The 230,686-nt window shown below is 52.7% G+C and carries 199 protein-coding genes, 1 pseudogene, 3 riboswitches and 1 other annotated feature; of the genes and pseudogenes, 59 read left to right on the top strand and 141 right to left on the bottom strand.

Annotated features, from left to right (window positions below):
• Window positions 1-753: 753 nt before the first annotated feature.
• The 10 genes from K0T92_RS07230 to K0T92_RS07185 all read right to left on the bottom strand — a co-directional run bounded on the left by K0T92_RS07230 (window position 754) and on the right by K0T92_RS07185 (window position 13,396).
• Window positions 754-1,503, bottom strand: coding sequence for a glycosyltransferase family 2 protein (locus K0T92_RS07230; protein ID WP_219871763.1), 750 nt, complete (start codon window positions 1,501-1,503; stop codon window positions 754-756).
• 3 nt (window positions 1,504-1,506) lie between these two features.
• Window positions 1,507-2,658, bottom strand: a complete 1,152-nt coding sequence (locus K0T92_RS07225) for an NAD-dependent epimerase/dehydratase family protein (protein WP_219871762.1) — start codon at window positions 2,656-2,658, stop codon at window positions 1,507-1,509.
• Window positions 2,640-3,470, bottom strand: coding sequence for a dTDP-4-dehydrorhamnose reductase family protein (locus tag K0T92_RS07220; RefSeq protein ID WP_219871761.1), 831 nt, complete (start codon window positions 3,468-3,470; stop codon window positions 2,640-2,642). The genes K0T92_RS07225 and K0T92_RS07220 overlap by 19 nt, the downstream gene beginning before the upstream one ends.
• Window positions 3,467-4,450 carry a polysaccharide biosynthesis protein gene (locus K0T92_RS07215; protein ID WP_219871760.1) on the bottom strand — a complete coding sequence of 328 codons (984 nt, stop codon included), beginning with the start codon at window positions 4,448-4,450 and terminating at the stop codon, window positions 3,467-3,469. Before K0T92_RS07215 ends, K0T92_RS07220 begins: the two co-directional genes overlap by 4 nt.
• Entirely contained in the window at window positions 4,440-5,537 is a 1,098-nt protein-coding gene (wecB, locus tag K0T92_RS07210; RefSeq protein WP_219871903.1) for a non-hydrolyzing UDP-N-acetylglucosamine 2-epimerase, read from the bottom strand. The genes K0T92_RS07215 and wecB overlap by 11 nt, the downstream gene beginning before the upstream one ends.
• Before the next feature lie 22 nt (window positions 5,538-5,559).
• Window positions 5,560-7,086: a glycosyltransferase family 4 protein gene (locus K0T92_RS07205; protein ID WP_219871759.1), complete on the bottom strand. Its 1,527-nt coding sequence runs from the start codon at window positions 7,084-7,086 to the stop codon at window positions 5,560-5,562.
• Between the two features lie 206 nt (window positions 7,087-7,292).
• Complete coding sequence (locus K0T92_RS07200; protein ID WP_246627948.1) at window positions 7,293-8,489, bottom strand: CgeB family protein; 1,197 nt, start codon at window positions 8,487-8,489, stop codon at window positions 7,293-7,295.
• Window positions 8,490-8,532: 43 nt separating this feature from the next.
• Window positions 8,533-9,630: a CgeB family protein gene (locus tag K0T92_RS07195; RefSeq protein WP_219871758.1), complete on the bottom strand. Its 1,098-nt coding sequence runs from the start codon at window positions 9,628-9,630 to the stop codon at window positions 8,533-8,535.
• 220 nt (window positions 9,631-9,850) lie between these two features.
• Entirely contained in the window at window positions 9,851-12,175 is a 2,325-nt protein-coding gene (locus K0T92_RS25595; RefSeq protein ID WP_425517635.1) for a lamin tail domain-containing protein, read from the bottom strand.
• A 582-nt stretch (window positions 12,176-12,757) separates the two neighbouring features.
• Window positions 12,758-13,396, bottom strand: a complete 639-nt coding sequence (locus tag K0T92_RS07185; protein WP_246627947.1) for a histidine phosphatase family protein — start codon at window positions 13,394-13,396, stop codon at window positions 12,758-12,760.
• A 132-nt stretch (window positions 13,397-13,528) separates the two neighbouring features.
• Between K0T92_RS07185 and K0T92_RS07180 the strand changes: the two genes are divergently transcribed.
• A complete protein-coding gene (locus K0T92_RS07180; protein ID WP_219871756.1) occupies window positions 13,529-14,071 on the top strand; it encodes a GrpB family protein in 543 nt (180 codons plus the stop codon).
• Between the two features lie 143 nt (window positions 14,072-14,214).
• On the opposite strand, the gene K0T92_RS07175 is transcribed toward K0T92_RS07180, so the two are convergent.
• The 13 genes from K0T92_RS07175 to K0T92_RS07120 all read right to left on the bottom strand — a co-directional run bounded on the left by K0T92_RS07175 (window position 14,215) and on the right by K0T92_RS07120 (window position 23,522).
• Window positions 14,215-15,084 carry a metal-dependent hydrolase gene (locus K0T92_RS07175; protein ID WP_219871755.1) on the bottom strand — a complete coding sequence of 290 codons (870 nt, stop codon included), beginning with the start codon at window positions 15,082-15,084 and terminating at the stop codon, window positions 14,215-14,217.
• Between the two features lie 27 nt (window positions 15,085-15,111).
• On the bottom strand, window positions 15,112-15,591 hold the full coding sequence (locus K0T92_RS07170; RefSeq protein WP_219871754.1) for a GNAT family N-acetyltransferase: 480 nt from the start codon (window positions 15,589-15,591) through the stop codon (window positions 15,112-15,114).
• Window positions 15,592-15,955: 364 nt separating this feature from the next.
• Window positions 15,956-16,291, bottom strand: a complete 336-nt coding sequence (locus K0T92_RS07165; RefSeq protein WP_219871914.1) for a hypothetical protein — start codon at window positions 16,289-16,291, stop codon at window positions 15,956-15,958.
• On the bottom strand, window positions 16,288-16,611 hold the full coding sequence (locus K0T92_RS07160; protein WP_219871753.1) for a hypothetical protein: 324 nt from the start codon (window positions 16,609-16,611) through the stop codon (window positions 16,288-16,290). The genes K0T92_RS07165 and K0T92_RS07160 overlap by 4 nt, the downstream gene beginning before the upstream one ends.
• Entirely contained in the window at window positions 16,608-16,940 is a 333-nt protein-coding gene (locus K0T92_RS07155) for an alpha-helical endospore appendage domain-containing protein (protein WP_219871752.1), read from the bottom strand. The genes K0T92_RS07160 and K0T92_RS07155 overlap by 4 nt, the downstream gene beginning before the upstream one ends.
• 24 nt (window positions 16,941-16,964) lie before the next feature.
• Window positions 16,965-17,252, bottom strand: a complete 288-nt coding sequence (locus tag K0T92_RS07150) for a nucleoside-diphosphate sugar epimerase (RefSeq protein ID WP_219871751.1) — start codon at window positions 17,250-17,252, stop codon at window positions 16,965-16,967.
• A 101-nt stretch (window positions 17,253-17,353) separates the two neighbouring features.
• Complete coding sequence (locus K0T92_RS07145) at window positions 17,354-18,697, bottom strand: glycosyltransferase family 2 protein (protein WP_343223656.1); 1,344 nt, start codon at window positions 18,695-18,697, stop codon at window positions 17,354-17,356.
• Entirely contained in the window at window positions 18,648-18,830 is a 183-nt protein-coding gene (locus tag K0T92_RS24910) for a hypothetical protein (RefSeq protein ID WP_246627945.1), read from the bottom strand. The genes K0T92_RS07145 and K0T92_RS24910 overlap by 50 nt, the downstream gene beginning before the upstream one ends.
• A gap of 1 nt (window position 18,831) precedes the next feature.
• Complete coding sequence (locus K0T92_RS07140; RefSeq protein ID WP_219871749.1) at window positions 18,832-19,920, bottom strand: GT-D fold domain-containing protein; 1,089 nt, start codon at window positions 19,918-19,920, stop codon at window positions 18,832-18,834.
• Window positions 19,917-20,639 (bottom strand): sugar phosphate nucleotidyltransferase, encoded by a 723-nt coding sequence (locus tag K0T92_RS07135; protein ID WP_219871748.1) that lies wholly within the window; start codon window positions 20,637-20,639, stop codon window positions 19,917-19,919. Before K0T92_RS07135 ends, K0T92_RS07140 begins: the two co-directional genes overlap by 4 nt.
• Window positions 20,640-20,678: 39 nt before the next feature.
• Window positions 20,679-21,425: a glycosyltransferase family 2 protein gene (locus K0T92_RS07130; RefSeq protein WP_219871747.1), complete on the bottom strand. Its 747-nt coding sequence runs from the start codon at window positions 21,423-21,425 to the stop codon at window positions 20,679-20,681.
• Window positions 21,422-22,471: a hypothetical protein gene (locus K0T92_RS07125; RefSeq protein ID WP_219871746.1), complete on the bottom strand. Its 1,050-nt coding sequence runs from the start codon at window positions 22,469-22,471 to the stop codon at window positions 21,422-21,424. Before K0T92_RS07125 ends, K0T92_RS07130 begins: the two co-directional genes overlap by 4 nt.
• Before the next feature lie 34 nt (window positions 22,472-22,505).
• The gene (locus K0T92_RS07120; RefSeq protein ID WP_219871745.1) at window positions 22,506-23,522 is read right to left on the bottom strand and encodes a glycosyltransferase family 2 protein; all 1,017 of its coding nucleotides are present in this window, start codon (window positions 23,520-23,522) and stop codon (window positions 22,506-22,508) included.
• A gap of 260 nt (window positions 23,523-23,782) precedes the next feature.
• Between K0T92_RS07120 and K0T92_RS07115 the strand changes: the two genes are divergently transcribed.
• Window positions 23,783-24,256, top strand: a complete 474-nt coding sequence (locus K0T92_RS07115; protein ID WP_219871744.1) for an IseA DL-endopeptidase inhibitor family protein — start codon at window positions 23,783-23,785, stop codon at window positions 24,254-24,256.
• A 108-nt stretch (window positions 24,257-24,364) separates the two neighbouring features.
• On the opposite strand, the gene K0T92_RS07110 is transcribed toward K0T92_RS07115, so the two are convergent.
• The gene (locus tag K0T92_RS07110; protein ID WP_219871743.1) at window positions 24,365-33,076 is read right to left on the bottom strand and encodes a WIAG-tail domain; all 8,712 of its coding nucleotides are present in this window, start codon (window positions 33,074-33,076) and stop codon (window positions 24,365-24,367) included.
• Window positions 33,077-33,352: 276 nt separating this feature from the next.
• On the opposite strand from K0T92_RS07110, the gene K0T92_RS07105 reads away from it, so the two are divergent.
• Both K0T92_RS07105 and K0T92_RS07100 read left to right on the top strand, forming a co-directional pair.
• A complete protein-coding gene (locus tag K0T92_RS07105) occupies window positions 33,353-34,093 on the top strand; it encodes an MBL fold metallo-hydrolase (RefSeq protein ID WP_219871742.1) in 741 nt (246 codons plus the stop codon).
• Window positions 34,094-34,178: 85 nt separating this feature from the next.
• Window positions 34,179-34,781: a CGNR zinc finger domain-containing protein gene (locus K0T92_RS07100; protein WP_219871741.1), complete on the top strand. Its 603-nt coding sequence runs from the start codon at window positions 34,179-34,181 to the stop codon at window positions 34,779-34,781.
• A gap of 469 nt (window positions 34,782-35,250) precedes the next feature.
• Here the strand turns inward: K0T92_RS07100 and K0T92_RS07095 are convergent, their stop codons facing one another.
• The 8 genes from K0T92_RS07095 to thiC form a co-directional block, all read right to left on the bottom strand.
• Window positions 35,251-36,087, bottom strand: coding sequence for a hypothetical protein (locus K0T92_RS07095; protein WP_219871740.1), 837 nt, complete (start codon window positions 36,085-36,087; stop codon window positions 35,251-35,253).
• A 579-nt stretch (window positions 36,088-36,666) separates the two neighbouring features.
• A complete protein-coding gene (locus K0T92_RS07090) occupies window positions 36,667-36,927 on the bottom strand; it encodes a YqkE family protein (RefSeq protein WP_219871739.1) in 261 nt (86 codons plus the stop codon).
• Between the two features lie 432 nt (window positions 36,928-37,359).
• On the bottom strand, window positions 37,360-38,367 hold the full coding sequence (gene thiD, locus K0T92_RS07085; protein ID WP_219871738.1) for a bifunctional hydroxymethylpyrimidine kinase/phosphomethylpyrimidine kinase: 1,008 nt from the start codon (window positions 38,365-38,367) through the stop codon (window positions 37,360-37,362).
• Window positions 38,364-39,497, bottom strand: coding sequence for a glycine oxidase ThiO (thiO, locus tag K0T92_RS07080; RefSeq protein WP_219871737.1), 1,134 nt, complete (start codon window positions 39,495-39,497; stop codon window positions 38,364-38,366). The genes thiD and thiO overlap by 4 nt, the downstream gene beginning before the upstream one ends.
• Before the next feature lie 2 nt (window positions 39,498-39,499).
• Window positions 39,500-40,321 carry a thiazole synthase gene (locus tag K0T92_RS07075; protein WP_343223655.1) on the bottom strand — a complete coding sequence of 274 codons (822 nt, stop codon included), beginning with the start codon at window positions 40,319-40,321 and terminating at the stop codon, window positions 39,500-39,502.
• A 5-nt stretch (window positions 40,322-40,326) separates the two neighbouring features.
• Entirely contained in the window at window positions 40,327-41,181 is an 855-nt protein-coding gene (thiE, locus tag K0T92_RS07070; protein ID WP_343223654.1) for a thiamine phosphate synthase, read from the bottom strand.
• A 54-nt stretch (window positions 41,182-41,235) separates the two neighbouring features.
• A complete protein-coding gene (locus tag K0T92_RS07065; RefSeq protein ID WP_246627944.1) occupies window positions 41,236-42,354 on the bottom strand; it encodes a ThiF family adenylyltransferase in 1,119 nt (372 codons plus the stop codon).
• Window positions 42,347-44,107, bottom strand: a complete 1,761-nt coding sequence (thiC, locus tag K0T92_RS07060) for a phosphomethylpyrimidine synthase ThiC (RefSeq protein ID WP_219871735.1) — start codon at window positions 44,105-44,107, stop codon at window positions 42,347-42,349. The genes K0T92_RS07065 and thiC overlap by 8 nt, the downstream gene beginning before the upstream one ends.
• A gap of 54 nt (window positions 44,108-44,161) precedes the next feature.
• Between thiC and K0T92_RS07055 the strand changes: the two genes are divergently transcribed.
• Window positions 44,162-44,341 carry a hypothetical protein gene (locus K0T92_RS07055; RefSeq protein ID WP_219871734.1) on the top strand — a complete coding sequence of 60 codons (180 nt, stop codon included), beginning with the start codon at window positions 44,162-44,164 and terminating at the stop codon, window positions 44,339-44,341.
• Window positions 44,342-44,374: 33 nt separating this feature from the next.
• Window positions 44,375-44,485: riboswitch (TPP riboswitch) on the bottom strand.
• Window positions 44,486-44,549: 64 nt separating this feature from the next.
• Here K0T92_RS07055 and K0T92_RS07050 read toward each other — a convergent pair.
• The 4 genes from K0T92_RS07050 to K0T92_RS07035 form a co-directional block, all read right to left on the bottom strand.
• Window positions 44,550-50,654 carry a glycoside hydrolase family 78 protein gene (locus K0T92_RS07050; protein ID WP_219871733.1) on the bottom strand — a complete coding sequence of 2,035 codons (6,105 nt, stop codon included), beginning with the start codon at window positions 50,652-50,654 and terminating at the stop codon, window positions 44,550-44,552.
• Between the two features lie 482 nt (window positions 50,655-51,136).
• Window positions 51,137-52,108 (bottom strand): stalk domain-containing protein, encoded by a 972-nt coding sequence (locus K0T92_RS07045; RefSeq protein ID WP_219871732.1) that lies wholly within the window; start codon window positions 52,106-52,108, stop codon window positions 51,137-51,139.
• A gap of 695 nt (window positions 52,109-52,803) precedes the next feature.
• Entirely contained in the window at window positions 52,804-53,964 is a 1,161-nt protein-coding gene (locus K0T92_RS07040) for a glycosyltransferase family 4 protein (protein ID WP_219871731.1), read from the bottom strand.
• 142 nt (window positions 53,965-54,106) lie between these two features.
• Window positions 54,107-54,400, bottom strand: coding sequence for a hypothetical protein (locus tag K0T92_RS07035; protein ID WP_219871730.1), 294 nt, complete (start codon window positions 54,398-54,400; stop codon window positions 54,107-54,109).
• A 169-nt stretch (window positions 54,401-54,569) separates the two neighbouring features.
• Here K0T92_RS07035 and asd point away from each other — a divergent pair, with 169 nt between their 5' ends.
• Window positions 54,570-55,358: an archaetidylserine decarboxylase gene (gene asd, locus K0T92_RS07030; RefSeq protein ID WP_219871729.1), complete on the top strand. Its 789-nt coding sequence runs from the start codon at window positions 54,570-54,572 to the stop codon at window positions 55,356-55,358.
• A 196-nt stretch (window positions 55,359-55,554) separates the two neighbouring features.
• Here asd and K0T92_RS07025 read toward each other — a convergent pair whose 3' ends face one another.
• Window positions 55,555-56,340, bottom strand: coding sequence for a helix-turn-helix domain-containing protein (locus tag K0T92_RS07025; RefSeq protein ID WP_219871728.1), 786 nt, complete (start codon window positions 56,338-56,340; stop codon window positions 55,555-55,557).
• 261 nt (window positions 56,341-56,601) lie between these two features.
• On the opposite strand from K0T92_RS07025, the gene K0T92_RS07020 reads away from it, so the two are divergent.
• Window positions 56,602-57,912: an aminotransferase class I/II-fold pyridoxal phosphate-dependent enzyme gene (locus K0T92_RS07020; protein WP_219871727.1), complete on the top strand. Its 1,311-nt coding sequence runs from the start codon at window positions 56,602-56,604 to the stop codon at window positions 57,910-57,912.
• Window positions 57,913-58,527: 615 nt separating this feature from the next.
• On the opposite strand, the gene K0T92_RS07015 is transcribed toward K0T92_RS07020, so the two are convergent.
• The 9 genes from K0T92_RS07015 to K0T92_RS06975 all read right to left on the bottom strand — a co-directional run bounded on the left by K0T92_RS07015 (window position 58,528) and on the right by K0T92_RS06975 (window position 69,550).
• On the bottom strand, window positions 58,528-59,943 hold the full coding sequence (locus tag K0T92_RS07015; protein WP_219871726.1) for an ABC transporter substrate-binding protein: 1,416 nt from the start codon (window positions 59,941-59,943) through the stop codon (window positions 58,528-58,530).
• A 324-nt stretch (window positions 59,944-60,267) separates the two neighbouring features.
• Window positions 60,268-61,335 carry an aminopeptidase gene (locus tag K0T92_RS07010; protein WP_219871725.1) on the bottom strand — a complete coding sequence of 356 codons (1,068 nt, stop codon included), beginning with the start codon at window positions 61,333-61,335 and terminating at the stop codon, window positions 60,268-60,270.
• Window positions 61,336-61,360: 25 nt separating this feature from the next.
• On the bottom strand, window positions 61,361-62,602 hold the full coding sequence (locus K0T92_RS07005; RefSeq protein ID WP_219871724.1) for an ABC transporter permease: 1,242 nt from the start codon (window positions 62,600-62,602) through the stop codon (window positions 61,361-61,363).
• Window positions 62,586-63,350: an ABC transporter ATP-binding protein gene (locus K0T92_RS07000; protein WP_219871899.1), complete on the bottom strand. Its 765-nt coding sequence runs from the start codon at window positions 63,348-63,350 to the stop codon at window positions 62,586-62,588. Before K0T92_RS07000 ends, K0T92_RS07005 begins: the two co-directional genes overlap by 17 nt.
• A 157-nt stretch (window positions 63,351-63,507) precedes the next feature.
• Window positions 63,508-64,305, bottom strand: coding sequence for a carbohydrate-binding protein (locus K0T92_RS06995; RefSeq protein WP_219871723.1), 798 nt, complete (start codon window positions 64,303-64,305; stop codon window positions 63,508-63,510).
• 200 nt (window positions 64,306-64,505) lie between these two features.
• On the bottom strand, window positions 64,506-65,705 hold the full coding sequence (locus K0T92_RS06990; protein WP_219871722.1) for an S-layer homology domain-containing protein: 1,200 nt from the start codon (window positions 65,703-65,705) through the stop codon (window positions 64,506-64,508).
• A 718-nt stretch (window positions 65,706-66,423) separates the two neighbouring features.
• The gene (locus K0T92_RS06985) at window positions 66,424-68,175 is read right to left on the bottom strand and encodes a DEAD/DEAH box helicase (RefSeq protein ID WP_219871721.1); all 1,752 of its coding nucleotides are present in this window, start codon (window positions 68,173-68,175) and stop codon (window positions 66,424-66,426) included.
• 27 nt (window positions 68,176-68,202) lie between these two features.
• Window positions 68,203-68,976 (bottom strand): SDR family NAD(P)-dependent oxidoreductase, encoded by a 774-nt coding sequence (locus K0T92_RS06980; protein ID WP_219871720.1) that lies wholly within the window; start codon window positions 68,974-68,976, stop codon window positions 68,203-68,205.
• Window positions 68,977-69,088: 112 nt separating this feature from the next.
• Entirely contained in the window at window positions 69,089-69,550 is a 462-nt protein-coding gene (locus K0T92_RS06975) for a chemotaxis protein CheX (RefSeq protein WP_219871719.1), read from the bottom strand.
• Between the two features lie 154 nt (window positions 69,551-69,704).
• On the opposite strand from K0T92_RS06975, the gene K0T92_RS06970 reads away from it, so the two are divergent.
• On the top strand, window positions 69,705-70,700 hold the full coding sequence (locus K0T92_RS06970; RefSeq protein WP_219871718.1) for a zinc dependent phospholipase C family protein: 996 nt from the start codon (window positions 69,705-69,707) through the stop codon (window positions 70,698-70,700).
• A 183-nt stretch (window positions 70,701-70,883) separates the two neighbouring features.
• On the opposite strand, the gene K0T92_RS06965 is transcribed toward K0T92_RS06970, so the two are convergent.
• Entirely contained in the window at window positions 70,884-71,891 is a 1,008-nt protein-coding gene (locus tag K0T92_RS06965) for an HRDC domain-containing protein (protein WP_219871717.1), read from the bottom strand.
• Between the two features lie 328 nt (window positions 71,892-72,219).
• On the opposite strand from K0T92_RS06965, the gene K0T92_RS06960 reads away from it, so the two are divergent.
• Both K0T92_RS06960 and K0T92_RS06955 read left to right on the top strand, forming a co-directional pair.
• On the top strand, window positions 72,220-72,516 hold the full coding sequence (locus K0T92_RS06960) for a DUF3055 domain-containing protein (RefSeq protein WP_219871716.1): 297 nt from the start codon (window positions 72,220-72,222) through the stop codon (window positions 72,514-72,516).
• 50 nt (window positions 72,517-72,566) lie between these two features.
• A complete protein-coding gene (locus tag K0T92_RS06955) occupies window positions 72,567-72,845 on the top strand; it encodes a hypothetical protein (RefSeq protein ID WP_219871715.1) in 279 nt (92 codons plus the stop codon).
• 740 nt (window positions 72,846-73,585) lie between these two features.
• Here the strand turns inward: K0T92_RS06955 and K0T92_RS06950 are convergent.
• Window positions 73,586-74,977 (bottom strand): phosphodiester glycosidase family protein, encoded by a 1,392-nt coding sequence (locus tag K0T92_RS06950; RefSeq protein WP_219871714.1) that lies wholly within the window; start codon window positions 74,975-74,977, stop codon window positions 73,586-73,588.
• A gap of 191 nt (window positions 74,978-75,168) precedes the next feature.
• Here K0T92_RS06950 and K0T92_RS06945 point away from each other — a divergent pair.
• Window positions 75,169-75,818, top strand: a pseudogene (locus K0T92_RS06945) (fumarylacetoacetate hydrolase family protein).
• A 57-nt stretch (window positions 75,819-75,875) separates the two neighbouring features.
• Here K0T92_RS06945 and K0T92_RS06940 read toward each other — a convergent pair.
• From K0T92_RS06940 to K0T92_RS06865, 16 genes are all read right to left on the bottom strand, one after another.
• Complete coding sequence (locus tag K0T92_RS06940; protein WP_219871713.1) at window positions 75,876-76,217, bottom strand: hypothetical protein; 342 nt, start codon at window positions 76,215-76,217, stop codon at window positions 75,876-75,878.
• 790 nt (window positions 76,218-77,007) lie between these two features.
• A complete protein-coding gene (locus tag K0T92_RS06935; RefSeq protein WP_246627943.1) occupies window positions 77,008-77,907 on the bottom strand; it encodes a 5'-3' exonuclease in 900 nt (299 codons plus the stop codon).
• Between the two features lie 33 nt (window positions 77,908-77,940).
• Window positions 77,941-79,152, bottom strand: coding sequence for an aminotransferase class I/II-fold pyridoxal phosphate-dependent enzyme (locus K0T92_RS06930; protein ID WP_343223652.1), 1,212 nt, complete (start codon window positions 79,150-79,152; stop codon window positions 77,941-77,943).
• 22 nt (window positions 79,153-79,174) lie between these two features.
• A complete protein-coding gene (locus K0T92_RS06925) occupies window positions 79,175-79,537 on the bottom strand; it encodes a Spx/MgsR family RNA polymerase-binding regulatory protein (RefSeq protein ID WP_219871712.1) in 363 nt (120 codons plus the stop codon).
• A 2-nt stretch (window positions 79,538-79,539) separates the two neighbouring features.
• Window positions 79,540-80,511, bottom strand: a complete 972-nt coding sequence (locus tag K0T92_RS06920) for an RluA family pseudouridine synthase (protein WP_219871711.1) — start codon at window positions 80,509-80,511, stop codon at window positions 79,540-79,542.
• Window positions 80,508-81,083 carry a cob(I)yrinic acid a,c-diamide adenosyltransferase gene (locus tag K0T92_RS06915; RefSeq protein ID WP_219871710.1) on the bottom strand — a complete coding sequence of 192 codons (576 nt, stop codon included), beginning with the start codon at window positions 81,081-81,083 and terminating at the stop codon, window positions 80,508-80,510. The genes K0T92_RS06920 and K0T92_RS06915 overlap by 4 nt, the downstream gene beginning before the upstream one ends.
• A gap of 161 nt (window positions 81,084-81,244) precedes the next feature.
• Window positions 81,245-81,505 carry a Spo0E family sporulation regulatory protein-aspartic acid phosphatase gene (locus tag K0T92_RS06910; protein WP_219871709.1) on the bottom strand — a complete coding sequence of 87 codons (261 nt, stop codon included), beginning with the start codon at window positions 81,503-81,505 and terminating at the stop codon, window positions 81,245-81,247.
• A 112-nt stretch (window positions 81,506-81,617) separates the two neighbouring features.
• On the bottom strand, window positions 81,618-82,835 hold the full coding sequence (locus K0T92_RS06905; protein WP_219871708.1) for an aminotransferase class I/II-fold pyridoxal phosphate-dependent enzyme: 1,218 nt from the start codon (window positions 82,833-82,835) through the stop codon (window positions 81,618-81,620).
• Window positions 82,836-82,847: 12 nt separating this feature from the next.
• Window positions 82,848-83,339 (bottom strand): Lrp/AsnC family transcriptional regulator, encoded by a 492-nt coding sequence (locus K0T92_RS06900; RefSeq protein ID WP_219871707.1) that lies wholly within the window; start codon window positions 83,337-83,339, stop codon window positions 82,848-82,850.
• A 325-nt stretch (window positions 83,340-83,664) separates the two neighbouring features.
• Window positions 83,665-85,632 (bottom strand): PA14 domain-containing protein, encoded by a 1,968-nt coding sequence (locus tag K0T92_RS06895; protein WP_219871706.1) that lies wholly within the window; start codon window positions 85,630-85,632, stop codon window positions 83,665-83,667.
• Between the two features lie 632 nt (window positions 85,633-86,264).
• Entirely contained in the window at window positions 86,265-86,696 is a 432-nt protein-coding gene (locus K0T92_RS06890; RefSeq protein WP_219871896.1) for a spore coat protein, read from the bottom strand.
• A 179-nt stretch (window positions 86,697-86,875) separates the two neighbouring features.
• Window positions 86,876-87,100 (bottom strand): hypothetical protein, encoded by a 225-nt coding sequence (locus tag K0T92_RS06885; protein ID WP_219871705.1) that lies wholly within the window; start codon window positions 87,098-87,100, stop codon window positions 86,876-86,878.
• A gap of 117 nt (window positions 87,101-87,217) precedes the next feature.
• A complete protein-coding gene (locus K0T92_RS06880) occupies window positions 87,218-87,883 on the bottom strand; it encodes a DUF2642 domain-containing protein (protein ID WP_219871704.1) in 666 nt (221 codons plus the stop codon).
• A gap of 16 nt (window positions 87,884-87,899) precedes the next feature.
• Window positions 87,900-89,213, bottom strand: a complete 1,314-nt coding sequence (locus K0T92_RS06875; RefSeq protein WP_219871703.1) for an ArsB/NhaD family transporter — start codon at window positions 89,211-89,213, stop codon at window positions 87,900-87,902.
• Complete coding sequence (locus K0T92_RS06870; protein ID WP_219871702.1) at window positions 89,206-89,424, bottom strand: hypothetical protein; 219 nt, start codon at window positions 89,422-89,424, stop codon at window positions 89,206-89,208. Before K0T92_RS06870 ends, K0T92_RS06875 begins: the two co-directional genes overlap by 8 nt.
• 85 nt (window positions 89,425-89,509) lie before the next feature.
• The gene (locus K0T92_RS06865) at window positions 89,510-90,307 is read right to left on the bottom strand and encodes a YuzF family protein (protein ID WP_219871701.1); all 798 of its coding nucleotides are present in this window, start codon (window positions 90,305-90,307) and stop codon (window positions 89,510-89,512) included.
• 381 nt (window positions 90,308-90,688) lie between these two features.
• On the opposite strand from K0T92_RS06865, the gene K0T92_RS06860 reads away from it, so the two are divergent.
• Window positions 90,689-91,762: a CotH kinase family protein gene (locus K0T92_RS06860; protein ID WP_219871700.1), complete on the top strand. Its 1,074-nt coding sequence runs from the start codon at window positions 90,689-90,691 to the stop codon at window positions 91,760-91,762.
• Here the strand turns inward: K0T92_RS06860 and cysK are convergent.
• From cysK to K0T92_RS06835, 5 genes are all read right to left on the bottom strand, one after another.
• Window positions 91,759-92,676 carry a cysteine synthase A gene (gene cysK, locus K0T92_RS06855; protein ID WP_219871699.1) on the bottom strand — a complete coding sequence of 306 codons (918 nt, stop codon included), beginning with the start codon at window positions 92,674-92,676 and terminating at the stop codon, window positions 91,759-91,761. The two genes, K0T92_RS06860 and cysK, sit on opposite strands and share 4 nt — an antisense overlap.
• A gap of 54 nt (window positions 92,677-92,730) precedes the next feature.
• On the bottom strand, window positions 92,731-94,038 hold the full coding sequence (locus K0T92_RS06850; protein WP_246627942.1) for an MFS transporter: 1,308 nt from the start codon (window positions 94,036-94,038) through the stop codon (window positions 92,731-92,733).
• 121 nt (window positions 94,039-94,159) lie between these two features.
• Entirely contained in the window at window positions 94,160-94,711 is a 552-nt protein-coding gene (locus tag K0T92_RS06845) for a hypothetical protein (RefSeq protein WP_219871698.1), read from the bottom strand.
• A gap of 137 nt (window positions 94,712-94,848) precedes the next feature.
• The gene (locus K0T92_RS06840; protein WP_219871697.1) at window positions 94,849-95,271 is read right to left on the bottom strand and encodes a DUF350 domain-containing protein; all 423 of its coding nucleotides are present in this window, start codon (window positions 95,269-95,271) and stop codon (window positions 94,849-94,851) included.
• Between the two features lie 25 nt (window positions 95,272-95,296).
• Window positions 95,297-97,666, bottom strand: coding sequence for an endonuclease MutS2 (locus K0T92_RS06835; protein ID WP_219871696.1), 2,370 nt, complete (start codon window positions 97,664-97,666; stop codon window positions 95,297-95,299).
• A 226-nt stretch (window positions 97,667-97,892) separates the two neighbouring features.
• On the opposite strand from K0T92_RS06835, the gene K0T92_RS06830 reads away from it, so the two are divergent.
• From K0T92_RS06830 to K0T92_RS06820, 3 genes are all read left to right on the top strand, one after another.
• Window positions 97,893-98,255 (top strand): phage holin family protein, encoded by a 363-nt coding sequence (locus K0T92_RS06830; protein WP_219871695.1) that lies wholly within the window; start codon window positions 97,893-97,895, stop codon window positions 98,253-98,255.
• 205 nt (window positions 98,256-98,460) lie between these two features.
• Complete coding sequence (locus K0T92_RS06825) at window positions 98,461-98,841, top strand: cupredoxin domain-containing protein (RefSeq protein ID WP_246627941.1); 381 nt, start codon at window positions 98,461-98,463, stop codon at window positions 98,839-98,841.
• Window positions 98,842-99,110: 269 nt separating this feature from the next.
• Window positions 99,111-99,794: an SDR family NAD(P)-dependent oxidoreductase gene (locus K0T92_RS06820; RefSeq protein WP_219871694.1), complete on the top strand. Its 684-nt coding sequence runs from the start codon at window positions 99,111-99,113 to the stop codon at window positions 99,792-99,794.
• 487 nt (window positions 99,795-100,281) lie between these two features.
• Here the strand turns inward: K0T92_RS06820 and K0T92_RS06815 are convergent, their stop codons facing one another.
• The 9 genes from K0T92_RS06815 to K0T92_RS06780 all read right to left on the bottom strand — a co-directional run bounded on the left by K0T92_RS06815 (window position 100,282) and on the right by K0T92_RS06780 (window position 113,935).
• A complete protein-coding gene (locus K0T92_RS06815; protein ID WP_219871693.1) occupies window positions 100,282-104,136 on the bottom strand; it encodes a hypothetical protein in 3,855 nt (1,284 codons plus the stop codon).
• A 334-nt stretch (window positions 104,137-104,470) separates the two neighbouring features.
• Window positions 104,471-106,912, bottom strand: a complete 2,442-nt coding sequence (gene pheT, locus K0T92_RS06810) for a phenylalanine--tRNA ligase subunit beta (protein WP_219871692.1) — start codon at window positions 106,910-106,912, stop codon at window positions 104,471-104,473.
• A gap of 19 nt (window positions 106,913-106,931) precedes the next feature.
• On the bottom strand, window positions 106,932-107,972 hold the full coding sequence (gene pheS, locus K0T92_RS06805) for a phenylalanine--tRNA ligase subunit alpha (protein ID WP_219871691.1): 1,041 nt from the start codon (window positions 107,970-107,972) through the stop codon (window positions 106,932-106,934).
• Between the two features lie 147 nt (window positions 107,973-108,119).
• The gene (locus K0T92_RS25260; RefSeq protein ID WP_281423115.1) at window positions 108,120-108,254 is read right to left on the bottom strand and encodes a hypothetical protein; all 135 of its coding nucleotides are present in this window, start codon (window positions 108,252-108,254) and stop codon (window positions 108,120-108,122) included.
• Between the two features lie 139 nt (window positions 108,255-108,393).
• Window positions 108,394-109,491 carry a DUF5011 domain-containing protein gene (locus K0T92_RS06800; RefSeq protein ID WP_219871690.1) on the bottom strand — a complete coding sequence of 366 codons (1,098 nt, stop codon included), beginning with the start codon at window positions 109,489-109,491 and terminating at the stop codon, window positions 108,394-108,396.
• A gap of 220 nt (window positions 109,492-109,711) precedes the next feature.
• A complete protein-coding gene (locus K0T92_RS06795; RefSeq protein WP_219871689.1) occupies window positions 109,712-110,467 on the bottom strand; it encodes a YcnI family copper-binding membrane protein in 756 nt (251 codons plus the stop codon).
• Window positions 110,468-110,619: 152 nt separating this feature from the next.
• Window positions 110,620-111,306 (bottom strand): response regulator, encoded by a 687-nt coding sequence (locus K0T92_RS06790; RefSeq protein WP_219871893.1) that lies wholly within the window; start codon window positions 111,304-111,306, stop codon window positions 110,620-110,622.
• A gap of 81 nt (window positions 111,307-111,387) precedes the next feature.
• A complete protein-coding gene (locus K0T92_RS06785; RefSeq protein ID WP_219871688.1) occupies window positions 111,388-112,242 on the bottom strand; it encodes a sensor histidine kinase in 855 nt (284 codons plus the stop codon).
• A gap of 22 nt (window positions 112,243-112,264) precedes the next feature.
• Window positions 112,265-113,935 (bottom strand): copper resistance CopC/CopD family protein, encoded by a 1,671-nt coding sequence (locus K0T92_RS06780; RefSeq protein ID WP_343223649.1) that lies wholly within the window; start codon window positions 113,933-113,935, stop codon window positions 112,265-112,267.
• 347 nt (window positions 113,936-114,282) lie between these two features.
• Here K0T92_RS06780 and K0T92_RS06775 point away from each other — a divergent pair, with 347 nt between their 5' ends.
• The 3 genes from K0T92_RS06775 (at window position 114,283) to K0T92_RS06765 (ending at window position 119,093) form a co-directional block, all read left to right on the top strand.
• Entirely contained in the window at window positions 114,283-116,508 is a 2,226-nt protein-coding gene (locus K0T92_RS06775) for a ribonucleoside-diphosphate reductase subunit alpha (protein WP_219871687.1), read from the top strand.
• A 116-nt stretch (window positions 116,509-116,624) separates the two neighbouring features.
• Entirely contained in the window at window positions 116,625-117,662 is a 1,038-nt protein-coding gene (locus K0T92_RS06770) for a ribonucleotide-diphosphate reductase subunit beta (RefSeq protein ID WP_219871686.1), read from the top strand.
• A 183-nt stretch (window positions 117,663-117,845) separates the two neighbouring features.
• Complete coding sequence (locus tag K0T92_RS06765) at window positions 117,846-119,093, top strand: hypothetical protein (RefSeq protein WP_219871685.1); 1,248 nt, start codon at window positions 117,846-117,848, stop codon at window positions 119,091-119,093.
• 326 nt (window positions 119,094-119,419) lie between these two features.
• On the opposite strand, the gene K0T92_RS06760 is transcribed toward K0T92_RS06765, so the two are convergent.
• The 5 genes from K0T92_RS06760 to pxpB all read right to left on the bottom strand — a co-directional run bounded on the left by K0T92_RS06760 (window position 119,420) and on the right by pxpB (window position 125,338).
• Entirely contained in the window at window positions 119,420-119,833 is a 414-nt protein-coding gene (locus K0T92_RS06760; RefSeq protein ID WP_219871684.1) for a gamma-glutamylcyclotransferase family protein, read from the bottom strand.
• 32 nt (window positions 119,834-119,865) lie between these two features.
• Window positions 119,866-121,983, bottom strand: coding sequence for a putative bifunctional diguanylate cyclase/phosphodiesterase (locus K0T92_RS06755; RefSeq protein ID WP_219871683.1), 2,118 nt, complete (start codon window positions 121,981-121,983; stop codon window positions 119,866-119,868).
• Between the two features lie 668 nt (window positions 121,984-122,651).
• Entirely contained in the window at window positions 122,652-123,449 is a 798-nt protein-coding gene (locus K0T92_RS06750) for a LamB/YcsF family protein (protein ID WP_219871891.1), read from the bottom strand.
• Between the two features lie 108 nt (window positions 123,450-123,557).
• Window positions 123,558-124,601 (bottom strand): 5-oxoprolinase subunit C family protein, encoded by a 1,044-nt coding sequence (locus K0T92_RS06745; protein ID WP_219871682.1) that lies wholly within the window; start codon window positions 124,599-124,601, stop codon window positions 123,558-123,560.
• On the bottom strand, window positions 124,601-125,338 hold the full coding sequence (pxpB, locus tag K0T92_RS06740; protein WP_219871681.1) for a 5-oxoprolinase subunit PxpB: 738 nt from the start codon (window positions 125,336-125,338) through the stop codon (window positions 124,601-124,603). Before pxpB ends, K0T92_RS06745 begins: the two co-directional genes overlap by 1 nt.
• Window positions 125,339-125,517: 179 nt before the next feature.
• On the opposite strand from pxpB, the gene K0T92_RS06735 reads away from it, so the two are divergent.
• From K0T92_RS06735 to K0T92_RS06705, 7 genes are all read left to right on the top strand, one after another.
• Window positions 125,518-126,393: an ATP-binding cassette domain-containing protein gene (locus K0T92_RS06735; RefSeq protein ID WP_219871680.1), complete on the top strand. Its 876-nt coding sequence runs from the start codon at window positions 125,518-125,520 to the stop codon at window positions 126,391-126,393.
• Window positions 126,390-128,633: an ABC-2 transporter permease gene (locus tag K0T92_RS06730; RefSeq protein WP_219871679.1), complete on the top strand. Its 2,244-nt coding sequence runs from the start codon at window positions 126,390-126,392 to the stop codon at window positions 128,631-128,633. Before K0T92_RS06735 ends, K0T92_RS06730 begins: the two co-directional genes overlap by 4 nt.
• Window positions 128,634-128,639: 6 nt before the next feature.
• Complete coding sequence (locus K0T92_RS06725) at window positions 128,640-129,233, top strand: RNA polymerase sigma factor (RefSeq protein WP_343223648.1); 594 nt, start codon at window positions 128,640-128,642, stop codon at window positions 129,231-129,233.
• Window positions 129,211-130,029: a hypothetical protein gene (locus K0T92_RS06720; protein ID WP_219871678.1), complete on the top strand. Its 819-nt coding sequence runs from the start codon at window positions 129,211-129,213 to the stop codon at window positions 130,027-130,029. Before K0T92_RS06725 ends, K0T92_RS06720 begins: the two co-directional genes overlap by 23 nt.
• A gap of 43 nt (window positions 130,030-130,072) precedes the next feature.
• Window positions 130,073-130,951: an ATP-binding cassette domain-containing protein gene (locus tag K0T92_RS06715; protein WP_219871677.1), complete on the top strand. Its 879-nt coding sequence runs from the start codon at window positions 130,073-130,075 to the stop codon at window positions 130,949-130,951.
• A gap of 185 nt (window positions 130,952-131,136) precedes the next feature.
• Entirely contained in the window at window positions 131,137-131,439 is a 303-nt protein-coding gene (locus tag K0T92_RS06710; protein WP_219871676.1) for a hypothetical protein, read from the top strand.
• A 53-nt stretch (window positions 131,440-131,492) separates the two neighbouring features.
• Window positions 131,493-132,962, top strand: coding sequence for a methyl-accepting chemotaxis protein (locus K0T92_RS06705; protein WP_219871675.1), 1,470 nt, complete (start codon window positions 131,493-131,495; stop codon window positions 132,960-132,962).
• A 324-nt stretch (window positions 132,963-133,286) separates the two neighbouring features.
• Here K0T92_RS06705 and K0T92_RS06700 read toward each other — a convergent pair whose 3' ends face one another.
• Together K0T92_RS06700 and K0T92_RS06695 are read right to left on the bottom strand one after the other, a co-directional pair.
• Window positions 133,287-134,807 (bottom strand): Tle-like phospholipase domain-containing protein, encoded by a 1,521-nt coding sequence (locus tag K0T92_RS06700; RefSeq protein ID WP_219871674.1) that lies wholly within the window; start codon window positions 134,805-134,807, stop codon window positions 133,287-133,289.
• Window positions 134,808-134,820: 13 nt separating this feature from the next.
• Complete coding sequence (locus tag K0T92_RS06695; RefSeq protein WP_219871673.1) at window positions 134,821-135,399, bottom strand: TetR/AcrR family transcriptional regulator; 579 nt, start codon at window positions 135,397-135,399, stop codon at window positions 134,821-134,823.
• A 292-nt stretch (window positions 135,400-135,691) separates the two neighbouring features.
• Between K0T92_RS06695 and K0T92_RS06690 the strand changes: the two genes are divergently transcribed.
• The gene (locus tag K0T92_RS06690) at window positions 135,692-138,607 is read left to right on the top strand and encodes an efflux RND transporter permease subunit (protein ID WP_219871672.1); all 2,916 of its coding nucleotides are present in this window, start codon (window positions 135,692-135,694) and stop codon (window positions 138,605-138,607) included.
• Window positions 138,608-138,802: 195 nt separating this feature from the next.
• Here the strand turns inward: K0T92_RS06690 and K0T92_RS06685 are convergent, their stop codons facing one another.
• From K0T92_RS06685 to K0T92_RS06675, 3 genes are all read right to left on the bottom strand, one after another.
• The gene (locus K0T92_RS06685) at window positions 138,803-139,393 is read right to left on the bottom strand and encodes a hypothetical protein (protein WP_219871671.1); all 591 of its coding nucleotides are present in this window, start codon (window positions 139,391-139,393) and stop codon (window positions 138,803-138,805) included.
• 42 nt (window positions 139,394-139,435) lie between these two features.
• Window positions 139,436-140,281, bottom strand: coding sequence for a DMT family transporter (locus tag K0T92_RS06680; RefSeq protein WP_219871670.1), 846 nt, complete (start codon window positions 140,279-140,281; stop codon window positions 139,436-139,438).
• A 126-nt stretch (window positions 140,282-140,407) separates the two neighbouring features.
• Window positions 140,408-141,370: an aldolase catalytic domain-containing protein gene (locus K0T92_RS06675; RefSeq protein ID WP_219871669.1), complete on the bottom strand. Its 963-nt coding sequence runs from the start codon at window positions 141,368-141,370 to the stop codon at window positions 140,408-140,410.
• Window positions 141,371-141,613: 243 nt separating this feature from the next.
• On the opposite strand from K0T92_RS06675, the gene K0T92_RS06670 reads away from it, so the two are divergent.
• The 3 genes from K0T92_RS06670 (at window position 141,614) to K0T92_RS06660 (ending at window position 145,241) form a co-directional block, all read left to right on the top strand.
• Window positions 141,614-142,300 (top strand): response regulator transcription factor, encoded by a 687-nt coding sequence (locus tag K0T92_RS06670; protein WP_246627939.1) that lies wholly within the window; start codon window positions 141,614-141,616, stop codon window positions 142,298-142,300.
• A gap of 92 nt (window positions 142,301-142,392) precedes the next feature.
• On the top strand, window positions 142,393-144,339 hold the full coding sequence (locus K0T92_RS06665; protein WP_219871667.1) for a sensor histidine kinase: 1,947 nt from the start codon (window positions 142,393-142,395) through the stop codon (window positions 144,337-144,339).
• Between the two features lie 260 nt (window positions 144,340-144,599).
• Entirely contained in the window at window positions 144,600-145,241 is a 642-nt protein-coding gene (locus K0T92_RS06660; protein WP_219871666.1) for a thymidine kinase, read from the top strand.
• 604 nt (window positions 145,242-145,845) lie between these two features.
• On the opposite strand, the gene erpA is transcribed toward K0T92_RS06660, so the two are convergent.
• Window positions 145,846-146,208, bottom strand: coding sequence for an iron-sulfur cluster insertion protein ErpA (gene erpA / locus K0T92_RS06655; RefSeq protein ID WP_219871665.1), 363 nt, complete (start codon window positions 146,206-146,208; stop codon window positions 145,846-145,848).
• Between the two features lie 365 nt (window positions 146,209-146,573).
• Here erpA and mqnE point away from each other — a divergent pair, with 365 nt between their 5' ends.
• Both mqnE and K0T92_RS06645 read left to right on the top strand, forming a co-directional pair.
• The gene (gene mqnE, locus K0T92_RS06650) at window positions 146,574-147,677 is read left to right on the top strand and encodes an aminofutalosine synthase MqnE (protein ID WP_219871664.1); all 1,104 of its coding nucleotides are present in this window, start codon (window positions 146,574-146,576) and stop codon (window positions 147,675-147,677) included.
• 75 nt (window positions 147,678-147,752) lie between these two features.
• Window positions 147,753-148,820, top strand: coding sequence for an NAD(P)/FAD-dependent oxidoreductase (locus K0T92_RS06645; protein ID WP_219871663.1), 1,068 nt, complete (start codon window positions 147,753-147,755; stop codon window positions 148,818-148,820).
• 54 nt (window positions 148,821-148,874) lie between these two features.
• Here K0T92_RS06645 and K0T92_RS06640 read toward each other — a convergent pair whose 3' ends face one another.
• Complete coding sequence (locus K0T92_RS06640; protein WP_219871662.1) at window positions 148,875-149,147, bottom strand: YuzB family protein; 273 nt, start codon at window positions 149,145-149,147, stop codon at window positions 148,875-148,877.
• Between the two features lie 82 nt (window positions 149,148-149,229).
• On the opposite strand from K0T92_RS06640, the gene K0T92_RS06635 reads away from it, so the two are divergent.
• Complete coding sequence (locus tag K0T92_RS06635) at window positions 149,230-149,475, top strand: NifU family protein (protein ID WP_090578360.1); 246 nt, start codon at window positions 149,230-149,232, stop codon at window positions 149,473-149,475.
• A 113-nt stretch (window positions 149,476-149,588) separates the two neighbouring features.
• Here the strand turns inward: K0T92_RS06635 and K0T92_RS06630 are convergent, their stop codons facing one another.
• From K0T92_RS06630 to K0T92_RS06615, 4 genes are all read right to left on the bottom strand, one after another.
• The gene (locus tag K0T92_RS06630; protein WP_219871661.1) at window positions 149,589-150,371 is read right to left on the bottom strand and encodes an SDR family oxidoreductase; all 783 of its coding nucleotides are present in this window, start codon (window positions 150,369-150,371) and stop codon (window positions 149,589-149,591) included.
• A 96-nt stretch (window positions 150,372-150,467) separates the two neighbouring features.
• Window positions 150,468-151,178, bottom strand: a complete 711-nt coding sequence (locus K0T92_RS06625) for a Cthe_2314 family HEPN domain-containing protein (RefSeq protein ID WP_219871660.1) — start codon at window positions 151,176-151,178, stop codon at window positions 150,468-150,470.
• 119 nt (window positions 151,179-151,297) lie between these two features.
• Window positions 151,298-153,064: a UbiD family decarboxylase gene (locus tag K0T92_RS06620; protein ID WP_219871659.1), complete on the bottom strand. Its 1,767-nt coding sequence runs from the start codon at window positions 153,062-153,064 to the stop codon at window positions 151,298-151,300.
• Window positions 153,061-153,999, bottom strand: a complete 939-nt coding sequence (locus K0T92_RS06615; RefSeq protein WP_343223647.1) for a COX15/CtaA family protein — start codon at window positions 153,997-153,999, stop codon at window positions 153,061-153,063. Before K0T92_RS06615 ends, K0T92_RS06620 begins: the two co-directional genes overlap by 4 nt.
• Before the next feature lie 348 nt (window positions 154,000-154,347).
• On the opposite strand from K0T92_RS06615, the gene K0T92_RS06610 reads away from it, so the two are divergent.
• The gene (locus tag K0T92_RS06610; protein WP_219871658.1) at window positions 154,348-155,058 is read left to right on the top strand and encodes a hypothetical protein; all 711 of its coding nucleotides are present in this window, start codon (window positions 154,348-154,350) and stop codon (window positions 155,056-155,058) included.
• Window positions 155,059-155,270: 212 nt separating this feature from the next.
• Here the strand turns inward: K0T92_RS06610 and K0T92_RS06605 are convergent, their stop codons facing one another.
• The 10 genes from K0T92_RS06605 to K0T92_RS06560 form a co-directional block, all read right to left on the bottom strand.
• Window positions 155,271-155,609, bottom strand: a complete 339-nt coding sequence (locus tag K0T92_RS06605; RefSeq protein WP_219871657.1) for a thioredoxin family protein — start codon at window positions 155,607-155,609, stop codon at window positions 155,271-155,273.
• A 42-nt stretch (window positions 155,610-155,651) separates the two neighbouring features.
• Window positions 155,652-157,232 (bottom strand): copper amine oxidase N-terminal domain-containing protein, encoded by a 1,581-nt coding sequence (locus K0T92_RS06600; protein WP_219871656.1) that lies wholly within the window; start codon window positions 157,230-157,232, stop codon window positions 155,652-155,654.
• Between the two features lie 82 nt (window positions 157,233-157,314).
• Complete coding sequence (locus K0T92_RS06595) at window positions 157,315-158,973, bottom strand: putative polysaccharide biosynthesis protein (protein ID WP_219871655.1); 1,659 nt, start codon at window positions 158,971-158,973, stop codon at window positions 157,315-157,317.
• Between the two features lie 24 nt (window positions 158,974-158,997).
• Window positions 158,998-159,720, bottom strand: coding sequence for a ThuA domain-containing protein (locus K0T92_RS06590; RefSeq protein WP_219871654.1), 723 nt, complete (start codon window positions 159,718-159,720; stop codon window positions 158,998-159,000).
• A 14-nt stretch (window positions 159,721-159,734) separates the two neighbouring features.
• A complete protein-coding gene (locus K0T92_RS06585) occupies window positions 159,735-160,214 on the bottom strand; it encodes a DUF456 domain-containing protein (protein WP_219871653.1) in 480 nt (159 codons plus the stop codon).
• A gap of 7 nt (window positions 160,215-160,221) precedes the next feature.
• Entirely contained in the window at window positions 160,222-160,974 is a 753-nt protein-coding gene (locus K0T92_RS06580; RefSeq protein ID WP_219871652.1) for a Cof-type HAD-IIB family hydrolase, read from the bottom strand.
• Between the two features lie 320 nt (window positions 160,975-161,294).
• Complete coding sequence (locus K0T92_RS06575; protein ID WP_219871651.1) at window positions 161,295-162,176, bottom strand: metal ABC transporter permease; 882 nt, start codon at window positions 162,174-162,176, stop codon at window positions 161,295-161,297.
• Complete coding sequence (locus K0T92_RS06570; RefSeq protein ID WP_219871650.1) at window positions 162,173-163,114, bottom strand: metal ABC transporter permease; 942 nt, start codon at window positions 163,112-163,114, stop codon at window positions 162,173-162,175. The genes K0T92_RS06575 and K0T92_RS06570 overlap by 4 nt, the downstream gene beginning before the upstream one ends.
• Before the next feature lie 4 nt (window positions 163,115-163,118).
• Window positions 163,119-163,913, bottom strand: coding sequence for a metal ABC transporter ATP-binding protein (locus K0T92_RS06565; protein ID WP_219871649.1), 795 nt, complete (start codon window positions 163,911-163,913; stop codon window positions 163,119-163,121).
• 56 nt (window positions 163,914-163,969) lie between these two features.
• Window positions 163,970-164,929: a metal ABC transporter solute-binding protein, Zn/Mn family gene (locus K0T92_RS06560; protein ID WP_246627938.1), complete on the bottom strand. Its 960-nt coding sequence runs from the start codon at window positions 164,927-164,929 to the stop codon at window positions 163,970-163,972.
• Between the two features lie 712 nt (window positions 164,930-165,641).
• Here K0T92_RS06560 and K0T92_RS06555 point away from each other — a divergent pair.
• Window positions 165,642-165,830 (top strand): hypothetical protein, encoded by a 189-nt coding sequence (locus tag K0T92_RS06555; RefSeq protein WP_219871648.1) that lies wholly within the window; start codon window positions 165,642-165,644, stop codon window positions 165,828-165,830.
• A gap of 121 nt (window positions 165,831-165,951) precedes the next feature.
• On the opposite strand, the gene K0T92_RS06550 is transcribed toward K0T92_RS06555, so the two are convergent.
• The 3 genes from K0T92_RS06550 to K0T92_RS06540 all read right to left on the bottom strand — a co-directional run bounded on the left by K0T92_RS06550 (window position 165,952) and on the right by K0T92_RS06540 (window position 169,788).
• Window positions 165,952-167,976: a peptidoglycan D,D-transpeptidase FtsI family protein gene (locus K0T92_RS06550; protein WP_343223645.1), complete on the bottom strand. Its 2,025-nt coding sequence runs from the start codon at window positions 167,974-167,976 to the stop codon at window positions 165,952-165,954.
• 138 nt (window positions 167,977-168,114) lie between these two features.
• Window positions 168,115-169,293: a transglutaminase domain-containing protein gene (locus tag K0T92_RS06545; protein ID WP_219871646.1), complete on the bottom strand. Its 1,179-nt coding sequence runs from the start codon at window positions 169,291-169,293 to the stop codon at window positions 168,115-168,117.
• Window positions 169,294-169,308: 15 nt separating this feature from the next.
• Window positions 169,309-169,788: a hypothetical protein gene (locus tag K0T92_RS06540; RefSeq protein WP_219871645.1), complete on the bottom strand. Its 480-nt coding sequence runs from the start codon at window positions 169,786-169,788 to the stop codon at window positions 169,309-169,311.
• Window positions 169,789-169,994: 206 nt separating this feature from the next.
• Here K0T92_RS06540 and K0T92_RS06535 point away from each other — a divergent pair, with 206 nt between their 5' ends.
• The 3 genes from K0T92_RS06535 to K0T92_RS06530 all read left to right on the top strand — a co-directional run bounded on the left by K0T92_RS06535 (window position 169,995) and on the right by K0T92_RS06530 (window position 171,905).
• Entirely contained in the window at window positions 169,995-171,176 is a 1,182-nt protein-coding gene (locus K0T92_RS06535; protein ID WP_219871644.1) for an MFS transporter, read from the top strand.
• 122 nt (window positions 171,177-171,298) lie between these two features.
• The gene (locus K0T92_RS25255) at window positions 171,299-171,430 is read left to right on the top strand and encodes a hypothetical protein (protein ID WP_281423114.1); all 132 of its coding nucleotides are present in this window, start codon (window positions 171,299-171,301) and stop codon (window positions 171,428-171,430) included.
• A 103-nt stretch (window positions 171,431-171,533) separates the two neighbouring features.
• Window positions 171,534-171,905, top strand: coding sequence for a toprim domain-containing protein (locus tag K0T92_RS06530; protein WP_219871643.1), 372 nt, complete (start codon window positions 171,534-171,536; stop codon window positions 171,903-171,905).
• A 268-nt stretch (window positions 171,906-172,173) separates the two neighbouring features.
• On the opposite strand, the gene K0T92_RS06525 is transcribed toward K0T92_RS06530, so the two are convergent.
• Both K0T92_RS06525 and cyoE read right to left on the bottom strand, forming a co-directional pair.
• Window positions 172,174-172,800: an SCO family protein gene (locus K0T92_RS06525; protein ID WP_219871642.1), complete on the bottom strand. Its 627-nt coding sequence runs from the start codon at window positions 172,798-172,800 to the stop codon at window positions 172,174-172,176.
• 28 nt (window positions 172,801-172,828) lie between these two features.
• Window positions 172,829-173,686, bottom strand: a complete 858-nt coding sequence (gene cyoE / locus K0T92_RS06520) for a heme o synthase (RefSeq protein ID WP_219871641.1) — start codon at window positions 173,684-173,686, stop codon at window positions 172,829-172,831.
• Between the two features lie 251 nt (window positions 173,687-173,937).
• Here cyoE and K0T92_RS06515 point away from each other — a divergent pair, with 251 nt between their 5' ends.
• Both K0T92_RS06515 and gerQ read left to right on the top strand, forming a co-directional pair.
• Window positions 173,938-174,360: a cell wall hydrolase gene (locus tag K0T92_RS06515; RefSeq protein WP_219871640.1), complete on the top strand. Its 423-nt coding sequence runs from the start codon at window positions 173,938-173,940 to the stop codon at window positions 174,358-174,360.
• A 36-nt stretch (window positions 174,361-174,396) separates the two neighbouring features.
• Window positions 174,397-174,939, top strand: a complete 543-nt coding sequence (gene gerQ, locus K0T92_RS06510) for a spore coat protein GerQ (RefSeq protein WP_219871639.1) — start codon at window positions 174,397-174,399, stop codon at window positions 174,937-174,939.
• Here gerQ and K0T92_RS06505 read toward each other — a convergent pair.
• A complete protein-coding gene (locus tag K0T92_RS06505; protein ID WP_246627937.1) occupies window positions 174,923-175,222 on the bottom strand; it encodes a hypothetical protein in 300 nt (99 codons plus the stop codon). The two genes, gerQ and K0T92_RS06505, sit on opposite strands and share 17 nt — an antisense overlap.
• 91 nt (window positions 175,223-175,313) lie before the next feature.
• On the opposite strand from K0T92_RS06505, the gene K0T92_RS06500 reads away from it, so the two are divergent.
• Window positions 175,314-176,300, top strand: coding sequence for a metal-dependent hydrolase (locus tag K0T92_RS06500; RefSeq protein WP_219871638.1), 987 nt, complete (start codon window positions 175,314-175,316; stop codon window positions 176,298-176,300).
• Between the two features lie 120 nt (window positions 176,301-176,420).
• On the opposite strand, the gene K0T92_RS06495 is transcribed toward K0T92_RS06500, so the two are convergent.
• Window positions 176,421-176,648 carry an alpha/beta-type small acid-soluble spore protein gene (locus K0T92_RS06495; protein WP_219871637.1) on the bottom strand — a complete coding sequence of 76 codons (228 nt, stop codon included), beginning with the start codon at window positions 176,646-176,648 and terminating at the stop codon, window positions 176,421-176,423.
• Between the two features lie 121 nt (window positions 176,649-176,769).
• Between K0T92_RS06495 and K0T92_RS06490 the strand changes: the two genes are divergently transcribed.
• The gene (locus K0T92_RS06490) at window positions 176,770-176,949 is read left to right on the top strand and encodes a hypothetical protein (protein WP_219871636.1); all 180 of its coding nucleotides are present in this window, start codon (window positions 176,770-176,772) and stop codon (window positions 176,947-176,949) included.
• A gap of 613 nt (window positions 176,950-177,562) precedes the next feature.
• On the opposite strand, the gene trpS is transcribed toward K0T92_RS06490, so the two are convergent.
• The 3 genes from trpS to K0T92_RS06475 all read right to left on the bottom strand — a co-directional run bounded on the left by trpS (window position 177,563) and on the right by K0T92_RS06475 (window position 182,910).
• On the bottom strand, window positions 177,563-178,549 hold the full coding sequence (trpS, locus tag K0T92_RS06485; RefSeq protein ID WP_219871635.1) for a tryptophan--tRNA ligase: 987 nt from the start codon (window positions 178,547-178,549) through the stop codon (window positions 177,563-177,565).
• Window positions 178,550-178,615: 66 nt separating this feature from the next.
• Window positions 178,616-178,866, bottom strand: a binding site (T-box leader).
• 44 nt (window positions 178,867-178,910) lie between these two features.
• Complete coding sequence (locus K0T92_RS06480) at window positions 178,911-180,920, bottom strand: beta-propeller fold lactonase family protein (protein WP_219871634.1); 2,010 nt, start codon at window positions 180,918-180,920, stop codon at window positions 178,911-178,913.
• Complete coding sequence (locus K0T92_RS06475; protein WP_219871633.1) at window positions 180,877-182,910, bottom strand: hypothetical protein; 2,034 nt, start codon at window positions 182,908-182,910, stop codon at window positions 180,877-180,879. Before K0T92_RS06475 ends, K0T92_RS06480 begins: the two co-directional genes overlap by 44 nt.
• A 205-nt stretch (window positions 182,911-183,115) precedes the next feature.
• Between K0T92_RS06475 and K0T92_RS06470 the strand changes: the two genes are divergently transcribed.
• The 3 genes from K0T92_RS06470 (at window position 183,116) to K0T92_RS06460 (ending at window position 185,524) form a co-directional block, all read left to right on the top strand.
• On the top strand, window positions 183,116-184,240 hold the full coding sequence (locus tag K0T92_RS06470) for a permease (RefSeq protein ID WP_343223644.1): 1,125 nt from the start codon (window positions 183,116-183,118) through the stop codon (window positions 184,238-184,240).
• A 15-nt stretch (window positions 184,241-184,255) separates the two neighbouring features.
• Complete coding sequence (locus tag K0T92_RS06465) at window positions 184,256-185,188, top strand: TIGR03943 family putative permease subunit (protein WP_219871632.1); 933 nt, start codon at window positions 184,256-184,258, stop codon at window positions 185,186-185,188.
• Between the two features lie 114 nt (window positions 185,189-185,302).
• A complete protein-coding gene (locus K0T92_RS06460) occupies window positions 185,303-185,524 on the top strand; it encodes an alpha/beta-type small acid-soluble spore protein (RefSeq protein WP_219871631.1) in 222 nt (73 codons plus the stop codon).
• 86 nt (window positions 185,525-185,610) lie between these two features.
• Here K0T92_RS06460 and K0T92_RS06455 read toward each other — a convergent pair whose 3' ends face one another.
• Window positions 185,611-186,030, bottom strand: coding sequence for an O-methyltransferase (locus tag K0T92_RS06455; RefSeq protein ID WP_219871630.1), 420 nt, complete (start codon window positions 186,028-186,030; stop codon window positions 185,611-185,613).
• Between the two features lie 322 nt (window positions 186,031-186,352).
• Here K0T92_RS06455 and K0T92_RS06450 point away from each other — a divergent pair, with 322 nt between their 5' ends.
• The gene (locus K0T92_RS06450; RefSeq protein WP_246627936.1) at window positions 186,353-187,309 is read left to right on the top strand and encodes a polysaccharide deacetylase family protein; all 957 of its coding nucleotides are present in this window, start codon (window positions 186,353-186,355) and stop codon (window positions 187,307-187,309) included.
• Between the two features lie 90 nt (window positions 187,310-187,399).
• Here K0T92_RS06450 and K0T92_RS06445 read toward each other — a convergent pair whose 3' ends face one another.
• Window positions 187,400-188,083: a 3D domain-containing protein gene (locus K0T92_RS06445; protein WP_219871884.1), complete on the bottom strand. Its 684-nt coding sequence runs from the start codon at window positions 188,081-188,083 to the stop codon at window positions 187,400-187,402.
• A gap of 104 nt (window positions 188,084-188,187) precedes the next feature.
• Window positions 188,188-188,401: riboswitch (cyclic di-AMP (ydaO/yuaA leader) on the bottom strand.
• 241 nt (window positions 188,402-188,642) lie between these two features.
• Here K0T92_RS06445 and K0T92_RS06440 point away from each other — a divergent pair.
• The 4 genes from K0T92_RS06440 to K0T92_RS06425 all read left to right on the top strand — a co-directional run bounded on the left by K0T92_RS06440 (window position 188,643) and on the right by K0T92_RS06425 (window position 194,248).
• On the top strand, window positions 188,643-189,680 hold the full coding sequence (locus K0T92_RS06440; RefSeq protein ID WP_219871629.1) for a mannose-1-phosphate guanylyltransferase: 1,038 nt from the start codon (window positions 188,643-188,645) through the stop codon (window positions 189,678-189,680).
• Window positions 189,677-190,627, top strand: coding sequence for a GDP-mannose 4,6-dehydratase (locus K0T92_RS06435; RefSeq protein WP_219871628.1), 951 nt, complete (start codon window positions 189,677-189,679; stop codon window positions 190,625-190,627). Before K0T92_RS06440 ends, K0T92_RS06435 begins: the two co-directional genes overlap by 4 nt.
• A gap of 25 nt (window positions 190,628-190,652) precedes the next feature.
• The gene (locus tag K0T92_RS06430) at window positions 190,653-192,809 is read left to right on the top strand and encodes a glycosyltransferase (RefSeq protein WP_246627935.1); all 2,157 of its coding nucleotides are present in this window, start codon (window positions 190,653-190,655) and stop codon (window positions 192,807-192,809) included.
• A 251-nt stretch (window positions 192,810-193,060) separates the two neighbouring features.
• The gene (locus K0T92_RS06425; protein ID WP_219871627.1) at window positions 193,061-194,248 is read left to right on the top strand and encodes a glycosyltransferase family 4 protein; all 1,188 of its coding nucleotides are present in this window, start codon (window positions 193,061-193,063) and stop codon (window positions 194,246-194,248) included.
• A gap of 819 nt (window positions 194,249-195,067) precedes the next feature.
• On the opposite strand, the gene K0T92_RS06420 is transcribed toward K0T92_RS06425, so the two are convergent.
• The 3 genes from K0T92_RS06420 to K0T92_RS06410 all read right to left on the bottom strand — a co-directional run bounded on the left by K0T92_RS06420 (window position 195,068) and on the right by K0T92_RS06410 (window position 197,374).
• Window positions 195,068-195,715 (bottom strand): TetR/AcrR family transcriptional regulator, encoded by a 648-nt coding sequence (locus K0T92_RS06420; RefSeq protein ID WP_219871626.1) that lies wholly within the window; start codon window positions 195,713-195,715, stop codon window positions 195,068-195,070.
• Window positions 195,716-196,144: 429 nt separating this feature from the next.
• Window positions 196,145-196,918, bottom strand: coding sequence for an FkbM family methyltransferase (locus K0T92_RS06415; protein WP_219871625.1), 774 nt, complete (start codon window positions 196,916-196,918; stop codon window positions 196,145-196,147).
• Between the two features lie 78 nt (window positions 196,919-196,996).
• Window positions 196,997-197,374, bottom strand: coding sequence for a hypothetical protein (locus tag K0T92_RS06410; RefSeq protein WP_219871624.1), 378 nt, complete (start codon window positions 197,372-197,374; stop codon window positions 196,997-196,999).
• Window positions 197,375-197,578: 204 nt separating this feature from the next.
• Here K0T92_RS06410 and K0T92_RS06405 point away from each other — a divergent pair, with 204 nt between their 5' ends.
• Window positions 197,579-198,211, top strand: a complete 633-nt coding sequence (locus K0T92_RS06405) for a DUF1796 family putative cysteine peptidase (RefSeq protein ID WP_219871623.1) — start codon at window positions 197,579-197,581, stop codon at window positions 198,209-198,211.
• A gap of 117 nt (window positions 198,212-198,328) precedes the next feature.
• Here the strand turns inward: K0T92_RS06405 and K0T92_RS06400 are convergent, their stop codons facing one another.
• The 8 genes from K0T92_RS06400 to K0T92_RS06365 form a co-directional block, all read right to left on the bottom strand.
• Window positions 198,329-199,117, bottom strand: a complete 789-nt coding sequence (locus K0T92_RS06400; protein ID WP_219871622.1) for a CAP domain-containing protein — start codon at window positions 199,115-199,117, stop codon at window positions 198,329-198,331.
• Between the two features lie 103 nt (window positions 199,118-199,220).
• Window positions 199,221-199,913, bottom strand: coding sequence for a peptidoglycan recognition protein family protein (locus K0T92_RS06395; RefSeq protein ID WP_219871621.1), 693 nt, complete (start codon window positions 199,911-199,913; stop codon window positions 199,221-199,223).
• Between the two features lie 149 nt (window positions 199,914-200,062).
• Window positions 200,063-201,193 (bottom strand): hypothetical protein, encoded by a 1,131-nt coding sequence (locus K0T92_RS06390; RefSeq protein WP_219871620.1) that lies wholly within the window; start codon window positions 201,191-201,193, stop codon window positions 200,063-200,065.
• Between the two features lie 72 nt (window positions 201,194-201,265).
• A complete protein-coding gene (locus K0T92_RS06385) occupies window positions 201,266-202,708 on the bottom strand; it encodes a sensor histidine kinase (protein ID WP_219871619.1) in 1,443 nt (480 codons plus the stop codon).
• Window positions 202,705-203,394 (bottom strand): response regulator transcription factor, encoded by a 690-nt coding sequence (locus K0T92_RS06380; RefSeq protein ID WP_219871618.1) that lies wholly within the window; start codon window positions 203,392-203,394, stop codon window positions 202,705-202,707. Before K0T92_RS06380 ends, K0T92_RS06385 begins: the two co-directional genes overlap by 4 nt.
• 11 nt (window positions 203,395-203,405) lie before the next feature.
• Complete coding sequence (locus tag K0T92_RS06375; RefSeq protein ID WP_219871617.1) at window positions 203,406-204,362, bottom strand: HNH endonuclease; 957 nt, start codon at window positions 204,360-204,362, stop codon at window positions 203,406-203,408.
• Between the two features lie 300 nt (window positions 204,363-204,662).
• Window positions 204,663-205,199, bottom strand: a complete 537-nt coding sequence (locus K0T92_RS06370) for a type 1 glutamine amidotransferase domain-containing protein (RefSeq protein WP_219871616.1) — start codon at window positions 205,197-205,199, stop codon at window positions 204,663-204,665.
• Window positions 205,200-205,289: 90 nt separating this feature from the next.
• Window positions 205,290-206,303, bottom strand: coding sequence for a LacI family DNA-binding transcriptional regulator (locus K0T92_RS06365; RefSeq protein ID WP_219871615.1), 1,014 nt, complete (start codon window positions 206,301-206,303; stop codon window positions 205,290-205,292).
• A gap of 360 nt (window positions 206,304-206,663) precedes the next feature.
• Between K0T92_RS06365 and K0T92_RS06360 the strand changes: the two genes are divergently transcribed.
• From K0T92_RS06360 to K0T92_RS06340, 5 genes are all read left to right on the top strand, one after another.
• On the top strand, window positions 206,664-207,992 hold the full coding sequence (locus K0T92_RS06360) for a sugar ABC transporter substrate-binding protein (RefSeq protein ID WP_219871614.1): 1,329 nt from the start codon (window positions 206,664-206,666) through the stop codon (window positions 207,990-207,992).
• A 101-nt stretch (window positions 207,993-208,093) separates the two neighbouring features.
• Complete coding sequence (locus K0T92_RS06355; protein WP_219871613.1) at window positions 208,094-209,404, top strand: carbohydrate ABC transporter permease; 1,311 nt, start codon at window positions 208,094-208,096, stop codon at window positions 209,402-209,404.
• Window positions 209,401-210,225 (top strand): sugar ABC transporter permease, encoded by an 825-nt coding sequence (locus K0T92_RS06350; RefSeq protein ID WP_219871612.1) that lies wholly within the window; start codon window positions 209,401-209,403, stop codon window positions 210,223-210,225. The genes K0T92_RS06355 and K0T92_RS06350 overlap by 4 nt, the downstream gene beginning before the upstream one ends.
• A 25-nt stretch (window positions 210,226-210,250) precedes the next feature.
• Window positions 210,251-212,050 carry a glycoside hydrolase family 13 protein gene (locus K0T92_RS06345; protein ID WP_219871611.1) on the top strand — a complete coding sequence of 600 codons (1,800 nt, stop codon included), beginning with the start codon at window positions 210,251-210,253 and terminating at the stop codon, window positions 212,048-212,050.
• Window positions 212,051-212,234: 184 nt separating this feature from the next.
• Window positions 212,235-212,822, top strand: a complete 588-nt coding sequence (locus K0T92_RS06340; RefSeq protein ID WP_219871610.1) for a 5' nucleotidase, NT5C type — start codon at window positions 212,235-212,237, stop codon at window positions 212,820-212,822.
• On the opposite strand, the gene K0T92_RS06335 is transcribed toward K0T92_RS06340, so the two are convergent.
• On the bottom strand, window positions 212,804-213,361 hold the full coding sequence (locus tag K0T92_RS06335; RefSeq protein WP_219871609.1) for a pyridoxamine 5'-phosphate oxidase family protein: 558 nt from the start codon (window positions 213,359-213,361) through the stop codon (window positions 212,804-212,806). The genes K0T92_RS06340 and K0T92_RS06335 overlap by 19 nt on opposite strands.
• Before the next feature lie 114 nt (window positions 213,362-213,475).
• Here K0T92_RS06335 and pdxR point away from each other — a divergent pair, with 114 nt between their 5' ends.
• Window positions 213,476-214,918 carry a MocR-like pyridoxine biosynthesis transcription factor PdxR gene (pdxR, locus tag K0T92_RS06330; protein ID WP_219871608.1) on the top strand — a complete coding sequence of 481 codons (1,443 nt, stop codon included), beginning with the start codon at window positions 213,476-213,478 and terminating at the stop codon, window positions 214,916-214,918.
• Window positions 214,919-214,923: 5 nt separating this feature from the next.
• Window positions 214,924-216,018, top strand: a complete 1,095-nt coding sequence (locus K0T92_RS06325; RefSeq protein ID WP_219871607.1) for an amidohydrolase family protein — start codon at window positions 214,924-214,926, stop codon at window positions 216,016-216,018.
• A gap of 60 nt (window positions 216,019-216,078) precedes the next feature.
• Here the strand turns inward: K0T92_RS06325 and K0T92_RS06320 are convergent, their stop codons facing one another.
• The 13 genes from K0T92_RS06320 to cobO all read right to left on the bottom strand — a co-directional run bounded on the left by K0T92_RS06320 (window position 216,079) and on the right by cobO (window position 228,762).
• Window positions 216,079-216,438, bottom strand: coding sequence for a (2Fe-2S) ferredoxin domain-containing protein (locus tag K0T92_RS06320; protein WP_219871606.1), 360 nt, complete (start codon window positions 216,436-216,438; stop codon window positions 216,079-216,081).
• 22 nt (window positions 216,439-216,460) lie between these two features.
• Window positions 216,461-217,021, bottom strand: a complete 561-nt coding sequence (locus tag K0T92_RS06315; protein ID WP_219871605.1) for a nitroreductase family protein — start codon at window positions 217,019-217,021, stop codon at window positions 216,461-216,463.
• A gap of 50 nt (window positions 217,022-217,071) precedes the next feature.
• Complete coding sequence (locus tag K0T92_RS06310; protein ID WP_219871604.1) at window positions 217,072-218,472, bottom strand: cobyrinic acid a,c-diamide synthase CobB; 1,401 nt, start codon at window positions 218,470-218,472, stop codon at window positions 217,072-217,074.
• A 4-nt stretch (window positions 218,473-218,476) separates the two neighbouring features.
• Entirely contained in the window at window positions 218,477-219,637 is a 1,161-nt protein-coding gene (locus K0T92_RS06305) for a cobalt-precorrin 5A hydrolase (protein ID WP_219871603.1), read from the bottom strand.
• Entirely contained in the window at window positions 219,634-220,410 is a 777-nt protein-coding gene (gene cobM / locus K0T92_RS06300; protein WP_219871602.1) for a precorrin-4 C(11)-methyltransferase, read from the bottom strand. Before cobM ends, K0T92_RS06305 begins: the two co-directional genes overlap by 4 nt.
• 34 nt (window positions 220,411-220,444) lie before the next feature.
• Window positions 220,445-221,164, bottom strand: a complete 720-nt coding sequence (gene cobI / locus K0T92_RS06295) for a precorrin-2 C(20)-methyltransferase (RefSeq protein WP_219871601.1) — start codon at window positions 221,162-221,164, stop codon at window positions 220,445-220,447.
• Window positions 221,157-222,380: a precorrin-6y C5,15-methyltransferase (decarboxylating) subunit CbiE gene (gene cbiE, locus K0T92_RS06290; protein ID WP_219871600.1), complete on the bottom strand. Its 1,224-nt coding sequence runs from the start codon at window positions 222,378-222,380 to the stop codon at window positions 221,157-221,159. The genes cobI and cbiE overlap by 8 nt, the downstream gene beginning before the upstream one ends.
• Window positions 222,373-223,479, bottom strand: coding sequence for a cobalt-precorrin-5B (C(1))-methyltransferase (locus K0T92_RS06285; protein WP_219871599.1), 1,107 nt, complete (start codon window positions 223,477-223,479; stop codon window positions 222,373-222,375). Before K0T92_RS06285 ends, cbiE begins: the two co-directional genes overlap by 8 nt.
• Window positions 223,480-223,482: 3 nt before the next feature.
• Window positions 223,483-224,133 carry a precorrin-8X methylmutase gene (locus K0T92_RS06280; protein ID WP_219871598.1) on the bottom strand — a complete coding sequence of 217 codons (651 nt, stop codon included), beginning with the start codon at window positions 224,131-224,133 and terminating at the stop codon, window positions 223,483-223,485.
• Between the two features lie 2 nt (window positions 224,134-224,135).
• Entirely contained in the window at window positions 224,136-224,918 is a 783-nt protein-coding gene (gene cobK, locus K0T92_RS06275) for a precorrin-6A reductase (protein ID WP_219871597.1), read from the bottom strand.
• Window positions 224,915-225,964, bottom strand: coding sequence for a sirohydrochlorin chelatase (locus K0T92_RS06270; RefSeq protein WP_219871596.1), 1,050 nt, complete (start codon window positions 225,962-225,964; stop codon window positions 224,915-224,917). The genes cobK and K0T92_RS06270 overlap by 4 nt, the downstream gene beginning before the upstream one ends.
• Before the next feature lie 65 nt (window positions 225,965-226,029).
• On the bottom strand, window positions 226,030-227,808 hold the full coding sequence (gene cobJ, locus K0T92_RS06265) for a precorrin-3B C(17)-methyltransferase (protein ID WP_219871595.1): 1,779 nt from the start codon (window positions 227,806-227,808) through the stop codon (window positions 226,030-226,032).
• A 177-nt stretch (window positions 227,809-227,985) separates the two neighbouring features.
• Window positions 227,986-228,193, bottom strand: a riboswitch (cobalamin riboswitch).
• A 20-nt stretch (window positions 228,194-228,213) separates the two neighbouring features.
• A complete protein-coding gene (gene cobO, locus K0T92_RS06260) occupies window positions 228,214-228,762 on the bottom strand; it encodes a cob(I)yrinic acid a,c-diamide adenosyltransferase (protein WP_219871594.1) in 549 nt (182 codons plus the stop codon).
• Between the two features lie 174 nt (window positions 228,763-228,936).
• Here cobO and K0T92_RS06255 point away from each other — a divergent pair, with 174 nt between their 5' ends.
• On the top strand, window positions 228,937-229,359 hold the full coding sequence (locus K0T92_RS06255) for a hypothetical protein (RefSeq protein ID WP_246627933.1): 423 nt from the start codon (window positions 228,937-228,939) through the stop codon (window positions 229,357-229,359).
• Complete coding sequence (locus K0T92_RS06250) at window positions 229,356-230,429, top strand: phosphodiester glycosidase family protein (protein WP_219871593.1); 1,074 nt, start codon at window positions 229,356-229,358, stop codon at window positions 230,427-230,429. The genes K0T92_RS06255 and K0T92_RS06250 overlap by 4 nt, the downstream gene beginning before the upstream one ends.
• Window positions 230,430-230,686: the final 257 nt, after the last annotated feature.

Here is a 230,686-nt window from a genome sequence, read left to right as displayed (position 1 = left end):
AACGAGCAAACTACTCTTCACATCACGCAAGTAATTCTCCCAGACGAATTTTCCAGACGATACAAGCACAATAGCCAAGCAAAATTAAGCTTGGAACGTCCGGCAAGCTTTGCCGCATTGGCGGACTCTCTCGCATCCAGCGATCTTTACCGCATCCGGCGGCATCTGGGCAGGCCGATGTAGAGGAAGCCTGCGGAAGTGCAGGCTTTCCCGTTAAAATAGCCATAGTTAGTTAAATACCTGCAATAATGCTGGAATAGTAGGCGGAATTAGACAATTGAGGAGAAATATCGAGAAATTCCTGCGCTCTGGCAGGCATTTCATCTTCAACAGGCCAAAACGAGTAAAAAGCATGCACCTTTGCAGGAATTTGCGCAGGATGCAGGAATGTACGCAGGGCACAGAAACTTGCGCAGGACAAAAGAAACTTCACAGAACACAGGAATGTGCACAGGACGCCGGAATACTTGCAAAACGCCAGAAGGTTCGCAGAAAGGCTCGACGGTCGCAGAATCGCTCCCCAGGCAGGAGGAATCTCAAAATCTGGCCCCTTCTACTACTAATCCCTCATTCTCTCTTTCTCTCATTCATCAGACTGATCCGCACATTACCATATATTCCCTCAAACCAACCACAAACCGCCTCCCGACAGCAACCACTATAGCTGTCGGGGGCGGTTTGCCCCATTGGCCACACAAATGCGCACGCTTATGGAAATGGCTCGACACAGCAGTTACTCCTGCCACCTGCTTATCAAGAGCCGCCTTGTACAGGCTGAAGAAAACCTAGTTTCGCCGTATACAGCTGCCATCGTTTCGCATACTTGGCGAAGGTCTGCTTCGACTCCCGCTCGATCACCTCGCTGTGACGCAGCGTACCCATTCCATCATGCACACGATAGGCGCTCAATATTTTCTCCACTAGCAGAAAAGGAATTCCGGCAAGCAGCACTCTGAACCAATAATCCAGATCATGTGTAAAGGGGAGCGTTTCATCGAATTGCCCGATGTGGCGATAAAGCGATTTGTTCATCATTACGGTGCATCCGTTGACCGGATTGCTGTGTGCCAACGCGCGGTAAAATTGTCCCTTGTCATTATTAGGCGGCATAATCGCCAGAGCTGTCATCCTGCCACCGCCGTCAATCTGATCAAAGCCCGTATGGCTGATCCAGGCTCCGCACCGCTCCATCTCCTCCAACTGCCGTTCGATCTTCTCCGGATAGAAACGGTCGTCGGAGCTGAGCCAAGCGATATAATCACCGCTCGCAAGGCGAAAACCATGATTCAACGCGCTGGCCGTTCCCCCGTTCGCCTTTCCCAAATAATGGACACGCCCCTCATACTGTCTGAGCTTATCGGCATGGATCGTTGATCCGTCATCCACGACAATGATCTCCAAATTTCTGTAGGTCTGAGCCAGCGCACTCTCGACCGCTTCCGTTACATACGGGTCATTGTAAAAAGGGATGACGATCGTGACTTTCGGTCGTTTTGCAGCCATCCTTCACATTCCCTCCTTCAGAACTCGCCTCGCCGATTCCAATGTATCAAGCACCGACTGCTCCAACGAGAAACGCGGCGACCAGCCGAGCGCGCGAACCGCCGCAATATCAAGCGGCTGGGGCGAGAGCTCCTGCGATTCGCCTACACACCATTGCAACGAGCAGCTTGCCAATCGGTCGAAAGTATCTGCCAGCTCGCCCAACGACCGCATCGTACCGGATGCTACCGGATAGACCATCCCGCGCTCACCGCTCAGCAGCAGCAGCTCATAGGCTCTAATGGCATCGCGAACATCCAGCAGATCACGCATTTCTGTACGGGAGGACAAGCGAAATGGCGGCGGCGCTCCCCCATCAGCCGAGTGATCAACGCTGGACACATCCCCGCCACCGCTGCATTCCGCATCATCGACACCGCCGCATTCCGCATCATCGACACCGCCGCGTTCCGCATCATCACCACCGCTGTGTTCCGCATCATCGTCACCGCCGCGTCCCGCAGCATCATCACCGCAGCAATTCGTTGCTCTGCACTCCCCGCTACCGTTGCGCTCCAGTTCCGCTGCATACCTGGCAATCAGGGCACATAGCCCATTAGAGCGGCCGGGCCCAATCAGATTGGACGGCTCCGCAACTATGACGTCCATTCCGTAGAGCGAAGCCCAGCTCTGCGCAGTCAATACCTGCATCGCCTTGCTCAAGCTGTATGGATGAGGAGGGGCCATTCCCTGCCCACCTTCATCCAGCTTGCATCTCAGCATAGACCCTGCAACGACAATGCGGCAGCACTTCCGATTCCCGAGCCCCCGTATTGCCTCCAGCAGATGCACCGTCCCCATTACGTTGCTCTCCATAACAGCAGCAGGGCTGGACCAGGAGAGAGCAACAGCGTTCACTCCGGCCAGATGCAGCACATAGTCCGGCTGAGCACGCCGGACCATCTCCATCGTTCCGCTGGCGGATGCCAGATCACAGATCTCCACAGCCGCCGCCTGTCCCAGAAATTCCTCGGCTTGATCATCAACAGGCATCCTGCGTACCACCGCTGTCACATCCCAGCCCGCTGAAGTAAAATAACGGCAGGCATGCTCGCCGCAAAAGCCGCCTGCGCCTGTAACCAATAGGCGCGGACGGCTCAATTGTCCTTCATCCATTGCGCCAGCTCTTCGAGCATAACGTTATAGCGGGGAGATTCATAACGCCAATCCTCACGCATGCACTGCAGCGACCGGTCAATAGCGATCCGCTCACAGGGCATGATCGAGACGTATGGACGAGCGAAGCAGTTGCGGAACAAGCGCAGCAGCTCCAGCTTGCTGACTGTTTCGGCTGCAGTTAGATGGACAAGGCCGCCAATATCCGGCCGAGCGATCGCGTATGCGATAGCCTTGGCCAGCTCCAGAGTCGTAACTCCATTCCACATAACGCGTGAGTAGCCGCTTACCTCCCCCTCCTGGCGCAGAAACCATTGCAGCAGCCCGATTCCGTTCGACCGGATCTCCGGTCCGATGATGGAGGTGCGAATCGTCAGATGGCGAGGGTCTCTCACCTCTCCCAATGCTTTTGTCCTTGCATAGACAGTCAGCCCATCCGGAATAGCGTCCTCACTGTAACCACCCTTACTGCCGTCAAACACACAGTCCGAGCTGATATGGATGAGTCTGGAACCCCAGTAATCGGCCAGATGGCGCAGCCAATGCGGCAGCAGCCCGTTCACTTGGTACGCCAGCAGCGGGTGGCGCTCAGCATCCTCATTAAGCACCCCGACCGCATTAATAATAATATCCGGACGCACCTCCTCGACAAGCGCAGCGACAGCCTCGCTGTCCCTTACATCAAGCTGACGCCCTTCGAGGTCAGTTTCATCTCTTGTCGTATAAACAACCTCACAGCCCGGCTCCGCGCGGAAATAGCGGACGAGCAAATGCCCCGCCATTCCGCGCCCCCCGACTACTAACAATTTCATGAGAGGAACCCCCCGCGCACGAGCATCGACCGGATTTCATCCTTGCTCATCAGCGACTGGCTGGAGCAGAAGCTGTCGAAGTTGACATGCTCATGCTTGCTGTATCGTTCACGCAGACCATTGATATCAATCGTCGGAAGAATGACCAAGTAGGCGTCATCATATACTACGGTGCTTGCGCTCTCGAAATCGGTCAGCAATATTTCATGCAGCTTCTCGCCCGGACGCACCCCTGTCTCAATCATGTCCGCTTCGATGCCCAGCGCCTCCATCAGCACCTCGGCCAGCTCCGCGATTCTGCAGGTCGGCATCGTCATAACGAATATTTCGCCGCCGATGCTCTCCTCCGATGCTTTGAACAGCAGCGTAATAGCGTCCTGCAGCGTCAGGAAGAAGCGCGTCATCTCCATGTCTGTTATCCGTACCTGGCGCTTCTCCCGTATTTGGTTCATAAACAGATGGACGACGCTCCCATTCGTCCCCAGCACGTTGCCCCCTCTGACGCAGACGAACTTGGTTTCCGAGCGCAGCAGATTCGCGTATACGATCAGCTTCTCGCCGATTGCTTTGGTCATGCCGTAGAAATTCGACGGGTTAGCCGCCTTGTCCGTAGAAATATAAATGACGCGCTTCACATGGTTCGCTATTGCCGCCTCAATGACATTTTGCGTGCCGATAACATTCGTCTTCAACGCTTCATAGGGCTGATCCTCGCATACAGGCACATGCTTTAATGCCGCCAGATGGAACACGTAATCGACACCCTCGCAGGCTCTGACAAGCGCCTCCTTATCACGGATATCGCCTATACAGAAGGTAAGCGCCGGATGCTCGAACGTACGGCTCATCGCGACTTGACTGGATTCATTGCGGGAGAACACAATAATTTGCTCTGGCTTTTGCGGCAGCAGCTGACGGATCAGTTCATAACCCCAGGATCCCGTCCCGCCGGTCACCAGGATGCGCTGATTAGTAAACATCCCATTTCCCTCCAAGCACATATTTGACCACCTTATCCGACACATCCTGTGCCAAATAGCCTTCCGGACACTGCCACCTGTGCGGCAATCCGGTCATGACGGCGACAGCCTCCTCAATTCGCTGCGCCTTCAGGCCGCATACGACATTGCTGCCGCAATCCACCGTCTCCGGCCGCTCTGTCGATTCGCGGATTGTAACCGTTGGCACGCCGAACAGACAGCATTCCTCCTGAACGGTTCCGCTATCGGTAATCGCACAGGATGCGTGCCTCTCCAGCTGTACAAAGTCGAAGAAGCCCAGCGGCTCATGAAGCTCCACTCTTTCATCGATGCTTGCATCGATATGACCGGCCTCGATACGTGACCTCGTCCGGGGATGAATGCTGCATATGATCCGCTGGCCGAACCGTCCGGCCACCCGGTTCAGCCCTTCGAGAATGCTCGCCAGACGCTCCGGCCGGTCAACATTCTCGGCGCGATGAGCCGTAACCAGCATATAGTTGCCGGCTTCCAGTCCGAGCCTGTTCAGAACACCGCTGGCTTCAATGTCCGGCATATAATGCTGGATGACCTCATGAATGGGATTGCCTGTCTGCACAATCCGATTGCTGGGAAAGCCTTCCCGCAGCAGATTACCCTTGCTGTAGGAGGTGTAGGGCATGTTGATCGTCGATATCGCATCGATAACACGGCGATTCTTCTCCTCCGGCACCGACAAATCATAGCAACGATTGCCAGCTTCCATATGAACAACCGGAATGCCCATCCGTTCAGCAACAATAGCGCATAGAGCGCTGTTCGTATCGCCGAGCAGCAGGACAACATCCGGCCGATGCGCCTCAAGAATCCGCTCGGTCTCCGCGAACATGACTGACAGCTGGCCGCCGAGCGTATGCTTGCCTTCGCCCAGCATATAATCGGGCTGTCGCAAGCGCAGCTCCTGGAAGAATATATCGCTGAGCGATGGGGAGAAGTTCTGCCCCGTATGCACGAGCACATGGCTCTCGGCAAGTGCATCCAGCTTCTTGATCATCAGGCTTAGCCTGATGATCTCAGGACGTGTACCAAGAATCGTTACGACGCGCATGATGATGATCTCTCCTTCCCCGTTATGCTCGCGCTCCTCGTCGCCTTGCGCGGCGTGTAGTACCGCTTCTGAGACGTTCCCTCCGACCTGTCGTCCGGCGCTGCCAGCCCGCTCCCCTGCCATGGCGCCCGGCCTTTCCTCTTCGGATCCGCTTGCCCGGTTTCCTTCGTTGCAAGGCCGCCGCTCCTCCGATAGGGACTCCTTGAGGCAGTGCAGCAATCCATTCATCCGGCACGCCCCTTACTTCCTCGAACCTGTGGCCGGCATCCAGGAATGCCTTCTCTGTTCCGAACGGACGCAGCATCCCTTCCTGAAACAGATACACAGTAGGCCCCGTTCCTCTTACAAGCCGCGGCGGCGCATAACCGTGAAGCGCTAAGCCGGCAACGAAATTTCTGAGCTTCTCGCGGTATGCCGCAACGCCGAACACCTGGGTCGCCGTCGCCGCATTGCGCTCGCCAACTGCTAGCAGGTTCCGCTCATCCCCAAGCAGCTTGCATACCCGGCTGAATAACCCCTCCACATCGCCAGTGGGTGCAGCATACTCCTCATTTCCTGTCGCTCCGGCTATCTCTGCAAGTCCGCCCGAGCCGTAGACGACAATCGGCTTGCCGAACACCATTCCCTCTAAAGCCGTCATTCCGAACCCTTCGGACGTCAGGCTAGGCACCACAACGATATCCATGGCCGGATAGATCGTCTCAATCTGCTCCTCGAAACGAATCCACCGGAAGCGTTCCATCAGATTGCGGCTCCGTGCATGATCCAGACATCGTTCGAAATAGCCGTTGTCCACCGGGTTGCCAACGATCAGAAATATGGCCCCCGGGAATCTTTCGGCCACCTCGACCGCCATTTGCATGAAATGCTCAAGCCCCTTGGCCTCAAATATGGAAGACGAAATATAGCCGATAAGCTTGTGCCCGTCCGATATTCCAAGCTGCTTCCGCCGATTGATCCGATTCATGGGCCATGTCTCCTGCAGCAGTGCGGAATGTTCCCAGGAAGGATGAATAATCGTCGTTTTGGGCAGCAGGCCCGGGGTCCGCAATGGAGCTGCGGTTGATTCCGAGATGCCGACAACATAGTCCGCATGCTGCTCGATCAGCGCGGCGGCCTCTCCTGTATGGGGCGTTTCCCGCAAGGTCTCCATAATCGCCCACACGACGGGAATGTCCAGTGTGCGGGCTGCGATAGCGGGAAGCGGGTGAACGCATGTATTCACAAGAACAATATCGGGCCTCTGCCTGTGAAGGAGCAGGAACAGCTCGCGCCATGATTTGTCCCTCTTCTTCTCTTCCAGCTCATTCATCATGTGGGGGAGTGCGAGATAAACGGATACGACCAGTGGAATTTCTTGAATAATGACGGGGATTCCAAGCCCTCTTGCCTGCTCAGCAACAACCCCTTCATTAGGGACAACTACTGTGCAGGAAAAGGCAGGCAGCAGCTCGCGTATCATGAACAGCAGCAGCTTCTCTGCTCCGGTCACATACTGGGGGCTGCAAATATGGGAGAAGACGAGCATCCTGGGCTTTGATCGCTTCAATCGGCATGCCATACCCCTTCTCTCGAACGGGTACGCATTCACCTCCTTCATAACGTCATATTTCTTTGTCATACAATATATTTGAAGGGCGTTTCAATCGGCACGACATTTGAACCCTTTACAAGCGCACAAATCTCGCCTCCGCTGGCGTCCTTTATCGTCTCAGCCAGCCGCTGGCGTCTTCCCTTCAGCCGCAAGGGCCAGCATCAAGGAAACAGGATGGACAGCATCGTGTCCAATCTGCGCGCATACGTATGATCCCGCATCGTGCGGTACATGCCGCGCATCGCGATCGCCTGCCGCTGTTCCTCATGCGTCAAATAATACTCGATCTTCTCCACCATCTCCTGCGGTGAGGAATACGTAACGATCTCCACATCCGGCGTATAGAAGTTGACCAGATCATCTCTGGCGTCCGTGAGCTGCAGCGTTGCACAGCCAGAGATTTCGAAGGTGCGCGGGTTGGGGGATACAGCAGCAATGCCTGCGCTGTTATTATTGAATGTCTCGTCATCATGCGCGCGATGCATATTAATGACGATTTTGGAGCCATTGTACATCTCTGCGGTTTCTCTTGGACCGAGCCAACGTCCCAGGGCGATTTTGTCCGCAAGGATGGGAAAATCCTTCAGCCTCTCCCACCAAATGCCGGATATATGCGTATCCTTGGAAGCCAGATAGCCCGTCACCTCATTGAAGAAAGCAACCCGCCGCCAATACGCCGAGCCGATAAAACATATGTCATGCCGCTTGCTCCTGGCAGCATTGCGCGGCCTGAATTCAATCGGATATGCCGCCATCGGCAAATAGTGCACCCGGCTGCAGCCAAGCCGCTGATAGAAATCAATACAGGTCAGCTCCAGCGTGAACACCTCGTCATAATGCGTCGCCAGGGATGCCGTAATATCCGTGTAATAAGGATCATCCGTGAACCAGATCGCAGTACGTATGCCGAGCCGTCTCATCTCATCGACATGGGCAATGTCGAAATGCAGCCCATCCAGCACAATTGCAATATCCGGCCTGATTCGGGCCGCTATTTCCGCTACCGGCTGCGTGGAATCCGTCACCGTCAATCTGCCCACAAGCCCGCGCAGCGTTGCCGCAATAGCTTCATCAAGCGGCGAGTAAGGAAACCCTTTGCCTGTCGCAACGAACAGCACATGAATGGGCCTGATTCCGATCGGCTGCTCGGTCAGCCTGAGAACCGTCTCGCACTTCCCGTACCAGTAACCGTGCTCCCACCCCAGCGGAAAGCCGTGCGTGCGTCCTTCCTCATATTGAATCTTCCGGCGCTCCTGAGCTCCGGAGTCGCGTTTCCTCGCTCCATGCCTGGAGACTTTGCGCCGAGTCGTTCTTGCCAGCCGCAATCTACTGCGTCGAATGCGCGAAGAAGCTGCCAACTGCATCACTTCCTTTCCTGTACCTCTGCGCGCGGCTGCCTTCTTACCATCCAAGCGTAGCGGCAAGCTGCCTCACTCGCGACGCAAATGTATGATCCCTGAGCGTTCTCCGCAGGCCTCGAAGCGCAATCAACCGGCGCTCCTCCTCATGGGATAAGTAATAGTCGATCTTGTCGCGCAGCTCAGTCGCTGTCGTGAACGTATCCAGCTCGCTGCCCGCCTTGTAATAGAAAGGCAAGTCCTCGCGAGGATCCGTCAGCTGCAGGGTCCCGCAAGCGGATATTTCGTAGGTACGGGGATTAATGGAGCGTCCGGGCAAATCCAGCGCGTTCTTATTGTCACTGCCCGCAGTCGTTGTACGATGCAAATTAATGACGATCCTTGCCCCATTATAGTAATTAATGGATTCCTCTACAGGCAGCCAGCCGAGCCGGATAACCGATTTCAGCACCTTGTAGTTTTTCATTCGATCCCATAAGCCTCCCGCAATGAACACCTGCCGTCCTTGCAAATAAGCAGCGAGCTCATCGAAGATCTCCACCCGGTTCCAGAACGCCTGCCCGATAAAGCAGACATCGCTCCGGTACTTCGCTTCGACGCGCCTTGGCGCGAACCAGCCCGAATGAACGGCAAGCGGCATATAATGCACACTGGGGCAGCCCAGCTCGCGGTACAGCTTGATCGTACTCAGCTCATGCGTCAGCACAACATCGTAATGCGGTGCAATAGAAATCGTATCTCCTGTCACATAAGGATCGTCCGCGAACCAGATAATGGTACGGATCCCGAGTGCCCGAACCGCATTCACCTGTTCCAGATGGTTGCTTGGGAACACATGCAGACCATTCAACACCAGCATGCAGTCCGGACGTATCAGTGCTGCCTGCTCCGCCATATTCTTCGCATCTGTGATATGCAGCTCCCGCACAGATAATCTCAACGCCTCAATAATGCCTTGATCGATAGCCTCGAATCCTTGCGGTACATACAGCACGCGCACATTGCTAACCGTTGGTGCAGCAGGTACGATGTGGCGCACAATGGCTTCACAAGCTCCATCTCTCAGACCATGCTCATACCCCGCTCTATGCCCGTTCTCCGTCGCTATGTCGCCCAGTTGTCTCTTGGATTGTACCTGCATCGCGCACACTCCCGCCTTGTTCTGCGTTCTGTCACCATATATATGCGGCTGACACGCAAGGCTCTTGGTCACTTGTCCGTCGCCGGGAGCAAAATGTGCGCTTGCCCCGCAAGGCTAATGCCCGGCAATCGCCGGATGTCGGCGGTTGGCCTGTTGTCCACTAGAGCCGGGGAAGCAAAAAAAGGGCCCCGCATATGCGAGACCCTTCAACAAGCCGAACTTACGGAATGATTTGGATATCGTCGATATTCATACGGCTGCCCGCAGTTCCTGAGACAGCAATACGGAATCGTACCGCGCCGCTTTCATTCACACTGATCGTCTGCTCGCTCAATACCGCCGAGCTGACTTGATTGCCCGATACATCGCTCCAGGTTGAGCCGTTGTTAAGTGACTTCTGCAGCTTCCATGAGGCTCCGGTATCTGTTCCGAAATTGGCATGCTTTACTTTTACGCTTGCGGCACCGTTCACATTAAAATTCATGTTGATCGAGCCAGCTGCCTTGATACGGGCGGATTGAGCGCCATTTCTCTTGTCCGTGGACAGATTCCCGATTAACGCATTGTCGAAGTTCCAGGAGCCTGACGATAACGTCACATTGCCTGCCGAGTATGCGCCCTTGCTGCCGCTCTCGAAAGTTTCACTCAGCGTCACCGTCGATGCGCTTGTCACCGTAACTGTAAACGTATCGCTAGCCGTTCCGCCCTTGCCGTCATTTGCAATCACTGTTATCGTGGCCGTTCCGGCCCCAACCGGATTGACGCTGATCACTTGGCCGCTTAGTGATGCTGTGGCAACACTGGTATTGCTTGAGGCCACCGTCCAGGAGAGCGTGTCGCCATCCGGATCACTGAATGTGCCGGATACATGAACCGATATGATGCCGCTGCCTGCGCCGACCCCATAATCCGCAATGGGAGCGGACACGACTGGAGCTCCATTAACCGGAATTGCCGTATGCGTCCCCAAATAAGTGAACGTATCGACACTGTAGCTGTCCCATTGTGCCGAATTATAGGAGGTGCTCCCTGCTGCAACGGTGCTTTTGCGTACCATTGTCTTGTTTGTTCCAAAGGAAACACCCGCTGTGCCTATGGCATCGATTGTTGTACCGTTATGCTTGAGAGCAACTGCATCGTCTCCATTGAACGCAATAGCCGAGCTGGTCATATCCGCCGTGGAGGTAATACCGGAGGAGGCGCTCGGGTGAGCGACAACGTAGACATCGCCGCTGCTTAAAGTTCCGCTCAAGCTGATGATTGAGCTCGTGTTCGATTGTGTGATCGTATAGCCGCTCAGATTGACAGAAGCGCCTGTTCCATTATAAATTTCAAGCGCTTTGTTGTTCCCGCTGCCCTCTACATATTCCGATAAGAAAATGCCTGTCCCCCCGCCGGGTCCTCCAGTGGATGAACCGTATCCGTAAGAACCGGCCTTGAAGGTCGAAGAATCCCACCATTTATATCCGGCAGCCGGAGCAGCCCAAGGCTCTGCCTGCGGTTCAGTCGAGGTCTGTGGCGTTTCCATCGACAATAGAGGCGTAGGCTGATCCAGAGTAAGACCGGCAACCTGTGACAAATTCGTGTAGCTCTCCTCTGTCGCGAGCCAGTTCACCATATTTACGAGCAATACAGCATCATCCTGCTCCAGAAAGCCGTCATAGGTCGTCTTCGTTCCGCCCGTTTCTTCTCTCAAATATTTAGGTGTCGCATCCTCTACAGGAGAGGAGTCTCCGATAAAACCGGCTTTGCCTGCGCCTACCTTGGAGACTGCAACGTATGGCCCTTCATTAACTCCGCCTCCGGCATAGACGCCCTGATCGACAGCTGGACCCCATTTGGCGCTGGTAGCTGGCAAATAGACGATCCCCTTCGCTTTGAGCGGATCGGTAATGGCCAGTGTCGAGCCTGCATGCATCGCCACAGAAGAGACGCCATTCGTAATGCCGAACGCTTGGGAGGATGCCACAATATTCGTCGCATTCACATTGCCAAGCGCGTTATACCGGAATCTGACGCCAAAGTTGGTGGCAAGCCAATCGGAGCTGCCCACTCCCTGCATGCTGGCGGAAGCCGCTTCCTCAGTGCCCATGCCTTGAGCCGGATTAGCCCAAGCTCCTCGGCGGTATCCGTTGAACACCTCTGAAGAATCCCAGCGGTTCTTGTTGCGGTCAGCATTGTAATGATCGGAGATGAAGAAGATGCTGCCGCCGCCTTGCACATATTGCAGCATAGCCGACTGCTCGGATGTTTTATACGGAATATTGGCTTCCGGAATGATGACCACATCGTAATCCTGGAGATCCGCAAGCGTAACCGGTGTTGTTTTGCGCAGCTCCTTCACATAATAGCCATTGTTCGCAAGCGCGTTGCCATAATCGGAGAAAGCGCCGTCGATCACCCAGTCCGCAGCACCTGCCGTCTGTCCATGCGTATTGTCGAACAGAACCTTCTTCCCATTGGGCGTGCCGACAGGTTGAATGACCGGCGCCGGATCCAGCGGACCTTCTGCTGCTGCATACTGCGGATGGAACAAGCCGGACATCAGCACTGCTGCACTAAGCAGAACGGCTCCTGCAACACGGCCCTTGCGATACTTCAAAATCATCATTTCTCCTCCTCTATTTTCCAATTCGATTTCGATATCAGTCTAGCATACGCATCCGCATTCGATTGATAAGATTTGGTGAAATGATTGTAAATGAGCGGCAAAAGCAAAGAGCGGCTGTCCATTGCGAGATTCGAGATGCGAGATTCGAGATGCGAGCCAGGCGAAACCTGCGAAACAGCATTTATTTGCTAGTTACCGGCCCCATGAAGGTGAAATGCCTGCCAGAGTGCAGGTATTTCACCTCAGATCCTCCTTAACGGCTGATTTTTTCTCAAATTCATGCCTGATCGCAGGAATATTGCCATTATGGCGTCTTGTAACCGAAAATTCATGCACATTCGCAGGCTTCTTACTCCGTCACTCTGCCTTCAAAACGAAAAAGATGCTTCCAGTCCCACTTTATAGTGGTTTGAAGGCATCTTCTCACATCATTTGGAACTGACTCATTGGATATTGGATTTTTCGGGCATCCCTTTATATGCAAGTTATATGGGCAGGGAAGATCAGAAGCAGCGCCTATGTATCAGCGGCGATTGAAGCTTCCTCCGCATGACTGTCCGGTTCCCATATTCGTTCTATTCGCTCCAGGCGATTCCGGTTGAACATCATACTGTAGATATCCGGCTTGGAAGTCTGGTTCCAGAACGCATACCCATACTCCGCATCATAATAATTCATAATGATTGTCATAATATTGCCGTGCGTGCCAATAACAATATTTTTTCCCTGCTGCTCCTCCAAGAGCTTCTCGATGACCGGTATTGCTCGTTGCTGCGCCTGCCATGTAGTCTCGCCGCCTTCCAGAGCAAAATCATGGTCAATAAAGGATTTTCGAATAGCCTCTTCTATGACATCCCACGTTGATTTGTAGTCCAAGCCCTTTATTGGACGCTCGACAAGCTCCTCATATTCAGCGACAGGCAGTAACTTGCTTTCAGCCAAGTATTGAATCGTCTGCTTCGCTCTCGCATAGGGACTAGATGCCAGATAGTGAATGTCGATGCCAGAGAAATACTCCGCGACCCGCTTGGCCGCCGCATCTCCTTCTGCCGAGAGCCCCTGGTTCTCTCTTCCCCGAATACAAAGGGTGATTCGGCATGCCTTACCATATAGATAGTCGTGTTCATCCAGGCTCCTCCTGTGTGGGTTGTGCAAAATAGACAAGTCTATTGTAGTAGTATTCGCTAAACCATACTGCATGCTTAATTCAATTATAGAGGAATTGGAGCAGTCACATCGAATAATACTACGTTAAATTCCAATTACTGGTCAAAACGGAGGGTTCATTTGAGAAGAACCGAAATTGCTCCTTGGACGGAAAACTGGTTTGATTTATACCGTAAAGAAGAAGTCTTATTACAATCCATATTCTCGAAAGAGTTACTTGAAATCCATCATATTGGAAGCACTTCCGTTCCTCAGATTGGGTTTGCAAAGCCAATTATTGACATCCTAATTGTCGTCAAGGATATTATCAAGGTAGACGAGTATAACGAACAAATGATTCTTATAGGCTATAAATCGCGAGGGGAACAAGGAATTGTTGGACGACGATATTTTTCAAAAGGTGGAGACAATAGAACTCATCACGTACATATCTACGAAGCCGGAAATATCAATATCAAGTATCATTTGAACTTCAAAGAATACCTGATAAATCATCCTGAAGAAGCTAAAGCATATGGAGAATTGAAGCTGCACTTAGCCAAACAATCACCTGATAATGTTCATCTATATCAAGATGGGAAAGAAGCCTTTTGTAACGGAATTGTGAAGAAGGCAATGAAATGGGCGTCCCATAAGGAGGAGAACCGCAGGAATTCCACATGAGCTGCTGAATTCAAGAATCCCGGGAACAACAGCGATCGTAAGAACATTCTCATGCGCAGCGGCATCTTGTTCATCTCGGCCCAGCGATATCTTGTTCATATCTGCGCGGCGTCATCTTGTTCCTTTTAATCGTTCATACACCCTCAGCGGTCCATATATTCAGCCAGAAACGATTGTCCATTGCGGTAAAAGCGCGGATCGTATACGCCTATTCGCTCGCCGTCATCCACAATAACGACGAATGGTGCCCATTCTACGAGCGTCTTGGCTTTGGCATTGTTCGCGAACAGCATGTCCAGATCCGCTCCCTCCCTGGATTCCAGCTCAGCTACCGTTTCGAACCCTGTCCACAACGAGCCTTTGCTAAGCGTGACCATGCCCTCTTGCTTTCCGATAATCGTAAACACGCCCGGCACAAAATCCGCCGCTAAAGCTACCTGCTCGTACTTGTCCTTCGACTGCTGCAGGATCGTCATGCCTTGCACCGTCTGGATGCCGACATGGGCAATCATCAGCACCCAGACCAGCCGATATACCCGGTAAGAAGGCCAGCGGCCGCGGCCGAACCGGACGTAGGCGAATCCAGCCGCCATGACAGCCCAGAAGACAAGATCGACAATCGGTATCGTGCCGAAGGTGAGCCTTGCCGCTGTTACCGGTTCCAAATAACCTGTTCCCCAAGCATTAAAAATGTCGCTTGTATCATGGATGAAGACAGCCAGCATCGCGATAAGAAACCACAGCCATCCCTTCACCCGGAATGCAGCCCGCGCGACCATAGCAAGCAATCCGGCCCATACCGGCACCAGAAATATAGAATGCGTTATACCCCGGTGCCACATCTGATAGCGTCCGGCGGAATCCCACCAAGCCGATATGACATCAATATCCGGAATTTGCGAGCCGGCGACTGTTGTAAGGAGCAGCGCCCGCTTTTCTCCCTTTGTCATGTTTGTTTTGTTGACTGCACCGTACAAGGTTAGTCCGAATAAAGTATGCGTAATGGAATCCATTGCTGCCTCCGTTGTCAGTTGTTGAGATCACGTTCCATGCCGACTGTTCTGCTTCTCCAGATAGACGAGTGTTAATTGGGGGTGAACCTGCTTTTCCTGAAAAGGCGTATAGCCTAATTTTTGATAAATGGTTAAATTTCGCTCGCTCTTTTGCGATGTGAACAGTTCCAGGCGCGAATATTCGCTCCCCCGCTCCTCGATCCGTGCCATTAGCTTGCTCCCGATTCCTAGCCTTTGATATTGGGGATGCACGATCAGCTTATTGATTGTCCACGTCGTTCCTGAATGAATGGCAGATCCTCGCACAGATCCGACAATGACACCGTCAATTACGGCTTTAAGCATGGTGCTGCTCTCAAATTCTTGACGGAGCTCTTCAATTGTTTGAACCATAGGAGGGATTGTTATACCCGGGTGGAGGTCGGCTTCGGATTGATAAGCAAGCTTCTGCAGAGCAAGAATGTCCGGCAAATCAGCGATTTCTACAGCTTTAATTTCGATTTCCACATGTACGCCTCCCAGAATTGAACCTTCAATTTCCCTTATTCTACAAAATAACTCCTGATACCTGCTCCTGCAGCGCGAAAAAAAGAAGAGCAATTAGGCACTGATCCATTTCAGCAATTGCCATAAGCGGGAAATGCCTTGTTACAGCAAAGGAGTGCGAGGCATGGCCAGCTGTAAACCGAAATAAACCACTTACAGATGCCGATGAGGCAATGTAGTGGTCGTTACTCGGGCATCGCTGCGGGCGGATCATTCCGCAAGAGATGCGCATTCGTTTGATACAGACAGCGTGGCAGCAAGTGTGAAATGTGACTGCAGGAGGTTAGCCGGCAGCAAGCTGCAAGCTCGCAGTCTGGCAAGCAGCCTATGGCTGTGCTTCGTATGCGAGCTGGTGCCCATCCTCGAAGCCTTTGGCGAAGCCAGCATTATAGCCTTCATTGTATGCCTGGTCAAAGCCTTGATTATAGGCGTTCGGGTGGACCTTCCGTTGCGTGCTCGCTGCGGCCCGTTTCGTATTCGCTGCCGTCCGTTTCGCACTCGCCGCCGTCCGCTGGCGCCTGCGGGCCGTAATTTTGCTTCTGCGCGTTGAAGTAGCCTTGCCCTTGCTTGTTCCAGCAGTTGAATAACCTTGCCGCTTGCTCCGCTGTGCCGCGGATGCGGCGCCTCGCTTCCTGTTAAGAGCCTGCACGTGCTTCTTCACCGTGATTCTCCTTCCGTTGTCTGCGGCCTGCGGCTTGCACCGCTGCACAGCGGTGCATACGCTCCTTGATGCAGCCAGGGACGGGCGGGGCTTCCTTGCCGCACCCTTCTCATCCGAAGGCCGGACACCGTCTCTGCCATCGTCAGCTGCATCGCGGTAAGTGATCGCATGTTCTCACGTATACTTTTCTTTACCTCTGGCGTATGCTCGGATATATCTGCGATGCTGTCCAATATGCGGGCAATCGCCCCTTGGCTGCGGGCGATCGAGCGGATCAGCTCAATGCGCGATTCCTGCTCCTTGCGCAGAAGGCTCATCACCCGTTGTCTCCCATTTCGATGCCACCATTAAACATGCCGCCCATACCGCCATTATCCGCATCCTGGTACAGCGCCGCTTTCATGACGTTCGTCATGCCTTGATTCAGCTTCGTCAATCCGTCAATAACCTCGATGACCTGCTCATGTATAATTAACGTTTCCTTCAAGGACTCTTTATGCTGAGGGTACGCATCCTTCGTGACGTGATTGCACAACCAGTTCCGTACTTTCTCCGCCTCGACTGCCTTTGCCTCTAGTATCATCGCCACGTTCCACTGCAGCTTGGCGGAGGCATCCAGCATCCGTGCAAATGCCGCTTCACGACTCATAGCCGCACTCATCCCTTTCAGCTATTATTCCTCATCCTCGTCGTCAATCTCTTTCATGACAGACGTGATCGTTTGTGCCATCGTTTCCTGCAGCTCGGCTATACTATTCAAATAAGCGATGACATTGCGGGTCACAGCTTGTGAACTCTCCACTAATCCGCTCAAGCCATCAAAGGCAGGATGCTTATCCGGCAAAGCATGCACCATCTGCGCCATCCGAACTGCAATATGACGCTTGGCCTCCATGACACGGGCAATCTGCTCATGCGAACGCGACATATGTTCAATCATTTCGGTTACGATATGCTGCATTTCGTGCTCCTCCCCGCTTCTTATCAGCATATGCGCGTCTTGCGCGCATGATACAGTTCATCATATCGTCAAGGAACTTGATTCCTGATGGTGGTTGTTCCCTACAAATGATCCGCCACCCGAACCGGGGCAATAATAGGAAACCCCTCTGCAAGCATGCCAACCTGCTCAAGAGACAATGGTGCCAGCGGCTTATGCTGCAGCCCCCACTGTTCGACTGCCGTTCTGCTCGCTACGCGGCGCCGCTTCCCCCTCTCTATAACATAGAAAGCACCATCCGGTCCGGCAGCTGTCAGCCCATTCACGTTCACAATCTGCTCTCCGCTTTCAATACTGCGCCCGTGCCAACGCGCATCCGCTTCAGCAGCGCCTATCGGCTCGCCTATAGGCCAGCGGCGCAGATCAACCTGCGACAGTCTAGTGACAGGCAGCGTTACATCCCCGGCAATCGGCCTGCGAATACCGTCCTCGACCCAGAACAGCGCTTCGCCTGCTCCGCGAACAATGACCCCATGAGGGAAGAACAGCGTCTCGCCGTGAGGAAGAAGCTGACCATCCGGGTTGCCCCCTTCAATTCCCTGCACACGGACCATTTCCTTGACACGATGGAGCAGCTCATGCGGGTTGCCCCATTTCTCCATATAGAATTGCAGATTATGATCATTCACCTCGACGAAGCGCTCGCCAAGCGCCTTCATGCTGACGCTCCCATAGTGGTGAATGAACGTATCCCGTGCAACGACAAGCGTGTATCCCTGCAGCCTGACCCGAATGTTGTAATCATCATCCTCGTAATTGCCCAGTGCAAACCCCTCATCCAGAAACCCGGTCCGATCCCAAAGCTCCCGCCGGAACATCAGGCAGAATCCCGTCAATCGGTCAGTCCGCTGCCACTTGGCTCTATCCTGCACATTGAATTGCTGGGCGAAAGCCTGTATTTCCCCTACATGCTTATAAGGCACTTCTATACGCTGATCGCCGCTTATATAATTGGTCACAGGTCCAACCATTCCAATATTGGGATCACTATTGATGCAGTCCAGCATATTGTTCAGCCATCTGTCAGTTACAATCGTGTCATTGTTCAGCAGCAGAATGGTCCTGCCCTTCGCCATCATCATCCCGACATTAATTGCACCGGCAAAGCCGCGGTTTTCCTCCAGAATACGATACCGGACCTGACCTCCCAGCCCCCGCAAATAGTTGGCCGTCCCGTCCGCGGATGCGTTGTCCACTACAATAATTTCATAGGGAAGGTCGGTATGATCATTGATGCTGTCCACACATTGCTTTAGGTATTCCACCTGATTATAGCTGGGAATAATGATGCTGGTACCCTCGAACAGCGTGCCGAAGCTCTCCTGTCCCGAACGTATGCCTTCTCCATATCCGGCATCATAGCCAACGGTATACCCGGATGCCTCCTTGCGGACGGAGGCACGCACTGGCCGCTTCCGCTTGCGCAAGCTTGCTTGCGGCCTCTTTCGCTTCATATTGCGCAAGCTTGCTTGCCGTCTCCTTCGCTTCATAGCTGCTCACCCCTATTTGCCGCTTCACTGTCCGTTCATCCCCTGCCATGCTAGAGCACCACCTGGCCCTTCACAATCGTATCCGCCATATGGCCGAAATCGAGGGCGACTTTCCCTCTCTCCGCAGCAATTCGCCAGCATATGACAACAGCAGGAATACCCGCCGAGACGAGAGCCAGATCGAACACAGCGTCCCTCACCTCAGACATGACACGCTCAATATCCGGAAACCCGTTAACAGGACTGATGATGCCCGAGACCGTATATCCCCGCTCTTGAAGCAGGACTGCCAATGGGGGCGCTGCATTCCCGATCAGAAGCAGCTTCCTTCCGGCCAGCAGCCTGAGCAGCAGCCCTTCTTGATACAGGCCATAATTAATAGTAGAGGTCGTCATTCGCAGCGAGCCCGGATGGATGCCATGACCCCGAAGAACCGGATGAAGCAGAGGTTGAAAATGTTTTCGCCGCGACAAGGGCACCCCTACGATCTGGGCATGCTGCACAGCAAGAGCAAGCTGATCCCTGGCCATCAGATCAGGCGGTGTCACTCCTGCATAGGGAAGAAATTTCCCTTCGTGCAGCACCGTAGGCCCGTCGTAGACGACCTCCTGCGATAATGCCAGCAGTTCTCCATCACCCAGCCTGACTACCGCACATGGCTGCTCCGCCTGAATGGCCTGCTCCATTTCCGCGAACACCTCATGCACGCCGATAAGCGGCAACATCCGTGGACTCAGCACATCTATGCCAGCTGCTATAACCTCCCGCAGACTCACTTCCGGAAGCAGCAAGTGATGGGGGACAGAATGCTCCAGCAGCTGCTCCCCGCCCTCATAATGCCCCAGATCGTAGCCAGCTTGAAAGGCTGTCTCGCGGTGCTCCTGCTTCTGCGGATGATCCGTGGCGGCATCTGCCGTCACCTGTCCTGCTGCAGCTCTTCGCTTGCGGCGGTCTAGGTATTTGGAGGCGTGACGAACCCCCAATCTTGTCCGCTTCTTGGGCGCGCGCCACCTCTTCTTGGAAGTCGGCGTCCCCTCTTTCTTATTGCGCGTATCCACCCTGCCGCCGATTGATGTCCGCTGTGCTGCACTAGCGGAGGCTCTTGTGCGCGAAAGCCCCCCTTTTCCACGGCCTTTCATGGAGAAATCCTCATCAGCTTGGCGGATGCTTCCAGCAGCGACTCGAATGTTCCGGCATCCGTCCACCAGCCGTCCAGCTCGCCATATTCCAGCAAGCCCTGCGCAGCGTATGTGTTGTTAACATCCGTAATCTCCAATTCCCCGCGCATGGAGGGTGCTTGATGAGCAATCATCGAGAATACTGTATCATCGAACAAATATATCCCTGTCACACAGCGGTCACTTCGCGGAATTACCGGCTTCTCTTCGATGCGCGTAATTCTGCCCTGGGAGTCAAAGACAGGAACGCCGTAGCGGTGCGGATCGGAAACCTGCTTCAGCAATACCCTCGCTCCCTCCCGCTGCTGCTGGAACACATCAATATGCGGTCCCAGCGGCTCCTCGAACAGATTATCCCCCAGCAGTACTGCGAATTTCCGGTCTGAGCCGACAAAGGGCTGAGCCAGCTCCAGCGCTTGTGCGATGCCTCCTGCCTCTTCTTGAATCCGGTAAGTAAGCGATACTCCATAATCACGGCCGCTGCCAAGGAATCCGGTGAATGAGCCGGCAGCTCCGCGTCCTGTTACAAGCATAATTTCGGTAATACCCGCTTCCTTGAGCTTATTAATGCTGTAGCAAATCATAGGGTGCCTGCCGACTGGAAGCAGATGTTTGTTCATCAGCCTCGTGAGCGGCAAGAGCCTTGTACCTGTCCCGCCGGCCAAGATAACAGCTTTCACAAGAACAACCTCCTAAGTAACCCTTATCTTCCTGCAGCCTTATATAAAAATCATCGGATCAATCTGCCACTTCTCCACGAACCGCTGCCGATTGCGTTCCACCAGCTGCTGCAGCTCCTGCAATCCATCCCGTTTGAAGCTGGCGCTTCCTTGGTGATACACAAGCACATCATGGCTCATCAGAAGGCTAAAGCCGTTCATTCGTGCCCGCAGGCAGTAATCATCATCCTCATAATGGCCAGGAGAGAAGCGTTCATCCAGTTCCCCTATTCGTTCGTAGAGCTCCCGTTTCATAAGCAGGCAGAAGCCGACAAGGCGAAGCAACGGCTCGACCTGTCCCTGACGCTGGCGCGCCACCTGTGCAGCCACCCCGTGAAATCCATTGCCCTCGGGCACCTCGAAGCCCACCTGCTGCTTGCCGCTTGCATAGTTCGTTACCGGACCGACCATTCCGACCTCCGGACTGCTGTCAAGAGCCCGCTGCAAGCCGGAGAGCCAGCCACGCGAAACGGTGACATCATTATTAAGCAGGAGCAGGCACTCGCCTGAAGCAATCCGCATCCCCTTGTTGCAAGCGGTCGGAAAGCCTGTGTTGCCCGGAAGCGAGATGAGATTGATCCGCTCCTGCACACACCACTCGCATGTCCCGTCAGTTGAACCATTATCGACAACGACAAGCTCATAGGGCGTTTCGCTTTCATCCGTATACAGCCGGATTGCGCTTACTGCTTGTTGAATGAGTTCCAGCGCATTGTACGTCGGAATAATGATGCTGGTACGCCTCATTGCCAGCCCCCTCCCGACACGCCGCGGCGCCTGACCCGATCCGGCAGCGCAAGCCGATTGCCCTGCTGCTTCATCGCGGCTTGAAGCGCCTCGAAGTGATCACCGAATGCAAGCGCTGCCCCGTCCTCCCGAGGGGCGCCGAGCCCGCATGGGCACTGGGCAAACCTGAGCTTGCCGCCAATTGCAGCCTGCTGCGCAAGAGCCGGAACTGCGATAGCGCCGGTGCCCACTGCCAGCAAGCTCTCACGAGACCATGCATGAGGCAGTGATACGACTGAATTGGCGTGCAGGTCCGGCCGTCCCAGCGACCAGTTCATGAATGCCTTGACCCGGGACAGGTTATCCCATTTGCGGAACGCGCCAAGCCGCTCCGTCTCGTCATTCAGCGCGATATCCGCACCTCCGTCAATCGCCGTCAGAAGCTGCGCAAGACCTTCAGCACGGTCTCCCTTACCGCCATCTGCGAACAGAATAATATCCATGCCGCAGAGCCTTGCGCCGATCGAGCGAGCGAGGTCGCCCCCTATCATTTGACCGATATGAATAATCGTCACACCGGGATGGCACCTGCTTGCTCCGAAGCTCCCAAGGTCCCCTCCGTCCATGACGACAATAATTTCGTGAAGCGGCAATCGCGCGAGCTGCTGCAGACAGGCTGATGCATTCACTCCCCCGCAGGAGAGCACTACCGCTGCGGCCCTCTTGAGCAGGGGGAGGGGCAGCCAATCTTGCTTGGGCAATTGGAGCGCATCCATGAATCCAGCCGAAAATGACTGACCCTCCCGGAGCATGCTTTCTGCAAGTCCCATGCCAGCGCGGTAATTGCTGCTGCGGGTCCAGCTTTCATGAAGCAGCAGTTGAGCCCGTTTAATATCAGCAGGAGTGCTGCCTGAACCGAGCTCCGTTCTGACTTGAGAGGATTCGGCGGCGAGCCGCCCCTCATCATAGGCTCTTCTCAATCGTGAAGCAGGAAGAACATAAGCGGATTTTCGCAAACGCGACGATGACTTTGAGCGGGTTCGACGAATGCCGCTTTTTCTTCGCATACTTGATCTCATCGCCCTGGAATGCCGCATACGCTCACCTCACCATCTCACGATTTCGCTTCGTATCCCCATAACCTCCGCGTATCCCATTATGCTGCGTCAACCATTCAATCGCTTCCAAATGATCGCCGACAATTAACGTTTCCAGTGGATTGGTCCGCTCCCGCTGTGTTCGCGGCAGATTCAGCTTGCCGACGTTCACATGCTTGACAGCGCGAACTTTAAGCCCAAGCTGCACGGCACGAGCATGTGCAAGCGGCGGCACAGAGAGCGATTCAGCGCCAATCGTCTCCAACGCATGCCGGCTAATCGCATGCGGAACCGCCGTCATCGATGTCCCGTTCAGATCAGGCCGGCCCAGCATGGCATTCAGCGCATGCTTGGCAAGAACGACGCTATGGACGACCGGTTTGTTCGTCGGACCGGAATAATCATTCAGCGCAACATCAACGCCTTCTTGTTGAATCGCATGAATGAACGGCTTCAGCGATCCGGCCGGAATGACCATATCCCCATCGATAAACAGCAGCACCTGGCCCTTGGCTGCAGCCGCTCCCACACTTCGACCTACATCATGACCGAGCGGCTCAGCGTATTCAATTACACGTGCGCCGCTTCTGGCAGCGATGGTGGCCGATCCATCCCGCGAGCCATTCGCAACCACGATAACTTCAACATTGGGGTGGATTCGTGCCGCTTCGCGGACAACACGGCCAATCGTTCGCCGTTCATTCATGACGGGAATAATAACAGACAGGTATGGAGCTTCAGCCTTCTGTCTTGCTGTACTCTCAGCAAGGAATGGCTGCTCTTCTCCATTGCCGTTAGGGGCGCGGCTATCAGTCCGCTTTGGCCCTTGACGACGGAGGTAGTTGCGGTAGCTGTAGCGCTGCCGCCATTGCCGCTGCTCTCGAGCTTGACGAGTCGCTTTGCGTGAAGCGGCTCCCAAGCGGGACGAGGAGACCGGGCGGCGTCTTGAACTGCCAGCTGCTCCGCTTCGCCGGCTATGGGCATGCAGTGCGGTTCTTCTACCGCCGGAGGGCTTGATCATCGTTATCACCTCTAGCTGGCTGGAATGGAAATGAAAATAATGAGCATGAATCATGCAGACTTTTTATGACCTATTGTATGGACACGGCAGTGCAAGAGGAACGGCTATTGTACGTCAAGGCTTTCGCCTCCCCGAATATGCGCTGCTGCCGATTGGGTGAATGAAGGAGGAGTTCTAATGATGAGATAGCACATACGGACAAACGCCTGAACGCAATCCGTCCCCTCACATATTGTAGGGAGGAGGAGGTGCTGCGAAGAGTGTCAAACAACTCGACATTACGGCAAACACTGGCCAGATTCATCAATCGGGCGGAAATTTCGTGGTTTAAAGTGTTCGATTCCAGCCGCGGCCGCAAAATTATTATTGTGCGCGGTGACGAATATGCCCAGCTTCCGCTGCGATTCAGCACACGGGCCAAAGTATTCGCTTACTTCCGCAGGTTCTGGAGCGTTAAATTCAGCAGGAGGCTGCTGTGCAATTTGAAGACAATCGTCTATCGCGGGAGGCTATATGTCATTGTCGGAGATCCCGGCCCTGTCCCGGTAAAAGTCGTTTCACTTCGTATCCTGTGCCGCACATCAACGCGCATCCGGGTTCGTGCTGTCCTGACTGGAGGGCTTCCTGAGAGGCAAGTGATCTTCTACACGATTAAACTCTCCTCCAGCAGGGGCTTGACCATTATTAGAAGATCCAATCTGCGCTTCGACTACCGTTACCTTCCCTGTAAATAGCAATACATCTGCTCCTGACAATAGCTCCAATAAAATATCCCAGATCGCTGCATCTGTCGATGCAGTGATCTGGGATATTGTTCGCTTTATTGCCGTCATTTCCAGGCCTTAATTAGTTATGCCGATGGCGATCCAGTTTAGCAATCCTTTAGGTTCGGGCGATATGCGGGTACGCACTAAAGATATTTGAACCGCTGAAGCCAGCTTTGTTTTTACATAGGCATAACAGGCGGAATGATCGGTTATTGCGACAACAACATACTCATCATTGGCGAAAGGCTCCTCGAAAACAATCGTAACATCCAACTGCTCGCCCTGCCCCTTGAAATCGTAGGCTGCCATGCCGAATTGTTGACAAGCGCCGACATTGGATTTGGTAGTGGCAACGGGAGTGAACGCAAGCTTGCTGGCATTGATGGAGCCATCCAATAATTGCTTGCCATCCAAGCTCTCCTCCGTAGATGGTGCAGGATTCAAAACTCCTGGCGCCAGATGAGCCGCACTTATCGAACCAAGTGCAATGGCATCCGAAGTAACCGCTCCGAAGGCAAGTTTGGACGACTGGATAGAACCCTCAACGAGTCGTTCACCCGATATAGCGCCCTCGCTGAATTCAACATGCTGCTGTTGCAAAAGCAATCCCGGCGCGAGCTTATCCGCAGTAATCGCTCCATCCTGAAGCGCATCCGTGCCAACTGAATTAGTTGCCAGCTTGGAACTCGTTACTGAGCCTGCGCTAAGGGCTTCCTCGGTGACCGCGCCTTGCGCTAGCTTCTGGCTCGTTACTGAGCCTTCACTGAGGGCTGCTTCGGCGACTGCTCCTTGCGCTAGCTTCGAACTCGTTACTGAGCCTTCGCTGAGGGCTTCCTCAGTGACTGCTCCTTGGGCTAGCTTCGAACTCGTTACAGAGCCTTTGCCCAGGGTTGTTTCAATGACCGCTCCTTGGGCTAGTTTCGCACTCGTTACTGAACCTTCGCTGAGGATTTCCTCCGTGACCGCGCCTTGTGCAAGCTTCGAGCTCGTTACTGAGCCTTCGCTGAGGGCTCCTTCGGTGACTGCTCCGAGCGCTAGCTTCGAACCCGCTATCGAACCTTCGCTAAGGATTTCCCCGGTGAATACTCCTCGCGCCAGCTTAGAGCTCGTTACAGAGCCTTCGCCGAGGGCTTCCTCGGTGACTGCACCAGGCGCTAGCTTCGAACCCGTTACCGAACCCTCGCTGAGGGCTTCCTCGGTCACCGCGCCTTGCGCTAGCTTCGAGCCCGTTACCGAACCCTCGCTGAGAATTTCCTCGGTGACCGCTCCTTGCGCTAGCTTCGTGCTCGTTACAGAGCCCTCGCTGAGGGCTTCCTCTGTGACCGCTCCTTGCGCTAGCTTCGAGCCCGTTACAGAGCCCTCGCTGAGGGCTTCCTCGGTGACCGCTCCTTGCGCTAGCTTCGAGCCCGTTACAGAGCCCTCGCTGAGGGCTTCCTCTGTGACTGCTCCGAGCGCTAGCTTCGAACTCGTTACAGAGCCTTCGCCGAGGATTTCCTCGGTGACTGCTCCGAGCGCTAGCTTCGAACCCGCTATCGAACCTTCGCTAAGGATTTCCCCGGTGAATACTCCTGGCGCCAGCTTAGAGCTCGTTACAGAGCCTTCGCCGAGGACTTCCTCGGTGACTGCACCAGGCGCTAGCTTCGAACCCGTTACAGAGCCTTCGCCGAGGGCTTCTTCGGTTACCGCGCCTTGCGCTAGCTTCGAACCCGTTACAGAGCCTTGGCCGAGGGCTTCCTCGGTGACTGCACCAGGCGCTAGCTTCGAACCCGTTACAGAGCCTTCGCCGAGGGCTTCTTCGGTGACTGCACCAGGCGCTAGCTTCGAACCCGTTACCGAACCCTCGCTGAGGGCTCCTTCGGTTACCGCGCCTTGCGCTAGCTTCGTGCTCGTTACAGAACTTTCACTAAGGATTTCCTCCGTGACTGCTCCGAGCGCAAGCTTCGAACCCGTTATCGAACCTTCGCTGAGGGCTTCCCCGGTGAATACTCCCCGCGCAAGCTTCGAGCTCGTTACAGAGCCTTCGCTAAGGGCTTCCTCAGTCACTGCACCACGCGCTAGCTTAGAGCTCGTTATCGAACCTTCGCTAAGAGCCTCCTCGGTAATTGCACCTTGGGCAAGCTTAGAGCTCGTTACAGAGCCTTCGCTGAGGACTTCCTCCGTTACCGCGCCTTGTGCAAGCTTCGAGCTCGTTACCGAGCCTTCGCCAAGGGCTTCTTCGGTTACCGCGCCTTGTGCAAGCTTCGAGCTCGTTACGGCGCCTTCCCGTAATGCTTCCTCCAGTACCGCACCATTCGCTAACTTTGCACTAGTCACCGAGCCCACGCTCAGCGCTCGCTCCGTTACTGCTTCGTAACCCAGCTTTGCACTGGTGACCGAGCCTTCACCAAGCGCTTCTTCCGATACTGCGCCATAAGCCAATTTCTCTCGCGTCACTGAGCCTTCACTGAGAGCTTCCCCGATTACCGCTCCACGCGCTAGCTTCGAAATCGTTACCGAGCCTTCACTGAGGGCATCCTCCGTGACTGCTCCGCGCGCCAGCTTCGAACCCGTTACGGCGCCTTCGCTGAGAACTTCCTCCGTGACTGCTCCGCGCGCCAGCTTCGAACCCGTTACGGCGCCTTCGCTGAGAACTTCCTCCGTTACCGCTCCACGCGCTAACTTCGAACTCGTTACCGAGCCTTCGCTGAGGACTTCCTCCGTTACTGCTCCCCGCATTAGCTTCGAACTCGTTACCGAGCCTTCGCTGAGGGCGTCCTCGGTTACTGCTCCACGCATTAGCTTCGAACTCGTTACCGAGCCTTCGCTGAGGGCGTCCTCGGTTACTGCTCCACGTGCTAACTTCGCACCCGTTACAGAGCCTTCGCTAAGGGCTTCCTCCGTTACTGCTCCCCGCATTAGCTTCGAGCTCGTTACCGAACCTTCGCTGAGGGCGTCCTCGGTTACTGCTCCACGTGCGAGCTTCGCACCTGTTACCGCGCCTTCGCTAAGGACTTCCTCGGTGACTGCACCTTGCGCAAGTTTCGAACTCGTTACAGAGCCTTCGCTGAGAGCTTCCTCGGTTACTGCTCCGCGCGCCAGCTTCGAACTCGTCACCACGCCTTCTCCCAGCGCTTCTTCCGATACCGCGCCATGAGCCAGCTTTGAACCCGTTACCGCACCTTCGCTGAGGGCGCCCTCCGTTACTGCTCCACGTGCGAGCTTCGCGCCCGTTACCGCGCCTTCGCTAAGGACTTCCTCGGTGACTGCACCTTGCGCAAGTTTCGAACTCGTCACCGAGCCTTCGCTGAGGATTTCCTCCGTCACTGCTCCAAACGCTAGCTTTGAACCCGTTACCGCGCCTTCGCTAAGGGCTTCCTCGGTGACTGCTGCGAAAGCCAGCTTTGAACCCGTTACAGAGCCTTCGCTGAGGGTTTCCTCGGTGACTGCTCCGCGCGCCAGCTTCGAACTCGTCACCACGCCTTCTCCCAGCACTTCTTCCGATACCGCGCCATAAGCCAGCTTTGAACCCGTTACCGCGCCTTCGCTAAGGGCTTCCTCGGTGACTGCTGCGAAAGCCAGCTTTGAGCCCGTTACCGCGCCTTCACTGAGAGCTTCCTCGGTTACTGCTCCACGCGCCAGCTTCGAACTCGTCACCACGCCTTCTCCCAGCGCTTCTTCCAATACCGCGCCATAAGCCAGCTTTGAACCCGTTACCGCGCCTTCGCTGAGAGCTTCCTCGGTCACTGCTCCGCGCGCTAGCTTCGAACCCGTCACCGAGCCTTCACTGAGGGTTTCCTCGGTTACTGCTCCGTGACCCAGCTTCGAACCCGTTACAGAGCCTTCACTGAGGGTTTCCTCGGTCACTGCTCCGCGCGCTAGCTTCGAACCCGTCACCGAGCCTTCACTGAGGGTTTCCTCGGTTACTGCTCCGCGCCCAAGCTTCGCACTCGTTACCGCGCCTTCGCTGAGAGCTTCCTCGGTCACTGCTCCGAACGCTAGCTTCGAACCTGTCACCGAGCCTTCGCTGAGGGTTTCCTCGGTCACTGCTCCGCGCGCTAGCTTCGCACTCGTTACCACGCCTTCGCCCAGCGCTTCTTCCGATACCGCGCCATGCGCCAGCTTCGCACCCGTTACAGAGCCTTCGCTCAACGCGCTCTCCGTTACCGCTCCGTAACCCAGTTTCGCACTCGTCACCACGCCTTCGCCCAGCGCTTCTTCCGATACCGCGCCATGCGCCAGCTTCGCACCCGTTACAGAGCCTTCGCTCAACGCGCTCTCCGTCACCGAGCCGTGACCCAGCTTCGCACTCGTCACCACGCCTTCGCCCAGCGCTTCCTCCGATACCGCGCCATGCGCCAGCTTCGAACCCGTTACGGAGCCTTCGCTCAACGCTCTCTCCGTCACCGCTCCGTAACCCAGCTTCGCACTCGTCACCACGCCTTCGCCCAACGCTTCCTCCGATACCGCGCCATGGGCCAGCTTCGCACCCGTTACAGAGCCTTCGCTCAACGCGCTCTCCGTCACCGAGCCGTGACCCAGCTTCGCACTCGTCACCACGCCTTCGCCCAGCGCTTCCTCCGATACCGCGCCACGGGCCAGCTTCGAACCCGTTACCGAGCCTTCGCTCAACGCGCTCTCCGTCACCGAGCCGTAACCCAGCTTCGCACTCGTCACCACGCCTTGGCCCAGCGCCTCTTCCGATACCGCGCCATGGGCCAGCTTCGCGCCCGTTACTGAGCCTTCGCTCAACGCTCTCTCCGTCACCGAGCCGTGACCCAGCTTCGCACTCGTCACCACGCCATCGCCCAGCGCTTCTTCCGATACCGCGCCATGCGCCAGCTTCGCGCCCGTTACCGAGCCTTCGCTCAACGCTCTCTCCGTCACCGAGCCGTGACCCAGCTTCGCACTCGTCACCACGCCATCGCCCAGCGCCTCTTCCGATACTGCGCCACGAGCCAGCTTCCCGCTCGTCACCGCTCCTTCGGCTAGCGCTTCCTCCATAACCGCGCCTTCGGCCAGTTTCGAGCTCGTTACGGAGCCTTCGCTCAAGGATTCGTCGACTACAGCTCCATGAGCGATCTTCGTTCTCGTTACAGAAGCTTCGCCGAGCGTTTCCTCCACTACCGCGCCTCGCGCCAACTTAGCGCTCGTGACCGATCCATCGCCGAGCGTTTTCTCCACGACTGCGCCTAGCGCTATCTTCGAGCTCGTCACCGCGCCTCGCGCCAGCTTCACATTCGTCACCGCACTAGCGGCAAGCGATTCTTCCGCCACTGCACCTAACGCAAGCTTCGCGCTAGTTACTGCGCCTTCACCAAGCGCTTCTTCCACGACTGCGCCATAGGCCAGCTTCGAACTCGTCACCGCGCCTGTATCAATCGATTCCGCAACAACAGCACCAGGAGCCAGCTTCGCGCTTGTAACCGAAGAATCGCACAGCACATCGCCAGTTACTGCACCATGCGCAAGCTTCGCGCTGGTTACCACCCGGTCAGCAAGCTTTGTGCCAACAACCGCTCCTGGCGCAAGCTTCGTACTCGTAACCGATTCATAACCAAGCGAATCCTCCACCACTGCACCGTAGGCAAGCTTCGCACTCGTTACTGCCGCGTCGGCAAGCGAATCCTCCACGACTGCACCATACGCAAGCTTCGCACTCGTCACCGCGCCTTCGCCAAGCGCATTCTCTACAACTGCCCCCTGTGCCAGCTTAACACTAGTGACCGTTCCGTCTGCCAGAGCTTCTTCAACAACTGCACCTGGTGCAAGCTTGGAGCTCGTGACCGAGCCTTCACCCAGCGCAGAATGCAGGACAGCACCCTGTGCAAGCTTCGCGCTCGTGACTGCACCCGATTGAAGCTGGGCTTCGCCAACCGCCTGCTCGGCAAGCTGCTCGGTTGCAATTAGCCCTTGCTCCAAGTGCCCTTGGCTGATGGAGCCCTGCTTGATTTTGCTGCCGTGAATGATCCCGTCCGGCGCTCTTTCGAATGCGTACAATTCACCTGCCAGATGCGCTTGTGTAATCGAACCTTTGCGTATGTGGTAGCCTTGAACCGCTTCCGCCTTCATATGCTTGCCCGCTATCGTCTCCAGCAGAATATGCTCGCCACTAACAGACAATCCAGCCAGCTTGGCGCCCGTTATTGCCTTATCCGCCAACTGCTCCGTTCCAACGGACTGCTCGGATAAATGCATCTGAAGCACACTCTCCGGCTGTAAATGCAGACTGCCCACTGTTGCATCCGCCAGCTGCCTTGAACCGATCGCTCCTCCGGCTATATGCTCGGAATGGATCGCCTCGGATTGTATCGTCGTCCGTCCGACTGATCCATCCTGCAGATGGCTGCTGCCCACACTGCCGCTTGCCAGCTTTTCTTCCGTTACAGAAGATCTGCTGATATGCTGCTCTCTGACACAATCCTCATGAAGATGCACGCCAAGTATGGACTGCTCCGACAAATGACGGCTTCCGATCAGCTCATCTGCCAAATGATTGCCGTCAATTGCGCCCTTGGCCAGCTTATTGGCTGTCACTGAACCATCGACCAGCGCGCTGGTGGTTACACTTCCTGTTGCCAAATGATTGGCTTCCACAGCTCCGTTAGCTAGATGGAACGCATCTATTGCATCTTCCGCAAGATGCTTGCTGTCCACAGATCGAGGCGACAATTGCACGCCTGTAACGGCATTCGGCGCCAGCTTAGAGGTTGTCACACTGCTCTCGGCAAGCTTGATCGACGTAACCGCCCAATCGGTTAATTTGTCCGTCGATACACTTTCCGGAGAGAGCTTAAGCGAATTGACAACATGGTCGGCAAGATGGTGGGAGTATACAGCCCCAGCTGCCAAATGACGCTCTGTCACTGCCCCGTTCGCCAGCTTGGCGGACTTCACCGCACCGTCCTGCAGCGCATTCGTGACAACCGAGCCGTCCGAGAGATGCTCCTTCTCAATCAGGCCGTGCTGCAAATGTCCCGATCCGATCACTTCAGGCGACAGCGCCTCCTCCATGACCGCTCCAGGAGATAGATGATAAGCACGAATAGCTTCAGAGGAAATTTTGTCGAACGTGACAGACTCATCTGCCAAATGCTTCGTTTCCACTGCATTCTCAGCCAACTTGACCGCACTGATGCTTCCGTCCGCAAGCTTGCGGGTCGTTACTGCCCCCTCGGCAATTTGCGGCTGTCCTACTGCTGCCGGGCAAATATGCCGCTGCTGTACAGACCCCGCAGCAATTTTGCCGTCCGTTACGGCACTGTCTGCCAGATGCGGAGTTGCTACACTTGAGCCTGCCAGCTGCTTCGATCCAACTGAACTGACCGAGAGATGCCGGGCTTCAATGCTATCTTCAGCGATTTTATCAGTTGTGATGCTGAACCGCCCCAGATGCCGCTCGTTAATCGACTCATCCGCCAGCTTCGCAGCTGTTATGCTTTGATCCGCTATCTTGGAAGATGTAACCGATTGATCAACAAGCTTCATTGTAGAAACAGCCTGATCGGCAATCTTCGGTGATGTTACAGCAGAATCAACCAGATGCTCGGATCCGATTTCATTTGCCTTGATGTGATCTCCGTTTACGGCGCCCTCTTGAAGCTGCTCTGATCCGACCGCCCCTTGCGCAATTGCTTCCGTCCTTACGGCAGAGGGCTGAAGCTCTCTTGCCCCTACCGCTCCTTCGCTTAAGTGCTTGGCGGTTATTTCGCTTGGGGCCAAATGCTTTCCCAGCAGTATGCCTTCACCAACATGCTCAGCAAGCAGCATCCCGGGTTTAAGATGTTCGGAGTCTACTGCGCCAATGCTAAGCTTCTCGCCTGTAACCGCACCGTCCCGCAGCTTGGAGCGCGACACTGAACCGTCAGCCAATTTGGACGTATGAATGGCGTCGTTGGCAATATTCTCCGTGCGAATCGCGCCGCTCTTGATTTTGTCCGATGTTATGGCCTGATCATCCAGCAGCTCAGTCGTCACCAGCAAAGGCTTCAAGTGCTTCGCTTCAATGGAGCCCTCTGCTATTTTATCCGCGCTGATCGTACGGTCTGCCAGCTTAGCTGATACAATACTGCCATCCTTCAGCTTCTCGGTTGTAATGGAGCGGTCACGGATTTTGGAACCGGATATCGCGTTGCGGGCAAGATGGTCACTGGTGATGGATTCCTGGGCAATTTTGGAGGATTGAATTGCGCCATCGGCGATTTTGATGCTTTCAACCGCAAAATCGGCCAGCGCCCCCGTTACAACCGCGCCTTTCTTCAGCTTCGACGACTCCACAGAGCCCGGCGCCAGCTTCTCGCTCGTCACCGCATTGTCTGCAATATCATCGGTATATACGAATGGCGTCGGTCCTTCCGGCATGCGCGCTTCCTCAAGACGCTCTTCTTTGCTGACTTGATCGATCTTTGGCGGCTCTTCCGCCTGCTGTCCCCCCTGCTCCAGGATCGGCTCCGGGGTCTGCTCTGGTGCCTGCTCCTCTGCCTGTACTTCCGCTGCTTCGGCAGCCGTATGATCCCCGACGGGGGACTCCTGCTTCAGCTCCGGTTCTGGCTGTACGTCAATATCCTCCTGCTCCGGACTCGGCTGATCATTCTCATCTGGCCGCGGCTCATTATCCATCTGCAGTTCCTCATAGGCTTCGACAGCTGCAGCCGCATTGACCTGCACCGGCTTCTTGTTCGATAAACGCGCGGCGGCGACTTCTTTTTTCTTCATGTCATCCAGCCATTTCAACTCCGAAGTGTTCGGATTATCTACATAAAATAGCGGCTTCCGTCCTGCGGAGCTCTTCCCTTTCCTGCTCTTCGCCATAGCCCTCTCCTTCTTCCACCTTGGAATGTCATAGGTATCATATGCACCGGACTCTAGGCAGGTCACTAGAATGAAGGGATAAAGTCGGCAAGCGCTATTGATCCGGCAAGCAAAAACATGCCAATCCTTACAAGCCCGCTGGCGGACAGGAGGCGTTTAATTTTTATAACCTTTAAAATTGTTATTTACAAGTTATAAAATCCCGTGTATAGTGAGTTTATAACCACTTAAAATTATTTTAAAGGTTATAAATTTCTTTGAAAGGAACGATGGGACATGATTATTCAAAAACTGCCTTGGGCTGGCATACATATTCAACTTGATGGAGCAAATCTCGTGATCGATCCCTTGTTCAACTTTCCCGGCAAATTCAATCAACCGCATGAGCCGTTCTTTCCCTTGAACGAGTTTGGGCCGGTAGACGCTGTTCTTATTACCCATCATCATGGAGATCACTTTGACCCTGAGGCTATTTCCGCTTATTATGGGGACGATGTTCCGGTTTATTTTCCGATGGAGTCTCTGCAACTGGCTACGGCGACAACGCTGCGCAATGTTCAGGGTGCCCATGTCGGCGACTCCTTTACCATTGGGCCTTTTACGGCAACAGCTGCACATTCGGTTGATGGTATGGGTGATCCGCAGATTGCGTGGATTGTTGAAGGCGGCGGCAAAAAGCTGATCCACTGCGGTGATACGCTGTGGCATGGCTACTGGTGGAAAATCGCCAAAGCTCACGGCCCCTTCGATGCGGCCTGCTTGCCGGTAAACGCAGCTGTAGTCGAATTTCCAGGGATGACTCCGAGCGGCCAGCCCATTACACTCTCGCCCGAGCAGGCTGTATCCGCAGCCGTTGTGCTCCGTGCATCAAGACTAGTGCCTATTCACTACATTGCCGCTCACCATCCGCCGATCTATACCGAGACACCCGATATTGTGCAGCGTTTGGCGGCAGCGGGCAACAATCAACCCATTGCTATCGCTATCTTGCAATCGAAGGAGCTTTTGGAGCTGTAGAAGCGGACGAATTACTAAAGGAGCTTTTGGAGCTGTAGAAGCGGACGAATTACTAATCAAGCCTGTAATGGAGGTCTAAAAACTGGTGGACAAATCATTGTTTCTACTGGGAGGATCCCCGTGGATAAATCTGCTCAATACGCTGGTCATGCACAATAAACAGCCGACTGATCTTTTGGCCGATCCGGAGATGATGGGGCAGTGGCTGGCGGCGAATCAATTGCTGCCGGAATCGCACTTTCCTCTGGATGAAGCGGCTTATGAGCCATTGAGAGCCAGCCTTGCCGCTGTCCGCGAGCTATGTACCCGTATTCTGTCTGATCTAGAGAGCAGTGGGGAGTTGTCCGGGGCTTCATTCTCTTTGCTGAAGGAGCATGTCGAGCGGTTGAATATCGAGCTGACGGCATCACTTGAGGGTGGCAAGCCCACTCTGCTGTATACGGGCCAAACATCCTTCGATGGCATCCTATATACCATTCTAAGCTCCGTATTCAGTACGCTCAATCATGTGAATGCCGACCGAATCCGCAAATGCGAGCACGAGGATTGCATTCTCCACTTCATCGATGTATCCAAAAGCGGTAAAAGGCGCTGGTGCAGCATGGAGTCATGCGGAAACCGCAATAAGGCTGCCCAATTTTATGATAAAACAAGAAAGCAGAGAAGCAGTGCCAAAAGCAGCCGCTGAGAACGGCAGCATTCTTCAACGTGTGATCGAGCACCACACGGCGGAAGGCGCGCGGTGCGGCGGAAACGAAGTCCGCTGAACGGATGGGTGCGAGCATGAATGGTGTGGTGGCGAGCAGGAAACACCGCCAAATACGGAACGTTATGGCTAGCCCGTCGAACATCGATGCGGCGAATGCAACAATGATTGGATTTTCAACAGTAGAGGCCAGGGTCGCGACCCTGGCCTCTACTGTAAGCCGGTTTTTCCGTGTCTCGGCGTGCATACAGGAGAATGCTTATCTCTGTAAGCGTGTTTTTCAGCTTTACAGATCTGCGGTTGGTCAGGGATGCGAGACTGCCATCTCCTGTAAGCCGGTTTATCCGTGTCTCGGCGTGCAAACAGGAGAATGCTCAACTCTGTAAGCGGTTTTTTCAGCTTTTCAGCTCTGCGGTGGTCAGGGTTAACCGGGAGGACTTAGTCCTTCTGCTCAGCTATTGTTCTCATTGCTGGAACAGCCTGATTCTGTTCGCATTGTTTGAATGCCTTTGGACAATGTCGCCATGTACAGCTCTGAGCCATGCCAGTCAATATCCGTTACAGGCACACCCGGCTTGACGGAGAACAGCGTAAACTGCTTGCCGAGCCGTCCGATCCGATACAGTCCGCGATCTGTGCATACATATACATTCGGATGCTTCGACACAACCCCGAATACGAATATATCGCCAAACTGGATCGTATCAAAACCTCCGCTGCCATTGCTCACAATCAGCTCCCCGCGCTCGCTTGCTCCGACCAGATATTCCTTGGAGGCGGCGATGCTCGTCACGCCAAACCCAAGCTCAAACCCCGCCCAACGATCCGTTAACCGGTCATACATACTAATGCCCTGATCCAATCCGACATACAAATATTGCGGCGAAAATAAAAAGTCATATACGGTGGAGCCTTCGAAAGCGGATTTCTTCCACTTTTTCCCGTCATTGTAGATCAGGCCATTCTCAGTTGCGGCAAAGCCATAGCCCCATTCTTCTTTATACTGATAGCAAGCGCTGTCTACTTCAGTAGAAAGCCATTGCCCATTGGCAAGCCCATAGAGTCCTCTGCTCGTGCAAGCATACGGCTTGCCGCCAATGAGCTGCAGCCGGTTAATCGTGGAACCTTCCGGAAGACCATTGGAAAGCCCGCTCCATTCCCCGTCCTCTGTTTTATGATACAGGCCCCTGCCCGGGGATGCCGCTATAAGGGAACGGTCCGAGCGCACCTTTACCGAAGAGAAATGAATCGGACTGGATTGCCAGCTTTTATAAGAATCAGGAGACATTATTCGTCAACTCCTTGTATTGTTCATACGAGTGCATCATCATTCTTTATCATTTTAATTGATAATGATTATCACTGTCAAATGAAATGATGCTGAAAACGATAAACAGCCCCCTTAGCAGAATCGAACAGGCACTGCTCACAAGAGCAATGCCTTAGGCTGTCTGAGAAAAAGTCTGGCGGACTTTCTTTCCGACAATGTAATTATTAAATTGGAGTACTCGACATTTTAGGAAAAGGCTCCAAACGAAAATCGGTCGGCAATTGACTTCACCAACTGGCAGACAGAGAAAGAAACCTGCACACGTGCAGGAATTTCGGTTAAAAGAAGCCGTAAGTGGTAGAATGCCTGCGATAGTGCAGGAATAGGAGGAGGAAATGGCCGATAGAGGGGAAATAGGGAAAAATCCCTGCACTTTGGCAGGTATTTCATCTTCAGCAGGCCAAAACGGGAGAAAAGATGCAGTTTCGCAGGCATGTTTATCGGTTATAGAATCTTTTCCCCTGGTGAGGAGTATTTTTCAACAGCCTGAGGCACTGCTCACAAGAGCAATGCCTGCTGGATACCGCCTGAATATGATTATTTATGTTTGCGCCAATCTGTGCTGCTGTTATTGAGCAAGTATTCAAAATCATTCTCCAGACGCTTCTGCTCTGCCTTGCGCGCCTCCTCGTCCTGCCTTCTCTGCTCCTCCAGCCGCTTCTCTTCCGCCATACTTAGCTCGTCGGCCTGCGCTTTGAGCTTGCTCAGAACATCAGGACTAAGAAGATCCTTCAGTGTGGCGGGTTTATCCTGAGAAGCTGCGCTTGGAGAAGGAGGCTGCCTCCTCTTCTTCGCCATAGCATTCACCTCAATTTCTTTTCCCCATTATAACGCGTGGCGAAATGATGCGCCAATAAGGCAGGCGTCAGCAAAGTATGGCGCGCTGGGCGCTCTTAGCGCTCTTGGCGCTCTTAGTGCTCTTAGCGCTCTTAGCGCTCTTAGCGCACTTGGCGCGCTGGGCGCACTTAGCGCACTTGGCGCTCTTAGCGCTCTTGGCGCACTTAGCGCTCTTAGCGCTCTTGGCGCGCTGGGCGCTCTTGGCGCGCTGGGCGCTCTTAGCGCACTTAGCGCTCTTAGCGCGCTGGGCGCTCTTAGCGCACTTAGCGCTCTTAGCGCGCTGGGCGCTCTTGGTGCAACCAGCGCTTGGCGATGCATGAGTGCTTGGCAAGTGACGGCGGTTGGCGCCGACCCAGCGGGAGGCACGCAGTCCGTCAACGCGGCTATTCGCTGCTACTTCCTCCGATGTGCTGCATGCCACAACGAGCCGACTCCGCTGCCAAGCGGTACCGAGCAGGAGATTGCATCTGTGACGAACCGTTTGGCTTTTATCGCTGCTTTCGGCACAGATAGACCGAGTGCCAGACAGGCGGCAAGGGCAGATGCTGTCGTACAGCCCGTGCCATGTGTATGAGCAGTTTGCAGACGAGGGGAACGCAAAATAATCGGCTTTGCAGCATGTGACTGCTCCGTTCCTAGAAGCACATCTACAGCGAAGCCATCCGATTCAAGCGCTCCGCCTCTGCCGGAATGATCCAGCGCGAAATCGATATACGTTCTATTCGCACTGGAATTAGCATTTCGCACGGGTGGCTGATCCCCATTGTCCCTCAAGTGTCCACCCTTCAGCAGCACGTAACGGGGGCCGAACTCCAGCAGCTTATATGCCGCTTCAATCATGTCATCCACGCTCGCGACTGCCGATTCCGGCCAGCCAAGCAATTCACATGCCTCCGGTATATTGGGGGTGATCACTTCAGCCAGCGGGAATAGCATTGTCCGCAGAGAGGATATCGCCTCTGCACGAAGCAGCGCGGAGCCATCCTTGGCATGGAGGACCGGATCAACAACGACATGGGCGACACCGTGACCTTGAATGGATTGTGCGACAAGCTGCACCACATCCGGTGACAGCAGCATTCCGGTTTTCATGACCTTGGACCCGATGTCACCGAGTACGGAATCCAGCTGCGCCTCCACCATTTCGAGAGGAACAGGATGTATTGCCTGTACGCCAGTGCTGTTCTGGGCTGTAACCGCCGTAATGGCTGTCATTCCGAATACGCCAAGCTCCTGGCAGGTCTTGAGATCAGCCTGAATACCCGCTCCACCGCCGGAGTCCGAACCAGCAACGATTAGAATACGGGGCGGCTCTGCAGCAGAGCTGTCCTTATGCCTGCCCAAGTGTTCCCCCGAACTTCTGCTTCGGGCATCCGCCAAATAATCATCCGGCGCTTTCATCTGGCACCTCTTGCCGATGCCAAGGAGAAGCGGTCTGGGGCGAATGAGGACAGTGATTCCGAAGCCGATCGGCCTGCTAACAAACCGCCTACAGCAGCAGCTGTGACCGGACTAAGCAGGATGCCATTGCGGTAATGCCCAGCGGCAATAATAATATCCGGCTTGCCGGGCACAGGTCCGATAAGCGGCCAGCCATCAAGCGTCGCAGGTCTTAATCCCGCCCAACGGATGACTGGCTCTCTTCCCTCCAGAAACGGGAGCAGACGCGGCCCCCAGCGGACAAGCCTGTTAATACCACGATCCGTTACCGAATTATCGTATCCTGCAACATCCTCGGAGGCTCCGCATACGAGAGTGCCATTTTGCTTGCCGACCCAATAAGCTTGGCTGGAGAAGACCATATGGTTCACCTGCGGCAGCGGGCCATCGAAGGCGCAAATCTGTCCTCTTATCGGGTGGATAGGAATTGAAAATCCGAGCAGCTCCGCATAATGGCAAGCCCAGGCTCCGGCACAGACAACCAGCTTGTCACCATCGAAGGTGCCTCCATGACTTGTTGTTACCCTGATGCCGCTGCCTGTATCCTGGACCGTTACGTCACCCGCATTGGCTTGCAAATGTACCCCCAGCTTCCGGCACGCCACTTCCAATGATTCAACCAGCTTAGGGGCATTCACGTGACTTTCATGCGGGCTGTAGAGTGCCGCTGCCGCACCGCCAGATAATTCCGGCTCCATCCCGTGAAGCTGTCCCCCTTCCACAATTTCGGCGTCAGCGCCGAATTCGCGCTGCCAAGCCATTCTTGTATGAAGCGGCAGTACATCGGCTTCGTGCATAGCTACCGTAAGACTGCCGGTTCCCATTAACTCTGCGCTTATGCCGGACACCGATTCAATACGCTCAACCCAAGCCGGATAACGGCTGAGGCTGTCCAGACATAACCGGAAGAATGCATCCGGCTGCTCCGCATTCTCCGTATAGGGCGCAAGCATGCCCGCCGCTGCTCCCGATGCCTGGCCGCCGAATGCGCCAGGTTCAATAACCGTAACATGCGCACCGTTCCCTACAGCCTCGAAGGCGCATGAAAGACCGATGATGCCCCCGCCGAGAATAAGAATACGAGGGGGCACGATTATTGGCTCCCTTCATGCGAAGCCGCATACAACGGTGCGGGAATTCCTTCTGCTTCGCTGCTGGCTGATGCATACTTCCGCTGCGGAATACGTCCAGCCTGATAAGCTGTCCGCCCTGCCTCTACAGCCAGTCGCATGGCACGGGCCATCGCCACCGGATCATTCGCCTTGGCCACTGGCGTGTTCACCAGAATACCGTCCGCCCCAAGCTCCATTGCCCGCACGACATCAACTGCGGAGCCGATGCCCGCATCTACAATAATGGGCACCTTCGCATCCTCCACAATCAGCCCGATGTTGTATGGATTAAGAATACCAAGGCCCGAGCCGATCGGCGCTCCCCCCGGCATAACAGCGGAAGCCCCCGCTTCCTCCAAACGCTTGCAGAGGATAGGGTCATCCGAGGTGTAAGGAAGAACGACAAAATCGTCTTTGACCAGCTGCTCTGTCGCGCGCAAAGTTTCAATCGGATCAGGCAGCAGCGTCCGCGGATTGGCACTGATCTCAACCTTAATCCAATTGCCGAGTCCCGCCGCTCTGGCAAGCCTGGCGATGCGAACAGCCTCATCCGCATTGTTGGCTCCCGACGTATTCGGCAGAAAGGTCAGCTCCCGGTCTGCCATATGCTGCAGGATGGAATCGTCCTCGACACTTTCAAGGTTGACGCGGCGAACCGCAAAGGTAATAACCTCTGCACCCGAAGCATCCAGCGCCATCTGCAGAACAGCCGGGCTCGGGAATCTTCCCGTTCCTAAGAAAAAGCGCGATGAGAGTCTTTTCCCGTTAATGACAAAAGGATCATGATGTCCTGCTGCGATCACTTCGTTCAGCCCCCTCCTACAAAATGAACAAGCTCCAAAACCGCGCCATCTGCAATAGGAGCAGCCCCCCATCGCTCATGCGGCACGATCTCGCCATTCAATTCAACGACCATTCTCTTGCCGCTGAGATTCAGCTGTTCCACCAGCTCTAATACCGTTCGCGCACTCGTCCGCTCTTCGCGTCCATTAACACAAACCGTGCACGTCGAGCCCGCTATTAAATGATCCATTTGCTTCAGCCTTATATGATGCAGGAACGTCCGGCAAGCCTCCGCCGGATCCTCGCTTCCGACAATAGCCGATACGGCACAAATACGCACAGCACCCGCTTCAAGCACAGCATCCACATTATCGAGCGTTATGCCGCCGATTGCGACGAACGGCAGGCGAACCCTCTGTGCCGCTTCACGGACATAGTCCGTAGTTACGGCCTTCCTGCCTGGCTTTGTGCCAGTCGGATAGACAGGGCCAACTCCGATATAATCCGCGCCGCCTCGCTCGGCATCCAGCGCTTGATCGATATGGTGGGTCGAGATCCCGATTATTTTGTCCGGCCCCAATATCCGCCTCGCTTCCGCAAGCGGCAAATCATCCTGTCCGAGATGCACTCCGTCCGCTCCAACTGCCAGCGCGATATCGATATGATCATTGATGATAAAAGGCACGCCATACCGCTGGGTCAGCTCGCGCAGCGCGTAGGCTTGAGCGAGCACTTCCCGCTTGGGCGTCTCTTTGGCCCGCAATTGCAAAATATCCGCGCCGCCAATCAGCGCCCGCTCCATCACATCGAGAAGGCTTCGACCAGGATGATAATTCTCACCCGTTATGACATACAAGCGGCAATCGTCCAACTTCTTCATCCAGCTGTTCACCCACTTCTTTCCATGTCCTCAATAACGGCAACTCTTACCAAATCAGCAGTCCAGCACGCTCACAACATACCGGTTGCACAACGTCACAGCCAGCAGCGGGTCCTGCGTTCCTTGCACAAGAATACGTCCATCGGGAAAAATAACAAGCCGCTCAGCATCCGTAATATGTGCTCGGACAAGGTAGGGATTGGCAGTCACAATGCAGCCCTGCGATGTCATCGCACGCTCTATGCCGGGCAAATCGATCCTCCGGTCTAGCGTTACCTGCACGCTGTCTCTTCCGCACAGCGTGACCGTCCGCGGGATCTCCGCATGATCATGCTTCCCATGCTGCTCTTCGCCTGCATTCGCGCTGCAAATTGCACAGCCCGGCACAGGACGGGGCAGCGCAGATTCGTAGACCCGGAACGGCCAGAGATGAGCGGTGAGCCACGTCTTCCTCAGCGCATCCCCGTTGCCGGTCAGCCACTTCAGCGCCTCGACAGCCTGCATCGAAGCGATCCATTCGACGATCGGCGAGATAACGCCGATCGTATCGCAAGTCTCCGCGCCTTCCTCCTGCTCATCCCCGCCAATCAAGCAGCGCAGGCATGACGTTGCCCCCGGAACGAGAACAGCGCTCATTCCTTGCGCACCGGCAACCCCGCCGTAGAAGAATGGAATACCGGCACGAAAGCAAACATCGCTCAGCAGCAGCCTGGCAGCTGCGTTGTCCGTTCCATCCAGCACGAGATCGGCGCCTTCGATAAGCTGCTGCGCGTTGCCTTCCGTCACGTCGACGACGAACGGCTGGATCGTAATGCTGCTGTTAATGCGCCGCAGCTTGTTGACCGCCGCCACCGCCTTGGGCAGCGCCAGCCGCGCATCCTCCTCATCGAACAGCATCTGGCGCTGCAGATTGCTCGGCTCCACATAATCACGGTCAGCAAGCTTGACCGTACCAACACCTGCGCGAACCATATGCTGAGCGAGCGAAGCGCCAAGCGCCCCGCTGCCCACGATAAACACAGTGGCCTCTCTCAGCTTCTTCTGACCGCTCATGCCAATTGGCGAGAAACGGGTTTGCCGTGAATAGCGTTCCGCCCATCCGCCTTGCTCGTTGCCATTCGATGAGCTTGGCGAGTCTGCCTCCACAGCAGTCCCCATACTCCTATCAAGCATAGATCGAGCTGCCGGCAGCCTTGAACGATTCCGCCTTCTCCTTCATGCCTGCTTCGATTGCCTCCTGTGTCTCAAGGCCATGCTCCGCCGCATAATCCCGAATATCCTGCGTAATCCGCATGCTGCAAAATTTAGGTCCGCACATGGAACAGAAATGCGCGGATTTGGCCGCATCTGCCGGAAGCGTCTCATCGTGATAAGACATTGCCCGCTCAGGATCAAGCGAGAGATGGAACTGGTCGCGCCAGCGGAACTCGAAGCGAGCCTTGGAGAGTGCGTTGTCGCGGATTTGCGCGCGCGGGTGGCCTTTGGCAAGGTCAGCGGCGTGAGCAGCGATTTTGTAGGTAATAACCCCTTCCTTCACATCCTCCTTGTTCGGCAGTCCCAAGTGCTCCTTAGGCGTTACATAGCAGAGCATCGCCGTACCGAACCAGCCGATCATCGCCGCTCCGATGGCAGAGGTAATATGGTCATATCCCGGCGCTATATCAGTCGTCAGCGGTCCTAATGTATAGAACGGAGCCTCCTGGCACACTTCCAGCTGGCGATCCATATTTTCCTTGATGAGATGCATCGGCACATGTCCGGGGCCCTCGATCATCACTTGAATGTCGTGCTTCCAGGCGATTTTGGTCAGCTCGCCGAGCGTTTCCAGCTCACCGAACTGCGCCTCGTCATTGGCATCGGCGATAGAGCCCGGACGCAGTCCGTCTCCCAGCGAGAACGACACATCGTACTGCTTCATAATGAGACAGATGTCTTCAAAATGCGTATACAAGAAATTTTCCTTATGATGCGCAAGGCACCAGGCCGCCATAATGGAGCCGCCGCGCGAGACGATACCCGTTACACGCTTCGCTGTAAGCGGGATGTAGCGGAGAAGCACGCCAGCATGAATGGTGAAATAATCGACGCCCTGCTCCGCCTGCTCGATCAGCGTATCGCGGAATACTTCCCAGCTCAGATCCTCGGCTTTGCCATCCACTTTCTCCAGTGCCTGATAGATCGGAACCGTGCCGACCGGAACAGGTGAATTGCGTACGATCCACTCGCGCGTTGTGTGGATGTTTTTGCCCGTGGACAGATCCATAATCGTATCGGCTCCCCAGCGAGTCGCCCATGTCATCTTCTCCACTTCTTCCTCAATGGAGGAAGCGACTGCGGAGTTTCCGATATTGGCATTGATTTTTACGTGAAAATGACGTCCGATAATCATCGGCTCGCTCTCCGGATGGTTAATATTCGCAGGAATAATAGCGCGGCCCATTGCAATTTCGCTGCGTACAAATTCCGGCTCCATGCCCTCGCGAATCGCGATATATTCCATCTCAGGCGTAATGATGCCCTTGCGCGCATAATGGAGCTGCGTCACATTGCTTCCTGCCTTGGCGCGCAGCGGCTTGCGCTCTAATGCCGGGAACAGCTCGGCACCTTTCTTGACCATCGTTTCTTCCGTGCTGAAGCCATTGTCCGCAGGCTTGATCTCGCGGCCCTCATAAGCCTCTACATCTCCCCGCTCCTCAATCCATGCGCTGCGAAGCGCAGGAAGGCCGCGGCGAACATCAGACTCATAAGCTGTATCCGTATAAGGACCGCTGGCATCGTAGACACGGATCGCTTCATTCTGTTCCTCGCCGTTGCGGCCTGTTGTCGGAGATAGTTCAATTTCACGCATAGGCACGCGCAGGTCAGCGCGGCTCCCTTGTACATAAACTTTGCGGCTGCCCGGCAGCGGATTCGTCAATATCGCCATAATATAAAAACCTCCCAAGGTATGGTTGGATAATCCCTAGGAGGCGCATGAGGTATGAAGGGTGTGATTGACATTGCGTGCAGCATCGCAGCCGTCCATCACCAGAGCGCACAAAAAAACCGCTCCGGCGAAGGAGCGGTGAATGTCGCGGTCTGTCCCCCGAAAGTCGAAGCATACACTTCAGACTCAGGGGCTCGAGCAATCCGGTTCATTATGATCGTCCATCACAAATGATAGGCCATCATAATAGTCAGGAGGCTCGATATCGCACGTACAATCCCACTTTCCTACGCTGGCATGACCCAGATCAGGTTCGAAGGGACCAAGGTATCTGCATACCTTATCTCAGCCCATTATTGGGCGCCCCTAGTGGATTTCCTGGTTCGACTATAACCCTGCCCGGCAGCCCGTGTCAATCATTATTTTGCCAAGTACACCTCGCCTACTGCCTGCGGTGAACGCCTACCGTTTGCCCAATATTGCCTGCAATCGTGACTGGTACGGTCGTGGTTTTTACCGTTCCATTGCTGTAGGTCACCGTAAAAACAAAGGCCAGCGGACCATCCGGCAGATGCTCAAAGCTCTCATCCCACATCTCGCCGGACCAGGCCGTTCCGGCACCATTGGATACGGTAAGCGGTGCTGAAAACCCGTTCATCGCCACCACTACCCGCTCTGCCTTCGTCGCCGTACCGGTTGCCGTTGTCCCTGCTGTGAGGACGAATTTTTCACCTGCCCAAAAAACAGCATAATCCCGCGGGCTGTTGTCGCCGCCGCTTGCCTTCCTGTTGAAGGCCTTCCGCCGTTCATCCCATAGCGAAGTATGGCTCACCTGCCCCTCTGCCTTGAGCGGCAGCACTTCAATTGACTTCTCCAGCACGACTGCAGGGGCTTTGCCGTCCGAGACCGACATCACTACTTTGTAAACGCCTGTCTTCGTCCCTTTGAATACCGGCCCCTTGCCCCGATAAGGAGGGTTGATGGTATAAGCAAAGGCTTGCTCCACGCCGTCCCGATCCGTTACCTTGTAATTCACTTGAAGCACATCCTGGTCAGGATCGTCTGCAGCATGTGACAAGTGAATCATATCCCCTTCGTAGACTGGCTTGGGCGTCCAGTCAAAATCTGCTGTCGGAGGCCTATTCGTCTCGATATAGAAAAACTTGGGCTCACTCCACCCGCTCCAATCATAGCCGTCGTATGCACGAACGATTATGTACATCCTTTCGTGCTCAGGCAGATCAACACTTGGCCGCCAACTCCTCACGCTGCCCGGCTTGATGCCAGTATCCAGCAGCGGGATTCCGCCATATTTGTAAATCATCAGCTGGTAGCGGCTCTGTGCGTCCCCCTCTTCATCCTCATACCGCCATTGGAACGCAGGGCGCAATTCCAGCAGCTTCGCCGGATTGTTCTGATCCGTACTTTCCGGAACCGTGATCTCGGCCACCGGCTTCCGGTTCACAATATTCACCTGCCGGCTGGATTGCGCTTCAGCGCCTGACGAGTCCTGCACAAGCTGACGAATCTGGAATGTCCCCAGGCTGGAGAAGGATTTTGTCCAATTCGTGCGCGATGTGCTCTGCATGGATTCCGCTCCGCCAGTAGTTATATTGCGAATATAATACTCATGCGGCAAATTCTCGCGTCCCCCATCCTCGGCATCGTAGGCAGTCGAGTCGATTGTAATCGGGACATTGCGGAACGTATGGATGGAAGAGGCTGAGAAGCCAGGCACAGGCGGTGATTCAGGCGTTGGAATGGAAGTTGCGTCCAGCGCGGTGATCGTATAGTCCGACCATGCGCCGTACTCGTCTTTTACCGCCATTCCGATCTCGTAATAACCCGCTTCCCCAGGAGTGACAAGCTTCTCATAAACAGTTGCTCCCGATGGCGTTGTATAATAAAATTTCTTCTCCGCGATTCCCCTTGTCCGCAGATAATCAATCCCTCCTGCTTCGGTGGAATACTTCGTATGGCTCTCATACCGGTCGGGATCATAGCTCCTGTCCGTCCAGAGCAGCTTGCCATCTGCGCCTGCCGTAACTGTGAATAGAGCCACCGGACGACGATGCACCGTAACCTTCTTCATATATGGATTCGATTTCTTCCGGTACGCAGCAAATGTCTCATCCGGATACGGATAGTCAGCATTGGGATCATCTTTGGCACGCAATGTGACCGTATAGTCGCCAACCTTGTCAAAGCTTAGCCGCTCGGTATCGAACACTTGGCCATTCATGGCCGAAACACCCCCGTTGTTAATAAATCTTGGGGTATGCTGGATGCTCCACTGGTAGGAGCCTGCCTTAGGATCACCCTCTGGATCAAGAAAAAGGATGTTCTTATATGCGACATGCGCGCTTGCCGTCTCTTCATCCAGTATCGCATACTCTCTGGACCATTCCACCTTGTAGTCAATAGCCTTATACGTGAATGAGCTGAATCGGACAAAGGCCTTGTCGCTGTAATAGCCAAACCTCCCCTCGGAGAACGTATAGTCTGCTGCGGCAAGTATAGGAATATTATTGAGAAACACCTCGATCTCGCCGCTTGCAGCCTTGATTCTGACGCCGTAGCTCTTATCCGATTGGAACGGATAGCTGGCGCTTTGCAGTACCGTCCTGCTGCCGCCCACATATTTTACAAGCTGAAGGGAGCTGCCATCTGTTTCTACGGCATAACGATTTCTCGGATCCTGCATACGGAAAGAGAAGCCCATCGTCTCGTTGTCGTAAGGAATATCCAGCATTCTGAAACTGAATTTCATCTCTGCATCTTGAAGGGATAGATTCGACATCAACTGCCCGTTTGTATATGCTTTTCGCACAAGCGGTGTCGTTGTCGGCGTACCTGTCCCAACATTCAGCGTATATTGATTGTCTCTCAAATCGGTAAAATATACATAGAAGCCGTCGCCAAAATATTCGCCATAAGGAATAGTGTCACTTACATCCAGCTTGCTGACAAGCGAGCCGGTCGGGCTATAAACGCTCCCCAGATCAGTCCGATTGCCGTCTGATGTAACCGTTCCTTTGCCTGATATAGAGTTGCCGCTCCAATCCACATAATAATTGCCGATTAGTACCGGGTTCACATCCGCCCCCTGCAGCTTCGAGTACCGATGCTTAATAGCGCCGCTGTGCGTGTCCAATACCATCATTCCGTCAGCGGGCATCGTACCGTAAGCATCTATTCTCTGAATCTCGTAGAAGCGTGCTGCTACTTCCGATTTGAAGGGATTGACCGCAAGCCCGATATATTTATCGAAGTCGAACATACTGCCGATTGTTGCTGTGGAGCCTTTTGTCGGATATCCCTGTTCCATCGGGGCGGTCATGTAGGTTCGCCATGCAACTGCCAGATCCGGCGTATATTTGGTGACACTGAGATCGTAATACTGATCATGATCCCCATTGCGGAGCGTAAAGCCTTCTTGCGAATAAAGGTTGCCGTAAGGATCACTGAACAGCATCCCCACTTTGTACTTCGCCCCGTGATTATTAATAACTGCCGGATCTCTTGGCGCAGGAATCGTCCAGTCCGGTTTATCAATAAGCGTCAGTTCGGGAGTGATCTCGATCCATCTCGTAATCGGGGCCCCTGCTCTATGATTCATGAACGTCGAATAGTCTGAGCGCAGCAGGACACGGTTGCCTCTCGTATGGTCAATTTTCCACATCGACCAGCCGTTCATGTCTGACCGTCCCAAATCATAGACTACGTTCCTCTCTTTAATCAGCGCTCCTGTCAAGGCGTGATAAATGCGCAGATTAATATGCTCATTGATTTTCTCCACAACATAAAGATATTGGTCTGTTACGTCCCAATCCAGCAGCCACCCCCGATTAGGGATCACAAATTTGTACGGGCTTCCGTTCTTGTATTTGTACCTGAGATACCCGCCACTCGGATGAAGAAATGGCTCCAGCGGCGACAGCAGTTTAGGATCGAGTGCATATATTCCATTAGTTGCCGAGGTGGATAGACTGTTAAAATAGAACAGCTTCTTATTGGATCGCAGCTTGATTCCTTGATTCTCTCTAAAAACATTCCCTTGCAAGTCCACTAGCGCATAGGACAGACTGGTATTAAAGCTGCTGGCTGATCTCCAAGGCGATAGCCGATTATTGCCGAAACCATTATTGATCAATGGGAAATTTCTATACGCATAATTGTCCAAATACACATATTTTCGATAAATGTTATCTCCCTGATCGCCAAAGTTTTTGCCCTCGCCGCCAATTAAACTGCCGCCCTCCGCACGCCACAGATTGGTTTTGTTGAACACCTCTTCATGACTGTTCGTGACATAAACCGGCCAATGAATCATATCGCTCGCCCCAATAGTCTCCGCTGCATCAAGGTCAGGCTGCGGATTTTTGCCCTCCACTTCAAAAGAGACCTCTGGCGCATTGTTCACGACATCCAGAATGAGCGCAGAGTGGGCCGCAGCCGAAGTATCTCCTGACTTCCCGTAGGCTTCCGTAACTTTGACATAGAACAAATATTTGCCTACTTTAGGCGGGTTAATGACGACGTTGCCGGGCTTGCCTTCAATAGGCTGCCATGCATCATCGCTGAATCCATTGTTTTTGGCGTCATATTTGAATTTGTACTCGGCTTGAACAATCTCATCTCCGTCAGGACTGTAGGATTCGTTAATAATTACAGACGATTCATTCCGAATTCCGAGTGAAGGTACCTTGAGCTTGGCCACTGGCGGCTGATCCGGTTTGACAATCAATGTGCAAGTAGCTGGCGACTCCGATTTCAAGCCTGCCGAATCATATACTTCGAGCGATACAGTTGCCGTTATATCTTGATCCGTTCCATTAGTGTAGGAAGCCCGCTTATTCGTCCATTCGTCACGGCTATGCTGGATCGTTCTGCCTAAGGGGCTGTAGCTCCTGCTCGAGCTGAAGGCATCATCCCGCACAGGATGATTCTCGATGACGGCTGGCGGACAATCGATGACCGGGATCGGATTTCTTGGTACGACATTGATATAAGTCGATGCTTGTGCCGTTAATCCCCATTCATCACGTATTTGGGCAGAAATATTGTGGAAGCCCTTTTCCATCGCAATGGTGTACATTCCCCATTCATGAGCCGCATATTTGCTTGGCAGTGACTGGATCCATCGCGACTGGCTTTGACTAAAGAAAAACTCATCAAAATATAGCGTGTCCCCATCCGGATCAGCCGGTGTAGGAACAGTCGGATCTTGAATGACAACGAGATTCAGCACCGTTCCCTCTACGATGGTGTGAACCGGCTTGGTCGGCTCCTCCGGTCTGACAAATGCGATTTGGAACTGGGGTGGTTCGTTATCATCCGGGCCATTGACGACCAAAGTTTTAGGCCCGATCCAGTTCGATTCGCCGCAGCTCGTCTTTATTTTCATATATGCCCTATGCGTGCCTACACCAATAACCGACGGGTAAGACGAATGGGTGAAAGCAGAATCCGTCGTTTGTCCGGCTACATCTGGCCCCATCCATGTCATTCCTCGTTCCAGCTTGTAAGAATGAGACTGGTACGTACATCCGTTCAGCCGGAAATCTTTTGGATGGAGAACAAAGGAATCCCGATATGCAATCGTCTGGGGAACAACATCAAAGTCTCCTGTCCAATCAGCAGCCTTATCGTAAAAAAAGGTGATGTACGCCTTTTTTTGCGCATGGTTAAGAAGCACATTCGCGCTTGAACCATTGTTAATGGTATCGTCGAAAGCAGTATATTTTATATTATGCCCTGCTACTGTGCCATAAGAGTCATCCCCGTGCAACGTTTGCGTGTGGGGCAGTGCAGCAACGGGTATCCGGTTGTCGTCCTTCATCACGAATGGCTCCGTTGGACTGTTTCTCACCATGTGACGGACATGGATTTCACCAGCGGTCACCAATGCGTCATAGAAATAGTACAAATAAGCCGTCTCAAAGCTCCCGTCGTAATTTCCAATCTCGTAATCGGCATTTGTATAGGGTGGCGCAAGAGACGGTGGTGTGCCCGTTGTCGATTTCTTGTACCCTGCATACTCATAGTTTGGATTAATGGGATGACGGGGCCTGTAGGGCGCTCCTACTACCAATTGATCCTCGTGATCCGTGAACAGCCAGTCGAGACTCTGCCCGTCCTTCGTAAAATGCTTTACGATCACCTTTCCGCCGTCTTTCTTTTTATAGTAATAATGAATGATATACTTATCGAAATCCCCCTTGTATTTGAACGACGGCGGGATACCGCTTATGATATCCCCGCTGGGCGGATCACCTGTTGTCGATTTCTTATATCCGATGTATTCATAGTCGGGATGAGTGCCAGATGATGCCGGATACTGTTCATTCACATCCATATCCAACTTGTAGTTGGGCATTACTGCATTCAAGCTCTGCCCATCTGTCGTGAAATGCTTCGCCTCCAATTCTCCATACAACTCGACTTGGATTAGGATGGGGATGTAGATCTGCCAACCTTCCACATTGGGATCACATCCCTCACAGGCATACTCTCCATTCTCATTAGGCTCATTTATTAAATCCATAGGTGGTCTTCCATTCCCCCACAATTCCGCAGTAATAGAAAATGGTATTTCAATTGTAGCCGTATCCTTTCCACTGAAAACATTATTCCAATTTACTATCATTGAATTGGTAATATACCTTTCATAAAAATCCCAAGTTTTTAGATGTTTAGAGTTTTCAAAAAAATCAATGTTCCCCCCTCTGTAAGGCGTAACCCCAACCACCCTTTTTACTTTGCGACCAGAAAAATTAAGGCGGTATGTATATGTAAAAGTCTCCACAATGTCCTTTCCCGGCTTTCGACCGTATTGCCATGTACCATCTGCATGTTTCCACATGGAGATATAAGAGAAGCCTACAATGTATCTCATATTGCCCGCGACATGAGAACCTGGGGGAGTCCTCACTTCTGCCGGAGCACTATTCACTTTCCCAGGTGGAAAAGCTACAATCATGATTAAAATTGAGACTATTAGTATATAACTTAATGCTTTTTGAGTTTTCATTGTGTCTGCACCATATTTGGGTTTTTAATTAATATCAAACTATCCTGAAATATAGTATCTATCTGAATATATTCAACTTGATTTATTGTGCGTGTAATTGACGGCTCTGCACCAAAAATATATTTATCATCTCGTCCGTACATACTATAAACACAATGCTTCGTTTGATCCTTATAGTTTTTCGTATACGCCCCTACACTTGGACGAAACCGAGCCTTTTTGTCGGAAGTAAGAAGAGCTACATGCGTGCCTCTGTGTGCCTCTCCCACATACGTCTGCCGAATTCCAACATGATCTTCTCCCTTTACGGTTGCATTGTGAATGCCGTATATAGTGAGATCATCCGACAGTTTTACAGGCAAATCGGATACTGAGAGAACTTTAACGGTTGTATAGTTTACTTCCTTACCGTTTTTCATCGTTTTCAAAAGATAAGGCGCCTTCTCGTAATATTTCAAAAATGGTTTAATATCCACCGCAATGCCAACATCGTCAATCGAGCGGATCGTCTTACTACCGATCCACACATACCGGCTTGCCGCATCCCATTCAACAGCAACGCCCAGACCCGGATTCACGACCTGAAGCGGGACAAGCGTCCGTCCTCTCTCCTCTATAACGGGAACTCGCAGCATTAGTTCTTTTCCATTTACTTTAGCTCTGGCAGATCCAATCGTTAGCTCTAACGTAAATTTCCCCCTTACAATTTTTAAATTTCTTCCGGTTAACTCCAGCTTGCCGCCAAGCTTGTCCGCAATGAACCGGATCGGAACAAAGACGGAGTCATTCATCATTTTCGGCTTTACATCGAATTGTATTTTCTCTGCGTTGTACAGCACTTCTACAGGCTTCGGGTACATGATCACTTTGTCCGATTCATTGGCCCCCACCCCGCCAGCCCAACAAACCATTGCAACAGCTGCACCTGCTAACACTACCGCTATTCGTTTTGTCCTATTCGTAATCATTATCTTCTCTCCTCACATCTGATAGTTTTGCATGTTTCTCACATCACATTCCTGTAGCGGGACATTTCCTGCTTACAGAAATAATCACTCCCCTTCTCCATCACTTAGGCAGATAATAACCTCTTACAGCTCCACCTATACCCATCCAGCAGCCAATCGGCCGTCTATAAGCGGGAAAATCCTTCCTACAAACTGCGATTCCAGCCATTCGTCTTCTGAAAAGCGATATTTCCCGCTTACAGCAGCAGCGTCAGAACATTCGGTAGCTCTCAAGCACCAGCAAACCAGACCTATACCATGAAACCAGCTCTGCACACTCGATCCCGTTCCTGTTCCATTCCTGATCCGCCCATGATCCGTCCCTGATCCGTTCCTGATCAGCCCCTAATCCACAACCGCCCCCCGCTATTCCACACTGCCCCATTGCACATATCATGCTGCACGACGGCAATCGCCCTCCTACATGCCACCTGCACGTGATCCCCCTCCACCCATTCATCAAAAGCATCCAATATATAGCATATTCTACCACCTTCCTCTATCATTCGACGACCCGCCACAGTAAAAAAAGCACCTGCTTGCATGCTGAAAAAATCCAGCCTGCAAGCAGGTGCTTCCTGCTTCGCGTCACCTATGAGAGTTTCACTCAACTAGCTCTATCTTACCCAACCTCGGCGCAAATTTCAACCTATATTTTACAATTCCCCATTTTCTCTGAGCAAATTCAACCAGCGTGCAGCGGTATGATGCCATGTGAATTGCTGTTCAACACGCTCTCTGCTCCTTATTCCCATGGCCAGCCGCAGCTGTTCATTCTGGAGCAATGTCAGCAGGCGGTCACGCGTCTCGACCTCGACCTCTGCAGGGCTCACAAGAAAGCCCGTGACGCCATCCTCGATGATTTCCTTCATGCCGCCAGCCCGGGTTGCAACGACGGGCAATCCGCATGCCATCGCCTCCACATTAACAAGCCCGAATGCCTCCCTGCTACCGGATGGCACTACCGCAATATCAGCGCCAAGGAACCAATCCGGAACCTCGGAATATGGAACATAGGGCTTGAATTGCACATGCCCGGGCATTGCCCTTCCAAGACGATGAAGGCTGCGGACATAAGCTGTCGTTCTCGTCGACCCGTAGAAGGCTCCCCCCACCACAACGAGCAGCACCGACGGATGCCGCTTCACAAGCTCTGGCATGAGCCGCAGCAAATGGTGTACGCCCTTTTTCTCAATTAGTCTGCCCATGAACAAAACAACGCTTCGCCCGTTCCACCTTCGCTGATCCCGCAATCTGGCCCTGCGCTGCCCGCCTTCAAGAGAGAATTGGGACTGAAACCGCTCGGTATCCACACCGGGATAGACGACTCTTAATTTATTGGCACAGCTGGGAACACGCGCCGCGATGACCTCTTTGAGAAACTCGCTGTTCACGATAATTTTTTCTGCCGCCTGCAAACTTCTCTCCAGCGTCTCCGGACGTATCGCCTTCCTCCCGATAAAAGTAGCCGAGTGCAAGTGAAGCCACACGCGGCCGCCAGGGAGCAGCCGCTTCAAACTAAGTACAGTGCCCGGCCGATTCTCCACCTCCGTCACATCCGGCGAAAATTGAAGCAGAGAACGGCCTACACGCCCAACATATTTGCGCTTGTTGCCAGCCGGATACCGTTCGCAGACAGCGCCGCCAAGCTTGCCGCGCTTTGGCAGCGATCTGCCGATCCTTCCATATATACGCGCCTGAATATTAGGAATAAGCAGGGGTACAAATTTCTCCACGACACGCTCTACGGAGCTGCTGTTAGGCGATGGCAGCGGAAAGGCACCCGGAGTTACAAATGCGATTTTGGGCCGTGACATCTATGCAACCAGCTCCTTTCTTTCATAAGCTTGTTGTCATAGCATACGCCAATGTTAGGAGCGCGAACCCGGCATCCTCCTATCAGCGCGCCCTTTGCTCCGCCCCTTGATACTCACATTACTGCCCTGCTATACAATCCGCTCACCGCTGTGCAGGCACTTGTACACATTCCAGCAGCCTTCCTAGCGCATAGGGGCCCAAATAAGCGCCTCCCAGCAGAAACATCGGGTCAAGCAGCACTTCATGCACCTGTGTCATGTATACGGTATCATCCACCAGCGTACCGATAACAGCCGCCGATGCAGGGATAAACAAGCCCGCAATCGCCAGCATTGCTGCGGCATCAAGAATAATCTGCGCCATCCGGCTATTCTTTCGTACCCAGTAACATATAAATGAACCACCAGCTAATCCAAACAGCAGTAATCCCAGCATCCTCAATCACCTCACTAACCAGCATTTGCCGGAATCGAACGCATTAAACCTGACAGGAGCGGCATGGAGATCATGATCTGTATTGATTAATGGAACGCGATATGTCAAACTAGTTCGGAGAGCTACATAACAATGCATGGTAACTTTAGAAAGGACGTGAACCTGCAGCATGGCTAAATGGCTGCTAAGATCGATGACCGAGCTCAGCTCTCGCAAATGGATCTCGCGTATAACCGGCCGCTTCGCACAATCACATGCAAGCCGGCGCTTTATACCCCGATTTGCCAAGACTTATGGAATTTCAATTGAAGAGGCCGAGAAACGGCTTGACGAATACAGCACGCTGAACGAATTTTTCACAAGACGCTTGAAGCCCGGCGTACGCACAATTGATACCGCCGCTGCTGCTCTTGTCAGTCCCGTAGACGCGCTGATTACAGGAATAGGGCCGATTGAGGCAGGAACCATCATTAATGTCAAAGGCCAGAATTATACGATTGAGGAGCTGCTTAACCGCTCGCCTCGCATGGAGAATTACAAGAACGGCTATTATATGGTGCTCTACCTGAGTCCGACTGATTACCACCGCATCCATACGCCTGTAGACGGAACGATTGTCGAACGCGAGCATGTGCCCGGCAAGGTTTACCCCGTGAATGACTTTGGGCTTCGCCATATGCCAAGAGTGCTTAGCCGCAACGAGCGGCTTATAACATACATCAGACATCAAACCGGCGAAACTGCAGTTGTCAAAGTCGGTGCGATGAACGTAAGCAGCATCAAATACGTCGAGCCCCAGCATGATAAGGTGAGCAAGGGCCAGGAGCTTGCATACTTTGAATTCGGATCAACAGTCGTGCTGCTTACTGAGGATGATACCTTCGTTCCAAGAAACGATCTTATGACAGGCAAGAAAGTGAGAATGGGTGAAAAACTGGGCACCATAATGGACAGCTAGCCACTACGGGGGCCACGGCTCCTGTCAATTGCAAGCAGCTGTTTAGCGCCGCAGCATCGCGTCATCTCCCTGGGATGATCCGATGCTGCGGCGTTTTGTTTTGCATGCAGAAAAGAGGCCCCGCCAAGGAACGACCTGCTCCAGCGGAACCTCTCAATATTAAGGATTGCTATATCATCGGCTCATATCCAGCCATTCATCTAATTTCCGAAGGACTTTTCCCCGTGTATTGCTTGAACTGCCTGCTGAAGAAGAAAATATCCCGATAGCCAAGCGCATCCGCTACCTCTGTCACGTTCATCCCCGCATGCATCAGCAGATGCTGCGCCCGTTCGATGCGCGTCCGTATCAGATAGGTTTGTACCGACGTCCCGATAATCTCCTTGAATTTGATGGAAAAATATCGCGGAGACAGCTGCGCGCGCTGCGCCAGCTCTTCCACACGATGGGCAATACCGGGATTCTGGCGGATAAAGTTAGCCACCTCATGAATCTCCTCTGTCAATTGATTGCTCGCCTTGCGCTCTCTAGGCCCTTCATAATCAACTCGCAGCAAATGAATCATCAGCTGCTTCAGAATCAGCTGCGCTTCCTCCTCCGCCGCATAGGTCTTAACAAGGAAGAGACGCACATACCTCGACAGCAAATTCTCAAAATCGACCGTTTCATTCAGAACGCGATAGGAAAGGGGAATGCTGTCAAGCTGCTCCGTGACATCGAAGTGAATGTAGGTCAGCACGAGAGGCTTCTGTGGATTATGCGTCGCGCTTGTATAATCATTCGGCCTGAACAAGAAGCAGCTGCCTTGGCCGATCTCATACACCTTGCCATTCAATTCAAGCTCGCCTTGGCCGCTCCACACATAGAAGAGGTCAAAGTTGGCCATAGGCTTCTCCCTTTTCTGCCATTTCCACCCGGGCTCGCAGACGATTTTGGCGAAATAAGAAAGCAGTTTAAATGATGAAGGCGGACAATGCAGCATGATGACTCCCTCCCTATAGCTTAATAGAAATGATTGGCTTAACAGCCGCTGCGGACTGGCCCTGTCGTTGTCATCATACACCACCATAATTTACACGCGCAAGCTTAATAACCATTCCACTGCGTTTCGAAATAATTGTTGCCAATTTCATTTTCTTTAATGGCCTTCCACTCCACAAAAGTGATATAATATGGGCTAAACGGCTTCTGATTAGGGGTCCATCAAGAAGAAACGAACATTTTGGAAGGATGAATGAATTCCATGAACCCACTTGCACAGCAGTTAAACGCGACAATCGAGCGTGAGAATGCGCATGTGTATGCCATGTTGTCGTCACTCGGCAAAGCGATTTATTTCCCGAAAGAAGGCATTCTTAGCCAATCAGCTGAAGCGAAAGCGAAAGCAAAGAAATACAATGCAACCATCGGCATTGCAACTGAAGGCGGAGTGCCTATGCACTTGAAGGTCATTCAAGACACGCTTTCTGCTTACAATCCCAAGGACATTTATGAATATGCCCCGCCAGCAGGCAAGCCAGAGCTGCGCGCCGCGTGGCGCAGCAAGATGCTCAAGGAGAATCCTTCTCTGGACGGCAAGCTGTACGGCAATCCTGTCGTTACGAACGCACTGACACATGGCCTTAGCATCGTTGCCGATCTGTTCGCAGACGCTGGAGATGCCGTTGTCATTCCGAACAAGAACTGGGAGAACTACGAGCTGACCTTCGGCATCCGCCGCGGCGCCGAGATCGTGGAATACCCGCTTTACAACGAGGAGAGCCGCTTCAACAGCGAAGGCCTTCGCAATGCGCTGCTTGCCCAGAAGGGCAAAGGCAAAGCAATCGTTGTGCTCAACTTCCCGAACAATCCGACAGGCTATACGCCGGGTGTACAGGAAGGCGAAGAAATCGTCGCTGCGATCCGCGATGCTGCAGAGGCTGGCGTGAATGTTGTTGCGGTTACCGATGACGCATATTTCGGCCTCTTCTTCGAGGATTCCATGCATGAATCCCTGTTCGGCAAGCTTGCAGCCCTGCATCCGCGGGTGCTTGCTGTCAAGATCGACGGCGCCACCAAGGAAGAGTATGTATGGGGCTTCCGCGTTGGCTTCATCACGTTTGCAGCGCAAACGGAAGCTATGCTTGGCGCATTGGAGCAGAAGACGCTTGGCATTATCCGCGCCACCATTTCCAGCGGGCCGCATCCTTCGCAGACCTTCGTTCTGCGCGCGCTGCAATCCCCTGAATTCGATGCGCAGAAAGCGGAGAAGTCCAACATCATGAAAGGCCGCGCCAATCGGGTGAAGCAGCTGCTCGACAGCGGCCGTTATGGCGACATCTGGTCGTATTATCCGTTCAATTCCGGATATTTCATGTGCCTCAAGCTGCAAGGCGTGGAAGCGGAGACCGTCCGCACGCGACTGCTTGATGAATATGGAGTAGGCACAATCGCTCTAGGCCAGACTGACCTTCGCGTTGCGTTCTCCTGTATTGAGGAACAGAACCTTGAGGATCTATTCGATACGATTCACAAAGCCGTGCAAGACGTTACTCTGGCAAGCCAAAACCAATAAGCAGCGCTCCCCCATAGGTCACATATTGGGGCGCATGGGCGATATATGAAGGGCCACCTGCACACTGGTACAGAAAGGGGCCTGTCCCGAAATCCTTTTTGGAATTACAGCTCCCGCTTTGCATGTAATAAAGGATTGAAAAAGAACCTTCAACTCCACTATTAAAGTGGTTTTGAAGGTTCTTTTGTATATTTTATGGGTTTGACTCACTCGGGTTTACCCTTTTTGGGATAGCCCCTCAAGCTGTTGTGATAGGCAGGCATCCGTCATTCAAACGCCGAGACGTTCAAAATGCGGGATGCCAGCAAGGCGAAACCTGCGAAACGGCATTTATTCTCTCGTTTCTGCCCCCATGAAGGTGACATTCCTGCCAAAGTGCAGGCATTCACCTTCATTTCCCCCTATCGGTCGATTTTTTTCTCACATTCATGCATGATCGCAGGGATTGTACTATTATGGCGTCTTGTAACCGAAATTCATGCACTTTCGAAGGCTTCTTACTCCTTCGCGCTGTCTTCGAATGGAGGCTGCCGCCATTCCAGCAAACTCATCTTCATCTGCTCATGCGACAGTCCGTCGATTCTACTGAGAGGCCGCTGCTACTTGGCCGCTTGGCTACTTGGCTGCTTCCTTGCCTTCCTCAGCTTTTTCCTTTTCCTTCTCCTCTTTTTCAGCCAGTCTCGCTTTATCCAGCTCCAGCTGACCTTTCTCATTGATGGTCTTCAGTGCTTCATCCAACGACTGCTTGTCTTCAACAACCTTCATAAGCTCAGTATTCGCAAGCTCGGAGAACGACTGATAGAAAGCACTTGGGATATTTCTGTAGCGCTCTATTACATCCGGCTTAGGCTTAAGGGTGTAGAATGGCTTCAAGCTTACACCATCGGCATCTTTAATATATTTCGTCCGCATTGACAAGTCCCCATAGCGTTGGGAACGGGATTGCAGCTTCGCCGTCTCGTCACCATTAATATATTTGACCAGTTCCATAGCGGCACTGATGTTCGGAGATTGGGCATTGATAGCGAAAATGTTGTACACGCCGAATGATGTGCTTACATCCGGATTGCTAGGATCGACAGGCACAGTAACAATACCCAGATTAAACGGCTTGTAGTCCTTCAAAGCGTCCTTCGCCTGCTTCATCGAATCAATAGCATAAGAGCCATTAAGCGTCATAGCCGCTCTGCCCATCGTGAACAAATCACTCTTCAAATAGTCGTCATAAGAAGTGCCCATCATGCCTTTCGGATCTGACGTATACAAGGTATCAGACTTCATGGCATCGACTGCTATCTGGAACGTCTTCTTCCAGCTGTCGGTATTGTAAGTCAGCTGCTTGCCATCCGTATCGGTAAACGACAAGCCTAATGTTGACCCGATTGCATTCCCGATCGAGTAAGCATTGCTGTATGTTGCGCTGAAGCCGTATATCCGCTCATCCTCGCTGCCGCTAGTCGGGAATCTCTTCGCCAGACTGAGAACATCCTCCCATGACATCTTGTCGGTCGGATAATCAATCGTATATTTATCAAACAGATCTTTGTTGTAGAAGAGCGCCTGGCTATAGAATGTAGGAGATAAGCCGTACAGCTTTCCGCTTCCCTTTTCCTTCAACATATCAATAACAGCGGGAAGAATATCGCCGCCGAGGAAATCCTCGTCCTCCAGCAGACTTTCGAGCTCAACCAGCTTATTGTCCGCTGCCAGCTTCTCATATTGGGAGGTATCCAGCATCATGACATCAGGCTTTTCCTTCTCTACCAAGTCATCGAAAGCTTTCTCACGGTCTTCATTCTGTCCATTAAGCGACATCATACTTACAACTTGAATTTCCACATTCGGAAACTTGCTGCTGAACAGATTCCCGTATTGTTGAAAGAATGTCTGCTCATCCCAATACATCACCTTCACGACAGCCTTCTCATCCTTGTCCAGCGGCTTTACCGTTGATTTACTTTCGGAGGAACAAGCGGATACTAGAAACATCACTGCAATTAATAGAATACTCCATTTGCCTAACCTTCTCACTTCAAAACCCCCTAATAAATTTCATTTCATATTATTGTCTGTCCTGTCTGTTGAGAACACGCTCAATCTCAAACAGATGCAGCAGAGGTAAAATTACCCTCTAACCTTACTAGACGCATCAACGTCCTAAAAAGTTCTATTTTTGAGCAGAGTTTAGTGAAAATTAAACGATGGATATGAAAAAGACAGCTCCCCCCTACTATGTATTCGTTTCCAGTATATTTTACCACAAAATCTATTTTTGTAAAATATTTGAACAACCAAAGCTGTAAAAAGAGCGCCTCCCAGACCGGGCTGCGCTCCATTCTCCAGCATCTCTGCTACTTAAAAAATCCACTTGCCGTTCTTCTGCACCAACACCCCGTCCAGATAGAGTTCCCCGCCATCCTTGAGGTTTTTAATCATGTCCCAATGAATAAGCGACTCATTGCCGCCTCCGGCATCTTCATACGCTCTGCCAACCGCCAGATGCACAGAGCCTCCAATCTTCTCATCAAAAAGAATATCCTTCGTGGGATTCACAATCCCGAAGTTTGCTCCAATTCCCAGCTCTCCGAGATAGCGGGCCCCCTCATCCGTATCCAGCGCCTGAATGAGCGCCTCCTCGCCTTTCTCCGCAGAGCATTCCACAACCCGGCCCGCTTGAAACTTGAGCCGGATTCCAGAAATTTCACGTCCGGCATAGATTGTCGGCCACTCGTAATAGATATGTCCCTCCGTAAGCAGATGATTCGGCGAGAAGAAAAACTCTCCATCCGGCACATTATGCGTGCCTGCGCATATAACGGCCTGACGGCCTTCAATATCGACGGTCAAGTCTGTCTCCTTGCCGACGATACGGACTTTTTTCGCAGCATTGAACCGCTCCGCAGCCGCCAGCATCGACTGCTCCATGGCCCCGTAATCGACATTGACGGCGCTATAAACGAAATTCTCATATTCCTCAAGCGACATATCCGCATCCTGAGCCTGTGCCTGCGTCGGGAACATCGTCAATACCCACTTGGCTCCGCCCTTCATCAAATACTGGGACAGTGGAGCTGTTGCTTTGCGCCGCTGCTGAATCCGCACAGGGTCTACATTCGTTAATTCCTTGTTGTTCGCTCCTCCGAGAATCCGAATGAGCGCATCAGCCTTATGATAGAGCCATTCCGTTACCTCGACATTGGCCAACTGCTCCTCATTGGCTTCATCCATAAATATTTTGTCCATCTCCGCCAGGCTGATCTGTGTAATAGGATGTCCTCCAGCCCGCAGAACCCGGCGATATACCTCTTTAATAAGCGGTGCTGTTTCTGAGGCGCCTATAATAAGAACCCGCTCTCCGGGCTGCACCTTCACCGAATGATTAACAAGCACTTCAGCAAGCTTTTCGATACGTGGATCTGCCATACTTTCATCCTCCTTAGCATTTATGTCAGTCATCATCCGTACGGGCGAAATTCCGCTTCAGCCCGACAGGCCTTATAACAAAAATATATCCAAGCCCCAGTAAAGCCGCTGTAACGGCAGGAGCAAGCAATCCTTGCCCAGGCAGCAGTATAATCTGTGGCAGCCACAGCACACTGATGCAGATAAGCGATGCTATCCGGTCAATGCGCAGCAGAGCTGACAGACGCGCCTTATCCGGCAGTGGATAGACATGCCTCCAGACGGAATGGCGGTGGGACTGGACGAGCGATCCGAGCTGTACACCTGTCAGCCATACGAACAGCAGGTTGACGCCGGCGGAGCCCCAGCCGAGCCCCAGGCCGGAATGTGCCGTAAGCGTTCCGACCACAGTGCCCAGAGCCGTCAGCCGCATAATGATACCGCCAAGCTCTGTCCGAATTAGTGTATGCCCATACAAATATACGAATGCATTTCCTTTGCTGTAACGGGAACGGGCTGCGAGCCATGCAAGGTAATTTCTCTTGGCAACCTGGGCTCGCTCCGACGGCACATCGGTAAAAGCGCTGAAAAACACGTTGTATCTGCGCCGAGTGCGCGTCTCCTCGGCAATCAGCAGCAGCCAGGGCAGACGGTATTTGCGCTGGCTTCTATAGAGCAGCGCCATCAGCAGAGCAGCCGCAATTACATACGCTACTGCCAGCCATGGAGACGCTTGCAGCAGAAGCGCCAACCCTGCAGCTGTAACGATCCAGCGGAGCATGCGAATGCTGAAGCGCGCGCCCTGCCACGGCATTCTTCTCTCCTGCCATGCGCCAGCCGTGTTCAGCAGCTTGACGAGCACAGCAGCGAGCAGCAGCAGAGGCCAATCGAGCTGTCCCGGGCCTTGCACATACAGCGGACAGTAGATTAGACACAGCAGGAGCAGCGCGGCAGTACCGGCAATGCCGTTATAACGGAAGCTTTGCCCTAGATAAAGCTTCATCTCGGCTTCGCGGGGCATGAGGAAAACCGTATCCGCCTCACGAAGCCAGGTACGCAGCGGACTCCAGCAGCTGAAGGGCGTCAAGACAATGACACCAACCCATGTGAAGGGGAATGCGGCCGGTACAGCCCGGAGCAATCCCACATAGCTGGCGATTCCAGTAAACAGCAGCATGGAAGCAACTAACGGGACACCGCTCTGCACCATATACCGGATATAGGGCATCGATTCCTGCCAGAACCTGCCTGCCCGCTGCCGCCAGATCGCGTCAACCGACCGGTTCATGTCGCCCTCCATCCGCTACCATCCGGTAAAATGCCTCCTCCAGCGAGCCGATCCCGCTGCTCACTCCTGCTGTCGCACATACATCCTCAAGCGTTCCTTGAGCGATAATTTTCCCGCCGTGCAGCACGATGAATCTGTCGCAATAGGATTCCACCGTGGATAAAATATGAGAGCTCATAAATATAGCGGATCCCTGCCGCTTCACCTCTACCAGCTTGTCCAGCAACGAGCGGATGCCGAGCGGATCCAAGCCGAGGAACGGTTCGTCAATCACATAAAGCGCAGGCTGCGCAAGCAAGGCGTTCATAATCATAACCTTCTGGCGCATGCCCTTGGACAAGTGCGCGGCGAATGCCTTGCGCTTGCCCGTCATATAGAACTCATCCAGCAAACTCGCACACCGCTCGCTATACAGCGATTCCTCTACACCATAAGCCATCCCGGTCAGCCGAAGATGCTCCTCCACGGTCAGCTCATCGAACAGCAGCGGTGTCTCCGGCACATAAGCAAGCGCGCTGCGATACTGCTCCGGCTGCTGCTCCAGCGTGTTGCCTTGAATGCGAATATCGCCCTCATGCGCTTGCATAAGTCCAAGAATATGTTTAATGGCCGTGCTTTTTCCCGCACCGTTCAAGCCAATCAGACCGACCATCTCACCGGCCCTGACCTCGAAGGAAAGCCCGTGAAGCACCGGCCTGCGCGGACTATATCCGCCTGTCAAATTTCGCACCTCTAGGACAGAATCCATCATTAGCTCACCCCATCGTTCTCTTCATGATACTACCAAATTATGAGTCAAAAATAAAACCTCTTCCCCCGGATGAGACATTAAAACAAACAAAATAGACAGAAAAACTGCCGCCTGTGAAGCACAGGCGGCAGTAAGGGCGACCAAGCTGCTGAATTTAGCGGGTCAATTCATAGTTGAGGCCAAGATTGTTATCCCAATAAGTAACTCCGTTAACGGTATAGGAAGCGCTGAACTTCACATTCTGCACAGTGCTGCTGATCGGGACAGTAACCTTCCAGAGCTCCAATGCATTGCTGCTGTTCGTCGCCGCAGAGTCATAAGAGGCACTGACATCCTGGTAGGTCTGCCAATTATCCGTGGTGTAGCGGAATGTCACGTTTTTAGTGAAGGCGAGATTTTTGACGAAGGCTGTAAAATGCACCTGATTTGCTGCCCCATCCAAATATGCAACCCCATAATCATAGAAGCTGTTCGTCACATTCACTTTAATCGGCGGATTCCCGATTGCTACATATGGAGCAGCTGTAGATGAGGGATCGCTTATCTTATAGTTGCTGCCGTTGTTGGTGTCCCAGTATGTTTGGCCGTTGACGACGTACTTAATTTTGAATTCCGTATTCGGGCCGCCAATATACACAATAAACTTCCACGCTTCCCGATTGCCAGTTGTCGTTCTATCGAAGGTTGCCGCTTTTTCCTTCCAGGCCTCACTCGTGCTGCCCCTCCACACGACATACACCTCTTTGCTGTAAGCCAGGTTGTCTACCTCTATGGAACCAAAAATATAAGGACTGTAAGCAAATCCATCCAGCTTTGCATACACAAGATCAACCGCATTCGGCGATCCATGTGCAGCGTTCGGTGAAACTGCGAATATAAACGTAAATACTAATGCCAGAGAGAGTAGAATGGAAGAGAGCTTCGCTGCAGGTTTGGCAGTCATTGACAGCATAATTGACACTCCTTTATCCTTTAAATGTTCGAGTCATGTACCGGTACAATTGCATCATATCATACCAAAAATATAAAATATACCATTTATGTAAATTTAATATTTATATGCTATCTTGAACCAAAAACAGCTTCTCCCGCCGCCTATTAGCAGCAAGAGAAGCTGTTTGTTACTCTTCCATATAACGAACAGATGCAATGTTATTGAACGACTTTGATCGTGTGGACAACTCCGCCAAGAATAGTAAGCTCAACCGCTTGACCGGAGGTCAAGAGAGCTGCATTCCCTTCAATCTTGACATCAGGGGATACATTCAGCACCAGCGCTTGCGTTCCTGAGGTAACTTCCTTCGTAATCGAGATCGTTGCAATTTTGCCTTGTGAATTGAGCGAGTAGGAATTAAATTTTCCTGTTTCCTTCGTGATCACAGGCTGAGCTGCTGACTTCGTCACTTCAATAAAGACGGCATTATTCTGGTACGTGCGTACAAGCACTTCATCGCCAGCCTGCAGCGAAGCAACCGTAGATTTCACATTGTCGCGGAAAATAAATACGTTGGAGCTAAGCGCAATCGTAACTTCCTGATTGTCCGGTTTAACAACAACGATGGAGCCGTTGGCAGGCGAAGCCTTCAGCTTGCCCGTAATAGCCTGCGCGTCATGATCCGGGAGCTGCTCGTCCGTGCGATCCAGCAGAGCTGCCAGCTCTGCACGGGTAACCGGCTGATTCGGACGGAAGGTGCTATCGTTGTAGCCAGTAATGATGTTTTTCTCGAGCGCTACAGCAACATAACCGACTGAGCCTGCCGGAATTTTATGCGCATCCTTGAACGCCAGCTCCGTATTGGCTTTCGCCTTGGCATCTGCTTCCAGGCCAAGCGCCTTGACGAGCAGCGTAGCTGCGAACAAGCGTGTCGCCGGCTTTTCGGGCTGGATCGCGTCATCCGTTTCGCTGAACAGATCCTTCTCCAGCGCTACGGCTACATAGCCAACTGCCCACGGATATTTCTTCTTGAGCTGATCCGCGTCCTTGAAGTTAAGCTTAGTCTCCATCTCCGCAGCCGATTCAGCCTGCTCCTTCAATCCCATCAAACGAACAGCAGCTACGATGGACTCGATGCGGGAGATCGACTGCTGCGGCTTGAAGGTACCGTCCTCATACCCGTTGAAGACACCTTTGGAAGCCAGGCGGACAATATGCTCCAATGCCCATTTCAGTTCTTTCTCATCTTTAAAATGTAAATGGATGTCTATATCCTGTTTTTTGCTTTGCTTTGCTTTCTCCTTGTTCTTATCGTGTCCTTTGCCCTTCCCATCTGCAAATGCGCCCGTTGCTCCGCCCGCAAGCGTGAGTAAAGCTATCGATGTAATCGTTGCTTTTCTTAGGAATGAAGTTTTCATCGTGTCTAACACTCTCCTTATACGATGCGGTCCATGCCGCTGTTTTAGCTTTCGCACATAACGTTCGCTGGCCCGCCGCCCTTTTGAGGGGGTCTTCGTATAAAAAGATTTGTTCAGCCTATGAAATCGGCCTACTCTGCACCGTGCGCAGCTCCCAGCGCGCGGTATGGCGATACGGCTGTCAATCACTCGCATTCGCTGCTAATTTCGGTCTCTCAATACCTGTGATCCGCTCCTTCGGAAGTAACTGTCCGAGCGTATATTACCTTGACAATAACAATCAGAGACAGCGGTCGCCGCTGTCTCTGATTGTTGATAAAGTCTATGATAATAAACAAACTTAAAAACCCGATGCCCAGCCCCTTGATCCGCATCCAATCCGCATCCGCATGAAGTCATCATCGACTCATAGTGGCAATCAAGGAAGGCTGCAACAACGGGAGTTTCTTTCTGTAAACATCATCCAAGGTTGCAGCATCGGTTGCTGATTTCTTTCTGTAAGCCGATTTTTCCGCCTTTCAGCTAAGAGGGGGGATCATTTGATGCGCTGTAAGCGGTTTTTTCGGTGTAAAGTCACGTTTCGCACGATGGAACTAATTTTCTCGAAGCTGTAGCACGGAATTTCCTGCTTACAACCGCACATCGGATCGTTATTCCGTTCTCTAACACGATATTTCCTGCTTATGGCTGGATGCTGGCACTGAACTGGCCGCGCTGCTTAGCTTTGCGGATTCTCCCCGCCGTCACGCTTGGCTTTCAGCCACTTGGGCGCACCTTTATTTTTGCGGTTGCGTTCCTGCTCCCGCTTGGATTGCGGCTTGGCAGTACCGGCCTGATCCGCTGCTTTCTTATTACCCTTCGGCTGCTCTCCCGACTTGTTGGCTCCGCCCGTACTCGCCTGCCTGGAGCCCCGTCTTCCTCCAATTCGCTCCGAGATTCCCCCGATAATATCATTCAACTGCCGGGTGCTGCCGTTTACATCGCTTCGTTCGCCAGGATCAGATTCAGCAGTATAATTCCGCCGCACTGCTCGTCCATCCGCACCTCTATTCTCCGGGCCCTGCGATGTTGTGTTGCGGTACTGTCCGCTGCGGGTTTCCGTAGATCCCCACTGCTGGTTGCCGCTACGCGCTCTCGCGGATCCCTCCTGCCCGTTACCACTGCGAGTTCCCGAAGCCCCTCCCTGCTGGCCGCCGCGGGTTCCGTAGTGAGCCCCTGCTTGATTGCGACCACGGTCATTCCACACCGGGCGCGAACCGCTGCGATCGTCCTTCATTTCACTTGGATCGCACAGCCGTCCGCGGTACATGACCTTCTCCTGCAGGTTGACACCGAGTTGCTTGCGGAACTTGTCCATAATAAATATTTGCTGCGGTGTCACGATGGAAACGACCGTTCCCGGCTTGCCCATTCTGCCTGTCCGGCCTGAGCGGTGCACATAATGATCCGCATCAGAAGCTGGATCGAGCTGGACAACAAGCGGCAAATCAACGATATCAAGCCCTCTTGCCGCAACATCCGTTGCCAGCAGCAGCTTGCAGCGCCCATCGCGAAAGCGTGCTAGCTTTGCCGCCCGCTTCTGCTTGTCTGCATCACCGTAAATGGTTGCGATATTGAATCCTTCATATCCGAACTTCGATTCATAGTTGGCAATCTCGTCTGTATCGTTAATAAACAGAAGCGCAGAAGCAGGATTGAGCAGCCTGATAAGTCTTCTGGCTGTATCGACCTTGTCCCGCTTGTCGCACACGAGATAGTAATGATTCACTTGACTCGGCACTTCTTGCTCCGCCGTTACATCCACATATTGAGGGTCACGCATCCATTGCTCCTCAATGGACTTGATTTCAGCCGGACGCGTAGCGGAAAAGAACGCGATCTGACGATCCCGCACCATCCCCTTGAGCAGGATCTTCACTTCCTTGGTAGAGCCCAGACTAAAGACCTGATCCGCCTCATCGACGATCAGCATCCGGATATGATGCAGCTTCAGCTTGCCCGCAGCCATAATTTCATGTATACGCCCAGGGGTACCAACCACAATTTGCGGATGCTGCTTAAGCTTGTCTACTTGCCGCTGCATTGAAGCGCCCCCGATAAGCTGTTGAACCTTAATACCAAGCACCTCTCCGTAGCTTTCCGCTACGCGGTATATTTGCATGGCAAGCTCCTGTGTCGGAGCAATCGCCATCACCTGAACCAATGAGCTTGATGGATCAACCTTCTGCAATGCAGGGAGCATATAAGCAAGCGTCTTGCCGCTTCCCGTCTGCGATTTCGCAGATACATCCTGTCCTGCCAGCAATGCCGGAATTGCAGCAATCTGCACCGGAGTCGGTGTCTCTATTCCGTTTGTTCTAAGTTTGTCCGCCACTACTTGCAGCACTCCAAGCGACTCCCAGCTAACGCTTGCATCAGCCGCTGCTCTCTCACCGCTGGCGATGTTTTTATTATCATTATTCACACTCATCCATGCCCCTCTTTTCGAAAAATAAGCTTACTTGCGATGCAGCCATCTGCTTGCGACACGATCCGCCAATCGTGGAAACAGGCCATATATTCGAATCCCAATTGATGCCGACAGCGGCAAATCTACCTCAGCTGTTCTCCGCTGGATCACTTTAATGATCGCTTCCGCTACTTGCTTCGGCTGGAGCATATAGCCGCGAACCTTATTCGCATACGATCCCTCAGGATCGGCAGTATGCAGGAAAGGGGTGTCAATCGGCCCGGGATTCACTGCCGAGACCGTAATTCCAAGCGGCGCCAATTCCGGCCGCAGCGCATTCGTCAGCCCCAGCACCGCATGCTTCGTAGCCGCATACCCCGATGATTTAGGCGTACTGAGCTTGCCAGCCATAGAGGCAACATTAATGATGTGGCCTCCGCCCTGCCGCTTCATAATAGGCAGAACCGCCTTGGTACACCGCACAATTCCCATATAATTCGTATCCATCATTTGCTCGAATTGTTCGATTGACGACTCGGCAAAGGGTTCAAATAATCCGTAGCCCGCATTATTAAGCAGAACGTCAATCCGTCCGAACCGCTCCACAACCTGGGCCATGACGGCTGCTGCTTCAGCACTGTCGGTTACATCCAGCTTGTAGCAGCCATGAGCTGTCTTTATTGAAGCGGCTGACTCCTGCAGCTTGCGCTCATTGCGCCCCGTCAGCACGGGAATTGCTCCACGGGCTGCCAGCAGCTTGGCTGTTTCTGCCCCGATGCCGCTGGCCGCGCCTGTAATCAGTACAATTTTTCCATTTATCACCGCATATCACCTGCATTCAAGTTTACTTCAACCGGAACAATTAGGCAAAGCAATGGTGTATATATTATAGGCGGAAACAAAGAAAAAAGCTCCCGCAGGAGCTTAAAACATGTTACGATGCAACTAGCACTTGAATATCCAGTTCACCAATACCATCCATGATTAACGGGATTGTGAGTGCCTTCTGCGCGGAGAAGCCGGCAGACATGGCGGAGTGCAAAACTTTAGGCGGAGTGATATCCACCCTTACTCCCTGATTAAACAGCATCGTGCTCGCGTTGCCGCTAATCATATTGCCGAGCTCCGAAATCGCGCTCCTGCCGATATCGTCAATTTCAGAAATAACATAGCCGCCCATCATGGCAGAAATCATCTTAAGAGCTACTTCTTCACTCAGTCCGAACACAATATCACCATTCATCTGACCATTGAGTCCGATTTGAATCCAAATATAGTTTTCAACGAACTTAACATCTTTAATGCCCAGTCGTCCGGTCTCCGGCCGAACTTGAATCACCTGTTCGATGACAACTCTTGCGGACTCTAAGAAGGGATTAATATATTCGGCATTCATCGTGAAGACGCACCTCGTTTCGACTAAATTCGCGTATCTCCGTGTTTGTTTTTATTATACTAGAATAGTTAGGACAAGTATACTACTCCTTTTGTGCATTTTATCTATTTTAATTATATATTGTAGAACCTAAGACCCAGTTGGAGGTAGAAGCATGCCGAATATATGGACACATCTCATATTTGGACAAAAAGTAATGGAGCTTATCGGGGAGAAGCAATTGATCTCTGCCCCCGAACATCTTCGAATGTTTAACATGGGGTGTCAGGGTCCTGACTTTCTGTTCTATCATCATTTTCTCCCTTGGCAGAAGGATAAAACAATGAATAAGCTTGGCAGCGAAATGCATAACCGGCAATGCGGCCCTGTCATGATGCATCTGCTGGACTCCGTTAGCAGCCGCAGTCTGCCGCCTGCCACTGCTGACCCGGCACTTGTCTACGCGTTGGGCTTTGTACTGCATCATATTCTGGATCGCAATATGCACCCCTATGTCTTCAGCCGATCAGGCTTCCGCAAGTGGGATCATCAACGCTTCGAAGTCATGATGGATACTCTCATTGTACGCAAGCTCCTCGGACTTGAGACTTGGAAGACACAGGTATGGCGCGAGATTAATAATAATGGTATCCTGCCGGAGACGATTATTGATGCCTTCGAGCAAGCAACCGCAATCTATTATCCGGAGCTCGCTCCCCGCGTTAGAAGAGACTACTGGCAGGGAGCTATCCGCGACATGATCCGGGCACAGCGCTTATTCTACGATCCGCGCGGTATCCGCAGAGTTCTGACCTTCGGCCAAATAGAGCCTCTTGTCTATAAACGGAACATGCCTGCCCTGGATATCCTCAATGAATCCCGCTCTCCTTGGCTCGATCCCGTGGAAGGCAAGAAGAAGAATAACGAAAGCGTGTGGGACCTGTGGGATGAAGCGATAGAGGACGGCATCTCAGTTATTGCCGCCATTCTTGAATGGTTCCGGGAACAGCACCGTCAGGGCGGCAAGCCATTGCCCTCTGACGATGCGGCAACTCGTGTGCATGTGCTGCGCGAAGCGGCTGCAGGCCTTATCGGCAGCCGTTCCTATGAGACCGGCCTTTCCTGCGAGAGCGGTGCTGAGATACGGCATGCCGATCCTATTTGGACCTAGGTCCATTCATATCTGCCCCATATCATAATCATGATCAAGCTAATGAAGCTTCCCTTCAGCGACAGTCGTTAAGGGGACTTCATTGCTTGAGCTCCCAATGCGCATATCACACTTATCTCCATTGCTTGAGCTCCTAACGCGCATATCGCGGCTCATTTCCATTCCTGCCTCTGAATGACATGACTATACCGCCTCCCCTTTCGTCCGGCGATAGCGCAGACGGATCAGTCTCAGACGGTCATACAGCGAGTCAACAGGCTTGCCCTGTACGTCGGATTCGTCACCGTATACCTTATGAAGCAATGGCTTCAGATACCGATCTCCTACATGTATAAGCGCATCCCACACAAGCTGCTGCTCAGACTCAGGAACGTGCTCAAGCTCGCGTTCGATCAGCGGCTCCAGATCATAGCCCTCACTATCCAGCCTCTCAATCCTCTCCAACAGCTCACGGCGCGGCAGTTCCAGTTCCGCCTGCAGCTCATCTAAAGTTCTTCCTGCCGCTATCGCGCCAAGCAGTGCTCTCTTCTCCTGCTGCTTCTCCATCTGCTGCTTGTATCGATTCTCCTTCTGCTTGAGCAGCCATTCCCTGAATATATGCTCATCCAATGCCTCCACGACCCAATCCAGTGGAAAAGAAGTCGTCTGCTGAAAGGTGCGCGTAAGCGCAATGATATCTTCCCCATAAGCCGCTTGCTTCGTTTCTCCCCAGCCGGGAATTTGCTTCAGTTCATCAAGCTGCTGCGGCACATAAGCACTGATCATCCAAAGTACCCGGTTCGTCGCGATGAGATAGGCCGACTTCTTATCTGCGGCAGCTCTAGTCCTCCGCCATTCCCGAAGCGAATCGAACAGAATGGGATTAGCATTCTTCTCACCATAGCATTGAAGCATAGCAAATATATTGCCCTTGCCATTGTCAATGCGCCGATCATCCAGCATTCCGTCCAGCAGCGGCACATATCCCTGGCCCATCTGAACAGCAATTCCGTGCCGGAATGCTGTGATCATTTCTTCCCAGGAGCCGCCCTCGAACCATATCGACTGCTCCCCGCTGGCGCCATGCTCTCCCTGTCCTTCCGTCCAAATAACAGACCAAACTCCTTCCTCTTCACAAATGGACAGCTGCGCCTGAGCGCCGCTCTCCCCCGCCCAAACCTTCTCGAAAGTGTTCAAAAATACGATATTCATACCCATACCTCCATCATGATTGAATATTAATCTTATTAGCTGAACGAAGAGAGAAGGAAAGCAGCACATGCAAAAAAGCACCTCCCCAGCCTTAAATAGGCCAGAGAGGTGCTTCCTCCCGTTCAAGCGATTCGATTGCTGTAATCTTAGCATAACCCTGTACAACTTGGCAATAGGAGGAATTCATCGTCCCTTGGAGCAGAGAGAATCAGCAGCAGAAATACCGCTGCCGGTTGCTCCTTATCGCGGCGGAATGCTATGATAGTACGAACATGCGAAGCGCGTGAATATGCTATCTGGTTCAGGAAATGAAGGAGGAAACCGCACAATGCTGCTGCCCGATTATGATTTTATGTCCGATTCAACCGAGAATACTTCTACACGTTTTGTCACCTTTATTACTCCAAGCTACAAGAGATTTGATTTGGCGATCACTTCCACAAGCCGCTTCTATGGCAAGGTGCTTGTAGCCGACCTTCAGAATGGCCGCACCGCGATCATCGGCCCTGATGATCTGGAAGAAGAGGGGTATATCGAATATACTTTCAAACTTACGGAGGAAGAAGCTGCTGAATTAAGCGAGTTTTTGAGTCTCGTGGTTGGAACGGTGAATTTTACCGATTAATCGGGGCAAACTGTAACAGTAATTGAATGCTGCTACAGGAGGAATTCACCATGAGCCGTTTCATTGACGAGAACCGCCAGCCTTACACCGATCTGTCGACGGTTGAATCCCAGCGCAACGACCTCACAGCCGAGGAATTCCCTGAAGGCCCCTATGGGTCGGACATCCCGGCTCTGTCTCTGGGCAAAAGCAAACCGTGGAGAATTGATCAGCGGCCGCCGAACCGATTCGATTACGAGAACCGGGAGCTGCATGCCGGCATGGAACGCCAATATCCCGGCGATAGCGGATATGGCAATGCCATTCCGGAAGTGATGGATGAACCATAAGCGATTAGCACATACTGGAGGGCTGCCCGAAAGGATTCGCCCCGAATCAAGCAGCCCAAAAACTAATGAAGAAGCCCCACACTGGTCAAATCAGAGTGGAGGCTTCACTTTTTTGGGGCGCTTGTGTGAATGACGAATATGCCTGCGCAAAAGCAGTTTTTCCCCTCGTTTCGACCTGCTTAGAGCGAAATGCCTGCCACAGAGCAGGCATTTCGCCATAATCGCGTCAAGTCGGCCCATTCTGCCTACTATTTCTGCGCTAACGCAGGCATTTCACCCCATACTGGTGCTTTTAACCAGCATTCATGCACTTTCGCAGGATTCATACTTTACTCTAATTTACACTGCACTTCGCTGCACTGCACTGCACAGTTCAGCACTACACTAATCTGCACTTACTACACTCTACCCTTACTACACTCCACACTTGCTACACTCTCTACACTTACTACACTCTACCCTTACTACACTCCACACGTACTACACTCTCTACACTTACTACACTCTACTCTTACTACACTCCACACTTACTACGATCTACTTTTACTACACTCTACTCCGCGCTGCTCAACAGCGGTCGACCGCCGTCAATGCTCTGCTATAGCGGACTACCATCAATGCGCTACGCCGGGCTGGGAGATGCAGGCAGGGGCTATCGACCTATGAAGTCAGGCCAGTCCCCTCCTTCAACACGGGTCATCTTCCGAAGCTTCCAATTCCGCAACATCAGCGCGTTGTCCCTACCATTTCAATCGTTCGCCAAACAATAAAGCATTGCTAAGCTCGCGCCCTGGCGAGGTGATCGTTTTCCCCTTATACCACAGACCCGATGATGCCCCTCCATCCAGGTTCATGGCATGCTGCGCACCCAGTGAAGCCATTACCTGCGCCCATTGCTGCATTGTTGCCCCGGATACCGTTGCAATCATCACAGATCCATCCTTGAGAATAGCAATGCCGCTCCGAGCTCCGCCTCCGGTCAATATTTTCGGATCACGAAATCCCTCTACAGCCGCGTTCACCGCAGCTTTGCCATCCTTTACAAGTCTTGGCCCAGCTCCGATAGCCGTATGGACCCCGCTCCAATCCAGCTTATTGCCGTCAATGTCTGTATACTCGACCTCATAAGATACTTTATCGCCAACCTCAAAGCGGCTCGCCTGGCCGTTCTCAGCTCCCATATAGACAAGTACATACCCATCCTTGGGAATCGCGGCATTCTCATTGCTGGCGATGCGTTTGACGATTCCGTTCTGCACAATGATTGCTTTTTCAGCTGCAAAGCCCAGCTTTGCTCCCCGTTTGGGTGTGAATAAAGTTGCTGCCGTGCCTGAGGTTGGTTTACGATTAATAAAATAAGCATACCAGCTGCGCGTGCCCCGGCTTCCCTCCACCTCTCCATAAACCTTGAGCCGCAAGGAATCCATGACAGCACTTCCATCCCATTTGAATCCAATGGTCGTACCCAGATTTCCCATGTGCTCAGCGGCCCCGTCGATAATCAAGTTGCCGTAAGGATCAGGCGCTCCGCCATAAGCCTCGAAGAAGGTGCCGTTAATCGCAACATCGGCATTATATGCTTTGGCAATTCCGGCAAGCGTCTGCGTCGCGCCTACTGTTCGATCACCGACTCCGATTGTGACCGGCGTTCCTTTTGGAATCGTCACTGTATTGACAGCGAATGTTCTGCCTCCTGCTTTCACTTTGCGAACCTCGTAGGCTGGCTTCGCTTGGCCTGTGGCAGGCTTGGCCGCTGATATCGTAACAGGCAGCTTGAGCTGACCGGTATAGTTCGTTGAAGAGACGGTAATCGTCACCGTCGTTGTGCCGGCAGCAACAGGCAGCAGCACGCCTTGGCGGTTCACCTTCACAATGCCCGGATTGCCCACCGCGTATTGTACGTCCACCGGCGCAGATTTCACCAGCTTATGATCAATGGAAAGCCGCGATCCCAGCGTCAGCTCTATACTCGATTTAGGATAGGTCAGCGTCACCTTCTCCTTCTGCGCCGCTGATTCGGCATAGCCGGTCGCTCCTCTTGGGGAAAGAGCTTCTGCCCCCACCGTTGTTCCTGCTACTGCAGCAATCAATACTGCGCTTAAAGCCATCATTTTCAGGTTCATTGTACCCATTCCCCTTCTCCTTATCCCAGCTGTTGGACCTATATTGTTATGTTTTCGGACAATGAGCCTGAAATTTTAATACTTTCATCATATCTTCACAACTGTAATGGAGAAGCTGATAGCACCTAAGTGGAAAATGATTGCGTAATCCGATACTCTTAATGGAGGTGATCATACTTAAAATAACGGAGGGCTGACCCATGCCGCAATCGTTTGAAGCTATTCGCAATATTTATTGTGTCGGACGCAACTATGCCTTGCATGCGAAGGAGTTAGGCAATGAAGCGCCCAAGGAGCCTATCCTATTCGGCAAACCAACCCATGCACTGCATCCGGCAGCAGGCAAGCTGCACTTGCCCGGCAGCATTGGTGAAATCCATTACGAGATTGAGGTCGTTGTCCGAATTGCCAAATCCTATCAACCGGGTATGCCGCTTGATGAATTAATCGACGGCATCGCGCTAGGCATTGACTGGACCGCAAGAGATGTGCAAACCAAGCTCAAGGACAAGGCGCAGCCTTGGCTGCTCGCCAAAGGCTTCATCGGATCCGCTGTGCTGACCGAGTTTCGTCCTTTTGCCGGAAGTGCAAGCTTTCAGCAGCTTCAATTCGCTCTGATCAAGAATGGCGATATTGTACAAAAAGGATCTCCGAAAGATATGCTGTTTGCACTCCAGCAGTTGGTAGATTATATATTGGCTCGCGACTGGGGCTCGGTGCGGGTGATGTGATCTATACAGGCACACCAGCAGGTGTTGGCCCTGTCGCAACCGGTGACTGCTTCGAGCTGCTGCTTGAGCACCAAGGCCGCGAAGAGACCTTCGGGCCACTGCTGGTAGAGCTGACATAAACGTTCGGTCAATGATCCGCATATCGGGGTTGTCAATGTATGTGAGAGCAACTCTGGCTAGAAAATATTGCCTTTATGATCGGAAATTTTTATACCGACAATTTGATCAGTGAATAACACCATTTCCTCGTGTATAGAGTAAAACGCTCCATTGGCGAAAGCTCTTATTTCTACATCTTTTAGAAGGATCGCTGGCGGATTGTCAATTTCAGTAAGCTTAACTGATTTAGCAAGTTCTGATGCCTTTGTATTCATTATGTCGTGATATCTACCTCGGACATACCCGAAATTTGTGAGTACAACAACCGTATAACGTTCGTCGTATACTGCATTTAATTCCGTAAGTAAATGATCAAGTTTGTGGATAGTTAGTCTCTTAAAATCATTAATTTCCGACATTTCATCGCTCCTCCTATTAAAAACAGGTCTATCAATCCCCATTTCGACAATATGGGAGGTTTTTCCTCGCAAACAGATGTTCTAATCGGACCATTCAATGAGTTGATTTCATTCTATGCGTTCATTGTCTATTTGATAGATTCCGCCACCCGTATAATAAAAAAGGTGCTGTTCCGAAAGTCCTTTTTGGAAATCTCAGCCCCGCTTTAAGAAGCTGTACGATGTAGAATGTCTGCAATCATGGGATTGTTGACGTACTCCTCGCCAGAGGATGATCCGTCATTCAAACGCCGAGACAAGCGAGATACGAGATACGAGCTAAGCTTGGCAAAACATGCGAAACGGCAGGTTTTTTCACATTTATGCCCCCATGAAGGTAAAATGCCTGCCAGAGTGCAGGTATTTTACCTTAGATTCCCCTTATCGGCGGATTTTGTCTCAAATTCATGCCTGATCGCAGGCATTCTACCATTATGGCATCTTGTAACCGAAATTCATGCACATTCGCAGGCTTCTTACTCCGTCACTCTACCGTCAAACCACACATGGAGAAGGGGAAAGGCAAGCGCTAGAGAACCTCCCAGCCGATGCAGGTTATCGTGGGGAAGAGAACTACTAGAGCTGTCCAGAAAGTGATGATTGCAGAGTCCCGCTAATCCCCCCCATATACAAAAAAAGATGCTTCCAGTCCCATTTTTTAATGGTTAGGAGGCATCTTTTTACATCATTTGGGACTGACACATTCGTTATTGGACTTTCGGACAGCCCCTTCTTTGCAGCAATATAACAATTAACTAATAAGTGCCATCAAGCTGCGGAATTCCAGCTCTTCGAACTTGCTGACGACTTGCGCCCGATTGACCGACCAGTTGCTTGTGCTGAACTCCAGCTCAACGGGAACTTCGCAGTGGATGCAGGCCAGCTCGCGTGACAGATGAAGCATATCGAGATCTGCTTCAATCTTCGCCCGTATCGTCTTCGATACACGGTCCAGATTCGATAATATCCCATCTACCGATCCAAATTCCTGTACAAGCTTGTGCGCAGTCTTCTCGCCAATCCCGCGAACACCAGGGTAATTATCGCTCGTATCCCCCATTAAACCTTTCACACAGATGATTTGCGCTGGTGTTAATTGCCGCTCTTCGAGCAAATACTGGGGCGTATAGATGGCATAGTTGCCCTGCCCCTTCTTCATAATGACAACTGTAATCCGATCGTCCACCAGCTGCAGCAGATCATGATCCCCTGACAGCACGAACACCTGCGCATCCGTGCGATGACGCTTGGCAAGCGTGCCGATACAATCATCCGCCTCATACCCGACAATGCCGACATTGGGAACTCCGAAGCTCTCCACGACCTCCTTCACAAGATCGAACTGCGGGATAAGATCCTCAGGAGCCGAAGGGCGATTCGCTTTATAACCCTCGAATTGTGTCGTCCGGAACGTCTGGCTTCCCATATCCCAACAGCAGACGACATGAGTAGGCTGGAATCGTTGCACCGCATCCATAAAATATTTCACAAACCCATACACCGCATTTACAGGCACACCGGTACTGGTACGCCGAACGCTTCCGCCATAAGAATTCGCGAAGAATGCCCGGAACAACAGCGCCATACCATCGACAAGCAGCAGTCTGTTCCCTTGCTCCTTCTCCATCTCCAGTTCCATTTGAAGCTCCATTCGCTCGTTCCCCTTTACTATTTGTTCATATGCTTACACGAGATGCTCTCCGCGCATAAATCGACCAATCCGCCGTGCCGCCTCAAGCAATCTCTGCTCATCCTCAACCAGCGCAATCCGCACATATCCTTCTCCCTCTGCACCGAAAGCATCGCCAGGCACAACTGCTACACCCGCAATATTCAACATTTCCCGGGCAATACGACGCGAGTTCCATGGTTCCGACAATTCCCAGTTCATCGGCGGCAGCGGCGCCCAAATAAACATCGTGGCTTTGGGCTTCGCCACTCCCCATCCTTCTTCCCGCAGCGCATCCAGCAGCACATCCCTGCGTCGCTCGTATAACGCCCCCACAGATTGCCGACCGACTTTCATATCCTCTTGCAGGGCCACAATACCCGCTTGCTGCACAGGCAGAAACACGCCATAGTCGATGTTCGCCTTCAGCTCACGCAGCGCACTGACAGCATCCTTATTGCCCGCCAGGAAACCAATTCGGCAGCCAGCCATATTAAAGCTTTTGGACAGAGAATGAAATTCAACAGCCGTATCAATTGCTCCCTCCAATTGAAAAATGCTGAGTGGACGGTAGCCATCAAACGCCATCTCGGAGTAAGCCAAATCATGTACAATTAGAACATTATACCTCTTCGCGAAGGCAATTGCCTTGGTATAAAATGCCTCATCTGCGACCGCAGACACCGGATTGCTAGGATAGTTTAAAAGCATAAATTTGGCCTTCTGCCAAATATCAACCGGAATAGCCTCGAAATCCGGCAAAAAGCTATTCTCCGCCCTAAGCGGCATATAATAGGGCTCGATACCGGCAAGCGCAAGTCCTGCTGAATAGACCGGATACCCGGGATCGGGCACAAGCGCGATATCGCCAGGATTGCACAAGGCAAGCGCCAGATGGCCCAGCCCATCCTGAGAGCCCATCAATGATACCATTTCATCGCAAGGATCAATGGTTATGCCGAAACGATGATGCAGCCAATCTGCCGCTTGCTTCAAGAATGCCGGAGTTCCCTTGGAGCCGGGATAGCCATACGCATCCTCACGAAGCACAGCTTCACTTAGCGCTCTTCTGATCGGCTCTGATGGCGGAAGATCCGGGCTGCCGATACTGAGATCGATCACATCCTGCCCGTTCGCGCGGGCCGCTTCCATCCACTCCGCTACATCAGCAAAAATCGAGGAGCCCAGCCTGTCCAGCCGCTCCGCACGCCATGACCGCGTTGTCACCGTCAAACCACCTTCCATAGAATTAATCGCCCCATACCTGGACATAATCGTCCTCTTTATAGCCTACTGTTACGGTCTTCCCGTCTGTAACTACAGGGCGCCTAATCAGTCTACCGTTGGATGCCAACAGTGCAATCTTCTCCGTATCCGACAGGTCTGCAAGCTTGTCCTTCAGATTCATTTCCTTATACACCTCGCCGGAGGTGTTAAAAAACTTCTTAATATCCAGTCCGCTCAGATCGATGATCCTCGCAAGCGTATCGGCCGATGGCGCTGTCTCGAACACATTATGCGATTCCAGCTCATAGCCCTTGCTCTTAAGCGATTTGGCGGCGCTGCGGCATGTGCCGCACTTGGGATATTCGTATATCGTTAGCTTTTTCATCGTTATCCTCCTTGTTGCTGCAGACAGCTCTCCAGCCGCTGCAGGTCTTCTGGAAGCGAAGCTTCAAAGATCATCGTCTCTCGTGTGATGGGATGTGTAAGTCCCAGTACAGCCGCATGAAGCGCTTGGCGGTTAACCGCTGACTCCATAAGCGGCGATCCGCCCTCGGCGGCTTCGCCGTTCTGCAACGCATAGCCGTAGAGCTTGTCGCCAATAAGCGGACAGCCGATATGCTTCATATGAACTCTGATCTGATGCGTTCGCCCCGTCTCCAGCTTGAGCTTCACCTTCGCTGCGATGCCTCCGCCGTACACCGCTTCTGTCTCATAATGAGTAACAGAATGATATCCGCCAGGTGTTACGATTCGCACATGCGGTTCCTCCGGATCACGGTCTATAGGCGCGACAACCGATCCAGCCTGCGCTTCAGGAGCACCATACACATAGGCAAAATACCGCTTGTCTATCTCTCCTCTTTGAAGCTGCTCCGACAGCTGCTGATGGACATAGGGATTCTTCGCGATTGCTACGAGCCCGGATGTATCCTCATCCAGACGATGGACGGGCCGGAACCGCACCTTTTCCCCTTTTGCCTTCCAATGGTAGATAACCCCGTTAGCGAGCGTTCCCGTGTAATGTCCATGCGTGGGATGCACAACAATGCCTGGCGGCTTATTGACGATAAGCAGGTCGCGATCTTCAAACACGATATCAAGCGGCATCTGCTCGGCCAATATATCGTCAGATTCCTCCTGCTCCATCCTGACCGTCACTACATCGCCTTGACGGACGCGCTCAGATGTATAGACACGTCGTTCGTTGACTGTAATTCCTTGCTCGGTAAGCTTCAATCGCGAGAGCAGCTTGCGCGACACGCCAAGACGCCGCTCCAGCACCCTGCGCACAGTCATGCCGTCCTCCTCGGGCGACACCAGTACGGATAGCGGTTCGTAATAGATCTCAGCGGCGCTCATTTATCCCGTTTGCGGAACACTTCCGCGCTCCGTACATATTCCGTATCCTGCTGTCCCAGCTTCGCATTAGCTGATCTGGCGGCAGCAAAAAAGTAGTCAGAGAGGCGATTGATATATTTCTGCACCTCTTTATTAACGGCCACCTCTGCCGCTAATGTAACGATTCGGCGTTCCCCGCGCCGGCAAACCGTGCGGCATACATGCAGCAGCGCAGATACTTCACTGCCTCCGGGCAGAATAAAACGGGTGATCGCAGGAGCCGCTTCCGTATGCGCGTCTATCCAGTGCTCAAGGCGAGTGGACGGCTCATCGGTCATCTTGAATTCCCGGCCTTCCGGATCGGCAAATGCCAAATCCGAGCCGCAGTCGAACAATTCCTGCTGGATCTCTACTAATTCCTGCACCAGCTCATCCATTTGACCTGTGGCAGCCGCTGCCGCAGCTGCCTGGCCGACATATGCGTTCAGCTCATCTATCGTTCCATAGGCTTCAACGCGGATATCATCCTTGCTGACCCGTCCGCCTTTGACCGATGTTAGCCCGCTATCTCCAGTACGTGTATATAATTTCATTCATCCAGCTCCTTTAACATCCCCGCCGGAATATTCCGTGGCGGGTGGTGGACAGTGGCTGCAGCACACAACAATGATTCGACAGCATCCGCATGACCATCTCAAATATAGCATAAAAGGACACCCCAAAGAAGAAGAAGCCCCTTCTCAGGGACTCCTCATCAAGCATCCGAATATTCCGATTTGGTCTTTCGATGCATATAGTTCATATACTCATTGATTTTCACATCGAGCTTTCGGCTGAGGTCAATGACAATGTCGGAACTGAACGACGCTTCCTCCATGTACGATTGTTCCATCTTAATACGCAATGTATGAATCTCATCTTCCAATATCCTAATGGATGAAGACAACTGCTTTGCTGAAATGGTGTTCGGCTCTTCCCGAGACGTCCGACCATTATCCGCATAAGCCACTGTCATCCCTCCTCGTCAAATTCAGCCAATCATAAATATACAATTGTGCCAATAGATTTATTATAAAGATTTGCTAAAATTATTATAGCAAACAATAACAAATCTGAATATATCTTTTTCATTCCCCTTTTAGTTTCCGTACAAAAGCGCCCATTCGCTCAATCGCTTCCGTCAATTGCGAAACGGATGTTGCATAGGAACAGCGCAGATAGCCTTCGCCCCCAAGTCCGAATACGTCGCCCGGAACTGCTGCCACGCTATGCTCATTCAACAAGCGGGTTGCAAATTGATCCGAGCTTAGCCCTGTGGATTTGATGGATGGAAAAGCATAAAATGCCCCTTGCGGCTCATGGCATTCCAGTCCGATCTCACGGAATCCGCTCACAACCAATCTCCGCCGCTGATTATACGACTCCACCATTCTGTCCTTTTCTTCCAGACCGTTGCGGAGTGCTTCAAGTGCCGCCACTTGCCCCATAACCGGTGCGCACATGACCGTAAATTGGTGAATTTTAAGCATCGCAGCGATCAAATCCTCGTGACCGCATGCATAGCCCATTCGCCATCCTGTCATTGCAAAAGCTTTGGAGAAGCCGCTAACGAGAATCGTCCGATCCTTCATGCCCGGTATGGATGCGAAGCTTACGTGCTTGTCACCGTAGGACAGCTCGGCATAGATCTCGTCAGAAATAACGATCAGATCGTTCTCTTCCACGATCTTCGCGATCGGCAGCCAATCCTCGTAGGACATCGTGCCCCCTGTCGGATTGCTTGGATAACATAATACGAGCACTTTGGAGCGTGGTGTAATGGCCGCCTTTAATGTCTCTGCTTTCAGTTTGAAGTTGTCCTTCGAGAAAGTCTCCACACCTACAGCAACACCGCCGCTCAATGCTGTAATGGGGGAGTAGGAGATATAGCAAGGCTCGGGAATAAGAATTTCATCGCCCGGTGTAATGAGTGCGCGAAGCGCGAGATCAATCGCTTCACTGCCCCCGACCGTTACGAGAATTTCTTTGGCAGGATCATAGGTCACGTCAAAGTTATTGTGCAGATAGAGGCCGATTTCCTCGCGCAGCTCCGGCATGCCCGCATTGGATGTATACTGCGTCTTCCCCATCTCCAGCGAGTACACGCAGGCTTCCCGGACATGCCAAGGCGTCACGAAATCAGGCTCGCCCACACCGAGTGTAATAATATCTTTGCGTCCGCTTGCCAAATCAAAGAATTTACGAATTCCGGACGGTTTAATCGCTCTCGCCTTAGGCGAAAGATATTCCGCCATAGATTGGCGCCGGTTCGATATTTCAGGCTGCTTTTCTTCGTCTTTAATCATTGTAATCACCCTTTACGGCGAGACAAGAAGACGGTGGTCGTCTTCATTCTCTTCGAAAATAATGCCGTCCTGCTTATATTTTTTCAAGATAAAAAAGGTTTTCGTTGAAAGTACGGCGTCAATCGGGGACAATTTATTCGAGACAAAGGAGGCAACATCCTTCAATGTTTTTCCTTGTACTTCTACTAGCAGATCGTAAGCGCCGGACATCAGATAGACCGACTTCACTTCCGGATACAAATAAATCCGTTCCGCAATACCCTCAAAGCCGCGGCCGCGTTCAGGCGTAATCTGAACCTCGATAAGCGCGGTCACCTTCTCGTCATCCACCTTGCTCCAATTCACAACGGTCGCATACTTAACGATGACATGATCCTGCTCCATCTCTGCGATCGACTGCTTCACTTCCGCCACCGGGGCATCCAGCATTGTACCTATCAGCTCCGCGCTAAGCCGCGCATCCTCCTTCAGCAATTCCAGTATTTTCATCTTGAGTTCCGTCATCGTCAAGCCCTCCTCGATAATCATTGCGAAATCAAGCTCTTTCCGCCTTTAGTTATAGACACTATATTACAACGAATCCAAGCTTCCTGCAAAGCGGAAAAGAAGGGAGGGAGTGGCCCTTGACAGATTCAATCAAGTCGGCTTCACCTCCCGCTGCAGCAGCGTCTTCCGCCACTGACTCCTGCCTTTCCTTTCCGAACAAAAATCAGCCTGCTGAGTAATCTCAACAGACTGATTAGAAGAGCCGATCCGGTTGCTGCTTCTGAGTTGGTCACCTTGCAGGAAGCACCGCTAGCAGATGCCTCCATTTCCCACTTGCGAAAGTCTATTCGTACAGTCGAATCTCCGCCACCTGCAGAAGGCTTCCGCTGTTGTTGGTGAAGTCAAATTTGTAGTACTTATAGGCAGTCGTATTGCTGAACGTATAAGTGTTCGTTTGGTAACGGTTCAGGAAATCCTCGTTGCTGCGCGTATCGACCGTTGTCCAACTGGTCCCGTCATTGGAGCCTGACAGCGTCCAAGCCAGCGGGTCCCGATCCGGCTCATCGTTCGCAGCGCTGATCTTATACGATGTAACGGCATGGGCATCCGTACCGGCGAATTGGTATTGAATCCAACCAGTGCTGTTCACCAACAGCCACTTGGTGACCTCACTATGATCGAAGGCCTGCTCCTTCTGCTCGCCAGCCGGACTATTCGTACCGCTTGCCGTAATCGTCCCCCCGACTGTAAGGCCTCTCGGCGGCTGGGTTGCATTCAGGAACGGGCTGTACTGCAGCTTGACCGTACTGACAGGATCCCACTCGGGCAGCTCGTTCTCGGCGAATACATATCCATTGCCATCCTTCAGGAGGAAGAAGCGGTGCAGCCAGTCAAAGCCGCGCCACATAATGGAATTGCTGCCGCCCTCATGCGGCAGGCCTAGTGCATGGCCGAGCTCATGAAGCGCTGCGCCATAACCGATCGAGATTGCCTTCTGCACTGTTGTGGCAGGCTCTCCGACAAAATCGGGATCCACCGCGCTCAGGTCGGCAAACCTGCTCAGTACCTCGGTTTCGTTGTTCGGGAACAGCCATACCGTTGACCCGCCAAACACGCCGTAATCGCCGCCGCCAAGCGCAATGTGCGCATACATGTAGTCGATATTGGCATCATATTTGCTGAAGCCGACAAAGGTCAGATTTTTACTGGAAGAGTTAGGGTATTGCTGAGGGATCAAGGATGCTACTTCACCATACAGGTCATTCTTGTTATAAGTGGTATTGTGATAGTAGGAGAGTGGATGCGTACTTGCAAGGATATGCACAGCAACTTTGCCTGTCGTCTGATTCATCTCCAGATTGATGGTCTTGCGCCCATAGCCCTGCTTGTTCATGGAATCCGCCGTGAACGACTGGATTACTTTAGCATAGGTGCTAAGCTTATCCGCATAGTTTTGCGGATCGTTGGTATACTGAGTCTGATAAGCGGTGTTCAGATCACTCGGGACGTACCAGAAGATGCGGGTCACCGCGTTTGACGTAGCGGGCTCGTAGTTCACTTTGAAATTAATCTGCTCAGTGCCGCTCTGAAGCACCAGATTGTTCTCTCCCGGAACCAGATCGGCGAACACCTTGAATCTCCCCTGATGAACCTGGGCCTGCATCACATTGGTGCTTCGGCTTGAGGAAGTATTGGTTAGTGTTAGAGAGGTTGCGCTCGTATCCGTCAGCGTTCCCCGAATAAGCGGCAGCGCGTAGTTGATCGTCTCACTATTCGTAAAGTTAGTGACCGCGATCCCTGGCTCGGGATAAAGCTTCGTTTGGGGCACGATGCTCTTCGCAACCGACGGGCTGCTCCAATACAGCTTGGCTATCGCATCGAAGCCGTTGTCATAATACTCCAGCTTGATCGCATACTTCTGCCCTGCAGTAAGCGATATGGTGCCGCTATGCTCGGTAGACGCCTGGTCGATCCACTGGTCAACGACCAGTTGATTGTTGACCCACAGGCGCACGCCGTCATCCGTATCCGTCGTAAACGTGTAGGTCTCGCTATATTCCGGCTTGATCTCCCCTATCCATCGGACTGAGAAAGTATCCGTTCCTACACCGGTGCCGGGAGAGCCGCTTCCCCAGTTGAAGTTGACCGTTGCATCCGTGCGCTTGAACTTGAAGTTAGTGAAATCCTGATTATCGTAATAATAGCCGGTTAAGCCTGTACCATCATTCGCATAAGCAGAGGACAACGGCAATACGGTTGTGATGAACAAGACCAACATTATACTTAAAGCTGCCATCTTGCCAAATCTCATCAATTCCCTCACTCCCTAATTTTGAGTTTCGACTGCTTTTTGAAGAAGCTCTCAGCTCGATCGGCGCACACCTTCACCCTCCTAAACATGGCTAGCACATGGTTAGGCCGGCTCGGTACTTCCGCGCAAATCTATGAAGATATTTCCTCCCCTAGAATGTAGTCCCATCTCTCAAAACTGTCAATCTATATTTATTCTTAATAATATTGGCTGCCAGTCCAATAGCATTCAAAAGCAACCTATAGTAACCGTCCCACTTCGATAGCCAGCGATGATTTCAGCACGACAGGTAGTGCAAGAATCCTGCGTAAGTACAGGAATTCTGATTGAATAAGGCCTCAGGTGGCAGAAAGCCTGCGAGAATGCAGGAATTGAAAGCGGAAATGCCCGATAGAAGGAAAATACGGAGAATTTCCTGCGCTTTGGCAGGTATTCGGTGTTCAGTAGACCAGAACTCGAAAATGCCTGCACTTTGGCAGGCATTCAAATAGTAGAAGAAAAAATTGTAAAGCTGCTCGCCAGATTGGGTAGACTTCGCGTTCAAGTTGGCCTTCAGCTTAAAAAAGACTGTCGAGACTTTCTCGACAGTCTGAGAAGCAAGGAAAGAGTAGTTCCTTGCCGCTTCTATGGCACTACATATAAAATTGGTTCTGGTTTTGCTGATGAGTCGGGACTTGGGGCTGTATGTACTGCCCTTGTGATGGCTGCTGTTGCTGCTGGTTGTACTGTGCGCCGAATGAAGCTTGCTGCCTCAAACCGAGCTGCTGCAAATGCTGCTCCGCTTGTTGGACCACCTGCTGGTGCTCCTTGATCTGCTTGTCCACTTCCTGTCGCAGCGCCGGGGATGCCACACTATACATATTCTGCTGCTGCATCGCGTTGAACAAATTCCCCTGCATACGCAAAGTATTATTCATTAAATTGGTGAACATCTGGCGGGTTTGAGGACAGCTGGATTCCGTAGCTGCAGTAGCGTATTCACGCACGACCCGTTTCAAATCTGCTAGAACAGTGTACGCCATATCCTTCTCCGGCATTAGCGTCTGCATTGAAATGGCTTGCATATGCTGTTGCTGTTGTTGATGCACGTTCATGACCTCCTAAAAGTTTTCTGCGTTACTTCCTGAGCAGCTTCTATGCGTGCAGAAAACTGCCTCGTAAGCATACGCTTTGTTTTCTGCGTTGCTTCATGAATCAGCTTCTGCGCAAGCAGAAAACTGCCGCGTAAGCATACGCCTGTAGTTTAGTTCTGCGGCTGTGTCGGAGCAAGCTGCTGATGCTGTTGAAGTGAGTTCAACAGGGTGTGCATATGCTGCTCATGCATGCTGATCATTTGTCCGCATACTTGTTTCAATGCCGGGCTGCTGCCTGCTGCTACGACAACAGCGCACTGCTTCATCAGCAAATCCTCATTGGAAATAGAATCAACGACATATTCCAATTCTTTGGCGGTAATTGGCTGCATCATTCGGGGAAATCCCTCCTTTTTTCCAATCTAAGTAACCTTCCGTAGTATGTCCTTCGGGTTCTGTTCCTATGTATTCGAGATGCTTCCTTGTGAGGGAAGATCTCGGAGAGGCGTGAATCATGGCAGATGTACCGTCTTCACATGATCAAAATGGAGAAATACCGGATTGCCGCCTGCTGTGGACAGCTCGACCATATTCTGATCGATGCTTTTGAGCACCCCGATTTTGTTCGGATTCTCGCCCAGATCAAGAATAACGAATTCTCCGGTCAGCTTGCGCAGCTGTTGGTCAAACGTTCGTGCCAATGTCATGGGAGACGGCTTTAATGGGAATTGTTCCGGTGTGAGGGTGTACGGTGTAACATTGGGGCTGTATGGGATCAAATATTTGAGATGATGCAGCGAGACGACAACGGTGTGATAAACAGGCGAGTAGAAGACAAAGAAATCATTCATTACACTGGTCAAATAGCCATGGATCGATTGATTGCCCGTAATATACAGTTCGGAGAACATTCCCTTGGCATTCATCAGCATCTTTCGGTACGAAATGGGTTCATTCTGATGCTCGAATGGCAATTCAGGCACGTTGATTTCCTGGAAATCTTGTGTTGCAAGCCGCATCTGCTGCAGATGAATCAAAGGCACGTACAGAAATTGCAACCCATTATGAAGGACTAGAATATCCTGTCCCCAGTCAATAAGCTTGCCGCGAATTAGTGCTGCTTTTCCTGAAATCTCGATTTCAATATACTGATTCAGCAAAGGATGATTATTTTTCATACGATCGCCCCTCCTTTCATCCAATTATTCGCGTCCATGCATAAAGACTAAGAAGGCTAATGAGCAGTCCTGCCGGAATAATGACTACTGTCACTTTCATGTAATCCTTCCATGAAAGCTGAACGTCATGCTGCCGCAATATGAACAACCAGATCAGCGATGCCAATGTCCCTATAGGCGTAATAAGCGCACCTACATCGCTTCCCAATATGTTGGCTAAGTAAGCGAGCTGCAATGTTTGCGGTTCAAGATTCATTTGCGTCAGCGATAACGTACCGATCAATGCTGCAGGAAGATTGTTCAGGAAATTAGACAAGATTGTCAGCAGCCCACCCGACACGACTACTGCGGACAGATCGTTGGAGGACATCATCGCCGAGAGCCCCAGAGCGATATAACGGGTTATTCCGATCCCCTGCAAGCCGTCTACAATCACATAAATACTGAACGCAAACAAGAGAATGGACCAAGGGGCCAGGAATACTAAATCCTTAGGTCCGCGGCCAGTCTTCCACCATCGAACCAGAAGCATGAGCAGAACGCCGACTATTGCAATCCATTCCATCGCCACCCCAAAGCTGGATCCAATAAAGAACCCAGCCCGTGTGGCAACGACAATGATCATGCAAATCCGAAACAGCGACCAATCGACCGGAATATGATAAGAAGCGGGGGACATCCCATCGGAAGTGGATATATGCGAGGGCAGTTGTTTATGATAGAAGACATAGAGCATGAAAGCAATAGAGACGATTCCGACCATGGCGGGAATAAACAGCAGTTCAGCATAAGCATTGAGATTCATTCCGGCGATTCGCAGCGTCAGAAGTGTAGACAGATGACTGGCACCGATAGGGGCGCTTGCCGCTATTGCAATTAACGCCCCGCTTATAAGGTAGGGAAGCTGTTGGTAGATTCGAAGCCGCAGCATGCTGACGATTTGGAGTATAATCGGCGTCGTAATAAGAATGCTGGCATAATCATTAAAGAATAGAGTCATTAGGAAGCAGAGGCAGATGACGCCTACGAACAATCGAACTCCGGAGCCCCGGGCATACGTAATGACATTAATTGACGCCCAACGGAAAAAGCCGATATTGTCCAATATCATAGCCATGATTAAGGTACACAGTACAGTAACGGCAGATCCGCTAACCCTATTCACAATAGAACCAAGTTCAGAGAGCGGCACAATGCCTGCGAGCAGTAATACAGCAGCACCTATTGCAGCAGGGACAGCTTCGTTAATTCCTTTGGGGCGCCATATGATGCTGGCTATTGTAAGCAGGAATACGAGAATGACCAGCAGTGGTTCGGCAGCTTCAGCCATGGTGATGCGCCTCGCCTCGGAGCTGAAGCTCGAAAGCGTAAGCATCCGCTGCGGCTGATTGTGCCGGCGCAGCCTGTGCAGGCTCAAGCTGGCCCGCCACTGCGCTGTCATGGACACGGGCATGTTGATGCAGTTGCTTTGTCGAAGACACAGGAGCAAGGAGAAGGTATAGTAGTATGCTGGATAGCAGAATAACCAAGGTGATTATCATCGATCTCCCCCCTTATCAGAGCAGATTCGGCAGCTCCGCCGGGGCTTTAGGAAATGCTCTCATACCCTGTCTGCCCCGGCAGCGATCAGCCTTTATTCCCTGCTTTGCGGGAGAACCGTTTGACGATCCGTTTCGTTCCTGCATGCGTCTTTTCGGAAGTTTCGAAATGCGCTTTGCCTGATCTGCAGCTCTTGTGGCCCTTCGTTTTATGGCCATGTGTTTTATGACCATGCGTGCGGTCACCTTTAGTACGGTCACCCTTGGTGCAATCGCCTTGCGTACGGCCGCCATGACTTGCATATTTGCCAGTTTGCTTCACTGTCTTGATATGGTAGATCGGAATTTGCAGCAAGTCTTGACCATCTACCAGCAGCAAGGATTCCCCGCCAACCTCTGCGATAAAGCCTTCTACTTTCTCTGGTCCGCCCCAGTTGATTTGTACGAATTTCTTCGTCAACTTGCGAAGCACACCGACGAAGCTGTCTGCAACGATATATTTTGGCGTCCATCCTTTCGTTTTATGGCTAGGAAGCTCAGTAATGCTCTTCACATGGCTTCCGTTAATATAAACGACGCCTTCTTTGGTCTGCAGGACAACATAGTCGTGCTGCACTGCTATTAATTTGCCTTCCAGCGATTCCGGGCCGCCACGGTTGATCTTGACATATTTGCCGATAAGACTTTTCAGATAGCTTCCCTTCTTGTGCTTGTCATGCTTGTCATGCTTGTCGTGCTTGTCACTTCTATCTCCTCTAGTAGGAGCTGTTTCTGCTGGGCCCCAAGGTTTATGGTCGTGTTTGTTCTCACCGCCCATATAGTTATACGGTCTGTAGCCAGTACCGTACCTGCTCCAAGATTTGTTGCTTCTGTGGCAATTATTCATACAAAATCCCTCCGTAAAATAATAGTAAACATACCGGCAACAGGACGACCGTTTACCATCCGATTGCGACTACCACGAATACGGTTCATCATTCTACCTTCGACATTCATCCCTCCATTACTTGCCCCGGTGAAATCTATCATGGGAGTTGATTTGTAATATATCTATATGTATCCCGTAGCCAAGCGGTACTAGTTTAGCATCTATTTTCTATGAGAATACGCGCCGACCCAGCATCATTGCTAGATTCACCGAACAGCTTGCACCTCATTCTAATAAGTCCCATTTTCGGGCAGTGACCGTTGGAACTGCCGGCGCATAGTGTACATAAGCAAGAGCCTATGCCCAGAATTGGCTGGTTTGGAGTAAGGAGATGATCTTATGTCTGAAGAGGGACTGCCGACTCATAAAATTACGATTAATGACGCTGATATGCAGCAGTTGCTTGATAATGTGTGGAGCAATGAATTCGCGCCAGTGAAGCTTGAGCTGGGTGGCAAGACATATGATGCCAAGCTGCGGATCAGAGGCGGGCATACACGCAATTACCAGAAGAAATCCTATGAAATACGGTATGGCAATGGTCAAATTCTCCACTGGAATGCAGAATTCGACGACCCTTCCATGATCCGTAACGCACTTTCATTTTATTTCTTCAATACGATCAATGTACCGTCGCCGAGAACCCGTCATATATGGCTTGAATGGAATGGCCAGCCTCACGGAGTTTATCTGGAGATAGAGTCTGTAGACCTTAACTTTTTCGCACGAAGAAAAATTGGCGCTCGTTCCCTTACGTATGCGGTAAACGACAACGCCAACTTCAGCATGATCGATTGTGACACCGAGCAGACAAAGACCAATTTATTCTCCGGCTATCGATTAATGTGCGGCACGAATTATTCCAGGCTGAAGCTGGTCCGTTTCATTCGAGGAATTAACCGGCCTGCCGGTTGGCCGCTGCGGGTCTATCTGGCAAGAAGGCTGGATGTAAGACAGTACCTGAAGTGGCTTGCGGGGGCTGTGCTGACGGGGAATTATGACGGGTTTGAACAAAATTATGCGCTGTATGAACATAAAGCCACCCGAAAATATCGTATTATTCCATGGGATTATGAAGGTACTTGGGGAAGGAACTGCTACGGCAGATTGTGCAGCAGTGGTCTTGTTGACATTAAAGGCTACAACACGCTGACAAGCAAAGTGCTTGCGTTCAGAGTCTGCCGTATTATGTACCGCAATTTGCTTCGCAGGCTGCTTGCCCGCAAATTTACATGGGAGGCCATTGAACCGGCTGTCAATGCGATGTATGCGAAGCTTACGCCTGCGATTCAGGATGATTTTACGAGGAAATGGCCGTTCGAAGTGTTCCAGCAGGAGCCGGAAATAATTCGGAATTATATTAAAGAACGGCGGGCGATCATTAGAGAAGAACTGCGGCAATGGAGAAACTAAAAAATATCCATACTTAAATATCGTTCTCCACTGTCCGGCGCAATGCACAGAACCCGGCGTCCTTCGCCCAGGCCTTGTGCGATATTCAGGGCAGCCCATACCGCTGCACCCGAAGATGGACCGAGCAGAAGCCCTTCCTGCCTGGCCAGCCTGCGCATCGTCTCAAGCGCATCATCGTCAGCTACCTTAACGATTTGGTCATAGATCGCCGTGTTCAGAATAGCGGGCACGAAACCCGGACTCGTACCGACAAGCTTATGCGGCCCCGGCTGGCCGCCGGATAGTACCGGTGATCCAAGCGGTTCCACCACAGCAATATGCAGATGAGGCAGCGCCGCCTTCAAGGTCTCCCCCGTTCCGGTGATGGTGCCTCCTGTTCCCGCTGTTGCTACAAAGGCATCAAGCCTGCCCTCTGTCTGCTCCAGAATTTCACGCGCTGTCGTGCCGCGATGAGCATCGGGATTGGCGTTATTCTCGAACTGATTGGGGATATAGCTGCCTTCCCTTTCACTTTGCAGCTCCAGCGCCTTGCGAAGAGCACCCGACATCCGCTCCCTGGCTGGAGTCAGCACGACTTCAGCGCCGTACGCCTTGAGCAGGCCGATCCGTTCCTTGGTCATGTTGTCCGGCATAACAAGAATTAGTTTGTATCCTTTGGCAGCAGCGTTCATTGCAAGGCCTATGCCTGTATTGCCGCTCGTCGGTTCAATGATTGTCCCGCCCTTGCGTATAAGCCCGCGCCGCTCACCATCCGCTATAAGCGCAGAAGCGGCGCGGTCCTTCACACTTCCGCTCGGATTGAATCGCTCCAGCTTAACGAGCACCTCCGCAGAGCCGGGCTGAACGAGCCGCCGCAAAGCAACAACAGGTGTATGACCGATCAGATCCGTGATGCTATGAACAACTTTCCCCATCGACCGCACTCCTCGCTATAAAATTTCTATTCTATAAATATCGCGCTTGATTAGCTATCTGGATGGATTGCCCTCACTTACATAATGCCTCATGAACAGCCAGCCGATAATTGGGGACGAGCCGACCGCCAGCATAAGCCACGGCACAGTCTGTGGATAGGTTGTCACGAATGGCAGTACGAGCAAATAAGCAGATATGCCGATAATTCGTCCGCCAGTAAGCGCTATTTCCCTAAGTACGATAAACTCTTCCCGCCGCTCCGCGCTCTCTTTATCATGGCCAATAAGGTCAAACACCGCTGATGTCATCGGTATAATATATAGCGGTATGAATAGCGATGTCCCAATGCCAAAGAGCAGCAGCGTCATAAAGCGCAGCGGCCAGAACAATGGAATAATAACGGCCGCAAGAGCAAGGGAGCCAGCCAGCATAGCGATTCTCCGTCTACCCGGTGTCAAATATTTGCCTATGAGCCAGAAGCTGACGAGTGCGACCAGCGAGGTGACAAGTGAGAAATTCCCGATCTTCTGCTCGTTGCCAGTCGCCATATAGATCAGCAGGCCGATAAAAAACATAAACACGCCCTCACGCACGCCCTGAGCGGCAATTCCCGGAACGACGCGGCGCCACGGACTGCCCGCCTTGCGAAGCTGGCGAAAGCCGTGAAACCAGTCGTAGTCGCCGCCTGTCTGTCGTTTCTTGAGCCAGAAGCTCAGAATAACGGCGATAACAAAGATAACAGCCGATACGGTAAAAATAATCGCATAGCCGCGCTCTCCTTCATTGCGCGCAATGAGCATCCCTGATATCCATGGCGCAAATATGCCCGCACCTGATCCCAGCAAACCTGCCCAGCCGTTGAATCGATCCCGGTTGTCCGGCTCCGTGATTTCGAAGTAGACGACATTGAAGGAAAGCCAGAACAGTCCCAGCGCAATGCCGTTAAGCACGGCTATGGCGATTGCGTAGGAGATCGCAGAGCTGCCAAGCAGCAGCACGGTACAATAAAAAACCCCCGACAGCGCAACGCCGAGCCGGAGGCTGTTCATACCATTATGCTCCTTTACCCATTTTCCCGCAATCCAGAAAATCAGGCCGCTGACAGCATATTGAGTGAAGTTAAACCAACCGATCAAAGCTAAGGACCTGCTGGCCTTCCATAAGTAAACTCCGATGAAGGTGCCGGACAGCGCATTAGCGATACCGAACAGTCCCTGAACTGCCAGCAGCAGGATCGACTGGCTGTCAAGCCTGCCTTTGTCCCCTTTGCGCCCGGAGGCTCCGAACGACTCTGTCCGAAGCGCCGTCCCCTTGATCGAAGCATGCCAACGCGGCCGCACACCCTGCTTGCCTTGCCCCAAGCCAATCCCTCCTGCCCGTATTCTTTGGTAGAACCCTCGTGGTAAGGTTCCCCCAAAGCGGCAGCGGCATGCTTGTCATCCGTTATTTCCTTTATCCGCTAGCGGATGAGATGCGGCAGCATCAATCATTGCCCTTCCCATCAGCCGCTTCCGTCAACAGCTGGACAAGACGCTCCTGATCCGGTGTAGCCAGCTTGTTCTCTGTGCGGAAACAGGAAGGACACACATACCAGACCACCTGGAAAGGCGCGGGAAGTATTGGAGCAGACAATGCAGCGGGTACTACAGGCTCGAAGCTGGAGGAAGTCACCGTCTGCTTGCCGGCTTCCAGCATATACTCCCGGCAGGAAGGACATTCAGGCGCTTCCACCTGCTCGTCAATAATTTGCTCAACGGTCTCCTCGAATGCCAGATGCTCGCGTGAATATTGAATGAACTCGGAGAGATCATCCTCTTCCGGATTAAGACCGTCCAAGGATCCTCCCCGCCAGTCCTCCTGTTCCTGATTATGGCCGGCAGGCTCACCCAGCTCCTCTTCATCCTCCAGTCCAAGCTGAAGCGTCCGGTAGCCGGATAACTCATTCTCGCAGTGCGGGCAATGCCGCTCGGGACCGATCTCCTCATCCCATACAATTTCAGTCTGACACCAAGGACATATGGCATGCTCTTCCATCGGTATCCCCTCCTTTATCCTCTACATAATAATTAAATAAATGACTCCGAGTACAACAAACAATGCGGCAAGCGCGAATAAAATTCCCCACAAATACTTCATGTCAGTTAACCCTTTCCCTCTTCAGACAGGATGAATTATGCAACAATCGTCGCACCGATTACATAGGACAAGGACACGGAGATAATCATCGCAATGAAGCCAACTGCGCGATTATCCTTCTCGATCTCTTCATCGATCCGAAATACCGGCGTAAGAAATTCGAACAGAAAATAGGCGCAAATAAGAATCAAAAAACCGAACGTCGCCCAAATCATACTTTGGTAAACGGAGTCCGTAGCCTCAATCGAGAAGCGGAAAAGGTTGCAGATCCCGAATATTTTGCCTCCGGTCGCCATAGCAACAGCAAGATTGCCCTTCTTAATCTCTGCCCAGCATTTGTAGCGGGTAACAAACTCGAAGAAATACAGAAACACTATGAGCGCCAGCACCGTTACAGATACAAAAGCGAGTGAGGCCGCATAAGGATTGCTCAGCAGCTTATCGACTTCGGTCTCCATTCCGCACTCTCCTCCACCATGATGGTCACTTCAGCTCGGCAACGGTTACTCCTGTACCGCCTTCGCCATAATTGCCGATTCTGTAGCTTTTCACATGCTTATGCCGACGAAGAAACTCACTGATGCCTGTTCTTAGTACGCCCGTTCCTTTGCCATGAATAATATAAACCTGGCCTAAGCCTGCAAGGAACGATTCATCAAGAAAACGATCGACCTCCAGGAACGCCTCTTCGAGATTGGCTCCGCGCAGGTCCAGCTCCATCTTGACATTCTCGTCTCTGGTCCGTTTAAGGCTGGCTGCTTGCTTGGGCTGCTGCTGTGACTTAACAGCCTCAGCGCCCTTGATCAGCTCCAGATCGCTGATTGCCACCTTCATCTTCAGAATGCCCAGCTGCACAAGCGCATCATTGCCGCTTCGCTCCACAACATGGCCGCGTTGATTCAAACTGTAGACCATCACTTCATCTCCCGGCTCAATCCGCTGCGGCTTGGCACTCTTCGCCTTGCCGGATTTCGCCGGCTTATGCAGCTCGGGAGCAGCCTCGTCGAGCTTGCGGCGTGCTTCAATGAGCTTATGCTCCTTGACGGATGCGCCTTCCTCCAATGCCAGCTTGCGCAAATCCGCAATAATTTGCTCCGCTTCGCGCTTGGCCTTTGCAACCGCTTCTCTGGCCTCCTCCTGCGCCTTGGCAAGCAGCTTGTCGCGCTGCTCTTCGAAGCGCGTTCGCTCACGCTCATGCTGCGCGCGCTGCTCTTCCATTTCCTTGCGAAGCGCTGCGGCAGTATGGCGTTCAGCTTCTGCACCGAGCCGATCCTCCTCCAGAGAGGCGATCATCGTCTCAACGCGCATGTCCTCCTCGCTTACTTCGCCACGCGCATGGTCAATAATGGCACGCTGCAGCCCAAGCCGCTCGGCGATCGCGAACGCATTGCTGCGCCCCGGGACGCCGACAAGCAGGCGATATGTCGGGCTAAGTGTAGCCACATCAAACTCCATGCTGGCGTTGATAACGCCTTTACGGTTATAAGCATATGCTTTCAATTCGCTGTAATGAGTCGTCGCGATGATCCGGCAGCCCATTTTGTGCATATGCTCAAGGATGGCAATCGCCAGTGCCGAGCCCTCAGCCGGATCAGTTCCAGCGCCAAGCTCATCAAGCAGAACGAGACTTTTGGGCGACATCGTCTTCAGAATGCGAATAATATTGGTCAGATGGCTGGAGAAGGTACTTAAATTCTGTTCAATGCTCTGCTCATCGCCAATATCTGCATAGATCGCATCAAATACGCACAGCTGGCTGCCATCCTCCGCCGGAACGAACATTCCTGACATGGCCATCAGGCTCAGCAGGCCGATTGTTTTCAACGAAACCGTCTTGCCGCCCGTATTGGGCCCCGTCACAATAATGGCCGTATAATCATTGCCCAGCTCTACATCTATCGGCACGACCTTCTCCTGGGCCAGAAGCGGGTGGCGGCCCTTGCGCAGCTTCAAGTAACCACGGTCATTCATTCTCGGCATTGCAGCATGCATTGCATGCGCGAGCCGCGCCTTGGCGAAGGCAAAATCCAGCTTGCCCAGCAGATCCAGATCCAGCAGAAGATCATCCACATATTGGGCTGTCTCTGCAGTCAGCTTCTGCAATATTTTCTCAATCTCGCGCGTCTCGGACAGCCTTGATTCACGCAGCTTATTGTTCAAAGTAACGATGGCTTCCGGCTCGATGAATAACGTCGCGCCAGATCCCGATTGATCGTGTACGATTCCTCCAAAATGCGAGCGGTATTCCTGCTTGACCGGAATAACATAACGATCATTGCGTATAGTAACAATCGCATCCTGCAGCATTTTCTGCACAGAGGACGAGCGGATCATCCCCTCCAGCTTCTCGCGGATACGCGACTCGCCACCCCGGATCTCGCGCCGGATGGTTGCCAGCTCGGCACTTGCGCTGTCCATTACCTCGCTTTGATCGTCGATACAGGCAAGGATAGCGTCTTCAAGCGGCTTATGCTCGGTAAGCTGCTCTGCAAGCGCAGCCAGCAGCGGAATGGCATCATCCCCATGCAGCTGGATAATATGGCGCTTCACACGCCGCGATCCTCTCACGGTCTCCGCGATTTCGAGCAGCTCGGAAGGATTGAGCGTGCCGCCGATACGAGAGCGCAGCAATGAGGCGCGTATATCGACGATTCCGCCGAACGGCGCATGCCCCTTCAGTCGTTCCGCCTTGAAAGCTTCGTCTGTCGCTTGAAGCGATTGCTTGACGATGTCCAGATCCGGGACTGGACGCAGGGCTTCTGCAACTGCTTTGCCAAGTGATGTTGCTGCATGCTGAGTCAATTTATATACAATTTTGGAATATTCAAGTGTATGTAGTATCTTATCGTCCAAACCAAGTACAACCCCTCTCGTTCCTTATTATATCCGAAGCTGACAGTGTATGCCATGACGTAAGCTACCATGCATGACTCTTCGCTGCAAGGTAACAATAAGTGTTGCATCCGAACAATATTTTGCCGCATTTGCGGATGCTCCCGTTGAAGCTTGGCTTTGAGCACACACAGCCGCTGCCGGGTGATGTCCGCAGAAAATTTCCACACAATAAGGAGGCTGCAACATGAACTTTCTAGGCCACGTCGTTCGATTTGTCGTGTCAGCGATTGTGCTCATGATTGTCGGTTTTATCGTTCCCCAATTCAGTGTTGGCGGATTCTGGAGCGCATTGTTCCTTGCGCTTGTTATCGCCGCATTAGGGTGGATTATTGAAGGGATCTTCGGCAAGCATGTTTCGCCTTTCGGCCGGGGTATTGTCGGCTTCCTGGCGAGCGCAGCTGTCATCTGGATCGCTCAATTTATTGTCGGCGGCGTATCGGTTACAGTGCTTGGCGCTATCCTGGCCGCGCTGGTCATCGGTATCATCGACCTGTTCATCCCAGTCAGCACACCGTATGAGGCCGGACGAAGCCAGCGCGATCATTAATTAAGTTGCTTCAACAGAGACCGGGTTGTGCGGGGCATAACATCCTGCTGACCCGGTTTTCCTCATTCTACATAAGAGGTGAAAGTTGTCAATTGTTCATGGAATGTTCATCTGCTATTCATTAGATCGACACTGTAATTGAATTGAATAAGCGCTATAATAATACCAATGCGAATTTAAATAACAACTCAGTGGAGGGTTCTGCATGTTGAAAAAAATGTTATTACTGTCAGTAATCGCTGCTTTCATGATCATTATGGCGGCTTGCGGCTCCAATAGCGATAGCGCGGCTAATGGCGGCGTTGAAGAAACCGGTGCTGCTGCTACTTCGGAGGTCGTCATTAAAGCTTCCAATTGGAAATTCGACCAGCCGGAGTATAGAGTCAAGAAAGGCGAGCCTACCAAAATTACACTGCAATCCGAAGAAGGCTCCCATGGTATCGCCAGCTCGGATATCGATTTCAAAATTTCCGGCAATGATTCCAAAGTATTGACCTTTAACAACGCCGGCGAGTTTGAAATTCACTGCAATGTATTATGTGGTACAGGCCATTCCCAAATGATCGCCAAGATTATCGTTGAATAACGGATTGGCGTTCAACCAACCTGCCAAAGACCGCTTCAGACGTCTCGCCAGAGATATCAGAAGCGGTTTTTTCTCATTCGATTCATTACAATAATTAATGGATCCTATCATTCCCTGTGATGAAGGCGTGAATTTGCCGTCTTATCTGCCCTTTTTCCCCCACACTTATGAATAGCATAAAAAAGACTTATAGCTCTGCCCCTTCCCGCTCGCTGGCCTTCTTGCTAAGATGAATGAAACTTAACTTGAATCGGATGGAGGCTGGTACAATGGGGATTTTGAAGGGACAGGTCGCTGTCATTAGCGGCGCGGGAACGGGATTGGGAAGAGCGGCGGCAATCGCTTTTGCACAGGAAGGCGCGAATGTCGTGCTGCTGGGAAGACGCCAGCATAAGCTCGATGAAACAGCTTCATTAATAAGCCAAGCTGGCCCGGGTACAGCGAGAACGCTTGTTGTGCCTACCGATGTTTCCGATGAGGAGCAGGTCATCCATGCGGTTGAAGCGGCTTTGCACGAATTTGGCCGTCTGGATATCGTCATTAACAATGCGGCCGTATTCGAGCCCGGAGAAGTGATCGAGCTGACCCGCTCAGAATGGGAACGGCAAATAGCCGTCAATCTGACAGGGCCTTTCCTGCTGACCAAAGCTGCGCTTCCGTCCATGCGCAAAGCGCATTTTGGCAGAATCATCAATATCACTTCAGGACTTGCGCCCAACGGCGCCGGAGGCTACGCAGCATACAGCGCTGCCAAGGCAGGATTGGAATCGTTGACCCGAACAGTAGCAGACGAGGAGAATGAGCATGGTATTCTTGTCAATCTGTTCAACCCCGGCACGCTCAAGACCGAAATGCATGCCACAGGCAAAGAGCCCGAAGTTGTCACGCCCGACCTGCTCCGGCTTGCAACCTTGCCGCCTGGCGGCCCAAGCGGAACATTAGTTACGTATTAGCCGAGAAGCTCGGGTTGAAGAAAGAACCTTGAATCCAGCGGATGGAGCGGCTTCAAGTTCTGGGCAGGCCTAAGGGGCAAGCCTAAGGTAGAGGCGCACGAAGTATAACGGCCTCGCCTGTCTAATGGTAAGCCCGCGACGGCTTCATCTCAGTAGGTAGAGAAGGATGACGGCGAGGGTTACTTTTCTCGGCAGGTGGAGAAAGAAGCCTGCAAAAGCGCAGGAATTCCGGTAAAAAAAACCGTAGATGGTAAAATGCCTGCGATAATGCATGAATATGAAGCGGAATTGGCCGATTGAAGGGAAATAAGACAGAATGCCTGCACTTTGGCAGGCATTCTGTCTTCATCAGGCGGGAACGGGGGAAGAACCTGCATTTCTGCAGGAATGTGCATCGTTCACAGAAACTATCCCCCGTCCAACCTCGAATCCATAAGAGTGGTATCGAGGTTCTTTTTTTTTGAAATGCGGTTACCGTTGCTGAAAGCTAGCTTTTCTCGATCAGTTCAATCCATTCATTAAACTCGGTTTGCAGTTTCGAGTATTCGATTTTCAATTTATTATGTTCGGTTTGCAGCTGATCGTGGAGGTTCTTCAGTTCGCTCTCAGAGTTGTCGGCATCAGCAAGCACCGATTCAAGCTCTGCCAGACGCTCGCCAAGCTGATGAGCCCGATTGCGGGCAGTCCTTGCTTCCTCTTCACTTTGCTGCAGACGCTCCTGCAATTCGGATTCCGATTCCGCATGAGCTGCAGCCTGCTGCTTCGCTAATTCGATTTCTTGCACCGCTGCATGAAGCCGATCTCCAGCCTTGGCGGCTTCCGATGCCTCTTGCTGTGCTTCTTGCGCTATTGCTGAGGCCAGTTCTTCTGCTGCATGAAGCTTGCTGCGAAGCTCCTCCTCGCGGGCGTTCAATTGCTGCAGCTCCCTCTGTGTCTCGTCTCGCTCTCTAATAAGCTCTTCGTGGAACTGTTCAGCTTGCTCCGCTTGCTGCCGCTGTTCCTCCAAATGATTGCGCAATTGGATAATGAGCTGCTCCTGCTGCTTCGCTGTCTGTTCATGGCGTTGTTCCTTCTGATGCCATTCTTCAAGCAGCTGCTGCAGTTCTTTGAGAGATTTCTCACGATCCGAGAGTTCCTGTTCCAGACTGTCTACCGTTGTACGGAGGGACTCTTCCTGTTCAGCCGCTTCCATTAATATCCGGTCGGCTGCTAGCTGCTGTTCTTCAAGAACTCTCTTCGATTCATCTCTGAGGCGGCGATGTTCTTCCAACTGGGCGGCATTTCGTTCATTCTCTTCACGCCACTTCAGTTCACGGGTCTCGAACTCCTCTCGCTCAGCTTGCAAGAGCTTGTCTGCTTCCGTCTTCAGGTTCTTCTCGGATGCTTCATGCTCAGCTGCAAGCTTAGCCGCTAACGCTACTGCATGATCTTCGCCCTCACGCAGCGCCTGCTCCAGCATGGCGTGGGCAATTTCCCTCTCCTGCTCTAGCTCTGCCGCCGCTTGTCTCCGTTGTTGCTCCAGCTTCAAGCGGCTTGCTTCGCGTTCGCCTGCGAGTTGTTCTTCCAGCTCCCTGCGCAGTCGTTCCAACTGAGCCTTTATCTCTTCATTCTCGCTCACGAGATGCTGCTCCGCCGCTTCGAGTGCGGCCTGCGCTGCTTCACGCTCACTGGCAAGCTTGCGCTCCGCATCCGCTTGCAGCCTCTCCGCTTCATCCATTGCTACCATTAGCTGCTCTTCCAGATCAGCACGCAGCGCTTCGCGCTGACGCCCCGCATCCGCTTGTGCAAGCTCGAGTGCTGCTTGTGCTGCTTCGCGCTCCTTCGCTCGTTGCTGCTCTAATTCTTCACGCAGTATCTCACGTTCCAGCTCCGCATCTGACGCTGCTGCTGCCAACTGCTGCTCTAGCTGCACTCGCAGAGCGTCACGTTCTCGCTCCGCCTCTGCTCGCACCTGCTCCAGATCCGCCTGCGATGCTTCGCGCTCGTTGGCACGCTGCTGCTCCAATTCCTCACGCAGTATCTCACGTTCCAGCTCCGCATCTGACGCTGCTGCTGCCAACTGCTGCTCTAGCTGCACTCGCAGAGCGTCACGTTCTCGCTCCGCCTCTGCTCGCACCTGCTCCAGCTCCGTTTGTGCTGCTTCGCGCTCCTTCTCACGCTGCTGCTCCAATTCTTCTCGCAGCATCTCGCGTTCCAATTTCGCATCTGACGCTGCTGCTGCCAGCTGCTGCTCGGCTTCCGCTCGCACTCGCTTCAACTCCGCTTGCGACGACTCGCGCTCCTTCGCTCGCTGCTGCTCCAATTCCTCTCGCAGCATCTCGAGTTCCAGTTCCGCTTCTGACGCTGCTGCTGCCAGCTGCTGCTCGGCTTCCGCTCGCACTCGCTCCAGTTCCGCTTGCGACAACTCGCGATCCTTCGCTCGCTGTTGTTCCAATTCCTCTCGCAGCATCTCGCGTCCCAGTTCCGCTTCTGACGCTGCTGCTGCCAGCTGCTGCTCGGCTTCCGCATGCACTCGCTCCAGCTCTGCCTGCGATAACTCGCGCTCCTTCGCTCGCTGCTGCTCCAATTCCTCACGCAACATCTCGCGTTCTAGTTCCGCTTCTGACGCCGCTTCTGCCAACTGCTGCTCCTGCTTCATTCGCAGCGCTTCCCGCTCTCGCTCACCTTCCGCACGCAGTCGCTCCAGCTCCGCTTGCGACTCCTCACGCTCCTTCGCTCGCTGCTGCTCCAATTCCTCACGCAGCATCTCGCGTTCTAGTTCCGCATCTGACGCCGCTTCTGCCAACTGCTGCTCCTGCTTCACTCGCAGCGCTTCCCGCTCTCGCTCCAGCTCCGCCCGCGCTTCCTCGCGCTGCTGCTCACCTTCCGCACGCACTCGCTCCAGCTCCGCTTGCGACTCCTCGCGCTCCTTCGCCCGCTGCTGCTCCAATTCCTCACGCAGCATCTCGCGTTCTAGTTCCGCATCTGACGCCGCTTCTGCCAACTGCTGCTCCTGCTTCACTCGAAGCGCTTCCCGCTCTCGCTCACCTTCCGCTCGCACTCGCTCCAGCTCCGCTTGCGACTCCTCGCGCTCCTTCGCCCGCTGCTGCTCCAATTCCTCACGCAGCATCTCGCGTTCCAGTTCCGCATCTGACGCTGCTACAGCCAGCCGCTGCTCACCTTCCGCACGAACCCGCCCCAGCTCCGCCCGCGACTCCTCGCGCTGCTGCTCACCTTCCGCTCGCACTCGCTCCAGCTCCGCCTGCGACTCCTCGCGCTGCTGCTCACCTTCCGCTCGCACTCGCTCCAGCTCCACCCGCGACTCCTCGCGCTGCTGCTCACCTTCCGCACGCACTCGCTCCAGCTCCGCCCGCGCTTCCTCGCGCTGCTGCTCACCTTCCGCTCGCACTCGCTCCAGCTCCACCCGCGACTCCTCGCGCTGCTGCTCACCTTCCGCACGAACCCGCTCCAGCTCCGCCCGCGACTCCTCGCGCTCCTTCGCCCGCTGCTGCTCCAATTCCTCACGCAACATCTCGCGTTCCAGTTCCGCATCTGACGCTGCTACAGCCAGCTGCTGCTCACCTTCCGCACGAACCCGCTCCAGCTCCGCCTGCGACTCCTCGCGCTGCTGCTCACCTTCCGCACGCACCTGCTCCAGCTCCGCCTGCAACTCCTCGCGCTGCTGCTCACCTTCCGCACGCACCTGCTCCAGCTCCGCCTGCAACTCCTCGCGCTGCTTCGCGAGCTGCTGCTCTGCCTCCGCTTGCTGCCGCTCCGCTTTCGCTTTCGCCGCTTCGCGCTCCCGCTCGATCTCCGCTCTGGCGGAATCGCGCTGCTGCTGCAGCTGTCCTTGCAGCTCGGCACGAACCCGCTCCAGCTCCTCAAGCGCTTCCATCGCCTCCTGATCCCGCAGCTCCTGCAGCTCGGCACGCTCTGCGCTCCAGGCTTGCTTCGAACGGGCCAGCTCTTCGCCCGCAGCTTGCCGCTCGCTCTCCCGCTCCGCTTTCAAATTAGACAGCTGCAGCGCAAACTCCTCGCGCTGTGTCGCGAGCTGATCACGAACCGACGCCAATGCCAGCTTCGCTTGCTCCAGCTCTGCAACGGCCGCCTGACGGCGCTCCTCCGTCTCATTCATCTTTTCATTGTCTGCGCGAAGCCGGAACACCTCTTCCGCCATATGTACAGCTGCCAGCATGGCGATCTTAGGCAGATCGAGTCTCGGGTATCCTTTGGCAATCTTATGCATATTCTCATCAACTAAAGCCGAAATCCGCTTAATGTAATCCGGGTTGTTATTGCCCGTCAATCTAAATTGGTTACCATATATGTCAACCGTCACGCGTGTACGCTGGGGTGCATTCATCGAAAAATTTCCTCCTAAAAAGTTTTGCAAGGCAAAACTCATTTCATAAGCAATCTCTAGAGCTTTGCGAACCAAAACTCACTGCTTCCAATCCCGTCCATACGAATTCAAGCTATCAGATTCAAGTACCCCGATATAAGTCGATATAAGTCGATATAAGTGTTGCCTCAATGCGATCGTTCATAAATCCCTATAATAAGTCAAAAAGAAACGGCTTCCGCCGCATCTGCCGGCAGAGCATGTTTCTCTTCTTAAGACCAATCAAACCCAAACAAAAACCGCATCGATTTTGTTCGCAAGGAACTAATTCGATGCGGCGCCGGGTATCTCCTGCCTATTTACGCAATTCCGCAGCAAAAGATTGTTCCAATTTCGCTACGACCCTACCGTGCAATTCGGTTACTTCTTCATCCGTCAGCGTACGGGCTTCATGGCGATATACCAGCGACAGCGCGACGCTCTTCTTCTCTGCACCGAGCTTCTCGCCGGTATAGATGTCGAACACGTTGACCGACTCCAGCAGTTCCCCTGCTGTCTCACGCACCTCTGCAATGACTTTGCCGACTTGAACGCCACGATCCAGCACAACGGCAATATCCCGCTGTATGGCCGGGTAGCGCGGCAGCACCTTGTATTCAATAGCAAAATTAGCTTCATCATACAATGGCGCCAGTTCAACCTCCAGCACATATACATCATTCAGATCCTGCTCCAGCTGCAAAGCCGGATGCACTTGGCCGATATAACCGATTGTCACCGGTCCACGCTCAGTCTGAAGCACAATTGCAGCCGTACGTCCCGGATGCATATGCTCCGGCTGAGCGGCCTCATAAGAGATCAGCCTGCTTACGCCAAGCACCTCGACCACTGTCTCCAGCACACCTTTAATATCGTAGAAATCGACAGGCACGGACTTGCGGTTCCATTGCGTGCTTGTTCTGATGCCCGTGAGCAGCACCGCAAGACGGTGTTTCTCCTGCGGCAAGCGAGTCAGCTCGACCTCATCCGTATGGAAGACACTGCCGATCTCGAACAGGGACAGATCCTCGTTCTTACGATTGCGGTTATAAGCAGCCGTTTCCAGCATTTGCGGCAGCAGACTCGTACGCAGCACGCTGCGGTCTTCACTCATCGGCAGCGATAGCCGGATCGGCTCCACTTTGCCGCTAAGCGCCGGGAACAGCTTCGCCCGATCCGGATGCGTGAAGGAATAGCTGATCACCTCATGCAGTCCGGCATCTGTCAGCCTTCTGCGAAGCTCGCGGCGGATTGCCTGCGGTTTCGTCAGTGCGCCAGGGGTCGTTGCTCCTTCGATCGAAGTCGTTGGAATGTTATCGTAACCGTACAGACGGGCCACTTCCTCGATCAAATCAACATCATACGCAATGTCACCGCGGCGCGAAGGCACCTTCACTGTGAATACCCCATCCGTTGAAAGCTCAAACGGAAAATGCAAGCGGCCCAGCAGTGTCTGCACTTCCAGCTTCGACAGATCTGTGCCGAGGTACCGGTTGATTTTGTCCAGGGATACGAACACTTCACGCTCAGCAGGCGCAGCAGCAGCCTCCTGAACGATTCCTTCCAGCACAAGCCCGCTTGCGTATTCCGCCATAAGCGCGGCCGCACGATCAAGCGCAGGAATGACACGGGAAGGATCTACACCTTTCTCGAAGCGGATGCTTGATTCGGAGCGAAGGCCGATTTGACGCGATGTTTTGCGCACGGTACCGCCATCGAAACGGGCCGACTCCAGCACAATATTAACGGTCGAAGCGTCAACCTCGGAGTTTGCGCCACCCATTACGCCCGCAAGCGCAATCGGCTTCTCGCCGTCCGTAATGACCAGCGTATGCGGCTCAAGCTTGCGCTCCTGATCATCCAGCGTCACCATAACCTCGCCTTCGCGGGCAAGGCGAACGACGATGCGGCCGCTGCCCACTTTATCCGCATCGAACGCGTGAAGCGGCTGTCCGTATTCCAGCAGGACGAAGTTCGTAATATCAACAACGTTGCTGATCGGACGAATGCCTGCCGCCATCAGTCGGTTCTGCATCCATTGCGGCGACGGGCCGATTTTGACACCCTTGATATAACGCGCCGCATAATGGGAGCACTGCTCCTTCGCTTCAATCTGCACCGACAAATGATCGGAAGCCTGTTCAACAGTGTCGGTTACTCGATTATTGGGCAGCTTCACCTCTCGTCCGGTCAATGCGCCTACCTCATAGGCAACTCCGAGCATGCTCAAGCAATCAGAACGATTCGGCGTCAAGTCCAGCTCAAGCACCTCGTCGTCAATGCCAAGCACCTCCAGAATGGATTGGCCGACTGCCAGTCCTTCTGGAAGCACCAGAATGCCCTCCTGCTGCTCCTTGGGCAGCAGCTTCTCATTCAGTCCAAGCTCCTTCGCCGAGCAAATCATGCCCTGCGACTCTACACCGCGAAGCTTGGCGCGCTTGATGGCAAAATCACCGGGAAGCTTCGCCCCGACCGTCGCAACCGGAACAAGCTGGCCCGCTGCAACATTCTTCGCGCCGCATACAATTTGCAGCGGCTCGCTTCCGCCCACATCTACCGTACAAACACTCAGCTTATCGGCATCAGGATGCTTCTCCCGCGTCACTACGCGTCCGACGACAACTCCGGTAACCCCTTTGTTGCGGGATTCCACGACATCGATCTCGATGCCGCCGCTTGTCATCAGCTCCGCCAGTCCTTCGCCCGTATAGCCGTTCAAATCGATATATTCACTTAACCATCTATAAGATACATTCATCGTATTGTCCTCCTATTCTCTAACCTTGCATGCGAACGAACTGGCCTAAGAAACGAGCATCATTCGTATAGAAATGACGAATATCATCAATGCCATACTTGAGCAGCGCGATGCGCTCCACACCCATGCCAAAGGCAAATCCGCTTACTTGCTCAGGATCATAGCCACCCATCTCCAGCACCCGTGGATGAACCATGCCGCATCCAAGAATTTCAAGCCATCCGGTGTGCTTGCACATCCGGCAGCCCTCGCCGCCGCATTGCGCGCATGAAATATCCACCTCAGCGCTTGGCTCTGTGAATGGGAAGAAGCTCGGACGGAGGCGAATCTGCGCCTGCTTGCCGAACATAAGCTGCGCGAACTGCAGCAATGTGCCTTTCAGATCGCTCATGCGAATGTTCGGCCCGATAACGAGGCCTTCGATCTGATTGAACTGGAACGAATGCGTAGCGTCATCATCATCGCGGCGATACACCTTGCCGGGGCAAATAACTTTGACCGGCGTCTTGCCGTTCATCGCCTTCATCGTCCGCACCTGTACAGGCGAGGTCTGCGTGCGCATCAGAATCTCATCCGTAATATAGAACGAGTCCTGCATATCGCGCGCCGGATGATCCTTGGGAAGATTAAGCGCCTCGAAATTGTAGTAGTCCGTCTCTACCTCCGGCCCTTCCGCAATCGTATAGCCCAATCCGATGAAAATATCCTCGATCTCCTGCGCCACCTTGTTCAGCGGATGCACAGCGCCTGCCGGAAGCTTGCTGCCGGGCAGCGTAACGTCGATCGTCTCCGCACGAAGCCGATTCTCTGTCTCCGCCTGCTGGAACGCGGATTGCTTCGCTTCAATAACAGCTTCAATAGCAGCGCGAACATCATTACCCACTTGACCAATAACCGGGCGCTCCTCTGCACTAAGTGCTCCCATGCCGCGCAGTATCTCGGTCAGCGCCCCCTTCTTGCCCAGGTACTTTACTCTCAAGTCGTTCAATTGCTGCGGGTCTGCCACTGTCGCCAGCTCACCAAGCGCCTCTGTACGCAGTGCTTCCAATCGTTCTTTCATTCCATCCATTCCCTTCCTCACAAAATAAAAAAAGGCCTTTCTCCCCGCAAGGGACGAAAGAACCGTGGTACCACCCTAATTCGGATTGCCAAAAGAAATGGACAACCCCTCATTACCGGCTGTAACGGGCCGGGGGCCGGGACTTCCCTACTTAATCGCCGCTCGGGCATGTTCAGGAGCCTGCTCAGGAGTGAACTTCAACAGCGTTCCACTTGCGAAGCCGCTCTCAATCCATGGCGCCTTCTCCCTGTGCACGAACTGCCGTTTACTTATCTCCATCATTGCATTGCTTGTATTACAAAGTATGCTTAGTTATCTATTATAAGCAAAGCTGAGCGCTGACGCAACAGGACTGCCCCTATAATCTTTATCGTGAATTTCACTCGCCAAAACAGCACATACATAGGCCACACCAAGCCCCCTATTGCTTGGCAGATGTGTACGAGGCTGCGACACGCACGGCCCGTGTCGCCGTCGCTGTGTTCCCGCTGCGATCCATAGCACTGTAAGTAAGTGTATACGTACCGGCAACCTTCGTGTTCACCTTGCCCCTTACCCTGACCGCCACACTTCCATCCATTCGATCATAGGCAAAAGCCCCCGGGTCCACGAACCTGCTCCCCGCCTCTACTTTCAGGAAATTCGGCCCCACCAGCATAATATGCGGTGCTGCCATATCCATCACCTGTACAATTCGGGTCACAGTCACCGTATTATTGCTGGCATCCGAGGCGCTGTAAGTCAGTGTATATCTGCCCGGCGCTTTTGTGTTCACGCTCCCCTTTACAGTTACAGCCACACATCCGTCCACCTCATCCCATGCCTCTGCCCCGGGCTCGACGTACATGCCGCCCCCCTCCACTGTCATCGGATTCACCCCTGTCAGCGTCAGAACCGGAGCCGTTGTATCCTTGACATCCAGGGAAGCCGCCGTACCGCTCTCCCGCATAAAGTCCTCGTCTCGGCAGCGGCCAACTCCCCATCTGCCGCCACTTGGTTCCATTCCCTTAACGAGGCTCACATTGTCCAGAACTGGCACCATGCCGCGGCTGTCAGGGTGCAGGGGGTACGCCGATTGTTCCATCACACGAACATTCCGTTTATTGACGATTGTATTGCCGCTGGCATCAGTTGCGCTGTAGGTCAGCGTATAAGTACCCGCTTCATTGGTGCGTACAACGCCCGAGACTTGCACAGCAACGCTTCCATCAACCTCATCGAATGCAGCCGCTCCCGGATCAACATACAGGCTGCCCCATTCAACGGTCATTGGATTGACACCGATTAATGTCATGACAGGCGCTGTTTTATCACGGCCCTGGTTGCTCTCTTTCATCTTGCCGGCACTGTCTGCCGCCACAAGCTCTTCGTGAACTGCCGCTGACACCGAAGGAGCCCCCTCACCATGTACAGGCACTAACCCGTACAGACCTCCTAATAAATAGGCTGCCCCCGTCAATGCCATCCAGCTTCTCAGCAGCCTTGCAGGCCGCTTGCCAAGAAATAAGCTATCCTTCATCGCAACCGCCTCTTTCATATTTTAATGATGACTACTACCTTCTCTACTAAATTCTATGAAGGCGGAAGATATAATAGTATCAGCATTTCATATGAAATATCGCGCATAAACAAAGAGGCACAGCATTCAGGAAGAGCGCCGGGATACAGACCTTTGTCTGCATTCCGGCATCTTCTTCTCCAAACGCTGTGCCTCATTAGATAGTGCCTGGTCTTTCATTCTAAGCTTTGCGCCGTCTCGCCATCGTCATGACGAGCGCCGCTATCGAAACGATACAGGCTGTAATGGATAGGATGAATGTTGCTGTTGTCATCGCACCGCCGTCATTATCGCCTTCCACTGCACCCCCGGCTGATTGAACCCCATCCGCAGCGGGAGCGGTTGTGTCACCGGCAGTGTTCGACGCTTCTGCACCGCCTGTATTCGCCGCAGCCTTATCAGCTGCATCTCCGCCGCCGGAAGCATTCCCTCCAAGACTGTGACCATCACCCTCAGCAGTCCCGGCGTTCACAACAGTCAGCGATGCTGGATATTTGGCATCCGTATTCGGTGCGCCGATCCACTCCACGACTTCGCCGTCGCTATAGGTTTGATAAGCCTTCCACACCAGATCCTTGGCGTCAGCGGCCACTTTGCCTTGCATGCGGAATTCTCCGAACTCCGTATGCGTCAGCCCGTCTCCTTCAGCCGTCCATGTAACGGATTTTACGATGCCGTCTCCTGTCGTCTCCAGCTCATACTTCCAGCCTGCCTTAGGCTCGATCCGTTTGAACTCCACGCCTTCCGCAATTGTTACCTTGACGCTCTTGGTCGTTACCTCTTCCTTCTCGCTCGGTACACGAACCGTGAACACCTCGTAGCTGCCCTGTTTCGTTTCCTTAGGCTGTACCGTAACATGCGCGCTCGCAAGCCCTGCATACAGGAACAACGATGTTACAATCGCAGTCATAATTACCCATTGCTTCATCTGTTTCATTATCACTAAGCCTCCTAAATGATAGACACCGTATACCAACCTCAACATTCACGCTCAGAAGTGAATCCTTGGTTATTATAACGTGCTGCCATCCGGATGCAATGACTCCAAAGGGCTATGCCATTGTGACAATGCTGTGACACCTCTACCCGCTATTCTCTATTCAAGAGCCCTTTCTCCAGCGCATACCGAGCCAGCTGTACCCGATTCTCCAAATGCAGCTTCTGCAAAATATTTTTCAAGTGGTTCTTGATCGTATGCTCGGATAGCCCGAACGTCTCCGCGATCTGCCGATTGGAATCGCCGGATGCGACCCGCTCCAACACCTCACGCTCACGCTGAGTCAGCGGCGTCCTGCCCTCTTCGGCAGGGGCAGCAGGGGAGCCTGCTCCAATGGCTGCCCCTGCCTCCCCGTAGGCCCCCGTCTTATTCGGGGCTTCACGGCCCCCAAGCGCCGGGACACTGCCGCTGCCATTAAACTCCTGCAGCATCCGGAAGGCCAGTTCCTTCGACAACGGCGCTTCATCGACGGCAACCGCGCGCAAATATTCCAGCCATGCCGAGGGCGACAAATTTTTGAGCAGGTAGCCCTGCGCCCCCCGCTTGATCGCTTCGAAGAGATCGGTAATATCGTCGGATACCGTCACCATGACGATTTTGATTCGCGGATCGGCGTTCTTAATGTAATGCGTCGCTTCCATCCCATTCATGACGGGCATATTAATATCCATCAGCACCAGATCCGGTTCCAGCTCGATCGCAAGCGCAACGGCCTGTTCTCCGTTAACCGCTTCACCGACAATGGTGAAGGACGGATCGCAGCTCACAATCTCCCTCATCCCTTCCCTTCCATGAGGGTGATCGTCTGCGAGCAGGACGCGAATTGCCCCTTTTTCTTTGGCGTCTCCTTCTTTCACTGCCTACGCCCCCTTCACAATCTCGACGATCATGCCGTCTCCCGCATTTGGCCCGCCGCTTGCAGCTATCCGCCTAATATCGAGTCTCCAGCCCATCGCCCGCGCTCTGCCCTGCATCATTCGAATGCCGTAACGACCTTTGGCCAGCAGCTCGGCTTCATCCGCACCAATTCCGTCATCCGCTACAGTACAGACGAAACCGCTGCCTGATGGCTGCGGTACTGCTCGAACCGTTAACCGCTCGGCATTCGCATGCTTCTGCACATTCAGCATCGACTCCCGAACGATGGCAAGCAGCTCTACCTTCTCCTTGCTCGTCAGATGGCTGTCCCGCAATTGCCAGTCCATGACCACCTTCAGACCTCCAAGCTCCAGCTCCTCCGCCATCCGCTGCACCGACTGCATCCATTGAACCTCCGTCTTGGCGGGCTCGCTCTGCAGACTTGCAATGGACTGCCGCACATCCTCGTATACATGCCGGACCGTGGAACGGATCTCGTCGGTCGTTGTCCGGATGTCCCCATGATCCTGCGCTTTCTCCAGCTTATCCAGCTTGACTGACAGCAGAAACAGCGATTGCGAGATCCCGTCATGCAGCTCGCGGGCCAACTGCTCGCGTTCCATGAAAGCAGCCTTCGCCGTCTGCTCCTGATGCAGCGTATCGGTAACATTCTCCATCATGCGGAACAATTTGCGCACCAGCGTCATCGTGATGAGGAACACCAGAACCGGAGCAAGCACATTGCCCAGATCCATAGATATGACCGGCAGCAGAAAGGCATGCCGCACATACTCCCAGAGCGCGAGCGTTACGGTCGGGATTACGAGAATAAGCCATTTGATCCGTTGATACGGCATGTCCGTTTCCCCTCCGATATCATTAATAGTTCGAGAACTCGTATTGCTCGACCTTCTCGTTATCCTCCTGATCCATTACCCGTATCTCCGCCTTCCACCTTCCGGCAAACGGGATATAAGGGCCTTCCGCCTTATAGTCCATTTTAACAAACCCCTCGAAGGACGTAATATCTTTATCATCCTTGTTCACTTCAAGCGGCACATCAATGGGCCCCATCTCCTCGCGATCCAGCGACCGCAGACGAAGCAGCGTAGACTTCGGCACTCCCGCCTTGTCTGGAAGCCATACTTTGAGCGTAAATTTGTTGACGCCCGGTTTGTTAGGCGAGATGCGGAGCGTCAGATGCATATCCGTGCCCATCTTATGATAATAGACCGGCGCATTCGCCGGCAGCGGACTAATATAAGTAAAGAGCGCGGCGACAGCGATAATAAGCGCCATAACTCCGATATCGACTCGCAGCAGCGAATACGCCGGAAGATCGCCCCTCCTTGCACGCAAATGCAGTACTCCCCCTACAATGAGGACGACACAGACAAGCCCTGTTTTGACCAGAAGCAGCGTTCCCCATGAGGTATAGAACAGATAGTCCCAGCCTGGCAGGAACAGCAGCGTCATCCCGACACCGGTTAGAATGAGCAGGGATAGTGAAATTAGCGCCGCCCGTGAGAAGCGCGCTGCAAAACGCCCTGCTTCCTTCCGGTCAGCAATCCACAGCACAAGCAGCAGCGCAAGCCCGCCTGCCAGCACTGCAGATGCAGCCAGATGAATGAAATCCATCAGCACAGTCGCAGCAGCCGGCTTGAACACGACCGCATGCCCGCTCCAGCTCTCCAGCCCCAGCAGGGCCGCCACCCACAGCACACGCACAACCTTGCCAAGCCGCAGCAGCGGGAAGCTGGCTACGGTCAGCACAATCAGTGCCAGCCAGCCGCGCCCCACAGAGGTATGAAGGAACAGGCGGCTGTAGTCTTCACTAGGAAAGCCAGTCAGTATATCTCTTGCATGGACGAATACAAAGACAAGCGCAGTTATGAGCAGTGCGCGCAGCGCCACCGGCTCCCATCGGCCTACTGCCTCCTTCAGCGCGTCTTGGCGCCCCCCCATAACCGACCATAGAACAAGTCCGGCTGCAAGCAGCATGACAGCATAATAAGCAATTCGCGCCGCATAAATAATAAATTGTCCCGTGGTCAACTGGGTCGAAGCAGTATGCCCTTCATGCCCCAGCTCATTATGAGGACCGAATGTCGAAGCATCGACCCCTTCAGGGGGATCGCCGACGACAAAGATGTAAGAGCCGTTGACGGGATGTCCGTCAGCCGAAATAATCTGATAGGACACCGTGTATACGCCTTCCCCAAGCTGTGGCAGTGACAAGAGGAGCGATTTGCGGTCGCTGCCAGTCACAGCCTTCTCCCCCGTTACCGGCTTCGAACGCGAATCGAGCACGGCAATCGACCCGACATTGGGTTCAATGGCCTCGTTGAAGAACAGCTCTACAGCTTGAGGAGAAGTATCCATCCCCGTATTGGGCTCAGGAACAGCACGCTCCATTTCCGCATGCGCCTCCACCGTGACAGGCGAACCGATCAGCAGCAGCATGAGCAGCAAGCCCGCAGTCAGTGCGGCACATGCTCTTCCTATAGAAACCATGTAACGCGGATATGCAAACATCGTGTTAAATGTCACTTCCTCTCCTTGATGAACATTGACTGCCAATGGGCAATGTCATCCATTAGTTTACTAAACGAACAGGGACAACACCATTCCATAAATTCGAACTTTTTATGAGCAACTAATAAATATTTATTGGGCATCATTCGTCCCTCCATAGCATTTACGATTATAAAAATATGAGTCACGGCAAGTTTTCATCGTCTTTTCAAAGGAAAAATTAGCCCTTTTTGGCACGGTTTTATGTCGAACTGAATGCCTTGACATACACTATATATTGGTGTAATTTAGTTTAATGTCATCAAGATATTGTGTATATAGGGGTTAAATACGACACCCATCTACAAGGAGTGAAACCGCTCGTGGATATTATTAAAAGGAACGGCCAGAAAGAAGAACTTATCTTCTCCAAATTAAAGAAAGTCATCGATTTCTCATGTGTGGGTTACAACGATTGCGATCCGCTCGAGCTGGAAACGGCGCTGCTGCCTTACTTCCGCAATAATATTACGACCAAGGAAATTCAGCGTACGCTCACGCAAGTAGCAGTAGAGAAAACCAGCATCGAACAGCCGAATTGGCAGTACGTTGCGGCAAAGCTGCTCGTGTACGATCTCTATAAAGAATCTGCCATCAACCGGAAGTATGGCTACTTCGGTTACGGTGATTTCTATTCCCTCATTACTTATTTGACCGAGAAGGGCTTCTATGGCAAGTACATACTGGAGCACTATACCCGCGATGAGATTCGCGAGCTCGGCAACTACATCTCGCCGGAACGCGATTATCTGTTCAACTATATCGGCTTGAAGACTTTGGCTGACCGTTACCTCATTAAAGGCTATAACGGCGAAGTGCTGGAGCTGCCTCAGGAGCTGTTCATGGGCGTTGCCATGCATCTGGCCATGAAGGAGACGGACAAGCTCGGCTGGGCCCGCAAGTTCTACGATGTGCTGAGCCGTCTGCAGATGACGGTCGCAACCCCTACTCTGGCGAATGCGCGCAAGCCGTTCCATCAGCTGTCCAGCTGCTTTATCGATACGGTGCCGGACAATCTGTGGGGCATCTACAATGTCGATTCCAGCTTCGCGCAAGTATCGAAGTTCGGCGGCGGCATGGGAATCTATATCGGCAAGGTACGGAGCCGCGGCTCCAACATCCGAGGCTACAAGGGCGTCGCAGGCGGCGTAGTGCCATGGATCAAGAACTACAACAATACAGCCATTGCGGTTGACCAGCTTGGCGTACGCTCCGGTGCTGTTGCGGTTTACCTTGACGTCTGGCACAAGGATATCCTTGACTTCCTCAATCTGAAGACCAACAACGGCGATGACCGGATGAAGGCACATGATATTTTCCCTGGCGTATGTATTCCCGATCTGTTCATGCGCAAGGTGCAGGAGCGCGATTCCTGGTTCCTGTTCGATCCGCATGAGGTTCGCTCTTACATGGGCTGGGCGCTTGAGGATTCGTGGGGCGATGAGTGGGAGCGCCGCTATGAGGAGTGCGTGAACAACCCGGTGCTATCTCGTGAAGAGGTTCCTGCCATCGACATTATGAAACGAATACTGACCAGCTCCTTCGAGACTGGCACTCCCTTCATCTTCTATCGGGATACCGTTAATCGCGCGAACCCGAATAAACATAAAGGCATCGTCTACTGCTCCAATCTGTGTACAGAAATTTGCCAGAACATGAGCCCGACGGAATATGTCACTACAACGCATGAGGACGGCATCATTACAACACAGGTGAAGAGCGGCGATTATGTGGTCTGCAACCTGTCTTCACTGAATCTTGGCCGTACACGCACGAAGGAAGAGATTGAAGAGGTTGTTTCTTGTCAAATGCGGATGATGGATAATGTTATCGACCTGAACCACTACCCGATTCCGCAAGCGGAAATTACGAACCAGAAGTACCGCGCCGTCGGCCTTGGCACAAGCGGCTATCATCAATGGCTTGCTCTGAACGGCATCTCATGGGAATCCGAGGAGCATCTGGATCGTGCAGACGAGCTGTATGAGTGGATTAACTACTGCGCAGTGAAGGCATCCATGGAAATTGCCAAGGAAAAAGGCGCTTATCGCGTATTTGAAGGCAGCGAATGGCAGACCGGAGAGTTTTTTGACCGCCGTGGTTATGAAGGGCCATTGTGGCAGAAACTAAAGGCTGATGTAGCAGAGCATGGCGTACGCAACGCCTGGATGTTCGCTATCGCGCCTACCGCTTCAACATCGCTCATAGCGGGATCTACAGCAGGCATTGACCCTATCTTCAACAAGTTCTTCGTTGAGGAGAAGAAGAATGCCGTCATTCCGCAAACTGCGCCGAACTTGAATGACGAGACATTCTGGTTCTACAAGGAAGCCCATCACATTGATCAGCACTGGAGCATCCGCGCAGCGGGCCGCCGCCAGCGTCACATCGATCAGGCACAATCCTTCAACCTGTATATTACGCCGGAATATACAGCCAAGGAATTCCTTGATTTGTACATGGCCGCATGGGAGAACGGTCTCAAGACCGTATACTATTGCCGCAACAAAAGTCTTGAAGTGGAAGATTGCGTAAGCTGCAGCGCCTAGAGCGCTGCAGCTTTGCTGCCAGTGGGAACTGCTGTTACAACAAGCGCTGGACGTGATCCATCGCCATTCAATCATATGCGCTTGATGCTGTGTTAAGTAATGAAGGAGGAACAACCATGGAGTTACAGAAGAAAAAGCTGTTCAATGAGGATGGCGACCGCGACTGGGGCAAGCGCCGCATGATCGGCGGCAACACGACCAACCTCATCGAGCTTAATAATGTCAAATACGATTGGTCAACCAAGATGTACCGGACGATGATGAACAACTTTTGGATTCCCGAGGAAATCCCTCTCGCCCAAGACGCGAAGGATTATCGCAATCTGTCGCTTTCCGAGCGCAACAGCTACGATAAAATCATCAGCTTCCTGATCTTCCTCGACTCGCTCCAAACGGCGAACCTGCCAAACGTGAATGAGTATATTACAGCGCCAGAGGTTAACCTGTGCCTTACCGTCCATACGTTCCAGGAAGCGGTACACAGCCAATCCTACTCCTATATCCTTGATAGCGTCTGCTCAGCGGAAGTCCGCGATCAAATCTACAACCTGTGGCGTGAAGACAAGAACCTGCTGAAGCGGAACCGTTTTATCACCGACCTGTACGAGAATTTCATTGCCAACCCATCGTCCCAGAACCTGATCAAGACGATTATGGCGAACTATATTCTTGAAGGCATCTACTTCTATAGCGGCTTCAGCTTCTTCTATGCGCTCGGTCGTCAAGGCAAAATGCTCGGAACCGTATCCGAGATCAAATATATTCAGCGGGATGAATTGACTCACCTCGCCCTGTTCCAAGGCATCTTCCGTGAAGTCCGCAAGGAGAATCCGGAATTGTTCACTCCTGTGCTTGTTGAAGAGCTGCGCCAAATGATGCGCACTGCCGTCGAGCATGAAATCGAGTGGGGCCAATACATTACGAACAATCAAATTGCCGGCATAACGAACGAAATTATCGATCAATACATTAAGTTCCTGTCCAACGAGCGTCTTCGCAAGCTTGGTCTGGACATCCTTTACCCGGAGATTGTGGAGCATCCAATGAAATGGGTCGAAAGCTTCAGCAACATGAACGGCATGAAAACCGATTTCTTCGAGCAAAAAGTAACCAACTACAGCAAATCCTCCAACCTGAACTGGGGCGACCTGTAAGCTTGCTGCGAAGTTGTACCTCCAGAGTCCCTTTGCGGTGGCTTTGGAGGTTTTTTCATATTAGGCCCCAGCAACCCTGTAAGCCAAGACTTAAGTCCGGTTTCAATACTAGACCCCAGACAATTCATCTGCCCGGGCCTTACCTGTAAGATAAGAGAAGTGAAACGAACTGGAGGAATTATCATGTCGGAAGAGCTTGCCTCCGCAACTGGAATTGCTGCACTTGTCTTTCTTTTATTTGCGCTTTTTGCCGGATATGGTATCGGCAGCATCGCCTACCGGAATACAGTGACACATATGCGCCGCTCTGCCCGCTTCAATCTGGCTCTACTGGCGCTGATGGGGATGACGGCCGCAATTATCATATCGATATTCCTGTACGCGGTCACATGGAGTCCCTCTCTAATATGGAACACACTACTCTATATCCCGTTAGTCATGGCTCCGCTTGCAGCTGTTATTATACTTGCACTGCCCCGGCTGCTCCAGCTTGCCCGGCTGGTGCCAGACAACAGGCATGACGCTGCCAGCCGCACGAAGCGAAGGGCTGCTGCCGATGTACGGCTCGTCGTTCCCGTTCAATCGCTAACCATCGGCGCTCTGGTCTGCATTTATCTGCTTCTCTATCCTCTGCCGGTACCGGCAGGCACCGAATTGCTCATTATTACGCTCGTTATGCTGTCAGCTGCTGCACTGCTGGCATGGAGACAATCGATTCGTCGCAGACGCATCCATCGTGACGACGGGACATCGCTTATTCATTCCGTTAAGCGAATCAGTGTGTACACATCCGCATGCGGACTGATCGTTCTCGGCATCACTTATCCTGCTCTTAATGTCAAGCAAGGCCTTAATTCCTTGAACCCTAATCGCGGGGACGATTATGGAACTGTAGACTTTGGAATTAGCAGCGACCCCATAGAGGGCGTTCAGAACAACAAGTCAGGCGACAACGCCGAGACTATCGATCCGATCAAGCATAATAACCAGAATGCTGATCCTTTCCAGAACCAGAAGCCGCGCAACCAGAATGTGGGCCCCCGCCTAAGCGAGCAGCAGGAGAGCCGGATCATCAATTCTGGCAAGCCAGACCAGCAGAGCGAGATTGGTCATCCCGGCACAGGCAATCAGCAGAGCAGCCTTAATTTCGGCAAGCCCGGCCAGCAGCAGCAGAGCGAGATTGGTTATTCTGGCTTGGGCGAACAGCAGAGCAGCCAGATCATTAATTTCGGCAAGCTCCACCAACTGCAGAGCGAGATCGGTTATTCTGGCTTGGGCGAACAGCAGGATAGCCCGTTCGTTGATCCCAACTCAGGGGAGCAGCAGAAGGAGATGATTGGCATGAAAGGCCAATCCGTTGCTGACCTATACCAAAGAGGGTTGTTCACTAACGCGCTGGTCATGCGCATAGAGAACAACCCTCTTCTGTGATCTCAATCGATAGGCTGCCTGGTTCTCCAAATGAGAGATATCTGATGTGCTCCCTACTCAGAAGGCAGAGAAGGAAACCTGCGAAAGTGCAGGAATTTCAGCCAAAGACAGCACTAGGAGATAAAATACATGCGAGGAGGCTGGAATTGACCGCAGCAATGGGCCGCTCGAAGAAAATAAGACGGAATACCTGCACTTTGGCAAGCATTTCGTCTTTAAGCAGGCTGAAACGAGAGAAATCCTGCCTTTGCGCAGGAATGTTCCCCGTTATGGGACTGCTCCTCTCCTCCCGTCAGGAAGTATTGCAGCTGCCTTTTAACGTGCTATTATTCCGCAGCCATCCTGTTCTTGCAGAACTCCGGCCAGTATTGCTCCATAATAGGAGGGCAGCCGCGGGGCGAGTCCCAGATGTATACCCAGCCGCACTGCTCCGAACAGTCGGCATCAGCCGTCCATATGCGATCATAATCATTGCTCTCTTCTATGCCGCCAAAATCCTCAAGCTGATCCATTCCCTGCAGCCCGCTCTCAGTGACATCGATCCACATCCCCCGAACGTACCGCTCTTCACGGAAGGCTGATTCATCCCTTATCAGAGCAGGATAGGCTCCAACATCTACAAGCCTGCCGACAATGCGTCCCGGACGTGCAGCAATCATCCTATTAGACACAACGTGATGATTCGCTTGTCCTGGCAGCAGCGAGCCATAGATAAACACAGAGATAACGTTGTGATTCATTCTGATACGGCCCCTTTCACCTCGGTACCTTTTCAGGCCATCTGGTTGCGGTGTCTGTACCAATTCTCAAACAGGTTTGCAGGAATCGGCTTTGTAAAATAAAAGCCCTGCGCTTCCTCGCATTGACGATCACGCAGAAAACGAATCTGCTCGTCATTCTCGACGCCCTCTGCCGTAACTTTGAGCTTCAGATGTTTGGCCATTGCTGTAATGGTCGTTACAATCGCAGCATCGCTGCCATCCTCAGCAAGATCATTAACGAAGGAGCGGTCGATCTTCAGCTTATCAATTGGGAATTTCTTCAAATAAGCCAGCGAGCTGTATCCGGTGCCGAAATCATCGATGCTGATCTGGACGCCAATCGCCTTCAAGCTGGTCAGCATCTCCGTCGCAAACTCCACATCGCTCGTCATACTCTCCGTTATCTCCAAGTCCAGATATTGCGGATTCATTCCTGTTTGCTCAAGAATCGCCATTATGCGCTCCGCCAGTCCATGCTGCCGGAACTGCCGCATAGATAAATTAACCGACATCATGATCGGCGGGAGGCCTGCATCCTGCCAAGCCTTGTTCTGCTTGCATGCCGACTTGAGCACCCATTCGCCAAGCGGCAGTATTAAACCGTTCTCTTCGGTAAGCGGTATGAACTCTCCTGGCGGCAGCAGTCCACGCTGTGGATGATGCCACCGGACAAGCGCTTCGACACCAACTACCTTGCCGGTATTCAAATTAACGAGCGGCTGGTAAGCAAGCGTGAATTGCTCCTGCTCCAGCGCCCTGCGCAAATCGCTCTCCAAGCGGAGCCGATCATGTGCTGTCACATTCATCTCCGGCATATAATTCGCAAATTCATTGCGATGAACCTTCGCGCTGTACATCGCAGTGTCCGCATTTTTAATCAATACATCAACGCATTCGCCGTCCTGCGGAAAAAATGAAATGCCGACACTTATCGTCACATGATATTCCGCTTCGCCCAATACGAACGGCGCATCGAACAACCCCATAAGGGCTTGGGCATGCTTGTCTGCTGCTGCCTTGTTCTCAAGATCCGGCAGCAGGATGACGAACTCGTCCCCTCCCATGCGGAATACGTGGTCGGGCTTAGCGGCAGCATGGCGCAAGCGCTGCGAGACAGCCTGCAGCATTTCATCACCAAAGGAATGGCCCAGCGCATCATTAATCGTCTTGAATCGGTCAATATCGAGCAGCATAATTGCGAGCCGATTGTCGTTCTGCCTTGCCCGCTGCATCTCGGCATTCAACCGTTCACCGAACAAGCGGCGATTCGCAAGTCCTGTTAATTCATCATGAAACGCCAAGTAATTGATTCGTGAATCCGAGCGCTTTTGCTGCTTGAACGGCTCTTCGATCGTAACGTAATAAATGCCCTTCAGCAGAAAATAATAGCCTACAAGCTTGTACAGGTGACCGAACAGCATATCGGTGTCATTCATGCTGTTTCCAAGAATGAATTGAATATTCGCGAACAGGAAGAACACCATTGACTGCACAATGGTAAGCAGCGCCTGCGGGCGTTCATTGCGGTTGCTGTACAGAATAGTTCCTATCGTGATCAGATAAGACAGGAGAATGACCGTTTTGCTTACAGAACGCAAACCAACGAGGCTCATTCCGGTCAGCAGCTCCGCTGAGGGTCCAGCCAGGTAGTAAATGATAATCGCGAGCAGTGCTCCGATTCCTAGTGCGGTGCCGACAACAGGCAGTCTTTGGGTGGCAGCAATCGGCATATCCTCCTTGCGAAAAATAAAATAGAGGCCGATTGCGCCAGTCATTTGAGCTATTGCGGCAAAAATTAGCGTCATGGACGTATCGCCGACGGGCTGATAGAACGGCATGCCTTTCATTGTGAGCGCATGCAGCATATCGAACAAGCCGACAACACCGAACAGTGCAGCCGTGTACAGACGCTGGCGGGAAAGCGATTTTGCAAAGAAAAGCCAGCCTAACGCAAGCATGGTGAAGCTAACCGCAAAGCTGATGAATTCCGTGCCGGAGTGAATAAACAAGTAGGTATGTTCAGGGATCAATACATATAACTCACCATGAAAAATTCTCATGATAATAAAGCCGGATATGGCGACGAAGGCTGTCCAAATCGTAATTTTTTCCGCTCGGTTAATTGACACGTTGTCCTCCTTTTTGAAGGAAAGCCAGAAGATGTCTATTTATTGTATGATGAATAGATTTGCCGAAATATTGCAGTGTGCGATCATACTCTGAGCTTCATGCTGATTTGAGAAACGCTGAGACAAGAAATGCAGCCCTATCATTGCCGATATGAGAGATAATGTCTATAAGTACGATAGTTGCTGATACTTGCTGGTGTTGCTGGTGTTGTTACTTGATACTGCTACTGCTACTTGATACTGCTGCTGTTACTTGATGCAGCTGCTGTTACTTGATACTGCTACTGTTACTGCTACTTGTATCGCTATAGATTACCTATGTACCAGGTTAGTGAAAAATCCCCTGCCGAATAAGTGTTTCATAAACGGTGACTTTCCTGCGATAATGCAGCTTTTTTCTCATTCCTGCGTGCTGAAGCTGAAATGCCTGCCAAAACGCAGGTATTTCCACCACATTTGCTCCAATCAATCATTTCCGCTTAATATTCCTGCACTTACGCAGGCATTTCAGCATTTGCGGTCATTTTAAACCGGAAATCCTGCATTTACGCAGGCTTCCCCTTCATTCTCTGCTAAAGTAACGAAATCAGTCGCTTTTTTCGTTAGGAGCCTTTTTTATCTAAACGTTGATTAACTCTGAAGCCCGCCGGGCTTCTCAACAAACTGATCTATTGTGGATGCTGCAGCACAATGCCGGCAGCAAGGAGCCCCTGTCTCAATGCAGCTGCGAATTGCACCGCATGCGGACCGTCTCCGTGCAGACAGATCGTCTCCGCCTGCACAGCTGCCTCAATGCCCTCGGAAGTGCGGACAGCTCCGCGGACAATCATGTCCAGCGCTTGACCGACCGCTGCCTTCGGCTCCGTCAATACCGCATTCGGCATATTCCTCGGCGTTAATGTACCGTCACTCCGATATGTCCGGTCAGCGAACACCTCGGATACCGCCCTCACTCCCTGCTTCTGCGCTTCTTCAAGCAGCAGGCTGCCGGACTGGCCATACAGGAGCAGCCCGTCATCGAGCGATTTGACCGCACGCACAACAGCTTCGGCAATATCGCTGTCCCGGCCCGCCATATGATAGAGCGCCCCATGGGGCTTCACATGGCGAAGCGTGCTGCCGGCAGCGCGAACGAAGCCGTAGAGCGCTCCTACCTGATAGAGGGTAAGATCATAGGCCTCCACAGCAGTGATCGCCATCTCGCGGCGTCCGAAGCCCAGTCGGTCTGGCAAGCCAGGATGAGCGCCGATGGATACGCCGGCAGCTGCCGCCCGCTCGACCGCTTCGCGCATCGTGTGGGGATCTCCGGCATGAAAACCGCAGGCAATATTAACACTCGTCACATACTGCAGCAAAACCTCATCCTGTCCAAACGTATAGGCACCGTAGCCTTCGCCAAAGTCGCAATTCAGATCGACGGTTGGCGGCCTTGGAATTCCGCTCGATTGGGGTTTATATCCCCTCATCACTTGGGGTGTAGCTCCCTTCATACTCATGAGCCGTTCTCCCCTCTCATGATCAACTGGAACAGCAGAAGCCAGTATTATAGAAGTAATAACGGATGCGTAACATCACTATGGCATCCGACAACAAATTCCTGCGGCAAGCTGCCGCATATCACGCTCGAAGGCAATTTCGATTCTTTGCGCCTCGGCCAGCGTCACGCTGCGGAATGTAATCGCAGCTCCCGGCCTGGCCTGCGCAAGCAGCGGCAGATCCGCTGTAATGACATGCGCAATCTTGGGATAGCCGCCTGTCGTCTGGCAATCAGCGGCCAATACGATTGGCATGCCGCCGGACGGCAGCTGTACCGTGCCGGGGACAACGCCATGCGACAGCAGCTCTGTGCTGTCGCTAAGTTCTAACGGGGGGCCAGCCAGCCGGACCCCCATCCGATCCGATGCCGGAGCGACGTTATACCGCTCCGTGAAGAAAGCCCTTCGGGCCGCTGCGCTCAGCCGCCCGAATTCGCTCCCCGGCATCGCGCGCAGCTCGATGCCGTCCGCTGCACCGCCGCCGTAGGCAAGCGGCGGCGCGAACCAGCCCGGGGCCGCAAAGCCATTGCGGCCCCGCGGCTGAGCCCCGGCGCGCGCGGCAAGCTCCGCGCGCCACAGACGCTGCCAAGCGGCGCGCGCTCCGCCAGCGCTGTCGCGCTCGCCGCATGGCAGCGTATCGCCCGCCTGCAGCGGGCGGCCGTCCACGCCGCCAATGCCTGCGCGGACATCCGTGCTGCGGCTGCCAAGCACCGCCGCCGCATGGATTCCCCCGGCCACCGCGATGTATGCGCGGCAGCCCGCAAGCGCCGCGCCGAATGTGATCCGTGATCCGGCGGCAGCCCATAGAGGCCGCCACATCGGCAGCTCCTCGCCATCCATATGCGGCGACATGTGCGCACCGCATATCGCCAGCAGCATATCGCGCTCCACCGTCAAGGTTGGTCCGACGAGCGTCAGCTCAAGCCCCGCCGCGCCTTCTTCATTGCCGACGAGCAGATTCGCCGTCCTCAGCGCATAACGGTCCATCGCCCCGCCTAGCGGAATACCGTCCCTCCGCCAGCCTGGGCGGCCCAAATCCTGAATAGTCGTATAGAAGCCGGGCTTCATGACAGTTAAGCTCATTATCGATCTCCCCATGCTTCCATTTGCTGTTTGCCTATCGGTACGAAACGAATACGGTCTCCTGCCCGAAGCAGGGACGGCTCTTCCTCCGCCGAACGGAACAACTCCATCGGCGTTCTGCCGATCAGCTGCCATCCGCCCGGAGAAGAGAAGGGATAAATCCCCGTCTGCCCGCCTGCAATGCCGACCGATCCTGCCGGAACGCGGCTGCGCGGCGATGCTTTGCGGGGCTGGCTCAGCTCCCGCGGAAGCCCGGTCAGGTACGGAAACCCGGGCATAAAACCGATCATAGCCACTGTATATTCGGGAGAGGCATGAAGCTCTACGAACGATTGGACGCTCAGCTCCGCGCGTTCTGCAGCTTCCTGCAAATCCGGCCCATAGGCGCCGCCGTAGCATACAGGGATATCGATCAGCCGCGGCCTGCCCGCAGCATGCTTATGTTCCCGATGCAGCAAGCTCTCTACTTGCGCAATCGTTTGCTCGTAAGGCAAACGCAGCGAACGCTCCGCTTCTGACATCGATGCCAACACTTTGACAGGATCATAAACGATTGTCACGGTGTCATAAGCAGACACTGCATCCTCCATCCATTCCGGCCCAACTATCCGCAGCAGCTCGGCTGTATCAGCCATCATTTGCGGGTCTGCGGGCGCCTTGCAATCCCCAAGACGCACTACTAGCGCTCTGTCGCCGAGCGGCTCAACGCATAGATCCGTTCTATCGGAGTTACTCACAAAATTCCCCTTCTTTGACAAGGATGCTTTTTTGATATAATGGATTGGAAGTTAATTCCGTGAACCCCTAATCAATACTAGTTTGTACCATTCCAGTGTTCTTGTCTAGCCTCTTTCTAAAGCTTTGTTAAAACTTTTTTCATAACCGTATCGTCATTGCATCAGGAGGAGAAACATCCATGCTATCCGCTACCCATTTAGGTAAGAAATATAGAGGCATATGGGCGCTTGAGCCACTATCCCTGCAGCTCAATCAAGGCATGTACGGTCTGCTCGGTCCCAATGGAGCCGGCAAATCCACCTTGATGCGGCTGCTGGCCGGCCTGCTGGCCCCTTCGACGGGAGACGCTGTGATCAACGGCCTGTCTGTGCGCAGCGGCAGCAATGTCCGCCTGCAGATCGGCTACGTCCCGCAGAACTTCCAGATGTACCCGCAGCTGACGGCACGCGAATGGCTCCGCCATGTCGCCAAGCTCAAAGGCATCGGAACGCGCAAGGAGCAGGATGCCGAGGTAGAGCGCCTCCTTCATACCGTTCATTTGACCGCGAGAGCCGACCGCCCTGCACGCACTTATTCCAGCGGCATGGTCAAGCGCCTCGGCATCGCGCAAGCGCTGCTCGGCAGTCCGGTTGTTGTTATCGTGGACGAGCCGACGACCGGACTGGACCCGGAAGAACGGGTAAGACTGCGCAATGTATTAGCAGAGCTGGCGCTATCCAGTGTCGTGCTGCTGTCCACTCATGTGCTGAGCGATGTAGAGTCCAGCTGCGGCAATGTCATCGTCCTTGGAAACGGAAAGCTTCATTATAAGGGACGGCTCGCGGGCCTCGCTCATTTTGCCGAAGGAAGGCTCTGGGAGTGGGAGGCATCCCATCATGAATGGCAAGCCATCGCACAGGAGCGGCTGCTGGCAGCACGCAAGACAGCCGATGGCGTCCTATGCAGAGTAATCGCCGATGAACCGCCCAGTCCGTACGCCGCAGCCGCCGTGCCTTCTATGGAGGATGGCTACCTGGCGCTGATCGGCAGCTTGCCGGATGTGAACGGGCGATGAGGATTCTGCTGCTGCAAATAATACTGGAGCTCAGACTGCTGGCCAAGCTTCGCTGGCCGCTGCTCCTCCCCCTTCCCGCGTTCGGCTGGATGCTGCTGGAAGGGTCAAGCTCCGATTCCTACGCCTCAGGCGACATTAACCTGTATGCGGTCGATGCTCATGCGATGATTATGCTGTTTGCGATGGCCGTGCCTATTCTGCTCGGCGTACTGCTCATTCGCCGCGATACGCTAAGCAGTATCTACGAGTGGAGCCTTAGCCTGCCGGTTCCGAATGGCGTTATTATCGCGAGCAAATGGATCGCCGGATTTCTGTACAGCAGCCTGTTCACCGTGGCCGCTCAAGCAGCCTACCTTATATTGGTCTGGCAGCATGGGCTTCCCTGGTCTTCAGCGATGAAGCCGGTTCTGTTCTTCAGTATGCTGTACGAAATGTCGTTCGCAGCGGCCGTAGCGCTCGGACTTATATTGGGAGCGCTGATGCCGCTCAGGTTCTCATTGCCGATCGCGTTCTGCGGCTGGATGTTCGGCTCCCTGTTTGTGCCTATTTTTCTGGCGAGCAGCTTCCAATGGCATCCGCTTAAAGCTTTTAGCTTTAACCATCTCATCAGCAACTCATCGTTAATGACGAATGAAGGCTGGTTCTACGGGTTAAATTCTTTGGAGTATAAGCTGTTACTACCGTTCGTGGCCCTGTTCAGCTTGTTCATGCTGACCGCGACTGCTGCGCTGGTCGCCCGGGTCAGACCTGTGCGCAGGCCGGCGATGCCCGCCATCATTATGTTGGCAGCCCTGCTCCTGTCAGGCATCTCGTATATCCCTTACGGCATGTTGTGGAAGGACAGGTATGGGCAGCTGGATGCCATGCGCGCCGCCGCGCCGCCGCAGACCGCCGTCATGCTGCCGCATGAGCCCTATACCTTCCGCATTGACAGCATGAAGCTGGATGTGATGCGGCATCCTGACGATCGGCTTGAGATGACCGCTGATATCTTATTGCCTACAGACAAGGACGGCCGATTGATTCCATCCGCTCCTATGATCGAAGAAGTGAAGCCGCACAAGGAAGGCTTTGTCTCCTTCCTGCTGGACCCGCTGCTGAAGGTTCATTCCTTCAAGCTGGATGGCGCCGATATCCCTTGGCAGCAGGATGGCCCGTTTATTTCCTTCGAGCAGGCAAGGCTGCTTGATACGGCAGGCGACCAGCATTCCATTGCGATTGGCTATAGCGGTACAATTAATAGATGGATGCCGAATTACAGCTCCGAGAGCTATGCGGCATTCGCAGTCGGCCATAATGTTTTTCTGCCTGGCCATTTCGGCTGGTTCCCGCTGCCTGGCGGCAGCGGACTTTACAGCGATAATCTCAATTTGCTGCCCAGAGGGGATATAATCCGCTACTTGCGTGCAGACTTTGAATTGACAGTAAGTGGGTTCCATGGCCCGATCTATTCCTCTCTTCCTGCGGCGCCTGATGATACGCCCCAGAGGAGGCATTTTGCCCGGCATGCGGCTGAAGCTCCTGAGCTGATCGGCGGGGATTTCCGCACGGTCCGTATCGAGGGTGAACCGGTTACTATTGTTACGACAGCCGGCAATGTGGAGGAGAGCAGGGCGTTTCTGCAGGAGCTGAAGCGAAAGCGCAGCTATTATGAAGCATGGCTGGGCGAGCCGCTTGATGCCATCCGGCAGATTGTTTATTTTCCGATGAACCAGCTGATCTGGAACTCGGTGAACACGGGCCAAAGCTATGCCAACGGAAATACGATCTATATTAGCGCAACCAAGTATCAAGGATTTGGCTTTGATCAGCTGCAGCGGGTAATGGGCAAATTGATCTTTGGCGACCTTGTTAATATGCACCAGCATGTGAATAATTGGGAGGATTATAAGGACCCCAATGAAGATTATTCCATGATTCAGGAGATCCGCGCGCTTATTTTGTCGCTGGAGCATCTGGATGGACTTCCTCGTGAGCAGTTGGCCCGTGATTCCATTATCTACGGATGGTTCGCCTTGGGAGAACCACTGTCCAACAAGATCAAGGAAGCCTATATGGAAGGCAACGGCGAGCTGGTCAAAAGAGTGCTGAAACGCTTCCTCGACCAAGGACTGTATATAGAGGACTTCAACGAACATGGAGGCCTCATCGTTAATTACAGGGGCAATCAACAGTATCAATACCCCGCAATCAATTGGCAGAATTGGCTGAACGTGTGGAATGAAGAGAAGGGCAGGTGATACGACGTGACAGATGATGAATTGCTGCAGGGAATGGCCGCTGGCGATCAGGCATGCTTCGAAGCGCTGATCCACCGCTATCATGCGCCATTATCCGGGTTTCTGCAGCGCCAGCTGAATGATGCGGGCAAAGCCGAGGACTTCGTCCAGGAGACCTTTCTTCGGCTGATCAAGCAGCTGCAGCGCAAGGCGGCGCCCGACAACGTCCAGGCCTGGCTGTATCGGGTAGCCCTTAACATGTGCCGCGACTACTGGAAGAGCGCTCAGTATCGAACCGACCGTTTCCCATACGAGGAGCCGCCGGAGCAGCGGGATGCAAGCCCTTCCGTTGTGGAGCTCGCCGAGCGGCAGGAGACGCGGAAGGAAATGCAGCAATCGCTGGATTCACTGCCTGAGGTTCAGAAAGAGATTATTACGCTGCGCTTCTATCAGGATCTGAAGCTGCAGGATATTGCCGATATTCTCAGCCTGCCGCTAGGCTCGGTCAAAACCCATTTATATAACGGTTTACGCAAATTAAAATCACGTCTTCGTCCTGAGCAAACAGAGATGAAGGAGAACAAGGGAGGCAACCGGTATGAGCGCGCCAAAAGACAATGAAATTAAAGAGCTCGAGGATGAGCTTCGCCAGCCGTTGTCGCAAATGATGATCAAGCCTGTATCCTCTATCGATACGAACATGCTGATCAAAGCGCTTCAGCCAGCCTTCGACACCTTGAAGGAGTCGGCAGAGGCGGAACGTTTCACAAGAAGAGAATCCGTCCGCTCCCGTCGGCCTTCCCTCATTCGGCTTATGCGCTCACAGCTGTCCTCGTATTCCAGAATGTACTGGCTCGCAAGCTTGTTCGTATTCGGCATGCTGCTCTACATGCTGCCGACCGAAGGCCAAATTTCCCACACTACGGTTGGAAATACCTTTACCTTCGTGCTGCCTGCCCTGCTGCTGGCTTCCCTTGCCTACAGCTTCCGGACGTGGAACAAGGAAATGCGCATAATCGAAAGTATCACGCCGTATCCTCCCGCGCTGCTCCTTATCGTGCGGATGATGATTGTCATCGGCCTCAATCTGCTGTTCGGCATTGCGGGCTCTATCTATATGGATGCAAAGGTCGAAGCCTTTCCTCTTCTCCCGTTCATGCTCCAATGGCTGTCGCTCCTGCTGCTTCTGAGCGGCGTAACTGCTTATGTGCTGATGTGGAAAGGCTTCAAGTCTGCTTTCTTCTGCGCGGTCATTCTATGGATCGGCTGGCTGAGCATCACACAGGTTGATTCCCCGATAAGCAATCTGGCGGATCACCGGAACTGGATCTCCATGCAAGGAACAGCGCTGGCTGCGGGACTTCTGCTTCTCGCACTTGCCTGCCGCAGAAGCTTCGGAATCAAGCTGCTGCCCTAGCAAGCTGCCCACTGCAATTACGAGAAGAGGAGGCATGACATCCATGCTGGAACTGCATCAGCTCATATGGAATCGCAAACGGGCTGACTTCCGCCTGCGCATTCCAAGACTGGCTATCAAGCCAGGCATCACCCTGCTGGTCGGGCGCAATGGAGCAGGCAAATCCTCCTTGCTTCAGCTCCTGGCCACCGCCCAATTCCCCAATGAAGGGGATATCTGCTACAACGGCCTGACGGCAGACCGCGACCTGCCATACATTCGCTCGCAGATCGGCTTCGTCCCGACCGGCATTGAGCTGTATGAAGAGATGAAGACGGAGAAGCTGCTCTATTATCTCGCAGAGCTCAAGGGAGGAGCCGCTCCCGGCGAGCTTGACCGACTGATGGAATCCTTCCATCTTATGCCCTTCCGGAATCGCAGGATCAAGACCCTGCCGCAAGGGATACGGCAGCGTATCGCCCTTGCACAGGCGTGGATCGGATCACCGCCGTATATTTTTCTGGATGAGCCGCTTAATGCGCTGGATTCGCTGGAACGGCTCCGTTTCATCCGTTTCGTGGCTGCACATTCCCGCAATCGGACGATCGTCGTCTCCACTCATGAGCTGAATGAATGGGAGGCCTGGTCCGACAGAGTATTATGGCTGGACGAAGGAGAGGCGCAATTCCACGGCACACTTGAGGAATGGATCAGCGATCTGCCGCTTGGCGTATGGGAGGGAGAGATAGACGCCGTCCATTACCATCATCTTGATCCGGCTCATGTACTGCACATGCGGACAGATGAGCAGCATTGCAACGTGCGGCTTCTCGGCAACGAGCCGCCCGCTCCGCAGTTCACCCGGCAGCTGACTACGCTTGAGGATGCTTATTTCATACGCTGCAGAAGCCGCTCCGCAGAACTTTTAGACACCGGTTCATGACCTTGTTGGATAGAGGGGCATGAGCCGGTTTCTCTTTTTCCACCCCTCTCCCCCCCCCCTGATACCAGCTAACAAAAAAACACTGTAAATTGTTGCAAAATTCGCATTCCGACATTACAATCTAGACAGGACTTCAGTTCGACAATTTTCTCGCCTGAAAGGTCTTAAGAAGGAGGCACTAAGTCTTGGACACGTATCAGTTGGAATCTCTGTCTATCACTTATGACGATCAAACAACGAGACTGCAATACACATCTGCCGGGCTCGTCGTTGTGACAGATACAGGCTATCGGCTCTGGTATATCGAGGTTGACGGAATGACACAATTGGAGCTGCTGCAAGCTTTTCATGAACGTGACAATATTCGTGTCGCTTTGACAGGCAAGACGGCAAGCGGTCAACAATTTGAAGGCATCGGTTACTTGCATCCGAATGTTGCACATCATGCCGCTGCAATACGGGGAGATGGTGAACTAACAGGCTTCTGATCTCATAGCTAGTGTGATTCGCGTATGAACATTCGGTTAGGGGGAAGATTATTTTGAACAAAACAGACATCTTGCACAAAAGGAATAAGCTGCTCGTCATACTCGTATGGTGCTTCCTCGGCATTGGCCTATTAGGAGACATCGTAACGGATACGGGACTAGACTCCATACTTGCCCTTATCTATGCAGGCGTTGCAACGGGGGGCGTGCTGACACTCCTTATGTACAAGCGTTGGCTGATCAACTACCTCATGTACTTTATTGTCATCAGCATTGCCATCATTACTTATGTTCTCATCACTACCGGCCCGATTCTAACGACCTATCTGATGGTTTACGTCAGTCTCGGCGTCGCCTCGCTCTACAATAACTACAAGCCGATGCTGCTGTCTTCCCTGTTCGGGCTGCTGTACACGAATTTTTTCTGGTTCCAGTATCGCGAAGAGATTTTTGGCGCTTTTCAGGATGACAGCCTGATCTCCTTTAATTTGTTCTTCGTCTTAACGGCCGGCTCTATGCTGACAGCCTCCATATTCGGGCAGCGGCTGCAGGATCAAGTACTGGTTCAGCATGATGAGACAATCGTCGCCAAGGAACAATCCGAGCATATGCTGGAGCAGCTTCAATCCTCGGCTCAAGTACTGGAGCAATTCAGCTCCGAGCTGAGCGGCCATACGATGACTACCCGGGCGATCTCCAAAGAAATGACGACTTCTTTCTCTGAGATGTCCGTCAGCATTGAAACGCAAACCCGCAGTATTAGCGATGTTAGCGATGCTGTTCAACAGATGGACAGCCACGTAAAGCAAGCGTCGATGAATGCTACTGTACTGCGCGGCCTGTCAGAATCAACGCAAGAGCTGACCGGTTCCGGAAGCAGCGAGATGAGCATCCTGTCTCAAGAGGTATCTCGCGTGGCCGATATTATTATGGCAACGGCGGAACGGATGCACGAGCTGAATACCCAGAATGAGCAGATTAGCGAAATCGTCCTCAAAATTACAGCTATCTCCAACCAGACGAACATGCTTGCGCTGAATGCCGCGATTGAGGCTGCACGTGCAGGCGAGCATGGCAAGGGCTTCGCCGTTGTATCAGGCGAGGTGCGCAAGCTGGCCGATACGTCACGTCTTGCCGCAGAAGAAATTGCGTCCATCGTGGAGAATATCCGTGTACGAACGCTTGAGTTAACCGATCAGGTGGCGCTTGGACAGCAAGCCGCCGCAGTCAGCCTGAAGGCGACGAATACGGTAGACAGCGTCTTCCGTGATGTTGCAGGCAATACGACAGAGGTGCTGGCACAGTCCGAAGCTGTGGCCGAGCTTGTCCGCGAGCTTCAGAGCATCAGCCACACCGTTGCGCAGGAGATGTCGCAGATCGCCGCCTCCACTGAGCAGAATATGGCCTCCGTACAGGAGATGCTCGCTGGACTCGAAACCCAGGACAGCAAGATCAACTCCGTGGCCGAGAGCGCCGTTCAACTGGAGACGCTGACGAAGCGGCTGCAGGCGATGAACGAATAGATACAGGAGCAGCCCCAGTGAGTGGGGCAACTCTTCTATAGCTTCGCGTGCTGTGAGCTAAGCCAGGCGAAACATGCGAAACGGCAGTTTTTTTCTCGTTTCTGATCCCATGAAGGTGAAATGCCTGCCAGCGTGCAGGTATTTCACCTTCGTTTCCCTTTATCGGCCGATTTTTCCTCAAATTCATGCACGATCACAGGAATGTTACCATCTACAGCGTCTTGCAGCCGAAATTCATGCACATTCGCAGGCTTCTTACTCCATCATGCTGCCGTCAAACCACAGTTGGACAAGTTTTTTTCGCACCGTGCGCGGTGCTCGGATTCACACAATCCGAAACCGGGCAAGATCAGTACCGCTGACCACGATAGGCTTGTCACCAAGCTTCATTACGCTGTAGGACACAATTGCCTCCAGATTATATTCATTCGTCATGCCGCCGTCGGCTGCCACGAATATAAGTCTTTCGACCATGCGGTTGTCCACTCTGATCTGATTATAGGTGGACCAGTTTTTGATCGTTATTTTATCCGTAATTACACCTGGCGAAGTTTCAAAATAAATCATGACATCAAAGTAAGCCAAGCTGTCGAAGTTGTCAGACTTGATGAATTTGAACTTGGCCTCTTGTATCGTATAGCCCACAATCTGGAGCGTATCCCGCATGTTCAAATAACTGCCATCCGCATACGAAGCGGGTCCTCCTTCACTTATATAATCGATACCGTCCCCCTTCTTATAAATATAACGATCATTGCCTTCCCCGCCTTGCAGCTGATCCATCCCGACGCCGCCTTCGAGCACATCATTACCGGCACCGCCAATGATCAGATCATGGCCCTCGTTGCCAGAGAGCACATCATCGCCCGATCCGCCATCGATGAGATCAGCGCCTTGCCCGCCAGTAATGGAGTCGTTGCCGTCCATGCCATATAACAGATCATCGCCTGCATGTCCATTGATCGTATCAGCAAGATTCATTCCCCGGATCGTATCGGAATCATTCCTGCCTTCCAAGCGCAAGCCGCCGCCCAATTCCATGAAATTACCATCAGCATCCATATAGTAATCAAAATTCTCATACGACAATACATGCCGCAATGCCGCACTGTCGCCGTGAACATCCTCTCCCTTGCGGCTACCGACAATATACTTTTGCCCTTTGGAGAAAGAAAGCTTGATCGTATTTCCCAGATGAATGCCGATCGGCAGCGTATCTAAAGCCGTATTCAACATTTCGCCATCCAGATAATAATGCTTCACATTGTAGCTGGAAAACTCTTTGGCACCATTATTGAAGGGATGATTGCTTATGCCGATAATGGTCGCGGAGTTGAACACTACCGCTTTCATTATGTTCTCCTGCGGGATTACTTTCCCTCCAGAATTGATTTGCTCTGAATAAGCCAAGTAATATAAGGATTGCGCTAACTTCCCTCCCAAGGAATGACCGGTGAAGCAGATCGGCGTATGCGCATAACGCTCTCCCAGCACGCGAATGGTGTCTTCCATCAAACGTTTTCCCGACATGACCTGGAATGACATGAAATGGGTTTCATAAACATTGTCATACCAGTCGATTAATGAACTTGTACCACGGGTAGCGACTACGACCTCGCCCGAGCGATTGTCATCATGCACTCTTTGAAAGGCCACGCCAAAAAAACCAAGATTGCCAAGCTTCTCGGTGAACTGTTCCTCATTTAAGACCGATATGACATGCCATACGCTTGTATTGCCAGATTTATCACAATTGATTGCCACCTGATCACATGCAACAAGACTGTCATCGTACACCAGTCTGCTTAAATTCAGAAATTCCAAATCCGTTATTGCTGTTCGCATCCGCATCGCCCCTTTACGAAACAATCCCTTTGAAGAAAAGATCGAATGTAACGACCATATGTTCATTAAGCTTCTCTTCATCCTCATCCATGGACCATAGAATGAGCGTGCCGAAATACGTATGAAGCGCGATCTGCGTAATGTCAGCGGCCGGTATTTCCTTGCGCAGCTCCCCGCACTCCTGCCCGCTCTCGACAAGCGGAATGATTGCATCCTTCAGATCGGCTATCAGCTTCCTGTGTTTATCCAGCGCCTTCTCGCTCCCCAAGATGGCTTGAAACAGCGCCCTGGTCAGCTGCTTGTTAAGCGGAAACTGCTGCATAAGCTCAAAAATGATGAGCTGCATCTTGGGAATTAGCGGTCCCCCCTTGTCCTTCAGCTTCACGATCTCTTCAATAACGAATAGTCCCTGCAAATCACATATAAGATCGTCCTTGGACGAAAAGTAGTTAAAGAAAGTCCCTTTCGCAACACCCGCGAGCTTCACGATCTGCTCTATCGTTGTCGATTCGTAGCTTTGTTCAGCAAACAAGGACATCGCAGCCTCTTTAATTCGCACCCTTGTCTGCTCTTTCTTGAGCTCACGATTCATACTTGCCGCCTCCCTCTTCTAGAGCATGCTGCATCATTATTACGTATTGTAACACAGGACAATTTAAAATGGGAAGGGATCGATGACCAGAAGTCATTTATACCCTGCATTTTCATGATCTCAGTCTGCGATATTGAAATCGCATTCATATTTTGTTGAATTTCCTTTGTGAAATAATTATGACCGAAAGTTTAAAATTATTGATTTTCACATTTAAATCAGCTATAACTATACATAGAGATCGCATCAATGACATTGACTAAACTAGGAACATGATGAAGGAGGAACTGAAATGATTGAATGGCTTGTTCGCGGCCTGGCCCGCACGAAATGGCTCGTGCTGATCGCCTGGGTTGCTATAACAGCTGTATCCTTTCTAGGATTGCCTGATTTGCAGTCGATCGTGCGGGAGACAGAGCAGAAGTTCGTGCCTTCCGATTCCGAATCGGTTGTAGCGAAAGAGATCATGGAAAGAATTGATCCGGAGCAGACAACCAGATCCAATGCTATTATTGTATTTTCCCGCGAGAAGGGTATAACTTCCGAGGATCAGCAATGGCTGAAGAACAAAGCCGATGAGCTGAAGAGCCTCAAGGATAACGACGGCATCAAGTCCGTGCAGTCGGCTTATGAAATGCCCGAGATGGCAGCCAAGTTCCGCAGCGCGGACGGTACGACCGAGCTTATTATCGTCGGCTTCCAGCGCGCAGAGAATGATGCCGCAACACAGGAGGCTGTTGAATCGCTTGGCGAGTCACTAGGCGGGGCTCCTGAAGGCAGCAGCGTAGCACTGACGGGAAGCGCCCCGATCAGCAAAGATTTTCAGAAGAGCTCGGAAGAAGGGCTTAAGAAGACAGAGCTGCTCACAGTCGGGCTTGTCCTCGTCATCCTGTTTATTGTCTTCCGCTCTCCAGTCGCGCCCTTCATACCACTGCTTACAATCGGGCTGTCACTCATCATTACACGGGGGCTCGTAGCACTCGCAACCGAGTATGGCATGCCGGTATCCTCCTTCACGGAGTCATTCCTCATCGCCATTCTGTTCGGTGCCGGAACCGATTATTGCATCCTGCTCATCCAGCGCTACAGAGAGGAGCTAAGTGTTGACAATAATCCCGTCGAAGCGCTGGTGCGTACGATGCGTACGGTCGGCAAAACAGTCATATTCTCCGCCAGCACAGTATTCGTCGCTTTCTTCCTGATCGGATTCGCGCAGTTCGGCCTCTACCAGTCAGCTGTCGGCGTGTCCATCGGCGTCGTTGTTACTTTAATAGCCGGATTGACGCTCACTCCGGCCCTGCTGCTCATCCTGGGGCGGGCCACCTTCTGGCCGTCGAAGATTAACAGCGGCGGAGGACATGGCGAATCGAAGCTGTGGTCAGCAATGGCATCGCTCGCTTCCAGACGGCCCGTTGCCGTGCTGCTCGTTACCGTTATTCTGCTTGCACCGCTCACACTTCTCTTCGAAGGCAAGCGTTCCTTCGATGATATTGCAGAGATCGACCCCGGACTCGGCTCCGTGCAGGGCTTCCGGCAGGTGGAGCAATCGTTCGGATCCGGGGAAGTGTTCCCCGTCTCGATTGCGCTTACCTCCTCCGAATCTATGCGCTCGCCGGAGGCGCTCGCAGCGCTTGAATTCGCCAGTGCCAGCGTTGCCCGCCTTGACGGTGTCAAAGAGGTTCGCAGTGCAGTCAGGCCGCTTGGCGAACAATTGAATGAGCTGACCGTGCAGGATCAGCTGAGCAAAACATCAGCAGCAATAGAGGAAATGAAATCCGGCGTCGATAAGGTTGCAGATGGGCTTACAACCGCCAGCAGCGAGATTGCGGCCGGTCAAGGCGATATCGACAAGCTCACCGGAGGGCTTCAGGTGATGTCCGACAAGACTAAGGAAGCGAAGAACGGACTCCACAAGATTCACGGAGGGCTGGTTAGTGCAGCCAAAGGCACAGACCAGATTGCCGGGGGGCTATCACAGAGCGCAGATGTAGCGGCTTCTATGGCTGCCGATCTTCAAGGACTGCTCCAGGCACATCCCGAGCTGATGCAGGATAAAAATGTACAGATGCTGCTCGGCAAGCAGCAAGGATTAACAGAAGGCTTGTCCCAGCTCAAGAAAGGAACCGCAGGTGTTCAAAGCGGCTTCAAGCAGCTGAATCCTTCCATTGCCAAGGTTGCAGATGGGCTGGGGCAATTGGCGGATGGCCAGTCGCAGGCTGCTGCCGGTGCAGAGGAGCTTAAGGGCGGCTTGAACGAGCTGACCGGAGGGCTGAAGGACGGCGCCAAGGGGCTGACCGATATTTCCTCCGGCTTAGGCCAAGTCAATGATGCCCAGAAGAGCATTGCAGACAAAGGCGGCAGCCAGATTCCCGGCTGGTATATGCCTGAAGAAGCGCTGAGCCGTCCTGAATTCCAGCAGGCGCTCGCGTTCTATATGTCGGAAGATGGATTAACAACGAGGCTGGAGATCGTTCTCGATGTCAACCCTTACTCCGGAGATGCGCTGCTCATCGTTGACAAGATCCGCGATACGATGCGGCAGAGCTTGGCCAATACGGCGATTGTTGACCCGCAAGTATCGCTGTCAGGCACATCCGCGCAGATTCATGAGCTGAAGGATATTTCGCGGAACGACTTTACCCGTACAGGCACATTCGTTTTGGTTGGCATATTCATCGTTCTGATGCTTCTGCTTCGTTCGGTTCTGGCACCCATTTATGTGCTGCTCTCGCTTGGCTTCAACTATCTCGTCACGATGGGGATTGTCGAATTTATATTCGTCGACCTGCTGGGTGAACCTGGCCTGTCATGGAGTGCTTCATTCTTTGTATTCCTCATCATCGTTGCGCTTGGTGTCGATTACAGCATCTTCCTGATGGCGCGCTTCAAGGAGGAATATCGTCCGGGCGGCATCACTTATGCGATGTCCAGAGCGATGACAACGACCGGCGGCGTCATTATATCGGCAGCCGTCATCATGGGCGGTACCTTCGCGGCGCTAATGATGTCCGGCGTCAATACGCTGCTTCAGATCGGCGCAGGAATCGTGATCGGCCTTATTCTGTACTCCACCGTCTTTATGGGACTTGTCGTCCCGGCTTTGGCTAATCTGGTAGGAGAGGCGAACTGGTGGCCCTACCGCAAACAGAAAGCAGCAGCAGGCCAAGAATCGCAGGCCAAAGGAGCTGACCCAGTCCTTGGCGGCTAAACAGCAGGCCCTTCTCGCATGACGCGCAAACTCCATTTCGCTGGAGCTATAGCATGAAGGCGTTCGTTCGGTCATATGGCTGACCGAATGCCTTTATTCAGCAAAGCACCGCGCTTTGGAAACTGCACTAGAAAAGGCTGGCTCCACTTCATCAGGCATATTATGCCGCCTGATGCGTGGAGCCAGCCTTTATTACTATCTATTGCCGGAAGCTGCGGCATCCCTTGAATAGGCGAGCAGTCCGGCCAGTTCAAGCTGCTGCAAATGCTGCAATATTTCTCTCGTATCCTCCCCCGCCCGGCCGCTCTCCTGCAATGCAACGGCATCCGTCAGCAATGCCGGATTCCATGCCTGCTGACGCCCCATCTCCTGCAGCATATCCGCCATTCTGCCTTCAGCTTTGGCGCTGATCTCCATACGGCTGAGCCATTGCGCCGCATTTCTTCCGATAGTCCCCAGTGCCGGATGGGCTCCTGCATTATAGAACCAGTACTTGGCATTGGAATAATCGCCTTCCATCCGATGCATCAGACCGTGCCAATAACAGCCTGTAGCATCGTCCTCGATCTCCTGCGAGTAAGAATGCGATTTGTCCAGACTGTCATTGCAGAGATGAAGGCCCGCCTTCAAGGCGATCATAGCTTTTGAAGCTGCTCCTGGCAGTGAATCCAAAGCAGCAATTTCCTCATCCAGCGCGGAATTCCATACACCGGCAGGCAGCAGCTCCGGCAGTTGCTGTCGTGATTCTAATACCTCCATGATGCGGTCAAGCTGTCTCAATGCCATCACCCTTTCTCCTGTTCAGCAATCCGTTTCGAACGCTCCCCTTCAACCAAACAAACCGAGACAGATAATTCCCGAAGTAATAATAACCGAAGACCAGATTCTGCGGGCGCCCTGCTTCTCCTTCAGCAGCACGATAGCGAATAATGTTGCGAACACCGTTCCAACCTCGCGCATTGGAGCGAGTATCGCTAAGGGAGCAAGGTTCAACGCGAACAGAAATAATAAGTACCCTGAGGGCGCCAGCACCCCCGCGACAACGATGGCGCGCTTATTCGTCCGCCATTCGTGCAGCATGCCCCTGCTTCGCAGAGCAAACAATGAAAGGACTGCCAGATTGCCGACATTCGTCACAATATTAAGCAGAGCCGGCTGAACATACTCCAGCGCCAGCTTGTCTATTACCGTATACAGCGTAATGCTGATCCCCACCGCGAATGCATAGGCAGCAGCTGCCCCCTGCTCGCGAAGCTTGAACCCGTTGCTGATCATGAAGATACCCGTCACAATAACAGCAATGCCGATCCATCCTCCAATTGGCAAAGGTTCTCCGAGAATGACCACCGCGACAAGCGGAACAAGCAGCGGACTCGTCCCCCGCATAATGGGATAGACCTGCGACAAGTCTCCCACGATATAGGCTCTGGCGAGCAGCAGTATATACATGCCATGAACAGCCGCCGAGGCTGCCAACAGCAGCACGCCCTCCCAGGCAAAGACCGCACTCTGCAGATCAATAATCGCCCAAGGCAAAAAAATTACGATCGCAATAACCTGGCTGTACCAGAGAAACACATTTTTATTGCCGCTGTTCTTGGTCAGCGTATTCCATGTCGCATGGAACATGCCTGATAAAATAACGATACTTATAGCTGTTGCATGAGCGGCCATCTGCTTTTCCTCTTTTTAACATATTGGTAATACGCATAAGCTTACCACAAATAAAGAACCCGCACATAAGCCAATAAGTCGGCTGATGGGCGGGTACCTCTATGCGCTGATGCGCTTGTTGCTAAATTATTTGCTATGCGTTACTTCCGGAGTCGTCAGCTTGTCGTAGAAATCTACGCTGTTGTCCTTGTCGGCCGTGTCGCGAAGCGCCATTGCCGAGCGTGGGTGCTCATCCAGCATGCCCGTAATCATATAAGGAATGATGTAGCCCCACTCTTCCTTCTCGCGAAGAGGGATCATATGCTTGTCGATCATATCCAGCACCGGACGCACATTGTACTTCGTATTCTTCAGATTCGCAACGAGCAGCTCCGTCGGGCAGTTTCCTGCTGCGCGGCCCATTCCGTATACAGACGCATCCAACAGCTCGACGCCCTTCTCAACGGAAACAAGCGTGTTGGCGAATGCCAGCTGCATGTTGTTATGTGTATGAACGCCGAGACGTTTGTTCGGCAAATATTTCTTGAACTTGTCTACGAGGTAATTGAAATCATTCGGTCCCAGGCTGCCGTATGAATCTACGATGTAGACAACATCTACAACACTGGCATCGATCTGCTCGAACGCTTCAATCAACTGGTTCTCCATTACGTTGGAGAGCGCCATGATGTTGATTGTCGTTTCGTAGCCGCGGTCGTGGAATACTTTGACCAGATCAAGCGCCTTGTCCACATCCTGGATGTAGCAAGCCACACGAATAAGGTCGATCAGGCTCTCTTCACGAGGCAGAATATCATTCTCGTCCACACGGCCGATATCGACAAGCGCGGACAGCTTCGTGTTCAGCTTCTGCGGAATGACTTTGCGCAGGAAGTCATCATCCAGAAAACGCCAAGGACCGGCAGATTCTGCGCCTTTAAGCAGCTTTGGCGAGTTTTTGTAACCAATCTCCATATAGTCGACGCCCGCTTCGTTCAAGCTGTTGTACAGATGCTGAACGAACTCGACGCTGAAATCCCAGTTGTTCACGAGCCCGCCATCGCGGATCGTGCAGTCGACAATCTTGCAATTGCTTGCTTTTAAATTCATGAGAATGCATTCTCCTTTAACCATAACTTGTCTTTTCTATCCATGATACTTGAAAAGCGCGCTGAACGCAAAGCCATTTTGTCAAAGTTCGCCGCCAACTTCTTGCCGCATCCATCTGGAATAAAATCTAGTGATTGCCGTCATGATTGAAGTCATAATCTTCGCCCAAAAATCATGACCGCATAAGGGATGCCTTTCCAGTATAATAGAAGCAAAGAAATGGAATCAGATGGGAGCTTGACAATGGCAATCACTATAGTAATCGCTGATGATCAAACGCTAATGCGCGATGGGCTGCAGACGATCGTTCAGTTGGAAGAGGATATGAATGTAGTAGCAACGGCCGAGAACGGCGCGGAAGCCTATGAAATGGTGCGTCTCCATCAGCCCGATCTCGTCCTTATGGATATTCGGATGCCGGTCATGGACGGAATAGAGAGCACACAGAAGATCCGGCAGGATTATCCGCATACGTTAGTGCTCGTACTGACGACCTTCGCGGATGATGATTATATCGTAGATGCGCTCGTGAACGGCGCGTGCGGATTTCTGCTCAAGGATATGCCGGGCGATAAGCTGCTTCAGGCGATAAGAGATGCGATGAAAGGCGATCTGATGATGTCCGGCCCGATTGCAGCCAAGCTGGCAAGCCGCATCTCTTCCCTCTCCGCCAAGGACAAGAGAGCGGGCAAGAACGGCCAGGCGGCGGAATCGCTCCCAGGCAAGCAAGGGGTAAGCGTGCGGTTCACCGAACGCGAGAAGACCGTGGTCGCCCTCATGATGGAAGGGATGACGAACAGGGAGATTGCAGGCAAGCTGTTCATGAGCGAGGGCACCGTCAAAAACTACATCAGCACCATCTATGACAAAATCGGCACGAACGACCGGACACAAGCTGTCCTTTGGCTGAAAAGCATGACCGATCTATGACGCCAGTCACTATTCAAGCCAACAGCCGATTGACTACAATAACGTTATCATTATCCGGATATCCCGTTCGGGTAAGCTAAAGGAGACCTCTCTTGAACCTCGCGAAATGGCCCAAAAGATATCGGCTTCCCTATCTCATGGCAGCGTTAACACTCGTGCTGTTCGCTATTGCGGTCGCACAAAACTACGTCGTGTCCGATAACAGCCGCCCCGCCCCCATCTTAATGGAAAAGGTAAGAATTGCCGAATCATCTTCCGCACCTCCAGACCATGCGACCGGCACTCCTTCCGGTACGCATTGGATGAAGGTGAGGGAGATGTTTCCTCATTATGACGGACTTCTCCCGCCGGGACGATACTGGCTCAAGTACACGCCGGTGAAGGAGAGCTGGCAGCTCAACCCTTCCATCTATGTGCGCATCGTCAACTACTTCCGCCTTTATGTCGATGGTCAGGAATTGTATCGCTTCGACACAACCAACACGGATGCTCCGGTTAATCCGTATTACAATTGGCATCTGATACCTGCCGATTCCAAGCTGATGGGCAAAGACCTTACGCTCTGGCTGGATACATCGGGCATGAAGGTTCCGCTGCCCTATTTGGCAATCGACCAGCCGGAGGATGTACTATATTTCATGATCAGATTCGAGCTCGGCAATTATATGCTTGCGGCATTATTCATCTTCTGTGCCATTGCCGCTCTTTTCTTCTGTTTCACTAGAAGAGAGTCTGCTTACATCTACTTATTCATGTTCGCCTTTACGGCCGGGTATGCTTCGCTTGTCCGCAATCAGTCATTCAAGCTTTTCGTGGACAGCACCTGGTTCTCCTATCTCCATGACATCGCACTGCCATTCTGCGTGTTCGCCTTTGTCGGATTTGTGGAACGGTTGTATCCGGAGCTGTATCCGCGAACACATCGATACCTGCGCTGGGGCTTGCTTGCCTTCTCGCTGCTTACTGCAGTGTCGTCACTCGTCTCGCCTTATCTGTATTATTTGCTGCTGATGACCTATTTTCCGCCCCTGTTCCTCATCGTCTTCGCAGCCGTTACAAGAACGATCTATCGCGCTTACCGCAAGTACGACGAGGTGGAGAACAGCTGGATGATGGCCGGTTTTGCCATTGTTACGATTAATGCGCTGCTGCATATTATGTCTACCTCTTTGCCCGCCTACTACGATATGCTGGCAGGATTGTTCCCGCCGCTGCTGTTCTGGAATAATACACTGCTGTTCTGGAGCATCTTTCTGCTTATGATCTGCTTTGTGCGGGTGCTGTATGGCCGTTATGAATCCGTCAACCGGCAGCTTGAGACGTTTAATCGGTCGCTTGAGGATATGGTGCAGCAGCGGACAGCAGAGCTGGAGGATACGCATCTGCGGCTAACGGAATCCATGCGGGACTCTGCTGAAGCAACAGCGGCAACGCTGGTCATGGAGGAGCGGCAGCGAATCGCCTATACGATCCATGATACGGTAGGCCACACGCTGACAGCGACAATTGTGCAGATCGAGGCCGCCAAGCGGCTGATGGACAAGGACAAGGAGCTGGCCCTTAGCAAGTTCGAAGCATCCCAGCAGCTCGTGCGCAAAGGATTGGATGAGATCCGCGGCTCCGTACGGCTTCTTCAGGAGGATCCCGCCGATTATGATCTGCTGGGTGCGATGGATAAGCTGATCGCGGAGACGGCCGCTGCAACGGGAATCATTGTGGAGAAGGAGCTCGAAGCGCTGCCGGAGGGACTGACGATTTTCCAGAAAAGAGTGCTGTACCACGCCCTTCAGGAAGGCCTGACCAATGGCATCCGCCACGGCAAATGCGACCGGTTCACCTTTCAGCTCACCTATCGCAATCAACTGCTGTCCTTCCAGCTCAGCAATAACGGCCTGCCTTATACGAAAGCCGAATTCGGCTTCGGACTCAAGGCTATGGAGGATCGCGTGCAGCAGCTGGGCGGCACACTGCGCATCGATCCCGGAGCAAGCGGCTGCGTGCTGACACTAATCCTTCCCGTAAAGAACAATATGCACTAGCGATGCAATGTCCTTCAGCCCCCTGACCCCTTCCTAGCGGAGCGGATCAGGGGCTTTCGCTGCTTGTACAACCTATGCGCCGGTGGGGCGCTTGGTGACATAGTGATGTAGCGACATAACGCATGGCTGTATATCGCCAGAGCGGTGGCAGTGGCGGTGGTGATGGCGGTGGTGGCCATTTTCAATTTGGGCTTTTTGCGGGGCTGTTGTTTGCTATAATGGAGAGCAGAATTAAGGAAGTTTACTGGAGGAGAATTTCATTGGCGCAGCTATACTACAAATACGGCACGATGAACAGCGGCAAATCATTCGAAATTATTAAAGTGGCTCACAATTACGAGGAACAGGGCAAGTCCGTCCTTATCTTCTCGCCATCCATAAGCGGGAGGGGTACGCAGGAGCTGATCGGCTCCCGTGTCGGGTTCGAGCGGGCAGCCATTCCCGTTGATGATGATACCGATCTTTATGAGCGCGTTAGAGCTCACTCGGCCTTGCCAGCGGCGACGGTGAATGCCGATGCGGCGGGTACAGTAGCGGATACAGCAGCGGCAGCGCCAAAAATTTACTGCGTGCTCATCGATGAAGCCCAGTTCCTGAAGAAGCATCATATCGAGGAATTGACCCGTGTGGTGGATGAGCTGAATATTCCGGTCATGGCCTTTGGTTTGAAAAATGATTTTCAAAATCAGCTGTTCGAGGGCAGCTACCATCTGCTCGTACAGGCTGACAAGATCGAAGAAATCAAAACCATCTGCTGGTACTGCGACCGCAAAGCAACCATGGTCATCCGCTTCCGCGACGGACAGCCCGTTAATGCAGGCGAGCAAATCCAGATCGGCGGCAATGAGGACTACAAGCCGGTATGTCGGCGCTGTTATAACGGGGCGTTTCGCGAGGCGTAACGTAAAGAATGCTGGAGAAGTCTGAACTTTCCTGCGAAAGCGCAGGCTTTTCACCATTCCGCCCTGCTCAAGTTCGAATGCCTGCCAGAGTGCAGCAATTTTGCGTAATTTTCTCTCTGTCGGCCACCATCGCCATATATTCCTGCACCATCGCAGGCATTCTTCCACTTTGGGCTCTATGCACCGGAAATTGCTGCACTTATGCAGGCTTTCGTATTATTAGGTCAGTCAGAGATTTCTGATTGGCTTATTTTGTAGGCATTGGCTCCCCCTGCCTGCTGAAGACCAAATGCCTGCTAAAGCGCATGAATTTCTCCATATTCCCTCTCTATCGGTCAAATCCATCATATATTCCTGCATTTACGCAGGAATTCTACCATATATGGCTATTTTCAACCGAAATGCCTGCGCTTGCGCAGGCTTTCTTCTCTGCCTGCCAGTCGAACTCATCGCTGCTTTATCGTTTGGAACGCTCGCATCCCCTTTTATATCTATCCTGTTCATCTGGACAAAAAAAACCTTCTGTAAGTTGTATGTTTGCCACATACAATTTACAGAAGGTCGTGTTCATCAGCCCTGAATTCGAGGGCTGGTGCCGCTCAAATTAACATTCCCCAGCTTCGCTCGGCTTGCCTGCATCCGTCGCTGTGCGGAACGACGAGCCGCAGCCGCATGTTGCGGAGGCGTTAGGATTCTCGATCGTGAACCCCCCGCCCATGGCCGACTCCTTGAAATCGATCTCAAGGCCGTTCAAATATTTCATGCTGTCATTATCGACGACAACCTTGAGTCCGCTCATCTCGAATACTTTGTCGCCCTCGTTCTCCTCGTCATCAAAGCCCATTCCGTACGAGAAGCCGCTGCAGCCGCCTTCCTTAACCCCTACACGCAGAAACAAATTCGGTGTTTCCTCCTGCGCGAGCATTTCTTTTATCTTCTCATTCGCTGATTCGCTAATATTAATCATTGTTATTCCCTCCTTCTAAATCATGCGGATATCCGCAATCGGTTACTTCACGCATAAGCTCTATTTCCTATAGTATACTCCACTTCACAATTCCGCTCAAGAGACGGACGACTCGCCCTGCACTCAGCCCCGCCTTCCTTTTCTAGTTGCCGCTCTTGACTTTGAGGTTTATAATAAGGACAGTCTTGCTTGATCGACAGCATTCACAGAATACGCAAGTTATTTTTTTCACAAAGTACGATTGGTACTTTATTCCTATCCACGTCCAGCACTCCAGTGCAGCACATGGAAAAGCATAGATCACTACTTACAACATTAACCGGACCCGCAAGACAACGCCGGTGATGGATTAGGAGGCAGTCCTCATGAACGTAATTATTCCAACAGAAAGCAAACAAATGCAGGACATTGTAGAGAAAGTGCGCAACGGCGAGCGTCTGACCCGGGAGGATGGAGAATTTCTATACCGCTCCGACGACCTGCTGACAATCGGCCAAATGGCGAACGAAGCTAATCTGCGCAAGAACGGCCGCAAGGTTTATTTTATCGAAAATATGAGCTTGTACTTCACCAATGTCTGCGAAGCACACTGCGCGTTCTGCAATTTCCGCAAGGATGAGGGCGAGGAAGGCTCTTACACCCTCTCCGGCGCAGAGATGATCGCATATGTGGAGCAGCATTTTCACCCTGGCGTGCGGGAATTCCATATTGTCGGCGGACATAATCCGCATGTGCCGTTTCAATATTATGTAGATTCGTTAAAAGCATTACATGAGCGCTATCCTGAAGTTACGCTTAAAGCTTACACAGCAGCCGAAATCGACTTCTTCTCGCGCATCAGCGGGCTTAGCTATCGCGAGGTGCTTCAAGAGCTTATCAAGGCAGGTCTCAAGAGTCTGACCGGCGGCGGCGCAGAAATTCTGTCTGATGAGTATCGCAAAAAAATGCGTGTGGACAAAGCTGATGTTTCGCAGTATCTGGACGTCCATCGTACAGCCCACAGCCTTGGTCTGCGGACGCATACGACGATGCTGTACGGCTCAGTGGAGAAGCATGCCGACCGCATCAACCATATGCTCCAAATTCGCGAGCTTCAGGATGAGACGAATGGATTTCTCGTGTTCATCCCGCTGTCCATGCAGCCAATCAGTCCCAAAGCCGGCATACGCCGTCGCAACTCTGCCTTCGAGGATCTGAAAACAATTGCGATCAGCAGATTAATGCTCGATAATTTCCAGCACATTAAGGCATACTTTATTAATATCGGCACTCAGCTCACTCAAGTATCGCTGACGATGGGCGCATCGGATGTGCATGGCACTATTGTAAAGGAACGGATCAGCCACGCTGCAGGAGCCTTGACGCCGGAAGGCATTACCCGCGAGGATCTCATCTGGCTTGTGAAGGGCGCAGGGCGCATTCCTGTCGAACGCGATACGTTCTATAATGAAGTCAAGATATATGAGTAGTAAACAGGCGTCAGACAGTCATTCGTCTGACGCCTGGAATACATAATACGTACTTTCAGAAGGTTGGGATCGTTTATGAAGCGTTTTGTTATTCTGGGCGGCGGCTACGGCGGCCTTACAGTAGCTCATGAGCTGCTGGAGGGCGACCTTCCCGATGATACCGTTATCGTGCTTATCGACAGAATGCCGCATCAAGGGTTAAAGACGGAATATTATTCGCTTGTCGCAGGTACCTCCGCTGATGTTGATCTGCGCGTCAATTTCCCTTATGATCCGCGCTTGATTATTACCTATGGTGAAGTGACGGATATTAATTTGTCAGCCAAGCATATTCAGATTGCCGGACAGGATCCGCTTGAGTATGACTGGCTGGTCGTTGCCCTCGGCTGTACCGACAAGTATCACGGAATCGAGGGCGCCGAGCTGTATTCCAACAGCATTCAGACGTTGTCCTCCACCCGCAAAACCTATTTGGCGGTCAATGATGTGAAGGCGTACGGTCAAGTGACAATCGTTGGCGGAGGTCTTAGCGGTGTAGAGATTGCTTCCGAGCTGCGTGAGAGCAGACCGGATCTTAACATCCGTATTCTGGATCGCGGTCCGTCGATCCTGTCCGCTTTTCCCGGCAAGCTGCAGGAATATGTCTCTTCGTGGTTTCTGGAGCATGAGGTGGAGATGTGGGGCAACGTGTCCCTCTTCAAGCTGGAGGAAGGCGCGCTGTATGACGCCCATAAGCCGGTGACCATTGCGACAGACGTTACCGTATGGACTGCGGGCATTCAGCCCGTGCCGATCGTGCAGCGGATGAATCTTCCCAAGGACAATCAAGGACGGCTTATTGTCAACGAATATCATCAGCTGCCGGAGCACACAGACGTATTCGTGATCGGCGACTGCTCCTCCCTGCCATTCTCGCCAAGCGCTCAGGCAGCCGAGGCACAAGGCAAGCAGGTGGCAGAGGTGATGCAAGCGGTCTGGGCTGGCAAAACGCCGCGGCTGTCGCAAATCAAGCTCAAGGGCGTACTGGGCTCGCTCGGCAAAAAAGCAGGCTTCGGCTTAATGGGACGCACGTCGATTATGGGCCGGGTACCGCGTGTGCTCAAGAGCGGCGTGCTATGGATGTCGAAGCATCATTTTGGATAAGCATCATTTTGGCTACTCAACTAGCTGGTGTGCAGCTGCTGGAGCAGAGCATGCTTACATATCATCGATGAGACGGTCCAGCGCTTCGCGCTCGGCACGCTGCTCCTCGACAACCTCCATAATGCGCTCCAGCAGCCCATCGGCCGTCTCTGCGGCTATAATCTCGCCATTAACCAGGCCGAAGGGAAACAGATAGCATTCACCGCAATTGCCCAGGCAGCCGTATTCGATGACATCCAGCTCCGGATTCTCTTCCAGCTGCTTCATAATTCGTCCTGTCCCGTGATGCATATTGCTTGCACAGAATTCAATAATTGGTTTTAACATGTATAATCACCCTGTTTTAATTGACATCCATTTTCAATTACTTCGCTTTGTACTATAATAGGGGAGAAAGGAGTTGATTGCAATGAGTGAGAATGCACAAAGCACCATGTACGATGAAGTGTTAGACGTTCTTGACAAGCTCCGTCCGTTCCTGCAGCGCGATGGCGGCGATGTTGAGCTCGTTGACGTAGAAGACGGTATCGTCAAGCTGCGTTTGGTTGGCGCTTGCGGCAGTTGCCCGAGCTCGACAATTACGCTTAAAGCGGGTATCGAGCGTGCGCTGCTGGAAGAAGTCGAAGGCGTACAAGAGGTTATGCAAGTATTCTAAGCAAGCAGCCTTACAATAACAATAAAGAGTCTTGCCGGATCTCCAGGCGCTTGCTGCGTCGGAGTCGGTAAGACTCTTTTTCTGTTTAAGTGCGGATACTGGCTCGGCAGCTGTTAATCTCTTATCGTGTTCTTGATGGGATCAAAGCCTCCGGTAACATCAATAATATTACCGGTCAAGTAATCTGATTGTGGCAGACAGAGGAAGGAGATCACACGAGCTATATCCTCGCCGCTGCCCGGACGGATACGCGGCGTCTCCTCATCCAGCTCGCCAAGGACGTCCGCTATCGTCCGTTCCTTATTGAGTCCCCTGATATCGCCGGGGCAAACCATATGTACCGTAATCCCGTTACCCGCTTCCTCCACCGCCAATGTCTTCGTAAACGAGACAAGTCCGGTCTTCGCTGTAGCATAGACAGCCCTGTGCGGCCATGCCCGGCCCTCTCCGGCATGACCGAAGCCAAAGTGGATGATCCGTCCCCACTTCCGCTCCCTCATGCCTGGGAGCAGCTTATGGTCCAGCAGCATGACACCGAGCAGATTGCCATTCACAAGCCCGATAATGTCCTCAACCGCATAATCGGCGAACAATTTCCGTTCCCGAATGAATGGCCCCGCATTGTTGACGAGAATATCGATCCCGCCCGTTGCGGACCAGCGACTCGCTTCCAGCGCCAGACGCTCGACATCGGAGCGCTCCGAAATATCCGCGCGCACAGCAGTCGCTCTTACGCCAAGGCGCTCAATATCCTTTGCCAAGCCCGCTGCCTCCTGCTCGCTGGAGACATAGTTCAATACAATATCGCATCCCATTTGTGCAAGTGCAAGTGCAGTCATTTTGCCCAGGCCTTTGGCGCTGCCTGTAATTAATGCCGTCCTGCCCTGAAGCTTCACAGGCGTCCCTCCTCAAGGAAGACGATGCTTTATGGTTGTGGCGCTTCTCTCAACAAGCACCCTGTATTCAAGCTTATTCAAAAAAAGTATAGCACATTACTTTCGTTTCTTCAGCTGTGAACAAGCATGGTTGAAGGTTAGCCTGAGTGTCTCCAATACCATATCGACACCTTGAGCCAGATCGTCGCATTGCTTCTGCAAATTTTCCAATCGCGGATTGCCGCCGTAGGACTCATAGCTTTGCCGCAAATCGTCCTGCAGCTCGGAGTTCATGTAATGGATCTCCGTATTGCGTCTCTTCCGAAGGCGGGAGAGCACATCCTTGTTCTTGTCCTTGAGGTCATTCAGCGCCCCCATCAGCTCCACGTGGACATTGCGTACCCGCATCGTGCGAAGAACGGTGAAATAAGAGAAGTGGGGCTTGATCCGCTCCGTCTGCAAGCCAAGAAACTCATTCATTAGCGTACCGAGCTTGTCTAGCAAGGCAAACAGGCGAATGAAAGCATTTTTATCGTAGTATACATGCCGCTGATAATCCACCCGTTCCTCTGTCGACATGTCCTGCAGCGACTGCGATTTCACCCGCGCTGCGAACTGCTGGGCTGCATACTGGCTCTGCTCCAGCTCATTGAGCGATGACAGCAGACCGAGCGACCAGATTTCAATCTTGCGCAGTTTGTGATCCTGATCCCGTCCATCGGCAATTCTTTTGTGAAGCATATCGACAAACCGCTCCATGGACTGCATCGTTTGCAGAAGCTTGCCTTCCGGTATTCGCGGCGGTTCGCCGAAGAGCATTCGCAGCATCGTTGTTTCATATCCTCCTGTGCTTCCGCTTGGACTCTGCGCCCGTAAGGCGGCAGCAGCTTCGCTTCGGCAGTGATGTCAATCCGTTCAGAACAATTGCAAGGTTATCGGCCGGGTATTTAAGTGCGGAAATACTCATTCCATCGGCGGTCTACAAGCTCCACGATATCTTCACGCGCTACGACTTCATCGGGATATCCCGGCTTCATGCGGGCGTCAATAACGATCGGAAGGTCATAGCCGATGTGATGTCTGCTGACATTCATTCCGGCATAGATATCATCCGCCGGATTGAAGCGCGTAAATACCGTCCAGAGGAAAGGCGTCTGCGCTCTCGCAATGGAGGCATCATCCACCAGCATAACCAGCGGCCAGCGCGTGCTGTTCGCCTGAAGCCTGGCCAGAAGACGGCTTGCAAGCTCCGGCTCCTGCTCATAGGCTGCACCGGAGACGACGAGGCAGCCGCGGCAATAGACCTCGATGCCGGATATCTCATCAATTGGGCCTTCTTCATAATGGCCCGGCAGCTCACGAACAGGCTCGCCAACGCCGAGCATAACCGCTTTACTGCCATGATTAAGTTTGCCGCTTGTATAATCAAGCGTATCATGTGATGTCTTATCGAACACGTACAGATCCGTCTCCGGATTGAAACGCTCCAGAATCCGCTCCAGAAGCACATCAAATTTCGCCAGATCAAGCGGCTGATCCGTAATCATCAGAAATTTCGTGAGCGTCAGCTGTCCTTCCCCAAGAATGCGGAAGGCAGTTGCCAGCGCTTCTCTGGAATAGCTTTCCCGGACAATAGCAGCCGCCAGCGCATGAACGCCTGTCTCGGCATAGGCCCACAGATCCTTCACCCCAGGCATCGCCATCGGGAATGCAGGCGAGAGCAGGCGCTGCAGAAACTCGCCCAGATAGTAATCCTCCTGACGGGGCTTGCCGACAATCGTTGCCGGATAGATAGCGTCCTTACGATGCCACATATGGCTCACATTAAACACCGGAAAATCATGCGTCAACGAATAGTAGCCGAAATGATCGCCGAAAGGCCCCTCCGGCCGCCGTACATGAGGCTGCACAGATCCGCTGATCACAAATTCCGCATGAGCAGGAATTCTGTGGCTGCCATGCGGGTCCTGTACGACGGGCAGCTTGCCGCCAATAATAAGCGATGCCAGCATCAGCTCCGGCAAATGCTCCGGAACAGGGGCAATGGCAGCCGCTATAAGTGCAGGGGGGCCGCCAAGAAAGACCGATACCGGAAGCGCCTCGTTGCGCTTCTCAGCCTCATAGTAGTGGAAGCCGCCGCCTTTATGTATTTGCCAATGCATGCCTGTCGTTGAATCATCGAAAATCTGCATCCGGTACATGCCAAGGTTATGCTTCTTGCGATGCCCCGGCTGCTCTGTATAGACGAGAGGCAGCGTAACGAACGGACCGCCGTCAAGATGCCAGCTGGTCAGTGCAGGGAGCCCTTGCAGCGGACGCTCCTTCCTGCAGACCTCAAGAATCGGCGCGGAGGCCGGAGCCACTTGCTTCAGGCCAACCTTGAGCATGTCCCAGGCAAGCGAACGCTCGCCCCAGATCGCCTTGGGCGTCGGCGGCATGATCCGGTCAACGGCCCCGATAATTTGCTTCATCAGCGCTTCCGGACGCGGTCCGAACGCCAGATCGACACGACGGTTCGTGCCGAACAAATTCGTTACAACGGGAAAAGGACTGCCCTTCACATTCGTGAAAAGCAGTGCCTTCCCTTCCTCTTCGATAACACGGCGATGAATCTCCGCAATTTCCAAATTGGGGTCAACCGGCGCATCAATAACAGCCAAATCCCCTTCACGGCGCAGTACCTCTATCATTGCGCGCAAATCCGTCAAGCTCATACTTTCCCCCGCCCTTCACGCCATTTCCAAGATCGAATCGTCAAGTCGGCAAGTACGCCGAACAAGCCAGAAATTATTATATTGTGAAGCATGCTCGTAAAGATAAACCAGTCCTCGTTCTCAACGGTTGCCGTCAGCAAAGCGCCGCTCAGCACTTGAGCAGACACAAGCACGAAAGCTAATGTGGCTGATACCCGCAGCCCCCGATGCGTCTTGCATACGCGGTTCACATGGAGCGCAAGCCAGCCGATAACAATAAAAATGATCAAAGCGGCCACGCGATGAACGAATACGATACGTGTAGCGCCTTCCCATTCAGGAATAACCTGCCCGTTGCACAGCGGCCAGCCCAGGCAGCCTCCCGCTGACTCCGTATGACGAATGAATGCGCCCAAATAAATGACGAAGTAGCTGTAGATCAGAATCGACAGCGTGAAAGGCAGCACAGATCGGGGAACGCTCACAGCAGGCCTGCTGACGCCGCTGCCTCGTCTCATCCTGTTAGCCCAGAGGAGGAGCAGCAGTGTACTTGTAAAGGCCATGATGGAGAAGCCGAAGTGGAGCGCCATCACAGAGGGAGATTGCGGCCACTTTACAGCAGCGGCGCCCAGCAGCGCCTGCAGCACAGTGAAGAAGCCTGCACTGCTTGCATACCATACAGCCTCGCGGCTTGCCCGATGGCTTGCGAGTGTCATAATGAAGGTGCCCAGCACAAGGAGGCCGACAACACCACTGACAAGCCGATGCGAATATTCAATCAGAGATTCCACTGTATAAGCCGGAATAAACTTACCATGGCATAACGGCCAGTCATCACCACAGCCGCGACCGGAATCGGTATTTGTTACGAGTGCGCCTGCCAGCAGCACGATGAGCATTCCAATACAAGTCGCCGCGGCGAGAGTACGATACCGGTTGGAAACCAACGCTATCACCTTACTTCCAGAAAGAATCAACTTTCATTATATCGAACAAAAACGACAAATTCCATGTTCAAAATAAAACAACGAATTCCGCTTTTATTTTTCGGCTTTCACCGCCAGATACATTTCGGCTATTCACCATGAAAGTTGCTAGATACGAACTCAATTATATTCTATTTCTTTCGTCGAATCCGTGACTTTTCTGTGATTTTTTTATTAGAAAAGAACCTCCTGAAGGCACGCAAATTGTACACAAGAGTAAAATCCCAAACGCTTGGAATTATGTTGAAATTTATAGGCAATTGAGGAAGTATGTAGTAGAATAGTGTCGAATATATAAACGAAAGGGGTTCTAAAGTAGTGAAGAAGCCGCTCTATAAAAAATGGTGGTTTTGGGTGTTTCTCTTTTTGCTAATTGGGTTCATAGGATCGTTCATGGAAAAGAAGGACGAGGATAAAGATCTCGTTGCAAGCACACAGCCTGCTGCAAAAGCGGACAAAAGCGAAGCGACTAAGCCTCCGGCAGCGCCAGATCCAGAACCAAAACCAGAATCAAAACCTAAACCAGCCGCTAAGGATGCAGTAGTCGAAAAATCTGATGACAAGCCTATTCCTGGGACAATTGGCATGACTGCAAAAGAATTTCAAACTGCATTTAACAAGGCATCTGATGAATTCGGTGCTCTATATTCAATCGATAATTTAAAGGTTGAGACGGGACCGGCGCAGGATACGTTCAAGTTGCAAATATCGGATTTGATATTTATGAATGGGAGTATCAACAAAAAGGATGGTAGTGTTAGAGAGGTAACTATCATTGGAGGTGTAGACGGGACGCCTGAGAGTGTGACCGATCTCATGCTTTCCATAGGTACTCTAATTGCCGCTACAAATCCTTCTCTGGAAGCAAAGCAACGGGGGGCGATTTTGAAAGATGTAGGTCTTACCGACGAAGCAACTGATTTTAGCGATCATAAAGCTTCGACATCAATCAACAAAATCAAATATACTTTAAATAGTAGCACAGAGTTAGGGATATGGTTCACTGCTTCAGATGCCAAAGAGAAATAATTAACATTTGAAATTAAAGGTCAAGCCCGCCAACTAATCCGGTCAGCGAGCTTGACCTTTTAAACATCCGGCACCATACGCCTCCAATCGCTTGCTGATCTCCGACCGAACCGAACTTATAGCGACGGTACGTCCAACGCTGCAACTAAAAACGTCCGCAGGGCTCCGGTTATCCGGTCCTGCGGACGTATTCCCTAACTTTGGCTTCAGCTCTACAGCGCTTCTGACACTGCGATTGCGCGGTCCAGAAATTGCTCGATTTCCTCGCGCGATTTGCGCAGCTTGCTCACGAAACGGACAAGCTCTTTGCCGTTGCGGAAAGCGATAAAGCTCGGAATGCCAAGAATGTTGAGCTCGCTGCACAGATCCGGCAGATCGTCGCGGTCAATCTGGACAAAGCCGATCTTGCCCGCATATTTCTCCTCAACATCCGGCATAAACGGCTCGATGTAGTGGCAATCCTTGCACCAGGTCGTCTTAAATACAGCAACTGTAATCCCGTCTGCAGTAACGGCATCTCTAAAAGCATCGTCTGTCGTTATGATTCTCATTATGTCTCAACACTCCTTTTGTCTCTGGCTAGGTGCTGCTTCTTAGCTTTCACGTTCGATGACGAACAATCCCATCTCATCATCCTCGAAGAATTCCCATGTCGCCTGACCGCCGAGCGCTTTGGCCAGATCTCTGGCCGCTACATAAGTAACTCCGCCGACAACGGTTGTCGGGAAGGCCCATGTCTTCTTTTGCCCGTCGACGATCGCCTGCTTAGAGCCAGCCTTCAAGCTGATTGTTCGACCAGTAGCTTCGTCATAGACAACAAGCATGCCCGTTGCAGCATCCTTCGTTAAAGTCCCTCCGAGCTGCTCCGTTGTTTCGCGCAGAGGAACAATCGTAATTCCTGCAGGTGTCAGGATTGCATTGTCATATACAACCGTTTGCCTCGTAATATGCAGATCATCGCGAAGCAGGCTGTAGCTGTCCGAGCCTTTGCTGAAATTGCTCAGCAACTGGTACCCTTCAAGCATGAAGAGATCCTCTGTATCGAGCGCATCCTCAGGCGCATCAGGCACCTCGGGTGAGACCTCTCCATTCACATTCCACTTCTCACTTGATATCTTGATCCAGACGCTTTCGAACGTCAACTCCTCGTTCAGCTCGCTGTCCTCAGGCAGCTGCGGGCTCATCGACATCTCTATGACGGACTTCCGCATGTCCAGCTTGCTGTCAACAAGCAGATCTGCCTTAACATAAGTCTCTTTGCTGAACATCTGGTCCAGCACTTCAGGCTCTTCCTTCTCCATAGCCTCCAGCTCGGCTTTATAGTCGGTCAGCATCGTTACATACTCCTCGACAGCCTCATCGATCTCATCAGCCTTCATATCTTCCTCTGGAATCGACCCGAAGATACTCTCGGCAGCTTCAATTGTATCCAGCAGTTCCGATTGATCGTTCAGCAGGTCGAACAAGCTGGTCAGCATCTCGCGCAGACCTTCCTTGTCGCTCAGCAATGCGTCCAGATAGGTATTCATCCATGTCCATATTTCCTTGCCGTTCAATTCTGCATGCACGCGCAGGCCAGTCACTGTTTCGCCGCCTACGCTCTCTTGGGCTGGCACGACCGTCAACGTAGTCGGATTAGGCAAATTGTCAATCGCGTATCCGCCCACGATATCCATCATTTGCTTGCTTAGTTCAACCAAGTTCTGCTCGTTCAACGCTTCGTCGGAGGAGGATTCTTCCTCCAGCTCGTCTTCAACCGGCTCTTCCAGCTCGAACACGAATGGCTTCAACGCCCCCTCGATCTCGATAACAAGCAGCTTCTCATCGGTCTTCATCGAGAAGCCGATGCTTTTGCCGCTGAAGTCCAATCTGCCGTCCATCGACATATTGTTGTCATCGGCCACTTTCACATGGTCGAGCTGCAATTTAAAGTGCGTGAGAAGATCCAGAAGCTCAGGCTCGTCATCTTCCACAGCCACATCCGTCCATGCCGTTGAAGGCGTCAGCTTAAACTCGATCGTTTCAGTGCCTTCATAGGACGTTACTTTCAATGACTGCTTGAGCATGGCATTAAAGTCGAGTCCTCCGACCGCTTGACATCCTGCCACCACAATCAGCACGATGACGAGCAGCGCGAGACCGAACGTTTGCTTACCCCATCTATACATCTTCATCTAATAAAAATCCCCTCTCCATGGGTACAAAGACTACTGTCTATTCTACCACGGAGAGGGGATGAATGGAAGATTAAAGAAGCTAGCGGGAATTGGCGCCAGACCGCGCTGCTACACGCATTATAGGACTTAGCAGCTTGCGCAGCGGCCCAGGGAACTGGCGGACATCCTCAGCTGTAACGACGCGCAGCACCACCAGAAGCAGGACATATAGACTAAGCGAAACAATCCCTGTCGCGGCTGCCGATAGAAAGTACATGACCTTGGCAGGCAGGATATCATCCAGCAGGCTTCGGCATGCCAGATCAATCGCCCACCCTGCGCCGGCTGAGATCGCGATGGTCAGCGTATACCCCAGCCAGCGAGTCCCGAGCACGGTGAATGCAACTTCTTTCTTAATGACTCTCATATTAAGTGAAGCAATTGTTATGAAGCATAGAGTAGATGCCAGAATAAGTCCGTAGACACCCATGAAGGGTGCAAGCGCCACACTGCCGGCTACTTTGACAACAAGCCCGATAATCGTACTCTTCATCGGCACTTTTGTCTTGCCGAGGCCGAACAGAACCGAACTGCTTGTCATCATCGTAATTTGAAAAATCGTACCAGCCGTAAGCGCCGCTGCCACGCCGCTGCCGCCTGCCCCATCGAAGATAAGGCCTGTTACCGACACAGCTGCAACAGTGAGCGCAAGCGCTGCCGGAACACCTGTGAAGACGACGATCCGCATCACAAGAGTGGTTTGTCTCTCGACCTCTTTCATATTGCGGGCAGCGTAAGCCGAAGTAATAACCGGAATGATGGAGGTACTGAGTGCTATCGCCAGAATCGGCGGTATGCCTGCCAACGCCTGCGCCCTCATTGCCAGCCAATCGTAGGCTTCCGTCGCGGCTTCCATGTTGCCGTAAAAGCTGTCAGTCAGCCGATGGAACAGGCTTGTATCAAAGTTGTACATGAATTGAACCGTCATCGCCGCGACCACAATCGGAATTGAGATCGAGAACATTTCCTTGTAGATCGAGCGGTAAGACCGCTTGCTCTCTCCTGCTTGAGACCGTGAAGGGGAGCGATCCCTCTCCGAAGCAGCCTCCTTCGCATCCATGCGCCGGAGCTTCCTGGCATACATAAGCATGACGAGAAATGCACCGATACTGCCAAACACACTTCCGAATGTGGCAGCAGCAGCAATCCAGCGGTCGCCCCAGCCCCATGTCAGCACAAGAAGAGCCAATCCTACGGCTACCAGCACACGGGCTACCTGCTCGACAATCTGCGATACGCCTCCAGCCATCATCATCTGACGGCCCTGGAAGTAGCCCCGCATCATAGCAATAACAGGGAAGAGGAGCAGTGCCGGAGCGATGGCCCGAATAGAAGTTACCGCCTCCGGCTGCTTCATAATATAAGCAATCTGCGGCGCAAGCACGAACATCAGCGTTGCGATCAGCAGTCCGGCGATCACGCCGAACCATAAGGCTGCCCTGTAGACGCGCTGCGCTTCCTCCGGCTTGCCGATGGCATAACGTTCCGATACCATTCTGCTGATCGCGCTCGGAATGCCCCCTGTCGCTATAATAAGCAGCAGCAGGTAAATATTATTGGCGGCACCAAAGTAGATGCCGCCTTCCTTGCCCATCATATAATCGAACGGTATGCGCTGGAACAGCCCGAGAAACCGGGCTACCAGCGCTGCTACCGCCAGAATAATTGTTCCTTTAATCAGGGAGTCTTTATTTGCCACGCCCAGCTCTCCGCCTTACGTTGTTTATTTCGCCTTGATTGGTTCGAGCGGCTGATGGTTGCCGCGTACTGGAGCAGCCGCTCCGCTTGGCGCTGCCCAGCGGATGCCGTTCTTGATAACCTGCAGCACATTCTCGTTGTAGTAAGTCGGATAAGTCTCATGGCCCGGACGGAAGTAGAAGATTTTTCCCTGGCCGCGATTGAACGTACAGCCGCTGCGGAACACTTCTCCGCCCTCAAACCAGCTGACAAAGATAAGCTCGTCCGGTGTTGGAATGTCGAAGTGCTCGCCGTACATTTCTTCACTTTCAAGCGTAAATTGCTCGGGCAGTCCTGCAGCGATCGGATGCGCCGGATTAACGACCCAGATGCGCTCCTTCTCGTTGGCTTCACGCCATTTCAGATCACAGCCTGTACCCATCAGCGTCTTGAAAATTTTGGAGAAATGTCCGGAGTGAAGCACGATAAGCCCCATACCGTTCCATACGCGCTCTTTGACACGCTCGACAATGGCATCCTCGACTTGATCATGAGCCATGTGGCCCCACCAGAGAAGCACATCGGTGTTGTTCAACACTTCTTCTGTCAGGCCATGCTCAGGCTGATCCAATGTTGCGGTGCGAACCTCGAAGCCGTCCGTGCCAATACCGTCAGCGATTGCTTTATGAATCCCTTCCGGATACACCTTGCGCACGACCTCATTGTTGATCTCATGCTTGAACTCATTCCATACTGTAACTTTAATCATCCTTGTTCAGCCTCCTATAGAATCCATATGATGAATAAAACAATCATACCCAATTGCAGAATAAACTTCACAACCATGCTGGAGAAGAGCCCTACCACCGCGCCGAAGCCAACCTTCATAGACTTCTCAAGATCGGAACCGGCAATCAGCTCGCCGATAATCGCTCCAAGCAGCGGCCCAAGAATAAGGCCAAAAGCCGGAATAACGAAAGGCCCGGCAATGATGCCGATTGTACTGCCCCACACCGAGGCCTTGGACCCGCCGAACTTCTTGACGCCCCAAGCGTTGACCGCGTAATCAGCTACGAATAAGGCAATGACAATAATCGTCTGGATCGACCAGAACCAGAAGCCGAACGGCTCCCATGAGATAAAGAAGCCGTAAACGAAGAATGCGGCATAGATCGCAAGCGCTCCCGGCAGAATCGGGAATATCGCGCCGCCCATCCCGACAAGAAACAATAGAATCGTAATAATCCACCCGGTTATCTCCATCGCTACCTCACTCCTTCAGGACATAATCCCGAATCAGCTGTGCAACAGCATGCTCGTTATTCGTCACCGCAATCGCGTCCGCTGCCGCTTTGACCGCATCCTGGGCGTTGCCCATTGCGACACCAATTCCGGCTTCCCGAATCATGGCGATATCGTTCATGCTGTCGCCCATCGCAGCAACCTGAGACATGTCCAGGCCAAGCACCTTGCACAGCTCGCGAAGCGCGCTTGCCTTCGATACGCCCTCCGGATTCAGTTCCAGATTCCATGGCGACGAATTCGTAATTTCCATCCCGCCCCAGCCGGATACTTCCGCCAGAATACGCTCGCGCATGGCATCGTCCTCGGTATAATAGCCGAATTTGAGCCAGTGATGACTATCGTAGTCGTCTTTGGGCATGATCCATTTCTCTTTGTTGTAGATGTCGCCTACCGTGTATGCCCAATACCAGCATTCCTCATTGCGAAGCGCAACCTCATGAAGCCGCTTTATGTAGCTCGCCGGCATAAGCGAGCGCTTATGGAGCACATGCGGACGCCGCCATATTTCGCCGCCGTTGACCGTGATCATCGGGGTATCCAGGTTCAGCTGTTCCGCGTACGGAAGTGCGCTCTGGAACCCGCGGCCCGTTGCGAAGCAGACGAGAATGCCCGCATCGATCGCCTTGCTGATCCAATGCGCGTTCTCACTGCTAATCTCACTTTGTTCATTCAGTAATGTACCGTCCATATCAATCGCCACTAGTTTGATCTTGCTCATGCATGCCTCCCCACACTGCCAGTCAAAGCAGCTGTACTTCTTCTGTCTAACGACATATTAGCACATTTTGAGCGGAATCCAAACCGGGCCGCTCCGCTGCCCCCAGTGCGATTGTTGCGGTACGCTTCCCATTATAGAGAATTGAACGGCATAACGGCTATCCGATCTTGCGCAGTTTTTATTGCATCTTGTAGTCATATGGCCGGCAAAGGATCGATCTCAATCCCCCCTCGACAATCAGATTCGCTACGCGCATAATTTCCTGAACAACAAAAAAACTGCAGCGCCCTCTACGGGCTGCTGCAGTTTTATGAAATTCCTTATATCGTGCGTTCGCGCAATGAACGGCGGCGCAGCTTGCGTGCAAGCAGCCCGTGGGACGGCGACAGCAGAAAGGCCAGAATGAACAGCACAGCCGCCGCGCATACCATACAGCCCGCGATCGAAGCGTCCAGCACAACAGATACGCCATAACCGAGCCCTGTGCTTGCAAGCCCGATGGCAACGCTGATGAAGATCATCGCTCCAAGGCGGTCAGTGAGCAGGTAAGCGGCAGAAGCCGGAATAATCAGCATGCCGACTACGAGAATAGCGCCAACGCTTTCGAACGAGCTGACCGTCGCCATCGACACAAGTCCCATGAGCAAGTAGTGAAACAAGGCTACCGGGATGCCGATTGCCGCCGCCAGCGCCGGATCGAAGGCGCACAACTTGAACTGCTTGTAGAACAAGCCGATGACAGCGATGATGACCAGCAGCGTGAATCCGAGCATCCATACGGCCTTAGGCCCCATGTCACTGCCGTGCAGCTCCCAGGTATTCCAATGTACATGGGCAATCTCCCCGTACAGCACACAATCGAGATCAATATCGACATGCTTAAGATTCAAGCTGACCAGCACGACGCCGATTGCGAACAAGGCCGTAAACACAACGCCAATTGATGCATCAGCCTGCACGCCGCTCTGTTGGAAGAGCTGAATAAGAAAAACGGTAATAAGACCAAGAACGGAAGCGCCCAACAGCATCACGAACGAATCTCTAGATCCGCTCATCATAAAGGCAATAACAATGCCTGGCAGCACGGAATGGCTGATGGCATCACCGATCATCGACATTCGGCGAAGAACGAGGAAGCAGCCGAGAATGGCGCAGCAGCTTGCAACAAGACCGCCGGTCAGCAGTATCCAGAAATCTGTCATAGCGAGCCACCCTCCTTCGCCAGATCGCGCACCCGTCTACTCTGCTCTTCCAGCAGCGTTTGACGCGCCCGAGAGCGGGTGAGCCGCTTCGCCAACAGACCGCGACGCGGTCCGAACAGCAGAGATACGACGAACAATAAAGTTGAGGCCAGTACACTGATCGGACCCGTAGGAAGACTTGCTGTCGTAGAGCTAAGCCATGTTCCCACAACTCCGGCAAGTGCGCCGAACAATCCGGACATGATCACCATTACGCCCAGCCGATCCGTCCAATAACGTGCCGACACCGCTGGCGTGATTAACAACGCCGCTACAAGCACAACACCGACGGCTTGAATGCCCACAACGACGGAGACGACGATGAAGAACATAAGAAGCTGTTCCAGAACACCTACCGGAAAACCAAGCCCGCGGGCAAAGCCGGGGTCGAATGAGATCAGCTTGAATTCCTTGAACAGCAGCGTACACGCAGCAACGATAAATGCACAGACAATGAGCATCGTCTGCACATCAGAGCCGATCATGGAGGCCGCCTGGCCGAACAGAAATTTATCCAATCCGCTCTGATTGCCGTAGTCGCTATGTTGAATCTGGGTCAGCAGCACAATGCCAAGTCCGAAAAAACTGGACAATACAATCCCCATCGCCGCATCGGATTTGATGCGGGAATAGCGGGTAATCCAGCTGATGCCGAAGGTGGCGAGCAATCCGGAAATTCCGGCCCCAATCAGAAACAGCAGAATCGACTTCGTACCCGTCAGCATGAAAGCTATACAAATGCCCGGCAATGCAGAATGGGCGAGTGTATCGCCCATCAGGCTCTGCTTGCGCAGGTAGGCAAAGCAGCCGATAACTCCGCTGCATAGACCGAGCAGCATACAGCCAAGAAGTATCCATTGCGAGTTTGGATCAGTCATCATATCCCAAAGCGACTGCATGTCCTCACCCTCTTCCTTTTCCGGAGAGCAGTGTCAGTTCTTCATCCTCTTGCCGATCCAGAAATGCGAACCGCCCGCCGTATGTCTGCTGCAGGTTGGAGCGTGTGAATACATCCCCCGTCTTGCCGAAAGCCTGTACCTCAATATTGAGCAGCATGACAGAGTCAAAATATTCCTTAACCGTCGCAAGATCGTGATGAACGACGATTACGGTCTTGCCTTGCCCTTTAAGCTCCTGCAGCAGCATAATAATCGCTTTCTCCGTAGCTGCATCCACCCCCGCGAACGGCTCATCCATGAAATACAGCTTGGCATCCTGGGCCAGCGCTCTGGCGAGGAAAACCCGCTGCTGCTGCCCGCCGGACAACTGGCTAATCTGCCGGTCTGCGAACTCTGCCATGCCTACCTTCGCGAGACATTCCAGCGCGATTGCCTTCTCCTTGGCACCCGGCCTGCGGAACCAGCCAAGGCGGCCGTAACGGCCCATCATCACAACATCCAGCGCGTTCGTCGGGAAGTCCCAATCCACCGATTCGCGCTGCGGCACATAGCCGATCAGCTGGCGCTGCTCGTTATAAGGCTTGCCGTACACCAGCACGCTGCCATTCAGCTTGGGGATCAGACCCAGCGCTGCTTTAATAAGCGTGGACTTGCCCGCGCCGTTAGGCCCGATAATGCCGATCAGCTCGCCTTCCGTCACTTCCAGCGTAACATTGCGCAGCACAGGCTTCTTCTGATAAGCGACACTAAGACCTTTTATTTGAAGCGGCACTCCTGCGGTTGTTGATTGTCGCGTCATCGTTCTCACTCTCCACTTGGACCGCTGCACATCCGATTGGACTGCAACGAACCGTTCTATTTCAATGCATGGACGATCGTGTCCACATTATGCTGTACCATTCCAATATAAGTGCCTTCCTCGGTTCCTCTCTTGCCCATTGCATCCGAGAACAGCTCGCCGCCGATAGCGACATCATGTCCCATCTGCTTGGCGCCCTCGATGACCGCTTCAATCGACTTCTTGGGCACACTCGATTCGACGAATACAGCTTTGATCTTGTTGTCCACCAAATAATCTCTGAGGGTGGTTACATCCTTCGTGCCATATTCCGAGGCTGTGCTCATGCCTTGAAGCCCCATAACCTTAATGCCGTAAGCATCTCCAAAATATCCGAATGCATCATGCGCCGTTACCAGCACGCGGCTTGCTTCCGGTATAGATGCGATCTGCTCCTTCGTATAGCGGTCGAGCTCTTCAAGCTTCACCAAGTAATCAGCGGCGCGTTTCTTATAATTGTCCGCATTGGCAGGATCCTTCTCTACAAGCGTATCGCGGATCACCTCAGCAGCGGAAATCCAGTTGCGTACATCAAACCAGATATGCGGATCATGCGCGCCTGCTCCCGATGGATCAGACCTGAGCGCTGACTCCTCCAACCGGCTGGACACAGCGACCGTCGTCTTCTTCTTGCCAAGCTTCTCCAGCATTTCAGCCATCTTGCCTTCCAGATGGAGACCATTGTAGAAGATGACGTCAGCTTGATCCAGCTTCTTGATATCCCCTTGCGAAGCTTTGTACAAGTGGGGGTCAACGCCCGGGCCCATCAGGCCAATGGCCTCGACGTGATCCCCTCCAATATTATTAACCACATCCGCGATCATTCCTATCGTCGCAGTTACTTTCAGCTTGCCTTCACCTGATGTGAAATCATTCCCACTATTGCTGCCGCAAGCCGTAACAAACAGCATTACTGCTGTCAGGAATAGCATGGCCATAATCCAGCGGCGAATTGCAGAATTTGTTTTGAGCCGCATTCCAATTCCTCCTCATTCTCTCCCTTATAGTTGCCGTTCATATCGTTGCATTCCCAGCGCTGTAGAAAACTCTATCCGCCCGCTTCGGGGCTTGTTTTGCCCAAATGAACATTAGTTTACTCTATGCCTCTTTTTTACTATTATACAACAATGTTTCTCTAGTGCAACATTTATTTTTTACTTGGGCTTCGCTGCAAAACCGGCCTAGCAGCAGGACTGGCCTTATAACACGACGCCATTTATGGTAACGGTAATCGGACGCTGTCACACAGCGCCATGCTGCGTTGCTGCGATCCGCACACTCCATCCGCATGATGCGATCCGTGCGCTGTGATCCTACACACTCCATCCGCGTGCTGCGATCCGTGCGCTGTGATCCACACACTCTGAGCCGCGTGCTGCGATCCTACACACTCTGATCCGCATGCTGCGCTGTGCATCGGCATGCCATAGTAAAAAAAGCCTGCGCAAGTGCAGGAATTTCGGCTATAAGCGGCCATAAACAGTACAATGCCTGCGTAAGTGCAGGAATATGAGGCGAAATCGACCGATAAGAGAAAAATACAGCATAATACCTGCGCTTTGGCAGGCATTACGTTTTTAGCAGGCTGAAACGAGAGAAAGCCTGCCTGATCGCAGGAATATTCGACGTGTGTAATGTGTAACTTTGACCATTTATAAAATCCCCGTCCACACGGGAGGGGGCAGCAGTATGATTCGACGAGCAATCTTCTCTTTAGCAAAAGACTCTTTAGCAGCAGGCTATTTAGCAGTAAAGCTGTTTTGCAGTAAAGCTGTTTTGCAGCAGCAAAGCTATTTAGCAGTAAAGCTGATTTGCAACAAAGCTGTTTTGCAACAAAGCTATTTAGCAGTAAAGCTGTTTTGTAACAAAGCCGTTTAACAGCAAGGCTAAGCAGCATTTGCTCCACTGTTTTTTCGCATGGCGCGCATTTCCCGGCGCGGGTCGGACGACCACGAAACTACAAAAAAAACGAGCGGCACTTTCCCGCTCGTTACTCCATTTATTCCTTTGCAGCATTCCCTGTATTCGCAGATTTCTTCGGTGTGCCATGCAAGCCGATTTCCTCATCGTAAGCATCGAATATTTTGCGGGCGATTGGCGCAGCGCCGATTCCGCCGAAGCCGCCCTCAGGAACGATAACAGCAACAGCAACGACCGGCTTCTCTGCAGGCGCGTAAGCGATAAATACAGCATTATCCTTCTTCACTCCGCCAGCTACCGTTTGCTCTGATGTACCTGTCTTCCTAAGCACTTTGTAAGGCGCATCCTTGAAGGACTCGACATTAACCTGTGCCATACCCGTCTCGATTTCCTTCCAGTAGGCTTCCGGTATATCGATCGTATTCAACACTTCAGGCTCAAACTTCTTCACTACATTGCCTTCCGCATCACGTATCTCATTAACGAACTGCGGCTTCATCCGCTTGCCGTGATTCGCCAGCATCGCTGTGTACTGTGCAAGCTGCAGCGTTGTATATTTGGCCTGCTGCCCGAAGGAGGCGAATATGAGCGCCGATTGCGAGCTCGCGACCTCCATCTCATGGAAGTAGTCAATAACGCCCTTACTCTCATTGGGCAAGCCGCTGCCGGTCAGTACGCCTAAACCGAACTGCTTCATGTAGCTGTCCCACAACTCAACGCCTTTGTTGCGGTCACGCTCATAGAGCGCGTTGCCGATCATTTTGGCCATCCATGGATTGGAGGACTTGGCAATCGCAAGCGCCGGATCAAGCGAGCCATAGGAATGGCCCCTGGCATTCCCGATCCGCCGGCGATGCACACCTTCCTTACCGTAATAGAATGCTCCCGAATCATACCAGCGATCAGTGGTCGAGAATAGCTTCTCGTTCAACCCGATCAGCACGGACAGCGGCTTGAGCGTAGAGCCCGGCGGCAGGATGGAGGAAGGATGCTTGTTAAGCTCCTTGTCCGTCTTGTATGGCCCGTTAACCGTAGAAATCGTTCCGTTCGGCAGCATATTTCCAATTTTCTCATAATCTTCTGTACCAATACTGCCGCCTTCCCAAATATTCGGATCATAATCCGGCATACTGGCCATGGCAATAACTTTCCCTGTATTGACCTCCATTGCAACAGCGAAGCCGATCTTGGCATTGGGCTGGCGATCCTTCGTATAGGTCGTCTGCAGGTAGTGCAGCTGATCCGTGATCGCTTTCTCTGTCTTCAACTGCACATTCCGGTTAATCGTCAAGTACAGATTATTGCCCTTCTCGGGCTTCGTTATTTCTGGCAATCCGACGATGCGGCCTGCTGAATTGATAGGATACGTCTTGAGTCCGTTCTTGCCGCGAAGCTCTTCCTGATACAGACGCTCCAGTCCATCGAAGCCGACATCCTCCTGCTGGAGATAGCGCAGCCGCGCATCAGGCATGACGTCCCGCTTATCCTTGTCTCTGTAGTAATCGATATTGTTGGAAACCCCTTTGAATTTCTTCAAATAGCCCACCAACTGAACGGCAATCGTATTCTGGTCATAATGCCGGATGCTCTCTTCCAGAATATCGATCCCTTTGTACTGATCACGATTCTCCAGAAAATAAGCGATTTCGTCATTCGTTAGTCCGCTCTTGATGCGCCGCGGAACCGATACGATATTTTGCTTATATTTCAAATCCATATTTTTAATAATCTTATCAAGTGTCAATGCCTGCTTGGGATCGCCAAGCTCCTCGAACACTTTCAACAGACGCTTCGCCATCGCTTCAGAGTCTGCAACCTTGGAGCCCGGCTCAATCGTGTAGTAGAGCGATTGTGTCGAAGTCGAGTACGCAATCCGCTCGCCGCTGGAATCATAGATATTGCCGCGTATCGGCGGGATAAGCACTTCCGTGCTGGATATGCGGTTCTCTTCCTCCCGTAATGTAGGGCCTTCTACGAACTGCAGGATCGCCAGCCTGACGATAAGCACACTGAATAAGAAAAAAGTGATAAAGAAAAATAAATTCAATCGAAAGGAGAAATGCCGTCTATTGACTATCTCCCTCTTCTGCGGATCATCCTGCACCGCCCTGCCTCCTTCCTTCCCAAAAATTGCCTTTGCAGTCTCCCCTCTTACGGAACTGCCTTTAACACTCCCGTCGTATTCAAACACGCTTACGACTTCCGCCATGTTTACGATTTATGACTCCGTTATAAGTACGAGTTATGATTCCCCGTACATAGCTGTGATTGATGACTCCCTTATATGCGTACGCTCAAAGTGCTGCGGATCGAACCAATCGCCTGTCGATGCCCATGTCGCGTCGAGCGGAATCCATCCCCCGTCGGCAAGCCGAACCTCGTTCCAGGCATGCGGGCCATAACCGCCCCGGCCATCCGCGCCCTGTCCAGTCACAACCCGCACCTCAAGTCCGACGGTACGCGCCATGACGGCATACAGCCGGGCCACATCAATGCATACACCCTTGCGTGTACCAAATGTGTCCGCTGGCGTCTGTTCTTTCCATATGCCTTGTTCCACGTAATTGTCAGCTTTGTCCCAATCATAGGCAATGCGCGAACCGATCCAGTCATACAGCGCACGCGCCTTCTCCCTGTCGGATTCGGCATCCTTCGCAACGGCATGCGCCGCCTCTGCAATATTGTCCGGTACAGCGGAGTCGATCACTTCATACTTGCGCTGCAGAACCCGCCGAAACTCCGCTTCTACTGCTCCCGTCAATACCGGGCCGCGCTCCAATACATCGCCAGCAACCGGCTGAAGCAGCTCATCTGCCGTCTTGTTGTAGAAGCTCGAAGCCCGAATGGAATCGGTCAACGGTCCATCAGGCAGCAGGGAGACATAGACGAACAGGATTGCAATCACGACAAATGCGCGCCCTGCCCCCAGCAGTGCGCCAATCGCCGCTCCAGTAGTGCGGCTTGCCGCCTGAGGGAATAACTCCTGCCGGGGTTCGCCGTTGCCGCCGCTTCTGTATCTCTCAAACAGCATAGCTCCGAGCGGCTCAAGAAATCCAAGCACGAAGCGAAGCAGCATGTAACATAGCAGAAACAGCAGGCCAAAACGAAGCAGCTCAAAATCGCGAATGCTGGTCACGAAGGTGTACCAGAACTGTGACAACGCGCCAAGCTGTTCCTGTGGCACAACAATATTCCGCTCAATAAGGTATGCTCTCAGATGCGGTGACAGGAAGGCCGCTCCGCGCCCTGCCAGCAGCAGCGATATTACGACCAGTGCCGCCGTCCAGACAAAAAAGAAAAGGCGCTTCGCAGATCCCGATGCGCCACTTCTCAGACCTTGAACAAGCGATACAACCAAGACAAGCATGACCATTAGCGCAACTGGTTCCGGCTTCAATAAAGCTTGAACCCAGGTGTTCATGTCAGCATCTCCTAATTAACCATTCTTCTTCGCCTGATCGATTAAAGCCCGTATCGTCTCATCTATCTTCCAGGTTCCAAGCGAAGCCCCTTGAAACGAAACTTTAACCTCGTTGTCTCCGGGTGTGCCATTCAGTTCCAGATTCTTTGATTTGATCGTGAATGTGCCATCGTCATTCACTGTGTAGGTCGCATCCTTCGCTTCGCCGACCATTGCGGATATCGCCTCTTGCTTGACGCCCTCAGCAACCTTCGTGCCGAGCTCCTTCACGTCATCCAGAGTGACATTCGCCGCCAGACCCTTGACCTCTTCCAGGGTATAGCCGCTGTACACGACAAGGCCAAGTACAATTCCGATGATAATAAGCCATTTGACAACGGTCTTCACAACACGAATTACAATGAATAATGCCACAAGTGCGATGACAAGTATAAACCAATTATCTTGAAAAAATTGAATCCAAGTGTCCATATCATAGTTAAAATCAAAGCTCATTATTCTACTCCCCCATTATACGCTCTCAATAGCCCGAACACAAAATATTATACCCCATGCGCAAATCAGCGTAAACCTCTGCCTCCCGGTTCCTCCAATCCTATCCAGCTATAGACATAAGACGGCTTATCCAAGCGTACAAGTAGTAACATGTCTCTATCTGGTTCACTGTTGACCGTTTGAGTATGTGCTTGGGAGGGGTACTGTTGAGAACCGCTGTATGGCTTTATCTGTTTCTGTTTGTCGCATTCTTCGATCTGCACGCCCAATATCCGATATTGACTCCATTCGCCGTGTCGCTGGGGGCAGCGCCATCATTCATCGGCCTGATGATGGGCTTGTATTCCATCACGCACTTGCCAGGCAATCTGATTGCCGGATATGGCGTGGACCGTTACGGCAGCCGCCTGTTCATCGTATTCAGCCTTGCCGCCGCCGGGGTTATTCTCGTCCTGCAATCCAAGGTAACCGATCCGTGGCAGCTGCTCGTCCTGCGCTCCATCAGCGGCTTTGTGCTTGCCTTTCTGTCTCCGGCCTGCATGTCCCTTCTTGCCAGAATCGCCAAGGACCGTGTCCACCAAGGCAAGCTCATGGCCGGCAACGGGCTTGTGCATACCATTGCATCCGTCGTTTCGCCTGCCGCAGGCGCCTATATGGTCGCACAGATCGGCTTTACAACCGCTTTCCTCATCCTGGGCTGGGTTCTCATAGGGACAGCGACCTGCGCCTTGTTCTTTATCCGTGAAGCCGACTCTTATAAAGACGATCCTGCCGCCAAGAAAGTTAGCGCTGCACCGGATAATAATGAGGATGATCCTGATTCGGCCCATGCGCATAAAGTGCCCTGGATCGTCTACACCCTCCCCATTGCAATGAGCTGTGCGCAGGGCATCCTCTCCTTCGAGCTGCCGCTTATGGCCAAGACGCAGGAGGCAATGCTGGAGACAGGGCTGCTCTTCTCCGTCGTCAGCCTGGGAGCGCTGCTTACGCTGAGCATGCTGTTCTTGAATCGCCTGTCCCCCTATCTTCGCACATTATGGGGAGCATTGATGCTCGCGGTTACCTATTTCGCTATCGCTGCCGATGCGCCACTGCCGCTGTATGCGCTCCTTCTTCTGCTTGGCATGGCCAAAGGCGTTATTTTCCCGGCATTATCCTCACTGCTTATTGAACTCAGCGGCGGGGTTCGATATGGGCGAACCTTCTCTGTTCTGTCCATCGCCTTCTCTGTCGGCGCTTTCCTTGGGCCGATGCTGGCCGGACAGCTGCGGAATGTCGTCTCGCCGTACTACATCGCATTCGTGGCGCTTATGCTCGCGGTCTCCATTCTCCCGTTCTACAATGCGCGATCCGGACGCAGCAGCGCCCATTTTTCCCGAACTGGGTAAGCGCACAGGGCTAATGTCCCCCGCCGTCATACGCTGCATCATGGCAACCGACCAGACCTTGCGTTCGGAATGGAATTGTTGCGCTGGTCCGATCTTTTGCGGAAAGAGGGGTGACTACAACGATGTCTCAATGTGCAGATCCTATCCATGATCGTTATGGCAGCCATGTCAAAAGAGCCTTTACATCAGTAGGTACGATTCTTGTGCTGTTCATCCTGCTTATTATCGTTCTTGGCGGTTTGATGTGCTGGTAATCCAGCATGGACAGCTTGGACCGACTAGACGGTTTGCCCACGCAAGCCGTCTTTTCGTTTCCGGTTGCGTTGGTATACAATAGCGCTAAGGAGTGAATCACATATGGACATCGCAATTATCGTGGAAGGTAAAAATGACCGCAGCCGTCTGCGGCAGGTGCTGGCGGAGTCAGTGCCGATCTTCTGTACATACGGCACGCCCAGCACCGACCATATCGACACATTGCGGAGACAGGTCGGGGACAAGCAGCCCTATCTGTTTACTGATAATGACGCTTCGGGCAAACGCATCCGGGGCATGCTGCGCGATACCTTCCCGGACGCTGTACATATTTACACACGCAAGGGCTATCCCGGTGTCGAGAAGACCCCGGCAGATTACTTGATCGAACAATTAGAAAAAGCGGGTCTCGAGGAGTATATTCTATACCCGGCTCTCGATCCCGCTCCATGGAGCAAAGAAGATATGAATTGAAGTTGTGGATGTGAAGTGCGATGTAGATTGCGATGTGGAGGGAATGCTGCGCGGTGGATCGTTCCTCCGATCGCTGTTGTCACCCGGATTTCCTCGATCTATCAACCGTTAACGGTTGATATCCGGTGACAAAGGCGAACGCTTGCGCTTCTCCAGTACGATTCCACCCACTCATCCACCTCCACACACCTCACTGCACCAGAACTTCATTTGGTTGGTAGTAAAAGAAAATAACCATTCCATCACATAAAGGATGGAATGGTTATTTCTATTCGTCCACCAGGGCGTCTACTACGGCAACGATCCGGTCAGGTGTCATTGTCTCGTCGATGGAGCCTGTCATATATTTGCGGATCTTACCTTGCCGGTCAATGAAGGTGATCGTGTCGGAATGGGTGTAGAGTCCCGTCTTCTCGTCCTTCAATAAGCCAAGTCCGAAGTCCAGCATGAGCTTCTTCGTCTCTTCCTCGCTGTCTCCACGCAGGAACTTCCAGCCGTTCTGATCGATTTCACTTGGAATTTTGCCTATAAATTTGCGGATCGCATCCGGTGTATCCCGCTCAGGATCGAAGGTGACGGACAGGAATTCCACGTCAGAGCCGAATGCTCCCTGCTCCTTGAGCTTGTCCTGCACCTGGGTCATCAGGAAGGTGGTCGGCGGACAGATGTCCGGGCAATTCGCGAAGTAGAAATACACCACCCGCACCTTGCCGTTCGTATTCTCCAGAGATACCTCTTCCCCGTCAATGCTCGTCAGCTTGAATGAAGGCGCAGGCTTGTCCTGATCAAGCTTGGGCGCAGCTTCCTTCGTCGACGAGAGATATAAATAAAGCCCCATAGCTGCGCATAAAGCCAGCACTGCGATTTTGAATCCATGTTTGCGCGTGAAATCCATCTGTGTTCCCCCTTGATCCATTGGCGTTCTAGCCAATGCCATTCGTGTCTACAACCATTACAAAAAAGATGACCATCAAGTAGTTAATGGAAATAAAGAAGTTCGTTCTCGCCCACTTGTCCGTATCCGCCGCCTTCAAGCCCATCAGGGTATGGACGAGCCAGAGTACGCCGCCAAGCACCGAAATAATCAGAAAGAAATAACCAACATAATCATAGGTGAACATTAATATTCCCGTAGGCAGAAGGAGCAGAATATACGGAATCATCTGCAGCTTTGTCCGCTTTATTCCTTTGACCACCGGCAGCAGAGGATAACCCGCCGCGCGGTATTCTTCCACCCGTCTGATGGCGAGCGACCAGAAATGCGCCGGCTGCCATAAGAATAAGAGCGCGAACAACAGCCATGCTCCCATATCCACCTCATTAACCGCACAATAGCCGATTACCGGAGGCATCGCCCCGGATACACCGCCGATGGATGTGCTCCAGGTGGAGGTCCGTTTCAACCACATCGTATAGATAACGATGTAGACGAACAAGCCGAGCAGTCCAAGCCAGCCTGTCCGGGCGTTGACAAGCGTAAACAGAATCGCTATACCCGCAATACCGAGCACAATGCCATAAATGAGCACCCCCGCAGGATCCATCCTATTCATCGGCAGCGCGCGATTCTTCGTCCGTTCCATCTTCTTGTCCAGTTCCCGGTCCCAGTAGTTGTTGATGACGCAAGCGGATGCCATCGTCAGAGCTGAGCCGATCAACATATAAAGAAGCAGCATCCAATCAATATTCCATTTGGAAGCAACCCAGAATCCACCGAATGCCGCAATCGCATTAAGGCGAATGATGCCCGGTTTAGTCAGGGCCACATATTCTTTAAGCACAGCGAGCCTCCCCGTTCCATTACCGTACAGGCGCGAAGCGCCAATCCACGTATTAAATCGTTCTTAATCATACCGAAAAAAGCAGCAGATGACAATGTTCCTGCCCTTTGTTCATCAATTTGACACCGCTTGGTCAGCGAGGGGAATTCAAAACGATTTTATCCGGCCAAGGAACCATTTCGCCCATTCGTCAATACAATGACATTGTGGTTATAGCCCAGCTGAGCGAAAGGAAGTGAAATCCTTCAGATATGGCAGTTATTAAAGCGAACTCCGAGCAAGTCAAGGTTCTGGCAAGGCTTATGCGTGCTGAAGCAGAGGGTGAAGGCGATCTCGGAATGCTGATGGTGGGCAATGTAGGTGTTAACCGGGTCAAGAGCGATTGTCTCGACTTCAAAAATATTCGAACGATTCCGCAGATGGTTTATCAGCGGCCAGGCGGCTTCGAAGCGACTATTAAGGGCTACTTCTACCAGAAAGCGCGTGAGAGTGAGATCCGGCTGGCCCAGCGCATTATTAACGGCGAGCGGCAGCATCCGGCCACCAATGCGCTGTGGTTTTTCCGGCCCTCAGGGGGCTGTCCGGGAACATGGTACGACCAGCGCAACACCGGCCGTTTCAAGGCCCACTGCTTTTTTGCTCCGACAGGCGCGGATTGTCCGAAAGTCTATTAAGCTTGTTTCATGACACGAAAGCGAGGAATTGGGATCATGTCTAATTACGGGTACAACAACGTGGTAAATCCAGCAAGTGTGGGAGGGCAAGCGGGCTTCAACCCCGGATACGGCCAGTACCCGCACCAGCCGGTGGCACAGCCGTTCCCGGCTATGCCAATGACTCTGCCGGCACAGGTAGCAGGTGCGCAAACGATGATGCCTCCCGGCGTTCCGAGCGGCGCAGTCGTCACTCCAGCGGGAGGCAATATCGTTGCGATGCCCGTTGTTGAAGAATCATATGTGGAGAACATCCTGCGGTTGAACCGCGGCAAGATGGGCACTTTCTATATGACCTACGAGAACAACCGGGAATGGAATGCCAAAATATTCCGCGGCGTTATCGAAGCAGCCGGGCGCGACCACGTTATTATTAGCGATCCGTCAACAGGAATGCGCTATCTGCTGCTGATGCTCAATCTGGACTATGTAACATTCGACGGCCCGATCGCTTACGAATATCCTTTCCAGGGCGGAAGCATAACGAACAAGACACCTCTTGGCACTGCAACTTTAGGCACCGTTACGAGCGGCCGTTAACCGGCCGGAAGGTCCATGCATGGATTTTGGGAGCGCCCCCCTGCACCCATTCTGCCATCGCATGCCAGGAAGAACGCTCGCTGCAGCGTTCTTCTTTTATCCTGCTGGCGCTGTATTCGTCCTCCGCTTCCCATACCTCCACAAACAGCAGCGGCTGATCGGTTCCTTCGTATAATTGAAAGCTCTGCGATTCCGCCGACCGGGCGGACATCCAACTCCGGTAATGGACTTCGTATTCCGCCGCAATCCGGTACTCTACAAAACAAATATGCAACAATCTCATCCTTCCGTTATAAGAATTCACGATTCAGAAAATACTGAGACGTACATATAAAAGTATACCACGAAAGAAAACTTGTAGGAGGAGACGCGACATGGATACCGGTACACATTTGGTGATGGGGCTTGGACTGGCGGGGCTCGCTACTATCGACCCTGTCGTCGCATCGGATCAGTCGGTCTACGCCGCTGTTCTGATCGGTACGATCGTCGGCTCCCAGGCTCCGGACTTTGACGGCTTGCTGCGGCTCAAGAGCAACGCCGCTTATATCCGCAACCACAGAGGGGCTTCGCACTCGCTTCCCGCGATCGCGATCTGGACCCTGCTCATCTCATTCCTGCTTCAGATGGGATTCGGATTTGCCCTGCCCTGGCTGCATCTTATCGGCTGGGTGCTGCTCGCAGTTGTTGTTCACGTATTCACCGATTTGTTCAACACCTATGGAACACAGGCAATGCGGCCGTTCACGGATAAATGGATTTCATGGAACATTATCCATATTTTCGACCCCATTATTTTTATCTCCCATCTCATCGCTATTTTATTATGGGCGCTTGGACTGCTAAGTCCGACTATTATATTCCCGACACTGTATGCCGGGCTGATCGTCTATTACATCTGGCGGACCATCGCCCACCGGATGCTGCGCAAGCAGATTATGTCGCTGGACACGGACCGCTCGGATAATGATCAGTACATTATCATTCCGACCATATCACTTTATGATTGGAACGTCGTCAAACGGCGCGAGGACGGCAGCTTCCTCATCGGCGATTACCGTCAGAAAAAGCTGCGCTGGGTGGATCGCGCCCGCTGCGACGATCATCCGGCCGTGGAGCTGTCCAAGAGCGATCCCTCCATCCGCTCTTTCTTATACTTCACCTCCTTCGCATGCGCTGAGGTGCGGGAGCATCCTTGGGGGTATCAGGTAAGATGGTCCGATGTCCGCTATCGGCACCGCAAACAATATCCGTTTGTAGGCGTCCTGCTGATGGACAGCGACTACAAAACATTAGGCTCGTATGTCGGATGGCTTAGCGATGACAGACTGGAGAAACGGCTGCGCATGAATACGTATTGACGATGTAAGGCCCCTTCTTGCACAATAGGAAGGGGCCTTGCCTTTGTGGCGCCCTGCTGCGGAGCCAAATAGAAAAGCCCAAGGTTTCCCTTGAGCTAATGTCTGCACAACCTGGTCTTATTAACGCAGCTGCGATTGTCCGGAAAGCTGTTGTTCAGCGATTTGTACAAGCTTCCGAGTGATGTAGCCGCCAAGAGATCCTGCATCGCGAGTTGCCATGTTGCCATAGTAACCGTCCTGCGGAATTTGAATGCCCAATTCTTGCGCTACCTCGTATTTCATTTGATTCAGAGCTGCGCTTGCTTGAGGTACGACCAGCGTATTGCTGCTGCGAGATTGTCCTGCCATGTGGGAATTCTCCTTTCATCTCTAAACGATGATGGTGTGTTGCAAGCTTATTATGATACTTTAGTGAAAAGAATATGCTTGCACAAAGAAGAATTTTAAAGAAAGAAGGAGGGACTTTCGAATGTCCAAGCCAATGGCCATGGGTTTTGCACTATTTTCCGTCTTGCTCATGATTCTGACAGGAGTCTTCATTAGCATTAACGGGTGGCTCGCTGCCCTATTTTTCGTCCTGACCCTGGCCTTTATCGCTTACGGGTTTATTGTCAGCGCCAAGATACGACGCCGCAAGCAGAGCCAATAACGCACTTCGCAAAAACCCGGAAGGGACTGTGGAAGGGACTGTCCAGAAAGTCCAATATCCAATGAGACAGTCCCAAATGATGTGAAAAGATGCCTCCAAACCACTTTAAACCTTTAAAAGTGGGCTGGAAGCATCTTTTGTTATATATGGAGACTTAGTGGGCCTCTGAAATCATCCAACCACTTTCTGTGACAACTCTTACTCCAAGTGAGGTTTGACGGCAGAGTGACGGAGTAAGAAGCCTGCGAATGTGCATGAATTTCGGTTGCAAGACGCCATAATGGTGAAAATGCCTGCGATGAAGCATGAATTTGAGAGGAAATCGGCCGATAAGGGGAAACGAAGGTGAAATACCTGCGCTCTGGCAGGCATTTCACCTTTAACAGGCAAGAAACGAGAAAATTCATGCCGTTTTGCATGTTCTGCATGTTCTGCATGTTCTGCATGTTCTGCATGTTCTGCATGTTCTGCATGTTCTGCTCGCCTGGCTCGTAGCCCGCAACACGCATGTCTCGGCGCTTGAAGTACGGATCGCCCTTCGGGACAGCCCCAGCCCCTTTTCGAAGCTCTGCTTGCTGCCTGCATGATACCGCATTTCTGCTACAACGGAATGCTAGCGCGGCATGACGAAGCCCATCCGCTCCTTGACATCGCGCAGCGTCCTGTTGGCCACAACGGATACTTGCTCCGCTCCCTGCTTCAAAATATCGTGAATCGCTCCCGAGCTGCGGATTTCCGCATACTTCGCCTGCAATGGCTCAAGCGTCGCCACGATATGCTCTGCGAGATCCTTCTTGAACGCTCCATAGCCCTGCCCTTCATAACGGGCCTCGATCTCTTCAAGCGTCAATCCCGCGCAGTGGGAATAGATGCTCATCAAGTTGCTTACCTCAGGCTTCTCAGCCGGGTTGAACTTGACCTCGCGTCCCGAATCTGTCGTAGCGCGGCTGATCTTCTTGCGGATGACATCAGGCGGGTCCAGCAGCGCAATGTAGCTGGCCGGGTTCGGATTGCTCTTGCTCATTTTTTTCGACGCATCATCCAGCGACATAATCCGTGCGCCCACTTTAGGAATATAGGCTTCCGGTATCGTAAAATAATCGCCGAAGCGCGCATTGAAGCGCTGTGCCAAATCCCTAGTCAGCTCCATATGCTGCTTCTGATCATCCCCTACCGGCACAAGATCCGCATTGTAGAGCAGAATATCTGCGGCCATCAGCGTCGGATAGACGAACAGCCCTGCTCCAATGGAATCTTTCCCTGACGATTTATCCTTGAACTGCGTCATTCTCTCCAGCTCGCCCATATAGGCCATCGTCGTAAACAACCAGCCCAGCTCGGCGTGTGCCGAGACATGCGACTGTACGAAGACGCTCGATTTGGCAGGATCAATGCCTGCTGCGATGAAGAGTGCAGCTACCGACTCGGTCTGCTCGCGAAGCGCCGCCGGCTCCTGGGGAACCGTGATGGCATGCAAATCGACGACCATAAAGAAGCACTCATGCGTATCTTGCAATTTCACAAAGTTTTGTATCGCACCGATGTAATTGCCAAGCGTCAGCTGTCCGCTGGCCTGAATACCTGATAGAACACGTGACATAATTCGCTCTCTCCTTCAAATGCTTCATAATATTGTGTGCATTGAACGCAAAAAAGGCCCTTCGCCGCAAGGGACGAAGAACCGTGGTGCCACCCTAATTCGCTTGTACAGGCATCCGCAAAGGACGCAAGCAAGCCTTCAAGTTCCATAACGCGGAACGACACGAAGATATATACTTGCGAGCCCTGACATAGGCCGCTTTCCTCATCTCAGCTCCAGGACCCATTCGGCATCGGATGCTTGCACCGGTTCACACCACCCACCGGCTCTCTGCCAAGCTTACATCCAAGCTTACTTGCTCCTATCCTTGCATTTAGGAAGATTATACTCCCATGAGGATAAATGTCAAGCGTCAGCCGACTTATTCAATCTGCTTCAAATAAGCGACCAGCTGTCCGATCTCCGTTTCGCTGAGCCCGCTTACTTGGCCATGCTTGTCATTATCGGCAGCCCGGGCGATCACGTCCTCCAACGTTGCTGCGCTGCCGTCATGCAGATAAGGAGCCGTGGCGTATATGCCCCGGAGTGTAGGCGTATCATACAAGCCGCGTGCCCGCTTATTCTTAAATTCTCCCCGCTCGTCTCCCTCATAAGGAGTATCCGCAGCATGAACTGTTCCGACATCATGGAGATAATCCGTATTGTCTGTCGTCAGGCTCCCCTCTCTGTTGACCGCCTTGCCGCTGTCGGTAAAGGCATCCGCAGCATGACAGGCGATACAGCCGGCCTTGCCCTCGAACAATGCCTTGCCGAGCTCCGCCTCAGCTGTCAGCCCGCCATCCTCTGTCCGGTAGGGGCTTCTCGGAACAGGAAACTGATCCGGCATCCGAAGATAAGCTTCCAGCGCCGCGAACTGCTTCACCGTCTCCTCCGGCAGCGGCTTGGCGGGATCTGCGTCCATCATGCCACCCATCTCGCCCTGTATCGTATGGATGTAATCGCCAAAGTCATCCCGGCTCCCATCCCACATAAACAGACCTGTCTCGAATGCCAGCACATTGCTGGGCACATTGCGCGGCCCCTTCGCCGTTGCCAGTGTCAATGCATCGACTTGTCCGTCGGAATGGCAGGACGCGCAGCTCATCCACATCGTTCCCGTCATCGGATATTCGTCTGAGTTGGCACTGTAGAACAGCGTCTTGCCGAGCCGCTGTTCCGGTGTCAGCCGATCCTGCTCAATCAGCCTCAGCGGCTCCCCGTCAACACGCGCCCCTCCACCGGACTCGCCCTGCGGCAGCGACACAAAGGTCATATCATGCGAATTGGAATTATGTATATAGAGCATGGACCCATCCCTTGCAAGGGTCATTCCGATCGGAAAATCACCCGGCAAATGGCGGATCATGCCGCTCGCCCGGCCACCCCGCTCCAGATCGAACACTACCAGATCCTCACTTCCGCCCATCAATGCATAGGCCTTGCTCCCGTCAGGAGAGAATAGAACATCCATGGGGTTGGAGACGATCGAAGTTTTGCCGAACTTGTCCTTGACATCGATCTCAGCGAACAACTCCTTACGCGCCTTGGCGATCTCCTGTCCTGTCTGTAGATCAAGCACCGAGAGCGCGGGGAAAATAACTTCTTCAAACTGGATCGGCGTATCCGTATTGGTCAGCAAATGCGCCTCCCAAAGCTGCCCGCCATCCGGCGTCAAACGGAGCTGCTCCACCGTATTGGGTATGCCCTGGCTCGTCTTCCGGTTCTTCACGTCCGGCGATGGCGCAAGTCCGATGGTTGCCCGCTTCGTCCAGGCCCCCGTATCCAGCACCACGGTGTTCCCGCTCAAATAATTAGAGACATACAGCGTTCCGCCATCTGCGGACAGCGCCACCGCTCTCGGATTCTCACCGGCAGGCACACGCTTCACAACTGTACGGTCCTTCACATCAACAACAGCAATCGTGCCAGAACGGTAATTGGACACATACAGCCTGCCCCCATCCGGACTGATGACAATGCCATAGGGCTCTATGCCCGTTTTCACCGCTGCGAGTACTTTTTCTGAGTCGATATCGATCCATTCCACACTGCCCGCATAACGGCATGTGACATAGAGCGTCTCCCCGTCAGGCGAGACAGCAATGCCTCTAGGCTCCTTGCCGACAGCTATTTCCTTAACCAGCTTGCGGTCCTTCGCATCGACAACGGATACTGTATTGGTGTCGCCATTAGCGATATACAGCATGCGGCCATCAGGACTAAGGACGATGCTGCTCCCTGATTGAGGAGCGGGAGGAGCGGGTTCCTCCCCAGATGTGCAAGAGGCCAGACACGCCAAAACGGCGAACGCTACTGCGCCCGCCGCCAGCTTAACCGCAAACGATGGCTTAATCTGTAATTTCAACCGGAACAAGAATTGGTGCAATTCCATACTCGCCATGTCCCTTCTGTATTTGCGGCACGGTATCCCCGTCCGTATTGCCGGAATCGTCGCCCTCTTTATAGAAGTCGCCCGTATCCCAGAATTCACTTGCCTGCATGCCCTCTTCCAGCGACGGTCCGTTAATGACTTGACGATAGAAAGCTACATATCGATCCTGAATCGCCGTCTGGTCCAGTGCTTTGGGCGCATCGCTTTCTTCTCCCGTATTCTTCAGATGCTGAAGCGCCAGACGAAGAACTGCAGATACACCGCCAGCAGTAAAGGCATCATATTTGGCTTCGTCGCCCTTCGTTCTATATGCCTTTATATCGTTGTCCCACAGCTTCGAGTCCATGGCCGCATACAGCTTGCGGGCCCCGTCGCGGTATTTCTCCGACTCGGTGACGAGGAAGGCAGAGGTCAGACCGCGAATAGCGCCAAGCTGCGCGAGCAGCGTCGTCTCAACGCCGGCTTTCTCCTTCTCCGTATCGTAGCTGCTAATAACAAGTCCGTCCTTCGTAATAAGTGAATGCAATATAAAGTCCGCTTGCTTAACGATCATTTCCTTCGCCTGCTTGCCCCACTCCGTCTTCAGACCTTCTGCCGCATCGCCGTTGGCGTATCCGACAGGAAGCCCGTCGATTGCGCGCTGGAACATGCGGAGAGCCTCAATTGTATAACCGGCATCGAATGTATTGACCTCATTACCTTGCGCTGTACCGTCATTCTCGGTGACGAATACACCAAGCTTATCATTCCAATGACGGGATTGAATATTGTTGAACAGCGCCAGCAGCACATCGCGCGATACCGTATAGGGATCACTCGAAGCGATGTCATTGGAAGGATTGTCATCCGTATTCACAGCCGGAGCCGCCGGGAACGGATCGCCATCGAAGACACGGGCAAAGGCCGGATTGCGGTTAGGATTGCCGGGACGCTGATCCGTCATGCCGTAAAATTCTGAAGTCGGCCAGAGCATAAGCCATTGATCCTGCAGCACGCTGCGCTTGTCGGTTACATTCAGGCTCTTGGCATTGGCATAGCTGACGTCATCCGTTTCCGCAACATCGATAGCATGAGGCAAATAAGTGGTGTCATTCCCATCGGAAAGCGCGCCAATTGCCTTCGAGGAAGGATCATAGAAGAGATTATCGCGCACATAAAGCAGCTTATTCCAGATCTCCTCCGTCAGAATCATCCCTTGAATGCCATCCGCCGAGCTAACGCCCAGCTTCAGCCCGAGCTCGCCTTCCGGACTATTGTCCACTGTCGTGGCATCGACTTCCTCGTCACTCTCCGCATTGTGCAGATTGCCCAGGAAATCTCCCGCCCACAGCGCTTGCTTGAGCATCGTGCCGCCATATGCCGCAGGTACAAGCTGCTTCTTCATCCCGTCGCGTTTCCAGCGAAGTGTGCCGAAATCAACCTGATACTTGGGGGTATAAGTGCCATTCTCGCCATCGGCAAATTTGGCAGTATCCACTTTCTGGGCATAATGCGGGTCGCCAGATACATACTCGATGAAAGTAGGATACATATTCTGCTGAATCTGATCGGCCGGCTGTCCGACGCTTTCGGCCAGCTTCAGGAAGCGTGCTGCCAGCGTCTCATTCGCCGTTTGGCCGGATTGCTTCGCAAGCTCGGCAATAGCGGGTCCGTTGACCAGATGGAGCCCCATTCCCGACTTCTCCACTACTTCGTACATGGCCTCCTCAGAGTACTCATAAGACTCCACTCCAGCGATGTAATCGAAGGCAGTCGGCGAATCCAGCTTGCCGATTTCCAGCACATCCAGATCAAGACCAAGCGATTCCGCAAGCGGCTCGCCGGAAAGCTCGAATTCCGCATAAGCAAACATGTTGCCTGCCGTATCAAAATTGTAATCGGACACGCCTACCTTCAGTCCTTCGCTGCAGCCTGATACAGCAATCGTGCATGCCAACAGCGCAGCCGCAGCAGCGTATCCGCTTTTTCTTCTGTTATTCTTTCCTGCCATTATTATCTTCTCTCCAATCCGCTCACAAGTTCAACTGCATTCCAATGAGAATGATTATCACAGAAGAATTCTACTCCTTTTGTACTTATCTGGCAATCTATTTTTCACAATCTCAAAAAATGTTGGGCAGGGTTGTCCTGTGGACGCTTGACAGCGCATAGTCTATACTAAAAAAGGTCAATGCCCGACAGAAAGGAGCTGTAAATTGACGATCATTTATCGGTTGGGGACTCCCCTGCTTGCCGCTGGCTGCCTCATCATGCTCGCTCGGATATTAAGTGGCGGCGGCGTAACAGATCTTCTGCTGGAAAGTCCCTCCCTGCAATCATTCAAAATTCTGTTCATCAGTATTATATTGGAGGCCTTTCCCTTCATATTGCTGGGTGTTCTAGTCTCTGCACTGCTGCAAGTATTCGTCTCTGATGCGTTAATTGCCAGACTTACCCCCCGGAATCCAATCGCGGGCGTTTTGTTCGGAAGCCTGCTCGGCGTGCTGCTGCCCTTGTGCGAATGCGGGATGATTCCTGTTGTAAGGCGGCTGATCCGCAAAGGGATGCCCCCCTATATCGGCATTGTATTTATTTTTGCCGGGCCGATCCTCAATCCTGTTGTGTTCACATCCACTTACACAGCCTTCAGAACCCAGCCTTCTATGGCCTATTCCCGAATGGGACTGGCATTTGCTGTCTGCGTCGTTCTGGGATTGCTTCTATACAAATATATGAAGAAAAGCCCCCTGCGCGAGGAAAAGCAGGCACATATGCATGTACATAATCATGATCACCCGCACAGCGATAAGCACCACCATGCTCACAACCATAGGCATGACCACGAACATCATGATCATAACCATGCGCACGGACATGAGCACGGTCATTCCCACGGGAGCCATAACGGCTCTGCCGTGAGAAGAAGCTGGAGCGGACGATTAGGCTCCACACTTGCCCATGCGTCAGACGAATTTTTTGATATCGGCAAATATTTGATCCTCGGCGCCTTTATTACTGCATTCATCCAAACGATACTCGACCGGAGCATGCTCACAGCCCTGAGCGATCAGCCGGGCATGGAGAATCTGTTCATGATGGCCTTCGCGTTTGCGGTATCGCTGTGCTCGACCTCCGATGCGTTTGTTGCTACATCGTTTAACGGCATTTTTGGCTCTGGCGCATTGCTTGCCTTTCTCGTCTTCGGCCCCATGGTCGATCTCAAAAGCACGCTCATGCTGCTCGCCACCTTCCGCACAAAGGTTGTATTAACGATCATCGCCTTCATATTTGCCGCCGTATTCATCGGTTCCATCATAATCCAGCAATTCATAATGGCATAAGAAAGGAGACTCCCTATGACTGCCACCGACCGCAGCCGGATCATTCACCATCTCATCCGTGCCGCTATCCTGACCGGATTCGCGATGTACATTGTTTATCTGGTGCGCTCTGACAGCTTGACGCTTTATATCGCTCCGCGCATGGTCATTTATGTTAAAATTTCTGCAATTGGACTCTATGCCACTGCGATCTATCAGCTGTATGCCGCTCTTCAGGCCTGGGCGGGACGCAAGACAGCAGCTTGCGAATGCAATCATGAGCCGTCCTCCTCGATTACGAAGAACACACTTATATACGGCATGTTCATTCTGCCGCTCGCCCTAGGATTCATCCTGCCGGATGCCTCTCTGGGCAGCTCGGCAGCAGCGAAGAAGGGTGTTAATTTCGCAGGTGCAGAATTATTGGCGACAGGCCCCAAGCCGGCAGCAGCGCCTTCGGCCGTTGACGAAGGGAAGCAGGAGGCAGCCCCCTCCCCCGGCGGGCCAAAGACGGAGGCCGAGCTTGATGCTATGTTCCCTTCCGATGAGTATACCGAGTCGCATGCGAAATACGGCAAGCAGCTGTACAAGCAAGACATCATCTCCGTACCTGAGAAGCAATTTATCGAAACACTGACAACCCTGGATTTGTTCAGACAGAATTATATCGGCAAAACCGTTGAAATTAGCGGCTTTGTTCATCGTCAGGAGGGAATGGGCAAGGATCAGTTCGCCATAAGCCGATTCGCCATGAACTGCTGCTCTGCCGACGCCCTGCCCTACGGCCTGATGGTCTCCTACCCGCGAGCCGCTGCGTACAATAATGATGCTTGGCTCAAAATCCGCGGAGAGCTGACAGAGGATATGTTCGACGGCAACCGGATTATCGTCCTCAAGGCGAAGCAGCTTCAAGCAATCGAGGCGCCCGAATCACCTTATGTTTATCCCGACTATGATTTCGGACTATAGGCGGAGTGAACCCTTTCCTCCGCTTGGAAAACATTACATTTCCCTTCATTAACCATGGTCGCATAAAACATTCCAACACGACCATACTAAGGTTACACGAAGGAGGTGAACACCATGGCCGGACAATCCCGCAGCAGCAACTCGCTGGTTGTGCCTCAAGCAAGCGCAGCGCTGGATCAATTGAAATATGAGATTGCTCAAGAGCTTGGCATTCAAATACCGCAGGATGGATATTACGGTTACATGGCAACTCGCGATACGGGTGCCATTGGCGGATACATAACCCGCAGACTGGTTCAAATTGCGGAGCAGCAGCTTGCAGGCAAGTTTCATTAAGACTCCCGATCAAGCACCAAAAAATGCTGCCCATTAGCGGACAGCATTTTTTTATTATGCTGCAAGTTCTTCCCGTTCATCTCCCATTAAGGAGCATCACGCAATGCCTGCTGCGAGTATTTAGGCTGATAACGGAATAGACTATTGGCCAAATTATAATTCGATTCATATGTAATGCTCGCTGACCATCCGCCTGCCGCTCCTGATCGTACGCAAAAATCATAGGCGATCTCACCATGTGTCCAGCTTCTCTTCATTCGCAGCGAATCGACAGCCATTTGACGAAATGCAAGCACTTGAGCAGCTGTCATTCCCTGTACGGCTGGTTTGTCTCCGATCTGACCATTCTTGCTCTCAATAGGGTTATGCCTGACCCCATACTTTCCTACTACGTTGTTGCGAATATGTATAGTAACCGTGCCTGCTACAGCATTGACGAGCTCGTTCTCCAACTGCTTGAATACAAATTCCACTTGGCGGGCTAAAGGCATTGCATCTAAATTCATTATTATCCACCCCCTTGCGTCCTAATTTTTCATGTTGGATGTATATAATGCGATTTACCCATTATATTGCATAAAATTAGTTCTTTCAACTTATTATTACAAAAACCTTACATAATTTGATTCGTAATTAGCATTTTTCCGCATTGATTATCACTCCTTCAATGCAGTTCTTTTGAATTAATCTTTACACATATGAATGGCCCAATTCTGAAATGGATGAGCGCCCTCGTCCAATCAATCCAGCATGAATGATCATCTTCGGTTAGGGCACAATTAAAAAACCGCATTCGTGCCGGAATGAGATTCAGACGGGGGAGATGGAATGTTTACACTGCGCAGCTGCCGCAAGGCTGCCCTGATGCTTCTAATAGGTCTGGTTTCCTCATCGCTGCTTGCAGCTGAGACAAACATCGTACCCGTTGCCGGCCACGAGAAAGCCCAGACGATAGCACAGCCTCGTGTCTATGCTCATGACCAACTGCTGTACAGCACGGTTTCAGCCTCCTCCTCCGAACCTCATTCCAAGCAGGTTGCAGCTGAAGCCAGGCGCAAGCGGCATAACCGGAAGCCGCGCAGGCAGAAACGGAATAATAAGAAGGCTGCTGCCATTTCCTGGGTCACGCTTCAGCAGTGGTATCCCGGCTCATTTGTTATTGGCGGCCCCCGCAATATCCGCAAGGTAGCACTCACCTTCGATGATGTGCCTGACCCGCGTTATACGCCCAAGGTGCTTGAAATTCTTGCCCGCTATCGGGTGCGCGCCACCTTCTTTGTCGTTGGCAGCCGGGCCGTCAAACATCCGGCTATCGTCCGCCGCATGCGGCGAGAGGGCCATATTATCGGGAATCATTCCTATGACCATGCTGTATTCTCACGTATTTCCCTCTCTTCGTTTCAGCAGCAAATAATGCGCACCGATGCCATTCTCCGCCCATTAGCCGGCCACAGTCCGCGTCTCGTTCGTCCTCCATACGGAGAAATTCTCCCCGGACAGATCGAGTGGCTGAGATCAAGGGGATTCATTGTCGTCAACTGGGATGTCGATTCCGTAGACTGGCGCGGCATTAACAGCAATTCCATCCTCATCAACATCAAGAAGACGCTTCAACCGGGTTCGATTATCCTTCAGCATGCAGGCGGGGGAGCAGGACAAGATCTGACTGGAACGATTAAAGCCCTTCCCCGGCTCATCAAGCTTCTGCAGGACAAAGGCTATGAGATCGTCCCGTTGCCGGAGCTCATTAATAAACCCGCTGCAAGGAATACGGCAAAAAAATAACCGCCCAGCTGCTCCTTGTCATTATGACTGGAGCAGCAATGCGGTTCACAGGATGATTGCTGTAGTTTGAATGGCTTGCCTGATTAAGGCCTATTCAAGCACAAATACTTTCACATACTGATACCCGAAAGTAAGCGCCTGCTTCTGCGAATGCGGAACGAAGATATCGATGCGGTCGCCTTTGATCGCACCGCCCATATCTGATGCCGTAGCGATCATGCCTCCCGCTGGCAAGCCGTCATAGTCATATCCGGTCACATATACTTTCGTTCCAAGAGGAATCTTCTTGGGATCGACGGCAATCGTTCCGACCTTCAGAGGGTTGCCGAAATAATCAACAGCTCCCCAGCCGCCGTTCTCCGATGCCGCTGCCGTGTAAGCGCTCGCTTTGGCCTGTATGACTTCCGTGAAGCTGTATTCCTTGGAACCGACTTGAATCGTTTCTTTATCCTCGGATACTGCCGCCATTTTCATTGTGCTTGCTGGCTTGGCCGCCGGGGATTGCGCAGCCTTCTTGGCAGCCGCGTTTGATTGCTTTGCTTCAGCTGCTGCCGGAATTACAAGCTCTATGCCCTCATAAATATTAAGCGGATCTACCTTAGGGTTCGCGGCCATCAGCTTTTCAATACCGACGCCGAATTGTCTGGACAGCTTCCAGAAAGTATCGTCTTCTTTTGCTTTGTAAGCGCTTCCGGCACTTGCTGACCCGGAATAAGCCAGCAAAGCAATGCTAAGCGCTGCTACTGCCGCACTTTTCTTCCAGCTTGTATTCATTTTGAACAATTTAATGTCCTCCTTTTATTTACGAAACAATGGCAGCTCGCTGCCTCTGTTCCGTCATCGCTACACAGAAAGCCGTGACAGCAACACGGTCTTGCATCTGCTTGGCATGCGGCCTACGAGGTTAGTTGTCGGATTCGGACCAAAGGAGTTCGGCCCTACGCTTGCATTTCTGCAGCGATTCACCCCAAGCGCAACTTGCGCAAATTCCGTGTAATTCCCCTCTTGATGAGGTGTCCATTACCGGATGGAAGCATCATCCCTTACTTCCCAAAAAATCCCCCGTACATGAAGTTTCGGCTCGCGTAAGAGAATATCACATTCCAGACCTGACTCCAAGCGGTAAATCCACCCAGTTGATGCCTCTGCACGTACAACAGCCGTTCCAAAGCGCCTTCATGGACGAATACAATGTCATTACATTTACGGGTGTTCTCTGCTCTTGTCTCCTGGCTGGCGGTGTATGCCAATGACGTACAACCCATAGATTTAAGCAGAACTGGAGCTGTGAAGCGTTATCCGTTTTCTTTTTGTTTGGAGGTGGATTCTTGAAGTGAACATCGTGATTATGGCGGGCGGCAAAGGAACCCGCTTCTGGCCGCGCAGCGTCGAATCAGCACCTAAGCAATTTCTTTCTTTTCATTCCGAACGAACGATGATTCAAGAGACAGTGGGACGCTTCAGCAAGCTTGTGCCGAAGTCAAACTTGTATATCGCCGTTCCGCATCGCTATTTGTCACTGCTGAAGCAGCAGCTGCCGGACTTCGCACTGGAACAGCTTATTATTGAGCCGGAGCAGAGGGACACCGCAGCCTGCATGGCTCTGACAGCAAGGCGCTTTCTGGATGAAGGCGATGACCGCCCTATCGTATTCGTTCCTTCGGATCAGCATGTCGGGGATGAAGAGGCTTTCCTTGCCGCAATCACTCTGGCAGCAGATACCGCATGCAAGCCCCGCGCCATCGTGACGCTTGGCGTTGCGCCCAGCCGCCCTGAGATCGGATTTGGCTATTTGCATACCGAGGAGTCCGATCCTGGCGACAGATTGCCCGAGGGCGTGCTGCGCGTTCGAAGATTTCTTGAGAAGCCGAATCAAGAGCAGGCTGTGCAGCTTATCCGGAAACCCGGCATCTATTGGAACAGCGGTATCTTCGCTTGGCGTCCCTCTACGATTGCCCACTGCATTGAAGCGCATCAACCGCATATATGGAACAGTCTGCAGCTTCATCGCGGGAACACGGAAGCCGCTTATGCTGCAATGCCTAGCGTTTCGATCGACTACGCCGTTATGGAGCAAGCAGAATTCATATATTGCATTCCTGTCAGTTGCGGCTGGGATGACATCGGCTCATGGGCGGCACTGCGCAGACATGTCCATCCGGACGCCTCCGACAATGTAAGAAAAGGCCGCGCGGCGCTGCATGAATCAACAGGCAACACCGTTATTGTCGATGACAAGCAGGCCATCATCATTGGCGTGCATGATCTCATTATTGTTTCAACGTCAAATGGGCTTCTTGTCTGCCCTAAGGCAGATGAGCCGCGTCTCAAGACGTGGCTAAACCAATTCCCAGAGGTGATCATCGATTGAAAGCACTGGTGACAGGCATATCCGGTTTTGTCGGCAGCCACATGGCTGAATTTTTACTCGCGAAGGGTGTGGAGGTTGCCGGAACAATCCGGCAGCGGAGCAGAATGGAGCATATCGCGCATATTGAGCAGGATATAAAGCTGGTGGAATGCGAGCTGAGGGATCCTATCTCCGTTGAACAAATGATGGACCGCGAGCGTCCGGATCTGATCTTCCATCTGGCGGCTCAAAGCTTCGTCCCCACCTCGTGGAATTCACCGATCGATACGATTCATAACAATGTCGCCGGACAAATTCATCTGTTCGAGGCCATCCGCCGCTTCGGCCTATCGACCAAGGTACAAATTGCCTGCTCCAGCGAAGAGTATGGACAGGTCGAGCCCAACGAGGTTCCCATCCGCGAAGACAATCCGCTTCGTCCGCTCAGCCCATATGCGGTCAGTAAAGTTGCGCAGGACTATCTGGCCTATCAATATTATAAAAGCTACGGCATTCACGTCGTTCGCACCCGCACCTTCAACCATACCGGACCACGGCGGGGTGAGAACTTCGTTACCTCCAACTTTGCCAAACAAATAGCCGAGATTGAGAAAGGACTGCGGCCGCCGGTCATTCATGTCGGCAACCTGCAGGCCAAACGCGATTTCACCGATGTACGCGATGTCGTTCGCGGTTATTGGCTCGCGCTTGAAGCCGGCACTCCCGGCGAATGCTACAATATCGCCACAGGCTCCTGCTGTACGATTGAAGAAATGCTGAATCTGCTTCTTTCCCTGTCTGATGTAAAGGTCGATATTCAAGAGGATCCGCTGAGAATGCGTCCTTCAGATGTCGAGATTCTTCTTGGCTGCTCCGCCAAGTTCCACGCTGATACCGGATGGAAGCCGGAGATTCCGTTCAGGCAAACGATGACGGATCTGCTTAACTACTGGCGCGGCAAGGTGTAAGTATACACAAGGGGAGGCTGGAGCCATGATGAAGATCAGCTCCGTCGTCAAGCGGAGCAGAATCAAGCGGCGCAAACGAGCGGCCGGACGTTCGGCCGCCGCTCGCAGACGGACCGCAAGCCGCTCAGCCAAGGGCAGACGTACAGCTGCGCTCGGACGGAGACGTTTGAAGCGTATACGTCTGCGGGGCAAGCGCTCCAGCATTCGCGACCGCCGGTCAACAGGGCGGAAGCGCCGTCGCAAACCGGCGGTTGTGAAGGGCTATGAGAGCGATCCGGCCTACGGCACCTTTGACCCCGGCATGGAAGAGATCGATCGCGGAACAGCCGGAGCGGGGCCGCTCAGACGCCGGGTGTCGATCATTATTTTGACATGGAACGGCATTGATTATACGAAGCGCTGCCTGGCGATGCTGGAGCCGACCTTGAACCAGAGCATGGTCGATGTGATCGTCTTCGATAACGGAAGCAGCGACGGAACGACCGATTATTTGCACACGATCCCATGGGTGAAGGTCATTGAGAATCCGGACAATATCGGTTTTGTCAGGGGCAACAACGCATCCCTTCCCTATTGCGATCCCTCCAGTGATATTCTGCTGCTTAATAACGATATTCTTACTGATCCGCTGGATTGGCTCTCCAAGCTGCAAGAAACGGCCCTGTCATCACCGGATATCGGCATTGTAGGCTGCAGGCTGCGCGGACCTGAGGGCCAGCTGCATCATGCGGGAACATACATTTTACACGACAACCTGATGGGTCAGCAGATTGGAGGAATGGAGCATGATGTCGGCCAATATACCTCCATTCGTGATGTTCAGGGCATCGTGTTCGCATGCGCCTATATAAGGCGCGAGCTTATTAACCGAATCGGCTTTCTCGATGGCGACTACTCCTCTTATTTCGAGGATACGGATTATTGCCTCAAAGCCATCACCGCAGGGTACCGCATCGTCTGCGACGGTCGCGTGACCCTAACCCATTTTCATAATACGTCCACTCGCGTTAATGGTGTTGATTTCTGGGATATTTATAACAAGTCCAAGGAAGTATTCCGGGGCAAATGGCATACGGCGCTTGAGGGAACCTATCAGAGAGAAGTAACGTGGCATTCTGTTGTCAATCTGCCCTTCTTCGGCTATGCAGAGTCATCCAAGAACCTCATGATTGCGCTGGATACGCGGCATGTGAAGGTCAAATATCGTTATGTATACGGCGCAGGAACTCCGGTGCCGATGGATGAGCCGGTGAAAAATTCCGAGATGCGCGTCAATCTGTTCAGAGATCGGCCCGAGCAGAAGGACGCCGTTCAGGTCGTCTACGGCCAGGGCGATGTTTTTCACAAGAATGACGGCCGCTATAAGGTCGGCTATACGATGCTGGAAGTCGATGGCCTGCCCGCAGACTGGGTGAATCAAGCCAACGGAATGGACGAAGTATGGGTGCCATCGGCATTCAACCTTGCCACCTTCCGCAACAGCGGCGTACATCGGCCCATACATGTGATGCCGCTCGGCGTTGATACCAATTACTATCATCCCGGTATACGGGGCAAGCGATTCAGCGAGAAGTTCACCTTCTTGTCCGTCTTCGAATGGGGAGAACGCAAAGCGCCCGAGATGCTGCTGCGAACATTCGCGAAAGTATTCGGCCACCGCAATGATGTGCTGCTCGTCTGCAAAATTATCAACAACGATCCCACCATCGATGTGCCATCCGAGATTCGCAAGCTAAGACTAGGCGCTGCTGCGAGCAATGTCATTGTGCTCCACAATGACAAGATACCCTCCTCATGGATGAGCAGCCTGTATCGTTCAGCAGACTGCTTCGTACTGCCGACGCGAGGCGAGGGCTGGGGAATGCCTGTCATGGAGGCAATGGCATGCGGCTTGCCTGTCATTACGACGAATTGGAGCGCACAGACGGATTTTATCAACGAAGGCAACAGCTATCCGATTCATGTGAAAAAGCTCGTTCCAGCCCAAGCGCGCTGCCACTATTACACCGACTTCCGCTGGGCAGAGCCGGATGCGAGCCATCTGGCCCACCTGATGGAGCATGCTGCGGGCAACCGCACCGAGGCAGCCGCCAAGGGCGCTCAGGCGGCGCATGATATCGCGTCCCGCTTCACTTGGGAGCATGCCGCTCAGCGAATCAAGAACAGGCTGATGGGAATTTGAAGCCCGCTCGGGTTCGAAGAAGCAGTCGGCCTCGCTCAGGGGGCGGAAGAAGCAGAATAGCAGCCAACCGCCAAGGCCAGCGGCGCTATCGCAAGCTGACAGGACATCATGGCAGGACGGGGCGGCACATGTCGTCAAGGCGTGTTCGCGGGGCCGGAGGAAGGCGCTTGCTGAGAGGGCGTCTCAGAAGATCAGGACAGCGGAGCATGCTGAAAGGGCGGCAGGGCGGCTCCGGACGATGGCGACGCAGGATGGCAGGATCACGTTCACGCGAGCAGCGGCTCAATAACGCGGCTGTCAATATCCAGACCGCGCCAATTATTAATATGGCGCTTGAACCGGGCATACAGCTGATCGGCTTCAATAAAGCCGAATCCGGGCTTGGCGAAGCATGCCGTCTAACAGCCGCTGCCCTGCACACAGCAGCAGTCCCCTTCCATATTCTGTCCTGTGACGCATGGACGCTTGCACGGCCTTCGGATCTTGCCTGGGCAGCTTGTGAGACGCCTGGCGCTCTGCACCGGGCGAATCTGCTCCATTTCAATCCCGACATGGCTCCTCATATATGCGGCAGCCTTGGCGCTGAAACGTTCGCTGAGCGGCTGAACATCGGCTACTGGCATTGGGAGCTGCCATCCGTGCCGGAAAGCTGGGCAGCGCATTTCAATCTCCTTCACGAAGTGTGGACGCCTTCCCCCTTCGTGCGCGATGTAATAGCCGCCAAATCTCCAATTCCTGTACTCTCCATGCCCCCCGGGATACCGGAGAGCAGCGGATTTCAGCCGGGGCGCGCCTACTTCGGCCTTCCACAGCAACCCCTGCTGTTTCTAACCATGTTCGACGCACTCAGCTTCACAGAACGCAAAAATCCGCATGCCGCCCTTGCTGCTTTCATAGCCGCATTCGGAAGAAGCCCAGAGAATGCGGCGCTCATTATCAAGGTAAGCAACAGCTACGCCAGCGGCGAGCCTATGGAACGGCTTAGAGCACAAATTGCAGGATGCCGCAACGTCCATCTGCTCGATATGAGCCTCTCCAGAATAGAAATACATGCGCTGATAGACGCATGCGACATCTATGTTTCTCTGCATCGTGCCGAAGGCTTCGGGCTTACAATGGCTGAAGCGATGGCGATGGGCAAGCCGGTTATCGGAACGAACTGGTCCGGGAACACCGCTTTTATGGACGCGATCAATTCTTGTCCCATACAATACCAGCTAGTTCCGGTCGGACAGCAGATTGGGCCTTATGAGGCACACCAGCTGTGGGCGGAACCGGATATTGAGCATGCCGCATATTGGATGCGGACTTTGCTGTCTGACACCGGGCTGAGGCTGCGAATGGGAGCAGCCGGGCGTCATACTATTGCGTCCCAATTCTCGCCTGCTGCCGCCGGAGCCCGCATGCGTGAGCGGCTCCATCAGCTCGGTGCCCTATAGCGTGCTTGGTAGCCCCTGACGATTGTTGGCGGCCTCTGTGATTGCTGGTGGCCCCTTGCGATTGCTGATGGCCTTGCGATTGCTGGCAGCCACTGTGATTGCTGGTGCCCCTGCGATTGCTGGTGGCCCTTTGCGATTGCTGGTGGCCCTTTGCGATTGCTGGTGGCCCCTGCGATTGCTGGTAGCCCCTGGCGATTATTGGCGGCCTCTGTGATTGCTGGTGGCCCTACGATTGCTGGTAGCCCCTGGCGATTATTGGTGGCCTCTGTGATTGCTGATGGCCCTACGATTGCTGGTAGCCCCTGGCGATTGCTGGCGGCCTCTGTGATTGCTGGTGGCCCTGCGATTGCTAGTGGCCACTGCGATTGTTGGCAGCCTCTGTGATTGCTGGTGGCCTTGCGATTGCTGGTGGCCTCTGTGATTGCTGGTGGCCCTGCAATTGCTGGTAGCCCCTGGCGATTGTTGGTGGCCTCTGTGATTGCTGATGGCCCCTTGCGATTGTTGGCGGTTCCTGCGATTGTGGTATTCCTGCGATTCTACATCCTTTTCCCGGTTTTCTCTATCTGATTGCTTAAATTGCTGCGATTGTGCATCTAATATTGGGCCTAAGCCCATTATCAGGAGGAAATGGCTGAAAAACATGCTTAATCGCAGGCTTTTACTCCAATTAACCTGATTCAGCGGTAAAGCATGCTGATTTGCAGGTTTTCAGGCTAACAGCTCATCCTCCACCCTCCACGAAACCTGCAAAAAAACCTCAAGCTCCACAATCAATGTGGAGCTTGAAGGTGCATAATAGTCTAAACTGGCGCTCTTTATCTAACTGCACCTTAATCCAGTAACAATTGTCTTAATTCCTCCCTCGAATATGGGCAGTGTCCGCTCAAGCAGATCTTCAATGGGCTCTGTATGATAGGTATAGGTACTAACAAATCCTTGTACATAGTAGAACAATATGCGCGCCTGATTTAATGCCTCCTCGGAGCCAACCGGGCCAACAGCCTGAGCTCCCCCTTCCTTTCGCTCATCCAGTACGCGGCCAAGCGCGTTCAGCATATGGCCAAACAGCCGATTGCGAATGCGGTTTACTTCCAGCTCCGGGTGCTCTTCATCCACTCTAACGGAGCCGGACGCAATGAGTACCGTCTGCAAGCTCGCCTTGGTCAGACAGAATACCGCATATTCCCTGCAAACCGCCGCGAGCGCTCTCATCGGTTCGGCAGCCGGATTATCGAGCTGGGCCAGCATCCGCCGCTCCAACTCCTCCAGCGGCGGAATAGCGATCTGCTGAAGCAGATCCTCCTTGTTCTTATAGTGCAAATAAATCGCTGTATGCGAGCAGCCTGCTGCTTTCGCAATTTCCCTCATCGTTACAGAAGGATAGCCCTTCTCAGCGAATAATGCGGCCGCTGCCTCTCTTATGCCTGCTTTAATATCTTCTGTAAGCTGCTTCCTTCTCGTAGTCAAATCCACATCCGCCTTTCAGCAGTAATAACCGATGGTTATATTATAACCATCGGTTATTACTGCGTCAAGGCTAGCCCAACACGAGCAACACGGGATTGCTGCGAGCTCCTGAGCTTTGGCTTACTTTGAGGACCGTAACCCGCTTTGTAGTGCTGCAGCAATACAGCTAGTAACAGCAGCCTGCTGCGAAGTACTGCTGCAACCCTGCTAGGCTCAGCATCCCGCTGGCAGTAATGCTGCAACCCTGCTAGGCTCAGCATCCTGCTGGCAGTAATGCTGCAACCCTGCGAATACAACAAGCCATTGCGGATTGCTGCAGCCGTGCTACTGCCTGCCACGAACAGTAACCCGGCCTGCTCGCATGGAATGTATTTCCATCATTCGCACGTCTCTCCATGCTGCGGGACTCTATTCCAATGCAGATTGATCTTACTTAAAAGTGCAGTACAGATCGACGACCTCCCTGCCATCGCGGAACAAGTTCATAAGCTGTTCATACGTATGAAGCTGATACACCGTGAAATTAAAGTCAATCACAAACAGACGGGGATACAGCTCCTGCAGCTTGTCAAAGAGCAGTGACGGATCCTCCTGAAAAATCGTCTGCTGCGCGCCAGGATTGAACTCCACGATCAGATCGGGGCGGAAGCCGCGAATGATCCCCTCCGCTCCCTTTAATGCCGGCACCTCTGCGCCTTCAACATCAAGCTTGATGAGATCGAGCCGCCGCAGCCCCCGTTTCACCGCCCAGTCATCCAGCTTGACGCAAGTAACTGTCTCCTGGATGCCGCGCTCTGCATGCTCGGTCGTTATATGCGACCATCCGCCTCCAAAATCGATGAATGAGAAGGCCATCTGCTTGTTCTCCTCATATACCCCCAGCTTCAGCGGGATAATATTGCCTGCTTTATTCTGCATCACATTCAAGGATAAATAACGAAAATTTTCGGAGGAAGGCTCAAATGCAAAAACAACGCCTCCACCCGAAGCACGATAGCCCATCGCCAGCGAAATCGCGCCGATATTAGCCCCTATATCGAGGCACACCCACTCCGGACCTACGATATGCGTCAGCACATTCATAATATGCGGCTCATAGAAGCCGCTGTTATGTTCAATTCCCGCCAGAATTTGATCGCGATCACCCGAGCTTAAAGCGAAGGCCGTTAAGTTGCCTGGATAATGCATCGTTATTGTTTTCATTATGACGCCTCCCCTCGACATGACAGCTGGAATCGCTGCCCTGATGCAATTTTTGCCTCTATCCCCTGCCAGCCGCACTTAATATACAATCGCCAACAGCCGGATCGGTCCGGCTATATAAGCTTTGGAATCCGGTGCTCTGACAAGCAGCACATAGGTTTCCTCTGCCTGTGTTCCTGTTTCGGAATGCTCCAGCAGCGACACAGCCTTCTGGTGGCACATTTCAAATGATCGAAAAATCTCCTCGCCAACAGCCGAATGCTTGCGAAGTACGATCTCAAGCTCACCGAGATCAGCAGCAGGCGGCTTGCCCCAGCCAATCTCCAGCTCAAATTCAATCGGCTTGCCGGCTTTTATCGAATGCAGCTCAATAGTGGCTACAGGGAATTCGAAGTCCGGAACCTGAAACGGCGTAAAAGCGTTTATAGGCAGATCGACAACAAAACGCTTGCTCACCCTAATGTCCACCTCGTTCCCTCATGAGCCTCATCCGCAGTGTCTCTCGCAGATTGATACCCCTATTTCTATTATGCTATGCGGCTTGTTTATAGTCAGGAAGGGCGATTTCCTTAGACTTTTCGCCGCTTTTACGTCCAAACTCTTTCATCGCTATTCACATAAACTAGAGCAGCAGATAGTGTGGGAAAGGGGCGTATCGCTGTGGAATTGGAGCAGATTAAAGGAAAATATGATGCGATCTTCAGCTTGGGCCAGAATTGCTTGCCAGCTATACAATTAGAACGGAACGGCATTCGGCCTTACACAGGGGTCATCGATTGGATGGATTCTGTCGAGCTGGAAGGAATCAACCGCCTGCTGCAAGACCGATTCCAGCACTTTATGAAGCTGGAGAACATGGAATACGCTGGTCAAGCGGGCAATTTTCAGCTTATCCGTGATATGCTGTTCGGCATTATCGTTGTCCACGATTTTCCCGCAGACCGCAATACACCTGACCATTGGCCAAGTTACCCGGAATTCAGAATCAAGATTGACCGCCGCATCGAGCGCTTTCTGCAAAAGGTCGCCACCTGCAAAAAGATATTGTTCGTCCGAACAGGCGGTCATTTAGAAGAAGCTGAAGTTCTGCAGAGCGTGCTGAAGGGACTCGTCAAGCATGACTTCCGTGTGCTTCTCGTCAATCATGAACCTGTTCAAGGTGTTGTGGAGCGCCGTTGGCCTTTAAAGAAGCTGTGTGCAGTTTCTATTCCTGATGGCCCGGAAATATGGAACGGCAATGATCACCATTGGCGGCAGTTGCTGTCAGGCATCAAGCTGGAGGATAAGTCATAGCATCCCTCTAGAATGGCAAAAAAAAAGCCGCCAAGCCCGCTCGAAGCGAGATTGACGGCTTTCCATAAAGATTGTGCAGCTTATTGCCTAAAAGTGCTCGTGCTGTATTCGCATGAATTAGGAAGTGAATTCTTGTACCCAAACACCGTTATGATAAGCTACGCCGATTTTGCCAAAGTTCTTGCCCAGAATGTTGGCTTTGTGGCCCGGGCTGTTCATCCAAGCTTTCATAACTTCCTCAGGAGTGCGTTGTCCCTTGGCAATATTCTCGCCAGCATAGGAATATTTCACACCATAAGCGCGCATCATATCAAAAGGAGAGCCATGGGTTGGCGAATTATGAGAAAAGTAGTTATTGTCATACATATCTTTCGCTTTGTCCAGTGCTACCTTCGTCAGAAGCGAATCTGTCTGAAGCGCGGACAAGCCTGCTTTAGCACGTTCCTGATTCACAAGCGTCACAACCTGTGCAGCAAAGCCGCTTTGCGCTACGGTGCCGCTGCCTGTGTTACCTGTGTTGCCTGTGTTGCCTGTGTTGCCTGTATTGCCTGTATTACCTGTGTTTCCAGTGTTTCCAGTGTTTCCAGTGTTGCCTGTCGATGGCTTGCTGCCGCCTGGAGTTGTCGTGCCGTTCCCGCCTGTAACCGGAACTTTAATCGTCATGCCTGGCCAGATCAAATTAATGTTAGCCAAGGCTGGATTGGAAGCAAGCAGCTTCTGCAAGTCAATGCCGTATTGCTGAGCAATCTTGTACATCGAATCGGTGGACTTCACCTTATAAGTGATGGAAGCTCCTTTCATGGAGGCTGCATCCGCTGTTTGAACAGCTGCTCCACCACCAAGTACGATCATACTTGCTGCGACTACGCTAGCGACTCCTACACGGATTGTTTGCACTTTCTTCATGAAAAAATCCCCCTTCAGGTTAGTTGTGTGTGCCGTTGTTCCCGACGCCACTCATGTTAACACAGGGGGATTTGACATTTCATGCCTCAAAATATGCCAATCATCACGAAATCCGCTGACCGCTTGCCTTTCGCAGTTCGTTCGCCAGCCTATGAATTTCGTCTTTCTCGTTCCTCGATCCTGCCGCATTCCATGCGGGCTGCAGCCATGTTCGAATGATCCGGTCAGCGTCCTCTGGCCTCAGGCCAGGCTGCTCCTTCTTCGTCACAAGTCCCACAAACCATGACTTGTCTATCGCACTGCCCGGGCATGTTTTGTCAGGCTGCATTTCCCGATGAAACTTGATCGCTGCTGCCGGCAGCTTCCAGCGCTCCAGAATCGCTCTCGTCAACCCGACTGCCGTATCGAGCTGGGGCGATTTCAACGTTTCAGCGCCAATATCGAAGTTGCCAATCATCTCAAACATAAAGGGGTGCCTGCCGTCTTGATCAGCATCATTGAATCCGGTTGACGAGGCCGGAGGCTGCAGCAGCGATCGCCCTTCCCAAATGTATCCGTCAGGATCGATCGTTGCATGCTGGGCAATATCGTTAAACTTGCGTGTTCCCACATGGAATCGCCACATGCTCTGTATAAGCCGCTCCTTGTCCGCTGCTGCCCGATAATCAGCAATAGTCGGCTTCCACGTACCATGCACATGAACCTGTGTGAACACTACCTTACCCACGAATGTTTCCAGCAGCGCGATATACTCTTGCAGCGTGTAACGGCGAAACATCTTATGTTGTACGGGCATGTCCATCACTTCCCATCATTAGAGTACTATAATATATGCGGGATGATAGACAGTTGTAAGTGATTGCAGCCTAGCCCCCATTAATGGAACAAAAAAAACGCCCTAGCTTTTGCCACTCGGCAATGCTACGGCGTTTCGCTGCATTCAAGCTATTTGAGCGATATGAGATACGTGACGAAACTGTATGACGAATTCTCCTGCATCACGGAAGTGGAAGTCATCAGCTTCTTGCCCGACGGACTCCAGCGCAGCTCATCCGATGCATACTGGACATCGACTGAAATTTGTGTCGTCTTGCCGGATACCGCATCCGCGACGAAAATTCCTTTTACCCCGCCGTCTTCAGATATGGCATTGTAGGCAAGCTTGGAGCCGTCCGGCGACCAGCTTGTTCCATATACCTGCGTGCTCTTGGCAATTGTCTGCTTGGGCTTCAGCTCTGCATCGAGCAGCTTCAGCTCCATTTCCGTCTCGGTGACACGCTTGACAAGCGCATATTGCTGCCCATCCGGTGAAGGAATAAACCATGTTACACCCTTGTCCAGAGTCGTCGTTTCCTTCGTCGCCGTATCATAAACGGTCAGTTGATTATTGGTGCTTATATAGTAGACCTTCGTTCCGACCTGCTTCACATTGTAATTGATGCTCTTCTTCGTCTTCGCCAGCAGCTGCACATTCCCATTCACATCCGAGGAATAGATATTGCCGCTGAACGATGGAAAAATAACGCTTTCGTTATCCCTCCACTCGCCGTCACTGGCACCCATAAGCAGGTCTCCCATTGGAGCCGATTTCCGCGTCGCCAGATCCATAATAAACCCTCGGGCCGTGTTCTCCTCATGCTTCTTATAGAAGAGATATTTCTTGTCCGGCGACAGCATTCCGAAGCCTTGGTCGTGAGATTCCTCCTGCAGCGCCTCATCGCTCGCCTGTCCCGCATTGGAATCACGAATATACAGATTATGCGGATACCGCTGCTCACCCTCGATTGTTACCGGCTCCATATTCTTATTCAGCTTATCGATAATCAATTTGTCCTCGCCCAGCCAATCCATACCGCGTACACCCTCGAGCTTGTCAATTTTGACAACCTCCACTTCACTTGCAGCCACCGGCTCAGAATCGATAATGGTAATCGTTTTGTCCGGCTTCTCAATAACCTGGCGGCTGGTGCTATTGACAGTCTCCTCATTGAGCTCTGAACTGCCGCACCCTGCAACAACCAATAGACAGACAATGCCAGCTGCCGCCGCGGACGTCAATTTTCGCTTATTCATCATTGTTTTGCTCCTCTCCTGCTGTTGATAAACAGAGTATACAAGGAGAATTTATCATCGATATATCGAAATGTTTCAAGCTTGTAAACCTTTAGCAGCAATAGGAAACATGACGACAAAGGTCGTGCCTTCTTCCCCCGCTGCAGAGGCTGCAAGCGTAATCCGGCCCTGCTGCAGCTCCACCAGACGCTTGACCAGCGACAGGCCAAGTCCGGTTCCTCCCGTTAATCTCGCGCGATCCTTGCTGACGGTGAAGAAAGGCTCGAACAGCTTCGCTCTCGCTTCCTCCGGTATGCCGATTCCTGTATCACGGAAGGTTATTATTGCCTTACCCCCCTCCGCCTTGCAAGAAACATGAACCTTCCCGCCAGGGATATTATACTTGATGGCATTATCGAGCAGGTTGAGGAAGATGTGGATCAAGCTTTCCCGATCTGCTCTCACCATTACGGGCTGCAGAGCAGTCTCAATCGTCAGATCGAATTTGATCGCTTTTCCCTGCATTCTGCTGCACACTTCAGCCAGCGTCTCCTGGATATCGACCCTCTCGGCATTCAGATTGAACTCATACTGCTCCAAAGCCGACAAGTGCAGCACCTTCTCCACCATCTCCAGCAGCCGGCCCGCCTCTCTGCGGATGTTCATTCGCGCTTCACCCAGCAGCTCCGGATCGTCCCGGTACATATCAAGCAGGTCGGAATATGCAATAATGGAAGTAAGGGGAGTCTTGAACTCATGGCTTACATTGCCGATAAACTGCTTCTGTCTGGCGAAGCTCTGTTCCAATTCGCGGCTCATATAGGTAATGCCTTCACTCAATTCACCAAGCTCATCTCTTCTCCGAACCGGCGATTCCGTGATGAATTGTCCGTCCCGAATCTGATCGGCAGCAGCGCGAAGCTTGCGGAGCGAGGTTACAACACGCTGGACATACAGAAAGCCGATCAGAAAGCTGAGAGCGAGCGCCCCCACCCCAATGTTGCGAAGCGAACGCTCAATGGAGGAATAGAAGGCTTGATCCGACTTCAGCGAGTGCTGAAATTGCACAATGCCGACCTGTCCGACTGACCATACAATCGGGGACAGATAGATCAGGGACTCGCCTGTTTGCTGATACACTGTCTTTCCTTGCCGCGCATACGCCATAATGTCGGCAATTTCCGGCGTTGCGGATAGCGGCAGCGAGTTGCCTATTTCCTTCCCGTTCCCGTCATAGAGCACCACCTGCGAGCCGCCTAACAAATTGCCCAGGTCACTGGCCAGCTCAGGACCGCGCCTGCGAAGAAAGGCAGCCACATCATCCAGCGAGCCGCCGCTGCTCAGGAAGGACTGCCGCACGCGAAGACTGGCGAGCTCGCTCCGCTGCTTCAAGTCACTCTCCACCTTGTTCCTCTGATCCTGCTCGATCCCGCGCAGCACAAACAAGCTCAGCGCCATCACGATCAAGATCAGAATTGCGCCGAGCCCTATCGAGAAGCGCCATCTCAGACTAAAATGAGCCCTGCGCCCTCTTGTCATGAATGGAGCTCCCTTAGTGCCTTGTACCCCACGCCATATACGGTCTGAAGCAGGTTCTGATGGGGCTCTCCAAGCTTCTTGCGCAGACGCTGCATATGAATATCCACCGTTCGCGTGCCTCCCGCATAATCGATGCTCCACACAAGATCGAGCAGCTCATCCCTTGTATACACTCGTTCCGGGTGCGTGGCGAGCAATGCCAGAAGATCGAATTCCTTGGGTGTCAGCTCAAGCGTCTCACCCTCAAGCTGAACTGTCCGATTCGGGATGCTGATATGTATCGCCCCGATCTGGGCTTGCTGTACGCCTTCCTCCGGCTTGTTCTCAAGGCGGCGGAAGAGCGCTTTGACCCGTGCGACAAGCTCCCTAAGATCGAATGGCTTGGTCATATAGTCGTCAGCGCCCAGCTCCAGACCGATGATTTTGTCTACGATATCGTTCTTTACCGTCAGCATAATGATGCCCATGCCGCTTCGATTCTCCAGCTTCCGGGCGACATCATAGCCGCTTAGCTTAGGCATCATGACATCAAGCACGATGACTGTCGGCATGAACACTGCGGCTTTGGCCAGCGCTTCTTCACCATCATATGCAATTTCAACGGTGTACCCTTCACGGCGGAAGGCATAGGCGATGGCGCCAGCTATACTTTGCTCATCGTCAACAACGAGAATCCGCTTCTCCACTTGAGATCACCCTAAAATTCATCATAGTAAACAAAATCAAGGCTGTCCGCTTTCTTCAAATTGCAGTCTCCGCAGGCGCACACGCAGTTGCCCGGTGAAGACAAACCGCCCTTCGATTTGGGCTGCACATGATCGATTGTATCGCCGTAACGGCCGCAATACTGGCACTTATAGGCATCCCGCTGCAGAATCAGCAAGCGGAAATCAGTCTTCGTATACAGCTTATGGATAAGTCCGGGATGAATAATTCCGGCTGCTCCTTCTTCAACCATCCGGACCGCCATCTCGGCTGGTATTTCTGTTGACCATCTCTTGCCGGTCTCCCGGCGGCCGCGCAGCCTTATAAGTCCGGTTCCGCGATCATTAAGCACTGATGGGTCATAGGTGAAGCGGCCTTTGAACGGAACGATCATTTTGTCCGGCGGCCGAACAGGCGGAAGATCATCCTTATCGGCAACAGCCAGCATGGCATTCGCGACCGTCTTGCCGCGTCTGCGCCTGCGCTTTCTCTTGCGCTTGGGTTTCATCTCCGCCCCTTGCTGCTCTGCTGGCAAACGCATCACAGCATCAGAATGATGGGAATCGGAGGATGCTGAATCGGTTGCCCGCTCCAGAAGAACAGTCCGGCCCTCCTCCTCTATAACTGCCGGATCTCCTTGCAGCTGCAATGGGGCGGCTGAATCGGCCCTCGATTTCCCCCGCCTGCGGCGGCGCCTCTTCCGCGAAGCTTTCGTCTCATTGGACTGGGCTGCCTCCTGCGGTTGCGGTTCCTTCTCACTGCCGGATATTGCGGCTTGTCCGGCCTCATTAGCCGGCTCCTCGCCAATGGCTCTGGAGCGTACGGCCTCGCGCAGCCGACGCCTCATGCAAGCACGGCACGTTCCGCGCCTGCTGCTGCTTCCTGAACGCTTCGTATAAGCGGATAACGGCTTCTCCTGGCCGCATGCCGCACAGCTTTTCACATCCATTATTTCCGTTCGCTCCGTTCATTTACTTTGCTGCGGGCTGTTAACCAATAAACGGTGTTCCATTCCTAAATGTTGCGAAACTGCTTTATTGTGCAACTGCCCAAATATGTCAATAATGATACGGTCAATACTCGCGTTTATCTTTCCCTGCCTGTGCAGCTATTATCGACAGCCCCAACTAGAATCATATCATAGATCGGGACGCTTATACCAAAAACCCCCAAATCCACATGAAGAGTGGTTTCGGAGGTTGTATCGCTAATGCATGGCCATCCATGCAGATCATTTATAGGGGAGGCGTCAATAAGCCGCAACACCGAGCTTTTTGATGGTCTCTTCAATGAAATAAGGCTCATCCTCAGGCGTGCGGGATGTAATTAAGTTCTCATCGACAACGACCGCTTTATCGATAAATCTTCCGCCCGCATCATTGATTTCGGCGTGAAGCTGAGGATAGGCCGTCAGGTTGCGGCCATCCAGCAGCCCGGCTTTGACCAGCAGCTGCGGACCATGGCAGATGGCAGCGATCGTTCTGCCGTCCCTGTCCATTTCCTTCACGAAAGTTATAATATCCTCATTATCAAGAAGATGCGAGGGAGACTTGCCGCCCGGTATAATAACGGCATCATAATCCCTTGGATCAGCCTCGCTTGCGGACAAATGCGCCTTGTACGCTATTGTGCCGTTCTTGCCGCGAAGCTCCGCACCTCTCTCCAAACTAATAATAACCGCTTCATGTCCGTTTTTGGTTATCGCTTCATACGGATTCGTCATTTCGGAATCTTCGAATTCATCCCCCAGCAAGAAGGCCACCTTCTTCGTCTGCGCCTCTATCATAAGGTTCACTTCCCTTCGGATATCGTATCGTTCTGCCCGTCAGGCATACCATACATTACCCGATATTGCGAGATGAAATCACGGGATTCATTATTTCCTCTTCGTTGAATCCCGCTCCAGCAGCGCGGGAACGATAAGCCGATGACGCTCTGACCGCTGCTCGTCATTGATTCGATCCATGAGCATTTCTCCCGCTGCTACGCCCAGCTCGAACGTATCCATGTGTACCGCTGTCAAGGCTGGAGTCGTGTACGGAGCCAGAGGATAGTTATCGAAGGTCGCGACCCCGATCTCTGCCGGCACTTGAATGCGGCGCTCGCGGAGCGCTCTCAGAGCACCGAAGGCGATGGCATTATTCATGCATACGACCGCATCCGGAATGGCATCCAGCTCCAGCAGCTCCAGCATCAGCTGAGTGCCGATCGTCGCATTGGCATAGCTGGGCTTGATAAGCCGCTCATCGATGTTGACGCCATGCTCCTCCAGAGACGCCGCATAGCCGCTCATCCGATTCATGAAAATCGGCTCATTCGTTTCCCCGCCGATAAAGGCGATACGCTTGTAGCCTTGCGCGAACAAGTGATCCGTCAACATTTTCCCGCCCAAGCGGCTGTCGATATCCACTTCATGGAGGTGATCCACGCCCGGCATCTCGCCAAGCGATACGAATGGGAATGAAAGAGCATTTAACTGGGCTGCGATCTCTTTGGTCAAGATGGAATTATCCATAATCAGCCCATCCACTTTCTTGTTCAGAACGAGACGATTCATGAAATGCTCCTGTCCCATCGTATGAATATTACTGATTGTAAGCTCATAATTCAGGGGACCGATAACACTTTCTACGCCCCCGATAATGTCATAGAAGAAGTGGTTCAAGAAGTCATTCTTCCGTGACAAGTCGATGAGCAGACCGATATTGAAGCAGCGCTGCTTGGCCAGATGAGTTGCCAGACTGCTTGGGATATAATTCAATTCCCTCATAATTTCCCGAATCTTCCGCTTCGTTGTGTCAGGAATTGAAGGGGCGTCGTTCAACACCTTGGATACTGTTGACTTGGACACCTTTGCCGCTTTTGCTATGTCGTTTATCGTTACCTTCATGAAAACCCTTCCACCCTCCTCCAAGCATGTAAAAAAAAAGTGTTGCTTTAAAAAATGGGTTGTGCTATTTTGAGTTTAAGAAACCGGTTTCCTAAACTGTCCTGATCAGACATGTTTCGATGCTACAAGCAACACTATAACACACCCGGCGAAAAAATGAGAACCACGTGTTTTCCACTCTCGCAGGAGCTATTCAAATGACGTGTCACAGAAAACGAAGCTTATCCTTCCGATGTGTTTTCTGCTTTACGCAGGAGCCGTCCAGGAGACGTGTCACAGAAAACAAAGCATATCCTTCCGATGTGTTTTCTGCTTTACGCAGGAGCCGTCCAGGAGACGTGTCACAGAAAACTTAAGGGGATGAAAACATTGAAAAGAAAAGGATTGCTTATCTTGATGGCCGCACTGCTTACATTCACGCTTGCAGCATGCGGAGGAGCAAATGAGAATAACGGCAAGACCACCAACACGGAAACGAAAACGAACAACACGAATACGCCTACAAATGATAACGCTTCAACGGCAACTGAAGAGGTTGTTCCTGAAGAAGGCGCTTCCTTGCTCGTATGGGAAGAGTCCACTGATTTCGAATACCTCGAATCCGTTGCAGCAGACTTCAAAACCAAATACAACGTTGACGTTAAATTCGAGCACGTAGCAGCACCTGACCAAGCTGACCGTCTTGCTAATGACGCACCTGCTGGTCTTGCAGCCGACGTTGTCATGTTCGCTCATGACAAGCTTGGCAATGCGGTAGAAGCTGGCCTGTTGTTCCCGAATGACGTGCTTGAGGAGCAAACAAAAGCCTCTCATCCAGAAGCATCGATCTCCGCTTCCAGCTACGGCGGAACGCTCTACGGCTATCCGAAATCAGTAGAAACCTATGCGGTATTCTACAATAAAGCCCTCGTTAAGGATCTGCCAAAAACTTGGGATGATGTTATCGCTTTCTCCAAATCATTCACTGACAACAGCGCGAAAAAATACGGCATTATGTGGGAAGCACGCCTGCTTTTCTTCAACTACCCGTTCTTCGCGAACAAAGGCGGCTACATCTGGGGTAAAGACAACACAGACCCGACAGATATCGGTCTGAACAACGAAGGTTCTATTGAAGGCGCGAAATATCTGCAAAGTTTGGCTGAAATTCTTCCGCTGAAAGCAGAAAACATCACTTGGGATGTTAAAACACAACTCTTCACTGAAGGCAAAGTTGCATTCAACATCGATGGCCCTTGGGCGATCAGCAGCTTCAAAGACAAAGTAGATTTCGGCGTTATCCCATTGCCTGACCAACCAGATGGCAGCAAATCCATCTCCCTGTCCGGCGTACGTTCCTACTATGTTAACTCGTACACGAAATATCCTAACGCAGCCAAGCTATTCGCAAGCTTCTTGACGAACAAAGAAAACGCGCTTAAAGGATTCCAAATGACAGGTATGCTCCCTTCCAACAAAGACGCAGCAGCAGATCCGCTCATTACGAACGATCCAATCCTTAGCGGCTTCATCCAGCAATTCGCAAATTCCGTACCAATGCCTTCAATTCCGCAAACAAACAACGTTTGGACACCTATGGAAGGCGCAATTACGAAAATCTGGAATAACAAAACTCAAGACGTAAAAGCAGCTCTTGACGAAGCAGTTAAAACGATCCAAGAATCGCTCGCAAGCACTGCTGCCAAGTAAGACCCGAACTTCATATTGCGTTTCATAACAAATGCGTGGAATCATCAGCGGCTACTTCCTGATGGTTCCATGATTTTTAGAAGGGAGAATGAGGCACCGATATGCCAAACCATGCGATAAGAGCCTCTTTGCTTTCCGTCCTGTTCATGGGCTTTGGGCAGCTGTATAATCGCCAAGTCATCAAAGGACTACTCCTGCTGTTAATCGGCGCTACAGGCCTCACTGCATCGATCCTTTATCTGTTTGACAACATACATGGTCTAATCACGCTGGGAGATCAGTCAAGGCAACTCGTCAAAGTCGGAAAAGTCGTCAAAGCTGTTGATGGGGACCACTCCATCTTCATGATGGTACAAGGGCTTATTTCATTGCTGGCCTTTCTGGGCTGGCTAGGTATCTATCTTTTGAATATTAGAGATTCCTATATTGTAGGAAAACGCAGAGTCGGCGGTTTCAAGCCGAACAACTTCAAGCAATCCGTTCATCATGTTCTGGAACGGAATTTTGCTTATGTGATTCTTTTCATTCCATTTATTTTTGCCCTATTCTTGAATATTCTGCCACTATTGTTCAGTATTCTGATTGCTTTCACCAACTATGCCGCACCCGTTCTTCCACCAGCCAATCTGCTGGATTGGGTCGGATTCGAAACCTTCAAAAACCTGGTTACACTCAAAACCTGGAGCCGGACCTTCTATGGTGTGTTCACTTGGACAATAATATGGGCGGTTCTCTCAACAGCAACCACCTTCATCGGTGGAATTCTCGTCGCAGTATTGATTAATCAACGTGAAATCAAGCTTAAGCGAGTCTGGCGTACACTGCTCATTATTCCTTTCGCTATTCCGAATCTCGTATCCCTGCTTGTCTTCCGCAATCTGCTTAATACTGAATTCGGTCCTATCAATCAATATCTGAGCTGGTTTGGGCTCGGACAGCTGCCATGGCTGACTGATCCTATGTGGGCCCGAGTGACTGTTATCGGTGTTAATATGTGGCTCGGCATTCCTGTCATTATGATACTGGTATCCGGTATTCTGACTACAATTCCGAGAGATATGTATGAATCAGCAGAAGTAGACGGTGCGACCAAATGGCAGCTGTTCCGCAAAATTACGATGCCGATGGTTATGTTCTCTACTGCGCCTGTCCTCATCATGCAGTTCGCCGGCAACATTAACAACTTCAACGTCATCTTCCTGTTAACGGACGGCAATCCGCTCGTCAGCGGCTATCAATATGCCGGAGCGACCGACCTGCTCGTCACCTGGCTGTACAAATTGACGCTGACCAACCGGCAGTACAATTTCTCCGCCGTTATCGGGATTATTATTTTTGTCCTGGTTGCAACGCTCTCTATCTACAACTACCGCAAAACAAGATCCTACAGAGAGGATGATATCATTCAATGAAACCGCGGATTATTCTGTCCTACGCCATCATTCTTCTGCTTGTATGCGCGGCGATATATCCCGCTCTCTGGATTGTAATGTCCTCTTTCAAGGTAGGAGACAGCTTGTATAGTGAGAGTCTTATTCCAAAAGCTCTAACCTTCGATCATTATAAAGAATTGTTTACGAGCAAAAGGCATGCGTATGCAACCTGGTACAAGAACACCTTGTTCATCGCCGTTATGTCCACGATTATCGGCAGCTTTCTGACGCTGCTGGGCTCTTATGCGATCGCCAGATTCCGCTTCTATGGACGAAAGCAATCGCTCATGGTCATGCTTGTCATGAACATGTTCCCGGGCTTCATGGCGATGATCGCGATCTTCATCCTGCTGCTGCAGCTCAATATGCTCGACAATCATTGGGCGCTCATTCTCGTCTACAGCTCAGGAGCGTTCATTACGAACGTATTTGTTGCCAAAGGCTTCTACGACACGATTCCGCGCAGTCTGGAGGAAGCGGCGCGGATCGACGGCGCATCGCATTTCACCGTGTTCTACCGGGTCATCCTTCCACTTTCCACGCCGATGCTGACCTATATCAGCTTGGTCGTATTCTCCGGATCGTGGGTTGACTTTATTTTCGCCCGCTTGATTCTTCGATCGCAGGATAAGATCACACTTGCTGTTGGTCTGTACAACATGGTCAGCCAGCGCAACTCCACCGAGTTTACCTTATTCGCGGCGGGTGCGGTGCTGCTGTCTATCCCTGTGTTCGTACTGTACTTCTGGCTGCAGAAATATTTGGTCGAAGGACTAACAGCCGGAGCATCAAAAGGATAAAACTTCTGCCCAAAGGAGCCTGCATATGTTGTTAGAAGCCATCTATCATTCCAATGACATTCCCTATGTTTTCGCGGTGGACCGCAGCACGATCAAAATAAGAATTCGCGTCAAGAAGAACGACATTGTCCGCTGCGTTCTGATGTGCTCCGATCGTTATGATTCACCGGGCAAGGAACTGCCTATCGAGCTCTCCCATTGTGCGGCGACTCAATTATTCGATTTCTACGAAGGGCTTGTTACCGTACCGACCAAACGTCTGCGGTACCAATTCCTGCTTACCGATACAGCAGGCAAAGAGATCTGGTATGGGGAGAGAGCGCTGTCTGCAAGCCGGGTTGGCGCGGGTTATTTTCAATTCCCTTATCTCTGCGACGCCGATCTTCATGAACTGCCCTCCTGGATTGCAGATGCAGTCGTCTATCAGATCTTCCCTGACCGGTTCCATCGCGGGGAATGTCTGGACACGACTGCGCCAGATACAAGGACATTGAATGACTGGTCGGATGACAAGCCGAATGAGCTTTCCCTTTATGGCGGCAACTTGCAAGGGATCATCGAGAAGCTTCCTTATCTGGTGGACCTTGGGGTCAATACGATCTATATGACGCCTATATTCGCTTCGCATTCCAATCATAAATATGACACGATCGATTACTATACGATTGACCCAGTGTTCGGCAGCAAGGAAACGCTGAAACAGCTTGTCGAGCTTGCTCATGCTTGCGGCATTCGTGTGCTGCTCGATGCCGTATTCAATCATACCGGCGACGATTTCTATGCCTTCCAGCAAGCTCAGGAGCAAGGCGAGCAATCGGCTTACCGGAACTGGTATCATTTCAACGAAACGTCAGCCGCAGTTGATCCCGATCATACCGGGTATGAGACATTCGGTGTCAATGTAAGCACAATGCCTAAGCTGAGAACCGCTAACCCTGATGTCAGCGCATATTTCATTGATGTTGCGCTCTACTGGCTCAAGGAGACGGGTATCGATGGCTGGCGGCTTGATGTCGCCAATGAGGTCGATCATCAATTTTGGCGCAAGCTGCGCCAAGCTGTTAAGCCTCTCTACCCTGAGGCGGCATTGATTGGCGAAATTATGCACTACGCGGGGGCTTGGCTGCGCGGTGATCAATTCGATGGAGTTATGAACTATTGGCTGCGTGACGTGATGCTCGATTTCTTCGCAGCGAAGTCGATCAGCGCAAGCACATTCGCTGGCCAGCTCGATGAAATTCAGATGTCCTATACGGATCAAGCTACAACCGCAATGATGCAATTGCTCGGAAGCCATGACACGCTGCGGTTCCTGACCGCTTGCTCGCGGGGCGGATGGGGCTGGCAGAGCGGAGAATCCACGATGGAGAGAATGAAGCTCGCTGTCGGGTTCCAGCTCACCTACAGCGGAATGCCAATGATCTACTACGGTGATGAAGTCGGGATGACAGGCAAGAGCGATCCCGAATGCCGCAAGCCTATGGTCTGGCAGGAGGAGAAGCAGAACAAATCGCTGCTCGCGCACTACAAGAAGCTGATTCGGCTGCGGCATGAATATGCACCGCTCCGTTGCGGCACAACCCGCGTATGGTTCGTGGATGAAATCCATAATACAGTCGGCTTCCTTCGCTCTCACGGCGAGGTGACGATTGGCATCGTGCTGAACAACTCCCCTACGTCCTGGACGGCCGCGCTTTCGCTGCCATCGCAATGGCAAGGCGGCAGCCTTCGTGATTTGATGACCGATAAGGTGTATTCGGAGGCACAGTCGCTGTCCATTCCGCTGCAAGCTTACGGGATGGTCATTCTGACCGATCAGCATTAAGCATTAAGGAAAGATCAGGTGGCAGACTGATAAGCATCTGGCTGCCAATACCAGCCGCCGTGTCTCATGCTGGCGCTGGAACCAGAGCTGCACAACTTTAATAGAAGAGGTCTCGGTCGCATGCAAATGAGACAGCCGAGACCTCTTCTTATTATGATCTTGAATGAGTACAATGCTAAGGAGAGTGAGTAAGCTGCATATCGGAATCGATTTGGATAATACCGTTCTTGATGCCACCACGGCCCATTTGACATGTTATAACAAGGTCTCGGGATTATCGCTGACCGCTGAGGATGTCAGTGATTTTTACATATACCGCATGTACGGATGGGATCAAGCCGAACGCAATCAAATTTACCATCGCCATGGCCATGACATTCATTCGAGCTCTGTTCCGTACCCGTTGGCCCCCGAGACCATTCGGAATTTATATTCGAAGCATCAGATTACGATCATGACAGCCAGACCGGCGATGTTTCGCGATGTCACTGTGAAATGGCTGGACGCTTACGGGATACCCTATCACAATATTGTATTTACGGAAAACAAGCGCCTTGAATGCGAAGCTGCGAGTGTTGATGTTCTGATTGATGATGCCCCCCATTATGCGAATGAATTTGCGCTGCTTAATCGGCCGTACTTCTTGTTCCACCAGCCCTACAATACGACCGTGCAGCATGAGCAAGTCCGCCGCATCTTTCATTGGTCAGAGGTCGAGGGGCAGCTCGCGCTAATCAACAGCATCCTCTCCTCTCAGTCGCCTATACCGTAATCATCGCCAATCTTCTTTCCTGGATAGTACATCCGCTCTTCCTTGCGCTCATTTTCTTTGGCTGATAGAGAGGTTGGCTTCAGCTTCAAAACTGCCGTCCTGCTGCCAAGCGATGACCGGTGCCTGTCTATATGTGTCTTTGTCAGAGGGGTATCGTAGTAACCGGGGACATATTTGTCCAGCATCTGCTGCATCGCGGCGGTCGCTTCATCCAGACCGGTCACCAGCTCCACAGAGCCGAACAGCATGACACTCATATAGGCCGTATCGGTATGGGCAGGAACGGGCGAGGTCATCGAGCCGTATTCCTCACTAATTGTGAAGCAGCACTGCGCGTTCTGCTCTAATATAGACATTTTCCTCCCTTCCGTCGCCCCGTGAAAATAAACCGTTTCGTTCCACCATATGAAGTTCAAGGGTACAACATAAGGGAGCCCGCCATCGGACAGCCCGAGAAATCCTGTCTGAGCATGTATAAGAAAATGATTGATTTTGAAATCGTCGGTGCATGCCCGCTTTTGCAATCGAATGGGGAACATTGGTGTAATCTCCTCTCATTTCTATATTATCTGTGATATTATATAGAATAGATGAGAAATGTCCTTGCAAAAAGCGACAGATTGCATCAATCTCACAGGGACAGACGGTGGACAATGATTGCGATAACCCCATGGCTCGACAAAGAAAGCAGCACCCCCATCTACATGCAGCTATACAGCTTCATGAAGCAGGAAATAGAATCGGGAGCGATCAAAGAGGGAAGCCGTCTGCCTTCCATCAGGCAGCTGTCCGCTCATTTGAAGCTCAGCAAAAATACGATTGAGACCGCCTATCAGCAGCTCGTAGCTGAAGGCTATGCCGAAAGCAGGCTGCGCAGCGGACTGCGCGTACTGGCTTTGGAACAGCCTCCTTCGGGTACGGTTCTTCCCCCGGCATCTGCCGCCGGAATCCGCAGCCAGAGCCAGAAAGAGGCTTCGGTGCGGTCCCGGTATGATTTTCGTTATGGGGATGTGGAGCAGGAAGCATTTCCGTATGCGCTTTGGCGCAAATGTCTGCTCGGAGCGCTGCAATGCGACCCCAAAGAGGTGTTCGGCTACGGACATCCCCAAGGCTCGCCCGCTCTCCGCAGCGAAATCGCCCAATATTTGTATCAATCACGAGGTGTCAGCTGCTCTCCGGACCAGATCTTCCTCTCCTCGGGAACGCAGCAAGCAGTAAGCCTGCTTTGCCAGCTGCTCCCATTAACAGGAGAGACGATCGCGATGGAGAATCCCGGCTACGAGGGCGTCCGAACCGTATTCAACAATCATGGATGCACGGTTGCGCCGATAGGCCTTGATCATGACGGGCTGTCATTGACCCAATTAAGCCGGCAGAAGGCGAAGGCTGTCTATGTGACGCCATCCCATCAATTTCCGCTCGGCATGGTGCTGCCCATTCAGAAACGCAACAAGCTGCTTCAATGGGCTGGCGAGCACGACAGCTTCATTATCGAGGATGACTATGACAGCGAGTTCCGTTACCAGGGGCAGCCTATTCCCGCACTGAAAGCACTGGATAATGACGAGAGGGTCATCTATCTGGGCTCCTTCTCCAAATCCTTTATTCCTGCAGTAAGATTAACCTATACCGTCATGCCGTTGCCGCTTACGCAAGCATTCCAGCAGCGCATGGGCTCCTACAGCCAGTCGGTCTCTCCCCTTCTGGGAGCCGCGATGCTCCTGTTTATGAGAGAAGGGCATTTTGAACGGCATATCCGCAGAATGAGACGGCTCTATCAGACGAAGCATAAAGCTATGATCGCCGCCATCATGAACCATATGGGCAATCATGTGGAAATTATCGGACAGAAGGCCGGACTGCATCTTATACTTGTTGTCCATAATCGAGAGAGAGACGAGCTTCTGCAATTGGCGGGGCAAGCTGGCGTTCATGTCTACTCGCCGCAGCATCACTGGACAGACCCGGGCGATTGTCCTTCCTCCTACATCATGCTGGGCTTCGGCGGGATGAACGGGGATATCATTGAGGAAGGAATCAGGAGGCTTGGGCAAGCATGGTTCGGCTCTGGATCACATTACGAGGATAATAGGTGACTCACATGAACAAGAAGAAGAAGCATCGCAATACGTTATATGCGATGACCGGGACGCTTTTTATCGGGATCATCATCATTAGCAGAATCCTGTTCCATGACGATGCTGATGTGCTCGAATTGGAGAAGAGAGAAGGCAGCGGCTCTGAGCTGTCTTTGACCCAACTAATCGAATTATATGGCGGCCTCCCGCTCGCCGATGTCCATAATCATGGCGCCAGCAGCTCTAATTATACGTCGATAATCAACCTGTGGCAGCGCAATGGTGTTGATCGTATCGTCCTGTTCGGAGACGTCTCCGAGCCAAGCGCGGTGAATACCGATGAGACGGCATGGGAGGCCTATGAGGCCCATCCTGACGTTATCATTCCCTTCTTCTCCGGGATCGATCTGCATGATCCATCCAGTGTGGAGGTTGCAAGGGAGAAGCTGGAGAGAGGTTACTATGGAATCGGGGAAATTGCTGCTGCTTCGACTCATTCGCCCTTATTAGCCAATGTTCCCTGGAAAACCGAGCATCCGATGGATGGCTACCTGCCTCAGCTCTACGAACTGTGCGCGGAATACAAGGCGCCTCTGCTCCTCCATATTGATCCTCCAAGCGGCGTGGCCGTTGACAAGCTGGAGGAGGCGCTCGAAGCCTACCCGGACACTACCTTCATATTCGCACATGCGAATGTGTATAATTCCCCGGATAATATCCGGCGTTTGCTGGCGGAGCATCCCAATTTGTATGTGGATTTCTATGCCGGATTTACAGCATTCAATAGTGGAAGCAACGATTCACTTGAGGATTTTGTTGAGGTGATGCGGGCGTTTCCGGACCGGTTTCTGTTAAGCACCGATTCAGGGTTCGGCCTACGCAGCAAGGAGCTGGCGATCGAGGCGATGTATGGAATGATTCATTCGCTGGATGACAGGAAGCTCGCAGCAAAAATAGCGTATGAGAACTTTGACGCGCTCATGAAGAGGCAGCCTGCAACCAGGACACAACTCCAGGAAATCCGCAAGCTGAAGGGGGCAGCGGCAGACCGCGCAGCTTCTGCTGCCGCCCCTCTGACGAAGATGGAAGCCGGACTTATTCTGCTTGGACAGCGATAATGAGCTGCCGGGACCGCTCCTGAGGCCGCTGCACGCTTCGCCTTGCCGCGCACTGCTTTATTAGCCTTTAGCTGTTCCTTCTATGAATCGGCCCGTGGCAACGAATCGGCGGTCTCCGAACGCGTACGCCACCTGCTCCTCCAGCCGTTCTCCGGCGAGATGCTTGCGAACAAGCTCTCTTCCCAGTTCAGGCGTAATGCCGTTGTACCATACGCCCTCCGGGTAAGCGATAACGACACAGGCATCCGAGCATCTGCCGTTGCACCGCGTTCGGGAGGTGTGGATATACCTGTCCGCCTGCAAATCGGCGATCTCGGCGCGAATCGCCTGGGTCACTTCCTCGCCGCTGCGCTTCATGCAGCTCCCGCCATTGCATATGAGCAGGTGGCAGTATGTCTCTTGCAAATTCCATGTCGTCATCTCTTATCCCCTCCCGCTTCATCTACTGCAGCCAGGTCGTCTTATCCTCATAATGGTTGCGCTTCGGCGGTTCGGGCGCTTCGTTGGCGTAGCCGATGCACAGCGTGCCGACAATTTTCCGGTTCTCCGGGCATTGGAGCAGCGCACGCAGCCGCTCATCGCGGACGAGTCCGATACCGCGTGTTCGCCAAACACAGCCAAGCCCCAGCTCCTCAGCAGCCAGCCAGATGGAATAAGCGGCGCAGCAGCTTGCGAAGACGTTATCCTCCGATGCATCGCTATCGCCTTCTACGAGATCGGCCGTCACTACGATAAGGGCCGGAATATTGTACAGCACCTTCAGCGACTCCTCAACAAGACGCGGCTTGGTGGGAAAGCGCTCCTGCAGAAACTGTTCCGCTGCCGCTTCATATTTCCGCTTGGCTTCGCCCCTGATGACATAGAAATGCCATGGCTCCCGCATACGGTCATTCGGCGACCATACAGCCGCTTCCAGCAGGCTCCGCAGCTTGCTCTCCTCTACCGGCTTGCTCGTAAATTGCCGGATGGCACGGCGTTTTTTGATCCATTCGATTGCACTCATTCTTTCGTTCCTCTCCTGTCTCTCACCTATTGTCTATCAGCAGATCCTGCTTACGTCCGGATTTCGGTGTCATGCCCCTGGTATTGTCTGCAAGCCTTCACAAAGCGCTGCGGAATAAAGGGCGCGGATGCAAAATGAAGATGCGTATAGCCCGCCGAAAGATTGGCGGTTCTATAACCGTCCGGCTGCGTTCCCCGCATACCCTTGACCGTGTAAGCCGGTTCGCCAGCGTGGCCAAGCGCATTATAAGTGGAATAATGGAACTCATGCCCCTTGGCCGTCTCTCCCGCTTCGATGAGGTAATGGCCCGCTGCTGCCGTCACTTCCCTGTAGCCAAGCGCTGCCAGCTTCTTCTGCATCGTGACCTCGCCGGGTATGAGGCCCACCATGGCATGCCGATGCCCGTCCGTGGACACAATGGCCTCGGTCAGGTACATATAACCGCCGCATTCGGCAAGCGTTGGCATGCCGGATTGGACAGCCTCGCGAACGGATGCCTTCACACCTTCATTGCCAGCAAGCGTCTCCGCGAACTCCTCCGGGAATCCCCCTCCCAAATAGAGGCCGCTGACATCAGGTGGCACGGCTTCTCCTGCGAGAGGCGAGAAGAAGGCAAGCTCCGCTCCGCTCGCCTCCAGCAGCTCCAGATTCTCCGGATAGTAGAAATGAAAGGCGGCATCGCGGGCGACAGCGATTCGCACATTCCCTGCTGCGGCAAGCTCCGGTGACGGGCGGAATAGCCTGGAGTCCGATTGTACCGTTGAACGGCTGGCGGCAACCTCCAGCAGACGATCCAAATCTATCGTTTCGCCAATCAACTGAGCCAGCTTGCTGAACAGCTCGTCAAGCTCTCCCCGCTCAACCGAAGGGATCAAGCCAAGATGCCGCTCAGGAATAGCAATGCCACTCTCGCGGGGCAAATAACCGAGCACAGGAATTCCGCATTCCTGCTCAATCGCGCTCTTCACCAGCTTGTAATGGTTGCTGCTGCCAACCTTGTTGGCTATGACACCCTTAATCTGCACATCATCGGAGAAGCATTGGAACCCCTTCACGATTGCGGCAGCGCTTCTGGCCATGCTCTGGCAATTGACGACCAGAATGACCGGCGCTCCGATGATGCAGCTGATCTCGGCAGTCGTCCCTTCGTTCGAGAGCGGGTTCTTCCCGTCGAACAGTCCCATTACGCCTTCAATAATGGAGATGTCAGCTCCCTCTGATCCGCGCAGGAACACTGCTTTCAGATCCTCCGTCTCCAGCATCCAGCTATCCAGATTGCGGGACGTCCGGCCTGTAACTGCCGTATGATAGGTCGGATCGATATAGTCCGGTCCGCACTTGAATCCTTGGACGGTCAAGCCTCTATGCCGCAGCGCGGCCATAATTCCCAGCGTTAACGTCGTCTTGCCAACACTGCTTCCCGTCCCTGCAATTACGATTCTATTATGCATCGCCCTATTCCCTTCTCTCTGCACTGCTTCCTTGATACGTCATCAGCCCCACCGACAGCGTCACATTGCCGGATTTCTTCTTCGTGACGACAAGCTTCTCCGCACCGCTGTACAGCTTCGCCGCAGGCTCGCTGACACCATAGGCGCCCGTAAATTTGTAGACGGTCTCCGACGGCTCTTCAAGCTTGCATCCATTCAGCTCCTCAGCGCTGTAACAGACAAAATCCCAACCATGCCTGGAAGTGACCTCCAGCAGTCCCGCTTCATCCTGCTTCAAGTCAATGGAGCAGACCGCCTTGACGCTGCGGATGGAGAAGCGCAGCTCCGCAAGCGTCTCGCTAATCACCGCTTCAATCTCCTCGGCAGCCGTGCCGCGATTGCAGCCGACCCCAAGGACAATCGACCTGGGACGATAGAGCACGCCATTGTCCAGAATAGCTTGCTCGGCGTCCTCCAGCAGACGGTGTGTAACGATCAGCGCGGCATCCGGCGAGGCTTCCAGCGCTTCGGCAATAGAAGGATAGAGCCCAATATTGGCGGGAAGCGGACGATCTGCCGGCCACCAGGACGGCTCGCCGGATTCCTGCACGACCGCAACCCGTTCTTCATTGACAACAGAGGCGCTGACCGGCGTCAACTTGGCATCGGATTCCCATGTCCAGCCGAAACGGCGGCCAAACAGATCGACCGCTATCGTCTTCTGCACATCGGAAGCGGTTGTAATGACCGCTCTTGCTCCAATAGCAGCCGCTACCTCGCGGGTCAGCTCATTGGCACCGCCAAGATGGCCGGACAAGACGCTGATGACATGCTCCCCCGTATCATCGACAACGACGATGCCGGGATCCGTCTTCTTATCCTGCAGCAGAGGCGCAATCATCCGAACGACAGCACCTAGAGAAATAATAATGACCAGGCCTTTGTAAGCCGGGAACAGCGCCGGGAACAGCATCCGCACACTGCCGGAGAAGAGCTGAATGCCCCGCTGCTCCTCATCGCCCCGCGCGAATTTGGACATGCAGTACATATCCGTATTGGGGAACAGTCCCTTCATTCTTCTCGCCAGCTCGACCCCATGCTTCGTAATGGCGATAATGGCAATATCGCCCCCGACTGATACAGCGGGAAGCTCCCCTTCCCTCAGCTCAATAACAGGCACCGTCATGGCTTCTCACCCTTGCGGAATCCATGGGTAAAGGTCCGGTCATACAGCTTGGAGCGGTATTCATCCTTGTCGTGGATAGCCGGATCAAGCGCCCAGCCCGCCAGGATCATCGCATGGGAGCGAATGCCGTTCTGCCTCATCGCCTCATCCATTCCGGCAACCGTCGTGCGGACAATAAGCTGGTCAGGCCATGAAGCCCGCTGCACGACAACAACCGGCGTATCCGGACTCCAGCCCGCTTCCAGCAGCTCTCTTGTCACCTTCTTGGTCAACGTCGAGCTCAGGAACAGCGCCAGCGTACAATGATGGGAGGCCAGATCCTGCAGCTTCTCCCTGTCCGGTACAGGCGTACGCCCCTCCGCCCTTGTCAGAATAAGCGTCTGCGTCAAATCCGGGATCGTTAATTCGGCGCCCGCCGCCGCCGCTGCCGCGAATACCGAGCTTACGCCGGGGATAATCTCCGTAGCGATGCCTTCCCTGCGCAGCAGCGCCATCTGCTCCATCGTCGCTCCGTATACCGCAGGATCGCCGGTATGGAGCCGCACAAGCATTTTGCCCTCGCGCACCCGCTCCGCAATGAAGGCCACCATCTCTTCGAGAGCCATGCCGGAGCTTTTCACGATCTCGGCTCCAGGCTTCGCTTTGGCCACCAGATCCTCGCTGACAAGCGAGTCGGTGTAGAAGACGACATCCGCCTCCTGCAGCAGCCGCAGCCCTTTCACTGTGATCAGATCGGGATCGCCCGGCCCTGCGCCAACGATATATATTTTCATGGAATCATGCCCTTTCTCCGTCATAAGCTGTGTGCTACTTTCTTACAATCATCAAGGTCAAGTAGCCGGGATCAGCGCCCCGCAGCTCCTCCACCTGTGTCCAGACGACCTCTTCATCAGAGGTTACTTTGGACAGCACTGCCGCATGACGAAGCAGGTTCAGCTCACCCAGCAGGTCGATCATCTCATCCAGCACCTTGGCCACCTTCAGAAAAATAACGCAGTCATGCTCCAGCAGCGCTTTGCGCATCGCATCCCGGTCATCAGTAGCCGGAACAATCGCAATCTGCTCGTCGCCGTCAGCAAGCGGCAGATTCAGCCGGGAGGCTGCGCCGTTAATCGAAGAGATACCCGGCACAGTCTTGATCTTCACCTCGGGATGCTGCTCGCGCATCAATCGCATCATGTGGATAAAGGTGCTGAACAGCATCGGATCGCCTTCCGTGACAAAAGCGACATCGCGCCCTTGCACCAGTTGTCCCCATACTGCCTCCACCGTCTTCAGCCACTGCCTCTCCAGCGATGCTTGATCCTTCGTCATCGGGAAGATCAGTCCCAGCATTTCCTTCTCCGCCGGATTGATGTAGGTCTCCACAATTTGCAGAGCGTAGCTCTTGCTTCCAGACCTTTTCTTGGGGTAAGCGATCACAGGCGATTCCTTCAACACCCGGAACGCTTTGACTGTAATCAGTTCTGGATCGCCCGGCCCTACTCCCAGCCCGTACAATACACCAATACCACTGCTGTTACTCATCGCTGCCCTTCTCCTCCTCACGGCTGGCTGTCACAATAAATACGGGATTAAGTCCTTCCAATCGGGTCATGGCCAGAATTGGCTTGCTTCTTGAAATCTGGGTCATCGACACGCTGGCCTCGTAGCCGATCTCCTTGAGCGTCCCCATCGCTTCCGTCAAATTCTCCAGCGTAATCGCATTAAGTACGATTCTGCCACCCGGCCGCAGCCTTTGTCCGCACAGCCTCAGCAGCTCCTTCAGCTCCCCGCCGCTGCCTCCGATGAATACCGCGTCAGGGTCCGGGAAAGCGTCCAGCCCGTTTGGCGCCTTGGCATGCAGCGTCGTTATGTCCACGCGGAACTTGGCGCTATTCATGCGGCAGTTCTCCAGATCCTCCTCATTCTTCTCCACTGCATACACCTCGCCGTATTTGGCGATTCGTCCGGCTTCTATCGCAATGGAGCCCGTGCAGGTGCCGATATCCCATACAATGCTGTGGGAATGCAGGCCAAGCTGCGCCAGCGTCAGCACCCTGATCTCCCGCTTCGTAATAAGCCCCTTGTCCGGCTTGCGCTGGGAGAATTCCTCATCCGGTATGCCCAGCGGCCAGCGCCTTTGCGGCTCCGAATCCCGCTTCAGAATGACCATATTCAGCGGCGAGAAGCTTCCCTCGCGCATTTCCTGGAGGCTGTACCAGCCGATCCGTTCATCTGGCCCCTCCAAATTCTCCGCGACAAAAGCACGGTATTCCGTCATCCCGAAATGAAGCAGATAGTCCGCTATCACTTGCGGGCTGTTGTTCTCATCCGTAAGCAGCGCGACCTTCGACCGTCCGTCGATCCGCTGCGCAAGTCCCTTGATACTCCGTCCGTGAACGCTTGTCACATAGGCATCCTGCCAGCTCTCCCCCATACGTGCAAAGGCAAGCTGCAGCGCGCTGACATGCGGGTAGATCTCAACATCCAGCCGCGCAGCCAAATAACCGCCGATGCCATAAAAGAGCGGGTCGCCCGATGCCAATACGACCGTCTTCCCCGTCTCTGCGCTCAGGCGGCTGACGAGATCGCTCAGTCCGCTTTTGACGGTTATTTTCTCCCCGCGATAATCGCTGAAGAAGCTGAGCTGGCGCTCACCGCCAACCAGCACCGCGCTTTCCTGAATCCACTTCAAATAAACGGGAAGCAGACCTGCCGCACCGTCGTCACCGATTCCTATCACTTTGATGGGCTCACCCATGCTTGCTCACCCTTCCTAACCGTTCCCCTTTTAACGTGCACAGCACCGTCTCCACCTCAAGCCCGCCCCCAACCGTCACCAGGCTGGAATGGCAGCAATATTCGCACAATGTTTCAAAAAAAACGTTCAACCCCAGCTCCGCCATCCGATCCCCGACCTGCGAAGCAGTGTTGGCCGTTCGTATGAACGCGACCTCGTCCGCTGGCGCTCCGCTCTCCTGCGCGACCTTGGCCAGGAAATCAAAATCGATCGGGGCGCTCTTGGAATGGACCATCATAATGCCCTGCGCCAGCTTGGAGAATTTGCCCATCATGCCGACAAGCGTAACCTTCTTGATCTCCGGGTGCTTCCGGCTCATCAACAGCGCGAATCCGATAAAGTCGCCCATCTCAATGAATGCCTCTTCCTTCAGCTCCGGGTAGATCTCCATCCCGACCTTCTCGCTCCTGCCGCCTGTGGAGAGGACGATGTGGGAGCAGCCGCCTGCCACAGCTACACTGATCGCCTGTGCAACACTGGCCTTGTAGGCGGAGCTTGAGAAGGGCACGACGGTTCCCCTCGTCCCCAGAATGGAGATGCCTCCAATAATGCCCAGGCGGCCGTTCAACGTTTTCTTGGCCCTTTCCTCCCCATCAGGAACAGAGATCACAATCCGTACACCCCGCTCTGCAATGGCGTATTCCTCCAGCACAGCAGCAGCCGTCTCGGTAATCATCCGTTTCGGAACCGGATTAATAGCGGCCAGCCCCACCTCAACGGGAAGACCCGGCTTCGTTACTCGGCCAACGCCGATACCGCCGTCCAGCTCAATCCCGCTGCCATCCGTCCACGATACAGTGGACTGAATAAGCGCGCCATGCGTCGCATCAGGGTCATCGCCGCCATCCTTGATCGTTCCCGCAGTTGCGGAATCGGCGTTGAAATCGCATTGAACCATCTGGAAGGTCACATCCTTCCCGATCGGCAGCCGGATTTCCGCTTCGAGATGCTGCTCCTGCAGAATAAGCGCGAGCAGTGCAGCCTTGGTTGTAGCAGTGGCACATGAGCCCGTCGTATAGCCATGCCTTAACGGCTTGTCCTCTTGTTGACCGCTGCTCATGGGCTACTCCTGCCGTTCCGCCATTAAGGAGATCGCGTTAAGAGCTGCGACAGTAACGGGACTTCCGCCTTTTCTGCCCAGATTCGTGATAAAAGGAATATCCAGCTTGGCCAGCTCCTCCTTGGATTCCGCCGCCGATACGAAGCCGACCGGCATGCCGATTACAAGCCCCGGTCTTGCCTCGCCTGTCTTGATCAGCCGAATCAGCTCCAGCAGCGCCGTCGGCGCGTTGCCGATCGCGAATATGCCGCCGTCCGCCTCCTTGATCGCTTTGCGGATGGAGATGATCGCACGAGTCGTGTTCAACCGTTTCGCCTCCTGCATCACGTCCGGGTCCGAGATGAATACCTTCACGTCGCCGCCGAATTTCTCAATGCGGGGCTTGCTGATCCCTACCTGAACCATCTGCACATCCGCCACAACGAGCTTGCCTGAGCGAACAGCTGCAATACCCGCCGTTATCGCGTCCCTGTGGAATATCAGACTGCGTCCCAGCTCGAAATCTGCCGAAGCATGAATGACGCGCTGCACAACCGGAAACTGCTCCTCCGTAAAAGGATGCTCGCCCAGTTCCTCCTTGATCATCTCAAAGCTCTTCTCCTCAATCTCCTGCGGCTGCACCGTCAAGGGCTTAAACTCGGTTTGAAAATCCATTGTCAACGCCTCCCGATCATTCGTTCAATTTGTGCAATCACTTCATCAAATCCGGAAAACTGCGTGCCATAATCAACAGCCGGGCGGCCGATCATTATCGTGTCGATGCCCATCTCCAGCGCCGCCTCCAGCTTATCGTCAACCGCGCCTTCCTTGCCGCTCTCCTTCGTAATCATCAGCGTAACCCCGAACTGCTGGAATAAAGCCTTGTTCAGCTCCTTGGAGAAGGGACCTTGCATGGCGACAATATTTTTCTGCTCGACACCAAGCGCCTCACACTTCTCCATATTATCCAGGCGGGGGAGCATACGGGCGATAAGTCTTGTGTCCGGCACTCCCAGCAGCCGTTCCGTGAATACAGACAGTGTCTTGCTCCCGGTCGTCAGCATAATGACACCGCGGCGCTGTGCTGCGAGTTCGGCTGCTCCGGCATAATCATCCACTATCGTGACATTGGGATGATCATGGTAGCTCCTGCTTCCCCGCTCATAACGGATATATGGAACGCTGGCAGCCTCCGCAGCCGCTATCGCATTCCTTGAAGCCTCCTCGGCAAAAGGATGGCTGGCATCCACAACAGCGGCAATGCCTGTGCTTGCAATCAGATCACTCATCTCCGCAGCAGCCAATCGGCCGACTCTTGTATCAATTCCGGCTTCTGCCAGTGATTTGGCTGCGCTATCTGTAACCACGGTAGCCAGTACTGTGTAGCCCTTCGCACCAATGCGAACCGCCAGTTCCCTCGCATCCCCCGTGCCAGCCAGAAACAACAGATCCCGGCTCATCGCTGCACCGCCTTTGTCTCAGAAGAGGCGGCAGCTTGTTCAGCGCCCTTATCGGTTGAGCGATTATGATCATCGTTATGATCCGTGTGATGATCATGGGGGTGATCATGACTGTGTGCGTGATCGTGATCATGCGAGTGATCATGGCTGTGTCCATGATCGTGATCATGCGAGTGATCATGGCTATGTCCATGCTCATGATCATGATGGTGATGATCGATGCCTGACATCGCGGCAATTCTGTATTGGCACATGGAGCAGTTCATCTTCACTTCGTCTTGAAGCGCCTCTACCGCCCGTTCTTTCAGCACATCCTGAAGGACGGGATGCAGTCCGAAATATCCGGCCAGCGTAAAATCGCAGCCCGGATATTTGCCCGCCAAGCCAGCTACCAGCTCTTCCATTCGTTTGATCAGCACACCGGTAAACAGGAAATACGGCATCACAAATACATGCTTCGCCCCCAGTCTGACACAGCGTTCGATCCCTTCCTCCATAAGCGGCGCCGTCACGCCGATGAACGCCGTTTCGACGAATTTGACATTCATCCGTTCCCACAGCAGCCGGGACATCTTGAACAGATCGCTGTTCGCATCAGGGTCGCTGCTTCCTCTTCCAATGACGAGAATCGCAGTCTCCGATTGCCTCGCTATCGCTTCTCCCGCATCTCCCGTTTCGTTCAAGCAGCCCGCCTCGATCATCCGCGCTTTCAGAATATCGACGACAAGATCATGAATGCCTACAGGACGTCCGTACAGAAATTCAATATGCGGATACTTCAGCTTCATATCATCAATAGCTGCGGGAATATGAATTTTGGCATGTCCAGCCGCGAACAGCATGATCGGAATAATCGCAATTCTGCTGGCGCCTCTGCGAATACAGGTCTCCATCCCCGTCTTCATCCCCGGCGGTTCGAATTCAAGGAAGCAGGTTTCGACAATGGGCACATCCAATCCCTCCGCCATCGCCTCGACAAACGCTCTAACCTCGTCATTGCCCCCGGTGTCCTTACTCCCATGCCCTACAAACAATACCGCTTCCATGGATCACCCTCCTGATAAGTTTCTGTGCTGCTTCTGTATCACCGTGCCAGTACCAAATACCATTCTCAATCGCCGCAGGCCGCATCCTCAATAACGAACATCGGAACCTCCCGATACGAATAACCCGCAACCTTGCCGACTCTCTTAAAATATTTATAAAATCGCTCATTGGGATATCCGCCCTCCGAATAGGCCGCAACAATCCGCTCAATCGTCTCAATAAGCCGCTCCGGTTTGATACCCTCGGCAACCGGCTGTCCGGAATGTGCGTTCCTGCCGACAGGCTTGGCCCCCAGGAACAGATCGAACTTGCCCCTGCGATAAATAATTCCGATATCATCGTTCACTGCGCCATAGCAAGCCATGCCGCAGCCGTTAAAGCCAATCTTAAGCTCCTTGGGCATTTTGCGCCCATTGAGCCCCTTCGCTAATTGCTCCGCATAAGGGATGGATTCATCCTTCTCCCCGTTGCAGAAGTCGCATGCCTTGAGCTGTGCCACATCACCAAGCGGCATGAGCAGCAATCCCGCTTCTCTCAGCCCGCGGGTAAGCGTCTCCGGGTTCGAGGTTGGCACACGAAGAATGAGCTGATGCTGGGTGGAGTACTCGATCTCCCCCCGTTCACCGGCCGCTTCGGCGATGAGCAGCATTTGGGCGGCGGTTATTTTTTTATTCACAACACCCGGACTAACGGCAAATTCCAGAATCGACTCTTGCACGAATAAATTTCTTGCCGGTACTCCCTCATCCACGGCCTCGCCTTTCTTGCGCTTCACAAGCTGCAACGCTTCAAGTGCCAGGCCGTAAGAGCCGACTGCGACCGACTGCTTATTGCCCGGCTTTACAGCAAGATGCGAGTCTCCCAGCGCGTCGTCATCCTCTTCTTCCCATTCCAAGTCTCCGTCGCTATCAGCAGCCGAACGTTCATCCGCCTCCGTCTCTGCATGCCAGCTTTCTTCCATATAGGCATCCAGATCATCCTCCTCATACGCATCCAGATCCACATCGGCTTCCTCATCCTCAAGCGCCCATGGCTCTGCATCCTTGCGCAGACGCATGTGCGGCTTCAACGGCTGAACATCGGCATCCAGCGTATATTTGCGCTGATAGCCGCGCGGAGTAATCATCAGTCCGTCATATAGAAAGGTTGTCGAATTGCCGATGACCACCGTTGTCAGCATGCCGATGTCATGCTCCAGCATCTGGGCCAGTGTCGTAATCACAACTTGCTCCCGGTCACGATAGGCGCTCTTCACAATGCCAACAGGGGTATCGGCGGATCGATGCTGAAGCATAATGCGCTGCGCCTCAACGATCTGGCGGGTCCGTCTGCCGCTTCGCGGATTGTAGAGCGCAATAACAAAATCGGCCGATGCCGCTGCTTCGATCCGTTTCTCAATGACAGCCCACGGTGTAAGATGGTCGCTCAAGCTGATCGTACAGGCATCGTGCATAATAGGAGCTCCCAGCAGAGAAGCCGTTGAATTGATCGCGGATATGCCCGGAACAACCTCCACCTCTACCCCCGTTGCAGCAGACCAGCCCTTCTGCACAAGCACCTCGTAGATTAATCCGGCCATTCCATACACGCCCGCATCACCGCTGGAGATAACAGCAACCTTCTTCCCCATCTCCGCCTGGCGAACCGCCTCCTGAGCCCGGCTGACCTCCTCGGTCATCCCGGTCCGCACCACTTCCTGGCCGTTCATCAGACCGCGGATCAGATCCACATAGGTGTTGTAGCCAATAACAACATCACTCTCTGCAATCGTGTCACGCGCACGTTTCGTAATATGCTCGAAGCTTCCCGGACCGAAGCCAATGACAAATAATTTGCCTTTCATACATCCTGCCTCCTTTGACCCATACACAAAAAAAAGAGCACCCCGCCCGGAAGGCGGGATGCTCGTCATTTCAACGCGGAAAGCAGGCTGCGCGTTCTCCCTCACGAAGAAAGAATCTGCACTGCTAACGTTAATAAAAGACCTTGCATCGAACACCATCCTATTTCCACGTAGGAATGAAGTTGCTAGAAGCAGGCAGGTCTCCTGACTCTGGATCTCTCATCGGCGTCTTCCCGGATAAACCAGTGACTTCATGCCGATAGAGGCGGGTATAACCCGTATCCATTACAGTGGCGGGACCGTGTCGGACTTTCACCGAACTTCCCTTTTAATCCGGGCCCATCCTTGACGGACCGAACCCGGAACCTGTTTCCATTACATCTATTCAATTATCGAATGAAACTGCTAGACTTCTATTCCAAGCACAGCAGGTATTCCTTCGTCATAATAATGCTTGACCGCCTGCATCTCCGTTACGAGATCAGCAATCTCCAGCAATTCCGGTTTGGCGCTTCTTCCTGTAATAACGATATGCAGGCCGTGGGGACGATTCAGAATCGTTTCCACCACATCATGCACAGTAAGCACATCATCGATCGGGAACCGATCAATTGCCAAGGCGTTATTAAGCTCATCCAGAATGATCAGCTCATATTCGCCGGAGGATATCTTCTCCTTCGCAAGCTCCCACGCCAGTCCCAGCGCCTCACGGTGCTCCTGTGGCGTCTTCGTCCAGGTGAAACCGACGCCTGTCTGAACCATCTCAATGCCGAGCCGCTCGAACGTATTCCGTTCCCCGTAAGTACGATCGGGAGACTTGATAAACTGGAGCATCAGCACCCGCTTGCCGCGGCCAATTGCTCTTACCGCCAGTCCCAGCGCCGCTGTCGTCTTCCCTTTGCCGTCACCGGTATAGATCAAGGTCAAACCACGGGCTCTATCAGGCTTAGCCATTGTCCAACCTCCGAAAGCTGCAGAATGAAATAACTAGATCATAAAAATTCTAGTTGATTACCGTCTATTAAGCAAGCAGCAAATATATGTGGTCTAATAGTTTCTATGCTTTTATGTTAAAATAAAGATTCGGCCTGTTCCCTATGAAATAAAAGCAATAAGGAGTAGATTGGAATGAACACAAGCATGGAGACAGAAACACAAGGCAATTACAACACAAGAAGGCGCAAGGGCAAAGCAACTCTCCCTCTATTCCTATCCATCTGGATGCTGTTGATTGCGTCAGGCGTTATTGGGGCGATCTGGTATACAGATCAGATAAAGCAGAACATTACGACAGAGGTCAGCCAGCAGACAGCCAAGCAAATCGCAGCCATGCAAGCCAAGTACGAGGCTCAGCTGAAGGGGATGGAAACCAGCTTCTCCAGCGAGATTACGAAGGTGCAGGGGAAGGTTGACGCGCTTAATCAGCTCCTCGAATTCTCCAAGGATAATGCCAGCAGCAAGACGGACAACAGCAACAAGCTGTACACCCAAATCAATGAAGTGAAGAAGCGTCTGGCCCAACTGCAGAAGGATCTGGATGTGCTGAAATGATGACAGTCAAAGCGCTCAACCGTTTCTGTTTGTTGACGACTGCACCTTTTGTCGGGCTGATGATCTGGCTGCTTGCAGCGAACTTCTCTCTGTCATTGCCGCAGCATACCTATCCGGAACCTGTTGAAGTGGACGAGGCCGCTATAGGGAACCAAATGAGCGGCTTGCTCGGCAATCTGGATACGGCCAAGAAATCGGCAACCGTGACAGCCAAGTCGATCAAGAAGTCGATTGCTTTATATCGTTCTACGAATGACAGCATGAACCAGATTGTCAAAATCGCGACCACACAAGCGGGCAGGCCCGCCAAAATATATGACCGCCGCATCACACGCAAAATCGGAACACCCTACAGCCAGATTCAATCCGATAATTTGGCTGCTCAGCTGTTCAAGATCAATGCGCAGAATTTCAAGGGCTATGCGCTCAAGGTTAAACTGAAGACCAGCAAAGGAATGAAGATGGTGCTGGGCAAGGACAAGGTCGGAGAGGCCGAGACTACGCTCGCAGCGGCCAAGCGGTACAATGCCGTTGCAGGCGTGAATGCCGGAGGATTCGCAGATAATCGGGGCAAGCGGTATCCGCTCAGCACAACGATGATGAACGGCAAGTATATCAGCGGCTTTGAGCCGTCCTATAAGGATTTGTTCTTCGTTGGGATGAACAAAAATTTGGAGCTGATCGGAGGCAAGTACTGGGATAAGGGGCAGCTCGACAAGCAGGAGCCATTGTTCGGCGCTTCCTTCGTCCCGGTGCTGATGAAGAACGGCGTTTCCCAGTCGATTCCGGACAAATGGCAGGTCAGCCCCAAGCGCGCACCGCGTACGGTTATCGCCAATTACAAGGACAATCAGCTGCTGTTCCTCGTAACGGATGGCTATAACGAGAACGGCAGCTCAGGCGCCACTCTGCAGGAGATGCAAATTCTGCTATCGCGCTTCGGTGCTATCGATGGCTACAATCTGGATGGCGGCGGCTCCTCCTCGCTCATCTTCAACGGCCGGGTCGTGAACAAGCCCTCCGATGGCAGACTGCGCCCGCTGCCCACCCACTTCTTGTTCTTCAAATAAAACTTGGCGGCGTTGCTGCCAGCGAGTAAAACCATGGGGCTGTCCGAAAAGTTCAATAACCAATGAGTCAGTCCCAAATGATGTGAAGGGATGCCTCCAAAACCACTAAAAGTAGGACTGGAAGCATCTTTTTCGTATTATTAGGTCAGCCAGAGAATTCTGGTTGGCCTATTTTTGTAAGTGTTATACGATGGTGGTAGCCGGGAAAACGAAGCATCTTTAGGGACGCAGATCCCGTCGATGAAACTGTTCTCCCC

It is taken from the genome of Paenibacillus oenotherae (assembly GCF_019443105.1).
GTDB lineage: Bacteria > Bacillota > Bacilli > Paenibacillales > Paenibacillaceae > Paenibacillus_Z > Paenibacillus_Z oenotherae.
This window is presented reverse-complemented; position numbering and strand designations above follow the sequence as displayed.

Coding starts and splice junctions, on each gene's coding strand:
- K0T92_RS07230 (WP_219871763.1), bottom strand. CDS start 1,503: ATGGCTGCAAAACGACCGAAAGTCACGATCGTCATCCCTTTTTACAAT.
- K0T92_RS07225 (WP_219871762.1), bottom strand. CDS start 2,658: ATGGATGAAGGACAATTGAGCCGTCCGCGCCTATTGGTTACAGGCGCA.
- K0T92_RS07220 (WP_219871761.1), bottom strand. CDS start 3,470: ATGAAATTGTTAGTAGTCGGGGGGCGCGGAATGGCGGGGCATTTGCTC.
- K0T92_RS07215 (WP_219871760.1), bottom strand. CDS start 4,450: ATGTTTACTAATCAGCGCATCCTGGTGACCGGCGGGACGGGATCCTGG.
- wecB (WP_219871903.1), bottom strand. CDS start 5,537: ATGCGCGTCGTAACGATTCTTGGTACACGTCCTGAGATCATCAGGCTA.
- K0T92_RS07195 (WP_219871758.1), bottom strand. CDS start 9,630: ATGCAGGTACAATCCAAGAGACAACTGGGCGACATAGCGACGGAGAAC.
- K0T92_RS25595 (WP_425517635.1), bottom strand. CDS start 12,175: ATGTCCGGCTTGTTCCATCCGCAGTATGCAGCAGCAGAAGGTCCGCTG.
- K0T92_RS07175 (WP_219871755.1), bottom strand. CDS start 15,084: ATGGATTCCATTACGCATACTTTATTCGGACTAACCTTGTACGGTGCA.
- K0T92_RS07155 (WP_219871752.1), bottom strand. CDS start 16,940: ATGAGTCGTGAAGCGGCATTTGCACGGATGCTGGATGCCTCCGCCAAG.
- K0T92_RS07150 (WP_219871751.1), bottom strand. CDS start 17,252: ATGCAGCATATCGTAACCGAAATGATTGAACATATGTCGCGTTCGCAT.
- K0T92_RS24910 (WP_246627945.1), bottom strand. CDS start 18,830: ATGGCAGGGGATGAACGGACAGTGAAGCGGCAAATAGGGGTGAGCAGC.
- K0T92_RS07140 (WP_219871749.1), bottom strand. CDS start 19,920: ATGAAAGGCCGTGGAAAAGGGGGGCTTTCGCGCACAAGAGCCTCCGCT.
- K0T92_RS07130 (WP_219871747.1), bottom strand. CDS start 21,425: ATGAGGCGTACCAGCATCATTATTCCGACGTACAATGCGCTGGAACTC.
- K0T92_RS07125 (WP_219871746.1), bottom strand. CDS start 22,471: ATGCGAAGAAAAAGCGGCATTCGTCGAACCCGCTCAAAGTCATCGTCG.
- K0T92_RS07120 (WP_219871745.1), bottom strand. CDS start 23,522: ATGATCAAGCCCTCCGGCGGTAGAAGAACCGCACTGCATGCCCATAGC.
- K0T92_RS07110 (WP_219871743.1), bottom strand. CDS start 33,076: ATGGCGAAGAGCAGGAAAGGGAAGAGCTCCGCAGGACGGAAGCCGCTA.
- K0T92_RS07105 (WP_219871742.1), top strand. CDS start 33,353: ATGATTATTCAAAAACTGCCTTGGGCTGGCATACATATTCAACTTGAT.
- K0T92_RS07095 (WP_219871740.1), bottom strand. CDS start 36,087: ATGTCTCCTGATTCTTATAAAAGCTGGCAATCCAGTCCGATTCATTTC.
- K0T92_RS07090 (WP_219871739.1), bottom strand. CDS start 36,927: ATGGCGAAGAAGAGGAGGCAGCCTCCTTCTCCAAGCGCAGCTTCTCAG.
- thiD (WP_219871738.1), bottom strand. CDS start 38,367: ATGAAAGCGCCGGATGATTATTTGGCGGATGCCCGAAGCAGAAGTTCG.
- thiE (WP_343223654.1), bottom strand. CDS start 41,181: ATGAAGAAGTTGGACGATTGCCGCTTGTATGTCATAACGGGTGAGAAT.
- K0T92_RS07065 (WP_246627944.1), bottom strand. CDS start 42,354: ATGCTTGATAGGAGTATGGGGACTGCTGTGGAGGCAGACTCGCCAAGC.
- thiC (WP_219871735.1), bottom strand. CDS start 44,107: ATGGCGATATTGACGAATCCGCTGCCGGGCAGCCGCAAAGTTTATGTA.
- K0T92_RS07055 (WP_219871734.1), top strand. CDS start 44,162: ATGAAGGGTGTGATTGACATTGCGTGCAGCATCGCAGCCGTCCATCAC.
- K0T92_RS07050 (WP_219871733.1), bottom strand. CDS start 50,654: ATGGATTTAATAAATGAGCCTAATGAGAATGGAGAGTATGCCTGTGAG.
- K0T92_RS07045 (WP_219871732.1), bottom strand. CDS start 52,108: ATGATTACGAATAGGACAAAACGAATAGCGGTAGTGTTAGCAGGTGCA.
- K0T92_RS07040 (WP_219871731.1), bottom strand. CDS start 53,964: ATGTCACGGCCCAAAATCGCATTTGTAACTCCGGGTGCCTTTCCGCTG.
- K0T92_RS07035 (WP_219871730.1), bottom strand. CDS start 54,400: ATGCTGGGATTACTGCTGTTTGGATTAGCTGGTGGTTCATTTATATGT.
- asd (WP_219871729.1), top strand. CDS start 54,570: ATGGCTAAATGGCTGCTAAGATCGATGACCGAGCTCAGCTCTCGCAAA.
- K0T92_RS07025 (WP_219871728.1), bottom strand. CDS start 56,340: ATGCTGCATTGTCCGCCTTCATCATTTAAACTGCTTTCTTATTTCGCC.
- K0T92_RS07020 (WP_219871727.1), top strand. CDS start 56,602: ATGAACCCACTTGCACAGCAGTTAAACGCGACAATCGAGCGTGAGAAT.
- K0T92_RS07010 (WP_219871725.1), bottom strand. CDS start 61,335: ATGGCAGATCCACGTATCGAAAAGCTTGCTGAAGTGCTTGTTAATCAT.
- K0T92_RS07005 (WP_219871724.1), bottom strand. CDS start 62,602: ATGAACCGGTCGGTTGACGCGATCTGGCGGCAGCGGGCAGGCAGGTTC.
- K0T92_RS07000 (WP_219871899.1), bottom strand. CDS start 63,350: ATGGATTCTGTCCTAGAGGTGCGAAATTTGACAGGCGGATATAGTCCG.
- K0T92_RS06995 (WP_219871723.1), bottom strand. CDS start 64,305: ATGCTGTCAATGACTGCCAAACCTGCAGCGAAGCTCTCTTCCATTCTA.
- K0T92_RS06990 (WP_219871722.1), bottom strand. CDS start 65,705: ATGAAAACTTCATTCCTAAGAAAAGCAACGATTACATCGATAGCTTTA.
- K0T92_RS06985 (WP_219871721.1), bottom strand. CDS start 68,175: ATGAGTGTGAATAATGATAATAAAAACATCGCCAGCGGTGAGAGAGCA.
- K0T92_RS06975 (WP_219871719.1), bottom strand. CDS start 69,550: ATGAATGCCGAATATATTAATCCCTTCTTAGAGTCCGCAAGAGTTGTC.
- K0T92_RS06970 (WP_219871718.1), top strand. CDS start 69,705: ATGCCGAATATATGGACACATCTCATATTTGGACAAAAAGTAATGGAG.
- K0T92_RS06965 (WP_219871717.1), bottom strand. CDS start 71,891: ATGAATATCGTATTTTTGAACACTTTCGAGAAGGTTTGGGCGGGGGAG.
- K0T92_RS06960 (WP_219871716.1), top strand. CDS start 72,220: ATGCTGCTGCCCGATTATGATTTTATGTCCGATTCAACCGAGAATACT.
- K0T92_RS06955 (WP_219871715.1), top strand. CDS start 72,567: ATGAGCCGTTTCATTGACGAGAACCGCCAGCCTTACACCGATCTGTCG.
- K0T92_RS06950 (WP_219871714.1), bottom strand. CDS start 74,977: ATGGGTACAATGAACCTGAAAATGATGGCTTTAAGCGCAGTATTGATT.
- K0T92_RS06940 (WP_219871713.1), bottom strand. CDS start 76,217: ATGTCGGAAATTAATGATTTTAAGAGACTAACTATCCACAAACTTGAT.
- K0T92_RS06935 (WP_246627943.1), bottom strand. CDS start 77,907: ATGGAGCTTCAAATGGAACTGGAGATGGAGAAGGAGCAAGGGAACAGA.
- K0T92_RS06925 (WP_219871712.1), bottom strand. CDS start 79,537: ATGAAAAAGCTAACGATATACGAATATCCCAAGTGCGGCACATGCCGC.
- K0T92_RS06920 (WP_219871711.1), bottom strand. CDS start 80,511: ATGAGCGCCGCTGAGATCTATTACGAACCGCTATCCGTACTGGTGTCG.
- K0T92_RS06915 (WP_219871710.1), bottom strand. CDS start 81,083: ATGAAATTATATACACGTACTGGAGATAGCGGGCTAACATCGGTCAAA.
- K0T92_RS06910 (WP_219871709.1), bottom strand. CDS start 81,505: ATGACAGTGGCTTATGCGGATAATGGTCGGACGTCTCGGGAAGAGCCG.
- K0T92_RS06905 (WP_219871708.1), bottom strand. CDS start 82,835: ATGATTAAAGACGAAGAAAAGCAGCCTGAAATATCGAACCGGCGCCAA.
- K0T92_RS06900 (WP_219871707.1), bottom strand. CDS start 83,339: ATGACGGAACTCAAGATGAAAATACTGGAATTGCTGAAGGAGGATGCG.
- K0T92_RS06895 (WP_219871706.1), bottom strand. CDS start 85,632: ATGAGATTTGGCAAGATGGCAGCTTTAAGTATAATGTTGGTCTTGTTC.
- K0T92_RS06890 (WP_219871896.1), bottom strand. CDS start 86,696: ATGCAAGCCATTTCAATGCAGACGCTAATGCCGGAGAAGGATATGGCG.
- K0T92_RS06885 (WP_219871705.1), bottom strand. CDS start 87,100: ATGATGCAGCCAATTACCGCCAAAGAATTGGAATATGTCGTTGATTCT.
- K0T92_RS06880 (WP_219871704.1), bottom strand. CDS start 87,883: ATGAAAAATAATCATCCTTTGCTGAATCAGTATATTGAAATCGAGATT.
- K0T92_RS06875 (WP_219871703.1), bottom strand. CDS start 89,213: ATGGCTGAAGCTGCCGAACCACTGCTGGTCATTCTCGTATTCCTGCTT.
- K0T92_RS06870 (WP_219871702.1), bottom strand. CDS start 89,424: ATGATAATCACCTTGGTTATTCTGCTATCCAGCATACTACTATACCTT.
- K0T92_RS06865 (WP_219871701.1), bottom strand. CDS start 90,307: ATGAATAATTGCCACAGAAGCAACAAATCTTGGAGCAGGTACGGTACT.
- K0T92_RS06860 (WP_219871700.1), top strand. CDS start 90,689: ATGTCTGAAGAGGGACTGCCGACTCATAAAATTACGATTAATGACGCT.
- cysK (WP_219871699.1), bottom strand. CDS start 92,676: ATGGGGAAAGTTGTTCATAGCATCACGGATCTGATCGGTCATACACCT.
- K0T92_RS06845 (WP_219871698.1), bottom strand. CDS start 94,711: ATGGAAGAGCATGCCATATGTCCTTGGTGTCAGACTGAAATTGTATGG.
- K0T92_RS06840 (WP_219871697.1), bottom strand. CDS start 95,271: ATGGAGACCGAAGTCGATAAGCTGCTGAGCAATCCTTATGCGGCCTCA.
- K0T92_RS06830 (WP_219871695.1), top strand. CDS start 97,893: ATGAACTTTCTAGGCCACGTCGTTCGATTTGTCGTGTCAGCGATTGTG.
- K0T92_RS06825 (WP_246627941.1), top strand. CDS start 98,461: ATGTTGAAAAAAATGTTATTACTGTCAGTAATCGCTGCTTTCATGATC.
- K0T92_RS06820 (WP_219871694.1), top strand. CDS start 99,111: ATGGGGATTTTGAAGGGACAGGTCGCTGTCATTAGCGGCGCGGGAACG.
- K0T92_RS06815 (WP_219871693.1), bottom strand. CDS start 104,136: ATGAATGCACCCCAGCGTACACGCGTGACGGTTGACATATATGGTAAC.
- pheT (WP_219871692.1), bottom strand. CDS start 106,912: ATGAATGTATCTTATAGATGGTTAAGTGAATATATCGATTTGAACGGC.
- pheS (WP_219871691.1), bottom strand. CDS start 107,972: ATGAAAGAACGATTGGAAGCACTGCGTACAGAGGCGCTTGGTGAGCTG.
- K0T92_RS25260 (WP_281423115.1), bottom strand. CDS start 108,254: ATGATGGAGATAAGTAAACGGCAGTTCGTGCACAGGGAGAAGGCGCCA.
- K0T92_RS06800 (WP_219871690.1), bottom strand. CDS start 109,491: ATGAAGGATAGCTTATTTCTTGGCAAGCGGCCTGCAAGGCTGCTGAGA.
- K0T92_RS06795 (WP_219871689.1), bottom strand. CDS start 110,467: ATGAAACAGATGAAGCAATGGGTAATTATGACTGCGATTGTAACATCG.
- K0T92_RS06790 (WP_219871893.1), bottom strand. CDS start 111,306: ATGAGGGAGATTGTGAGCTGCGATCCGTCCTTCACCATTGTCGGTGAA.
- K0T92_RS06785 (WP_219871688.1), bottom strand. CDS start 112,242: ATGCCGTATCAACGGATCAAATGGCTTATTCTCGTAATCCCGACCGTA.
- K0T92_RS06770 (WP_219871686.1), top strand. CDS start 116,625: ATGGAGTTACAGAAGAAAAAGCTGTTCAATGAGGATGGCGACCGCGAC.
- K0T92_RS06765 (WP_219871685.1), top strand. CDS start 117,846: ATGTCGGAAGAGCTTGCCTCCGCAACTGGAATTGCTGCACTTGTCTTT.
- K0T92_RS06760 (WP_219871684.1), bottom strand. CDS start 119,833: ATGAATCACAACGTTATCTCTGTGTTTATCTATGGCTCGCTGCTGCCA.
- K0T92_RS06750 (WP_219871891.1), bottom strand. CDS start 123,449: ATGAGGGGATATAAACCCCAATCGAGCGGAATTCCAAGGCCGCCAACC.
- K0T92_RS06745 (WP_219871682.1), bottom strand. CDS start 124,601: ATGAGCTTAACTGTCATGAAGCCCGGCTTCTATACGACTATTCAGGAT.
- K0T92_RS06735 (WP_219871680.1), top strand. CDS start 125,518: ATGCTATCCGCTACCCATTTAGGTAAGAAATATAGAGGCATATGGGCG.
- K0T92_RS06730 (WP_219871679.1), top strand. CDS start 126,390: ATGAGGATTCTGCTGCTGCAAATAATACTGGAGCTCAGACTGCTGGCC.
- K0T92_RS06720 (WP_219871678.1), top strand. CDS start 129,211: ATGAGCGCGCCAAAAGACAATGAAATTAAAGAGCTCGAGGATGAGCTT.
- K0T92_RS06715 (WP_219871677.1), top strand. CDS start 130,073: ATGCTGGAACTGCATCAGCTCATATGGAATCGCAAACGGGCTGACTTC.
- K0T92_RS06700 (WP_219871674.1), bottom strand. CDS start 134,807: ATGCGAACAGCAATAACGGATTTGGAATTTCTGAATTTAAGCAGACTG.
- K0T92_RS06695 (WP_219871673.1), bottom strand. CDS start 135,399: ATGAATCGTGAGCTCAAGAAAGAGCAGACAAGGGTGCGAATTAAAGAG.
- K0T92_RS06690 (WP_219871672.1), top strand. CDS start 135,692: ATGATTGAATGGCTTGTTCGCGGCCTGGCCCGCACGAAATGGCTCGTG.
- K0T92_RS06685 (WP_219871671.1), bottom strand. CDS start 139,393: ATGGCATTGAGACAGCTTGACCGCATCATGGAGGTATTAGAATCACGA.
- K0T92_RS06680 (WP_219871670.1), bottom strand. CDS start 140,281: ATGGCCGCTCATGCAACAGCTATAAGTATCGTTATTTTATCAGGCATG.
- K0T92_RS06675 (WP_219871669.1), bottom strand. CDS start 141,370: ATGAATTTAAAAGCAAGCAATTGCAAGATTGTCGACTGCACGATCCGC.
- K0T92_RS06670 (WP_246627939.1), top strand. CDS start 141,614: ATGGCAATCACTATAGTAATCGCTGATGATCAAACGCTAATGCGCGAT.
- erpA (WP_219871665.1), bottom strand. CDS start 146,208: ATGATTAATATTAGCGAATCAGCGAATGAGAAGATAAAAGAAATGCTC.
- mqnE (WP_219871664.1), top strand. CDS start 146,574: ATGAACGTAATTATTCCAACAGAAAGCAAACAAATGCAGGACATTGTA.
- K0T92_RS06645 (WP_219871663.1), top strand. CDS start 147,753: ATGAAGCGTTTTGTTATTCTGGGCGGCGGCTACGGCGGCCTTACAGTA.
- K0T92_RS06640 (WP_219871662.1), bottom strand. CDS start 149,147: ATGTTAAAACCAATTATTGAATTCTGTGCAAGCAATATGCATCACGGG.
- K0T92_RS06635 (WP_090578360.1), top strand. CDS start 149,230: ATGAGTGAGAATGCACAAAGCACCATGTACGATGAAGTGTTAGACGTT.
- K0T92_RS06625 (WP_219871660.1), bottom strand. CDS start 151,178: ATGCTGCGAATGCTCTTCGGCGAACCGCCGCGAATACCGGAAGGCAAG.
- K0T92_RS06620 (WP_219871659.1), bottom strand. CDS start 153,064: ATGAGCTTGACGGATTTGCGCGCAATGATAGAGGTACTGCGCCGTGAA.
- K0T92_RS06605 (WP_219871657.1), bottom strand. CDS start 155,609: ATGAGAATCATAACGACAGACGATGCTTTTAGAGATGCCGTTACTGCA.
- K0T92_RS06600 (WP_219871656.1), bottom strand. CDS start 157,232: ATGAAGATGTATAGATGGGGTAAGCAAACGTTCGGTCTCGCGCTGCTC.
- K0T92_RS06590 (WP_219871654.1), bottom strand. CDS start 159,720: ATGATTAAAGTTACAGTATGGAATGAGTTCAAGCATGAGATCAACAAT.
- K0T92_RS06585 (WP_219871653.1), bottom strand. CDS start 160,214: ATGGAGATAACCGGGTGGATTATTACGATTCTATTGTTTCTTGTCGGG.
- K0T92_RS06580 (WP_219871652.1), bottom strand. CDS start 160,974: ATGAGCAAGATCAAACTAGTGGCGATTGATATGGACGGTACATTACTG.
- K0T92_RS06575 (WP_219871651.1), bottom strand. CDS start 162,176: ATGACAGATTTCTGGATACTGCTGACCGGCGGTCTTGTTGCAAGCTGC.
- K0T92_RS06570 (WP_219871650.1), bottom strand. CDS start 163,114: ATGCAGTCGCTTTGGGATATGATGACTGATCCAAACTCGCAATGGATA.
- K0T92_RS06565 (WP_219871649.1), bottom strand. CDS start 163,913: ATGACGCGACAATCAACAACCGCAGGAGTGCCGCTTCAAATAAAAGGT.
- K0T92_RS06560 (WP_246627938.1), bottom strand. CDS start 164,929: ATGCGGCTCAAAACAAATTCTGCAATTCGCCGCTGGATTATGGCCATG.
- K0T92_RS06555 (WP_219871648.1), top strand. CDS start 165,642: ATGATTCGACGAGCAATCTTCTCTTTAGCAAAAGACTCTTTAGCAGCA.
- K0T92_RS06545 (WP_219871646.1), bottom strand. CDS start 169,293: ATGAACACCTGGGTTCAAGCTTTATTGAAGCCGGAACCAGTTGCGCTA.
- K0T92_RS06540 (WP_219871645.1), bottom strand. CDS start 169,788: ATGAGCTTTGATTTTAACTATGATATGGACACTTGGATTCAATTTTTT.
- K0T92_RS25255 (WP_281423114.1), top strand. CDS start 171,299: ATGTCTCAATGTGCAGATCCTATCCATGATCGTTATGGCAGCCATGTC.
- K0T92_RS06530 (WP_219871643.1), top strand. CDS start 171,534: ATGGACATCGCAATTATCGTGGAAGGTAAAAATGACCGCAGCCGTCTG.
- K0T92_RS06525 (WP_219871642.1), bottom strand. CDS start 172,800: ATGGATTTCACGCGCAAACATGGATTCAAAATCGCAGTGCTGGCTTTA.
- K0T92_RS06515 (WP_219871640.1), top strand. CDS start 173,938: ATGGCAGTTATTAAAGCGAACTCCGAGCAAGTCAAGGTTCTGGCAAGG.
- gerQ (WP_219871639.1), top strand. CDS start 174,397: ATGTCTAATTACGGGTACAACAACGTGGTAAATCCAGCAAGTGTGGGA.
- K0T92_RS06505 (WP_246627937.1), bottom strand. CDS start 175,222: ATGAGATTGTTGCATATTTGTTTTGTAGAGTACCGGATTGCGGCGGAA.
- K0T92_RS06500 (WP_219871638.1), top strand. CDS start 175,314: ATGGATACCGGTACACATTTGGTGATGGGGCTTGGACTGGCGGGGCTC.
- K0T92_RS06495 (WP_219871637.1), bottom strand. CDS start 176,648: ATGGCAGGACAATCTCGCAGCAGCAATACGCTGGTCGTACCTCAAGCA.
- K0T92_RS06490 (WP_219871636.1), top strand. CDS start 176,770: ATGTCCAAGCCAATGGCCATGGGTTTTGCACTATTTTCCGTCTTGCTC.
- trpS (WP_219871635.1), bottom strand. CDS start 178,549: ATGTCACGTGTTCTATCAGGTATTCAGGCCAGCGGACAGCTGACGCTT.
- K0T92_RS06480 (WP_219871634.1), bottom strand. CDS start 180,920: ATGGAATTGCACCAATTCTTGTTCCGGTTGAAATTACAGATTAAGCCA.
- K0T92_RS06475 (WP_219871633.1), bottom strand. CDS start 182,910: ATGGCAGGAAAGAATAACAGAAGAAAAAGCGGATACGCTGCTGCGGCT.
- K0T92_RS06465 (WP_219871632.1), top strand. CDS start 184,256: ATGACTGCCACCGACCGCAGCCGGATCATTCACCATCTCATCCGTGCC.
- K0T92_RS06460 (WP_219871631.1), top strand. CDS start 185,303: ATGGCCGGACAATCCCGCAGCAGCAACTCGCTGGTTGTGCCTCAAGCA.
- K0T92_RS06455 (WP_219871630.1), bottom strand. CDS start 186,030: ATGAATTTAGATGCAATGCCTTTAGCCCGCCAAGTGGAATTTGTATTC.
- K0T92_RS06450 (WP_246627936.1), top strand. CDS start 186,353: ATGTTTACACTGCGCAGCTGCCGCAAGGCTGCCCTGATGCTTCTAATA.
- K0T92_RS06445 (WP_219871884.1), bottom strand. CDS start 188,083: ATGAATACAAGCTGGAAGAAAAGTGCGGCAGTAGCAGCGCTTAGCATT.
- K0T92_RS06430 (WP_246627935.1), top strand. CDS start 190,653: ATGATGAAGATCAGCTCCGTCGTCAAGCGGAGCAGAATCAAGCGGCGC.
- K0T92_RS06425 (WP_219871627.1), top strand. CDS start 193,061: ATGGCAGGATCACGTTCACGCGAGCAGCGGCTCAATAACGCGGCTGTC.
- K0T92_RS06415 (WP_219871625.1), bottom strand. CDS start 196,918: ATGAAAACAATAACGATGCATTATCCAGGCAACTTAACGGCCTTCGCT.
- K0T92_RS06400 (WP_219871622.1), bottom strand. CDS start 199,117: ATGAAGAAAGTGCAAACAATCCGTGTAGGAGTCGCTAGCGTAGTCGCA.
- K0T92_RS06395 (WP_219871621.1), bottom strand. CDS start 199,913: ATGCCCGTACAACATAAGATGTTTCGCCGTTACACGCTGCAAGAGTAT.
- K0T92_RS06390 (WP_219871620.1), bottom strand. CDS start 201,193: ATGATGAATAAGCGAAAATTGACGTCCGCGGCGGCAGCTGGCATTGTC.
- K0T92_RS06385 (WP_219871619.1), bottom strand. CDS start 202,708: ATGACAAGAGGGCGCAGGGCTCATTTTAGTCTGAGATGGCGCTTCTCG.
- K0T92_RS06375 (WP_219871617.1), bottom strand. CDS start 204,362: ATGGATGTGAAAAGCTGTGCGGCATGCGGCCAGGAGAAGCCGTTATCC.
- K0T92_RS06370 (WP_219871616.1), bottom strand. CDS start 205,199: ATGATAGAGGCGCAGACGAAGAAGGTGGCCTTCTTGCTGGGGGATGAA.
- K0T92_RS06365 (WP_219871615.1), bottom strand. CDS start 206,303: ATGAAGGTAACGATAAACGACATAGCAAAAGCGGCAAAGGTGTCCAAG.
- K0T92_RS06360 (WP_219871614.1), top strand. CDS start 206,664: ATGAAAACATTGAAAAGAAAAGGATTGCTTATCTTGATGGCCGCACTG.
- K0T92_RS06355 (WP_219871613.1), top strand. CDS start 208,094: ATGCCAAACCATGCGATAAGAGCCTCTTTGCTTTCCGTCCTGTTCATG.
- K0T92_RS06350 (WP_219871612.1), top strand. CDS start 209,401: ATGAAACCGCGGATTATTCTGTCCTACGCCATCATTCTTCTGCTTGTA.
- K0T92_RS06345 (WP_219871611.1), top strand. CDS start 210,251: ATGTTGTTAGAAGCCATCTATCATTCCAATGACATTCCCTATGTTTTC.
- K0T92_RS06335 (WP_219871609.1), bottom strand. CDS start 213,361: ATGTTCCCCATTCGATTGCAAAAGCGGGCATGCACCGACGATTTCAAA.
- pdxR (WP_219871608.1), top strand. CDS start 213,476: ATGATTGCGATAACCCCATGGCTCGACAAAGAAAGCAGCACCCCCATC.
- K0T92_RS06325 (WP_219871607.1), top strand. CDS start 214,924: ATGAACAAGAAGAAGAAGCATCGCAATACGTTATATGCGATGACCGGG.
- K0T92_RS06320 (WP_219871606.1), bottom strand. CDS start 216,438: ATGACGACATGGAATTTGCAAGAGACATACTGCCACCTGCTCATATGC.
- K0T92_RS06315 (WP_219871605.1), bottom strand. CDS start 217,021: ATGAGTGCAATCGAATGGATCAAAAAACGCCGTGCCATCCGGCAATTT.
- K0T92_RS06310 (WP_219871604.1), bottom strand. CDS start 218,472: ATGCATAATAGAATCGTAATTGCAGGGACGGGAAGCAGTGTTGGCAAG.
- K0T92_RS06305 (WP_219871603.1), bottom strand. CDS start 219,637: ATGACGGTGCCTGTTATTGAGCTGAGGGAAGGGGAGCTTCCCGCTGTA.
- cobM (WP_219871602.1), bottom strand. CDS start 220,410: ATGAAAATATATATCGTTGGCGCAGGGCCGGGCGATCCCGATCTGATC.
- cobI (WP_219871601.1), bottom strand. CDS start 221,164: ATGAGTAACAGCAGTGGTATTGGTGTATTGTACGGGCTGGGAGTAGGG.
- cbiE (WP_219871600.1), bottom strand. CDS start 222,380: ATGGGTGAGCCCATCAAAGTGATAGGAATCGGTGACGACGGTGCGGCA.
- K0T92_RS06285 (WP_219871599.1), bottom strand. CDS start 223,479: ATGAGCAGCGGTCAACAAGAGGACAAGCCGTTAAGGCATGGCTATACG.
- K0T92_RS06280 (WP_219871598.1), bottom strand. CDS start 224,133: ATGGATTTTCAAACCGAGTTTAAGCCCTTGACGGTGCAGCCGCAGGAG.
- cobK (WP_219871597.1), bottom strand. CDS start 224,918: ATGAGCCGGGATCTGTTGTTTCTGGCTGGCACGGGGGATGCGAGGGAA.
- K0T92_RS06270 (WP_219871596.1), bottom strand. CDS start 225,964: ATGGAAGCGGTATTGTTTGTAGGGCATGGGAGTAAGGACACCGGGGGC.
- cobJ (WP_219871595.1), bottom strand. CDS start 227,808: ATGAAAGGCAAATTATTTGTCATTGGCTTCGGTCCGGGAAGCTTCGAG.
- cobO (WP_219871594.1), bottom strand. CDS start 228,762: ATGGCTAAGCCTGATAGAGCCCGTGGTTTGACCTTGATCTATACCGGT.
- K0T92_RS06255 (WP_246627933.1), top strand. CDS start 228,937: ATGAACACAAGCATGGAGACAGAAACACAAGGCAATTACAACACAAGA.
- K0T92_RS06250 (WP_219871593.1), top strand. CDS start 229,356: ATGATGACAGTCAAAGCGCTCAACCGTTTCTGTTTGTTGACGACTGCA.